At 71.5% G+C, this 230,686-nt stretch carries 194 protein-coding genes, 3 tRNA genes and 3 pseudogenes (2 of these 200 only partly in view); 115 read left to right on the top strand and 85 right to left on the bottom strand.

The genetic code is table 11. The features are described from left to right. On the bottom strand, positions 1–517 hold the beginning of the coding sequence (locus tag ACWCHM_RS22060) for a threonine synthase (protein WP_421489230.1). The gene continues 671 nt to the left of window position 1, outside the view; only the first 517 of its 1,188 coding nucleotides appear in the window; it begins with the start codon at positions 515–517; its stop codon lies beyond the left edge, outside the window. 115 nt (positions 518–632) lie between these two features. On the opposite strand from ACWCHM_RS22060, the gene ACWCHM_RS22055 reads away from it, so the two are divergent. Then, entirely contained in the window at positions 633–1,415 is a 783-nt protein-coding gene (locus ACWCHM_RS22055) for an aldo/keto reductase (RefSeq protein ID WP_454219650.1), read from the top strand. A 68-nt stretch (positions 1,416–1,483) separates the two neighbouring features. Here ACWCHM_RS22055 and ACWCHM_RS22050 read toward each other — a convergent pair whose 3' ends face one another. Continuing rightward, positions 1,484–2,611 carry a GH12 family glycosyl hydrolase domain-containing protein gene (locus tag ACWCHM_RS22050; protein WP_281900171.1) on the bottom strand — a complete coding sequence of 376 codons (1,128 nt, stop codon included), beginning with the start codon at positions 2,609–2,611 and terminating at the stop codon, positions 1,484–1,486. A gap of 154 nt (positions 2,612–2,765) precedes the next feature. After that, positions 2,766–3,545 carry an IclR family transcriptional regulator gene (locus tag ACWCHM_RS22045; RefSeq protein ID WP_204956636.1) on the bottom strand — a complete coding sequence of 260 codons (780 nt, stop codon included), beginning with the start codon at positions 3,543–3,545 and terminating at the stop codon, positions 2,766–2,768. Between the two features lie 196 nt (positions 3,546–3,741). Between ACWCHM_RS22045 and ACWCHM_RS22040 the strand changes: the two genes are divergently transcribed. Both ACWCHM_RS22040 and ctaD read left to right on the top strand, forming a co-directional pair. Continuing rightward, on the top strand, positions 3,742–4,848 hold the full coding sequence (locus tag ACWCHM_RS22040; RefSeq protein ID WP_454219649.1) for an FAD-dependent monooxygenase: 1,107 nt from the start codon (positions 3,742–3,744) through the stop codon (positions 4,846–4,848). A 137-nt stretch (positions 4,849–4,985) separates the two neighbouring features. Next, entirely contained in the window at positions 4,986–6,743 is a 1,758-nt protein-coding gene (ctaD, locus tag ACWCHM_RS22035) for an aa3-type cytochrome oxidase subunit I (protein WP_204956638.1), read from the top strand. A 353-nt stretch (positions 6,744–7,096) separates the two neighbouring features. Here ctaD and ACWCHM_RS22030 read toward each other — a convergent pair whose 3' ends face one another. From ACWCHM_RS22030 to ACWCHM_RS22015, 4 genes are all read right to left on the bottom strand, one after another. Next, positions 7,097–8,323 carry an MFS transporter gene (locus ACWCHM_RS22030; RefSeq protein ID WP_204956639.1) on the bottom strand — a complete coding sequence of 409 codons (1,227 nt, stop codon included), beginning with the start codon at positions 8,321–8,323 and terminating at the stop codon, positions 7,097–7,099. 64 nt (positions 8,324–8,387) lie between these two features. Then, on the bottom strand, positions 8,388–8,969 hold the full coding sequence (locus ACWCHM_RS22025) for an isochorismatase family protein (RefSeq protein ID WP_454219648.1): 582 nt from the start codon (positions 8,967–8,969) through the stop codon (positions 8,388–8,390). Positions 8,970–9,037: 68 nt separating this feature from the next. Continuing rightward, on the bottom strand, positions 9,038–10,324 hold the full coding sequence (locus tag ACWCHM_RS22020; protein WP_204956641.1) for a nicotinate phosphoribosyltransferase: 1,287 nt from the start codon (positions 10,322–10,324) through the stop codon (positions 9,038–9,040). Positions 10,325–10,340: 16 nt separating this feature from the next. Continuing rightward, complete coding sequence (locus ACWCHM_RS22015; protein WP_454219647.1) at positions 10,341–13,019, bottom strand: LuxR C-terminal-related transcriptional regulator; 2,679 nt, start codon at positions 13,017–13,019, stop codon at positions 10,341–10,343. A 197-nt stretch (positions 13,020–13,216) separates the two neighbouring features. Between ACWCHM_RS22015 and ACWCHM_RS22010 the strand changes: the two genes are divergently transcribed. The 9 genes from ACWCHM_RS22010 to rdgB all read left to right on the top strand — a co-directional run bounded on the left by ACWCHM_RS22010 (position 13,217) and on the right by rdgB (position 20,155). After that, positions 13,217–14,782 carry a hypothetical protein gene (locus ACWCHM_RS22010; protein ID WP_454219645.1) on the top strand — a complete coding sequence of 522 codons (1,566 nt, stop codon included), beginning with the start codon at positions 13,217–13,219 and terminating at the stop codon, positions 14,780–14,782. Positions 14,783–14,912: 130 nt separating this feature from the next. Next, positions 14,913–15,203 carry an ATP-dependent Clp protease adapter ClpS gene (gene clpS, locus ACWCHM_RS22005; RefSeq protein ID WP_088641781.1) on the top strand — a complete coding sequence of 97 codons (291 nt, stop codon included), beginning with the start codon at positions 14,913–14,915 and terminating at the stop codon, positions 15,201–15,203. Between the two features lie 175 nt (positions 15,204–15,378). Continuing rightward, positions 15,379–15,873, top strand: coding sequence for a DUF2017 domain-containing protein (locus ACWCHM_RS22000; RefSeq protein ID WP_204927332.1), 495 nt, complete (start codon positions 15,379–15,381; stop codon positions 15,871–15,873). 55 nt (positions 15,874–15,928) lie between these two features. Continuing rightward, a complete protein-coding gene (locus ACWCHM_RS21995) occupies positions 15,929–16,417 on the top strand; it encodes a Mov34/MPN/PAD-1 family protein (RefSeq protein ID WP_204927214.1) in 489 nt (162 codons plus the stop codon). A 62-nt stretch (positions 16,418–16,479) separates the two neighbouring features. Continuing rightward, a complete protein-coding gene (locus ACWCHM_RS21990; RefSeq protein WP_204956644.1) occupies positions 16,480–16,845 on the top strand; it encodes a MoaD/ThiS family protein in 366 nt (121 codons plus the stop codon). A gap of 11 nt (positions 16,846–16,856) precedes the next feature. Next, complete coding sequence (locus ACWCHM_RS21985) at positions 16,857–17,822, top strand: PLP-dependent cysteine synthase family protein (protein WP_204956645.1); 966 nt, start codon at positions 16,857–16,859, stop codon at positions 17,820–17,822. Positions 17,823–18,014: 192 nt separating this feature from the next. Next, complete coding sequence (locus ACWCHM_RS21980) at positions 18,015–18,761, top strand: MBL fold metallo-hydrolase (RefSeq protein ID WP_204956646.1); 747 nt, start codon at positions 18,015–18,017, stop codon at positions 18,759–18,761. 54 nt (positions 18,762–18,815) lie between these two features. After that, positions 18,816–19,544 (top strand): ribonuclease PH, encoded by a 729-nt coding sequence (rph, locus tag ACWCHM_RS21975; protein ID WP_204956647.1) that lies wholly within the window; start codon positions 18,816–18,818, stop codon positions 19,542–19,544. Further along, complete coding sequence (rdgB, locus tag ACWCHM_RS21970; RefSeq protein WP_204927209.1) at positions 19,541–20,155, top strand: RdgB/HAM1 family non-canonical purine NTP pyrophosphatase; 615 nt, start codon at positions 19,541–19,543, stop codon at positions 20,153–20,155. Before rph ends, rdgB begins: the two co-directional genes overlap by 4 nt. Before the next feature lie 137 nt (positions 20,156–20,292). Here rdgB and hutH read toward each other — a convergent pair whose 3' ends face one another. From hutH to ACWCHM_RS21935, 7 genes are all read right to left on the bottom strand, one after another. After that, positions 20,293–21,831 carry a histidine ammonia-lyase gene (gene hutH / locus ACWCHM_RS21965; RefSeq protein WP_454219643.1) on the bottom strand — a complete coding sequence of 513 codons (1,539 nt, stop codon included), beginning with the start codon at positions 21,829–21,831 and terminating at the stop codon, positions 20,293–20,295. Then, the gene (hutI, locus tag ACWCHM_RS21960; protein ID WP_454219641.1) at positions 21,819–23,009 is read right to left on the bottom strand and encodes an imidazolonepropionase; all 1,191 of its coding nucleotides are present in this window, start codon (positions 23,007–23,009) and stop codon (positions 21,819–21,821) included. Before hutI ends, hutH begins: the two co-directional genes overlap by 13 nt. A gap of 54 nt (positions 23,010–23,063) precedes the next feature. Next, entirely contained in the window at positions 23,064–24,419 is a 1,356-nt protein-coding gene (locus ACWCHM_RS21955; RefSeq protein ID WP_454223137.1) for a formimidoylglutamate deiminase, read from the bottom strand. Further along, positions 24,416–25,630 carry an allantoate amidohydrolase gene (locus ACWCHM_RS21950; RefSeq protein ID WP_454219639.1) on the bottom strand — a complete coding sequence of 405 codons (1,215 nt, stop codon included), beginning with the start codon at positions 25,628–25,630 and terminating at the stop codon, positions 24,416–24,418. The genes ACWCHM_RS21955 and ACWCHM_RS21950 overlap by 4 nt, the downstream gene beginning before the upstream one ends. Before the next feature lie 114 nt (positions 25,631–25,744). Continuing rightward, on the bottom strand, positions 25,745–27,400 hold the full coding sequence (gene hutU / locus ACWCHM_RS21945; RefSeq protein WP_454219638.1) for a urocanate hydratase: 1,656 nt from the start codon (positions 27,398–27,400) through the stop codon (positions 25,745–25,747). Between the two features lie 12 nt (positions 27,401–27,412). Then, the gene (locus ACWCHM_RS21940; RefSeq protein WP_454219637.1) at positions 27,413–28,261 is read right to left on the bottom strand and encodes a MurR/RpiR family transcriptional regulator; all 849 of its coding nucleotides are present in this window, start codon (positions 28,259–28,261) and stop codon (positions 27,413–27,415) included. Between the two features lie 80 nt (positions 28,262–28,341). Beyond that, entirely contained in the window at positions 28,342–29,382 is a 1,041-nt protein-coding gene (locus ACWCHM_RS21935) for an LCP family protein (RefSeq protein ID WP_454219636.1), read from the bottom strand. A 125-nt stretch (positions 29,383–29,507) separates the two neighbouring features. Here ACWCHM_RS21935 and ACWCHM_RS21930 point away from each other — a divergent pair, with 125 nt between their 5' ends. The 3 genes from ACWCHM_RS21930 to ACWCHM_RS21920 all read left to right on the top strand — a co-directional run bounded on the left by ACWCHM_RS21930 (position 29,508) and on the right by ACWCHM_RS21920 (position 31,927). Next, on the top strand, positions 29,508–30,341 hold the full coding sequence (locus ACWCHM_RS21930; RefSeq protein ID WP_454219635.1) for an O-methyltransferase: 834 nt from the start codon (positions 29,508–29,510) through the stop codon (positions 30,339–30,341). Positions 30,342–30,484: 143 nt separating this feature from the next. Then, positions 30,485–30,802, top strand: a complete 318-nt coding sequence (locus ACWCHM_RS21925) for a hypothetical protein (RefSeq protein ID WP_088641769.1) — start codon at positions 30,485–30,487, stop codon at positions 30,800–30,802. Between the two features lie 63 nt (positions 30,803–30,865). Then, positions 30,866–31,927 (top strand): expansin EXLX1 family cellulose-binding protein, encoded by a 1,062-nt coding sequence (locus ACWCHM_RS21920; RefSeq protein ID WP_454219634.1) that lies wholly within the window; start codon positions 30,866–30,868, stop codon positions 31,925–31,927. 157 nt (positions 31,928–32,084) lie between these two features. Here ACWCHM_RS21920 and ACWCHM_RS21915 read toward each other — a convergent pair whose 3' ends face one another. The 4 genes from ACWCHM_RS21915 to bcp form a co-directional block, all read right to left on the bottom strand. Beyond that, on the bottom strand, positions 32,085–32,612 hold the full coding sequence (locus ACWCHM_RS21915) for an N-acetyltransferase family protein (RefSeq protein WP_454219633.1): 528 nt from the start codon (positions 32,610–32,612) through the stop codon (positions 32,085–32,087). 85 nt (positions 32,613–32,697) lie between these two features. Then, positions 32,698–32,772, bottom strand: a tRNA-Leu gene (locus ACWCHM_RS21910). Then, positions 32,735–33,328, bottom strand: a complete 594-nt coding sequence (locus ACWCHM_RS21905) for an HNH endonuclease (RefSeq protein WP_454223136.1) — start codon at positions 33,326–33,328, stop codon at positions 32,735–32,737. Before ACWCHM_RS21905 ends, ACWCHM_RS21910 begins: the two co-directional genes overlap by 38 nt. Positions 33,329–33,407: 79 nt before the next feature. Continuing rightward, complete coding sequence (bcp, locus tag ACWCHM_RS21900) at positions 33,408–33,884, bottom strand: thioredoxin-dependent thiol peroxidase (protein ID WP_454219632.1); 477 nt, start codon at positions 33,882–33,884, stop codon at positions 33,408–33,410. Positions 33,885–34,134: 250 nt separating this feature from the next. Between bcp and ACWCHM_RS21895 the strand changes: the two genes are divergently transcribed. Genes ACWCHM_RS21895 through ACWCHM_RS21880 form a run of 4 tightly spaced genes read left to right on the top strand, consistent with a single transcriptional unit; the run spans position 34,135 to position 36,810 of the window. Further along, positions 34,135–34,854: an energy-coupling factor ABC transporter permease gene (locus ACWCHM_RS21895; RefSeq protein ID WP_145918134.1), complete on the top strand. Its 720-nt coding sequence runs from the start codon at positions 34,135–34,137 to the stop codon at positions 34,852–34,854. Further along, complete coding sequence (locus tag ACWCHM_RS21890; RefSeq protein ID WP_204956655.1) at positions 34,851–35,264, top strand: PDGLE domain-containing protein; 414 nt, start codon at positions 34,851–34,853, stop codon at positions 35,262–35,264. The genes ACWCHM_RS21895 and ACWCHM_RS21890 overlap by 4 nt, the downstream gene beginning before the upstream one ends. Before the next feature lie 14 nt (positions 35,265–35,278). Further along, the gene (gene cbiQ / locus ACWCHM_RS21885) at positions 35,279–36,049 is read left to right on the top strand and encodes a cobalt ECF transporter T component CbiQ (RefSeq protein ID WP_204956656.1); all 771 of its coding nucleotides are present in this window, start codon (positions 35,279–35,281) and stop codon (positions 36,047–36,049) included. Further along, a complete protein-coding gene (locus tag ACWCHM_RS21880; RefSeq protein WP_204956657.1) occupies positions 36,046–36,810 on the top strand; it encodes an energy-coupling factor ABC transporter ATP-binding protein in 765 nt (254 codons plus the stop codon). The genes cbiQ and ACWCHM_RS21880 overlap by 4 nt, the downstream gene beginning before the upstream one ends. Positions 36,811–36,828: 18 nt before the next feature. Here the strand turns inward: ACWCHM_RS21880 and ACWCHM_RS21875 are convergent, their stop codons facing one another. The 3 genes from ACWCHM_RS21875 to ACWCHM_RS21865 are packed head-to-tail and all read right to left on the bottom strand — an operon-like array spanning position 36,829 to position 39,153. Then, on the bottom strand, positions 36,829–37,923 hold the full coding sequence (locus ACWCHM_RS21875; protein ID WP_454219631.1) for a hypothetical protein: 1,095 nt from the start codon (positions 37,921–37,923) through the stop codon (positions 36,829–36,831). Beyond that, positions 37,920–38,636, bottom strand: a complete 717-nt coding sequence (locus ACWCHM_RS21870) for a DsbA family protein (protein ID WP_204956659.1) — start codon at positions 38,634–38,636, stop codon at positions 37,920–37,922. The genes ACWCHM_RS21875 and ACWCHM_RS21870 overlap by 4 nt, the downstream gene beginning before the upstream one ends. Further along, on the bottom strand, positions 38,623–39,153 hold the full coding sequence (locus tag ACWCHM_RS21865; protein ID WP_454219630.1) for a MauE/DoxX family redox-associated membrane protein: 531 nt from the start codon (positions 39,151–39,153) through the stop codon (positions 38,623–38,625). Before ACWCHM_RS21865 ends, ACWCHM_RS21870 begins: the two co-directional genes overlap by 14 nt. Positions 39,154–39,505: 352 nt before the next feature. Between ACWCHM_RS21865 and ACWCHM_RS21860 the strand changes: the two genes are divergently transcribed. After that, on the top strand, positions 39,506–41,161 hold the full coding sequence (locus tag ACWCHM_RS21860; protein ID WP_454219628.1) for a copper resistance CopC/CopD family protein: 1,656 nt from the start codon (positions 39,506–39,508) through the stop codon (positions 41,159–41,161). 17 nt (positions 41,162–41,178) lie between these two features. Beyond that, entirely contained in the window at positions 41,179–41,913 is a 735-nt protein-coding gene (locus ACWCHM_RS21855) for a YcnI family copper-binding membrane protein (protein WP_454219627.1), read from the top strand. Between the two features lie 218 nt (positions 41,914–42,131). On the opposite strand, the gene ACWCHM_RS21850 is transcribed toward ACWCHM_RS21855, so the two are convergent. Further along, the gene (locus ACWCHM_RS21850) at positions 42,132–43,412 is read right to left on the bottom strand and encodes a glycosyltransferase family 87 protein (protein ID WP_454219626.1); all 1,281 of its coding nucleotides are present in this window, start codon (positions 43,410–43,412) and stop codon (positions 42,132–42,134) included. A 73-nt stretch (positions 43,413–43,485) separates the two neighbouring features. Here ACWCHM_RS21850 and orn point away from each other — a divergent pair, with 73 nt between their 5' ends. Next, the gene (gene orn, locus ACWCHM_RS21845) at positions 43,486–44,076 is read left to right on the top strand and encodes an oligoribonuclease (RefSeq protein WP_088641757.1); all 591 of its coding nucleotides are present in this window, start codon (positions 43,486–43,488) and stop codon (positions 44,074–44,076) included. 99 nt (positions 44,077–44,175) lie between these two features. Continuing rightward, positions 44,176–44,248 (top strand) — tRNA-His (locus ACWCHM_RS21840). A 197-nt stretch (positions 44,249–44,445) separates the two neighbouring features. Here ACWCHM_RS21840 and ACWCHM_RS21835 read toward each other — a convergent pair. Next, positions 44,446–45,738, bottom strand: a complete 1,293-nt coding sequence (locus ACWCHM_RS21835; RefSeq protein WP_281900123.1) for a L,D-transpeptidase — start codon at positions 45,736–45,738, stop codon at positions 44,446–44,448. 172 nt (positions 45,739–45,910) lie between these two features. Beyond that, positions 45,911–47,185 (bottom strand): Ig-like domain-containing protein, encoded by a 1,275-nt coding sequence (locus tag ACWCHM_RS21830; RefSeq protein WP_454219624.1) that lies wholly within the window; start codon positions 47,183–47,185, stop codon positions 45,911–45,913. Positions 47,186–47,372: 187 nt separating this feature from the next. Between ACWCHM_RS21830 and ACWCHM_RS21825 the strand changes: the two genes are divergently transcribed. Further along, positions 47,373–47,448: transfer RNA gene (locus tag ACWCHM_RS21825), tRNA-Lys, on the top strand. 263 nt (positions 47,449–47,711) lie between these two features. Here ACWCHM_RS21825 and ACWCHM_RS21820 read toward each other — a convergent pair. Together ACWCHM_RS21820 and ACWCHM_RS21815 are read right to left on the bottom strand one after the other, a co-directional pair. Continuing rightward, complete coding sequence (locus ACWCHM_RS21820; protein WP_454219623.1) at positions 47,712–48,275, bottom strand: flavoprotein; 564 nt, start codon at positions 48,273–48,275, stop codon at positions 47,712–47,714. Further along, positions 48,272–49,609: a hypothetical protein gene (locus ACWCHM_RS21815; RefSeq protein ID WP_454219621.1), complete on the bottom strand. Its 1,338-nt coding sequence runs from the start codon at positions 49,607–49,609 to the stop codon at positions 48,272–48,274. The genes ACWCHM_RS21820 and ACWCHM_RS21815 overlap by 4 nt, the downstream gene beginning before the upstream one ends. Before the next feature lie 421 nt (positions 49,610–50,030). Here ACWCHM_RS21815 and amcA (ACWCHM_RS21810) point away from each other — a divergent pair, with 421 nt between their 5' ends. The 14 genes from amcA (ACWCHM_RS21810) to ACWCHM_RS21745 all read left to right on the top strand — a co-directional run bounded on the left by amcA (ACWCHM_RS21810) (position 50,031) and on the right by ACWCHM_RS21745 (position 63,696). Next, positions 50,031–50,192 carry a multiple cyclophane-containing RiPP AmcA gene (gene amcA, locus ACWCHM_RS21810; RefSeq protein ID WP_454219619.1) on the top strand — a complete coding sequence of 54 codons (162 nt, stop codon included), beginning with the start codon at positions 50,031–50,033 and terminating at the stop codon, positions 50,190–50,192. A 346-nt stretch (positions 50,193–50,538) separates the two neighbouring features. Continuing rightward, the gene (gene amcB / locus ACWCHM_RS21805; protein ID WP_454219617.1) at positions 50,539–51,675 is read left to right on the top strand and encodes a cyclophane-forming radical SAM peptide maturase AmcB; all 1,137 of its coding nucleotides are present in this window, start codon (positions 50,539–50,541) and stop codon (positions 51,673–51,675) included. After that, a complete protein-coding gene (gene amcA / locus ACWCHM_RS21800) occupies positions 51,672–51,857 on the top strand; it encodes a multiple cyclophane-containing RiPP AmcA (protein WP_363809604.1) in 186 nt (61 codons plus the stop codon). The genes amcB and amcA (ACWCHM_RS21800) overlap by 4 nt, the downstream gene beginning before the upstream one ends. A 76-nt stretch (positions 51,858–51,933) precedes the next feature. Next, the gene (locus tag ACWCHM_RS21795) at positions 51,934–52,596 is read left to right on the top strand and encodes a pentapeptide repeat-containing protein (RefSeq protein ID WP_454219616.1); all 663 of its coding nucleotides are present in this window, start codon (positions 51,934–51,936) and stop codon (positions 52,594–52,596) included. A gap of 150 nt (positions 52,597–52,746) precedes the next feature. After that, on the top strand, positions 52,747–53,301 hold the full coding sequence (locus ACWCHM_RS21790) for a hypothetical protein (protein ID WP_454219614.1): 555 nt from the start codon (positions 52,747–52,749) through the stop codon (positions 53,299–53,301). A gap of 56 nt (positions 53,302–53,357) precedes the next feature. Beyond that, positions 53,358–53,978 (top strand): helix-turn-helix domain-containing protein, encoded by a 621-nt coding sequence (locus tag ACWCHM_RS21785; protein ID WP_454219613.1) that lies wholly within the window; start codon positions 53,358–53,360, stop codon positions 53,976–53,978. Between the two features lie 205 nt (positions 53,979–54,183). Next, positions 54,184–55,539 carry a transcriptional regulator gene (locus ACWCHM_RS21780; protein ID WP_454219611.1) on the top strand — a complete coding sequence of 452 codons (1,356 nt, stop codon included), beginning with the start codon at positions 54,184–54,186 and terminating at the stop codon, positions 55,537–55,539. A gap of 2 nt (positions 55,540–55,541) precedes the next feature. Then, a complete protein-coding gene (locus ACWCHM_RS21775; protein ID WP_454219610.1) occupies positions 55,542–56,249 on the top strand; it encodes an SDR family oxidoreductase in 708 nt (235 codons plus the stop codon). Positions 56,250–56,748: 499 nt separating this feature from the next. Then, the gene (locus ACWCHM_RS21770; RefSeq protein WP_454219609.1) at positions 56,749–57,381 is read left to right on the top strand and encodes a helix-turn-helix domain-containing protein; all 633 of its coding nucleotides are present in this window, start codon (positions 56,749–56,751) and stop codon (positions 57,379–57,381) included. Between the two features lie 363 nt (positions 57,382–57,744). After that, the gene (locus tag ACWCHM_RS21765) at positions 57,745–58,608 is read left to right on the top strand and encodes an IS5 family transposase (RefSeq protein WP_454218921.1); all 864 of its coding nucleotides are present in this window, start codon (positions 57,745–57,747) and stop codon (positions 58,606–58,608) included. 1,055 nt (positions 58,609–59,663) lie between these two features. Beyond that, positions 59,664–60,551: a replication-relaxation family protein gene (locus ACWCHM_RS21760; RefSeq protein ID WP_454219608.1), complete on the top strand. Its 888-nt coding sequence runs from the start codon at positions 59,664–59,666 to the stop codon at positions 60,549–60,551. Positions 60,552–60,935: 384 nt separating this feature from the next. Next, positions 60,936–61,832: a DUF2637 domain-containing protein gene (locus tag ACWCHM_RS21755; protein WP_454219607.1), complete on the top strand. Its 897-nt coding sequence runs from the start codon at positions 60,936–60,938 to the stop codon at positions 61,830–61,832. Continuing rightward, positions 61,829–62,227 (top strand): hypothetical protein, encoded by a 399-nt coding sequence (locus tag ACWCHM_RS21750; RefSeq protein ID WP_454219606.1) that lies wholly within the window; start codon positions 61,829–61,831, stop codon positions 62,225–62,227. The genes ACWCHM_RS21755 and ACWCHM_RS21750 overlap by 4 nt, the downstream gene beginning before the upstream one ends. After that, a complete protein-coding gene (locus ACWCHM_RS21745) occupies positions 62,224–63,696 on the top strand; it encodes a tyrosine-type recombinase/integrase (RefSeq protein ID WP_454219604.1) in 1,473 nt (490 codons plus the stop codon). Before ACWCHM_RS21750 ends, ACWCHM_RS21745 begins: the two co-directional genes overlap by 4 nt. Positions 63,697–63,997: 301 nt before the next feature. Here the strand turns inward: ACWCHM_RS21745 and ACWCHM_RS21740 are convergent, their stop codons facing one another. Further along, complete coding sequence (locus ACWCHM_RS21740; protein WP_454219602.1) at positions 63,998–65,656, bottom strand: hypothetical protein; 1,659 nt, start codon at positions 65,654–65,656, stop codon at positions 63,998–64,000. Positions 65,657–65,793: 137 nt separating this feature from the next. Between ACWCHM_RS21740 and ACWCHM_RS21735 the strand changes: the two genes are divergently transcribed. The 6 genes from ACWCHM_RS21735 to ACWCHM_RS21710 all read left to right on the top strand — a co-directional run bounded on the left by ACWCHM_RS21735 (position 65,794) and on the right by ACWCHM_RS21710 (position 72,179). Next, positions 65,794–66,093, top strand: coding sequence for a hypothetical protein (locus tag ACWCHM_RS21735; RefSeq protein WP_454219600.1), 300 nt, complete (start codon positions 65,794–65,796; stop codon positions 66,091–66,093). A gap of 626 nt (positions 66,094–66,719) precedes the next feature. Further along, positions 66,720–67,073: a hypothetical protein gene (locus tag ACWCHM_RS21730; RefSeq protein WP_454219599.1), complete on the top strand. Its 354-nt coding sequence runs from the start codon at positions 66,720–66,722 to the stop codon at positions 67,071–67,073. A 575-nt stretch (positions 67,074–67,648) separates the two neighbouring features. Then, positions 67,649–69,112, top strand: a complete 1,464-nt coding sequence (ltrA, locus tag ACWCHM_RS21725) for a group II intron reverse transcriptase/maturase (protein WP_454219597.1) — start codon at positions 67,649–67,651, stop codon at positions 69,110–69,112. Between the two features lie 431 nt (positions 69,113–69,543). After that, a complete protein-coding gene (locus tag ACWCHM_RS21720; RefSeq protein ID WP_454219595.1) occupies positions 69,544–69,933 on the top strand; it encodes a hypothetical protein in 390 nt (129 codons plus the stop codon). Then, positions 69,930–71,435 carry a hypothetical protein gene (locus tag ACWCHM_RS21715; RefSeq protein WP_454219593.1) on the top strand — a complete coding sequence of 502 codons (1,506 nt, stop codon included), beginning with the start codon at positions 69,930–69,932 and terminating at the stop codon, positions 71,433–71,435. The genes ACWCHM_RS21720 and ACWCHM_RS21715 overlap by 4 nt, the downstream gene beginning before the upstream one ends. Positions 71,436–71,834: 399 nt before the next feature. Further along, positions 71,835–72,179 (top strand): helix-turn-helix domain-containing protein, encoded by a 345-nt coding sequence (locus ACWCHM_RS21710; RefSeq protein ID WP_454219591.1) that lies wholly within the window; start codon positions 71,835–71,837, stop codon positions 72,177–72,179. Positions 72,180–72,703: 524 nt separating this feature from the next. Here the strand turns inward: ACWCHM_RS21710 and ACWCHM_RS21705 are convergent. From ACWCHM_RS21705 to ACWCHM_RS21685, 5 genes are all read right to left on the bottom strand, one after another. After that, a complete protein-coding gene (locus ACWCHM_RS21705; RefSeq protein ID WP_454219589.1) occupies positions 72,704–74,641 on the bottom strand; it encodes an ATP-dependent nuclease in 1,938 nt (645 codons plus the stop codon). 349 nt (positions 74,642–74,990) lie between these two features. Continuing rightward, positions 74,991–75,860 carry an HNH endonuclease gene (locus ACWCHM_RS21700; protein ID WP_454219587.1) on the bottom strand — a complete coding sequence of 290 codons (870 nt, stop codon included), beginning with the start codon at positions 75,858–75,860 and terminating at the stop codon, positions 74,991–74,993. A gap of 69 nt (positions 75,861–75,929) precedes the next feature. Further along, complete coding sequence (locus ACWCHM_RS21695; RefSeq protein ID WP_454219585.1) at positions 75,930–76,478, bottom strand: hypothetical protein; 549 nt, start codon at positions 76,476–76,478, stop codon at positions 75,930–75,932. Positions 76,479–76,523: 45 nt separating this feature from the next. Further along, positions 76,524–80,015, bottom strand: coding sequence for a DEAD/DEAH box helicase (locus tag ACWCHM_RS21690; RefSeq protein WP_454219583.1), 3,492 nt, complete (start codon positions 80,013–80,015; stop codon positions 76,524–76,526). After that, complete coding sequence (locus tag ACWCHM_RS21685; RefSeq protein ID WP_454219581.1) at positions 80,005–80,730, bottom strand: Hachiman antiphage defense system protein HamA; 726 nt, start codon at positions 80,728–80,730, stop codon at positions 80,005–80,007. Before ACWCHM_RS21685 ends, ACWCHM_RS21690 begins: the two co-directional genes overlap by 11 nt. A gap of 347 nt (positions 80,731–81,077) precedes the next feature. Here ACWCHM_RS21685 and ACWCHM_RS21680 point away from each other — a divergent pair, with 347 nt between their 5' ends. The 5 genes from ACWCHM_RS21680 to ACWCHM_RS21660 all read left to right on the top strand — a co-directional run bounded on the left by ACWCHM_RS21680 (position 81,078) and on the right by ACWCHM_RS21660 (position 84,948). After that, positions 81,078–82,181 carry a helix-turn-helix domain-containing protein gene (locus ACWCHM_RS21680; protein WP_454219579.1) on the top strand — a complete coding sequence of 368 codons (1,104 nt, stop codon included), beginning with the start codon at positions 81,078–81,080 and terminating at the stop codon, positions 82,179–82,181. Then, on the top strand, positions 82,178–82,627 hold the full coding sequence (locus tag ACWCHM_RS21675; protein ID WP_454219577.1) for a hypothetical protein: 450 nt from the start codon (positions 82,178–82,180) through the stop codon (positions 82,625–82,627). Before ACWCHM_RS21680 ends, ACWCHM_RS21675 begins: the two co-directional genes overlap by 4 nt. A 102-nt stretch (positions 82,628–82,729) precedes the next feature. Next, positions 82,730–83,607, top strand: a protein-coding gene (locus tag ACWCHM_RS21670; RefSeq protein WP_454223135.1) for an IS5 family transposase whose coding sequence is annotated in 2 segments (ribosomal slippage) — positions 82,730–83,095 and positions 83,098–83,607 — 876 coding nt in all. Because the reading frame shifts where the segments join, the coding sequence is not laid out codon by codon here. Continuing rightward, on the top strand, positions 83,604–84,398 hold the full coding sequence (locus ACWCHM_RS21665) for a hypothetical protein (RefSeq protein WP_454219575.1): 795 nt from the start codon (positions 83,604–83,606) through the stop codon (positions 84,396–84,398). The genes ACWCHM_RS21670 and ACWCHM_RS21665 overlap by 4 nt, the downstream gene beginning before the upstream one ends. Before the next feature lie 391 nt (positions 84,399–84,789). After that, positions 84,790–84,948 carry a hypothetical protein gene (locus tag ACWCHM_RS21660; RefSeq protein ID WP_454219574.1) on the top strand — a complete coding sequence of 53 codons (159 nt, stop codon included), beginning with the start codon at positions 84,790–84,792 and terminating at the stop codon, positions 84,946–84,948. Positions 84,949–85,413: 465 nt separating this feature from the next. Here ACWCHM_RS21660 and ACWCHM_RS21655 read toward each other — a convergent pair whose 3' ends face one another. Together ACWCHM_RS21655 and ACWCHM_RS21650 are read right to left on the bottom strand one after the other, a co-directional pair. Further along, complete coding sequence (locus ACWCHM_RS21655; protein WP_454219572.1) at positions 85,414–85,884, bottom strand: hypothetical protein; 471 nt, start codon at positions 85,882–85,884, stop codon at positions 85,414–85,416. 2 nt (positions 85,885–85,886) lie between these two features. Beyond that, on the bottom strand, positions 85,887–87,698 hold the full coding sequence (locus tag ACWCHM_RS21650) for a tetratricopeptide repeat protein (protein WP_454219570.1): 1,812 nt from the start codon (positions 87,696–87,698) through the stop codon (positions 85,887–85,889). Positions 87,699–87,959: 261 nt separating this feature from the next. Between ACWCHM_RS21650 and ACWCHM_RS21645 the strand changes: the two genes are divergently transcribed. From ACWCHM_RS21645 to ACWCHM_RS21635, 3 genes are all read left to right on the top strand, one after another. Beyond that, positions 87,960–88,100 carry a hypothetical protein gene (locus tag ACWCHM_RS21645; RefSeq protein ID WP_454219569.1) on the top strand — a complete coding sequence of 47 codons (141 nt, stop codon included), beginning with the start codon at positions 87,960–87,962 and terminating at the stop codon, positions 88,098–88,100. 19 nt (positions 88,101–88,119) lie between these two features. After that, positions 88,120–88,512: an SRPBCC domain-containing protein gene (locus ACWCHM_RS21640; protein ID WP_454219567.1), complete on the top strand. Its 393-nt coding sequence runs from the start codon at positions 88,120–88,122 to the stop codon at positions 88,510–88,512. A 221-nt stretch (positions 88,513–88,733) separates the two neighbouring features. Next, on the top strand, positions 88,734–89,009 hold the full coding sequence (locus ACWCHM_RS21635; RefSeq protein ID WP_454219566.1) for a hypothetical protein: 276 nt from the start codon (positions 88,734–88,736) through the stop codon (positions 89,007–89,009). A 223-nt stretch (positions 89,010–89,232) separates the two neighbouring features. Here the strand turns inward: ACWCHM_RS21635 and ACWCHM_RS21630 are convergent, their stop codons facing one another. The 6 genes and pseudogenes from ACWCHM_RS21630 to ACWCHM_RS21605 all read right to left on the bottom strand — a co-directional run bounded on the left by ACWCHM_RS21630 (position 89,233) and on the right by ACWCHM_RS21605 (position 94,104). Continuing rightward, on the bottom strand, positions 89,233–89,412 hold the full coding sequence (locus tag ACWCHM_RS21630; protein WP_454219565.1) for a hypothetical protein: 180 nt from the start codon (positions 89,410–89,412) through the stop codon (positions 89,233–89,235). A 419-nt stretch (positions 89,413–89,831) separates the two neighbouring features. Beyond that, positions 89,832–90,185, bottom strand: a pseudogene (locus ACWCHM_RS21625) (tyrosine-type recombinase/integrase); the annotation flags it as partial. Positions 90,186–90,269: 84 nt separating this feature from the next. Beyond that, complete coding sequence (locus ACWCHM_RS21620; RefSeq protein WP_454219563.1) at positions 90,270–91,532, bottom strand: 5'-methylthioadenosine/S-adenosylhomocysteine nucleosidase family protein; 1,263 nt, start codon at positions 91,530–91,532, stop codon at positions 90,270–90,272. Between the two features lie 224 nt (positions 91,533–91,756). Beyond that, positions 91,757–92,290 carry a hypothetical protein gene (locus ACWCHM_RS21615; RefSeq protein ID WP_454219562.1) on the bottom strand — a complete coding sequence of 178 codons (534 nt, stop codon included), beginning with the start codon at positions 92,288–92,290 and terminating at the stop codon, positions 91,757–91,759. A 215-nt stretch (positions 92,291–92,505) separates the two neighbouring features. After that, positions 92,506–93,398 (bottom strand): IS5 family transposase gene (locus ACWCHM_RS21610; RefSeq protein WP_454218939.1). Its coding sequence is split into 2 segments (ribosomal slippage): positions 92,506–93,015 and positions 93,018–93,398, totalling 891 coding nucleotides; the frame shifts between segments, so codons are not numbered across the junction. A 130-nt stretch (positions 93,399–93,528) separates the two neighbouring features. Next, complete coding sequence (locus tag ACWCHM_RS21605) at positions 93,529–94,104, bottom strand: hypothetical protein (protein WP_454219561.1); 576 nt, start codon at positions 94,102–94,104, stop codon at positions 93,529–93,531. A 155-nt stretch (positions 94,105–94,259) separates the two neighbouring features. Between ACWCHM_RS21605 and ACWCHM_RS21600 the strand changes: the two genes are divergently transcribed. Beyond that, on the top strand, positions 94,260–94,469 hold the full coding sequence (locus tag ACWCHM_RS21600) for a hypothetical protein (protein ID WP_204956683.1): 210 nt from the start codon (positions 94,260–94,262) through the stop codon (positions 94,467–94,469). Here ACWCHM_RS21600 and ACWCHM_RS21595 read toward each other — a convergent pair. Continuing rightward, a complete protein-coding gene (locus tag ACWCHM_RS21595; protein ID WP_454219560.1) occupies positions 94,466–96,949 on the bottom strand; it encodes a CHAT domain-containing tetratricopeptide repeat protein in 2,484 nt (827 codons plus the stop codon). The genes ACWCHM_RS21600 and ACWCHM_RS21595 overlap by 4 nt on opposite strands. 285 nt (positions 96,950–97,234) lie before the next feature. Between ACWCHM_RS21595 and ACWCHM_RS21590 the strand changes: the two genes are divergently transcribed. Continuing rightward, positions 97,235–97,672: a hypothetical protein gene (locus ACWCHM_RS21590; protein ID WP_204957289.1), complete on the top strand. Its 438-nt coding sequence runs from the start codon at positions 97,235–97,237 to the stop codon at positions 97,670–97,672. A gap of 65 nt (positions 97,673–97,737) precedes the next feature. On the opposite strand, the gene ACWCHM_RS21585 is transcribed toward ACWCHM_RS21590, so the two are convergent. The 3 genes from ACWCHM_RS21585 to ACWCHM_RS21575 form a co-directional block, all read right to left on the bottom strand. Then, positions 97,738–100,659, bottom strand: coding sequence for an AfsR/SARP family transcriptional regulator (locus tag ACWCHM_RS21585; protein WP_454219557.1), 2,922 nt, complete (start codon positions 100,657–100,659; stop codon positions 97,738–97,740). A gap of 172 nt (positions 100,660–100,831) precedes the next feature. Beyond that, positions 100,832–101,413, bottom strand: a complete 582-nt coding sequence (locus tag ACWCHM_RS21580) for a hypothetical protein (RefSeq protein ID WP_204956686.1) — start codon at positions 101,411–101,413, stop codon at positions 100,832–100,834. Between the two features lie 328 nt (positions 101,414–101,741). Beyond that, entirely contained in the window at positions 101,742–102,413 is a 672-nt protein-coding gene (locus ACWCHM_RS21575; protein ID WP_204956687.1) for an NADPH-dependent F420 reductase, read from the bottom strand. A gap of 257 nt (positions 102,414–102,670) precedes the next feature. Between ACWCHM_RS21575 and ACWCHM_RS21570 the strand changes: the two genes are divergently transcribed. Then, positions 102,671–104,077: an MFS transporter gene (locus tag ACWCHM_RS21570; protein ID WP_204956688.1), complete on the top strand. Its 1,407-nt coding sequence runs from the start codon at positions 102,671–102,673 to the stop codon at positions 104,075–104,077. Between the two features lie 96 nt (positions 104,078–104,173). Here the strand turns inward: ACWCHM_RS21570 and ACWCHM_RS21565 are convergent, their stop codons facing one another. From ACWCHM_RS21565 to ACWCHM_RS21540, 6 genes are all read right to left on the bottom strand, one after another. Beyond that, positions 104,174–104,995, bottom strand: coding sequence for an SDR family NAD(P)-dependent oxidoreductase (locus tag ACWCHM_RS21565; protein WP_204956689.1), 822 nt, complete (start codon positions 104,993–104,995; stop codon positions 104,174–104,176). 144 nt (positions 104,996–105,139) lie between these two features. Beyond that, positions 105,140–106,927: an alpha-amylase family glycosyl hydrolase gene (locus tag ACWCHM_RS21560; protein ID WP_421489212.1), complete on the bottom strand. Its 1,788-nt coding sequence runs from the start codon at positions 106,925–106,927 to the stop codon at positions 105,140–105,142. Next, entirely contained in the window at positions 106,924–108,300 is a 1,377-nt protein-coding gene (locus tag ACWCHM_RS21555; RefSeq protein ID WP_454219554.1) for a maltokinase N-terminal cap-like domain-containing protein, read from the bottom strand. Before ACWCHM_RS21555 ends, ACWCHM_RS21560 begins: the two co-directional genes overlap by 4 nt. Next, the gene (gene treS, locus ACWCHM_RS21550) at positions 108,293–110,008 is read right to left on the bottom strand and encodes a maltose alpha-D-glucosyltransferase (protein WP_204956692.1); all 1,716 of its coding nucleotides are present in this window, start codon (positions 110,006–110,008) and stop codon (positions 108,293–108,295) included. The genes ACWCHM_RS21555 and treS overlap by 8 nt, the downstream gene beginning before the upstream one ends. Then, positions 110,005–111,969, bottom strand: a complete 1,965-nt coding sequence (locus tag ACWCHM_RS21545) for a maltotransferase domain-containing protein (RefSeq protein WP_454219552.1) — start codon at positions 111,967–111,969, stop codon at positions 110,005–110,007. The genes treS and ACWCHM_RS21545 overlap by 4 nt, the downstream gene beginning before the upstream one ends. Positions 111,970–112,079: 110 nt before the next feature. Then, entirely contained in the window at positions 112,080–112,928 is an 849-nt protein-coding gene (locus tag ACWCHM_RS21540; protein WP_454219550.1) for a helix-turn-helix transcriptional regulator, read from the bottom strand. A gap of 357 nt (positions 112,929–113,285) precedes the next feature. On the opposite strand from ACWCHM_RS21540, the gene ACWCHM_RS21535 reads away from it, so the two are divergent. From ACWCHM_RS21535 to ACWCHM_RS21520, 4 genes are read left to right on the top strand one after another with little or no spacing between them, the layout of a single operon-like run. Next, positions 113,286–114,113, top strand: a complete 828-nt coding sequence (locus ACWCHM_RS21535) for a type 1 glutamine amidotransferase domain-containing protein (protein ID WP_204956695.1) — start codon at positions 113,286–113,288, stop codon at positions 114,111–114,113. Continuing rightward, positions 114,110–115,753 (top strand): thiamine pyrophosphate-binding protein, encoded by a 1,644-nt coding sequence (locus ACWCHM_RS21530; protein ID WP_454219548.1) that lies wholly within the window; start codon positions 114,110–114,112, stop codon positions 115,751–115,753. Before ACWCHM_RS21535 ends, ACWCHM_RS21530 begins: the two co-directional genes overlap by 4 nt. Before the next feature lie 25 nt (positions 115,754–115,778). Then, a complete protein-coding gene (locus ACWCHM_RS21525; protein ID WP_204956697.1) occupies positions 115,779–116,213 on the top strand; it encodes a nuclear transport factor 2 family protein in 435 nt (144 codons plus the stop codon). Then, positions 116,210–116,617, top strand: a complete 408-nt coding sequence (locus ACWCHM_RS21520) for a hypothetical protein (RefSeq protein ID WP_454219546.1) — start codon at positions 116,210–116,212, stop codon at positions 116,615–116,617. Before ACWCHM_RS21525 ends, ACWCHM_RS21520 begins: the two co-directional genes overlap by 4 nt. Before the next feature lie 59 nt (positions 116,618–116,676). Here ACWCHM_RS21520 and ACWCHM_RS21515 read toward each other — a convergent pair whose 3' ends face one another. Together ACWCHM_RS21515 and ACWCHM_RS21510 are read right to left on the bottom strand one after the other, a co-directional pair. Beyond that, the gene (locus tag ACWCHM_RS21515; protein ID WP_454219544.1) at positions 116,677–117,510 is read right to left on the bottom strand and encodes an SDR family NAD(P)-dependent oxidoreductase; all 834 of its coding nucleotides are present in this window, start codon (positions 117,508–117,510) and stop codon (positions 116,677–116,679) included. A gap of 59 nt (positions 117,511–117,569) precedes the next feature. Continuing rightward, positions 117,570–117,956 carry a winged helix-turn-helix transcriptional regulator gene (locus ACWCHM_RS21510; protein WP_454219542.1) on the bottom strand — a complete coding sequence of 129 codons (387 nt, stop codon included), beginning with the start codon at positions 117,954–117,956 and terminating at the stop codon, positions 117,570–117,572. A gap of 356 nt (positions 117,957–118,312) precedes the next feature. Here ACWCHM_RS21510 and ACWCHM_RS21505 point away from each other — a divergent pair, with 356 nt between their 5' ends. The 3 genes from ACWCHM_RS21505 to ACWCHM_RS21495 all read left to right on the top strand — a co-directional run bounded on the left by ACWCHM_RS21505 (position 118,313) and on the right by ACWCHM_RS21495 (position 122,325). Beyond that, a complete protein-coding gene (locus tag ACWCHM_RS21505; RefSeq protein ID WP_454219540.1) occupies positions 118,313–119,143 on the top strand; it encodes a M23 family metallopeptidase in 831 nt (276 codons plus the stop codon). Positions 119,144–119,302: 159 nt separating this feature from the next. Further along, positions 119,303–120,568, top strand: coding sequence for an EI24 domain-containing protein (locus ACWCHM_RS21500; RefSeq protein WP_454219538.1), 1,266 nt, complete (start codon positions 119,303–119,305; stop codon positions 120,566–120,568). 494 nt (positions 120,569–121,062) lie between these two features. After that, positions 121,063–122,325 (top strand): DUF6357 family protein, encoded by a 1,263-nt coding sequence (locus ACWCHM_RS21495; protein ID WP_421489203.1) that lies wholly within the window; start codon positions 121,063–121,065, stop codon positions 122,323–122,325. 121 nt (positions 122,326–122,446) lie between these two features. Here the strand turns inward: ACWCHM_RS21495 and ACWCHM_RS21490 are convergent, their stop codons facing one another. Then, the gene (locus ACWCHM_RS21490) at positions 122,447–123,418 is read right to left on the bottom strand and encodes an AraC family transcriptional regulator (RefSeq protein ID WP_204956709.1); all 972 of its coding nucleotides are present in this window, start codon (positions 123,416–123,418) and stop codon (positions 122,447–122,449) included. A gap of 273 nt (positions 123,419–123,691) precedes the next feature. Here ACWCHM_RS21490 and ACWCHM_RS21485 point away from each other — a divergent pair, with 273 nt between their 5' ends. The 12 genes from ACWCHM_RS21485 to trpA all read left to right on the top strand — a co-directional run bounded on the left by ACWCHM_RS21485 (position 123,692) and on the right by trpA (position 138,770). After that, a complete protein-coding gene (locus ACWCHM_RS21485; RefSeq protein ID WP_454219535.1) occupies positions 123,692–124,996 on the top strand; it encodes an FAD-dependent monooxygenase in 1,305 nt (434 codons plus the stop codon). A 69-nt stretch (positions 124,997–125,065) separates the two neighbouring features. Then, positions 125,066–126,541, top strand: coding sequence for a 4-hydroxyphenylacetate 3-hydroxylase family protein (locus ACWCHM_RS21480; RefSeq protein ID WP_454219533.1), 1,476 nt, complete (start codon positions 125,066–125,068; stop codon positions 126,539–126,541). Then, positions 126,538–128,016 carry an MFS transporter gene (locus ACWCHM_RS21475; protein ID WP_421489202.1) on the top strand — a complete coding sequence of 493 codons (1,479 nt, stop codon included), beginning with the start codon at positions 126,538–126,540 and terminating at the stop codon, positions 128,014–128,016. The genes ACWCHM_RS21480 and ACWCHM_RS21475 overlap by 4 nt, the downstream gene beginning before the upstream one ends. 197 nt (positions 128,017–128,213) lie before the next feature. Then, positions 128,214–129,137, top strand: coding sequence for an SDR family oxidoreductase (locus ACWCHM_RS21470; protein WP_204956713.1), 924 nt, complete (start codon positions 128,214–128,216; stop codon positions 129,135–129,137). Positions 129,138–129,303: 166 nt separating this feature from the next. Next, the gene (locus tag ACWCHM_RS21465; protein ID WP_454219531.1) at positions 129,304–131,001 is read left to right on the top strand and encodes a beta-ketoacyl synthase N-terminal-like domain-containing protein; all 1,698 of its coding nucleotides are present in this window, start codon (positions 129,304–129,306) and stop codon (positions 130,999–131,001) included. Between the two features lie 130 nt (positions 131,002–131,131). Then, complete coding sequence (locus tag ACWCHM_RS21460) at positions 131,132–132,319, top strand: monodechloroaminopyrrolnitrin synthase PrnB family protein (protein ID WP_454219529.1); 1,188 nt, start codon at positions 131,132–131,134, stop codon at positions 132,317–132,319. Beyond that, positions 132,316–133,602: a flavin-dependent oxidoreductase gene (locus tag ACWCHM_RS21455; protein WP_421489201.1), complete on the top strand. Its 1,287-nt coding sequence runs from the start codon at positions 132,316–132,318 to the stop codon at positions 133,600–133,602. The genes ACWCHM_RS21460 and ACWCHM_RS21455 overlap by 4 nt, the downstream gene beginning before the upstream one ends. Next, on the top strand, positions 133,599–134,228 hold the full coding sequence (locus ACWCHM_RS21450) for a DsbA family oxidoreductase (RefSeq protein WP_454219528.1): 630 nt from the start codon (positions 133,599–133,601) through the stop codon (positions 134,226–134,228). Before ACWCHM_RS21455 ends, ACWCHM_RS21450 begins: the two co-directional genes overlap by 4 nt. Positions 134,229–134,233: 5 nt before the next feature. Continuing rightward, a complete protein-coding gene (locus tag ACWCHM_RS21445; protein WP_421489199.1) occupies positions 134,234–135,844 on the top strand; it encodes an FAD-binding oxidoreductase in 1,611 nt (536 codons plus the stop codon). A 19-nt stretch (positions 135,845–135,863) separates the two neighbouring features. Then, the gene (trpC, locus tag ACWCHM_RS21440) at positions 135,864–136,661 is read left to right on the top strand and encodes an indole-3-glycerol phosphate synthase TrpC (protein ID WP_454223134.1); all 798 of its coding nucleotides are present in this window, start codon (positions 135,864–135,866) and stop codon (positions 136,659–136,661) included. 38 nt (positions 136,662–136,699) lie between these two features. Next, a complete protein-coding gene (trpB, locus tag ACWCHM_RS21435; protein ID WP_307821023.1) occupies positions 136,700–137,941 on the top strand; it encodes a tryptophan synthase subunit beta in 1,242 nt (413 codons plus the stop codon). Next, complete coding sequence (gene trpA, locus ACWCHM_RS21430; RefSeq protein WP_372445877.1) at positions 137,934–138,770, top strand: tryptophan synthase subunit alpha; 837 nt, start codon at positions 137,934–137,936, stop codon at positions 138,768–138,770. Before trpB ends, trpA begins: the two co-directional genes overlap by 8 nt. Positions 138,771–138,978: 208 nt before the next feature. Here the strand turns inward: trpA and trpD are convergent. Then, positions 138,979–140,004: pseudogene (gene trpD / locus ACWCHM_RS21425) on the bottom strand (anthranilate phosphoribosyltransferase); the annotation flags it as partial. A 116-nt stretch (positions 140,005–140,120) separates the two neighbouring features. Between trpD and pdxR the strand changes: the two are divergent. Further along, complete coding sequence (pdxR, locus tag ACWCHM_RS21420) at positions 140,121–141,542, top strand: MocR-like pyridoxine biosynthesis transcription factor PdxR (protein ID WP_421489196.1); 1,422 nt, start codon at positions 140,121–140,123, stop codon at positions 141,540–141,542. 16 nt (positions 141,543–141,558) lie between these two features. Here the strand turns inward: pdxR and ACWCHM_RS21415 are convergent, their stop codons facing one another. After that, a complete protein-coding gene (locus tag ACWCHM_RS21415; RefSeq protein ID WP_421489195.1) occupies positions 141,559–142,134 on the bottom strand; it encodes an anthranilate synthase component II in 576 nt (191 codons plus the stop codon). Beyond that, entirely contained in the window at positions 142,131–143,654 is a 1,524-nt protein-coding gene (locus ACWCHM_RS21410) for an anthranilate synthase component I family protein (RefSeq protein ID WP_421489194.1), read from the bottom strand. Before ACWCHM_RS21410 ends, ACWCHM_RS21415 begins: the two co-directional genes overlap by 4 nt. Positions 143,655–143,920: 266 nt before the next feature. Here ACWCHM_RS21410 and ACWCHM_RS21405 point away from each other — a divergent pair, with 266 nt between their 5' ends. The 5 genes from ACWCHM_RS21405 to ACWCHM_RS21385 all read left to right on the top strand — a co-directional run bounded on the left by ACWCHM_RS21405 (position 143,921) and on the right by ACWCHM_RS21385 (position 154,418). Next, entirely contained in the window at positions 143,921–145,315 is a 1,395-nt protein-coding gene (locus tag ACWCHM_RS21405) for a class II 3-deoxy-7-phosphoheptulonate synthase (RefSeq protein ID WP_454219524.1), read from the top strand. 415 nt (positions 145,316–145,730) lie between these two features. Beyond that, on the top strand, positions 145,731–148,424 hold the full coding sequence (locus ACWCHM_RS21400; RefSeq protein WP_454219523.1) for an RICIN domain-containing protein: 2,694 nt from the start codon (positions 145,731–145,733) through the stop codon (positions 148,422–148,424). Positions 148,425–148,854: 430 nt separating this feature from the next. Further along, positions 148,855–150,225 carry a lectin gene (locus tag ACWCHM_RS21395; protein ID WP_281900020.1) on the top strand — a complete coding sequence of 457 codons (1,371 nt, stop codon included), beginning with the start codon at positions 148,855–148,857 and terminating at the stop codon, positions 150,223–150,225. A 178-nt stretch (positions 150,226–150,403) separates the two neighbouring features. Next, positions 150,404–151,639 (top strand): RCC1 domain-containing protein, encoded by a 1,236-nt coding sequence (locus ACWCHM_RS21390; protein ID WP_454219521.1) that lies wholly within the window; start codon positions 150,404–150,406, stop codon positions 151,637–151,639. 328 nt (positions 151,640–151,967) lie between these two features. Beyond that, positions 151,968–154,418 carry a ricin-type beta-trefoil lectin domain protein gene (locus tag ACWCHM_RS21385; RefSeq protein WP_454219519.1) on the top strand — a complete coding sequence of 817 codons (2,451 nt, stop codon included), beginning with the start codon at positions 151,968–151,970 and terminating at the stop codon, positions 154,416–154,418. A gap of 80 nt (positions 154,419–154,498) precedes the next feature. Here the strand turns inward: ACWCHM_RS21385 and ACWCHM_RS21380 are convergent, their stop codons facing one another. The 6 genes from ACWCHM_RS21380 to ACWCHM_RS21355 all read right to left on the bottom strand — a co-directional run bounded on the left by ACWCHM_RS21380 (position 154,499) and on the right by ACWCHM_RS21355 (position 163,834). Beyond that, on the bottom strand, positions 154,499–155,533 hold the full coding sequence (locus ACWCHM_RS21380; RefSeq protein WP_204956729.1) for a glycoside hydrolase family 11 protein: 1,035 nt from the start codon (positions 155,531–155,533) through the stop codon (positions 154,499–154,501). Between the two features lie 481 nt (positions 155,534–156,014). Then, positions 156,015–156,698 carry a DUF5825 family protein gene (locus tag ACWCHM_RS21375; RefSeq protein ID WP_454219517.1) on the bottom strand — a complete coding sequence of 228 codons (684 nt, stop codon included), beginning with the start codon at positions 156,696–156,698 and terminating at the stop codon, positions 156,015–156,017. 11 nt (positions 156,699–156,709) lie between these two features. Continuing rightward, the gene (locus ACWCHM_RS21370) at positions 156,710–158,686 is read right to left on the bottom strand and encodes a RiPP maturation radical SAM C-methyltransferase (protein ID WP_454219516.1); all 1,977 of its coding nucleotides are present in this window, start codon (positions 158,684–158,686) and stop codon (positions 156,710–156,712) included. A 235-nt stretch (positions 158,687–158,921) separates the two neighbouring features. Further along, complete coding sequence (locus ACWCHM_RS21365; protein WP_454219515.1) at positions 158,922–160,739, bottom strand: prolyl oligopeptidase family serine peptidase; 1,818 nt, start codon at positions 160,737–160,739, stop codon at positions 158,922–158,924. Next, positions 160,736–162,058, bottom strand: a complete 1,323-nt coding sequence (locus ACWCHM_RS21360; RefSeq protein ID WP_454219513.1) for an MFS transporter — start codon at positions 162,056–162,058, stop codon at positions 160,736–160,738. Before ACWCHM_RS21360 ends, ACWCHM_RS21365 begins: the two co-directional genes overlap by 4 nt. 498 nt (positions 162,059–162,556) lie before the next feature. Further along, on the bottom strand, positions 162,557–163,834 hold the full coding sequence (locus ACWCHM_RS21355) for a hypothetical protein (protein WP_454219511.1): 1,278 nt from the start codon (positions 163,832–163,834) through the stop codon (positions 162,557–162,559). A 277-nt stretch (positions 163,835–164,111) separates the two neighbouring features. On the opposite strand from ACWCHM_RS21355, the gene ACWCHM_RS21350 reads away from it, so the two are divergent. Then, positions 164,112–166,601 (top strand): ATP-binding protein, encoded by a 2,490-nt coding sequence (locus ACWCHM_RS21350; RefSeq protein WP_454219510.1) that lies wholly within the window; start codon positions 164,112–164,114, stop codon positions 166,599–166,601. A 57-nt stretch (positions 166,602–166,658) separates the two neighbouring features. Here ACWCHM_RS21350 and ACWCHM_RS21345 read toward each other — a convergent pair whose 3' ends face one another. The 4 genes from ACWCHM_RS21345 to ACWCHM_RS21330 all read right to left on the bottom strand — a co-directional run bounded on the left by ACWCHM_RS21345 (position 166,659) and on the right by ACWCHM_RS21330 (position 171,383). Then, positions 166,659–168,800: a CotH kinase family protein gene (locus tag ACWCHM_RS21345; protein WP_454219509.1), complete on the bottom strand. Its 2,142-nt coding sequence runs from the start codon at positions 168,798–168,800 to the stop codon at positions 166,659–166,661. Further along, positions 168,791–169,627 carry a polyphosphate polymerase domain-containing protein gene (locus tag ACWCHM_RS21340; protein WP_454219507.1) on the bottom strand — a complete coding sequence of 279 codons (837 nt, stop codon included), beginning with the start codon at positions 169,625–169,627 and terminating at the stop codon, positions 168,791–168,793. The genes ACWCHM_RS21345 and ACWCHM_RS21340 overlap by 10 nt, the downstream gene beginning before the upstream one ends. Next, positions 169,624–170,226 carry a DUF4956 domain-containing protein gene (locus ACWCHM_RS21335; RefSeq protein ID WP_204956738.1) on the bottom strand — a complete coding sequence of 201 codons (603 nt, stop codon included), beginning with the start codon at positions 170,224–170,226 and terminating at the stop codon, positions 169,624–169,626. The genes ACWCHM_RS21340 and ACWCHM_RS21335 overlap by 4 nt, the downstream gene beginning before the upstream one ends. Positions 170,227–170,555: 329 nt before the next feature. Then, on the bottom strand, positions 170,556–171,383 hold the full coding sequence (locus ACWCHM_RS21330; protein ID WP_454223132.1) for a DUF72 domain-containing protein: 828 nt from the start codon (positions 171,381–171,383) through the stop codon (positions 170,556–170,558). A 181-nt stretch (positions 171,384–171,564) separates the two neighbouring features. Between ACWCHM_RS21330 and ACWCHM_RS21325 the strand changes: the two genes are divergently transcribed. Beyond that, positions 171,565–172,293, top strand: a complete 729-nt coding sequence (locus tag ACWCHM_RS21325) for a Clp protease N-terminal domain-containing protein (protein WP_204956739.1) — start codon at positions 171,565–171,567, stop codon at positions 172,291–172,293. Positions 172,294–172,390: 97 nt separating this feature from the next. On the opposite strand, the gene ACWCHM_RS21320 is transcribed toward ACWCHM_RS21325, so the two are convergent. Both ACWCHM_RS21320 and ACWCHM_RS21315 read right to left on the bottom strand, forming a co-directional pair. Next, positions 172,391–172,909, bottom strand: coding sequence for a hypothetical protein (locus tag ACWCHM_RS21320; protein ID WP_204956740.1), 519 nt, complete (start codon positions 172,907–172,909; stop codon positions 172,391–172,393). Between the two features lie 232 nt (positions 172,910–173,141). Next, positions 173,142–173,342 carry a DNA repair protein gene (locus ACWCHM_RS21315; RefSeq protein ID WP_204956741.1) on the bottom strand — a complete coding sequence of 67 codons (201 nt, stop codon included), beginning with the start codon at positions 173,340–173,342 and terminating at the stop codon, positions 173,142–173,144. 197 nt (positions 173,343–173,539) lie between these two features. Here ACWCHM_RS21315 and ACWCHM_RS21310 point away from each other — a divergent pair, with 197 nt between their 5' ends. Beyond that, positions 173,540–174,202 carry a GNAT family N-acetyltransferase gene (locus ACWCHM_RS21310; RefSeq protein ID WP_204956742.1) on the top strand — a complete coding sequence of 221 codons (663 nt, stop codon included), beginning with the start codon at positions 173,540–173,542 and terminating at the stop codon, positions 174,200–174,202. Positions 174,203–174,616: 414 nt separating this feature from the next. Next, complete coding sequence (locus tag ACWCHM_RS21305; RefSeq protein WP_204956743.1) at positions 174,617–174,958, top strand: STAS domain-containing protein; 342 nt, start codon at positions 174,617–174,619, stop codon at positions 174,956–174,958. Between the two features lie 130 nt (positions 174,959–175,088). Here the strand turns inward: ACWCHM_RS21305 and ACWCHM_RS21300 are convergent, their stop codons facing one another. Next, positions 175,089–176,549, bottom strand: coding sequence for a glycoside hydrolase family 3 N-terminal domain-containing protein (locus ACWCHM_RS21300; RefSeq protein ID WP_454219505.1), 1,461 nt, complete (start codon positions 176,547–176,549; stop codon positions 175,089–175,091). Positions 176,550–176,748: 199 nt separating this feature from the next. On the opposite strand from ACWCHM_RS21300, the gene ACWCHM_RS21295 reads away from it, so the two are divergent. Then, complete coding sequence (locus ACWCHM_RS21295) at positions 176,749–177,924, top strand: ROK family transcriptional regulator (RefSeq protein WP_088641729.1); 1,176 nt, start codon at positions 176,749–176,751, stop codon at positions 177,922–177,924. A 96-nt stretch (positions 177,925–178,020) separates the two neighbouring features. On the opposite strand, the gene ACWCHM_RS21290 is transcribed toward ACWCHM_RS21295, so the two are convergent. Next, on the bottom strand, positions 178,021–179,034 hold the full coding sequence (locus tag ACWCHM_RS21290; RefSeq protein ID WP_204956745.1) for an ABC transporter permease: 1,014 nt from the start codon (positions 179,032–179,034) through the stop codon (positions 178,021–178,023). Next, positions 179,031–180,029 (bottom strand): ABC transporter ATP-binding protein, encoded by a 999-nt coding sequence (locus ACWCHM_RS21285; RefSeq protein ID WP_454219503.1) that lies wholly within the window; start codon positions 180,027–180,029, stop codon positions 179,031–179,033. Before ACWCHM_RS21285 ends, ACWCHM_RS21290 begins: the two co-directional genes overlap by 4 nt. 75 nt (positions 180,030–180,104) lie before the next feature. On the opposite strand from ACWCHM_RS21285, the gene ACWCHM_RS21280 reads away from it, so the two are divergent. Then, positions 180,105–180,992 (top strand): ABC transporter ATP-binding protein, encoded by an 888-nt coding sequence (locus ACWCHM_RS21280; protein ID WP_454223131.1) that lies wholly within the window; start codon positions 180,105–180,107, stop codon positions 180,990–180,992. A gap of 223 nt (positions 180,993–181,215) precedes the next feature. Further along, the gene (locus tag ACWCHM_RS21275; protein ID WP_204957294.1) at positions 181,216–182,115 is read left to right on the top strand and encodes a ribokinase; all 900 of its coding nucleotides are present in this window, start codon (positions 181,216–181,218) and stop codon (positions 182,113–182,115) included. Positions 182,116–182,123: 8 nt separating this feature from the next. Here the strand turns inward: ACWCHM_RS21275 and ACWCHM_RS21270 are convergent, their stop codons facing one another. Beyond that, positions 182,124–182,852 carry a hypothetical protein gene (locus ACWCHM_RS21270; protein WP_204956747.1) on the bottom strand — a complete coding sequence of 243 codons (729 nt, stop codon included), beginning with the start codon at positions 182,850–182,852 and terminating at the stop codon, positions 182,124–182,126. Between the two features lie 194 nt (positions 182,853–183,046). Here ACWCHM_RS21270 and ACWCHM_RS21265 point away from each other — a divergent pair, with 194 nt between their 5' ends. Then, on the top strand, positions 183,047–184,636 hold the full coding sequence (locus tag ACWCHM_RS21265) for an alpha/beta hydrolase (protein WP_454219502.1): 1,590 nt from the start codon (positions 183,047–183,049) through the stop codon (positions 184,634–184,636). 49 nt (positions 184,637–184,685) lie between these two features. On the opposite strand, the gene ACWCHM_RS21260 is transcribed toward ACWCHM_RS21265, so the two are convergent. Then, on the bottom strand, positions 184,686–185,168 hold the full coding sequence (locus ACWCHM_RS21260) for a DUF6232 family protein (protein WP_204956749.1): 483 nt from the start codon (positions 185,166–185,168) through the stop codon (positions 184,686–184,688). 145 nt (positions 185,169–185,313) lie between these two features. Then, the gene (locus tag ACWCHM_RS21255) at positions 185,314–185,841 is read right to left on the bottom strand and encodes a DUF6232 family protein (protein ID WP_454219501.1); all 528 of its coding nucleotides are present in this window, start codon (positions 185,839–185,841) and stop codon (positions 185,314–185,316) included. Between the two features lie 100 nt (positions 185,842–185,941). On the opposite strand from ACWCHM_RS21255, the gene ACWCHM_RS21250 reads away from it, so the two are divergent. The 4 genes from ACWCHM_RS21250 to ACWCHM_RS21235 all read left to right on the top strand — a co-directional run bounded on the left by ACWCHM_RS21250 (position 185,942) and on the right by ACWCHM_RS21235 (position 190,408). Next, the gene (locus tag ACWCHM_RS21250) at positions 185,942–186,715 is read left to right on the top strand and encodes an enoyl-CoA hydratase-related protein (protein ID WP_204956751.1); all 774 of its coding nucleotides are present in this window, start codon (positions 185,942–185,944) and stop codon (positions 186,713–186,715) included. Between the two features lie 142 nt (positions 186,716–186,857). Beyond that, positions 186,858–188,480, top strand: coding sequence for an acetolactate synthase (locus ACWCHM_RS21245; RefSeq protein ID WP_454219500.1), 1,623 nt, complete (start codon positions 186,858–186,860; stop codon positions 188,478–188,480). A gap of 144 nt (positions 188,481–188,624) precedes the next feature. Beyond that, positions 188,625–189,593, top strand: a complete 969-nt coding sequence (locus ACWCHM_RS21240; protein ID WP_454219499.1) for an ATP-binding cassette domain-containing protein — start codon at positions 188,625–188,627, stop codon at positions 189,591–189,593. Then, positions 189,590–190,408 carry an ABC transporter permease gene (locus ACWCHM_RS21235; protein WP_204956754.1) on the top strand — a complete coding sequence of 273 codons (819 nt, stop codon included), beginning with the start codon at positions 189,590–189,592 and terminating at the stop codon, positions 190,406–190,408. Before ACWCHM_RS21240 ends, ACWCHM_RS21235 begins: the two co-directional genes overlap by 4 nt. Positions 190,409–190,525: 117 nt before the next feature. On the opposite strand, the pseudogene ACWCHM_RS21230 reads toward ACWCHM_RS21235, so the two are convergent. The 3 genes and pseudogenes from ACWCHM_RS21230 to ACWCHM_RS21220 form a co-directional block, all read right to left on the bottom strand. Further along, positions 190,526–190,909 (bottom strand): annotated as a pseudogene (locus ACWCHM_RS21230) (PLD nuclease N-terminal domain-containing protein); the annotation flags it as partial. Between the two features lie 27 nt (positions 190,910–190,936). Next, complete coding sequence (locus tag ACWCHM_RS21225; protein WP_454219497.1) at positions 190,937–191,263, bottom strand: DUF202 domain-containing protein; 327 nt, start codon at positions 191,261–191,263, stop codon at positions 190,937–190,939. Further along, on the bottom strand, positions 191,260–191,682 hold the full coding sequence (locus ACWCHM_RS21220; protein WP_374760048.1) for a YidH family protein: 423 nt from the start codon (positions 191,680–191,682) through the stop codon (positions 191,260–191,262). The genes ACWCHM_RS21225 and ACWCHM_RS21220 overlap by 4 nt, the downstream gene beginning before the upstream one ends. Positions 191,683–191,693: 11 nt before the next feature. Between ACWCHM_RS21220 and ACWCHM_RS21215 the strand changes: the two genes are divergently transcribed. The 4 genes from ACWCHM_RS21215 (at position 191,694) to ACWCHM_RS21200 (ending at position 194,863) form a co-directional block, all read left to right on the top strand. After that, positions 191,694–192,491 carry a GNAT family N-acetyltransferase gene (locus ACWCHM_RS21215; RefSeq protein ID WP_454219496.1) on the top strand — a complete coding sequence of 266 codons (798 nt, stop codon included), beginning with the start codon at positions 191,694–191,696 and terminating at the stop codon, positions 192,489–192,491. Next, positions 192,488–192,910: a hypothetical protein gene (locus ACWCHM_RS21210; protein ID WP_281899981.1), complete on the top strand. Its 423-nt coding sequence runs from the start codon at positions 192,488–192,490 to the stop codon at positions 192,908–192,910. The genes ACWCHM_RS21215 and ACWCHM_RS21210 overlap by 4 nt, the downstream gene beginning before the upstream one ends. Positions 192,911–193,112: 202 nt before the next feature. Further along, positions 193,113–193,892 carry an electron transfer flavoprotein subunit beta/FixA family protein gene (locus tag ACWCHM_RS21205; protein ID WP_281899980.1) on the top strand — a complete coding sequence of 260 codons (780 nt, stop codon included), beginning with the start codon at positions 193,113–193,115 and terminating at the stop codon, positions 193,890–193,892. 11 nt (positions 193,893–193,903) lie between these two features. Continuing rightward, positions 193,904–194,863, top strand: a complete 960-nt coding sequence (locus tag ACWCHM_RS21200) for an electron transfer flavoprotein subunit alpha/FixB family protein (RefSeq protein ID WP_204956761.1) — start codon at positions 193,904–193,906, stop codon at positions 194,861–194,863. A gap of 138 nt (positions 194,864–195,001) precedes the next feature. Here ACWCHM_RS21200 and ACWCHM_RS21195 read toward each other — a convergent pair whose 3' ends face one another. Further along, a complete protein-coding gene (locus ACWCHM_RS21195) occupies positions 195,002–195,943 on the bottom strand; it encodes an anti-sigma factor (RefSeq protein ID WP_454219494.1) in 942 nt (313 codons plus the stop codon). Further along, a complete protein-coding gene (locus tag ACWCHM_RS21190) occupies positions 195,897–196,499 on the bottom strand; it encodes an RNA polymerase sigma factor (protein ID WP_281899975.1) in 603 nt (200 codons plus the stop codon). The genes ACWCHM_RS21195 and ACWCHM_RS21190 overlap by 47 nt, the downstream gene beginning before the upstream one ends. A 250-nt stretch (positions 196,500–196,749) precedes the next feature. Between ACWCHM_RS21190 and ACWCHM_RS21185 the strand changes: the two genes are divergently transcribed. The 7 genes from ACWCHM_RS21185 to ACWCHM_RS21155 all read left to right on the top strand — a co-directional run bounded on the left by ACWCHM_RS21185 (position 196,750) and on the right by ACWCHM_RS21155 (position 203,636). Further along, a complete protein-coding gene (locus tag ACWCHM_RS21185; RefSeq protein ID WP_204956764.1) occupies positions 196,750–197,580 on the top strand; it encodes a DUF4397 domain-containing protein in 831 nt (276 codons plus the stop codon). Continuing rightward, entirely contained in the window at positions 197,577–198,245 is a 669-nt protein-coding gene (locus ACWCHM_RS21180; RefSeq protein ID WP_454219493.1) for a class F sortase, read from the top strand. The genes ACWCHM_RS21185 and ACWCHM_RS21180 overlap by 4 nt, the downstream gene beginning before the upstream one ends. Positions 198,246–198,348: 103 nt before the next feature. Beyond that, positions 198,349–199,524: a cysteine desulfurase family protein gene (locus ACWCHM_RS21175; RefSeq protein ID WP_454219492.1), complete on the top strand. Its 1,176-nt coding sequence runs from the start codon at positions 198,349–198,351 to the stop codon at positions 199,522–199,524. Between the two features lie 452 nt (positions 199,525–199,976). Next, positions 199,977–201,050, top strand: coding sequence for a tRNA 2-thiouridine(34) synthase MnmA (gene mnmA / locus ACWCHM_RS21170; RefSeq protein WP_454219491.1), 1,074 nt, complete (start codon positions 199,977–199,979; stop codon positions 201,048–201,050). A 44-nt stretch (positions 201,051–201,094) separates the two neighbouring features. Continuing rightward, positions 201,095–202,102, top strand: coding sequence for a methionine synthase (locus ACWCHM_RS21165; protein ID WP_204956768.1), 1,008 nt, complete (start codon positions 201,095–201,097; stop codon positions 202,100–202,102). Positions 202,103–202,139: 37 nt separating this feature from the next. After that, positions 202,140–202,508, top strand: a complete 369-nt coding sequence (locus ACWCHM_RS21160; RefSeq protein WP_204956769.1) for a VOC family protein — start codon at positions 202,140–202,142, stop codon at positions 202,506–202,508. Between the two features lie 114 nt (positions 202,509–202,622). Then, entirely contained in the window at positions 202,623–203,636 is a 1,014-nt protein-coding gene (locus tag ACWCHM_RS21155) for an ADP-ribosylglycohydrolase family protein (protein ID WP_454219489.1), read from the top strand. Positions 203,637–203,710: 74 nt separating this feature from the next. Here ACWCHM_RS21155 and ACWCHM_RS21150 read toward each other — a convergent pair whose 3' ends face one another. After that, entirely contained in the window at positions 203,711–204,223 is a 513-nt protein-coding gene (locus tag ACWCHM_RS21150; RefSeq protein WP_204956771.1) for a type II toxin-antitoxin system PemK/MazF family toxin, read from the bottom strand. A gap of 183 nt (positions 204,224–204,406) precedes the next feature. On the opposite strand from ACWCHM_RS21150, the gene ligA reads away from it, so the two are divergent. From ligA to ACWCHM_RS21120, 6 genes are all read left to right on the top strand, one after another. Continuing rightward, the gene (ligA, locus tag ACWCHM_RS21145) at positions 204,407–206,545 is read left to right on the top strand and encodes an NAD-dependent DNA ligase LigA (RefSeq protein WP_204956772.1); all 2,139 of its coding nucleotides are present in this window, start codon (positions 204,407–204,409) and stop codon (positions 206,543–206,545) included. A gap of 173 nt (positions 206,546–206,718) precedes the next feature. After that, entirely contained in the window at positions 206,719–209,181 is a 2,463-nt protein-coding gene (locus ACWCHM_RS21140; protein ID WP_454219488.1) for a putative bifunctional diguanylate cyclase/phosphodiesterase, read from the top strand. 188 nt (positions 209,182–209,369) lie between these two features. Further along, the gene (gatC, locus tag ACWCHM_RS21135) at positions 209,370–209,675 is read left to right on the top strand and encodes an Asp-tRNA(Asn)/Glu-tRNA(Gln) amidotransferase subunit GatC (RefSeq protein ID WP_088641698.1); all 306 of its coding nucleotides are present in this window, start codon (positions 209,370–209,372) and stop codon (positions 209,673–209,675) included. Between the two features lie 94 nt (positions 209,676–209,769). Beyond that, positions 209,770–211,245, top strand: coding sequence for an Asp-tRNA(Asn)/Glu-tRNA(Gln) amidotransferase subunit GatA (gene gatA / locus ACWCHM_RS21130; RefSeq protein WP_204956774.1), 1,476 nt, complete (start codon positions 209,770–209,772; stop codon positions 211,243–211,245). Between the two features lie 13 nt (positions 211,246–211,258). Then, positions 211,259–212,758 (top strand): Asp-tRNA(Asn)/Glu-tRNA(Gln) amidotransferase subunit GatB, encoded by a 1,500-nt coding sequence (gene gatB / locus ACWCHM_RS21125; RefSeq protein WP_454219486.1) that lies wholly within the window; start codon positions 211,259–211,261, stop codon positions 212,756–212,758. A 155-nt stretch (positions 212,759–212,913) separates the two neighbouring features. Continuing rightward, a complete protein-coding gene (locus ACWCHM_RS21120; protein ID WP_454219484.1) occupies positions 212,914–215,271 on the top strand; it encodes a transketolase-like TK C-terminal-containing protein in 2,358 nt (785 codons plus the stop codon). Positions 215,272–215,788: 517 nt separating this feature from the next. On the opposite strand, the gene ACWCHM_RS21115 is transcribed toward ACWCHM_RS21120, so the two are convergent. From ACWCHM_RS21115 to ACWCHM_RS21105, 3 genes are all read right to left on the bottom strand, one after another. Continuing rightward, the gene (locus tag ACWCHM_RS21115; RefSeq protein WP_204956777.1) at positions 215,789–217,423 is read right to left on the bottom strand and encodes a metallophosphoesterase; all 1,635 of its coding nucleotides are present in this window, start codon (positions 217,421–217,423) and stop codon (positions 215,789–215,791) included. Positions 217,424–217,525: 102 nt separating this feature from the next. Next, entirely contained in the window at positions 217,526–218,689 is a 1,164-nt protein-coding gene (locus ACWCHM_RS21110) for a PQQ-dependent sugar dehydrogenase (RefSeq protein ID WP_454219483.1), read from the bottom strand. Between the two features lie 71 nt (positions 218,690–218,760). After that, positions 218,761–220,566 carry a GAF domain-containing SpoIIE family protein phosphatase gene (locus ACWCHM_RS21105; RefSeq protein ID WP_454219481.1) on the bottom strand — a complete coding sequence of 602 codons (1,806 nt, stop codon included), beginning with the start codon at positions 220,564–220,566 and terminating at the stop codon, positions 218,761–218,763. 168 nt (positions 220,567–220,734) lie between these two features. Between ACWCHM_RS21105 and ACWCHM_RS21100 the strand changes: the two genes are divergently transcribed. Further along, positions 220,735–221,661 (top strand): 2-hydroxyacid dehydrogenase, encoded by a 927-nt coding sequence (locus ACWCHM_RS21100; protein WP_281899955.1) that lies wholly within the window; start codon positions 220,735–220,737, stop codon positions 221,659–221,661. A gap of 27 nt (positions 221,662–221,688) precedes the next feature. Here the strand turns inward: ACWCHM_RS21100 and ACWCHM_RS21095 are convergent, their stop codons facing one another. Further along, positions 221,689–222,063, bottom strand: coding sequence for a PH domain-containing protein (locus tag ACWCHM_RS21095; protein ID WP_281899953.1), 375 nt, complete (start codon positions 222,061–222,063; stop codon positions 221,689–221,691). Positions 222,064–222,240: 177 nt separating this feature from the next. Between ACWCHM_RS21095 and ACWCHM_RS21090 the strand changes: the two genes are divergently transcribed. Next, positions 222,241–224,808: a putative bifunctional diguanylate cyclase/phosphodiesterase gene (locus ACWCHM_RS21090; protein WP_454219480.1), complete on the top strand. Its 2,568-nt coding sequence runs from the start codon at positions 222,241–222,243 to the stop codon at positions 224,806–224,808. 28 nt (positions 224,809–224,836) lie between these two features. Here the strand turns inward: ACWCHM_RS21090 and ACWCHM_RS21085 are convergent, their stop codons facing one another. Beyond that, the gene (locus ACWCHM_RS21085) at positions 224,837–225,856 is read right to left on the bottom strand and encodes a LacI family DNA-binding transcriptional regulator (RefSeq protein WP_204956781.1); all 1,020 of its coding nucleotides are present in this window, start codon (positions 225,854–225,856) and stop codon (positions 224,837–224,839) included. Positions 225,857–226,240: 384 nt separating this feature from the next. Between ACWCHM_RS21085 and ACWCHM_RS21080 the strand changes: the two genes are divergently transcribed. From ACWCHM_RS21080 to ACWCHM_RS21065, 4 genes are all read left to right on the top strand, one after another. Further along, the gene (locus tag ACWCHM_RS21080) at positions 226,241–227,518 is read left to right on the top strand and encodes an ABC transporter substrate-binding protein (RefSeq protein ID WP_421489167.1); all 1,278 of its coding nucleotides are present in this window, start codon (positions 226,241–226,243) and stop codon (positions 227,516–227,518) included. A 47-nt stretch (positions 227,519–227,565) separates the two neighbouring features. After that, entirely contained in the window at positions 227,566–228,579 is a 1,014-nt protein-coding gene (locus ACWCHM_RS21075; protein WP_281899948.1) for a carbohydrate ABC transporter permease, read from the top strand. Between the two features lie 112 nt (positions 228,580–228,691). Continuing rightward, positions 228,692–229,594, top strand: a complete 903-nt coding sequence (locus ACWCHM_RS21070; protein WP_239484635.1) for a carbohydrate ABC transporter permease — start codon at positions 228,692–228,694, stop codon at positions 229,592–229,594. Continuing rightward, a protein-coding gene (locus ACWCHM_RS21065; RefSeq protein WP_454219479.1) for a glycoside hydrolase family 2 protein crosses the window boundary here: on the top strand, positions 229,591–230,686 show its start. It continues 1,376 nt past the right edge of the window; the window shows 1,096 of its 2,472 coding nt (coding positions 1–1,096); the start codon lies at positions 229,591–229,593; its stop codon lies off the right edge, out of view. Before ACWCHM_RS21070 ends, ACWCHM_RS21065 begins: the two co-directional genes overlap by 4 nt.

The following is a 230,686-nucleotide window of genomic DNA, read 5'->3' as shown; positions in this document are numbered from 1 at the left end:
CGGCACCGGCGGCGACGCACTCGCGGCGGCAGATGGTCGGGGCGTCCAGCGGCATCACGATGGTCGCCGCCATCCCGGCCCGCGCCGCGTACGTCGCCCAGGCCGCTCCGGCGTTGCCGTTGGTGGGCATGGCGAACCGTCGTACGCCCAGCTCGCGGGCCCGGCTCACGCCGACGGCGGCACCCCGGGCCTTGAACGACCCGGTCGGGGTGAGCCCCTCGTCCTTGACGATCAGGTCGGCCACGCCGATCTCGTGGCCGTACGCCGGCGCGCGCCACAGCGGCGTCCAGCCCTCACCCAACGTGGTGACGTGCCGCTCGTCGGCCACCGGCAGCAGCTCCCGGTAGCGCCACAGGTCGGCCGGGCGCAGCCCGAACCGCTCGGGTGTCACGGCGGCGGCCACCGCGGCCAGGTCGTAGCGGGCCAGCAGCGGTGACCCGCAGTCGCACAGATTGGTGAGCCGGTGGGCGTCGTGCTCCCGGCCGCAGCGCGGACACTCCAGGTGGGTCAGGTACACGATGCTCCTCGCCGTCGGCCCGGTCGGTGCTCGGCACACCGGCATTCTCCGGCAATCGGCCCGGGTTCGCCGCTCGCCCGGCATGCCCGCGCCGATCACGGGTAGAACGGTCGGTATGGACCTCGACCAACCCACCGTCCTGCTTCCCGGCGACGTACGCATGCCGTTGCTCGGCTTCGGCACCTGGCAGGCGACCGGCCGGGCCGGCTACGACGCCGTGCTGGCCGCGCTGGACGCCGGCTACCGGCACCTCGACACCGCCACCATGTACGGCAACGAGGAGGAGGTGGGTCGGGCGGTGCGGGAGAGCGGGCTGCGCCGCGAGGACGTCTTCATCACCACCAAGCTGCCGCCGGACCGGGTCGGCCGGGAACGGGAGACGATCGAGGCGAGCCTGCGGGCGCTGGGCACCGACCACGTCGACCTCTGGCTGATCCACTGGCCGCCGTCGTCGCCGGCGGACAGCATCCCGGTCTGGCGGGAACTGCTGGCCGCCCGGGACGCGGACCTCACCCGGGCGGTGGGGGTGAGCAACTACGGCACCGCCCAGCTCGACGAGCTGATCCAGGCGACCGAGGAGAACCCGGCGGTCAACCAGATCCGGTGGAGCCCGTCGCTGTACGACCGGCAGCGGCACACCGAGCACCGGGACCGGGGGATCGTGCTGGAGGGCTACAGCCCGTTCAAGGCCAGCGACCTGAGCGACCCGGTGCTGACCCGGATCGCCGCCGCGCACGACGTCTCCCCGGCGCAGGTGGTGCTGCGCTGGCACGTCGACCACGAGATCGTGGTGATCCCCAAGTCGGTGACCCCGGAACGCATCCGCGCCAACGCCGACATCTGGAACTTCTCGCTGACCGCCGAGGAGATGCGCGACATCGACGCCCTGGGCGGCTGAGCCCGGACAGGGTGCGGGGGCGTGACCGGCAGGTCACGCCCCCGCGTGGTGGTGGGTGGTGTGGGGTCTCAGGCGCGGGCGCAGGTGACGCCGTTGAGCGAGAAGCTGGTCGGCGCGGAGTACGTCCCGCTCAGCGAGCCCTGGTAGCCGAAGCTGGCGGTGCCACCGGGGGAGATGCTGCCGTTGTGCGCGGCGTTGCGGGCGGTCACCGTGGACCCGCTCTGGGTGACGGTGGCGTTCCACGAGCTGGTGACCTGCTGCCCGCTGGGCAGGCTGTAGGTCAGCGTCCAGCCGTTGATGGCGCTTGCGCCCCGGTTGGTGATGGTCACGTCGGCGGTGAACCCGTTGTTCCACGAGTTGGACGTGTACTTCACCGCGCAGCCGCCGCCGGTGGGCGGGGGCGTGGTCGGCGGGGCGGTGGTGGGCGGCGGGTTGCCGCCGGTGTTGACGGTCTGGGAGAAGTTGGTGACGGCCAGCCCGGCGCCGCCCTGCCAGGGCTCGAAACCGGCCTGGATGCTGGTCAGGTACCAGTCGTTGGTGATCGCCCCCCGGTTGCGGGTGTCGGCGATGAAGTCGAGCACGTTGAAGCTCATGCTCTGGATCGCCGACGGCGCGACGTAGGAGATGACGTTGTTGCCGCCGTTGTTGCCGCGCCACACCTCCCAGCTGCGGCCCGCGATGTTCGTGTTGCCCACCGGCGAGCCGATCGGCTGGATGCTGCCCTGCCGGTTGAACCAGATCATGATCTCCATGGCGTTGACCCCGTCCCGCTTGGGCGACGGGTCGAGCCAGATGTCGTAGGCGGCGTCGTAGATCGCGCCACCGACGTAGTTGAAGGAGATGCTGCCCGGCGCGCTGCTGATCGACTTCACCTGGGCCGGCAGGTTGGTGCCCGGCGAGCAGTTGGTGTAGTGGCAGCCGACGAAGATCGACGGGTACGACACCGGCGCGCCGTTGGTCGGCGCGGAACCCTGCTGGCTGGTGATGCTGAAGCCGCTGCCGGTGACGTTGATGCACTGTTGGGCGGCGGTGCCCCAGCGGTTGTTCTGCACCACGTACCGGCCGCCGATGACGGTGGAGCCGAACTGCTCACAGATCTGGGTGTCGGCGGAGGCGGTGCCGCCGGTGGCGACGGCCACGATCGTGCCGACGGCCAGGAGGCCGGCGGCGGCGAGGGCCCGCAATGGACGCTTCATGATGCTCCTTGGCTGCGGCGCGGGGGCGCCGGAGTGTCTCGGACGTGACCGGGAGCGCTCCCACGGTCCCGAACACATTTACATACTTGAAACTGTGATGCAACTGAACCGGTTAAGTTAACCGCCGATCTCGTCCACGTACCTGAACCGCGTCCTACAGGTTGGGTGCGAGCAGGGTGCGTGCCATCCGGGCCTGCGCCACCGTCTCCCGCAACACCGCGGCCAGCCGGGCCCGCGCCTCCGGCCCCAGCCGGTCCACCGGCGCGGCCACCGAGATCGCGTCCACCGCCGGCTCCCGCAGTGGTATGGCCACCGCCACCGCGGCCAGCCCTGGGCTGCACTCCTCCCACTCCTCGGCCCAGCCCCGCCGCCGCACCGCGGCCAGCTCGGCACGCAGCGCCTCCGGCGTGGTCACCGTCCGCCCGGTGACCGCCGGCAACGGCCACTGCAGCAACCTGTCGACCTCCTCGTCGGAGCGGGCGGCGAGCAACGCCTTGCCGGCCGCGGTGGCGTGCGCGGGCAACCGGCGACCCACCGCGCAGACCGGCCGGACGATGTGCGCCGAGTCCCGCCGGGCCAGCAGCACCACCGCGCCCCGGTCGAGCCGGTAGAGCTGCACCGTCTCGCCGGAACACTCCGCCAGCCGGTCCAGGGTCACCTCGTGCAGGGCGGCGACGTCCGCGCCGGCCAGGAACGTCGCGCCGACCTCCAGCGCCCGCAACCCCACCGAGAACCGGGTGCCGGTCGGGTCGGCGGCCACCCACTCGCGGTCCAGCAGGGTCCGCAGGATGGCGTGCAGGCTGCTCTTGGGGATGCCCAGCGCCCGGCTCAGCTCCACCGGCGAGCGGGGGCCGTCCGGAGTGGCGAGCGCCTCCAGCACGTCCAGCGCCCGACCCGCCGACTTGACCGAGCGGTATGACTCGTCCGTCGTCACGTCGTCACTGTAGTGAGACGGACGACATCCGGCCGATGGGTATTCTTCGATCGAACCTCGTTCAGCTGGCTGAACAACTTTCTGTCCAGTCCGGAGGGTGCCGGAAGGGGGAACATCGACTCTGGTGTGCGCCGATCGCGCGGAGTAGTGTCTTGCCTTCACCGCGTACTGATCCCCTCCGGAGGCGTACACCACCATGCGTGGCTCCCCCCTGCGCATCCTCGTCGTCGGCGCGGGCATCGCCGGCCTGGCCGTCGCGCGGGCCCTGCGGTTGGCCGGCTTCCGGCCGGACGTCACCGAGAAGCTCCCCCCGAACGAACTGTCCGACACCGGCCTCTACCTGCCCGGCAACGCCGCCCGAGCGCTGCGCCGGCTCGACCTCGACGGCCCGGTCCGCCCGCTCGGGCAGGTGATCCACCGGCAACGCTTCCTCGACGCCGCCGGCGACCCGCTCTGCGAGGTGGACCTCGACACGCTCTGGGCCGAGGTGGGGGAGTGCCGGGCGCTGCCCCGCCGCGACCTCTACCAGGTGCTGCTCAGCGGTGCCGGGGGTGCCGTGCGGCACGGGGCCGAGGTGAGCACCGTGGAACTGCTGCCCGCCGGTGTGGCGGTCACCTTCACCGACGGCACCGGCGGCGAGTACGACCTGGTGATCGGTGCCGACGGCCCCCGCTCGGCGGTCCGCTCCCTGGCCGCGCTCGGCGGTCCGCCCCGCCCCGCCGGGCAGGTGGTCTACCGCGGCGTGGTGCGCGACGGCCCCGACGTGGCCGACTGGACGGCGCTGCTCGGCCAGCGGGCCGGCTTCCTCGTGGTGCCGCTCGGTGCCGGCCGGCTCTACTGCTACGCCGACGAGGCCGGCACCGTCGCCCCGGCCGACCCGGTCGGCCGGCTGCACGAACTCTTCGGCGGCTACGGCGGGCCGGTCCCGGCGGTGCTGGCGGCTTGGCGCGACGTGCAGGTCGGGCTCACCGACGAGGTCGAGCTGGGCCGCTGGCACCGGGGCCGGGTGCTGCTGGTCGGCGACGCCGCGCACGCCACCGCACCCACCCTGTCCCAGGGGATCGCGATGGCGCTGGAGGACGCCGTGGTCCTCGCCGAGTCGCTGCGCGCCGCCGGCAGCGTCGAGGCGGCCCTGGTCGCGTACGAGAGCCGCCGTCGTCCGCGTACCCGGTGGGTGCGGGACCGGACCCGCGACCGCAACCGCACCCGGGACGTGCCGCCGGCGCTGCGCGACCCGTTGCTGCGCGGGCGGGGCGGGCGGATCTTCGGCGAGCACTACCGGCTCCTGGTCGGCCCGCTGTAGGTGCGCCGGGTGACCGGACATGGTGCCAGAGCACCCCGAGCGGTGCTGCCACCTGCCGGGGACTAACATCCTTTCGGATGACGGCCCGCAGTTGACGAGGCGTGCCGAGCGGGACAACCGAGAACCGGAGGCCATTCGTGACCACCGTCGCACCCAAGCCGGTCGTGACCCGGCCATGGCCGGTCCGAGAGCCGGTCAAGGGGTCGGCCATCGCGCGGCTGCTGCGCACCACGGACGCGAAGCAGATCGGGATCATGTACATGGTCACCGCGTTCGTGTTCTTCATGATCGGTGGCCTGATGGCCCTGATCATGCGAGCCGAGCTGGCGCGGCCGGGCATGCAGTTCCTGTCGCCGGAGCAGTACAACCAGCTGTTCACCATGCACGGCACGATCATGCTGCTGTTCTTCGCGACCCCGATCGTGTTCGCGTTCGCCAACTACGTCGTGCCGTTGCAGATCGGTGCCCCCGACGTCTCGTTCCCCCGGCTGAACGCCTTCGCCTACTGGCTGTACCTGTTCGGCGGCACGATGGCCACCGCCGGCTTCCTTAGCCCGGGTGGTGCCGCCGACTTCGGTTGGACCGCCTACACCCCGCTGAGCAGCATCGAGCACTCGCCAGGCGTCGGCGCGAACATGTGGGTGGTCGGCCTGGCCATCTCGGGTCTGGGCACCATCCTCGGCGCGGTCAACCTGATCACCACGATCCTGACCCTGCGCGCCCCCGGCATGACCATGTTCCGGATGCCGATCTTCACGTGGAACATGCTGGTCACCAGCCTGCTGGCGATCCTGGTCTTCCCGCTGCTGGCCGCCGCGCTCTTCGCGCTGGCCGCGGACCGGCTGCTCGGCGCGCACGTCTACGACCCGGCCACCGGCGGCCCGATGCTGTGGCAGCACCTCTTCTGGTTCTTCGGCCACCCCGAGGTGTACATCATCGCGCTGCCGTTCTTCGGCATCATCACCGAGATCATCCCGGTCTTCTCCCGCAAGCCGATCTTCGGCTACAAGGGCCTCGTCGCCGCCACCATCGCCATCGCCGCCCTGTCGATGAGCGTCTGGGCGCACCACATGTTCGCCACCGGTCAGGTGCTGCTGCCGTTCTTCAGCTTCCTCAGCTACCTGATCGCCGTACCGACCGGCATGAAGTTCTTCAACTGGATCGGCACCATGTGGCGGGGCCAGATCACCTTCGAGACGCCGATGCTGTTCGCCATCGGCTTCCTGGTGACCTTCCTCTTCGGCGGTCTGACCGGGGTGCTGCTGGCCAGCCCGCCGCTCGACTTCCACCTGCACGACAACTACTTCGTCGTGGCGCACTTCCACTACGTGCTCTTCGGCACCATCGTGTTCGCCGTCTTCGGCGGCATCTACTTCTGGTTCCCGAAGATGTTCGGCCGGATGCTCGACGAGCGCCTGGGCAAGATTCACTTCTGGCTCACGATGATCGGCTTCCACACCACCTTCCTGGTGCAGCACTGGCTCGGTGCCGAGGGCATGCCCCGTCGGTACGCCGACTACCTGCCCAGCGACGGCTTCACCACGCTCAACATGATCTCCACGATCGGCGCGTTCATCACCGGTATCTCGACCCTGCCGTTCATCTGGAACTGCTGGAAGTCGTACAAGACCGGGCCGGTCGTCGAGGTGGACGACCCGTGGGGCCACGGCAACTCGCTGGAATGGGCGACCAGCTCCCCGCCGCCGCTGCGTAACTTCGACCGGATGCCCCGGATCCGTTCCGAGCGCCCGGCGTTCGACGCGAAGTTCCCCGAGCTGGCCGCCGGGCAGAGCCTCGCCGGCCCGCCGGAGGGTGGTGCCAAGCCACTGACCAGCGAGGTCAACGGTGGTGCCAGCTACCAGGAGGACACCGCCGGGAACCTCGACCAGCGCTGACGCTCGGCACGAACCGCCGAAGGGCACCGCACCCCACCGGGGCGCGGTGCCCTTCGCCGTTACTCGCGATGACGGGGGCCGGGGAGCCCGGTGGAGCTCACGTTCCGGTCCCGCCTCCCACTGGTGCGAACCCGCCGGGGTGACCCACTCCCGGTTGAGCGGTATGCCGCAGAGTCATATCTATGACTCTGCGGCATACCGCTCAACGGTGAAGGTATCCCGGGTTGCGACGGACCGCGCACCACCGGCCACCGCGCACCTACGGCAGCCGGGTGCCGCCAGCACCGCGCGCCGCCTGCCACCCGGGCGGTGCCGGCCGTGACGCGGCTACGGGCGGGTCGGCGGGCGGTGGCTCAGGCCGCCGGTGCCGGTTCTGGTGCCGGCGTGGACAGGGTGGATGCCGGGGCGGCGGGTGGGCGGCGGCGGGAAAGCACCACGGGTAGCACCGCCAGGGTCACCAGCAGCCCCACCGCCCCGGTGACCACGAAACCCCAGAGCGGTGCCGAGGCGTCGATCACCGCGCCGGCCAGCGGCGCGCCGAGCGCGATACCGACGGTGGTGGCGGAGCCGTGCAGGCCCATCGCCTCACCGCGTACCCCGGCCGGGGCGAGCCGGCTGACCGCGTCGGCGGTGGCGGCGATGGTGGGGGCGCAGAGCGCGCCGGCCGGCAGCAGGGTCAGACAGAGCAGCCACCAGTGGCCGCCACCCAACCCGACCGGGATGGTGCAGAGGCTGAGCAGGGCGGCCAGCGCCAGCGGGGAGAAGGAGCGGCGGACGGCTCCGTAGGCGAAGCCGCCGACCAGCGAGGCGATCGCCCAGGCGGTGAGCACCGCGCCGGTCCAGCCGACCTCACCGCCGGCCCGCAGCACCGCCACCACCGCCACGTCGGTGCCGCCGAGCACCAGGGTCGCAGCGGCGCTCACCGCGAACACCGCGAGCAGCCGGCTGGTCAGCCACTGCCGCCGGGGCACCCGGGGCTGCGGGCCGACCGGTTCGTCGGCGCCGCGCGTCGGCGGGTCGAGCAGCCAGAGTGCGATGCCCGCGCCGACGATGCCCGCGCCGACCGCCCAGAGCGTGACCCGGGGCGACACGGCGGTGGCCAGCGCCACGGCCAGCGCCGGCCCGATCATGAAGGACAGCTCCATCGACATCGAGTCCAGCGCGTACGCGGGACGGCGGCGCTGCGCCGGCACCAGCGCGGCGATCGACTGCCTGACCACCGAGAAGACCGGCAGCGCGAACAGGCCGGCCACGAACGCGGCGGGCAGCAGCAGCGGCAGGCTCAGCGTCGGGGCGCTCACCCAGAACGCCGCCTCGACGACGGTGGTCACCGCGACCACCGGGCGCAGGCCACGCCTGTCGACCAGCCGGCCGAGCAGGGGCGAGCCGATGGCCGCACCGGCGACCGAGGCGGCACCGACCAGGCCGGCGGCACCGTAACCCCGGCCCAGCTCCAGCACCACGTAGAAGGTGAGCGTCACCCCCGTCGCCGTGAGCGGGATGCGGGCCAGCACCGCCACCAGCAGCAGGGCCCGCAGACCGGGCTGGGCCAGGGCCTGCCGGTAAGGCGTCAACGTCATGATGCTCCGTACCTCCGGCGGTCATCCTCGACCGGGGGTACGACATCGGCAAGCGATTACCTGCTCATGCGGCGCTGATCACCGGCTCCCCGCGCAGGGTCACCCCGGCCCCGTCCATCGCCCGCAGCGCCACGTCCAGCGTCGCCGGCGCGACCGCCGCCGTCAGGTCGAGCAGCACGGTGGTGGCGAAGCCCTCCCGGGCGGCGTCCAGGGCGGTGGCCCGGACGCAGTGGTCGGTGGCGATGCCGACCACGTCGACCCGGTCCACGTCGTGCCGGCGCAGCCAGTCGGCCAGGCACTCGCCGTCGTCGGCGTGCCCCTCGAACCCGGAGTACGCGGCGGCGTGCTCACCCTTGTGGAAGACCGCCTCGACCCGGTCGGTCACCAGGTCGGGGTGGAACTCGCTGCCCGGGGTGCCGACCACGCAGTGCCGGGGCCACGACTCGACGTAGTCCGGCGGATCGCCGAAGTGCGCCCCCGGGTCGACGTGGTAGTCCTTGGTGGCGACCACGTGGTCCCACCGCTGCGGCTCCCCGGCCAGCAGACCCGAGATGCCGGCGGCGACACCCGCGCCCCCGGCGACGGCGAGGGAACCGCCCTCACAGAAGTCGTTCTGCACGTCCACGATGATCAGCGCGTTGGCCATCGGTGCCCTTTCTCTCCGCTCACCGCCGGTGACCCCACCTGCGGCACGACCCAGTCTGCCCCGGCGGCTCAACCGGCCGGCACGACCGTGACCGGGATCGCCGGATCACCGGCGGAGAGCTTCAACCCCTCCCACGGGATCGAGATCAGGCACTGGCGCAGGTGCTCGCGGGACTGCTCGATGCCCGGCAGGTCGACCGGTTCGCCGTCGACCACGTACGAGTGCTGGAGCAACCGGTCGTTGGCCTGCCGGTCCGGTACCCCCTGCGAGACCACGACCTCCTCGGTGGCGGTGCCGGTCGGCTTGTGCCGGCGTACCGCGACCTTCCGGCCCCCGATGGTGGCCTTGTTCTCGGAACGCTTGACCACCGGCCGCCCGTCCACCTCGACCAGCTTGTAGACGAGGCTGGCGGTGGGCGCGCCGGAGCCGGTGACCACGGCGGTGCCCGCGCCGTACATGTCGACAGGTTCGGCGGCGAGCGCGGCGATGGCGTACTCGTCGAGATCCCCCGAAACGATGATCTTCGTCTCGGTGGCGCCGAGCGAGTCGAGCAGTTCCCGGGACTGGTGGGCGATGACCGCCAGGTCCCCGGAGTCGATCCGGACCGCCCGCAGCTGCGGCCCGGCCACCTCGATGGCGTTGCGGATGCCCTGCCTGATGTCGTACGTGTCAACCAGCAGCGTGGTGTCCCGACCCAGCGTGGCGACCTGCGAGGCGAACGCCGTCCGCTCGTCGTCGTGCAGCAGGGTGAACGCGTGCGCGGCGGTCCCGGCGGTGGGGATGCCGTAGCGCTGGCCGGCGGCCAGGTTGGAGGTGAACCGGAACCCGGCCAGGTACGCCGCCCGCGCGGCGGCCACCGCCGCCTCCTCGTGGGCCCGCCGGGAACCCATCTCGATCAGGGCCCGGCCCCGGGCCGCGGTGACCATCCGGGCGGCTGCCGCGGCCACCGCGCAGTCGTGGTTGAGCACCGACAGCACCAGCGTCTCCAGCACCACGCACTCGGCGAAGCCGCCGGAGATGGTGAGGATCGGGGAGCCGGGGAAGAACAGCTCACCCTCGGCGTACCCGTCGATGTCGCCGGTGAACCGGTAGTCGGCCAGCCACCTGGCGGCCGGCTCGTCCACCACCCCGGTACGCAGCAGGAACTCGACCTCCTCCGGGGCGAACCGGAACTCCCTGACCATGTCGATCAGGCGGCCGGTCCCCGCGACCACCCCGTACCGGCGTCCGGCGGGCAGTCGCCGGCTGAACACCTCGAAGGTGCACCGGCGGTCGGCGGTGCCGTCGCGCAGGGCGGCACTGACCATGGTCAGCTCGTAGTGGTCGGTCAGCAGCGCGGGGCGTAGGTGGCTCACCAGCCCAGCCTAGAGTTCAGCTGGTCGGACCGTCGCCGTGGCCCGGGATCGCCCGCAGCGCCGCCCCCAACCCGGCCCGGCCGGTGATGCCGAGCTTGCTGTAGACCCGCTGGAGATGGTTCTCCACCGTCCGGGGCGACAGGAACAGCCGGCCCGCGATGGCCCGGCTGGTGACCCCGGCGGCGGCGAGCAGGGCGACCTCCAGTTCCCGGCCGCTGAGCGTGGGCCGCAACGCGTCAAGCGCCGGGGTGCGGATCTCGTCGCAGCGGGTGAGCAGGGCGGCGAGCCGTTCGTGCGCGGCGGCGGCCGACGTCGAGCGGTCCCGTCGCCACCCGTGCAGCGCCGTCGCCGTGGCGTCGACCGCCCAGACCGTCAGGTCGAGTTTCGCGAGGCTGTCCGCCACCTCCAGCAGGGCCTCCCCGTCACGTGCGGCGGCGGCCCGCGCGTGCCGGGCGAGCAGCGGGGTCAGCGCCCCGTCGACGGTCTCGGAGAGTTCGGTCAGCCGCTGCGCCACCGTACGTCGGCTGCCGTCGGTGCAGGTCGGCCCCACCGGGGCGGTGGCCCGGCCGAGCCGGACCAGGTCGTGCAGCACCAGCACCTCGTGGCCGGCGAACCCGTCGGCGCGCAACCGGTCGACCAGCACACCGAGGTGCCGCGCCGCCCCGGCCTGGTCACCCCCGGCGGCCAGCACGGCGGCCCGGGCCTGTTCCAGCCACGGCTGGAGCACCGCCATGCCGGGGGCCTGGGTCCGGTCGGCCTCGGCCATCGCCTCCACGGCGGTCGCCGGGTCGCCCCGCAACACCGCCGCCTGGGCCCGTTCGGCGTGCGCCAGTCCGGCGAAGACCCGGCTGGTGGCGAGCACCGCGCACGCGCCGAGGCTGGCCTTGAGCGCGTGGTCGCCCCGACCGCGCAGCCGCGCCGCGTACGCCTGGAGGATGGACAGGTAGCCGGTGCCGAGCCGGAAGTCCCCGGCGTCGGCCTGGTCGGCGAACTCGTCGGCCACGATGGCGTCGATCCCGGGGAGGTCCCCGGAGAGCGCCAGCCGGGTGCCCCGGGCCAGTTCCATGGCCAGTTGCAGGTACGGCATGTCGGCCCGCCAGTTCGCCGCCTCCGCCTGCACCCGGTCGATCGCCGTGGCGCTGGCCCGGAACCGGCCGTGCACCGCGTCGGCGTGGGCGATGGTGCACCGGGCCAGCTCCCGGGCGGCGACGCTGGCGGCCGGCCGGTCCAGCACCGACCGGCCAAGCCGCAGCGCGGTGTCGACCTCCAGGCCGTGCAGCCGCATGATCGCCTCGAAGGCGCGGACCCGGGCCTGGTGTCCGGGGTCGGTCAGGGCCCGCCCGGCCGCCGCGACGGTGTCCACCGTGGATCGTTCGCTGAGCCCCCAGTAGCTGACCATCCCGCGCACGGTGAGCCAGCGGCTGTGGCGCTCCTCGCAGGCGATGTCGTCGGCCACCGCGTCGAGCACGCTGATCGCCTCGGCCGGTCGGTCGCCGAACATCAGGATGGTGGCGAGCAGTTCGGCGGCGTCGTAGCCACCGTCGGCGTCGAGCGCGGCCCGGGCCAGCCGGGTGGCCAGCGGCACGTCGTACCTGGTGAACGCCTGGACGGCGGCGTGCAGCAGCAGGGCCGGGTCCTGGACGCTGCCGGAATCGAGCCGCCACACCGCCACCCGGAGCAGATCGCCCCGGCGGCGGGCGCCGGCCGCCTCCACCTCGTCGGCGAGCTGGGCCTTCAGGCGGCGGGTCCGGCTGACCGGGCAGCGACGGCGGATCACCTCGCCGTACAGCGGGTGGGCGAGCCGGACGTCCATCCGCCGGTCGTCGGGCACGACGGCGATCAGCCCGCGTTCCTCGGCGACCTCCACGGCGGCCGGGTCGGCGGCCCTATCGAGCAGGCGCAGGCCGAGCGGCTCACCGAAGGCGACCAGCTCCACCACCGCCCGGACCACGGGGTCCAACTGGCCGATCCGGGTGTCGATCAGGTCGGTGAGGCTGGGGGCCAGCTCCAGCCGGCCGGTCCACCGCCAGACCCCGTAGGTGCGGACCAGTTCGCCTCCGGTGGTGGCGGCCAGCACCAGCTCCCGCAGCAGCAGCGGGTTGCCGGCGGAGAGGCGGAACAGCCGCTCGGCGGAGCCGGCGTCGACCGGCCCGTCCAGCAGGGCGGCGAGCAGGCCGGTGGTCTCATCCGGGCCGAGCGGGGCAAGCTCGGCGTGCCCGACCAGGTCGTCGGTCCACAGTGCCCGGATCGGCAGCGGGATCTGCTCGCCGCTGCGCAGGGTGCCCAGCACGGTGGTGTTCTCGGCGCGGGCGAGCAGGTGGACCAGCGCCGCCGAGGGCGGGTCGAGCAGGTGGGCGTCGTCGATGGCGAGCACGATGCGCCGCCCGGCCGCCTGCTCCTGGAGCACGTCGACGCCCCAGCGCAGCACCCCGGCGGGGGAGAGCCCGGGTGGCTGCTCGGCCGGCAGCACCGGGGCGAGCCCGCCGAACGGCAGTGCCGCGGTGGCCGTGCTCGCCGCGACGAACGACAGCGCGTACCGCTCGGGAGACAGTGCCGCCACCGCCTCGCGGAGCAGCCGGCTCTTGCCGACCCCGGCGCTGCCGCTGAAGAAGAGCCCCTGCCCCCGACTCTCGTGCACCGCTGCCAACAGACGGTTGAGTTCATCCGTTCGGCCGACGAAACTCCACCGACTCATCCGAGCAGCATATCGATGTAAATCGGTCCGGAGACACCCGATCACGCTGTGAAGTTGAGTAATGTCGCAGTTACTGCTGAGTACCCGAGATGTTCCGGTGGAACCGGGTGCGGCCCGTAACCTTCCCGCAGCCCATCGTCACCGATCGGACGTCCTACCGCGGGTGCAGCCAGACGCCCGCGTCGAGCGGAGGCCGAATGAAGCCCGGTCCACTCTCCGGGGTCGACATGACCGACGAACCGTCCGACCATCCCGACGCCGCGGAGCTGCCGTCCCGCGGCCCGCTCCCGGCGCACCCGTGGGCCGTCGAGGTCGACCCCGACGAGCCGCTGGCCGTGGTGGCCGCCGGCCCGGCCGGGGCGGCCCGCCGCGAGGTGCTCGCTGCGCTGCTCGGGGTCCCCTCCGGAATGCTGGCCACCCCGGCGGGCAGCTGCCTGCTGGTCCGGCACGCCCGGGTGGCGACCCGGGCGGCGTACGTGCCCGGCTACCGGCAGCCGCACTCCTACGGTGCCGACCAGGCCGCCGCCGGCCCGGCGCTGGCCCGCACGCCCCGCCGGGTCGAGCTGAGCCTGCCGGAACCGCTGCTGCGGCACTTCGCGGTACTCGACACACCGGACACCGACACCCTCGGCGTCGCCGGTGGCCGGGTCCTGCTCGACGCGGTTGTCCGGGCCGGCGCGCTGCTGTTCGTGATCGGCGCCGACCAGACCTTCACCGCCGTCGAACTGCACCTGATCGCCGAGGTGGCGCGAAGTCGGGTACGGGTCTTCTTCGTGGTGACCCCCGGCGCGGGCGGCTGGGCGGCGACGGAGCCGGCCGCGACCGATGACACCGGGGTGGCGCTCGCGTCGCCGCCCGACGCGCCCCCGGCCGGCGGCCCGGTCGACCCGGTTGCGGTGACCGTCGCGGCCCACCGGGCCACGCTGCTGTCGGCGGTGCCGGAGCTGGCCGAGGCCGACTGGTACCCGGTGCACCGGGCCGAGCATCCGGCCCTGCGCCGGGCGCTGGTCGGCTGGTCGGCCATCGAGGGACTGCGTCGGGCGAGCTCCCGGCCGCCCGTGCCGCCCGGCGCGCACGGGCGGGTGCCGGTGGCCCCCGAACCACCAGGTGACGACTGGGCCGACGGGTTGGCGCGGCAGAGCCGGCTGCGTGCCCGCGGCATCCGTCAGCAGCTCGCGCTCGAACTGGCCAACATCCACCTGCGGGCCGTCCAGGAGATCGTCTTCGGGGTGGGCTGCGCGGGCCTGCCGCAACTGCTCGACCGGGAGCTGGAGGCGCTCTCCCTGCTCGCGACCCAACAGCAGGACCGGGTCGTCCGGGAGATCCTCGACGGCGCCACCGCCCGGATCTTCGGCGGACCGGTCGCCGAGGGGGTACGCCAGCGCATCGGCGCGGCCGTCCGGTGGGGGTTGGCCGACCATCCGTCCGGTCAGGAACTGGACCGGGTGCTCCTGGTCACCGGCACCGCCGGGGTGGCGGTGCTGCCCGGGGCCGGCGCGCTGGACGCCCTGCTCGGTCATCCCGGGGCGCCCCGGACCGAGGTGCTGCCCCGGATCGGGGTCGCCCTGTCCGGCGGGTGCTGGCAGCACTGGCGCAGCCCCGGCAACGACGATCCGAACGCCGCCCGCTCCTGGGTGCAACGGGCGCTGCGCGAGGTCGAGCTGGAGTTGTCCCGCGAGGTGTCGCGGCGGTTCGAGGCGTTCCGGCTCGCGCTCGACGCGGTCCTGACCGACGCTCTCGACCACGGCATCCTGCTCGCCTGAGCCGGGTGTCCCGGTGCGTATCCCCGCCGTGTCGGCACCCCGCCCGGTTTCCGCAGCTCGGGAGGGTGATCCGGGCCGCCCCGGCGTTCCGGTTCATCGGATCGCCGCTTCCGGTGGCACGATGGGGGACATGGCCGCTCCACAGGTTGCCCCGGTCGAGACGCCGGACACCGACGAGGTGCCGGTCGAGGACCGGCAGTGGGTGACGATCGTCTGGGACGACCCGGTCAACCTCATGACGTACGTGACCTGGGTCTTCCAGAAGTTGTTCGGGTACAGCCGGGAAAAGGCCGAGAAGCTGATGCTGGACGTGCACCACAAGGGTCGGGCGGTGGTCTCCAGCGGCGCCCGGGAGCGGATGGAGCACGATGCGTCGCAGTTGCACGCCTACGGCCTCTGGGCGACGGTGGACCGTTCGTGAGCGCGAGGAGTGAGCCGGGTTTGCGAGCCCCGCAGTCGCGAGCCAGGGTGGTCGTGAGCGCGAGGAGTGAGCCGGGTTTGCGAGCCCCGCAGTCGCGAGCCAGGGTGGTCATGAGTGTGCGGAGTGAGCCGGGTCCGCGGGTCCGGCGGTGGCGATGGGGGTTGACGCGGTGAGCATGTTCCGCCGCCAGGGCGGCTGTTACGTGGCGACCTTCGCCGTCGACGAGGTCCGGGTGTTGCGCAAGGTCGCAACCGAGGTGGTCGGCCTGCTCACCGACGGTTTCGACCACACCGACCCGGTCGTCGGGCGGCTCTTCCCCGACGCCTATCCGGACGATCCGGCCGGCACGGCGGAGTTCCGCCGGTACACCGAGGGTGACCTGAAGACTGCCAAGATCGACCAGGCGGGCGCGGTGCTGGCCGCGCTGCCCGAGTCGGCCGGTGGCGAGGTGCGGCTGGACGCCGAGGCGGCCGAGGCGTGGCTGCGGGCGCTCAACGACGCCCGGCTGGCGATGGGCGTCCGGCTGGAGATCAAGGACGGCACCGACCTGGGCGAGGAGCTCGACGACGCGGTCGCCGACGACCCCACCTCGTCACGGGTGTTCCAACTGTCGGTCTACGCCTATCTGGGTTATCTCCAGGAATCCCTGCTCAACGCCATGATCGACTGAACTGTGACGGTCACCGCCTCGCCGGGCCCGGCGGGTGGGCGCTAGGCTGGGCCACGTGCTGAGCATCGACCGGTCGATCGTCGACGCGATCGTCGCCCACGCGCGCCGGGACCACCCGGACGAGGCGTGTGGGGTGGTCGCCGGACCCGTGGGCGGCGACACCCCGACCCGGCACATCCCGATGGACAACGCGGCCCGCTCGATGACCTTCTACGAGTTCGACTCGATGGAGCACCTGCGGGTGTGGCGGGAGATGGACGACCGCGACGAGGAACCGGTCGTCATCTACCACTCGCACACCGCCACCGAGGCGTACCCGTCCCGCACGGACGTCGCCTTCGCCGGTGAGCCGGGCGCGCACTATCTGCTGGTCTCCACCCGCGAACCGGACACCGAGGAGATCCGCTCCTTCCGGATCGTCGACGGCGTGGTGACCGAGGAGCCGGTACGGATCGTGGACGCCGGGGTGGACCCGCACGCGGTCCAGTCCTACATGTTCGGGCAGAGCCCGGCGACGGTCGACTACGAGTGTTCCGGCAGCTGACCCCCAGCTCCGCACACCCTGTTCCGTCCGGCACCGAGGCACACCCGACCAAGGAGTACGTCATGGCCATCGAGGTTCGCATCCCCACCATCCTGCGCAGCTACACCGGCGGCGCGAAGGTCGTCGAGGGCACCGGGGACACCCTGGGCGACCTGCTCACCGACCTGGACACCCGGCACGCCGGCCTGAAGGCCCGGCTGGTCACCGACGCCGGGGCGCTGCACCGCTTCGTCAACGTCTACGTCAACGACGAGGACGTCCGTTTCCTGGGCGCGCTGGACGCCAAGCTCAACGACGGCGACAGCGTCACCGTCCTGCCGGCCGTCGCCGGTGGGGCGTTCGGCTTCGCCGCCGCGGCGGCGATCAGCCAGCACCGTGCGGCCACCGCGGCGGTGGCGGCACGGCGCGCGGCCGTCGCCCCCCGCTGAGGGCGGGCGTCATGGCGCGGTACGACAGCCTGCTCGACGCCTGCGGCGGCACCCCCCTGGTGGGGTTGCCCCGGCTCTCGCCGACGGTGCCCGACGGGGCGCCGCCGGTGCGGCTGTGGGCCAAGCTGGAGGACCGGAACCCGACAGGCAGCATCAAGGACCGCGCGGCCCTGTTCATGGTCCGCGCGGCCGAGCAGGCCGGCCGGCTCCGCCCCGGCGACACCATCCTGGAGCCGACCAGCGGCAACACCGGTATCTCACTGGCCATGGTGGCCAAGTTGCGCGGCTACCGGCTGGTCTGTGTGATGCCGGAGAACGTCTCCACCGAGCGGGTCCAGCTGCTCCGGATGTACGGCGCCGAGATCATCTTCTCGCCGGCGGCGGGCGGCTCGAACCAGGCGGTCGCCACGGCGAAGCAGATCGCGCTCGACCACCCGGACTGGGTGATGCTCTACCAGTACGGCAACGAGGCCAACGCCCGCGCCCACTACGAGACCACCGGCCCGGAACTGCTGCACGACCTGCCCACCATCACGCACTTCGTGGCGGGCCTGGGCACCACCGGCACCCTGATGGGCACCGGGCGGTTCCTGCGGGAGAAGGTCGAGGGTATCCAGGTGGTGGCCGCCGAGCCGCGCTACGGCGAACTCGTCTACGGCCTGCGCAACATCGACGAGGGTTACGTCCCCGAGTTGTACGACGCGTCGGTTCTCACCAGGCGCTTCTCCGTCGGCACCCGGGACGCGGTGCTGCGTACCCGGCAGTTGGTGGAGGTGGAGGGGATCTTCGCCGGTTTCTCCACCGGGGCGATCCTGCACGCCGCCCTGTCGGTGGCGCACGAGGCGGTGCGGGACGGCCGACGGGCCGACGTCGCCTTCGTGGTCTGTGACGGTGGCTGGAAGTACCTCTCCACCGGGGCGTACGGCGGCACCCTCGCCGACGCCGAGAACGCCCTGGAGGGGCAGCTCTGGGCATGACCCGTGTGGGGCCGGTCGGCGGAGGCGTCGGTCGGCCCTCCGGGTGTCACGTTGATGACAACTTCCAGAAGATGATTCTTGCCCTGCCGTCGCTGCGCGTAGGCTGCGCACCGTGGCGTACGCGTCGGTAGAGATCATAATCGGTGCTGACTCCGGCGTGTCGACTACATACCGTAATTGTGGGGCGACCGGATGCGGCTGACCGTCCTGGGCTGTGCGGGAAGCTTCCCCGGCCCCGAATCCCCCTGCTCCGCCTACCTCATCGAGGCGCAGGGTTTCCGGCTGCTCGTCGACTTCGGGCCGGGCTCACTGTCCACCCTCCAGCGGTACGCCGGCCTGCACGCCCCGGACGCCATCCTCCTCACCCACCTGCACTGCGACCACATCCTCGACGCCGCCTCGTACGTGGTGGTCAGGCGGTACGCCCCCGACGGGCCCTACCCGCCGCTGCCGGTCTACGCCCCGTCGGGCGCCCCGGACCGGCTCGCCACCGCCTACGGCCAGGACGACAGCAACGTGGAGGACGTCTACCAGTTCTACGGCCTCCAGCCGGGCACCTTCCCGATCGGCCCGTTCACCGTCACCGTCGACCGGGTCAACCATCCGATCGAGACGTACGGGGTGCGGCTGGAGCACGAGGGCCGGGTGCTCTGCTACTCCTCGGACACCGCACCCTGTGACGCCCTGCTGCGGCTCGCCCAGGACGCCGACGTCTTCCTCTGCGAGGCTAGCTACCTCGACGGGGTGGACAACCCGCCGGATCTGCACCTGACCGGCCGGGAGGCGGGCGAGACGGCCACCAAGGCGGGAGTGGGCCGGCTGCTGTTGACCCACCTGGTGGCGGCCTGGGGCAGCGAGTCGCACACCGTCGCCTCGGCAGCCGGGTCGTTCACCGGGCCGCTGGAAGTGGTGCGGGCCGGCGCCAGCTACGACATCTGAGCGCACCCGGGCACCCGGGCAAGCGCCGATCATGTGACCGCATAGGGTGCAGGGATGGCGCGACCTGACGGGCGGCGGCCCGACCAACTCCGACCTGTGACGTTGACCCGGGGCTGGAGCACCCACCCGGAGGGCTCGGTGCTCGTCGAGTTCGGCGGCACCCGGGTGCTCTGCACCGCCAGCGTCACCGAGGGCGTGCCCCGCTGGCGCAAGGGCTCCGGGCTCGGTTGGGTGACCGCCGAGTACGCGATGCTGCCCCGGGCCACCAACACCCGCTCCGACCGGGAGAGCGTCCGCGGCAAGATCGGTGGGCGGACCCACGAGATCTCCCGGCTGATCGGCCGCAGCCTGCGCGCCTGCGTCGACCTCAAGGCGCTCGGCGAGAACTCGATCGTGCTCGACTGTGACGTGCTCCAGGCCGACGGCGGCACCCGGACCGCCTCGATCACCGGCGCGTACGTCGCCCTTTACGACGCGGTGAGCTGGCTGGCCGGCCGCAAGTCGTTGGCCGGCAGGCCGGAGAAGGTGATGCACCGGTCGGTGGCCGCGGTCAGCGTCGGGATCGTCGCCGGGGAACCCCTGCTCGACCTCTGCTACGTCGAGGACGTCGCCGCCGAGGTGGACATGAACGTCGTCTGCACCGGCGACGGCGATTTCGTCGAGGTGCAGGGTACGGGCGAGGACGGTGTCTTCTCCCGGGCGCAGCTCGATGCGTTGTTGGACGTCGCGTCGTTGGGTTGTCTGGAACTGGCCGAGGCGCAGCGGAAGGCTCTCGCATCATGAACAAGGTCCTGCTCGCCACCCGCAACCGTAAGAAGCTGGTGGAGTTGCAGCGCATCCTGGACGGCGCGCTCGGCGCGCACCGGATCGCCCTGCTCGGCCTCGACGACGTCGAGGAGTACCCGGAGCTGCCCGAGACCGGCCTCACCTTCGGCGAGAACGCCCTGATCAAAGCCCGGGAGGGCTGCCGGCGCACCGGCCTGCCCACCATCGCCGACGACTCGGGCATCGCGGTCGACGCGCTCAACGGCATGCCCGGGGTGTTCAGCGCCCGGTGGGCCGGCCGGCACGGCGACGACCGGGCCAACCTCCAGCTGGTGCTGGACCAGATCGCCGACCTGCCCGACGAGCACCGGGGGGCGTCGTTCGTCTGCACCGTGGCGCTGGTGCTGCCCGGCGGCAAGGAGCACCTGGTCGACGGCCGCCAGCCCGGCCGGCTGCTGCGCGCCCCGCGCGGCGAGGGCGGCTTCGGGTACGACCCGATCTTCGTGGGCGACGGCCAGGAGCGGACCAACGCGGAGCTGACCCCGCAGGAGAAGGACGCGATCAGCCACCGGGGCAAGGCGTTGCGCGAGCTGGCGAAGCTGGCCGCCAAGGTGCTGCCCGCGAGCTGACCGGGCCGGGCGGCGGACCGCGCCCCCGGAGCGCGTCCCGGGACCGCGCGCCGCCCGCCAGCCCGGTCCCGTGCCCCGGTGGGGTCCGTGGGAACGGGCGGCGGCGGCCGATGTGGACGGCTGTGCGGCCGGGGCGGTCAGCGCAGCGGGCCGACCTCCCGTTCGATGGCGGCGCGCAGGTCCGGGCTGGCCAGCACCGACCGGGCCGCCGCCAGCACCGGGGCGAGGAAGACGTCCGGGCCGGGCGCGCCGGCCGCCGGGCCGAGCGCGTCCAGCGCGGCCCGCCCGGCCGGTGACGGCGTCAGCGGCGCGCGCAGCTGGAGTCCCCGGACGGCCGCCAGCAGCTCGACGGCGAGCAGGCTGGTGAGGTTGTCCAGCACGGTACGCAGCTTCTTGGCCCCCGCCCAGCCCATCGAGACGTGGTCCTCCTGCATGCCGCTGGTGGGCAGCGAGTCGACCGAGGCGGGCGCGGCCAGCCGGCGGTTCTCCGCGACGATCCCGGCGGCCGTGTACTGGGCGATCATCAGCCCGGAGTTCACCCCGGCGTCGGGGGACAGGAACGCCGGCAGGTCCCGGTTGCGGGTCACGTCGAGCAGCCGGTCGACCCGGCGTTCGGCGATCGCCCCCACCTCGGCGGCGGCGATGGCCAGGTAGTCGGCGGCGAAGCCGAGCGGGGCGCCGTGGAAGTTGCCTGTCGACTCGACCCGGCCGTCCGGCAGCACCACCGGGTTGTCCACCACCGAGACCAGCTCCCGGTCGGCCACTGTCGCGACGAAGTCGAGGGTGTCGCGGGCCGCGCCGGCCACCTGCGGGGCGCACCGCATCGAGTACGCGTCCTGCACGGCGTGCGCCAGGTCGTCGCGGTGCGAGTCCATCACCCGGGAGTCCTGGAGCAACCGGTGGATGTTCGCCGCCGACGCGGCCTGCCCGGGGTGCGGCCGGATCGTGTGCAGCTCGGGCAGGAATGGCCGTTCCGAACCGAGCATCGCCTCGATGGCCAGCGCGGCGGTCACGTCGGCCATGGCGAACAGGTGCCGGGCGTCCGCGATGGCCAGCAGCAGCATGCCGAGCATGCCGTCGGTGCCGTTGATCAGCGCCAGCCCCTCCTTGGCGGCCAACGCGACAGGGGTCAGCCCCGCATCGCGCAGCGCGTCGGCGGCGTCGACCCGCTCGCCGCCCGGGCCGAGCACCCATCCCTCGCCGAGCAGCGCCAGCGCGCAGTGCGCCAGCGGGGCCAGGTCACCTGACGCGCCGAGCGACCCGTGCTCCGGCACCCACGGGGTGACGTCGGCGTTGAGCAGGTCGACCAGCGCCTGCGCGACCAGCGGCCGGACCCCGGAGCGGCCCAACGCCAGCGAACGGACCCGCAGCAGCATCATCGCCCGGACCACCTCGCGGGGCATCGGCGCGCCGATCCCGGCGGCGTGCGAGCGGATCAGCGCGTGCTGCAACTCGGCCCGGCGCTGCGGGGCGACGAACGTGTTCGCCAACGCCCCGAATCCGGTGGAGACGCCGTACACCGGGCGGCCGGCGGCCTCGATGCCGTCCACGATGTGTCGGCTGGCGGCCATCGCGTCGACGGCGGCCGGGGCGAGGACGACCCGGGCGTCACCCCGTGCCACGGCGAGCACGTCGGCGGGGGTGATCCCGGTGGGCTGGACGGTCACAGTCGACATTGCGGCACTCCGTTGTGCAGAACCTGGCGGATCAGGGGAACACCGGGCCGGTAGGCCAGGTGCAGGTGGGACGGGGCGTCGAGGATCATCAGGTCGGCCCGCGCCCCGGGGCGCAGCAGCCCGACGTCGGTGCGGCGCAACGCCCGCGCGCCGCCCGCCGTCGCGGCCCAGACCGCCTCCGCCGGGGTCATCCGCATCTCGCGGACGGCCAGCGCGATGCAGAACGGCATCGACGAGGTGTACGACGACCCGGGGTTGCAGTCGGTGGCCAGCGCCACGGTCACCCCCGCGTCGAGCAGCCGCCGGGCGTCCGGGTACGGCGACCGGGTGGAGAACTCCGCCCCCGGCAGCAGGGTCGCCACGGTGGGCTCGTCGGCGCCGGCCGAACCGGCCAGCGCGTCGACGTCGGCGTCGGACAGGTGGGTGCAGTGGTCGACGCTGGCCGCGCCCAACTCGACCCCGAGCCGCACCCCCGGCCCCGGGCCGAGCTGGTTGGCGTGCAACCGCAACCCCAGCCCGGCGGCCTGCCCGACGGTGAGGATGGCCCGCGCGTGGTCGGCGTCGAACGCGCCCCGCTCGCAGAACACGTCCACCCAGCGGGCGTACGGCGTGGCGGCGGTGAGCATCGGTCCGCAGACCAGCCCCACGTAGTCGTCGGGGCGGCCCGCGTACTCGGCGGGGACGACGTGCGCGCCGAGGAAGGTGGTCTCGGCGGTCACCTCGGCGGCGATCCGCAGCGAGCGGGCCTCGTCGGCGACGGTCAGGCCGTACCCGCTCTTGATCTCCATGGTGGTGGTGCCCTGCCGCATCGCCTCGTCGCGCAGCCGGCGTACGGTGTCCCGCAGGTCGTCGTCGGAGGCAGCCCGGGTCGCGCCGACAGTGGTCCGGATGCCACCCCCGGTGTACGGCTCACCGGCCATCCGGGCCGCGAACTCGGCCGCCCGGTCCCCGGCGAACACCAGGTGCGCGTGGCTGTCCACGAACCCGGGCAGCACCGCACCGCCCTCGGCGTCGATCCGCCGGTCGGCGGCCGGGGCGTAGCGGGCCGGCCCGATCCAGACGACCCGACCCGCCTCCACCAGCAGGGCTACGTCGCGCCGCAGGCCCAGCGGGCCGCCGCCGGGGGTCGGCACGTTGGTGACCAGCTCGCCGATGTCGTCGACCAGCAGACTGCTCACGACACACCTCCCGCCGCCGACCGCCGCGTGGCGACCGCCGCCGGCCCGGTACGGCTAGGCACCGGTCACCGCCGCGACCGCCGCGCGCAGCTCCGCCGGCACGTCCACGGTCAGGTGCCGGCCGTCGCGTACCACCTGCCGCCCGTCCACCACCACCTGGTCGACGTCGGCGGCGGTGGCCGCGAAGAACACCCCCACCGGCGGCACCCCGGCGGTACGCGGGCTGTCCAGCCGTACGGTCACCAGGTCGGCGCGTTCCCCGACGGCGATCCGGCCGGCGTCGGCCCAGCCCAGCGCGGCGTGCCCGGAGACGGTGGCCGCGTCGCGCAGCGCGGCGGCGGTGAAGTGCCCACGTCGCCGGGTACGCAGCCGCTCGTCCAGCTCCACCGCGCGGGCCTCCTCGAACAGGTCGACCACGGCGTGACTGTCGCTGCCCAGGCTCAGCGGGATGCCGGCATCGGCCATCAGCCGGGCCGGCCCGATCCCGTCGGCCAGATCCCGTTCAGTGGTGGGGCACAGGCACACCCCGGTCCGGTGTTCGGCCAGCAGGGCCAGGTCGGCGCTGGTGGGATGGGTGGCGTGCACGGCGGTGACGTCCGGGCCGAGCACGCCACGGTCGGCGAGCAGCCCGGTCGGGGTTCGCCCGTGCGCCGCCCGGCAGGCGTCGTTCTCGGCCGGCTGCTCCGACAGGTGCACGTGCAGCGGGGCGCCCTGCCGGTACGCCCACCCGGCGACGGTGGCGAGCTGGTCGGCCGGCACCGCGCGTACCGAGTGGATCGCGGCCCCGCGCAGCGCGTGCGGCCCGGCCGGCCGGAACCCGTCGACCCGGTCCGCCCAACGCAGCGCGTCCCCGTCGCCGAAGCGCCGCTGCACCCCGGCCAGCGGCTCCCCGGCCACCGAGGCGGTCAGGTAGCAGGCGTCCAGCAGGGTGATCCGGATGCCGGCCTGGGCCGCCGCCTCGACCAGCGCCGCGCCCATCGCGTTCGGGTCGTCGTACGGCCGGCCGTCGGGGCCGTGGTGCAGGTAGTGGAACTCGCCGACGCAGGTCACCCCGGCCAGCGCCATCTCCGCGTACGCGGCCCGGGCCAGCGCCAGGTACGCGTCGGGGTCGAGCCGGCCGGCGACGGCGTACATCTGTTCCCGCCAGCTCCAGAAGTCACCCCGCCCGCCGTGGGTACGCCCGCGCAACGCCCGGTGGAAGGCGTGCGAGTGGGCGTTGGCCAGGCCGGGCAGGGTGAGGCCGGGTAGCCGTACCGCCTCGGCGAGCACCTCCACCCCGGTGAGCGGCGACGTGCCCCGGGCCAGCGGGGTGACGGCGGTGAACCGGCCGTCCTCGGCCTCGATCAGCACGTCCGGGGTCGGCGCGGCATGATCGGGCAGCCACGCCTGCTCGGCCAGCCAACGGGTCAGTGGCATGCCAGCTCCTCCAGCACCCGGGCCAGCGCGACCACCCCGGCCGCGCAGTCGTCGTCGGTGGCCGACTCGGCGGGGGAGTGCGACACCCCGGTCGGGTTGCGGACGAACAGCATCGCGGTGGGCAGGTGCGCGGCGAGCACTCCGGCGTCGTGACCGGCCCCGGTGGGCAGCACCGGCGCGGCCAGCAGCTCCGTCAGCCGGTCGGCCAGCCCGCCGTCGAAGGTGACCAGGGGCGTGGCCGACTCCCGGGTGACGGTCAGCTCGGTGCCGTCGCGGCGGGCCCGTTCGGCGGCCTTGGCCCGGACCGCCTCGACCAGGCCGTCCAGGGTCTCCGGTTGCGCCGCCCGGGCATCCAGCCAGCCGGTCACCGTCGACGGGATCGCGTTGGTGGCGTTGGGTTCCACCGCCACCCGGCCGACGGTGGCGTGCGCGTCACGTAGCCGGGCCTCCTTGTTCGCCGCGAGCACGGTGAACGCGAAGGTGAGCATCGGGTCGCGGCGGTCGCCCATCCGGGTCGTACCGGCGTGGTTGCCCTCGCCGCGCAGCTCGAAGCGCCACCGGCCGTGCGGCCAGATGGCGCTGCCCACCGCGACCGGCGCGTCGGCGTCGACCAGCGCCCGCCCCTGCTCGACGTGCAGCTCCACGAAGGCGGCGAACCGGCCGAGCAGCGCCGGGTCGGCACCCGCCGGCCGGTGGCCGAGCGCCTCGGCGAAGCTCACCCCGGCCGCGTCGCGCAGCCCGGCCGCGCGGTCGGCGTCGATCTCGCCGGTGAGCAGCCTCGACCCCAGGCACGGTACGCCGAACCGGGCCCCCTCCTCCTCGACGAACGCGGCCACCACCACCGGCCGGACCGGGGTGACGTCGGCGGCCCGCAGCTCGTCCACGGCGAGCAACGCGCTGACGATGCCGAGCGGCCCGTCGTACGCCCCGCCGTGCGGTACCGAGTCGAAGTGGCTGCCGGTGAGCACCGCCCTGCTGCCGGCCCGCCCGTCGGTGTCCGGGTCGCCCCACCAGGCGAACAGGTTGCCGTTGCCGTCCTCGCTGACCGGCATCCCCCGCAGGTCGGCCTGCGCCCGGAACCACTCCCGCAGCCGCAGCTCCGGCGGGGTCAGCGCGTACCGCAGATAGCCGCCGCTGCCGGCGTCCCGGCCGACCGGCGCGATCTCGTCCCACAACTCCCGGAACCTCACGGCAAGGCCGCTCACGGGGTTCCTCCGTTGTTCGTGACTGCGGTGCTCCGCTGCGCTGCGCTCCTCGCACTCACGGGGTTCCTCCGTTGTTCGTGACTGCGGTGCTCCGCTGCGCTGCGCTCCTCGCACTCACGGGGTCCCCTCCGCCATGGGGATGCGGACGTCGGTGCGGGCGGCGACGTCGCGGGCGGTGTCGTAGCCGGCGTCGACGTGCCGGATGACCCCCATCGCCGGGTCGTTGGTGAGCACCCGTTCGATCTTCTGCCCGGCCAGCGCGGTGCCGTCGGCCACGCAGACCTGACCGGCGTGCAGCGACCGGCCGATGCCCACCCCGCCGCCGTGGTGGATCGACACCCAGGACGCGCCGCTGGCCGTGTTGACCAGTGCGTTGAGCAGCGGCCAGTCGGCGATCGCGTCGGACCCGTCGGCCATCGCCTCGGTCTCCCGGTACGGGCTGGCGACGCTGCCGCAGTCCAGGTGGTCCCGGCCGATCACGACCGGCGCGGACAGCTCTCCGGCGGCGACCATGTCGTTGAACCGCACCCCGGCGACGTCCCGCTCGCCGTAGCCCAGCCAGCAGATCCGGGCCGGCAGCCCCTGGAAGGCGACCCGTTCGCCGGCCAGCCGCATCCACCGCGCGAGGGACTCGTTCTCGGGGAACAGGTCGAGGATGGCCCGGTCGGTGGCGGCGATGTCGGCCGGGTCGCCGGAGAGCGCCGCCCAGCGGAACGGCCCTTTGCCCTCGCAGAACAGCGGCCTGATGTACGCCGGCACGAAGCCGGGGAAGTCGAACGCCCGCGCGTACCCGCCGAGCTGCGCCTCGCCCCGGATCGAGTTGCCGTAGTCGAACACCTCCGCGCCCGCGTCGAGGAAGCCGACCATCGCCTCGACGTGCTTCGCCATCGACGCCCGCGCCCGCTCGGTGAACTCGGCCGGCTTGGCCGCCGCGTAGTCCCGGGCGTCGGCCAGTTCCACCCCCTCCGGCAGGTACGACAGCGGGTCGTGCGCGCTGGTCTGGTCGGTGACCACGTCGATCGCGACGCCCCGACGGAGCAGTTCGGGGAAGACGGTGGCGGCGTTGCCGACCACGCCGACGCTGAGCGCCCGCCGGTCCCGCTTCGCGGCCAGCACCCGGGCGACGGCGTCGTCGAGCGAGTCGGCGACCTCGTCGAGGTAGCGGTCGTGCATCCGCCGGTCGAGCCGGGTGCGGTCGACGTCCACGATCAGGCAGACGCCGTCGTTCATGGTGACCGCGAGGGGTTGCGCCCCGCCCATCCCGCCGCAGCCGGCGGTGAGGGTCAGCGTCCCGGCGAGGCTGCCGCCGAAGCACTTCGCGGCGACGGCGGCGAACGTCTCGTAGGTGCCCTGGAGGATGCCCTGGGTGCCGATGTAGATCCACGAGCCGGCGGTCATCTGCCCGTACATGGTCAGGCCGAGGGATTCCAGGCGGCGGAACTCGGGCCAGGTGGCCCAGTCGCCGACCAGGTTGGAGTTGGCCAGCAGCACCCGGGGGGCCCACTCGTGGGTGCGCATGACCCCGACCGGGCGGCCGGACTGCACCAGCATCGTCTCGTCGTCGCGCAGCCCGGTGAGGGTGCGCACCAGCGCGTGGTACGACGGCCAGTCCCGGGCCGCCTTCCCGGTGCCGCCGTAGACCACCAGGTCGTCGGGGCGTTCGGCCACCTCCGGGTCGAGGTTGTTCATCAGCATCCGCAGGGCGGCCTCCTGCGGCCACCCCTGCGCGGTACGGGTGGTGCCACGGGCGGCACGGACGGGCTGGTGCATGGCGTACTCCTCTCAGCCGAGGAACAACTGACGGCGGGCGGCGGACGACTCGAACGCCTCCAGGCGGCGCTGGGTCTGGATCGGGGCGGCGTCGCAGATCGCCTGGAGCACCACCATGGCCAGGGTCATCGGGGCGGTGTGCAGGTCGAAGACGAGGTCGGTGCCGACGGCGGCGGGGAGCACCAGTTCGGCGTACTCGGTGGCGGGGCTGACCGGGGAGTCGGTGATCGCGACGACGGTGAGGCCGGCGTCGCGGGCCGCGCGCAGCGCGTCGAGGGTCTCCCGGGGGTAGCGGGGCAGCACGAAGGCGAGCAGCGCGTCCGCCCCGGCCGAGGCGGCCTGTTCGAGCCGGTCGGTGAGCAGGCTGCCACCGTCGTCGAGGACCCGGACGTCGGGCAGCACCTTGGCGGCGAAGTAGGCGAAGTAGGCGGCCAGCGGCGCGGCGGCCCGCAGGCCGAGCACCGGCAGCGGGCGGCTCGCCGCGAGCAGCCGGCCGGCGGCGGTGATCTTGTCCCGGTCGGCCAGTTCGCCGGCCAGCCGGTCCAGGTTCGCCATCTCGGCGCGTACCGCGCGTTGCAGTTCGTTGCCGTCGTCGGCGCGGCCGTCGGGGCCGGCGGTCAGCTCGCGTAGCCGGCGGCGCAGCGCCGGGTAGCCGTCGTGGCCGAGCGCCACGGCGAACCGGGTCACCGACGGCTGGCTGACCCCGGCCAGCTCGGCCACCTCGGCCGCCGACAGGTAGGCCACGGTGGCGGCGTGCTGCACCAGGCAGTGTGCGATGCGCCGCTGGGTGGGGGTGAGCCGGACCCCGTGGAACAGGTCGAGCAGCCGGTCCGGTGGCGCGGCGACGGCTCCTTCATTCATGCCGCGACTCTATGCATGAAAAATTTCAGAGGCAAGCACTGCCTTCCCGCCCGGAGGCGATCACCGGGTTGACGCCGGGCTCAGCGGGCGGCGCGGACGATCTCGGCGGTGGCGTCCCGGCGGACCGCGTCGTAGAACGCCTCGGCCCTGCGCTCGTCGGCGAAGACCACGCTCTCGGTGCCCACCCGGCCGGTGCCCCGCGACGGGCTGGTGACGAAGGTGAGGTTGCCGCCGCGCAGGCCGCGCAGCTCGGTCGCCAGCTCCAGCAGCGACATCTCCCGGTCGACGGAGACCGACGCCGAGGCGGCCCGGACGAAGTCGTTGAGCTTGCCCGGACTGGTCAGGATGCCGCCGCCGGCCGCCTTGTCGAGGATCGCCCGGATCACCTGCTGCTGGTGCCGGATCCGGGCGAAGTCGCCGTCGGGGAACTGCTTGCGCTGGCGGGAGTAGTCCAGCGCCGTCGCCCCGTCCATCGTCTGCCGACCGGCGGGGAAGGTGCGCAGCGGCGGATGGATCGAGGTGAACCGGTGGTCGACGGTGATGTCCACCCCGCCCAGGGCGTCGATGATCTCCTGGAAGCCGGCGAAGTCGACCACCGCCACGTGGTCGACGTGGACCCGGGTGAACTCCTCGACGGTCTGCACCATCAGCGGGATGCCGCCCCAGGCGTACGCCGCGTTGATCTTCGCGGTCCGGCCGCCGTGCCGGCCGTCCGCCGACCGGGGTACGCGGACCCAGGTGTCCCGGGGGATCGACACGAGCTGAGCGCTCTTCCGGTCCTTCGGTAGGTGGGCCAGGATGATCGTGTCGGTACGGGACCCCTCGGTCCGCTCCGGGTCCCGCGAGTCGCTGCCCAGGATCATGATGTTCATGGCGTCCCGGGCGACCACCGGCGGCCGGTCCTGCGTCGGCACGCCGGTGAAGGCGTCCACCCGCTCGACGTCGTTGTCGACCGAGCGCAGATAGAGCGCGCCCGCGCCGACGCCGCCCGCCCCGAGCAGGGCCAGCGCCAGCAGCACGATCAGCGCGATCCGCCAGCCCCGCCGACGCCCCGGCGGCGACCCCGGGGCGTCGGCGGACGGGGTCGCAGTGGGTTCCGAAACGTTCTCACCTGCGGGCACGGCCGCATGTTACTGAGCCGTCACCCCGTACGGCAGCCCGCGTACGCCCGACGGCCCGAGGCCCGAAAAGCCGCCGTACGCTGGACGTTCAGCCGCCCGTCACCTGCGGCTGGTAGAACCGCGCCGTGGATGCGACGAGACTGCGCCGGGCCATCGCCCGCACCCCGCTGGCACCGGTGGCCGCCTTCCCCGGGCGGCTCGCCCGGGTCGCCCGCTACGACGCGAAGGTGCTGCGCACCTCGGCCCGCTGGCTGGCCACCTCCCGGGAGCACCACAACTACACCTACGACCTCACCCGGCTCAGCCGGGAGCACCTGACCTGGTTCGTCAGCGTGGTCTGCGACGTCCCGGTGGCCCGGGTCCGGAGCTACCTCACCGAGATCACCGGTGACGCGGCGCTGCGCCGGCACATCGAACAGACCACCGCCCGGTCCGCCCGACGCGGCCTGGCCGACCGCCGGGTCCACTACGCCCGCCGGGTCGGCTGGTACGCGATCGTCCGGGCCACCCGGCCCACCCACGTCGTCGAGACCGGCACCGACAAGGGGTTGGGCAGTTGCGTCCTGGCCGCCGCCCTGCTGCGCAACGCCGCCGAGGGGCACTCCGGCCGGCTCACCTCGCTGGACGTCAACCCCGAGGCCGGCTACCTGGCCCGCAGCGCGCCCTGGTCCGACATGGTCGACCTGGTGGTCGGCGACTCGGTCACCGCGATCGCCGCCCTGGAGCGGCCGGTCGACCTGTTCCTGCACGACAGCGACCACAGCCACGACCACGAACGCCGCGAGTTCGACGCCGTCGAGCCGAAGCTGGCCCCCGGCGCGATCCTGCTCACCGACAACGTCACCACCACCGGGGTGCTCGCCGAACACGCCGAACGCACCGGCCGCCGGTTCCTCGCCTACCGGGAGACCCCGCTCGACCACTGGTACCCCGGCGACGGCATCGGCGTCGCCTGGTGAGGCCCGACCGACGGTGACCCGGGCCGGACCAGGCCCCGCCGCTGCGGCACCCGGCCGAGCCGTACTCCGCCGGTCGGGTGTTGCCCCCGGGCCGGTCGTGGATCGATGATGGTCGAACCGTCACCCTCGACGCAGGAGCCGGCATGCAGGTACTCCACCACCCCCGCGTGGCCTGGGACATGGCCCGCCTGATCGTCTCGGCCGTCCCCGACGACCGACTCTTCGACTGGTTGTGCGCCGAAGTCGGCGCGCTGCTCGGCCCCGAACACGCCGGCTCCCTCCAGGACACCCGGCGACGGCTCCAGCCGTGGGCCCGGACCACGCCCGAGGCTGCCGCCGTCGAAGCCGGCCGCTGGCGGGTCCGCCTGGAGGACCTGCTGCGCACCCGGCCGGAGACCGCCGAGCCGCTACGGTCGCTTACCGTGATCGCGTCGGGCCTCCACCGCAACCGGATCGGCTGACCGGCTTAGCTTTCGCTTAGCCCGCTTGTCCCCGGGGCGTCCCCTGCGGCAGCATCGGTCGGCGTGACCGACGGCAGCGTGTCCCAGGAACCCGACCCCGGGCCGCGCGGCGACGCCCCCGCCGGGCGTCGCCGCGCCCGGGGCGGCGGACGTCGCCGCTGGCTGGCCGCCGGTGGCGTCGCCGCGCTCGCCACCGTGCTCGGGCTGAGCCTCGCGCTACGCTCCGGAGCCGCCCCCGCCTGTGCCGCCCCGCCGGCCGGGCTGGCCGGTGCCGGGCCGGTCGCCGCCGGGCCGCTGCCACTGGCGGCCCCACCCACCGGCAGTACGGTCCACAAGGGAAAAGCCACCTTCTACGACTCGAAAGGGGCCGGCGGGAACTGCTCCTACCCGTCCGCCCCGGCCGACCGGATGTACGTGGCCCTCGGCCCCACCGAGTACAGCGCCGGTGCGGCCTGCGGCGGGTACCTCGACGTCACCGGCCCCCGGGGCACCGTCCGCGTCCTGATCATGGACCAGTGCCCCGAGTGCGCCCCCGGCCACGTCGACCTCTCCCGCGAGGCGTTCGCCCGGATCGCCGACCCGGTGCAGGGCATCGTCGGGGTCAGCTACCGCGCGGCGGTCGACCCGCCACTGTCCGGCCCGCTCACCTTCCGGATCAAGGAGGGCGCGTCGCAGTACTGGTTCGCCGTGCTGGTCGCCGGGCACGGCAACCCGCTGCGCGCCGTCGAGGTACGCCAGGGCTCCGGTGTCTGGCGTACCGCCGCCCGGCAGGACTACAACTACTGGCAGATCGACTCCGGAGCCGGGCCCGGCCCGTACGCCGTCCGGGTCACCGACGTGTACGGCCACCGCGTCACCGCCAGCGGCGTCACCATGTCCCCCGGCCGGGTCCAGCGCAGCACCGTGAAGATGTACGGCGGCAGCGCCCCCGCCGCGCGGAAGAACCCGACCAGCCGGCCGTCCTCCCCGAGCCCCGGCGCCACCCCGAGCCGGGCCACCGTCAGCCCGTCGACGGTCGCCCCCACCAGCTCGCCCGGCACACCGCAGGTCAGCGCCCCACCCGCGCTCGCCGCGTCGGCGGAGCCTGGCACTGGCCGACCTGTCGACTGCGCGTCCCGGGGCTGACCCCCACCGGTCTTACCATCGTCGCTGCCAGCCTCGGCCCGGTCCGTGCGGAAGCGTCCTCCACCGGGCGTCGCCCGAGCGACCCGTCCGTCGGGAGCGGGATCCGCCGGACGTCGCCGGTCGACCTGGTGCCGGTCGAGCGCGGTCCGTCGGACGGTCAGGCCGGGGTGTCCAGGTCCCGCCACATGAGGATCTCGTCGCGGTCGTCGCCGGCTGCCACCCGCAGCGCGCCCGGCAGTCGGCCCACCTCCCGGTAGCCGAGCCGGTCGTAGAACCTCTCCAGGCCGAGCCCACCGCGTACCGTGACGTGCAGTGCCCGCCAACCCAGCTCGGGCGCGCGCCGGGCGGCCTCCCGCATCAGGGCCTGCCCGTGGCCGCACCCCTGGGTGGCCGGGTGCACCATCACCCGCTTGAGGACGCCCCAGTGCGCCTTCAACCCGAACCGGTTGTCGGCGAGGAACAACACCGCGACCGGTCGGTCGGCCGCGTAGCCGACCAGCATCCGGTCCGGACCGTCGGTGACGGCGGCGAAGGTCGCCTCGGCGACGGGACGTACGTCGGCAGTGGTGACCGGGGCGACGAAACCGACCGCACCGCCGGCGTTGGTGACGTCGACCCAGAGGGCGACGATCTGCTCGCGCAGGGCGGGGGTGAGGTCGGGGTCGAGGACGAAACGCAGGCTCACCCTGCCGATCCTGCTGCGCCGACGCGTCGTACGCCCGCGATCGTGACCCTCCCGACAGCCGGAGAACCGGCTGCCAGAGGTTGAGTAGGGCCGACGGGACTCGAACCCGCACTGATGCGGACCTAAACCGCATGCCTCCTGCCATTTGGGCTACGGCCCCTCACCGTGTACACCGTCACCTTCCAGGGCCATTGCGTACGGCGGCGCAGCCGTCTGCCGATCGGGAAACCGGTGGGTGTCACAGCCTTCGCATCGTAGACCACATCCGGCGGGGACACCGCCGCCCGGTTGGAACCGGCGTAGGTGGCCGTCTGGCTGTGGCAGTTCGGGCAGAGAAGCCGCAGATTGCTGGGTTGGTTGTCGAGGAAGTCGCCATTGATGTGATCAACGTGCAGTGTCAGCGGCCTACCTTGCCAGGTGGCCTCGACTCCGCACGCCTCGCATTCCTCCGGCAGCCCGATGGCGGCCAGGGCCCGTTTGAGGCGAAACCCCGGGACCCTCCGCCCCTCTGCACGTTTGATCAACAGTTGCGTCAGGGGAGTGCGGACTCCCCGCCCACCCTTGTTGTGCAGTTGGCCGGTGAAGTGTGACGTGTCAATGCCCAACCGCTTGAGCTGACGGCTGATGTGCGCATGTGAACCACCGCTGAACCTGATCCCGAGAATGCGCAGGACGTCGGCGATGCTGCGGGACTCCGCAGCCGCCTGGGTGAGCATCTCCGGTGTGTACTTGTAACGACTCATGCGCAAAAAGTAGCGGCGAGGTCCGACACCCTCGGCCGCCGGCCGGACGCGTTCAGTCGAGGCCGAGGTCGCGGCGCAGCTTGGCGACGTGGCCGGTGGCCTTGACGTTGTAGAACGCGTGCTCGATCTTCCCGTCCGGGTCGATGACGAAGGTGGACCGGATCACCCCGGTCACCGTACGGCCGTAGGACTGCTTCTCGCCGAAGGCGCCGTACGCGGTGAGCACCGCCCGGTCGACGTCGGCGACCAGCGGGAAGGTGATGGCGTCGCGCTCGCGGAACTTCGCCAGCTTGGCGGGCTGGTCGGGGGAGATGCCGACCACCTCGTAACCGGCGGCCTGGAGCGAGGCGAGCGAGTCGCGGAAGTCGCAGGCCTGCTTGGTGCAGCCGGGGGTCATCGCGGCCGGGTAGGCGTACAGGATGACCCGGCGACCGCGCAGCGCGGCGAGGGAGAGCGTCTCCCCGGTGTCGGTGGGGAGGGTGAAGTCGGGGGCGGGGTCGCCGGGGGTGAGCCGGTCGGGCGCGGTCATGGCGACGACCCTACCGCCGGGCTGCGCCGCCCCGGCCGATCCCCGCCGGGACACCCGGGGTGTTCCCCCGCCGCCCGGCACTGCCCGGTGCGGCGCGCGCCCGTCCCTGCGTTCCCGCAGCGTGCGGGACGGCGGCCGGTGAGGGGCCCGGCGGTGGCCCGCTGGTGAACAACGCCATGCCTTGTTGCCGCATCTTGGCAACAACCCGGGCCGGGAAATAGGCTGGGCCTGCCGGCCGACTGGAGGTCATGTGGAAACCCTGGCGATGCACATCTCGAACGGCATCATCAACGGTCCGGTCGCGGGGATCTTCGCCGCCGTCGCGTTGGCCGCCCTGACCTTCTGCGTGCTGCGCGGCCGGCGTGACCTGGACGACCGGCTGGCGCCGATGGCCGGCCTGGTCGCCGCGTTCATCTTCGCCGTGCAGATGCTCAACTTCCCGATCTTCACGGCCGGGGTCTCCGGTCACCTGCTCGGCGGCGCGCTCGCCGCCCTGCTGGTCGGCCCCTGGGTCGGCGCGCTCTGTGTCTCGGTGGTGCTGATCGTGCAGGCCCTGGTCTTCGGTGACGGCGGCGTCGCGATGCTCGGCCTGAACATCACCAACATGGCGCTGCTCGGCACCGCCGCGGCGTACCTGCTGATCGCCGGCCTGCTGCGGGTGCTGCCCCGCACGCCCACCGGCCTGGCCGTCACCGCCTTCGTCTCGGCGCTGGTCAGCGTGGTCGTCGCCTCCCAGGGGTTCGTCGTGCAGTACTGGCTCGGCGGCACCACCGACCTGGGCGGCAACCTGACCGGCCTGGCCGGCACGATGGCCGGCGTCCACCTGCTGATCGGCATCGGTGAGGGGCTGATCACGGCGACCACCGTCGCCACCGTCGCCAAGGTCCGACCCGACCTGGTGTACGCGTTGCGCGCGCTCAAGCCGGCGACCGCGCCGGCCCCCGTCCCGGCTGTCGGAGGTGCCCGGTGAGGAAGCGGTCCTGGGGTTTCGTGGCGGCCGGCCTGCTGGTCGCCCTGGTGCTGGCCGGCGTGGTCAGCAACTACGCCTCGTCGCACCCGGACGGCCTGGACTCGTCGCTGCTCAAGGGCTGCACGGTCAACGCCGACGACGAGATCACCGGCGGTTCCTGCCCGGCCCAGCAGGCCAGGGACCACGAGTTGGCGGACAGCCCGCTCGCCGACTACGGCATCCGGGGCGTGGACAACGGCTTCCTCTCCACCGGCCTGTCCGGGGTGGCCGGGGTGCTGCTCACCTTCGCCGTCGGCGGCGGCCTGTTCTGGCTGCTGCGTGGCCGCCGCCCGGCCGGCGGCGACGGCCAGCCGGCCGGCACCGACGGCGGCGCGCGTGACGACCGGCAGCCCGCCGGCACCGCCGGCTGACCGGGCGGTACGACGTGGGTGCCGGACACGCGCATGTGCTCTACCGGGACACCCCCTCCCGGGTGCACCGGCTGGCACCCGAGGTGAAGATCGCCGCGATGGTGCTGTTCACCATCGCCGTGGTGGCCACCCCGCGCGAGGCGTTCTGGGCCTTCGGCGGCTATGCCCTGCTGGTCGCGGTCGTCGCCGCACTGGCCCGGGTCGGCCCGCGCTGGCTGCTGCTGCGCGCCACGATCGAGGTGCCGTTCGTGCTGTTCGCGGTCGCCCTGCCGTTCCTCGGCGCGGGTCCGCGTACCGAGTTCGTCGGGTTGAGCCTGTCGGTGGACGGCCTGCACGGGGCGTGGAACATCGTCGCCAAGGGCACCCTGGGGGTGCTCGCGTCGCTGCTGCTGGCCGCCACGACCACCACCCGGGACCTGATCGTCGGCCTGGACCGGCTGCGCTGCCCGCAGATCATCACCCAGATCGCCACGTTCATGCTGCGCTACCTCGACGTGCTGGTCGGCGAGGCCCGCCGGATGCGGGTGGCCCGGATCTCCCGGGGTGACGACCCGCGTTTCCTGTGGCAGTTGCGCGGCTTCGCCGCCGGGGTGGGCGCGCTGTTCCTGCGGGCCTTCGAGCGGGGTGAGCGGGTCTACCTGGCGATGCTCTCCCGGGGCTACACCGGGCGGATGCCTGCGGTCTGGCAGGGTGCCGGGGCGGCGACCGCCGGGCAGTGGGTGGCGGCGGCGACCGTGCCGCTGGCGGCGGTGACGATCGCCGCCACCGCCGTCGTCCTGACATGATCGGGTACGTGCAGACCGCTGTCTCCCTGGACGTCCGTGGCGTCCGGTACGCGTACCCGGACGGTCACGTCGCCCTGGCCGGGGTGGACCTGGCCGTGCCGCGCGGCGGGCGGGTGGCCCTGCTCGGCCCGAACGGCGCGGGCAAGACCACGCTGGTGCTGCACCTCAACGGCATCCTCACCCCGTCCGAGGGGTCGGTGAGCGTGGGCGGGCTGACGGTGTCCCGGGACCGGGACACCCTGGCCGAGATCCGCCGCCGGGTGGGCATCGTCTTCCAGGACCCGGACGACCAGCTCTTCCTGCCCACGGTCGCCGAGGACGTGGCGTTCGGCCCGGCCAACCTGGGGCTGCGCGGTGCCGAGCTGGCCACCCGGGTCGACGAGGCGCTGACCGCGGTGGGGATGGCCGAGCACCGGGACCGCGCCCCGCACCACCTGTCGTTCGGGCAGCGGCGTCGGGTGGCGGTGGCCACCGTGTTGGCGATGCGCCCGGAGATCCTGGTCCTCGACGAGCCGTCGTCCAACCTGGACCCGGCGGCCCGCCGGGAGCTGGCCGGGATCCTGCGCGCCCTGCCGGTGACGCTGCTGATGGTCACCCACGACCTGCCCTACGCGGCGGAGCTGTGTGAGCGGGCGGTCATCCTGGACGCCGGGCGGATCGTCGCCGACGCCCCCACCGTCGACCTGCTCGCCGACGCGGACCTGCTCTCCCGCCACCGCCTCGAACTGCCCTACGGCTTCCACCCCCGACCGATCGGCTGACCACCGCCGGCAGGCGGGTCAGCTCCGGGCCGGTTCGACGGCGGGCCGGGGCACGGCGGCGCGGGCGGCGGTGTGCAGCCGGAGCAGGCCGGCGGCGACCGCCCCCACCCCGGCGACCAGCACCCCGGTCAGCAGCACCCGTGCGACGCCGCCCGACCACGGCACCGGGGCGACGGCGCGGGACAGCACGGTCAGGTTGGCGACGCCGACGAACAGGGCCAGGCACGCGCCGGCCAGCGCGAGCACGAAGTCGGCGGCGGGCCGGCGGGTCAGCGCCCACCCCCCGGCGGCCACCGCGCCCAGCCCGGTCAGCAGCGGCCACAGCTGCCCGGCGGCCAGCCCGAGCAGCACCCCGCCGACGCCCTGCGCCCCGGCGTCCAGCTCGCGGCCGAGCACCAGGGCGACGGCGGCGGCCCCGCCGACGGCGAGCACTCCGCCGACGCCGCGCAGCGCCCGGGTTCCGGCGGGTGTGCCGGCCGGCAGCAGCCCGGCCGCGCCGACCAGCAGCGCGCCGAGGGCGACGGCCACCCACCACGGGTACGGGTCCGGCGGCGGCACCCAGTCGAGGGTGCCGCGCAGCTCCACCGGCTCGCCGCCGTCGCGCAACGGCACGACCCACTCCCGGACCCGGTGTTCCCGGCCGGGGTCTGCCGCCACCGGGGCGGGCACCCCGGACTCCCGCCACAGGGCCCGCTGGTCGTGCCAGCGGACCCGCCTGTCGTCGCCGATCCTGCGCCACTGCGGGGCGGCGGCCGGGTCGGCGGTGGCGGGCAGCGCGGTGTCCCCGGCGAGGGTGCGGTTGAGGTACGTGGCGGGAGAGCGGACGTTCTCGTACACCCCGCCCGGCCCGACCCGCAGGTACGGCTCCCCGGAGTAGCCGATCACCTCGACGTCCCGGTCGGAGTGGTTGACCAGTTCCAGCCGGGCACCCGCCTCGACGGCCCGGACGGTCAGCCCCGGCCGGGCCGGGGTGATTCCGGTCACCGTGGTGCGGTAGTCGGTGCCGTCGGGGGCGTCCGCCCCGTGCGCGTACGCCGGTACGGCGCAGCCGAGCAGGCCGAGCAGGACGGCGGTGACCAGCAGGACGGCCCGCCGCAGGGGTGCCGGGTTCACTTGCCGGCCGCCTCCACGGCCGTGGTGATTCCGGCCGGGGTGCGGTCGGACACGACGGTGCCGTTCACCTTGAGGGTCGGGGTGCCGGTGACCCCGGCCTTGCTGGCGTCGTCGGTGACGTGTTCGGTCCACGCCGTGTAGGTCCCGTCCCGGACGCAGGAACCGAAGTCGTCCTTGTTCAGCCCGACGCCCGCGCCGATGTCGATCAGCTGGTCGTTGCTCAGCCCGGCACCGCCCTCCGGCGGCTGCTGGGCGAACAGCGCGTCGGTGAACTCCTTGAACTTGCCGCCCTTGGCCGCGCAGCCGGACGCGGCGGAGGAGCGGGTGGAGTATTCCGTGGTGGAGAACCGGTTGAGGTAGGCGACCGGGTGGAAGACCACCCTGGCCTTGCCGGCGGAGACCAGCTGGTTGATGGTCTCCCCGCTGGCCTCCTGGAACTCTTTGCAGACCGGGCAGAGGTAGTCCTCGTAGAGGTCGATGGTGACCGGTCCGGTGCCGATCACGACGCCGGTTCCGGCGTCGTTCGTGCCGGGCGGGGCGGTGAAGGTGTCCGACTTCTGGCTGGAGTAGACGCTCCAGCCGATCAGGCCGGCGACCACCAGCACCACCACCGCGCCGACGGACGTCCAGAGGGTCCGCTTGCGGCGTTTCTCCCGGGCGATCTGCTCGCGGACCACCCGCGCGGCCTGGTTGCGTCCCTTACGACTGCTCATCGTCGTCCTCCACGGATGGGTCGCCCGCGAGCCAGCCGTCCACCGAGAACGGGGTGCGGGGCCAGATCAGCAGGAATCCGGCCAGGGCCAGGAATCCCAGGTCCCGGAGGATCTCCGGGAGGTAGCTCGGGGACTGGCCGGCGGCGAGCTGCCCGCCGCTGCCGAAGCACCCGCAGTCGATGGCCAGGCCGCGGGCCCAGGCCGAGGCGATGCCGGCGACGAAGACCACCAGCAGCACGGCGGAGATCCCGGCGCCCAACCGGGTGGCCAGCCCGGCGAGCAGCAGCAGGCCCAGCGCCAACTCCACGAACGGCAGCGCGGCCCCGATCGCCGTCGCCACCTCGTAGGGCATCACCTGGTACGCGTTGACGGCCCGGCCGGAGGCGGCGAGGTCACCGACCTTGGTCGCGCCGGCGTACAGCCAGACGGCGGCCAGGCCGAGCCGGGCGACGACGCCGAGCCAGGGGCGGACGAGCGGCCAGCGGCCGGCCGGGGTACGCGTGGTGGTCACGTTCATTGGTCGTCCCACCCGGCTCGCGGGTTCCCCGGGGTGACCGGTCGCCGGGTGGCCGGCCGGGGCACCGGGGGCCGGTCGGGGCCGGGCGGTGGTCCGCTACGGCCGGTGGCGCAGGGGTCGCGGTGAGCGGGGATCACGTCAAGCCAGGCTACGCGGCGTGGCGGGAGCGGGCAGGGTCGTTCGGCCCTTTCCATGGTCCCGCTCACGCCGGGAACTTTTTCCCCCTACCGGACGACTACCTGGTCATGACGCCCCACCACCTGCGGCAGGCCCCCCGGCCGCCGTGGTCGCCCCGTGCCGTCGCGGGGTGGCCGGGTGGGCGTACCGGCCCGTGGTCAGCGAGCATGGCGGGATGAACGCAGTCGATCGTCGCCGGCTGGCCCGGCTGGGGGCCGCCGCCGGCCTGCTGGTCACCCTCGTCGCCCTGCTGCTCGCCCCGGCCGGTCCGGCGAGCGCCCACGCCGTGCTCTCCAGCAGCAGCCCGGTGGCCTCGTCCGTGGTGCCGAGCGCCCCGTCGGAGGTGGTGCTGACCTTCAGCGAGTCGGTCCGCAAGGTGCCCGACAAGGTGCGGGTCATCGCCCCGGACGGTTCCCGCGCCGACCGGGGTGAGCCCCGGTTCGAGGGCTCGGTGGTGACGATCGGGGTGGACCCGGCCGGGCCGCAGGGCACCTACCTGGTCAGCTACCGGGTGATCTCCGCCGACAGCCACCCGGTGTCAGGTGCGTTCACCTATTCGGTGGGTGCGCCGTCGACGCCGCCGACCGACGCCGGCTCGGACAGCCGGGCCGACCCGGTGGTCGGCGTGGGCGTGAAGGTGGCCAAGTACCTGGGGTACGCCGGCCTGCTGCTGGTGGTGGGCCCGGCGCTGGTGCTCGCCGCGCTCTGGCCGCTGCGGCTGTCCCGGCGGGGGCCGGCCCGGCTGCTCTGGTCCGGTGTGGGGCTGCTGGCCGTCGCGACGGTCGTCGAGGTGTGGATGCAGGTGCCGTACACCGCCGGTGGGGGGCTGTTCGACGTCACCGGCGAGGGTCTGTCCGAGGTGCTGGGCAGCGGGTACGGCACCACGCACCTGATCCGGCTGGGCCTGCTGGCGGCGGCGGTGTTCCTGCTCCGGCCGCTGACCCGGGGGCCGGTGGGGCGTACCGACGGGATCATCCTGACCGCGCTCGGGGTGGCCGGGTTGTTCACCTGGCCGCTGGCCGGGCACCCGGCGGCCTCCCCGGCCCCGGCGGTGTCGGTGCTCGTCGACGCGGTGCACCTGGGCAGCATGGCGGTCTGGCTGGGCGGCCTGGTGATGCTTGCCGGGTTCCTGCTGCGCCGGGCCGACGAGCGTGAGCTGGGGGCGATCCTGCCGATCTGGTCCCGCTGGGCGGCGCTGGCGGTGGCGGCGTTGCTGCTGGCCGGCGTCGTGCAGGGGTTGATCGAGGTGGCCAGCGTCGAGGCGCTCACCGGCACCACGTACGGTCGGCTGCTGCTCGCCAAGATCGGGCTGTTCGCGCTGGTGGTGGCCGTGGCCGCGTACTCCCGACAGTTGGTGCGCCGGCGGACCGCGGCGGCCCGGCCGCTGCCGGTGCGGCGCGCGGTCTGGGTGGAGTTGGCGGTCACCGCGGTGATCCTGGGCGTGACGGCGACCCTGGTGCAGACCCCGCCGGCCCGAACCACCGTCGACGGGGGGTCCGGTGCCGACGCCGGCTACTACTCGACCACGCTGACCAGCCCGCTCTACTCACTGCAGGTGGAGCTGGACCCGGCCGAGCGGGGCAACAACTCGATGCACCTGTACGCCTACACGCCTGACAACCGGCCGCAGCCGGTGGTGGAGTGGAAGGCCACCGCCGCGCTGCCCTCGGCCGGTGTCGAAGCGATCGACATCCCGCTGCTCAAGCTCACCGACAACCATGCGACCGGGGAGTTCAGCTTCCCGTCGGCGGGTGAGTGGCAACTGCGTTTCACGGTCCGTACGTCCGACATCGACCAGGCCACGGTGACCGCCACCGTGCCGATCAAGTAGAGAAGGGCCCGTCCCCGATGATCCGTCTCCGGCGCTCCGCATCCGCCGCCGCGCTCACCCTCGCCGCCGTCACCGCCACGGTGCTCGGCTTCGCCGGGCCGGCCGCGGCGCACGTCACGGTCAACCCGAAGGAGGCGACCCAGGGCAGCTACGGCCGGTTCGCCATCCGGGTGCCCAACGAGAGCGACACCGCGTCCACCGTCAAGATCGAGGTGAACCTGCCGGAGAACGCCCCGGTCGGCTCGGTTTCCACGATGCCGGTGCCGGGGTGGACGGTGGCGGTGGAGAAGCGCAAGGTGGACCCGCCGATCGAGGTGCACGGCAGCCAGCTCACCGAGGCGGTGTCGAAGCTCACCTGGACGGCCGCCGCCGGTGGCGGCGTCAAGCCTGGCGAGTTCCAGGAGTTCCCGATCTCGCTGGGTCCGCTGCCGCAGGTGGACAAGATGGTCCTCAAGACGCTCCAGACCTACTCCGACGGCAACGTGTCGCGCTGGATCGAGGAGCCCACGCCGGGTGCGGAGGAGCCGGAGAACCCGGCGCCGGTGCTGACCCTGACGGCGGCGGCCGGGTCCCCCTCGGCGGCCCCGGCGGCGGCGGGCGCGCCGGCCGCGAAGGACGACGACGATGACGACGACTCGGGTTCGACGGCGGTCGTGCTGGGTGTCGCCGGTCTGCTGGCCGGGCTCGGTGGGCTGGCCCTGGGCGGGTTGGCCTTCGCCAGGACCCGGCGGGAGTCGATGCCGAAGCCCTGAGGCGTACCACCCGCACCGGCCCGTCGGACCCGTCCGGCGGGCCGGTCGCGTCGTGCGGGGCCGTCGGACGGGCCCGGACGCGGTGACGGCCCTCCGCGCTGCCGACGCGGAGGGCCGTCTCACCGGGGGATCGGTGTGCCGTGGGGTCGTGACCGACTGAGACCAGATTAGCGCCAAAGGTCGGACAAGGGAATATCTGTCCTATTGGTGCTGCGGGCCTATTGGTGCTGCCGGCCGGCGGCCGGCACGGGCTCCTGCTCCCGGCTGCGCTCCCGGCGGACCGGCAGCAGCACGAGCAGCAGCAGCGCCAGCAGCACGTACGCGTTACGCAGCAGGAACTCCCAGGGGGTGTCCGTGCGGGCCGGCGCCACCCCCCAGTCGTAGAACGAGACCACCCCGTAGACGATCACCAGGCCGGTGCCGGTGGCGAGGGTGAGCAGCCGCCGCCGACGTCGCGCCCCCGCCGGGGTCTCCGGGTCGGCGTCGAGCGCGGCGTCCACCAGCACCACCACCGCCGGGATGAACCAGTAGATGTGGTGGGTCCAGGTGATCGGGCTGACCAGACCGCCGACCAGCCCGGTGAGGGTGAGGCCGGTCAGCCAGTCGCCGGCCCCGGCGGCGCGGGCCGCCCGCCACAACCCGTACCCGAGGATCGCCACGACCAGCACCAGCCAGAGCAGCCGGTTCGGCTCCTGCGGCGCGTCGATCCGGCTGAGCAGGCCGAACAGCGACTGGTTGCCGGTGTAGTCGGTGCGCCCCACCCGGTCGGTGGCCCACAGCTCGTGGGTCCAGAACCGCCACGAGTCGCGGGGGGCCACCGCGGCGGCCAGCAGCGTCGCCGCTGCCGCCGTGACACTCGCCACCACGGCCGCCCGCCACCGCCGGGTCACCAGCAGGTAGACGATGAAGATGCCCGGGAACAGCTTGAGCGCCGTGGCCAGCCCGACGCCCACCCCGGCCCAGCGTCGTGCCTGCGGTACGGCGAAGAGCAGGTCGGCCAGGATCAGCACCACCAACAGCATGTTGATCTGACCGAAGGTGATCGTCTCGCGGGTGCTCTCCACCGCGAAGACCAGCAGCACCGCCACGGTGAGCGCGTACCTGCGGTGCAGACCGTGCCGGGCGATCACCGGCAGCACCAGCCAGCGGGTGGTGACCACGACGGCGACGCAGGTCAGCGCCGTGAAGATGACGATGGTCAGGCCCAGCGGCAGCACCCCGAACGGCCGCAGCAGCAGGGCGCTGAACGGCGGGTACGTGAAGTACAACTCACCCTGAACCCGGTCGGGCTGCACGTAGTCGTAGAGCGGATGCCCGGACGCCCACCAGTCCATCGCCCGCATGTAGATCTTCAGATCGAAGAAGTCGTGCACCAGGCCCGGCAGGTAGAGCGCCGGCAGCACGGCCGCCAGCGCCAGCACCGTGACGACCCGGCGGACCGTACGACTTCGCTGGTCCTCCGGGGTGGTGACGGGGGACGCGACGGATTCGGCGGGCACGGGGAAACCCTAGCGGTCCCACCCCGCGACAGTGCCGAGGCGCGGGGACCTGGGCTGCGCGTAGTCTGTTCCGGTGGCTGACCTTCTCGTCTGGATCGACTGTGAGATGACCGGGCTCGACCTCGGCAGCGACAAGCTGATCGAGGTGGCCGCACTGGTCACCGACCCCGACCTCAACGTGCTGGGGGAGGGTGTGGACGTGGTCATCCACGCCGACGAGGCGGCCCTGGAGGCGATGCCGGAGATCGTCCGCACCATGCACGCCAAGTCGGGTCTCACCGAGGAGGTACGCCGTTCCACGGTCACCCTCGCCGAGGCCGAGGACCTGGTCCTGGAGTACGTCACCAGCCACGTGAAGGACCCGCGCACCGCGCCGCTGTGCGGCAACTCGATCGCCACCGACCGGGGCTTCATCGCCCGGGACATGACCCGGCTCGACGCCCACCTGCACTACCGCATGATCGACGTGTCGTCGATCAAGGAGCTGTGCCGGCGCTGGTACCCCCGGGTGTACTTCGGCCAGCCGCGCAAGGGGCTGGCGCACCGGGCCCTGGCCGACATCCGGGAGAGCATCCGCGAGCTGGAGTACTACCGGCGCACCCTGTTCGTGCCGCTGCCCGGCCCGGACGTCGAGACGGCCAAGGCGATCGCGGCGCAGCTCTAGGCAGGCGCCCACCGAGGGGCGGAACCCGCTGGACGGGCCCCGCCCGGGTGTGGCTATTATTAGTCCGCACCCGCCCGGGAGACCGGCGCGGACGGCATGGTGGCTGTAGCTCAGTTGGCAGAGCACCGGGTTGTGGTCCCGGTTGTCGTGGGTTCAATTCCCATCAGTCACCCAGTTGGTGGATCTGCTCCACCGCAGCTCAGGCCCCCTCAGTCGAGGGGGCCTGAGTCGTTCCGGGGGAGAACCGGGGGCTGGCCCGGCGGGCGTCACACCCCGCACGTGGACCGGCCCCCGCCTGGTGGCGGGGGCCGGTCGTGGAAGGTCGGTGCGTGCCTGTCGATCAGGACCCGGCTGGCCGGCTGCGGTCGGTCAGGGGGTCGGCTCGGCGCTCGGCTCCCCGGTGGCGTCGGGCGAGGCACCGGCGTCCGGCTGCCCGGCGTCCGGGTCGTACGGCAGGGCGCTGCCCTTGACGTACTGGTCCCAGCTCATGTTCCAGTCGGTCCAGCCGTTGCCGTTCTGGAGCTTGCGCTCGGTGCCCTTGACCGTGATCGGGTCACCGATCTTGGTGTTGGCGAACAGCCAGGCACCGTCCTTCATCGACACGTTCACACAGCCGTGCGAGACGTTCGTGGTGCCCTGCTGCCCCTCCGACCAGGGGGCGGCGTGGATGAACTCGCCACCCCAGGTGAGCCGCTGGGCATAGTCGATCTTGGTGCGGTAGCCCTCCTCCGGACCCAGCTCCTCCATCGTGTCGAAGACCGTCTTGCGCAGCTTCTCGATCACCACCATCGTCCCGCTGGACGACGGGGTGCTCTTCTTGCCCAGGCTGACCGGAATGGTCTTGACGACCTTGCCGTCCTTGGTGACGGTCATCCGCTTGGTCTTGTTGTCGACCTGCATCACCACCGACGGGCCGATCTTGACGTCCACGCTCAGGTCGGCCCGGCCGTACCAGCCGTCGCCCATCGGCAGCCCGCCGGCCTGCACCCGGTACGAGACCGTCGTGCCCGACTTCCAGAACTCCTTGGGCCGGTAGCGGACCTCGGTGGGGCTGACCCAGTGCCAGACACCCTCCTGGGCCGGGGTGCTGGTGACCGTCATCCGGCGCTGCACGTCGTCGCGGTAGTCCTCCGGGACGGCCCGACCGAACTTCACGACCAGCGGCATGCCCACGCCGACGACCTGGTTGTCGCCGAGGAAGCTGGTCACCCGCACCTGCTTGTCCGGCTTGGCCATCACCGTGAAGGTGCTGGTGGCCGTGGCCGGCTTGCCGTCCTCACCGGTCGCCGTGACGGTGGCGGTGTACTTCTCCCCGTACTCCAGCGCGCCGGCGGGCAGCCAGCTCGCGCCGTCCGCGGCGAGCTTGCCCTCGACGGCCTTGCCGGCGGCGTCGGTGAGCGCGACGGTGGCGTCCTTCGCGTCCTTGGCGGTGAAGACGATGCCGGTCGAGGCCGGGACGTCGGTGGCGTCGGCCTTCGGTTCGGTGATGGTCGCGCTGGCCTTCGGCGCGGTCTGCTCGCCGCCGCCCTGCCAGCTCGACGGCTTGTCGCCGCCCGAGCCCGTGCAGGCGGAGGTGAGGGCCAGCGCCGCGGCGAGGACCCCCGCCGCGAGCACCCGGCGTCGACCGGTACGCCCGGTCAGGTGGTCCTGGACAACTCGCATGATTCCCTCACAGTCGTGGTCCCCGATGTCCCATCGTCCCTCACAGACGCGGCGGCACGCCCGTCGGTTGCGAACGGTGAACTGAAACACGCCGCCGGGCGGGACGCGACCACGCCGGGTAATCAGCCCGTCCCGGTCCGGGTCGGCGCGGCGCGCCGACCCGGACCCGGGGTCAGACCAGTGGACCCGAGCCGCCCTGCGGCACCGGCACCGCGCTGCCCTTGACGAAATCCGCCCAGGTCATGCTCCACGCCGTCCACCCGTTGCCCGGTTCGAGCTTGCGCGGGGTGCCCTTGACCGTGATCGGGTCGCCGACCTTCGTCTGGGAGAAGAGCCACTTGCCCATCGCCATCGACACGTTCACGCAGCCGTGCGAGACGTTCCGCCGGCCCTGCACCCCCTCGGACCACGGGGCCGCGTGGATGTACTCGCCGCCCCAGGTCAACCGCTGAGCGAAGTCGATCTCGGTGCGGTACTGGTTGGCCGGGTCCGGCTCGTCCATGGTGTCGAAGACGGTCTTCTCCTTCTTCTCCATCACCACCATCGTGCCGCTGGAGGAGGGCGTGCTCTTCTTGCCCAGGCTGACCGGGATGGTCTTGACCAGCTGGCCGCCCTGGAAGACCTCCATCTGCTTGGTGGCGTTGTCCACCTTCATCTCGAAGGCCCGCCCGATCTTGGCGGTGGCCGACCGGTCCACGTTGCCGTACCGGCCGTTGCTCAGCGGAATCCCGGCCAGCGCGATCCGGACGCTCAACGTCGTCCCCGGCTGCCAGTACTCAGGCGCCCGGTAGTACGCCTGCGTGCCGCTGGAGACCCAGTGCCAGGCCCCCGGCTGCGGCGGATCGGTCTTGACGAACATCCGCTTCTGGACGGCCGCCCGGTCCTTCTTCGGGATACCCGGGCTGAACTCGGCCACCACCGGCATGGCCACGCCGTACGTCCGGTCGTCGAAGAGGTACAGGCCGGAGCCGATCATCGACTTCGGCTTGGCCATCGTGGTGAACGTGCTCACCCCCTGCCGGGGCTGACCGTCCGCGCCGGTGCCGGTCACCGTGGCGGTGTACCTGGTGTTGTACTTCAGGGCCGACGACGGCACCCAGGAACTGCCGTCCAGACGCATCTTTCCGCCGACCTGCTTGCCGTCACCCGTGGTGAGGGTGACCGAGGAGACCTTTCCGCCGCCCGGGAGGTCGGCGCTGATCTCGGTGCTGACCGGCCTGCTCTTCGCCCCGTCCGCCGGGCTGACCGTCAGGCCGTCCGCCACCGGTGCCGACGGTGACGCCCCACCGGACTGCGCCGGGGTCACCGCCTCGGTGCTCGGCGAAGCCCCGGTGCCGCCGACGAACTCGGCTTCCTTCTTCTGGTCGCCGCCGCAGCCGGCCAGAGCCAGCGACGCCGCCAGGACGAGAGCGCCCGCCATCGCCCCGCCCCGCGTGAACCTGCCCATCCCCACCTCTGTTCTCGCGTACCTGGCGGACATCGTGCCCCATGCCGGCCACCAGCTCGATGCCGGACGCTCTCCGGCAGGGGGATCTGAAGCCTTTTGCCCGTTAAGCTCGCCCGAAGGGTGGAGCCGGGTATCGGATTGGAACCCCGCTCATGGCCCGTGCTAGTGTTCTCTCCGTTGCCAACGAGCGCCGCTAGCTCAACTGGCAGAGCAGCGGACTCTTAATCCGCGGGTTCGGGGTTCGAGTCCCTGGCGGCGCACCACCAAAAAGGCTCTGACCTGGGGTTTCACCCTGGGTTGGAGCCTTTTGGCGTTTCTGTTGGTGGCTCGGTGTCTCGGTGGGTGCTCGGGAGCCGTTGGACCGTTCCGGCTTCCGGTGGACGAACGGCATGTGGGTGGACGTCCGGGCTGCCCAGCATCGCCTGTGCGTCTGCCCGCCGTCTGATGATCTTGCTGCTTGATCGGGTGGTATGGGCGTCGGGCCGTCGGTCGACGGATCTGACCGGGTTGATCCGGCCGGCGGTCGTTACTTCTGCGGCTGTGTTTTCTCAGCAAGTGCGGCGGCTGCGTGGAATGCCGTGGTCCAGGGGAAGGTGAGCCGTCGGTCGTTGCCGGTGCCGGGTGGGTGTGGTTCCCAGTCGTGGTCGGGTCCGAGGAGGAGGTGTACGCCTTCGTCGCGGAGGCTGGTCACGGCGTGGCGGTAGGGGTGTCGGGTGGCGAGGGCGGTGTTGACGAAGGGGACGATGACGGTGGGTACGTGTCGTCCGATGAGTTCGGCGATGGTGGTCATGGCGTAGTTGTCGGCGAGGCCGAGGGCGATCTTGTTGATCGAGTTGTAGGTCGCGGGTGCGATGACCAGTGCGTCGGCGGCGGGTAGCGAGCGGCGGACGCCCGGGGATGCCCGGTAGTCGGATCGCACGGATGTGCCGGTCAGCTTTTCGATAGCTGGGATGTCGAGGAAGCTGGTCGCGTGGGGTGTGGCGGTGACCGCCGTGGTCCAGGACTGTTGATGTGCGGTGTTGATGAGGGTGGTGACGTCGGGGGCGGGGCCGGCGGCGCAGACGACGATCTGGAGATGGCGTTCGGTCACCGGGGGATCCCGGTGGTCTGGGTGAAGTCGACGACGGCGGCGCGTACCGGGCCGGTGGCGAGGTGGGCGAGGTCGTTGGCGAGGCGGTGGACCGCTGGGCGGCAGCGGATCTCTTCGGGGGCGATCTCGTACGCGGTGCGCAAGGCGTTGAGGCCCTGTTCGTGGCGTCCCCACTGGGTGTAGGCGCGGGCCACGTCGACGTAGAGGGTGGCTTTGCGTTCGGCGAGGGTCACCTTGCCGAGGGGGATGGTGCGGGCGATGGTGATGGCGGTGCCGGCGTCGCCGAGGGTGAGGGCGATGTTGACCCGGTGCAGCAGGACGTTGGTAGCGCCGAAGCCGGTCCACCGGTCGTTGCCGTCGTAGCCGAGTCGGGTCGCGGCGCGGGTGGCCTCGTCGAGCATGGTGCGTGCGGTGTCCCGGTCGTCGCGGCGGGCTGCGGCGACGGCACCGCGTAGGACGAGGGCGCCGTACACCGCGACCGCGTCGGTCGACGCGAGGACCGTGTCCCGGTCGAGCACGCCGGCGGCATCTGCGGCGAGGGTCACTGCCTGCTCGTCGTGGTTGTTGCTCATCAGGGCGTGGGTCATGATCCGTGCGCTCGCGGCGACCGCCACTGGGTCCTGGCTCGTCGCGGCGGCGCGGGTGCTCCGCTCTGCGGCGACCAGGGCCATTCCACGGTCGCCCAGCTTGAGCAGGACGCTACCGACGACGTGGTACAGCTCGGCGGCCAGGACGTCGACCTGCCGTTGCTGCGTGCCCTCCGCGTCCGCCCTGGCGGGTTCGAGAGCGGGTAGCAGCGTGCCGAGCTGGTCGAGGACCCGTTCGTATCGGCAGGCCTGGTAGTCGCGTTTGACGGCGGCCACCTTGCTGGAGAGCTGCTGCACGGACAGCACCGTGGCGGGTTGTCGCCGGGGCGAGACGAGTGCGTCGAGCACCGGCGCGATGCCGGGGGCGGCGGCGACGCTGACCGCAGCGCTGCGCAGGAAGTCTCGCCGTTGCACGTCACCATCCGAGTCCGGGCTGTGGTGGCTGTCGTCACCAGTATCGGCATCCGGGCCGGTGTGCGGTGGCGTGGTGCTCGCGGCTGCACCGTTGGTGCCCGTCGCCCGCAGGGCTGCGAAGCGTTCGCGGACGTCGGGTGTGGCTCGGGTCAGCACGGTGTCCAGCGCGGCCTGCATATCGGCGCGAGGAATGACGTTGTCGCCCTGGCTGCTCCACTTGGCCACCGTCCGGCGGGCCGCGCCCAGGTGCTCGGCGAAGGCGGTGACGCTCATCCGCGCCGCCTGGCGCAGGGCGGTGGCGTCCCGGCCGGTCCAGGTCGTGATCGGAGTCATCGCACGTCCTCCCGACAGGGACCGTCTCCTGCTTGGTGATCGTAGCGGCACCTGGGGTTACCGCAGGTGCACCGGCGGTGCACCGACAGGACATTCCGTGCACGCCCTGCCCCGGGCGAGGGTGGGTGTGCCGGGCCGCCTTCCCAGGGCGCGCCGGTAGGTCAGCGTCAGTCTCAGAGCAGGGAGCTTCGGATGGATGTGCCGAGCGGTGACAGGCCGGAACGCGACCCGACGCCTCCGCAACTGCCGTCACCGGCCAGTCCGTCGGCAGCACTGGTGACTCCTCGTCCGCGTACCGCCAGAAGGGCTGCGTGGGCGGGTGGCGGTCAATCCCTTCCTGAGCCGCCGGCCGGCAGCGGTGGGTCCACCGGGCCCGGTGGACCCACCGCTGCGAAGGACGCGTCGTGACGGGGGAGCAGGCATGACGGTGTACGTCTCCCCGTACGCGAACGGCCAGCAGGAGCGGCCCGGCCCAACGGCGTCGACAGAACCCGTGCCGGCGGGGACCGCGGACCCGCCGCTGTTGACCCACGTGTGGCGTCGGTTCTTCGCGCAGCGGACCCGACGGGAGATCCGCCGGTGAGCGTTGACCAAAGCCCTCCGGCGACTGCGGCGGGCCGTCGCAGCCCGATGGGCCATGAGCATGTGCCGTCGCGTCCGCACTGGGGCTGCCGCGCCTGCGGCCATCCATGGCCCTGCGACGGGGCCAGGAGCGCGCTCCTGACGGAGTACGCGGGCAATCGGGTCGGCCTGTTCCTCTATCTGGCCGGATGTCTGCACGAGGCCATCGACGACCTGAGCCAGCCGGACGCCAGCGGGACGAGCAACTGCGAGGACCTGTTCGATCGTTTCGTCGACTGGGCCAGGCGACGCGCCGGCTCTCCCAGGGCGACGACCGACGCCCCAGTGTCTTCGAGGGAGGCGTGATCGTGAGCGGCATCGGTGTGATCACCGCTGTGGGGCGGCCGGCGATCGCGGAGGTGTTTCACACCCTGGTGGTGCAGCCGACGAGCTTCTGCAACCTCGACTGCGCCTACTGCTACCTGCCTGACCGCCGGTCCCGCCGTCTCATGACCGTGGAGGTGGCGCGGGCCTGTGCCACCTCCATCGAGCAGCAGGGCAGCGAGCATCCCGTCAGCGTCGTCTGGCACGGAGGCGAGCCCACCGCCACGCCGATCGGCCACTTCCGGAACCTGCTCACTGCCTTCGAGCCGCTACGGCGAACGGGTCGGGTGCGTCACGAGATCCAGACCAACGCCACCCTGATCGACCAGCGGTGGTGTGACCTGTTTACCGCTTACCGATTCGAGATCGGTGTCAGCGTGGACGGCCCCGGCACCCTGAACCGCAACCGGGTCGACCGCGCCGGTAGACAGACGGTCGATCGGACGATGCGCGGCGTTCAAGTGCTCGCTGACGCGGGTCTGGAGTACTCGGTGATCTGTGTTGTCACTCCGGAAACCATCGACCACGCCGACGACCTAGTCGACTTCTTCACCGACCTGCCTGGGTGCCAGTCTGTGGGCTTCAACATCGAGGAGCAGGAAGGCGCCGCCCGGCAACCGGTGACGGAGGAGGCCGCGTACCGCTTCTGGCGGCGGCTCGTGCAACGCCGAACCGCCGGTAGCGGGCTACGTATCCGTGACCTGGACCGACTGGCCGATTACCTCACCGCCGCCCGCGCCGGACACGTCGACCACACACCCCATGAACCGATTCCCACGGTGTCCTGGAACGGCCAGGTCGTGCTCCTGTCACCGGAACTGCTCGGCATCACCGATTCCGAGTACGGGGACTTCATTGCCGGCAACGTGGTCGCGGAACCGATCATCGCGATGATCGGCCGGGCCGGCGGTCTGCGTTACGTGACCGAGTTCGTCACCGCGCTCAACGACTGCGCCGACCGGTGCGGGTTCTACGACTTCTGCCGTGGCGGACAGGCCGGCAACCGCTACTTCGAACACGGCACCTTCACCGTCCGCGAGACCAACTTCTGCCGCACCACCCGACAGGCCCTCGTCCGCGCCACCGCGGACCATCTCACCCCGACCGGAGGACCAGCATGACCGACGCCCTCGCCGCACTCGTCAACGCTCCACCGCACCACCTCGACAGTCTCGGTGTCGCACCGTCCCAGGCGGTAGCGTCGATCGACGCCGCGAAGTTCGACAACCGACCCACCTGGGACAACCGTGGCAAATTCGACAGCCGTCCGGGCTGGGACAACTGGGACAAGAAGAAGCGCTGACAGCGAACTCCCGACACTCGGGTGGTGCGGCGGCCGGCCCGTCTCGCACCGCCCCTCGGAACAGGTAAAGGACCACATGCGGACCACCACAGTCGGCGAGCTGCGGATACTGCTCCCGGAACTGGACCCTGACGATCTCGACACCATCAGTGACCCGACCGACGACCTCAGCGACGCCACCATCGAGAACGTCTCCTGGCGTGGCGGCACCCTCGACGGCGTTACTATCCGTGGTAGCCGGCTCGTCGGCGTCGATGTGAGCGAGAGTGGCTGGGAGGACGGGTCCCTCTTCGGCTGCGAGATCACCCGTGCCGACTTTTCCGGCACGACTCTGTCCGGCGTCAGCATGGAGCGCTGTGCCGTCACGGGTTCCCGGTTCACCGGCACCCGGCTGACTGATGTTCGGTTGAAGGACGTGCTGTTCGAGGGATGCCGCTTCGACTACGCGTTCCTCACCCGGGTCACCGCCGCCGGAGCCGTGGCCTTCGTGGACTGCCTTCTCACCGACGCCACCTGGTCGTCCTGCCGCCTACCCAACACCGTCCTGCGGTCCTGCCAACTGGCCCGCCTGGAACTCGACTCCTGCCACCTCCATGGCGCTGACCTGCGAGGCAACGGCCTGCACGACCTGAAGACCGGTCTCGGCAATCTGCGCGGGGTCACCCTCGACGAGGATCAGCTACCCGACTTCACCCACCTGGCCGTTCAGGATCTCCACCTGACCGTGCGCAAGCGGTGACAGGTCCGGTTCTCATGCCCTGCCGGTCGCCCGCTGCACAGCACACGAACACATCGGGAGAACAACGTCGTGGCCTATCACCCAGGGCCGAACAACCTGCTTCGCGCGGCTCGGCTGGCGCTGCCGTCTCCGTCCGGCTCGGGGCGGCCGATGTCCCGACAGGAGTTGGCTGACGCGGTCAACGCCCACACCCACGCGCACGCGGGATGCCGCAGCGCCGTTGACGCCCGCTACATCGGCAAGCTCGAACGAGGGGAGCACCGGTGGCCGTTCGAGCCGTACCGCACGGCGTTGCGGGAAGTCCTCGGTATGACGACCAACGCTGATCTCGGCTTCTTCATCATCCAGGGACACGCCAAGGATCCTGAAGCGAGCCCGGAGAAACCAGGACCAGAAGCTAACTGGACCTCACCCCCCGGTGTCGACCCGGGCCGCCCGGTTTCGGTAGTGATCGCGGCTGGTCCGGTCATCATGGCCCGAGCGGCGGCGGTGCGGGTGACCGTGAACGTCCACGCCGAGACTGTCACGGCGCTGGTCCGTCACGACGACGCGACCGGCGCTGTCGCGGTCCTCGCGGGACCCGTCGAAGTGATGATCGAACCGTCGGATGTCGCGCGGGACCGCCTCGCGGCTCGACCGAGTGTGCCCTCGACTACGACAAGCCTCTGCCAGGTGTCCCGGCTTTCGGACCGGCGGCACCGATGACGAATGTGCGGGTCTCGCAGCCGGCCATGGATGGCCGGAGTTCGTCGGCTCTGCGCTTGCCGGGGCTGATCAGTCAGCAGCAGGTGGCCGAGGCGCGCAGGGACCTCGGCCGCCGGTTGGCCGCGTGGCGTGCCGAGCAGGGACTGACGCAGATGCAGCTCGCCAGCAGCATCTGCTACTCCCGCAGCTCGGTCGCCAACGCCGAGATCGGCCGGGACACCAGCGTGCGCCGGTTCTGGCAGGACGCCGACCGGGCCGTCGACGCACAAGGGGCGCTGCTCGCGGCGTTCGACCAGATGGCCGCACTGGTACGGGACTTCAACGCCCAGCGGGCGCAGGCGCGGGACGAGGAACGCCAGCGACGCGCCGGCCGGACCGCCACCCGGGCCACTCACGCGGCGACGGCTGACTGTGGGTGTGGGACGGTGGTCGTCGGCCGGTGGACCGGACACGAGACCCGCGCGCTCCGCGAGGCGCTCCGGATGACCGTCCCCGACTTCGCCCGCCACCTCGGGGTATCGCCCGAGACGGTTTCCGGCTGGGAACACCACCACACGCCCATACCGCCACCGACGATGGCCACACAAGCAGTCTTGGACGAGACGCTCACGCTCGCCGACAGCAACGTCAAAGCCCGGTTCCTGCTGATCCTCGACACCCTGAACCACCGCACGTAAGCCAGCCGGACAAGCGGTGAGGGCTGCACGGCACGACCGCGACGCCGCGTGAGCCGGCAAGGCTTCCCCACCGCCCCCGATCGGTGGCATGAGCAAAGCGAGATCCAGGCATCTGAATACAACTTTCGCTCACGTTCGATACGGCCGCGACCACGCCTTGACCAAAGAGCTGTAGGTCGCATCCTTGGGCATTGAGGAGGCAGCGATGGCGTCGCAGCTACCGGTATCCGATCGGGATCGCCTCATTCACCCGCTCAGCGTCGTGCGCGCTGCACGAGGGTGGACATACCAGGACGTGGTCAGTGCGATCGCGAAGCACAGCCGGAATATGGCCGCCCGGCGAGAGAAGGCGTGGCGGTGGGAGCACTGGGGAGTGGTCCCCGATCTCGAAAGCCAGCTCGCTCTCGCCGCGGTACTCGACATTCCGCAGGAGCGCGTGCGGGAGGCGCCATGGCCGCAGTGGCTTCCCGCCGGTGACCCGATCCCGACCTCCTTCGGATGGACCCAGTCGGGCGGACTGCAGGCACTCGTCAACGCATTGGAGTACGCACACGTGGACCGCCGTGCCTTCATGAAGATCACAGGCGTGCCCCTGGCCGGCATCGCCGAAGCGTGGCTGACCATCGAACCCCGAGAACTCGTTGCCGTCCTGCGAGGCGGCCAGGTGACCGCTGACCTGGTAGAACGGATGGAAGAGGGCCTTCCGCGACTACGCTTCCTGGAGGCGACCCGAGGCGGTGACCAAGCCCGGGCCCTCATCCACGCCGAACTCGGCATGGTGGTGGATGTCCTCGACCGATCCGCCTACACGGCTGTGGTAGGTCAGCGACTGTACGCCTTGGCGGCAGAACTCGGCAGGATGGCCGGCTGGGCGTCGTTCGGCGCTGGCCTGCACACAGCGGCGCAGCGCTACTGGCTCGCCGCACTACACGCCGCATACGCCGCCGCCGACCGACTGCTGGGAGCCAACATCCTCAAATCGATGAGCCTGCAGTGCTACGACTTCGGCCGCCCCCGAGAGGCACTGGAGCTGGCGCGTAGCGCCCACGAGGGTGCCAAAGGGGCGACCCCACGCGCCGCCGCGATGCTGGCGCTACGGGAGGCCAGGGCTCACGCAGCGATCGGCGACAGCACGGCATGCGAACGCCTCCTCAAACAGGCCGACATCGAGTTCGATCGCATAACATCGACCGACACAGAGCCCGCCTATCTTGGGTACTTCGACGAATCCGAGTTCAACGCCCAGGTCGGGACCTGCTACCTGGATCTGGGCCGATCGAAAGAAGCCGACGGGTACTTCAGCCGTACGCTCCGGTTGGTTCCAGCCACCAAGGTGCGCGACCGGGCTACATACGTGATTCGCCGCGCGTCGGCGCAGACGCAACTCGGAGACGCCGACCACGCGGCATCGCTCGTCGCGGAGGCGATACCACTGATCCGTGAGGCCCCATCGGAACGGAACATGCGCCGCGTCGTTCGAGCACGGCAGCGGCTCCCGTTCACCAAGGCCGACCCGCGCGCTCGCGCCCTCGATGACCAGCTCGCCACCCTGGGGGTCTGACCATGGTTGACGACATCAGGGTCGCCGTAGTGACCGGCGCCAACCGTGGACTCGGCGCAGCCATCGCCCGCAACCTGGCCGAGCAAGGCCTGCACGTGGTGCTCGCGGGCCGAAACGAGTACTCCGTCGACCACGTGGTGTCCGACCTGACGAGGGACGGACTATCCGCCAGCGCACACCAACTCGACGTCAACGACCCGGCCAGCGTGGCGCGTGCCTTCGCCGACACCGCAAAGCGCCACGGCCGGCTGGACGTCCTGGTGAACAACGCCGGTATCGCCATCGACCGCGGTCAGACAGCGGCGAGCCCCGACTTCGAGCGGGTCCGCAGCGCCCTGGACACCAACCTCCTGGGCGCGTGGCGCTGCTGCGCCGCCGCCGTGCCGGAGATGAAGAAGAACGGCTACGGCCGCATCGTCAACATCAGCAGCCACCTCGCCTCACTCGCCACCATGGGCGACACCAACGTCTCCTATCGCGTGTCCAAGGCGGCTCTGAACGCGCTGACCCGGGTCCTCGCGGCCGAACTCGCCGGCACCGGCATCCTGGTCAACGCATGCTCACCGGGACGCATGAACACCAGGATGGCGTACGGAGAGACCGACCGAACGCCGAAGGAAGGTGCCGAAACACCCGTGTGGCTCGCCACCCTGCCACCCGACGGGCCGACCGGCGGCCTGTTCGCCGACGGCAAGCCAATCGACTGGTAGAAGACACCCGAGACGCATCGGCTGCTGCCGCCTCCACGCCGCCTACTCGGCGGCGATGAACTCCACCTCGCGGTGCGGGCTCAATGATCTTCGGAGGGGGAGTGCCCGTCGGTCGGCTTGTGACCGCACTCGTCGGGTCTGTTGGTGTCGCAGTGGCACGGTCGAATGTCAGTCGTGGGCTACCGGCCGCAGCCGCGGGGGCGGCGGCGTTGCCGGTGAGGTTGTACGTCGACCCGGCCGCGTTCGCGGTGGGGCGCTCCGACGGTGCTGACGCCCAGGCCTTTGTCCTGGGTGGGCAGCTCGGTGCGCGCATCTGGCCGTTCACCGCCGTAGCGGACGACTCTGTACTTCTGCCGGCTGGTTCTCTTGCCGTGACTGGTTGGTCCCTCGGGTGTCGGTTCGTGGGCCGGTGGGGGCGTCGATGACCGTAGGTGTGCAGTCGACTCGACGGGGTGGGGGAGTGGGGTCTACGCCGGTCCTGCCGAGACGGTTCGGCTCGGTGGACGGGATCACCTCGGGGCTGGTGGCCGAGCAACGTAAGGATCTTGGTCGGCAGTTGGCCGGGTGGCGTGCCGCTGCCGGGATGACGCAGGCGCAACTGGCCAAGCGGATCTGCTACTCGCGTAGCACGCTGGCCAACGCTGAGACCGCTCGGGACATGAGCATCCGGGGTTTCTGGTGCGACGCCGACGACGTGGTCGGTGCCAACGGGGCGCTGTTGGCCGCCTTCGACCAGGTCGCCGCGTTGGTGCGGGACTTCCACGAGCAGCGGGCATCGGCACGTGACCGCGAGCGTCGGCAACGCGCTGCCCGCCTTATCGCTCCCACCGTTCAGGCGCAGCCGAGCGCACCGGCGGAGCCGAGAAGGTGCCAGTGTGAGGCGGTGGTCGTCGGTCGGTGGACCGAGCGGGAGGTCCGCGCGTTGCGGGAGGCGCTACGGATGACCGTCCACGACTTCGCTCAACGGCTGGGAGCGAGCGACGCGGCCGTCTCCGGCTGGGAACACCGACGCACGCCCACGCCACCGAAGATGGCCGCGCAGGCGGTGTTGGACCAGACGCTCGCACTCGCCGACACCGACACCAAAGCCCGGTTCCTGCTGATCCTCAACACCCCCGACCAGCACGGGTAGAACAGCGCGAGAGTGAGGTAGGCACACCGACAGGGCCGCTCGCCGTAGCCGGGCGCCGACGGCACCCGCCGACAACCGTGGGTTCTGCTGGTGAGCGAATCTCCTGTCTCGCCGGAGATGGGCAACTGAGGCACCCTCTCACTGGACGTTTGTTTCGCGTTCGGGGCAGTAGTGGCCGATTCATGTTTGGATATCGGTAGCGCGATATGTCCGAACCAGTCCAGTAAGAGCGCATAACGGCGGACGCAGACCTGCCCGACTTCAGTGCATTCCACCCCGGGATCGTGTCTGTTTCACATTCATCCCCGCATAGGCGGACATGGCGTCCGCCCAGCCGTCGCCCCGACACCGTACGCCTGACGCATGACCGCACGACGCCCCTACCCGTCCGACCTGTCCGACGCCCGGTGGGCCCTGATCGCACCCCGGCTGACCGCCTGGCGACAAGCCCGCACCGACGCCGGCGTCAGCGGCCGCACCCCCACCCACAACCTCCGCGACATCTTCAACGCGATCCTCTACGTCAACCGCACCGGCATCGCCTGGCGCTACCTACCCCACGACTTCCCACCCCACGCCACGGTCTACGGCTACTTCGCCGCCTGGAGCAAAGAAGGCATCTTCACCGCACTCAACTACCAACTCACCGGCCTCGTCCGCGACCACCACGGCCGCACCACCACACCCACCGCATCCATCATGGACAGCCAGAGCGTCAAGACCTCCACCAACGTGCCACTGTCCACACAGGGCACCGACGCCGGCAAGAAGATCGTCGGCCGCAAACGCGGCATCATCACCGACACCCTCGGCCTCCTCCTCGCCGTCACCGTCTGCGCCGCCAGCGCCAGCGACAACACCATCGGCATGGACCTACTCGACCAGGCCACCACCACCTACCCCACCCTCACCAAAACCTGGGTCGACGCCGGCTTCAAAAACCGCGTCATCGAACACGGCGCACACCTCGGCGTCGACGTCGAGATCGTCACCAAAGACCCACAAATCAAGGGCTTCAGCGTCGTCAAACGCCGATGGGTCGTCGAACGCACCATCGGCTGGCTCATGCACCACCGCCGACTCGTCCGCGACTACGAAACCCGACCCGACAACTCCGCCAGCATGATCACCCTCGCCATGATCGACAACCTCGCCAAACGCCTCACCACCGAAACCACCCCAACCTGGCGAGAACCCCCACAACCACAAAACACACAAAATACGTGAATCAGACGTCCTCTGAGAGGCGGAGGTCGTCTGGGCCTCGGTCATGCGAACGGGCCCTCTTCGGGCTCGATTTCTGGCCCGCAAGTGTGCTTCGGGTCAGAAGATCGTCTCATGAAGTGAGACGTTTGCGAGCGTTGTTCAAGATTTTTCTGCCTGTTGCGGGCGTGGATTTGTGCCGCTGGGGTCCAGTGCGGGTTGGTGGGTGTCGGTGCGTCCGGCTGGGTCCGGAGACGTGGTGATCGGCTGCTGGTGATGCTGGTTGACAGGGTGCTGCCGGGGGAGGCGTACTGGTACGCGAGTGATCGCGTGGCGGTCTGTCTGCCGGGTTCGATCGGCCAGGCTGGCGACGTTCCGTAGGGGAGCGTCGCCGGTCGGTCGTTCGAGGCTCGGGGTGGGCGGATCGTCGTTGGTTTTGAGTGGTAGGGGGTTCGCGATGAAGGATCTTTCTCCGGCGGGTTGATTCGAGGCACTACAGAGCCGTGATGTCGACGGCTTTCGGGGCGTTTGTCTCCCGCTGCGTTGCGCCGCCTGCCGGCGCGGGGGTGTGCCGCCCTGCTCTCCGTAGCTGCTGTCGCCGTTCTTGCTGCCGCGACCGCCTTTCTGGTGGTCGTGTCGGTCATTGCTGTCCTCATCCGCTCTCGGGTCGACCGGATGCCCGGTCGGCGTGTTGGTTGGCAACTCCACAGTGCGCTTCTCCGTAGTCCGTCGCACTGGCTGTGGCTGCGTATCCCTGCGGCGTCGTGACTGTCGTCGCGCGTTCTCATTGTTTTCGATCAAGGAGTTGTTGTGTTCGTGGTTCATCTCGTTTCTGTGCGCTCCGGATCGGTGCCGGTGGCGGTGACAGATCCCGTTTCGGTGCCCGTTGCGGGGTCCGGGTTGGCGTCGGTGTTGAGGTCAGTCTTCAACCAGACGCCGGAACGGACCCCCTGTCGTGTCTCACACCGCTGGTCAGGTCGACTGTCAGCGCCGTCGGCTTGTCCTGCGACAGACCCTGCATGCTTTCGGGTCTCTCCCCCTGGGGCTGGCATTCCCTACTGGAGGGGAGGTGGTGGCTGGTGGATGATCCGGTTCTTCGGGTCCAGTCCCAGCTGACCGTCCGTGATCGTGTGTTGCTGGGCTGGCTGTACGACCACGGTGTGTTGACGTCGTTCCAGCTCGCGCATGCCTTGTTTCCGTCTTTGGATTTCTGTCAGCGGCGGTTGCGGACGTTGTACCGGTTGCGGTTGGTGGCGCGGTTCCGCCCCCAGCGCGCCGACGGCGGCTCCTACCCGTACCACTACGTCATCGATCAGCTCGGCGCGGAGGTCGTCGCCGCCGGCCGCGACGAACGTCCGCCCCGTCGTGATCACGCCCGGGCGGAGCGGCGCCGTTGGACGTCGAGTCGCACCCTGGAGCACCGCCTGGGGGTGAACGGCTTCTTCACCGGCCTCGCCGGCTACGCCCGCACTCATCCGGATGTGCGGTTGGGGGAGTGGTTGTCGGAGGCGGCGTGCCGGCGGTCGGGGGTGTTCACTCGGCCGGGGGATCCGGCTCTGGTGCGGGCCTACCAGCCCCGGGTCCGTCCGGACGGCTACGGCCTGTGGGTTACCGGCGGCAGGGTGGTGCCGTTCTTCGTGGAGTACGACACCGGTGGTGAGCCGTTGTCGGTGTTGACGGGGAAGCTGGTCGGTTACCGGGAGTGGTTCGCCGCGATGGGGCGGGCGTGGCCGGTGTTGTTCTGGCTGCATTCCGCCGCCCGGGAACGCAACCTGCGCCGGATGTGGGCCGAGACGCCGCCGTTGGTGCCGGTCGCTACCGGTGCCCGCGACCACGCCAATACGGCGGGCCTGTGTCCCGCTGAGGAGGTGTGGGCGGTGGCCGGCGGTGACGGGCGACGTTCCACGCTGGCTGACCTGTCGGCCTGGGTCCTCGACGACCGTGACCCGACCAGGGAGGCGGCATGACCGACGACACCTCCCCGGACCCCTTCATCGAGTGGCCGGCGTGCGAGACGACAGCCCCCGGGTCGTTCTGTCACTGGTCTGTCGGCGTCTCGCCGGAGGCTGCTGACAGACCGGTGACAGCACCGGGCAGCCCTGATAGCGAGCGGACGGAGGTATCGTCCCGGCACCCGCGTGGCCGGTCCGCGGACCGGCCACGGACCGAGCCATCCACGCTCCTGGTCCGGCACACGGGGACCGTCCGTCCGCTGGTCCGGTCCGCACATACGGGTGGACCGGGCGCGCTGGTGGTCCGGTCCGGGGAGGTGGTCGGCCACGAGCTCATCCCGTGACTCGGACGCTGGTCCGGGACGGAGCCCGGTGGAGGGTTTCGTTCAGGTCGTGATCATGTTGGCGATTGGTGGGGCGGCGGGTGCGGCCAGCTTCACCCACGTCCACAATGTGGCCGCTGCTCATGGTCAGCCGGGGTGGTTGGCGTGGGCGGACGCGATCGTGCTGGAGCTGATGTCCATCGCCTCCGGCCTGGAACTGCGCCGCCGCAAGCGGGCCCAGGTGTCGGCGGTGTTCCCGGCGGCGGTGTTGGCCTGCGCGGTGGCGTTGTCGCTCGCGGCGCAGGTCGTGGAGGCCGAGCCGTCCCCGATCGGCTGGACCGCCGCGGCCGTGCCCGCGCTCGGCTTCCTGGTCATGGTCAAGATCGCCCTCGGCTACACCAACAACCCACCCCAACCCACACCAGCCGGCACGAACCCGTCCACCGCCCGACCAGCGGACCCGTCCGCCGCCACCGCAAGCCAGCTTCCGGCGGACCACACCGACGCCCAGCCCACCCTGCCGACCACGGACCGGCGTCTGCCCGCGCGGACCGTCCACGACACCAGCAACGACCACCCGCACACCGGACCGGACCACCCCCGGACCGGGAGACCGGTCCGCCAGCGTCGGCCGTCGCGGCGCGGACCGTCCACCCACCCCACCGACACCGAAGCCCTGCTCCTGGTCGCCAGACGCGCCCAGGAGGACCTGACCGCCGAAGGCCGGCCGCTGACCCGCGCCGCCCTGGCCACCGCGCTGCGCGCCACCGGCCACACCGTGTCCAACACCCGCGCATCCCAGCTACTGAAGATCCTCAAAGCCGACCAACCCCCACCAGCCCTCACCACCGGCCAGCAGACTCCCGAACCCGCCGACCACAGCACCCCCTCGACAGCACCAGAACCCGCCACGCCTACCACCGTGCGTACCTCTGCACCGCATCCACCGCAGTCAGGAGACCCCGCCCCATGAACGCCCACACCACCCCGAACCATGACACCCAACCGACCAGCCCACCCCCGTCTACCAACGTGCCGTGGACCGCCGAGCGGATCCGCGCGCTCGGCGCCGCCACCACCCTGCCCACCGCCGCGGCGGTCCTCGGTATCAGCCGGTCCCAGGCCTACCGCCTCGCCGCCACCGACACCTTCCCCACACCGCTCATCCGCGCCGGGACCCGCATCATCGTCCCCGTCACCGGCCTCCTCCGACTCCTCCTCATCGACCACCCCACCCCGAACCCCCACGACGGCCGGCGACTTGATCCGGTGACGGTGTCGAGCGTGGATGCAACGACCCCGCCACCAGCGGACTACACCCACCACCGCTGGCGGCACCACGTCGAGCACCCCGGAGACGACGGATGAAAGGCTCCACCTTCAAACGCTGCGGCTGCCGCGACACCACCACCGGCCGCCGCCTGGGACGCTCCTGCCCTGACCTGCGCCGCCCCGGAGGCGGATGGTCCCGCAACCACGGCCAATGGCACTGGCAGATCGAAATCCCCGCCCGCAACGACGGCACCCGCCGCACACTGCGCCACGGCCCCTACCCCACCCAAACCGACGCCGACACCATCCTCGACCGCATCCGCGCCGCCCTCGCCGTCCCCGACCCCACCGACCCCCACGCCACGACCAAAACCGGCGACCTCATCGAAACCGCCGTCAAAACCGGCGCACCCGTCCCCACCCCCGACCAGGTCCGCCGCACCCTGCACCTCGACATCACCCCCACCGAACTCCCCACCATGGCCGACTACCTCACCGACTGGCTCGCCGGCCGCAAGAACATCAAGAAAGGCACCCTGCGCTCCTACGAAGGACACATCCGCCTCTACCTCATCCCCCACCTCGGACACCTGCGCATCGACCGGCTCCGCCCCGGCCACATCGACGCCATGTACGAAGCCATCGCCGAACGCAACGCCACCATCGCGACCCTGCGTGCCAGCCGGGACCCGGCTAAACGTGACCAGGTCAAGAACCAGCGGGTCGTCGGCCCGAGGACGATGCACGTCATCCACGCCACTCTCCGCAAGGCCCTCAACGACGCGATGCGCCGCCACCGCTACCTCGACATCAACCCCGCCCTCCTGGTCGAGCTACCCCGAGCCCGACCACCCAGGCCCACCATCTGGACCGACCAACGGGTCAAGACCTGGCGTGACACCGGCAAGACCCCCAGCCCGGTCATGATCTGGACCCCCGAACACACCGGACGGTTCCTCGACCACACCCACGACGCAGGCGACCGCCTCTACGCCCTCTACCACCTCATCACCTTCACCGGCCTCCGCCGAGGCGAAGCCTGCGGCCTGCACTGGGACGACCTCGACCTCGACGCCAAAACCCTCACCGTCCGCTGGCAACTCGTCCAACAGGGCTGGGCCACCACCATCGACACACCCAAAACCACCGACAGCGAAGCCACCATCGCCCTCGACACCGAAACCATCACCGTCCTCCGCGCCCACCGCACCCGCCACAACCGCGAACGCCTCGCCGCCGGCACCGCTTGGACCAAGACCGGACTGGTGTTCACCACCCCGACCGGCGGTCGGCTGCACCCCGCCGATGTCACCGACCACTTCCACCATCTCGCCACCCAAGCCGGACTACCACCCATCCGACTCCACGACCTCCGCCACGGCGCCGCCACCATGGGCCTCGCCGCAGGCGTCCACATGAAAGTCATCTCCAACCGACTCCGCCACTCCAGCCCACACTTCACCGCCACCTTCTACGGCGCCGTCCTCCCCGAACTCTCACACGCCGCCGCCGAAGCAACCGCCGCCGTCGTCCCACGACGGCGTGGCTCGACGAGGCCGGCGTAATCGGCATGAGCCATTGCGCCTGTTGTGACAAGCACCGGTTCAGCCGGCGATTCCGCCGGCTGAACCGGTGATTCAATGAAATGACCTTCGGGAGGAGAAGCGTGAACGTTGCTCTTGTCGGAGCTCCTAGCTTTTTGAGTTTTGGAGTCGGCACCAGTAGATGACGGCGCAGGCGAGTGTGAGGAACGCTTCGTGGATGTCGTCGCGGATCTCCTAGCGGATGCGGCGGTTGCGGAACCAGTGCAGCGGGGCGTCGATCTGCTCGACGACCCAGCGGCCAATCCGACTTACGAAATACGTATTAGTCAGGGCCGATCTGTTCCGCAACCGAGAGCCATCGATTCCCAGATTCCTCCGCGCCAACGTCTCGAAGGAGCCGCCCCACTTCGGCCACCATCTTGGGATCCGCCGCCGTTACGGCCTTGAAGATAGGGGCGTCGCGGTTGTTGAAGTGATCGTCCTCCGCGAATTCATTGAGCATTTGAAGTGAATCGCGTTGACGGAGGCTCACTTCGCAACTTCGGCCACTAAAAAGCGGCTCGACGGCGTCTATCAACAACCGCACCAGCAATGGGAGATCTAGATTCAGATCTATCATCTGGCACACAATGCACACGTGTGATCGCATGCATACCTGCGCCAATCCGAAGAGATGACCTTCGTTATTGAATTCGGAGAGGTCTAGAACGCCATTTTCGATGCCCTTCTTGAACATCCACGCCAAGCCAGGGTGGGGCGATAGAGTTGACGCCGAGACGCAGCTAAGATATTGAGGATCACCCGGCATGAGTTCGTCGGAGATCGTGTGCCAGACGTCGTCAGGAACCGAGCTTAGGACGTGCCTTGATTCGCCATTCTCCCTGGCCTCGAGCTCCTCCCGCGATGCTTGCGACTGTGTGTGATCGACCAAGTAGTCGAAGGCGAGATATTTGCCGTCCTCCACCTCCTCAAGACAAGCGCTTGCGCCGCGAACAGGCTGCGTTGCCCAAGCCAACGCTGCGGAGAACTTTAAGTGGTTGAAGCGTCTAGCTTCACGCTTGCCTACGTACGAAGTGGCTGCCCGCTTCAACCACGATCGCGGTACGGGCGCGAGATAGCCGGCCCGGCGGAAGTCGATCACGGCTGAAATTAGAGCTGCACCCCATGGACTGACGCCGTGCCTCCCGCTAAGCCATCTTTCAACAGTGGCTGGCCCAGCGGAGAGGTGCTCGGCCAGTCCGACTCCATCTTCGTTGTCAAGAGCCGCGGCGATCCGCGGGTCTTCGCGCAGTTTCTCCGCCTTCGCCCACTCGCTCGATGTCAGCTCGCGCGATAGTCGGACCACTTGGGCTAACGCGAATACTCGACGAGTATCCGGCGCAAATGTCGGAAGATCGGGGTAGAGGGGATCCCCTTGAAACGCGCTCTTGGCTGCCGATCGAATGGTCGCAAGAAGTACCACATCAGTCTTACCCGGCGGCAGAATTGCGCGGACCAGAGAACCATCAAGCCCGCCGCTAGTCAGGTAGTTCTCCAGATCGTCCAGCCAAATCACGGTCCTATTGAAGGTGAATCGCGCTTCCACGGCTCGTCGGAGCGCCGCGCCATCCCTGGCGCGCAGAAATACCCAATCCGCATTCGCGGCGAACCAACGCGTGGCGGCCTCATAGGCGGAGCGCGTCTTTCCTGCAGACGAATCGCCTTCTAGAAGCACCAAGCCGCCCGCTTGAATGCAAGCGTCGATATTTGCGTCCACAGACCGGTCAACGTAAGGCGTCAGCCGTGGCCGGCCGTCAACCTGGATGGGCGGATGTACGCCAAGGTCAGCTACAGGATCGTACTGGTCGAGAGGGTGGAGGAGGATGGATCCGTCGAGGATCAAATCCTCGACGGATCGTGCACGATCGGACGCCCCACGGTGCTGCAGGCCAATAGAGACGGTTCCTATTTGACCAGCAGCTATCCCGCCGGATGTTGCCACCACGGTGGTGTGGGCAGAGGTACTAATGGCCGCGACTGCGCCGGGTGCGACTGGGCCTACAGCCGGCCCGGCGCCTGAGGGTTTGAGGTGGAAACCGTCCCGTTGATCACGCCCGCCGCGACGCCCCCACTTGACGCTTGGTTATTGATGTTCCCGCCGACAGCGAGGCCCCCCTCGCCAGTGGCAGTATTTCCCGACGTGTGGGTCGCGAGGACGTCTACAAGCCGCTGAAGGTCGGGTGCCACATCCGGATGTTCCTCCACGAGGTCCGTGAGACGTACTTGCCAGGTCTGCTCCTCGCGCGCGCGTATCTGCTCCGCCTGCTCAGGGGCTGCACGCTCAAGCGCTGTGCGTGTGGCCTCCAGGCGACCATTAATGACTGCTCGCTGCGGCCCATCTTCTCCACCGAAGATCCGCGCGAAGCCGTCCTTGATTGAGACCCAGGCGTCTGTAGTGGCGGCACTAACGAGCCCAGATCCTGCCGTTGTCGCGAGCGCTAGTAGCGCCTCTGACAGAGCCACGCATACCTCCGAGGCATGAAGGGTCGAGTACTTGCGATACGCCATACATGCTAACGGTGTCTTCAAAGGATCTTGGCGTCGGATAATGTAGGGCGCGCGACCCGGCGAGACCTGCCCGCCCGCTACGGCCCCTAGCAGTCGGTCTACACCCGTTTCCGAAGGTCGGCTCTGGACGGTACGTTCGCGCGGATGCTTGCCGGAGTCCAGCCGGCGCGGACTCCGCCGGGAACACCGACCGGCTGGTGTCGGTGAACTCCACCATCATGCGGACTCACCAGCGCGCCGCCTGAGCCAAGGGGGCGACGAGGAACGGACAAACCACAAGATCACGCCCTCGGTCGAAGTCATGATGGACTGACCACGAAGATCCACCTCGCCTACGACCGCGCCGGCTGCACACTGGCGTTCGTACTCTCTGGCGGCGTTGACGCGGGATCGGACACACGATTTCCGAACGCGCCGTCCAGCAGGCCCGCCACCGACGTTCGACAAGCAACTCGACAAACGCCTCAACGTCCCCGAACGCCGCTTCAACCGCTGGCGTGAGGACCTCCACCAACGTTTCGCTGTCAGCACAGGGCATCGACGCCGGAAAGAAGATCGTCGGCGGCAAACGCGGCATCATCACCGACACCCTCGGCCTACTCCTCGCCGCCATCGTCACCGCCGCAAGCGCCAGCGACAACACCATCGACATGGACCTGCTCGACCGGGCCACCGCCACCTACCCCACCTCACCAAGACCTGGGTCGACCTGGGCTTCAAGAACCGCCTCGTCGAACACGGTGCCGCCCTCGGCGTCAACGTCGGGATCGTCGCGAAAGACCCACAGGTCAAGGGCTTCAGTGTGGTCAAACGCCGATGGGTCGTCGAGCGGGTGCGCCGTGAGGCGCTGATTGATCGAGTGGAGGTGAGAGACCGCCACCGCCGCCCTGTCGCAGCAGGGTGGTGAAGCTGGGGGCAGCCTGATCCGGGAGGTGCCGGGGAGGGTGGCAAGCGGCCCCGACAAAGCCGGGACGTGATCAGCACTGCCAGATGGCGCGGGTCCGGCAAGCGAGACGGAGAGGTATACGCGAGGAACCGGTGTCTGAAGCCTCCTAACGATCCCTACCAGCTCCAACCTGGCGGATATGGGCTGGGTGCGGTGCGTCCTGGTCCTCTTCTTTCGGGACCGGAACTTCCTGGACGTCTTTGTTCAGCGGTCAGGAAGGCCACGGTGAAGTGCTGCGGGGTAGCCGTGGCGATGCCGCGGGGGTATAGCCGGGTGCCTCCTTCGTCGAGCGATCAGTCAGTGAACACGGGAACTCTCCCGGCTCTGCCCGGCGGCGTCTCATCCGGAGACGACATGTCGGGCTGGGTCCACCGTCGGCCGACCGGGTCGGGAGAGGGCGGAGCCGCCGTAGTACTCCGAGGCCGGGAGAGCCGGTCACATGGGGAAGGGCGGCAGCGAGATCGCATGGGAGGTGCTGCAATGCCCGAAGACACGGTGGTGGATACCGCCGTCACGTGGCCGTCTCCGCAGGAGGCCGGGATACGGGTACGGGAGATGCAGACCAAGCTGCACCGTTGGGCGGTGACCGACCACGGTCGCCGGTTTGACGATGTCTACAACTTCGTCAGCGACCCGGCCACGCTGGTCGTGGCGTTGCAACGGGTCGCCGGGAATGCCGGAGCCCGCACTGCTGGCGTGGACGGCGTCACCGCCGTGCACGTGAGCATGGCAGGGCCCGAGGTGTTCCTGGACCATGTCCGTTTCCTGCTGAAGGCCGGCACGTTCCGGCCGCTACCAGTACGGGAGAAGATGATCCCCAAGACCGGCGGAAAGCTACGCCGGCTCGGGATACCGACCATCACGGACCGTGTGGTCCAGGCGGCGCTGAAGCTGGTCCTGGAGCCCATCTTCGAGGCGGACTTCCGGCCTTGCTCGTATGGGTTCCGGCCAAACCGGCGCGCGCACGACGCGATCGCCGAGATCCATCATCTGGCCACCGCCGGTTACCGGTGGGTGCTGGACGCGGACATCGAGGCGTGCTTCGACCGTATCGACCACCCGGCTCTGATGGGCCGGGTGCGAGCGCGGGTGAAGGACAAGCGGGTGCTCACGTTGGTGAAGGCGTTCCTCAAGGCCGGGATCATGACTGAGCTCGGCGAGCGGAACGAGACCACGTCCGGCACACCCCAAGGAGGGATCCTCTCACCACTGCTGGCCAACATCGCGTTGTCGGTTCTCGACGAGTTCTTCGCCGAGCAATGGGCGGCAGCGGGCACCGGCCAGCAGCGCAGGCAACGACGCGCCAAAGGACTGGCGACGTGGCAGTTGGTCCGCTACGCCGACGACTTCCTCGTCCTGGTTCACGGCAACCAGGAACACGTCGAGGACCTGCGAGACCAGGTGAGCACCGTCCTGGCGACGATGGGCCTGCGCCTGTCGGAGTCCAAGACCAGGATCGCCCACCTTGCCGACGGGGTCGACTTCCTCGGCTTCCGCATCGTCTGGCAGCGGAAACGAGGGACGAGCAAGTGGCATGTCTACACGTTCATCGCCGACAAGCCGGTCCAGGCGCTGAAACGGAAGATCAAGTCACTGACCCGCCGGTTGTCGCACATGAGCTACCGGGAAACGCTGGTGAGGATCAACTACATCCAGCGTGGATGGGCTAACTACTTCAAGCACGCGGTCGCCAAGCACACCTTCTCCCACCTGCAGAACTTCATCTGGTGGCGAGTGATCAACTGGGTGATGCGCCGCAACCGCATGACCTGGAGAGCCATCCAGCGATGGCTGCGCACCCCGCAAGGGTGGCGGCCGATCGTTTTCGACGGGGTCGAGTTGTTCAAGATAGCGAAGGTCTCCGTGACCCGATACCGCTATCGCGGCACCAAGATCCCGAATCCCTGGCAGCCCACGCCGACAAGCCCACCCCCAACGGCATGACCTCGTGGAGAGCCCGGTGCGGTGAGAGTCGCACGCCGGGTTCGGCGGGCGGGTCCGGGAAACGGACCTGGAGCAATCCAGGCACCGCGCCCGGACCCGACCCAACACCCTGAGCTGGCTCATGCACCAACGCCGACTCGTCCGCGACTACGAAGCCCGCTCCGATAATTCCGCCAGCATGGTCACCCTGGCCATGATCGACAACCTCTCCAAACGCCTCACCGCCGAAAACACCCGAACCTGGCGAGAAGCCCTAAAATCACAAAAAGTGCTAATTACCTTAATGAGGCATCCTCTAACAATAGGGCGTTGGGCTGGGCGCCTTCTGGTGTGCCAACGGCGTCGTGGCGTGTCGGACAGGTCGCGCTGCGTCGCACGAGGAGGTTGCCTGGAAAGCTACACTCGGTGACGACTTCGGAAGGGATCAACTCGTGACCGACCACGACTCTCAAGCTTTTCGGCCGAACAACACGGTCACCGTCCATGGAACCAACAGCGGAAACATCGCGTCGGGCAACCGGGATGTCACGCAGCTCGCCTCGACCCAGCGCAACATGGCCGCCGCCGACATCGCTGAGATCATGCGGGCGGTGATCGAGGTAGCCCCTTCGCTCAACATGACGGATCGCGATCGCGAGGAGCTTGTACGCGCAGCAGAGTCGGCGCAGTACGAAGTCGAAGGACCGAACCCCGACGACGGTGAGATCAAGTCTTTGGGCGGACGGGTGATCCGCTTCCTGGGTCGGACCGGCGGTTCAGTGGTGCCGGTCGTGCTTACCAAGTACCTCGAACTCAAGCTTGGCCTGGGCGGCACCGAGTGAAGGACGCCATCAGCAGGGAGTACGCACTTCTCGACTGGCTTGTCAGTTGGCGCCCGCCCGAACCGTCGGCGGTCGCCAGCTTGGGCGATTTGTTCGACGGGGACCCGCCGGCCCAAGAGATGGACCTGTGGCTGGAGACGCTGCAAGACCTTGACCGGCGTGGCCTGATCAAGGCGCATCTCGTCTTTGGGATCTTCAACAGCGCGGTTATTCTCACGGGCCGGGGTCGTGCTGAGACCGAGGCGCGCCACAGGCGCCGTGACGATCCACTGCGGCGTGCGCAGGCCTGCCGGCAGGAGATCCTGCGTTGGGTGTCAGGGTCGCGCGAGGACCTCGAGCCGGATTCTCCGTCTTCGCCTCTAGCGACGTACGAGGAAGACACGTTCACCGATGAGGATATCTACGATGCCGTCGACTACCTAATCGATGCGGGTCTTCTGTCTGCCGGAGATGGCATCGCTGGTAATGAGCCACCCACTAACATTCTGCGGCTTACCTCACGAGGCAGGCGGCACCTCGAAGGCGGCGGCTCCAAAACGTCGAATAGCAGCACCACGGTTCACGTGTACGGCGATAACCACGGGACGGTATACGTTGGAAACCGAGACGTCACACATGCGTCACTCCCAGCCCAACGGACCACCACCCCGCTGACCGGCGTCACTGCTGGCGAAGATGAACAGATCGCCTTCGCCGCGGGCCAGTCGCCGCAGTTCGCTCGCTGGTCAGTTTTGCCACCTGCGGCCTCGGGCCTTGCATTGTATGCTCGCGATCAGAGCAGTGTTTACAACTCGCCGTTCGCTGACGGTGCTAAGCGGGCCGAGTTTCGGTTTCTCTGGCGAGTCGCTTGCGCCAAACTGCCCGCAGCGCGAAAAGCAAAGCAAATCTCTGACGCTTTGCTGGCCCTGCTCGGCAGCGTGGCGATGACAAATGCTCTTGCTCGCCACGTCGACATCGATGGCCTGACATGGACGCGGTACGGCGACCATGCCCGGGCCAGTTTCGGTGCCGTGCTCCGCGCGCCTGACAATGAAGGCGAGCCGGCGGCGTGGGCCCGTTTCAGCCCGCCACCGGCCGCGGAGCATCAGTTGTTCGGCAGGGAGTCTGATTCTGCGGACCTCTTGCTCGCCGTGCGACTCGGCGGCAGTGGTGGCCCGTCAGATCTGCCCGTGTCCCTGAACGCCTGGTCAGAGACGTTCGCCGCGTGGTTCGAGACGTTTGGTGACGTCGGTGATTTCCTGGCTGGTCTGGGTCTCGATCTCTCCGCACAGCCAGCCGCTCGGGCCGCAGTTGCGATCTCAACCCGCGATCACCTTGGCGAAGTCGTGGATCTCACCTCGATCCCACGGATTCCTGGCACCTTCGTTTCAGGGTGGTTCCACACGGTTGCCGCTGCCGACCGAGACGGTATGTCGGTCAGCGGTGTGAGCTTCGCATGGCTCGCGGCGATGTGTGAGGACGCTCTTCACCTGGACGATTACGACTCCGTCCTCGGCCGCTGAAGCCGGCAGGGGGCGCTGGGGCTACCGCTCCCATGCACAGTGGTCGACCAGATGCCACAGACACCACACTGCGCCCGCACCGTCTGCGTCGCCGCATCGATCCTGACTCCGACGCCCCGGACCACCACCGCCTCCAACCGCAGGCCCGCCAGGTGCGGCAGCAACGCCGGAATGATCTCCATCCCGGCACCCAACCCGAACCACCGACGAGCACGACTCACAAGATGGATGCTGTTGGTGATCTTGGTTGTGTGATCGGGGTGGGGCGCGCCGCTGCCAGAGTTGAGGGATCCTCAGTGCTGGGGTAGCGGGACGTCGATGAGGCGGGGTTCGGGTTCGTTGGTGCCGGTGGAGACGGCTCGGGTGGCGTGGGCTGCGAGCCCGAAGGGCACTCCGGCGATGGTGATGCGGGATCGGTTGGCGGACCTGTTCGTCGACGAGGGTTCGTGGATCGGCTGCTGGCCACGCTGGTCCATCTCCCGTCACGGGCTGACCCACGACGTGATCGCGGCCTGGTTCGGGGTGCATCGCTCGACGATCAGCCGCAGCATCACCGAGATCAGACCCCTACTGGCCAAACGTGGCTGCCGGGTACGCGACGGCGTCCGGCTCCGGACCCTCTCCGACGTGGTGGCACACCTCGGGCACCACCCGCAGGCGTTGATGGACGCTATCGAAGTGCGGGTGCGCCGTCCGGCCGCCCAGCGGGCCGGGACCGCTTCGTGTCCGGCAAGGCCCGACTGAACACGATGAAAGCCCTGGTGATCTGTGTTCCGCTCGGGGCGGTTGCTGTTCTGCGGCGAGACACGCCCCGACTCGATACATGACATCACCCAGGCCCGCACCGCTATGTCGACGACGACGCCCATTTGAGGCGGCCTCGTCGCGGACTCCTCAATCTTGTGCTGCCCCGCGTCGTAACCTGGACTCAGGAGACAAAACGTACCTAACGTAGTATTCAGTGTGATAAAACTACAAAGGGTCTAGGTTCGTTCGTCCGTCCGGCCTTGATGTGAGGCGGCGACCGATAGAAATCGTCGTACCCCCGTGGCACAGTGGGATCAGGCGCGCGGGTGAGGAGGAAGTCTCGTGCAAGTCCTCAACCAGCATGGACAGCCGACACCACCTAACGGCTGCCGATGGTGTGGCATAGCTGAACGCGATCACGTCCAGCTATGGACCGAAGGCCGCGGATGGCATGGCTGGGAGGCGCCGACGCCCGCGCAACGGCGGGTGCGGATGCTAGCCCGCCGCGCCGAACAGACGGGTCATTCGTCGAGTGCGGCGAGCACAGTGATCTTGGCGAAGATCTCCTGAATCTTCGGAGGGACCTCGGATGCGTCTTGAAGGCTGCGCACGAGGCCTGCCATGGTGGCTGGTTTCCCGCTGGGCCCGGTATCGCTGTTGACGCGGAAAGCATCCTCTAGCGCCGCGCTGAACTTTGGGCCGCTACGCAGTTCGGCGATGTCGGCTGCCCTCCAGGGGCGGCCGTCGGTACGCCTCCAGAGTGTGTTACCGGCGTGCGCCCATTGTTCGTCGGAGAACTCGTGCTCGAACTCGTTGCCAGGGTCGCCGAGCAGGTGCACGTGCTCGCGCTTTACCAGCCCGGCGTTCGCCAGTCTTGTTTCGCTGTAGAACCTCTTGCCGTACACGTCGCCGTCGACGACGAAGGCGACACGTCTGCCGTGCTTGACGAGGTGACCGGCGAAGATGATTGCGCCCTCATCCTTGTTGCACGGCACCAGAACGATGCCTGCGGACTGCAGGGTCCGTCCGGTGACCAGGCGGAAGAGCACCGGGAAAGCTACCATTTCGGTGTCTCCCTCGACGCCGAGGAAGAACCGTTCGTGAAGCAGGATCGTGTTACGTAGGCCGAGAGCTGCGGCGATCTGCATCAGGTGCCGGCTTTGCAAGTCGTGGGCATCTGAGGTGAGGATGCTGTCGATCTCGGTTCGGTTGTTCGTCTGCAGCCGCAGGTGGACGATGTCGCCGGGCTCGGCACCGTCGATGAGGTTCATCGAGTGAGTAGCGACGACCACCCCGATGTGTTCGTTAGCGCTCTGCTCGCGGATGACCTTCATGATGCGTCGTTGTTGCAGGTAGTCCAGATGGGTGTCCGGTTCGTCGTAGATGACGATGCAGTCGTGCGGCCCGCTTTCAGCGGCCGCTTCGGCGTCAGGTCCCGGCGTGTTCAGCGTGTCGCGCAGAGCGTCGCTGGCCCATTCCCAGACGGCGAGGCTGACCCGTCGGGCCCGTCCGGCGCCGGAGCGACCGACGCCGACGCCCTCACCGTCGGCGGTTGCCAGATTCAGATGTGTGGCCTTCAGGACCTTGGTGAAGCTGATCTCGGGCTCCACCTCGACCGAGGTCAGCTCGTCGCATCGTGCCTTGATGTGGTCGACCAGGCCCTGCGCGTCCTGACGAACTCGCGCGCTCAGTTCCTGCTGCAGGACGGTGACCTGCTCACTGAGCTTAGGATCTTCCAAGTGCTGCTGGAATCGGGCGTTGAGCGCTGACCGGACAGCGGACTCGGCTGACTCGTGATCGCCGAAACGCAGCACCCGGGGCAGGGCGTCGCGTACCTGTGCCGGCAGGGGAACCCAGTCTCTGACTGTCGGCTCTCCCTTGGCGAAGTCCTCCAGCACTTGCACGATGTCTTCCTTGCGGGTCTTGCCCTGTAAGTCGACCAAGTTCTCCTTGGCAAGACGCCGGAGCTCATCCAGCTTCTTGCCTGCCAACCCGCGCAAGGACTCGTTCTCGGCAACGTCAAGCTCAATCGATGCCTCGACCTTGCCGGAGGGGAACCGCCCGCGACGCACTCGCACACGGGAAGGCAGGGCAAGGGTGTTCTGCTCGTGGACGGAGAGTTGGAACTCACCCGTGACGATCGTTTCCTCGACCCGTCGCCGCGCCAGCGAGTCTGAGGAACCGGGCTGCGCGTCGAGGTACGTGCGGTCCTCGTCCGAAAGTGTGTACGCGCCCAGCAGGAACGACAGGGCGTCGAGGAATGCTGTCTTCCCGCTGTCGTTGTGACCAACCAAGATCATCGGCTGGCTGATCTCAAGAGGGCCGATGTCGGCGAGGCTCCGGAAGCCCTGCACTCGGATCGTTGCAAGACGCACGTATTGACTCCAGCTTTCTACAAGTTCCGCCAGGGAGCGAGCACTACGCCAACCGTTGTCGTAACGCTCGGCGACTATCGCCACTGGGCCCCACAACATACCCCGGCAGCGATGAGCTGCCCGTCAACGACTCGCGGGCCACCAGCATGACCTCCTACAGCGGCGGCGACTATCCCCAAACCTGTCCGTCAGTTGCTCATCGAGGTCGGCTCTGGGACGCCGCCACGAGCCGCGCTCGGCCGAAAACCAGGATTGACTTAGGCTGACTACGGTCCTTGCTGCAGACAACACTGTCACCGACCGCGACTACCGCAGTGGCCTGAGCTGCCGCGCACGCCCACGACCGCAGGCCCACCGCCGGCGACACAGCACCGAGGGAAAAGGCGATCGTCTCGAAACCGGTGGTAACTCCGACGCGGCCGACGACATCGAACTACCCCGCCTGGTTCCGGTGAGTCCGTCCCGGCGGCGGCTCGGGACGGACGGAGGCGACCGTGCCTTCCACCGGAGTTCCGACCCGGAGCTGGTGTGTGAGGCGCCCGGTCGGTACTGGCATGGCTTCGCCGCCTGTTGATGACAGGGAGACGAACACGCGGCCCGCGAGGAGGACGCCCAGGAGCGGTCTAGTTTCGAGCCGAATTTCAGCCAGCACCACGGATTCCTCGGTCATCGGATCCCCCCAGTGCCGCAGCACGGTCAACCCGTGGGCGATCGCGCTGACGGGTACGTCGGCCTTGCGCTTGGCGTTGCGTACGGCCATGAGTTCGGCCCGTATGCGGTCGGCTGGTTCGCCTTCGGGTATGCCGGCGTTGAGGCACACGGCGAGGTACATCGACTTGAGAAGTGCGAGACGCCATCGGTTCTCGTTCGGTGGTGAGACCTCTAGAGTGACGTCCCCGGCGGCCAGGATCTCGCGGATGGCGGGATCGACGCGTCTTTCGGGAAGGAGAACGAACTGCCTGTTCGGTGTCCATCGCACGAGTAGCCGGCCTGTCTGCCGCTTGCCTCGGACCGTGTCCGCCTCGAACGACGGCATCGTCAAAGCGCCGTCGTACCAGTCGATGAGGTCGGCTTCGACGAGGCTGCCGAATCCGTGGTTGCACCGGTCGCACGTGCGGGTCATCTTCGTGCCGCCGAGCCGTTGCGGCGGTACGTGCTCCTCGGTCGTGGCGGCGTCACCGCAGATCGGGCAGCGGTCGGAAGAGCGGGGGCGCAGCACCTTGATCAGCCTGAGCGGCGCCGTCTCCGTCGGTCCTGGCGGCTCATCCCCGAATTCGAGTGGGGCATCTCCGGCCCGGTCCACGGACATCGCCTCTGGTGGCCGCTTACGCACGAGGGCAGCCCTTCCTCGACTGGGCAGCGCGGGCGGGCATCATACGGCCGAGGTGATCGCCGCAGTGATCTGGTCGAGTCCCTGCTGCGCCAGTTGGCGCGCCTCCTCGCTCGCCGCGTCGGTCGCGATCGGGAACAGGAAGCCCTTGATAGTCGTTGCTAGCCGGCGCAGTTTCCCCGGCTCGGGCTGGTCCTGCTGAGCCTCGGCCAGCACCTCGTTCGCGGCGTCTTCGATATCCTGCTGTTCCTGCGGGTTGAGTCCGTAGGCGGGAAGTTGTCCGAGGATGGTAGCGACTGCTTCCGCGAGCGGCTGGAACTCCGGCGCCACCTGGTGGGCGATGTACTGGTGTTGGGACACGTCGCGGTTGCCCCACGCCCACTGCCCGCCCTGGGTGTTTCCATGGAACACAGGCCCGTGGTTGATCGTCGGACCGTATCCGCGTTGGTCACGCAGGTATGCCACCACGTTGCTCTCCCAGTCCGTCACACAGTCGATTCCGCCGGTGGTGATCCCGGCCTGCACCGGTCCGCGGATCTCGGCGGGTAATGGGCGGTAGGAGATAGTACGGCTCGCCACCGACAGAACCATTGGAGATCGTTCTCGAGTAGACGACTGTCGCGGGCCGCGCGTGTCTCACGCGGAGGCGCCCGACGGCAGGAACAGATCGCTGGGTCCGCGGTAGTGCAGCCGGATTCCGGTGCCGGCTTGTGGCCGCTGGCCGCGAAGCACGCCGTGCCGGTGCGGGGCGAGGTCTACGGCGGCTTCGCCCAGCAGATCGAATCCGGTGGACCAGATCGCGATTCTTGCTCGTCCGGCATCGGTGATGCGCAGCCACGTCCCGGGTGCGGGTACAGTCGCGTACCAGGTGACCTCCGGGATAGCGACGCTTAGTGGCAGCCATCGACGCGACCGGCGGGTCCGGGAGGGGTTCGCGAACCTTTCCCACGCCGCCCGGGATTCCGGGGTCGGCCAGTGCGGGTCAGAGGCCAGCCAGGGGTCCAGGTCATCGATCCACTGGTGCATGCCGGCCACCGAGTCGAAGGTGGCGTCGGAGTCGGTCACCGCCACGATGGCAGCGAGGCGGTAGTCAAAGCCGGAGCGGATGAGGATGGCGGCCGAGGGGTGGAAGGTTCCTGTTTCGATCGCGGTCACCGCGCTGCCCAGCAGGGCACCGGCGTCGGGGTTGTTCTGGGCGGCTTCGTAGACCCGGGCGGCTTCCAAGCCCCACACCAGGTTGTAGATCAGGTCTGTTTCGATGAACTGTGCGATCTGGACGCGGTCGCCGGCCACGTCGGCGAGGGCGTTGCCTTGCACCCAGTGGCGGATCACGTAGTCTCGGTTGGCGAGCGGGTTTTTCGGCGCGAACTTGTCCATCGCGAACACGATGTCGGCGATCTGGACGATCAGGTCTGCGGCCTGTTCGTGGTCGTCGCCGATGAGCGCGGTTTCGGCCTGACCGGCCAGGGCGACGATGCGCCCGGAGACCTGCGAGAGTTCGGTGCCGGCTTGCGCGCCCAGCCCGGCCAAGTACCAGCCACGACGTTGTGAGCTGGTGGCGGTCTGCCACAGGTGCCGGGTTCGGCGGACGACGAGCTCGCGCAGCGCGGCCTGCCATGGCTGGTTGTAGCGGCGCAGTTGCCGCTCGAACAGCGAGTCACGCAGACTGTCGGCCAGGATTTGCGTTGCCGCGTCGGCGACCGTGTCCTGGTCTGCTTCGCCGACGATGCTCAGGATGCTGAGGTCGAGCAGCGCGAGGTTGTCCCGCCAGGCTGCTGCGGCGGCACCTTCGTCTGTGCCGGGTGTGTGTACCGGCAGTGCCCAGTCCGGGCCGCCGGTCACATAGCCGAGCAGCGGTTCGATGGCGGAGATCCCGTGAGTTTCGGCCATCTGCCTCAGAAGGGCGATACCGATACCGATGAGTCCTGATTGCAGTGGTCGGCCGCTGTCACCCTGCGTGAGTTCGTGCCACTCCTGGCGGCGCCAAGCGGCGGGTTGGAACAGCGGATACAGGACGAGGCCCTCGGTATCGACGAAGGCCCGGCCGGCGCGGCCAATCACGTTCGCGAACTCGGCACCGTTCAGCAGGTCCTGGCCGCGGCGTATCCCGTGGAACAACACCGCCGAGGCGGACAGGTTCAGGCCCTGGGCCAGTGTCGGAGAGGCGATGGTCACTTTCAGGATCTTGCGCTGCAGGAGCCGCTCGATCTCGCGCCGGTAGGGGCCGGGCAGGGCGCCGTGGTGAATGGCCACGCCGAGCTGCAGGCACCGCAGGATGGGATGGTCGGCGCCGAACCACTCGGCACCGACGGCCAGCGCGTCGCTGAGGTCGACGTCGGGCGGCAGCACCGAGGCGACGAGATGCCGGTAGTGCAGCTCGATGATCGTTTCCGCGTACTTCTCGACGGTGTTGCGCTGCGGGCAGAAGACCAGGACGGTCTGGCCCTCCTCGACGAGCCGCCACCCGGTGGCGATGACGTGTTCGCGCTGGCTGGACGGGAACTTTCGGCGGAATGGCCGGCGCGGTGTCCTGGCTTCGAAGTAGCGCGGAATGAACGACTGCTCCGGACCGAGCGTGATCTCCAGCCGGGCATGGTCGCCGCGCCATTCGACCAGGCCGAAGCGTTGCTGGGTGGGCCGCCACTGCTCGCGGTGCAGGCCGTCCGGCTCGTCGTCGGTGATCCACGCGACGAAGTCGTCGAGGTCGCTGCCGGAGGGGAACACCGCTGACAGACACAGGATGCGACGCAGGTCGGCATCGAATCGGCGCAGCAACCGCTGGATCTGGGCCTCGTAGCGGACTTCGCGCTCGGTGGCTCCGATCATGTGGCCCTCGTCCAGCACGACTAGGCCGACATCGTCGAGGACGGATGGGTCGCAGCGCAGCGCGAAGTCCAGCTTCTCGGGGGTCGCGACGACGATCTCGCTGGAGCGCAGGGTGTCCTCGTCGACGTTGCTGGCGCCCATGCTGCCGTAGAGCGACGAGACGCGGATGCCCAGCGGGGTGAAGGTGCGGGTCAGCACCTGTTCGGTTTGCGCGGACAGGGCCCGCAGCGGAGTGATGTACACCGTCCGGCGTCCACGGGCCAGGCACGCCAGGATCGCCAGCTCGGCGATGCGGGTCTTGCCGGCGCTGGTCGGGAGCGCGACGACGAGATCGTGCAGGTTCTGGAAGATCCGGTTGACGACGTGCAGTTGGGACGGCCACAGGTCGATCTCGGCACGGTCGCGGGCCAGCAGCGAGGTGACGAATGTGTCCCGCAGCTCGCGCCACCGTTCGAGCCGATCGGCGGCCCCTGGCGGCGGGGCCTGCGGGATTGTGGCTTCCAGGCTGGTGTCGAATAGGCCGCCGAGCAGGTGCCGGGTGAGGCGGTAGATCCACCAGGGCCCGGGTGCACGCACGTCGGAGGACGCTTGCTCGCCCAGGAGCAGATCCCGCAGGGCGGCGTCGAACAGGTCCCGGTCGCCGATCTCGATCGCGAACAGCGCCGCCGAGAGCGCGGAGAGGTAGTTCTCGCTCAGCAGGAGGTTCACGGGGCCGACCTGGTCCGGCGTGGCGGCCTCGGCTGCGTCGTCGTCCCCGCCGGTGAACGCCGCGAGCAGGGCCTCGTCGGTGGCCTGGGGAGACTGCCGCAACTGCCGGGTACGGCGTTCGATGGCACCCAGGTCTCGCATGATTAGGTCCGCCAGGGCCTGCTCCATCGGCGTTGAGCGGGCGGACCCGCGACTGGCCTGGATGAGCGAGTACGCGCGGGCGGCGTAGCCGCCCAGGTGGCTGGCCGCACCGGCGACTAGGCCATGGAAGACCAGATCCGGGTCGGGTGCCGCGTTGCGGGTAGCGGCCTCGATCGCGTACGAGCTCTGGATGAATCCCCGCTGGGCGACGACGATCTGCTCGGGCAGTACATTGCTGGCCTCCATCAGCAGTAGGCTGGTGGACAGCAGAGCGTATCCGTAGTTGAGCAGGTCAGCGTCCAGGAAGGCACTGAACGGGGGTGCGCCCGGGGGCAGGACCCCGGCCCGGCGAATCACCGACTGGGCCTGTCCACGGGCCAGGAGCCGGCCGCGGAAGCCGGCGTCGGTGGCCACCGTCAGCCGGGCAGCCAACTCCTGTGGCTCACGCGCCATCGGCGATCACCATCTCGTAGGTATCCCAGATAAACTCCTGGTGCTGCTGGACCCGTACGGTGATCGTCAGCTGCCGCACCCGGCCGGAGTACGCCTGAAGATCCGCGGCCACCTGGCTGCTGGGATCGCTGCTGGTGAGCAGGAACATCAGGTGACGGACCCGGTCCGGACGGACCCCGTTGTTGACCAGCAGGTCGTAAATGGCGTGGCCTAGGTCGTCGTCGGCTGTCGACAGGAGCCGGTCGGCGAACTGGGTCAGCGAGTGCGGCGAGGGCAGCTCGTCGTTGCGGGCCAAGCCCTCGCGGGCCTCGGTGATGGTAGGTTTGCCGAGTTTGGTCCGGCTCTTGGCCTCGGCCTTGGCGATGACGGGTGCACCGTCGGTGTGCCGTTTCACCCCGAGGGCGTCGTCGCCTCGCATCGCCCACTGCTGATGATCACGATGGATGAGCCGGCTTGGCCCCACTACGTACCCGGCCTCCTCGCGCAGGTAGGCGGTCGCCAGAATCTCGCCCATGTCCCCAGAGCGGGCGGCCTTCTCAGTGGGCAGCTTGTTACGCAGGTACTTGGCCAGAGCGTCCTTCTCTAGCCGCTGCGCCATCGCCGTCAGGGCCGCAGACGGTGCGTACACGGCCGGCAGCGCTGCAGCAAGAGTGGCAACCCCGATGCTGTCGTCGAACGACTCGACCAGCCCGGCGTGGTGCTGGCCAGTGGGCACGGGTGTCCCCACCGTGCACCAGCTCCGAAAGTTAGCCGTGTCCACCAGCGTCCGCGTCCCTTCTCGTGTCGCACCTGAGTGGACGAACTGTATCGAGCAGGCATCTCTGGCAGCACCCTGTCCGGGGCACACCCCCCGGCCGGACGTGGCCGCGCGACGCCAGCTCGGCAGCCACACCGGTCCCTGCGCTGGGTCTCGGAGCATGTTCAACCCACCAGGGAGTTCGGCGGGCAGCCGGCGACCCCGAACAGCAGGGCGGATATTTTTTCGCGCTTTCCTGAGGGCGTAGGTTGTGGTTCAGGTTTCAGGGTGGTTACTGTGGTCGACGGCGAGAGGTGGTGAGACGGATGGCCGAGCTGTTGGTCGCAGACCCGGGGATGCTCATTCAGGCGCGCGAGTCTCGCGGACTGCGCCAGAACGAGGTAGCCCAGGCCATGTCGAAGCACCTCGGGATGACGGTCTCGCAGGCGTACGTCAGCAAGGCTGAAGCGGGACGCGTGAGCGTCTCCGGCGAGCGCCTGGAGGCGTTCTCGACCGCGCTGGGATACCCGGTCGCCGTGCTCTGCGATGCTCCCGACGAGGAAGGTGTCGGTGTCGGCCTGATCCACCACCGGAAGCGGGCATCCCTGGGTGCTCCGGCTCTGCGGCGCATTCACAACCAGCTGAAGTTCGGACGACGTCAGACTGCGCCACTGCTTGCTGCAGCGGGAGATCAGCCGCACCGCTTCCGTCGGCACGAACTCGCTGAGGACGAGTCTCCCGAGGAGATCGCGCAGCTGGTGCGTCGAGAGTGGAGTCTGGGCGACGGTCCGATACCTGACGTGGTCGCCGTCCTTGAGGGTGCCGGCGCCGTCGTCCTTATTCGGGACCTCGGCACCCTGGAACTCGATGCGGTCAGCGCATGGCCCAGCGAGGGCATCCCGCTGTTTATCGTGAACGTCGCGGCGTCCACTGATCGCGCTCGTTTCAGTCTCGCTCATGAGCTGGGCCATGTGATCATGCATCACGTTCCAGGTGGCACGACGGCGCAGGAGAAGCAGGCCGACATGTTCGCCAGTGAGTTTCTGATGCCGGCCAGGAGCATCCGCGAACAATTGCGTCAAGGCGTCGATGTCAACCGCCTCATGCAGCTGAAACCCAGGTGGGGGACTTCGATGGCGGCGCTAGCCAGACGCGCGCTCGATGTGAATGCTCTGAGTGACTGGCAGTACCGCAATCTCGTGGTCGAGTTGTCGATGTTGGGCTACAAGACGCGCGAGCCGGTTTCTCTGGAACCTGAGCATGCATCGAAGATTTTTGATGTTGTGCAGGTCCTGATCCGGGACCGAAGCGCCACTGTGGAGGAGTTGGCGGCTACAGTCGGACTGTTCCCCGATGAGTTCCAACAGCTATACCTGGCACCGCCGTCACACGGACGCCTTCGGGGCGCCGCCAAAAGAGGTGAGAGATGACGCATGACCCTGTGCCGCCGTCGTCACGACGGCCGGCTTGGGATGCCACAGCCGAACTGACCACGGCTGCGGAGCAAGCTACGAAGGGTCGCATCTTCCTGTTGACCAGGCCGAAGGGCACCTGGGCCGTACCCCAGTACCTCGACCCGACCATCACCGGGTTCGCCCTCTGCGGCCCTCAGGGCGAGCAGCGTATCGGCGAGCTCTCCGGGCGTCGCCGCTTGCCAGTGGTGGCCGACCTCGCCCACTACGAGAAGACACTGGCCACCCCTGAGGCGCCGATGCTGTTCCCGGAGACCCTCTTCGGTCGCGACGGCTTCTTCGATGACATGCGGGCACGAACGGATTCAGCGATCTTCACCCCCACCGCATACGTCGAGGCCGGTGAACCGGCCGCGCTTAGGCCCTGTGTCGAAGTCGGTGCCGGGGTTTGGGCTGTTGGGTGAGGATCTTCGCGTGTTGGTGTTCGAGATGTAGCGAGGTCTCCGGTATCTGGTTCAGCGACCAAGCAGAACCCGAACACCGGAGACCTCGTGGACACCCTAGTGGTGGCGAGGCGGCATGACCTTACCGACGCACAGTGGGTGGCGCTGGAGCCGTTGCTGCCTGCGGGGCGTCGGCCGGGTCGGCCGTCGAGATGGACGAAACGGCAGCTTATTGATGGGATTCGGTGGAGGACACGGGTCGGTGCCCCGTGGCGGGATGTTCCGGAGTGTTACGGGTCCTGGGCTGCGGTGTACGGGCTGTTCCGGCGTTGGCAGCGTGATGGGACCTGGGCGAAGATCCTGACCGTCTTGCAGGCTGTGTCTGATGCGGCCGGTCGGGTGGTCTGGGACGTGTCGGTGGACTCGACGGTCGCCCGAGCGCATCAGCATGCTGCCGGGGCGCGTAAAAGGGGGATCTGCAGGCAGAGCCGCCGGGTGGGGTCGGGGTCGAGCCGACCGATCACGCGCTCGGTCGGTCGCGGGGTGGGCTGACCACGAAGCTGCACCTGGCCTGCGAGCAGGGGCAGAAGCCGTTGTCGATCGTGTTGACAGCCGGGCAGCGTGGGGACAGCCCGCAGTTCACGGCCGTACTCGACGGGATCCGGGTGCCCCGTCTCGGCGCCGGCCGGCCACGGACCCGCCCGGACCGGGTCCTGGCCGATAAGGCCTACACGTCGAAGGCCAACCGCCGCTACCTGCGCCGACGCGGTATCGCCGCGACGATCCCCTCGAAGGCCGACCAAGACGCCAACCGACGCAAGAAAGGCTCCAAGGGCGGCCGACCCCCGGCCTTCGACCCTGAGCGATACAAGCAGCGCCACGCCGTGGAGTGCGGCATCAACCGACTCAAGCGCAACCGAGCCGTAGCGACCCGGTTCGACAAACTCGCCGTCCGCTACGAAGCCACCGTTCACATCGCCGCGATCAACGAGTGGCTATGACCGACTTCGACACAGGGCCTAAGGCCATCCGTTCCGCGGCTCAGGAGGTAACCCGCACCGACGTGGTCATCGTGGTGCCGCTGGACGTGACCTGGCTGCGCGACAACAAGATCGACCAGCTCATCGCGATCCTCAAGGCGATTCCTCACCCAATTGCGCTCATCCTTGGCGGCCAGTACAACCCGACCGACTCCTACGCCGACATCATGAGGAACCTCCGGCGGATCTACCAGGAGATCGGCCGCGTCGGACCATGGCGGACCGACCCGGTGACGGCGTTGGACGCGATGGCGCAGGGCGGGATGTTCGCCGGCATCGGGTCCTCGGGAAGCCTGCGGCACCTCGTACCCCCCGGTCAGCCCACGAAGATCACGAACCGGTTCAAGCCGTCAGTATTCATCCCGGAACTGCTGCACTTCTTCCGGGCCGACACCCTGGCGCAACGGTGGGCGAACGTGGACCCGCTACCCTGTTGGTGCACGGTATGCGCGGGCCGAGGGCTCGACCGATTCGACAGCCATGACCCAGGGGTTGACACTGAGGCGCGCGCTCACAACGCCGCCTCGTGGTCGGCGCTCTGGGCGCACATGCAAGCCCTGCCGACCGGCACGGAGCGGCAGCGGTGGCTGGCCGAGCGGATTCGGCTCGCGCACCTGGCCTACGAGGCGGAGAACGAGCGCATCCAGCAGGCCAACGCCTTCAAGCCCTCCAAGACGTTGCAGCGTCTCGCGAAGTTGATGGAAGGAACCCATCCGAGCGTCATCGCAGGTGCTGGTAAGCCTGCTCCGTGAAGAGCCATCCAGCGGCGCTAAACCGTCGCTGGATGAAGGGTGCCGGCGGCACTAGCACCTCGGGCCGCTCGGAGGGCCCGACCATCACTCCGACCCCGAACCGACGCGACTCTCGGACCATGGTGTCGACGTCCAACGGCATGCGCCGCAGCCACATCATCCGGGCGGTGAACGGGGCGAACCTGCCAGCACGTTCCAGGCCGGCTCGCCAGCGCGTCGCTGGCACCACTGCCAGATCGACCCGTGCCGGACGGACAGCCAACCGCTCAGCGGCTCCTGCAGCAATTCGAACGGAACCTCGGGGCATCCTGTGCAGCGTACGTTGATCACAATGAGACAGCGAGGAGACCGGCACCGGCCATCCGACTGGCAGTGACATCAGCAGCTCAAGGTGATCAGAGGACAGCAGCACCCCAAGGCCGTCGCGCTGTCGACGATCATGCTCCGCCTCATCGACGCGGTGAGCGATGAGAACGTCACTGCCAAGCATCTGCAGGAGGGACCAGTCCCGATCGGCTGGGACAAAATCGGTGACGCCGCGCGATGCTAGCTGGACCGTGCCCGTACATATGTCCTGCAGCGCGCCACTCACATGATCACCCGTCTGCATTTGCCTGATTGAAGCGTGCCACGCACCTTGTCCCGTACTGGGCAGATGTCATGATCGCCAGTATTTCTACCACCGATGTGGCGCTGGAGTCACCTGTCGGACGAGGTCGAAGCAATCGGCTCCGGCGGGTCAACCAGTCACCTGCCGCGCACGTCCGGTAGCACCATAGCTGGCCCATGGCCGCAGCAGACCAAGACCGAGACATAAAATCTATGGCAGCTCGTGAGGCGCCCGACGAAGGATAAAGATGCGGCGTGCGGGCGGTGGACAGTCGGTGACGGTCCGGGCGACCGTTCCGAGTTGCCGGCGGTGCGGAACGCCATCCACATGCCAGTGGTGAGTGTCGGGTGACATAGGCGAGCGGACCGTCCTGCACGCAAGACCAGAGGCCGCAACCTTCAACCACTACCCGCGCAGAGGCTCCGACCACCGCTTCCGTCGAGGGATGACAAATGCCGCAGCTCCTACCAACGCGCCCATAGCGATCAGCGCCACCCCGAGCGCCTGCTGATCATTCCCGGTCACTAGGTTGACCCCAAAGCCGATCAACACCGTACCCACCCACGCCACCACCACCGCGATGATCGACTGTCGACCCAGCTCGGCAAGGCTCTGCTTTGCGGCCTCAAGCTCACCGGTCAACCGCGCGATCTCAGTCTGCTGAGTACCGCTGCGCTGCACATGACTGAGCTTGGTCTCGCTGAGTTCGCGCTGGCTGCGCTCCAGGCTCCGCCGAATCGTGTCGTGCTGTGCGCGCAGCTGGACGATGGTCTCCTGGGCCTTCCCCTCGGACAGCGCCAGCACCCGGATCATCGGCTTGTTATCGACGTAGTCCTCAGGCTCGAACTCGCTGAACAGGTTGTCGGAGTTGACCATCGTCAGGACTCCTCGCCAACCATCGCCCCACGAACCAGGTCAAGGTTGTGACGCATCGCCTTTGTCTGCGGATGCTGCCCACCAAGTGCCTGCCTACTACGCCGGAATCCGGACTCGAACACCTCCAGAGCGCGTGGCAGTTCGTCCATGCGCACGAGCGTCGTCCCGAGCGTGGCGAGCACGGTGAGGGTGTCGGGATGCTGGGGGCCCAGCACGCGCTCGGCGCGCTCCAGGACGTCGTTCAACCGTCCTAGCGCCTCGGCTCGGCGGCCCGTCAGCACCAGGGCGACCGCGAGATTCTGCTCGATCACGAGCGTGCTGGGGTGATCACGGCCCAGGACCCGGGTGCTCTCCTCGAAGGTCTCGGTGTACAACTCGACCGCTCGGTTCAGATCCCCGGCGTCCTGATAGGAACCGGCTAGGTCACTTTGGGTGATCAGCGTGCTCGGATGGTCACGGCCGAGGATCCGCATCGATGCGGCGAGGGTCTCCTCATACATCGGGATGGCCTTGCTCAGGTCGCCCCGCCGCCGATAGACACCGGCGAGATCGTTGCGCGTGCGCAGGGTGTCGGGGTGGTCGGGACCGAGGACGCGAATGCTGCCAGCGAGTGTGCGCTCGAAAATCGCGGTGGCTTCGTCGAGCCGGCCGGTGGCCTCCAGGGCACTGGCAAGGTTGTTCCACGTGCGCAGGGTGTCTGGATGGTCCGGCCCGAGGACGCGAATCCGGTTGTCGAGGACGTCTTGGTACGAGGTGATCGCCTCCTCCAGCCGGCCGAGAGAGACGTACACGCGGGCGAGGTCGTTGGCGGTGCGCAAGGTGTCGGGATGGTCCGGGCCCAAAATCCGCGCCCGATCTTCGAGCACCTCGCGGTACATGGCCGTTGCCTGGTCGTAGTCGCCGAGGGATTCCAGCACGCCGGCCAGGTCATTGCGAGTCCGTAGCGTGTCGGGGTGATCAGACCCGAGGACGCGCACACGATTTTCCAGCAGCCGGATGTACTCCTCTCGCGCACGAGGCACGTCCCCGACGGCTCGGTAGGCGCCGGCGAGATTGCTGCGGGTGCGCAGGGTATCCGGATGCTCTGGGCCGAGGACGCGGGTGCTGTCGGCGAGCGTCCGTTGGTACAGGGTGATCGCCTGCCGAAGCTGTCCTGCCGCACGATAGGCGCCGGCCAGCTCGTTCCGGAGCACCTGCGTCTCTGGATGGTCGGCGCCAAGACGCCGCTCCCGGTCGGCCAACCGCTGGTCAAGGTCGTATACCCGGCGTTTCGGGTCATCGACCACCGGTGTCGCCTCGGACAGCTCCACCAGTGCCTGGTAGAGCCTGTTACGTAGCTGTCCGGGGCTGCTCACCTCGACGACATGCGACACCCGGCGCAGGTGAGCACGGAATCCGAGCTGCCGGTCCCCGGCCTCATCGTCGACGTAGAACCGGCGGGGGACTGGGACGGCCAGATCCTCGCCCAGCACCATAACGACCAGGGGTCGACCGGTAACGTCTGCGGCCTCGAAAGCCTCGGCAACACGGTCATCCCAGTGGAAACCGACGATGCAGACCGTCAAGTTCGCGCCAGCCGGAGGAACGATTTCGTGCCCGGCCTGTCGGATAGCCGATCGGGCGGCCTCGGCGAACGGGTCGTCGGCCGGGTACTCCGAGAGCTCTGGCGCGTGAACCAGGTGGACCCGCCGCCCAGCGCTGTAGTTTACGCCGAAAGTCGATCTATGGCCGAACACGTTGTGCTGGATGTCGCTGTTGCCGATCTGTACACCGTGTGCTCCGGTCACTGACACCCGGAATTCCTCGTCCGCCACGAGGGACTAGATTATGAGGACTGCGGACGAAACGAGATCCGCTATTCAGGTATTGCTTCTGGGACTGTTCTGTCTGATGCGCGACTCCGCCTCCTCAGGTGCCGCAGGTCTCCTCATGCTACAGATGGTCTGTCGAATGAAACCCTTGATCGGGCGCGGCCAGCCCTAGTGCTCCAGCCGTAGCTGGTGGATTCGCTGTCTTCGCTGGTAGTGAGCCTGTTTGGTGTGGTGCTGGTGTCGACGCCGCCATCGTGACCATCGATGGATGTGGTCGAAGGGTCGGGTGGTGGTGATCAGGTGTGCCAGAAGACGGCGGACCTCGCCGAGACTGAGGGGCACGAGGTGTTCATGATCAGGTTCGAGTTCCCGCTTTTCGCCTGGGCGGCGGTGACGGCGAGGTAGGCGTGGGCCCACAGAACGAGTGTTCCGGGCGCACATCGATCCCACGCTGTTCACGCGCTGGATCGACCCGAGCTCCCTGCAGACGCGCATCGAGGAGTGGGATGCGCGCTCCGGCGGCAGCTGGCGGTTCGTCTCCATCCGGGACGGGGAGGAATACGCGTTCCATGGCTGCTTCCACGAGGTGCGGCCGGACCGCATCGTGCAGACGTTCACCTACGAGGGAGAGCCCGACGGCGTGGCCCTGGAGACGCTGTGGTTCACCGACCTCGGCGGCGGCCGCACCCAGCTCCGCACCCAGTCTCTCGTGGAGAGTTTCGAGGGCCGGGACGCGAGGCTCAGGAGTGGCATGAACGTCGGGGTCAACGAGGGCCACGCGAAGCTTGAGGAGTTGCTCGCTGATGGCACGGTCTGACCGGCCCGCCGACCGGCACCGGGAGGTAGGCCGGGTGTTCACGGATCGGGTCCAGGGCACCCGGTCGTGGAAGGTGCCCACACCGGTCGCCAGGTGGACCGCCCGGGACGTGGTGCGCCACCTGACGGAGTGGTTTCCCGCGTTCCTCGCCGCCGGGAGCAGCGTACGACTGCCGGCCGGACCGAGCGTCGACGACGACTTGGCGGACCCAGCGCGACGCTGTGCAGGCGGTACTCGACAACCCGGCGACCGCCGACCTGGTGCTGAGCAATCGGCACATCGGCGAGGTGCCGCTGACCCAGGCGATCGACCGGTTCTACACCAGCGATGTGTTCATGCACACCTGGGACCTCGCTCGGGCCACCGGGCAGGACGGCCGGCTCGACGCCGGCTCCTGTGCCGAACTGCTGGCCGGCATGGAGCCGATCGAGCAGGTCATCCGGTCGTCTGGGCGGTACGGTGCCCGGGTACCGGTGACCGACGACGCCGACGCGTAGACCAGGATGCTCGGCTTCATCGGCCGGGACCCGGACTGGGCACCGCGCCGACCATCGTGAGGCGACACCCCGGGAGTACGCGCCGCGCCTGCCGTTTCACCCTCGGCTGAGCGGCGGACCCTGCCGTGCCCGAAGATCTGACCGGGGTAGGCACGCCGGTACCCTGCACGGGGGTAACCTCAGCCGACTCTCCCGCCCACCATGGCCACGATCGTCACCATGATCAACGATCGCTTACCCTGCGGAGCAGATCGGCAGCGGCCCGACGCAGGACCTCGTTCTCCTGCTCCAGCAGCTTGATCCGCTCGCGGGCCTCGCGCAGTCCGGCTGACTCGCTGCCGCTGACACCCGGTCTGCTTCCCGCGTCGACGTCAGCCCGGCGCAACCACTGGAACAACGTCATCGAGTGGACTCCGGAGTCCCTACCGTATGTCCGGGCGGCCCATACCCGGACGGTCGTCACGTGCGGCAAGCAGTGGGCGCATTGGTGGGTGCTCCGCAGGTGCTCGGCTGCCGTGGACCGACCCCCATCCATCTGGACGCATGGTCTCATGTTTCGGCGGGATGGGGTTTTTGGTGGGAACGGGTGGACTACTGCGACGCCATTGGACGCAAGGAGTCGACCAAGGTCAACCTCTTAATCCGCGGGTTCGGGGTTCGAGTCCCTGGCGGCGCACCACAAAAAGGCCCTGACCAGCGTTTAGCTGGGCAGGGCCTTGATGTTTGTCTATGTAGTTTTGAACCGCCCCCCGTAAACCCCTCAGTAACGCCGTGGGGCGATCACATTCGACGGGGCGGTTGGTGCTGCCGGCCGCTGCCCGGCTATGCGGTCGGCTGCGGGCCAGGGCCGGGTTTCTCCGGATCGCCTGACGTTGGCCTTCCGCCGAGCTGTTCGAGGATGGCGGAGCTGTCCGGGGCGAGGGCGGCCTTGACGATGTAGTGCTTCTTGGTGATCTCGTTGCTTCCATGCCCGAGCTGGGCGGCGGCGCTGTCGGTGTTGGCCTCCCGGTCGATCAGGGTGGCGACGGTCTTGCGGAAGGTGTGCGGGGTGACCCATTCGAGGCCGGTGTCGGCGCGGGCTGCACGCCACTGCCGGCGGACGTTCGGCGGGGAGAGCCAGGTGCCGCGTCGGGAGGCGAAGATCGCGTCGTAGGGGTTGTCGGCGGCGTCGAGCCTGACGCTGGACGTGGATCGCTTGCGGCGAGTTTCACCGTCCGGGGTAGGTCTGGGCCGTAGGGTCCTCAGCGCGGCGGATCACGGTCACACGTACGGGCGGAGCAGGTCGCTGAGGTCAGCGCGGCCAACCTCGGCTAGGGCCGCAGGCAGTTCGGCAAGCCGGCCGCGGACCTCCAGCCACTCCCACAGCTCGCGGGGCTCATCGCCTTGGGCGAAGCGGGCCCGGTCGAAGCCGGGCACACCGACCAGGTCGGCCAGATCCTGCCAGTCGAAGTGGAGCCCCCGGATGACGTCGACTTTCACGGTGCCCGGGATCGCTTCGTTGGGTGGCGCCGGAAGCGGCGTGCCCCCTCGGTCGCCTGTTCGTGCGGGAAGAAGTCGGCCGAGCAGCATAAACAGCACCTCGGCGCTGGCGCGGGCCGCGAACTTCTTGAGGCGGTCGCCCTTGTTGAAGTCAGCGTTATCCATCACGCCCTTGACGACGAGCCAATGCGGCACCTCGCGCTCGTGCGCCACGGTGGCGATCGTCGCGGCCTCCATCTCCAGGCCGAGGATCTTCCGCATTCCCATCTTCCTCAGGTCCGACCAGATCCTCGGATCCTGGATCACTGCGCTGCCACTGGCCAGCGGGCCGGGGTGGACGGCGAAGGGCAGTCGGTCAGGTCCGTCGACGTCCTCGGCGAGAATTCGCTCGATCTTCGCGGTACCGGCACCGGTCAGCGCCCATGCTCCCTCTTGCCAGACGATGAGATCATCGGCCGCCAGCCGAGCCAGCCGGTCCGACCAGGCGGCCTTGGGGAAGTACCGCGGCCGGGCCGGGTGTCTGCGGGGATTCTGTCCCTTGTAGAGGGACTCCAGCAACCAGATAGCGGACTCCTGCTCGGTGGCGATCCCGTGGCTGGGCAGGTCTGAGGGATCGAAGTCCTGTGCGGCGCGTAGCCATCGGTCGTTCAACGGGTACTGCTGGTGGGCGCCCTGGAATGTGTCACCGGCCTGCTTTCCCTCGTCGTACTCGTAGACCGTCGTGGCGACGAGCACGTCGCCGGGTGCCGTGTCGTCAGGATTGCCGGCGCAGACGCCGCACATCGCTAGGCAGGTAGGCTGAAGTAGGTCGGTCAGGGTAGTCGCGATCGGCCCTGTTCGACGCCCGCCCATACCTGTGGGCCGGGCGAGCGCCACGGTGATCCGGTTGCCCGTCGACGACTTGTACTCGCCGGTCAGATACGGGGTGAGCCCCTCGGGGTTCCGCTCGTGCCACTGCCCCGCCCCGACACCGTTCCTGGCCGACCGGGCTGCTTCGAGCTCCTCCGGTAGAGCGGCGATGATCAGGACGTCAACGGGGCTCAAGTGTCCTCCGATTCAGCCGAGGGTGATCGGCGTCAGCGGGCGGGTCTATGACCATGCTAGTCGTGCGCGGTCCCGACCATGTTCTGCGAGGGCTGACGGTCTCTGTTGGACCATCCCCTTCGAGCGACGAGCAGTCCGGATTTCTCGGTTGGTAGGCAGGCAGGGGACAACCGGGTCTGACGCCCCAGAGGCGCGGTCCGGAAGTGAGGTCGGCGCGACGAGCGCTAAGCCGACACGTCCAGGTCGGCATATCGGACTACCTCGCACGCAAGTGCCAGAGCAACGGCGAACTCGACGACCGACACGACCACGAACGGCCAGTGGTAAGGGCCGTTGGCCCAGTAGATGACCACAGCGGCTGTTGCCGGCATGCAGAACGTACCCAGGTCGACGATGAGCTGCAGGATCTTGCGAGAACGACGGCGCTCATCGGAGCGGTGTGTCCGCTCCCATCCGAATGCCTTCCCCGTCGGGTCGAGATCCGGAGTGAGGTGATCGCGGATGTAGCGGCCGATCGCCGAGACCTTTTCGTCGTTGACCAGATAGGTCCAACCCAGGACGGTGCTCACCGGTGGCAGCAGGAGCAGCAGGTTGGCGTGGCCTTTGGAGGCCAGACTGGCTGTGATGACCGCCGCCATCGCGGCGAGCGTGACGTAGATCAGGTTGTCACGGAGGCCGATCCGGGTCTTCTGTTCGTCCTTCAGGCGTTCGTACTCCACCAGCAGCAGGCGGACGGCGGACTCATCCGGATCAGCCATCCGTTCCTCCCGATCGACAGAGTGCTGTCGCATCATCTAGGTCGGGTGTTGTTGAAGGCAAGGGTGGACCGGCTGCCGGACTGTCCTGCGCGGTGCCCAGACACCGGACTGTCCCTCTGTAGCCAGCGGAGATGACTCCGTTAGATCCGCAGACCCTCGGCTGCGGATGAGCCGGGGCCCGGGCCCGGCGGATCTAGGCCCTGTGTCGAAGTCGGTCATAGCCACTCGTTGATCGCGGCGATGTGAACGGTGGCTTCGTAGCGGACGGCGAGTTTGTCGAACCGGGTCGCTACGGCTCGGTTGCGCTTGAGTCGGTTGATGCCGCACTCCACGGCGTGGCGCTGCTTGTATCGCTCAGGGTCGAAGGCCGGGGGTCGGCCGCCCTTGGAGCCTTTCTTGCGTCGGTTGGCGTCTTGGTCGGCCTTCGAGGGGATCGTCGCGGCGATACCGCGTCGGCGCAGGTAGCGGCGGTTGGCCTTCGACGTGTAGGCCTTATCGGCCAGGACCCGGTCCGGGCGGGTCCGTGGCCGGCCGGCGCCGAGACGGGGCACCCGGATCCCGTCGAGTACGGCCGTGAACTGCGGGCTGTCCCCACGCTGCCCGGCTGTCAACACGATCGACAACGGCTTCTGCCCCTGCTCGCAGGCCAGGTGCAGCTTCGTGGTCAGCCCACCCCGCGACCGACCGAGCGCGTGATCGGTCGGCTCGACCCCGACCCCACCCGGCGGCTCTGCCTGCAGATCCCCCTTTTACGCGCCCCGGCAGCATGCTGATGCGCTCGGGCGACCGTCGAGTCCACCGACACGTCCCAGACCACCCGACCGGCCGCATCAGACACAGCCTGCAAGACGGTCAGGATCTTCGCCCAGGTCCCATCACGCTGCCAACGCCGGAACAGCCCGTACACCGCAGCCCAGGACCCGTAACACTCCGGAACATCCCGCCACGGGGCACCGACCCGTGTCCTCCACCGAATCCCATCAATAAGCTGCCGTTTCGTCCATCTCGACGGCCGACCCGGCCGACGCCCCGCAGGCAGCAACGGCTCCAGCGCCACCCACTGTGCGTCGGTAAGGTCATGCCGCCTCGCCACCACTAGGGTGTCCACGAGGTCTCCGGTGTTCGGGTTCTGCTTGGTCGCTGAACCAGATACCGGAGACCTCGCTACATCTCGAACACCAACACGCGAAGATCCTCACCCAACAGCCCAAACCCCGGCACCGACTTCGACACAGGGCCTAACGGCTCGGCTCGGTGGTGAAGTTGCCGTCAACGGTCAGCAGGAAACGGCGCGGCGTCTGGCTGGCGGCGAGCTTCCTGGCCCAGGTGCCGCGAATCCGGGCCACCGTCAGCGTCGCGCCCAGGGCGCCGTGGAAATCGGTAGCGTCAGCCGGGGCGTCGAGGACCACCTGCATGACCCGGCTGCGGGGGCGTAGGCCGGCCTCCGCGTCGGCAGGGTGCAGATCCCAGGCGATGACGTTGCGGCCGATGCCACGGATGTCGGCCTCCTCATCCGGCTGCATCGGCATGATGTCCAGTGCGATTACGCCGTCGTCGTCGAAGGTGATGGTGATGGTCGCGGCCTCGTAGCGGCGGTTGGGTTTCGGGGGTTCCAGATCGAAGGGGAAGTGCAGAACCCAGAACTGGCGGCTGTGCAGATCAGGACGCCTCGCGAGCACCGGATCGAGCTCGGAGTGATCCGCCGGGTAGACCATCGGACGGCCGAAGGACACTGCCGCCTCGCGAAGCAGCCGGTGCTCCCCGAGGACCGGTTCCTCGGCGTAGAGGTCGAGGACCAGGACGGCGTCGGGCATCGGGCCACGATAGCGAACACTGACGCCGAGGCCGCGTGGGCGACAATGGGCGGGTGCAGCATGCCGACGAATCCCCATTCACGACTTCAGGCCGCGGGCTGCTACCGGGCAGACGCCCGCGTGGCGAGTCCGTCTCGTACCCCGGCCCGGTCCGGGTGCAGGTCTGCCGGGCGCTCCACCGCGACTGGGCCGACCTGGCGGAATACTTCGAGATCCCGCCGTCCCAGCGGGCCCGGTTCGACAAGGGCCGGGAGGCGTCCGCCGTCTGGGACTGGCTGGAGAGCCGTAAGCGTCTCGGCGAGTTGGACGGCGCGCTGCGTGCGTTGGGCCTGGCGCACTGTGCCGACCTGCTCCGCCAGGCCTAGCGGTGGACCGTGCCGATGGCGACCAACGGCGCCCAGTAGAAGAGCGGCTCGCCCTTCATGTCGCCGTCCGCCAGCAGGGACCGGGTGGCGCGGTGTACCGCCTCCGGGAGCGTGGTGTTGACCATGCCACTCAGGATCTCGTCTGCGTATCGGGCGGCCTGCTTCGAGTCGCTCAGCTCACCCAGCGTCGCGAGCACCTCGTCGGAGCGGGACGCGAGCGCGAGCGTCGCCAAGCTCACCGGGTCACTGGGCCGCATCGTAGTGATCGAGGCCGCCCCGCAGGCCAGTAGCGCCAGCCGACGGGGAGTGGACGCCCCGATAAGGTCAGCCGGCACGAGCCAGTCGTCGCGGTCGAGCTCAAGGTAATGGCCCAGGCCGGGCACGGGCCGCCCGTGGCTGATCACCACCATCATCTCGCCGCCATCACGGAGCCGTGCGCGGGCGTCACCCGAGGTTGCGAGCGGGCGTAGACCAAGCCTCCGGGTGTCCACTCCCGCCAGGTCGTGGTGCAGGACGTACGGGCTGCGCCACGTGTCGGCCGTCACGGAGGAAGCTGACAGGCCCTTCCGACGGGCCGCAAGCTGACGCTGGACGGTCAGCGACGGACAGACCGCGTACCGGACGTGCTCGCCGAGCACGACACCGTCGGCGAGGGGCAGGCCGCCCCACGGCACCATCCACAACGCACCGACGGGCACGATGAGCAGCGTCGGCTCGGGCTCATCGAGCAGCGACCGGAGCAGTTCCGGAGGTAGGGCCGCGGCCATCGGCCTCAAGTCCTCGATAAACAGGTTGATCCGCTCGTTGGCATCGCCGAGCCGACCCAGGACCTCGCGTGCGGCTTCGTCGAGGGTGGTCGTACCGATCCGGTATGGCCGGTCCGGCGCGCGCCACAGCCACCAGATCCGGTTCACCTCTGCCGGGTCGACCAGAACATAGAGGAGGTGAGCTGCGGGAGGTAAGGCGGCCAGCATCGGCTTGCCGTCGCGCGCCGGTGGCAGGTAGACCGCGGCCAGCTGGTCGTCGAGGGATGCCTCGGCCTGGCCAGCCAACCCGTGCCGAATCCCAAAGGCGCCGAGCAGGCGGATGCGATCCCGCCGGTCGCCCCTCAGCCGTTGGTCGGCGCGTACCAGAAGGTCCTGGAGCAGGTCGAGCTCGCCGAAAGCCTTGTCCGGCATCCCACCCGCGATCAGACCGGCCAGGCGCCGGCCCGCGAGGCAGTCTGCCACCACGGCGAACGCCGCCGCATCGTCGGCGTCCGCCACTGCCGCGAGTGCCCGGGAGTAGGCCAGCTCGAACCGGTCGCGGTACTCCCGCTGGGAGGACTCGTCGCGGTGCGCGGCCCGGAACTCTTCGATCGAGTAGATCGACTCCAGTCGCGTTCGCGCGGCGGCCTCCACCTGCCCGAGATGTGCCTGCGCCTCGGCCATCTTGTCGAGGGCGTGCCATATGCCGCCGATGTCATCGATCTCCCGATAGGCGGCGAGGCTCCGGCCGAACTCCTCGATCGCTTGCTGCCACTCGCCCCGCCCCCTGGCGAGGCGGGCCATGTCTTGCAGGGCATGGGCCCGGGCACGTGGGAGCCGGGCGGCCTCCGCCTGGCGAAGGCCTTCGGCGTACCACCGCTGCGCGACGTCGAACTCCCTGCGGTCGAGAAAGAGGTCACCCAGGCCGCTGAGCGTATTGGTCAGCCCGACCGGGTCGCCGATCTCGGTGTACAGGCCGTGCGCCTCCTCCAGCAGCGGCACCGCCTCGTCGAGCCGGCCCGCCCGGTGCAGGAGCGCACCCGCCCGGTGGGCGGCGTTGGCCCTGCCGATCGGCGAACCGACCCGGGTGAACGCGGCGAACGCGGTGCGGGCCAGTTCGATCGCGCCGTCCAGGTCCTTCGCGCGCTCGGCGCACTCGGCGAGGCCCAGCGCAGCGTTCGCACCGTACAGGAGGTCACCGAGCTCGGTGGCGAGCGTCTCGGCACGCCGGAACCACTCCTCGGCAGTCCTGCCCGTCGAGTACGCCAGCGACAGGTACCCCAGAGGCACGCTCGCACGCAGCTCCCCGAACCGGTAACCATCGCCGACAGCAACCGACACGGCCTCCTCGTACGCGTCAATGGCGTCGTCGATGCGGTCGCGCGCCCGCGCGACGTCGCCCGTCCCGATCCGAGCGTGCACCAGCACCACCCGGTGGCCGGCCGTGGGCTCGAAGCCCGCCAGTCGCTCGAAGATCGCGGCCGCGCGGTCCAGATCGCCGGATTGCAGGGCCAGGTCGCCCTCGGTCTCCAGATCAAGGATCGTGTGCCACGCTGTCTCTTCCAGTCCGGGAGACAGCGGCCCGAGAGGCGCGCAGGGGTCGTGCAAGTGACGGTAGCGGCTGCGCAGCGCGACGGGCCCGGGCGGCTCGACCCCGTCGAGCAGCATGAGCCGCGCAGCGCGGTCCTGCCCCGACCACGCGCGGAGCAGCGGCAGGGTAGCGGGATGGTCCACGATCGCTCCTTGCTCAGGGTCCACGTGAGCGCCGGCGCGCCTCAGCGGCACCAGACGCGCATCTCGCGGTCGTCCAGGAATACCACGGCTGCCGGCCGGTCGGGATCCGGACGACCGGCCGGGTCGCTCGTCGGGTCCGAAAGACCCCGGAAAGACACGGAATCCCGGACGGCGCAGGTGGGAACCGCCGTGTTGAATACGGGAGTCGCCGGCGACGTACGATCACGGTGACGGCGAAGCATCAGACCGGGATTGCGGCACCGGTGCGGGGGAGGGGGGCAGGGTGTGTTCGGTTCGAAGAAGAAGATCAACGATATGATGGCGCAGCTCAGGCCCGACCTGAGTCGGGAGTCGCTCGGTGTCGGGCCCGACTTCCCGGGCATCGCCCCGAACCCGCTCCTGAGCGGTGATGCACGCAAGCGCAACGCGGAACTGCGTACGGGGGTGCTTGCGCTCGGTGTTCTCGTCGACTGGCGGGAGGTGAACAGCAACCCTCGCGTGGTCCTGATGTTCGACGTGGAGACCGCCGACGGCATCGCGTTCCGCGGCATCGCGGACGAAGACCTCACGATCACCGAGCTCACCCGACTCGCCCCAGGGCAGACGTTGCCCGTGCGCTACCGGCCGGCCGTCATGGACCACTACGTCGCCCTTGCCCGGGACGCGGACCCGGCCCGTGTGCAGCAGCTCTCTGACGAGATCGCGCGCCGCAAGCGGACCTGACCCGAAGCCGTCGGGCAGTCGCGGCGACAACACGGGCGCATCCTGGTCGAGTTCTGCCGCCCTCCTTATGGAGTACGCGACGTGCGGGCGTGTACCGCCTTCCGTCGGGCCCGGGCGATGCCCTCATGCGCGTTCTCCTGCTCGTCGTGGTCACCGGTCGCGGTGGCGATCGACAGCGCAACGGCGTACCGGGCCACCGCCTCGGTGGTACGCCCCGCGGCCGTCAGGACGTCACCGAGGATGTTGAGCGCGCTCGCCTCCCCGTAACGGTGCCCGATCGAATGCAGAATGCGGATCGCCACGGTCAGGTCACCGATCGCCCGCGCGTGGTCGCCGCGAGTGCCGTGCACCCGTCCCAGGTTCGTCAGCGCGACTGCTTCGCCGTAGACGTGGCCGGCCGACCGGAAGATCTCACGTGCCGCCGACAGATGCCCGGCCGCCTCGTCGTGCCGCCGGAGGCTGGTGCACACGTCACCGAGGTTGGTCAGGGCCGCGGCTGCTCCGACTACGGCGCCGGTCTCGCGGAACAGGGCGGCGGCGCGGAGCAACTGGTCGTACGCCTCGTCGAAGTGGCCCGGTCGGGTGTTGGCGTTGCCGAGGTTCACCAGCGTGGATGCTTCGCCGTATCGGTCGCCGACGCGGCGATAGGCGGCGAGCGCGGCCCGTTGGTGCGCCTCAGCGTCGTCACGGCCGAGACGTTCGTAGACGATGCCGAGGTTGGACAGGGCACGGGCAGTGCCGAGTTGGTCGCCGCACCTGTCCAGGATCGCGGCCGCCTGGGACAGGTGCGTCTCGGCGAGTTCGTAGCGGCCGAGGAGCCGGTGGACGGCACCGACGTTGGTCAGCGCCACGCCGTACCGGGACGCGTCACCGCTGCGCTGTGCCGCTTCGAGTGCGTACCCGTGCAGCGCCTCGGCGTGCATGTATGCGCCGCCTTCGAGGTGGCGGTAGAGCGTGGCGGCGAGATCGGTCGTGAAATGGGGTCGGTCGTGTTCAAGACCGGCGGCGGCGGTGGCGACGAGTCCAGGTAGTTCCGCGTCCAGCCAGGCCTGTGCCGCGGTCGCGTCCGGGAAGCTCGGCGCGCGCGCCACCGCCGGGCGGTGTGCCCGGTCGGCGGGGTGCAGCCGGTCCATGGCCGCCGCGGCGGTGGCGAGCAGGTGGGCATGCAGCCGGTCGATGGCCCCGCCGGGATCGTCGCCGGCGGCCAGCTCGGCGGCGTACGCGCGCAGCAGGTCGTGCATCATGTACCGGCCGGGCGACTCGGTGCGGACGAGGTGCTTGCGGGCCAGCACGTCGAGCTGTATCGCGGTGTCGGTGCGTGCCATGGCGGCTAGCGCGGCGGCGGCGCCAACGTCGAACGACGGGCCGGGATGCAGCCCGAGGTTGCGGAACAGTCGGGCCGCCGCCGCCGGAAGCTGCCGGTAGGACCAGGAGAACACCACCCGCACGGCGGCACGCACGTCACCGCCCGGATCCAGCAGCCGCAGCCGCCGCTGCCGGTCGGCAAGCTCACCCACCAGAGCGGTGAGCGGCTCCCCGGCTCGGAAGGTCGCGAGTTCCGCCGCGACCCGCAGCGCCAGCGGGAGATGTGCACACTGGTGAGCCAGTGTGGCGGCGGCCTCCGGTTCATGATCGACGCGTGCGCCGACGAGTGAGCGTAGGAGCGTCAGGGCCTCCGGGGTGGAGAGCACATCCAGCAGGAGGCGGCGGGCACCGTGCAGGGCCACCAGTCCGGCGAGGCTGTCGCGGCTGGTGACGATGACCGTACCCGTCCCCGGGATCAGCGGCCGGATCTGGTCGACGGAGGCGGCGTTGTCGAGAAGGATGAGCAGCCTGCGGCCTGCGGTCTCGGCCCGGTACCTGGCGGCCCGGCGGTCGAGGTCGGTCGGGATGCTGGTGGCGGGAACGCCGAGGGACTCCAGGAGGTGACCGAGCGCGGCGCGGGCCGACACGGGGCGCTGCGGATCGTAGCCGCGTAGGTCCAGGTAGAGCTGGCCGTCGGTAAAGCGTCCACGCGTTCGGTGTGCCCATCGCACGGCCAGGGTCGTCTTGCCGACCCCGGCGGTGCCGCAGACGACGGCGATCCGCACGGCCGTGCCCCGGTCCTCGACCAACTCCTCCAAGGCGGACAGCTCGGCCGCACGGCCGGTGAATCCGGCGATCTCAGCCGGGAGCTGATTGACCGGTGACACGGCGGCGGCGGTGTCGACCAGCGGATCCACCGGCGGTGCGGGTGTCTCATCGTCGAGGACGCGTAGATAGGCCGCGACGAGGTCCGGTCCCGGACCGACGCCCAGCTCGTCGGCGAGGTGCCGGCGCACGGCGTCGTAGGCCGCCAACGCCTCGTCACGCCGGCCGACGCAGTGGTGGGCCAGGACCAACCGTGTGTGCACCGCCTCGTCCAGCGGATGTGCCGCCGCCTCCTCACGGAGCAACGGCAGCGCCCGGTCGCCGGCTCCCAGGGTCAGCAGTGCATCGGTGTAGCGGACGATCGCCGCTCGGCGGTCGTCGAGCAGCGAGCGGACCTTCGGATGCCCGGCGAGCGTGGGTACATCGGCAAACGGTGCCCCCTGCCACAGCCCGAGCGCGTTGGCGAGCTGCGCTGCGACGCTCTGCGGATCACCGCGACGGTCCGCCTCCGCCGCAGTGGTCAGCAGATCGCGAAACCGAGCGAGGTCGACCGCGCCGGCCGGCAGCCGGAGCGCGTACCCGCCACCGGTAAAGGGCAGGACCGTGCTGGGTGTGTGAGCTCGTCGGCCGGGTTCAAGGAGGCGGCGCAGATGCTTCACATGAGTCTGGATCACATTCGTCGCGGTGGGGGGCGCCTGCTCGCCCCACAACACGTCGATGATGTGCGAACCCAGCAGCGGGCGGCCGTCCGCGAGCACGAGCAGGCCGAGCACGGCGCGGCGGCCGACCGGACCGAGGCTGATCTCCGTGCCGTCGCGCCAGAGCCGGACGGGACCGAGGACCTGGACGACAAGCAATCCGCACTCCCTCGCAGCAATGCCCGAGGTCCCCATTCTGAGGTGTCACCCGGCTGGATTCCAGATAGGCCGGCATGACTGTCAGAACGGATGCGGCACGTCGGTCCCGCGTCCTGAACCGGGGCGGAACCCGGCCCCGGTGGGCCGAGTCCCGCCACCTGATGGCGGTCGTTCAGCCGCCGCAGGTGAACTGCACGTAGTTCGATTCGGTGCGGGCGGCGGCGGTGGAGCTGCCCAGCCGGGCCTGATGGATGCCGAGCACGGCGAAGTAGGCGGCCCGGCAGTTGGAACTGGCGACACTGGTGACTGCCTCGCCCGGCTCCCGGTAGGGCGTCGCTACGGCCAGGCTGCCGTACTGGCTGATCTCCCAGCGATTCAGATCGGGCACCCAGAAGTACAGCGTGGCCTTCGCGCTGAGGTAGTCGACCGGTGCCGGGCAGGACGAGGACGCCTCGCCGACGGCGAGGAAAAAGCCACCACCGTCGTTACGCAGCACCTGGCTGAATGCCGAGCAGGTCACGACCGCAGCGGTGGTCTTGGTCGTGCCGGCACTCGGACGCAGGGTGAATGTCTGCGGCCCAGCCTTGCGTGCCACCCACTCGGCGCTCTGCGGGGCGGGCAAGGTGGCAGCGGCCTCGGCGATCATCCTGTCCACCTGGGCATCGGTGAGCGGGGCAGGCGCGGCGTAGCCGGGGGCGGCGAGCGTAAGGATGCTCAGCATCCCGACGACAGCGGCGCAGGCGAGTCTTTTCACGCGGGGCTCCTTCGAACCGTACCGTCACAATCTGTGCGGTGGGTGTCCGGAACGTATCGGCGGTGGTTGGACCCCCGCTGGACGAACACTGGACGGATCAGAGCCCCACCGAATCTCCCTCTCGGACGCATACTGCTGATCGGCTGCTTCGCCTTCGTGGGCGGACGTTGTGCGGCGGAGGTTCAGGGCGAAGGCGGTAATCCAGGTCCAGCCGACTCCGATGGTGAGGCGCTGCTTTACGTAGAGCGGTTGCGTGGCTCTTCGGATGATGCCCGGCGGTCCTGGCGGATACCAGGACCGCTGGGCCTGGGTGGCATGGGACGCTTCTTCAGGGCTGCACAGGTGCCCCGGCCACCTTCCTGCGGGCTTCGTCAGCAGCCGTGACGAGGTTGAACACCGTGTACGGATCGTGGCCGCGGAACAGCAGGGAGATGACCAGCGCGGCCATCGCCTCCAGATGCCGGGCGTACGTGACGTCGCCGACCGCCAACGGCGCACAACCCAGATCCTCGATCAGCGCCCCCACCGTGGCCCGGGCCTGCTCGTCGTCGCCGCAGAAGGGGACCACCAGGGGTCGACCGTCGAAGGAGGGCGGGTCGAGCTGCCAGACCTTCGCCTCACACAGGTTGAACGCCTTCACCACCCGGGCACCGGTGCGCTGCTGAATCTGCTCGGCCAGCGAGGTGGCGCCGGAGGTGACCGAGAAGCCCGTCAACTCCACCGGGTTGGTGCAGTCGACGACGACCTTGCCGGTCAGCGCACCCCGGCCCCCGGCCGCGTCGAGGACCTCCGGGACGGCCGTGTACGCCACGGCCAACAGGGTGACGTCCGCCGCCTGCGCCGCGTCGGCGAGCGAACCGCTCCGCGCTCCCAGGGCGGTCGCCAGTTGCTGTGCCTTGGCGGCGCTACGTCCGCCGACCAGCACGTCGTGGCCCGCCGCCGCCCAGCGCCCGCCTAACGTGCGTGCCATCGTGCCGGTACCCAGGATGCCGATTTTCATCATGTCCTCCGCTGTCTCGGCCGGCCGAGCGGTCCGGCAAGTGGGGAAACGATAGAGGTACCCGCCGGGCACCATTGCTGAGTGGTACCACCGCTACCAGCAAATCTGCTGATCTGGTTGCTCAGGCCGCGCCGGCGGACAGTGAGACTCACCTGTCCACTGTCTGCAAGGAGTGTCCCGCGGTGTCCAATCTCGCCGAATCAGCGCCATCGGGTCGGGAAGCGACGGCGGACCTATCGCCCGCGCCTCAGTCGCGCGTGCGCGCCAACCTGCTGCTGCTCCTGCTGTGCATGGCCGAATTCATGATCGTGCTCGACTTCTCCATCACCAATGTGGCGCTGCCGACGATCCAGCGCGAGCTTTCCTTCAGTGACGGCTCGCTGCAGTGGGTGGTCAGCGCCTACGCCCTCGGCTTCGGGGGCTTCCTGCTGCTCGGCGGCCGGATCTCCGACCTGTTCGGGCGTCGCCGGCTGTTCATCATCGGCCTGGTCGCCTTCTCCCTGGTGTCGCTGCTGGCCGGCTTCGCCCAGGACGCCACCCAGCTGATCATCCTGCGCGGGCTGCAGGGCCTCGCCGCCTCCCTGGTCGCGCCGGCTGCCCTCTCCCTGCTGACCACGTCCTTCCCCGAGGGCAAGGAGCGCAACCGGGCGCTCGGCGCGTACGGCGCAGTGCTGTCCTTCGGTTTCGTCGCCGGCGTCATTCTCGGCGGCGTCCTGACCGACGGGCTGAGCTGGGAGTGGGTCTTCTTCGTCAACGTGCCCATCGGCCTCGCCACGGCCGTGTTCGCCCCGGTGCTCGTGCCCCGCCCGGCCGCCGCCGCGGGCCCCCGCCCCCGGCTCGACGTGCCCGGCGCGATCACCATCACCGGCGCCGCGGTGAGCATCGTCTACGGCTTCTCGATCGCCAACACCGAGGGCTGGTTGTCGGTGAGCACCCTGGGGTCGTTCGCGCTGGGCCTGGTCCTGCTGGCGCTGTTCGTCCTGGCCGAGCGCCGTTCGGCGGAACCACTGGTGCCGCTGGAGATCTTCAAGGTGCGCAGCATCGTCGGTGCCAACGTGGTCAACGTCCTCCTGATCGGCGCGTTCGTCGGCATCACCTACGTGCTCACCCTCTATCTGCAGCGGATCAAGGACTACAGCCCGCTGGAGACCGGGCTGAGCTTCGCGGTGCTGGGCCTGACCGCCATGGTCGCCGGCTTCAGCGGGGCCAAGCTGGCCGGCAAGCTGGGCCTGACCCGGGCCATGCTGCTCGGCGTCCTGCTGCAGGCGGTCGGCGCGTTCGTGGTCGCCACGCTCCCGGCCGAGAACTCCCTGGCCTACATCCTGGTCGGCACCGCGCTTGTCGGCTTCGGCAACGTCGCCGCAGTCGTCATGATCAGCATCACCGCCACCGCCGGCGTGGCGGACCACCAGCAGGGCCTGGCCGGCGGGCTGCTCAACACCTCGCAGCAGCTCGGCGCGGCGATCGGCGCGGCTGCTTTCGCCGCGATCGCCGCGTCGCGGACGGCGTCGCTGCTGCCGGAGGGCACCACCGGCAGCGTCAGCGATCCGGTGGCCCTGCTCTCCGGGTTCCGGTATTCGCTGGTGTGCACCGCGATCGCGGCCGTGATCGCGGCCGTGATCGGCGCCGTGATGCTCCGGACGCGCGCGGACAGCCCCTCCTGAGACCGACCACCGATCCGGCCCCCCGCCCGCCCCCCACGGGCGGGGGGCCGGCTGCGCGGCGCGGCTGCCGGCCGCGCCGCGCAGCCGTGCATCCGGTCAGACCGGCGATCGGTTGGTCAGTTCCGCCGAGAGCGCCCGCAGGCGTGCCCGGTCGGCCTCGTCGTAGGCGGCGGGATGCGCCTGCGCCTCGCGGAGCTGGTCGAAGTAGCGTCCGGTGACGCCATCCAGATCGGCGTCGAGAGCCAGCCGGGACACGGCCTCGACCCCGTCCGCAATGGTGCTGATCGGGGTCGACACGATCTTCGTCGGCATGTACGTCGCCGGGTGTAGGGCGTTGACGGTGACTCCGCTGCCCTGAAGCTCGGCGGCCAGGTCAAAGGTGAACATGATCTGCGCCAACTTGCTCTGGCAGTAGGCCCGGCGTCCGCCGTAGCCGCGGGTGAGCATGACGTCGGTGAAGTCGATGGGCGTCTGCCCGGCCGAGCTGACGTTGACGACCCGGGCCGGGGCCGAGCGACGCAGCAGATCCAGCAGCCGGTGCGAGAGCAGATAGGTGGACAGGTAGTTCACGGCGAAGCGCAGTTCGAAGCCGTCGGAGCTCTCCAGGCGCGCGGTGCCGCCGGGCACGTCGGCGCCGATGCCGGCATTGTTGATCAGCACGTCCAGCCGGGGCTCGGCTGCGGCGACCTGGTCGGCGAGGGCGTGCACCCCGGCCAGCGAGGAGAAGTCCGCCTGGTAGCCGCGCGCCTCACCGCCACCGGTCGCCCGCACCTGGCGCACGGTGGCGGCGATGCGCTCGGCCGAGCGGCCGTGCACCAACACGGTGGCACCGCGACGGGCGAGGGCGACGGCCAGGCCGCGGCCCAGCCCGTCGGTGGCGCCGGTGATCAGCACGGTCGGCGGCTGGCGCAGTGGCATGGTGCTCGCTCCTCAATGACTCGGCGAAGGCTCCGGCGTCGGCGGCGTGCCGGAAACTGGAAACGGGCGGGCCCCGTCATACCGACGAAGCCCGCCCGCGCGGTTCAGTGTTGCCCGGGGCGGTCAGGCCACCCAGGGCACCGTTCATCCTGGCATTGTAGGTGCCAGGTTGGTGCCTGCGGCGGTGAGCCAGACGACCGCACCCGGGGCGATCCCGGCCCCTGCGGGACGCCCCGGGCCCCCGTAGCGCTCGTCCGCCGTGTCCAGCAGGACCGACCACACCCGCGGGTCGGCGACCGCGTCCCAGCCGAGCGGCCGGTCGGTCAGGTTCGCCACGCAGAGCAGCACGCCGTCGCCGTGGTCGCGGGCGAACGCCAGCAGCGGCTCACCCGGGCCCGGACGCCGCCACCACCGCACCGGCTCCGGTCCGGCGGGCACCTGCTGGCAGATCCGGTTCAGCCTGGTGATCAGCCGGCCCATTCCCCGATACAGATCGCCGCCCGGGGCGTCGAGCAACGGCGACGGGTCCACGGGGGCCCACTCCCGCCAGGGTTCGGCACCGCCGTGCTCCGAGCCCATGAACAGCAGGGGCACCCCGGGTGTGGCGTACTGCAACGCCAGGAGGGCCCGCAGCGCCGCGGCGGCATCCGGGCCGTCGCCGTGCACGCGACGCCACAGCGGCTGGTGCGGCGCGGTGATCTCGTCATGGCTGACCGGCAGCACCACCGGGCGCGCGGCGGCGCGATCCACGGCGGCGGCGAGCGTTTCCCGCAGGTGTGGGCGCTGGTCCGGGCCGGCGGCGAAGTACGTGAAGGTGTCGTGCGCCCAGCCGAGGTCCCAGCACAGGTCGAAGCCGAGGCCACCGGCGTCCACCGGCTCCGTGACCCCGTCGGTCAGCCCTGCCTCCTCGGCGATCAGGAGCGCGCCGGGATGCCGGCGGCGTACCGTGCCGGTCAGCTCGCGCAGGAAGTCGATTCCGGGCCGGTCGAGCACGTCACCGCCGGCCCACCCGCCCGGTTCGCGCAGGAAGTCGCGGCGGGTGATCGAGCTGACCGCGTCGACGCGCAGCCCGTCGAAGTGGAACTCCTCCAGCCAGTAGAGCGCGCTGGCGACGAGGAAGTCACGCACCTGCGGGCGCTGGTAGTCGAACGTCTTGGTGCCCCAGAGCGGGTGCCATGCCCGGTCCGGGTCGGGCGGCTCGTACAGCGCACCGCCGTCGAAGTCGGCCAGCGACCAGTCGTCAGGTGCGAAGTGCGCCGGGACCCAGTCGAGCAGCACGCCGACACCTGCGGCGTGCAGCCGGTCGATCAGGTGGCGCAGCTCGTCCGCGCCGCCGAACCGTGCGCTGGGCGCGAAGTACGAACTGACCTGGTAGCCCCAGGAGCCGCCGTACGGGTGCTCGGTGACCGGCATCAGCTCCACGTGGGTGAAGCCGTACCGGCGCACGTACGGCACCAGGTCGTCGGCCAGCCGCCGGAACCCGCAGCCGGGACGCCAGGATCCGGCATGCACCTCGTACACCGAGACCGGGGTGTGCCGCTGTGGGCGTCCGGCGAGCCAGCCCGCGTCGGTCCACCGGTGCCGCGACGGGGCCGGGACCACCGACGTGTGCGGCTCCTCGGGTACGACCTCGCGGGCCCACGGGTCGGCCTTGTGCCGGACCGTGCCGTCGCGGCCGTGAACCTGGAACCGGTAGTGGACGCCGGGCCGGGCCTGCGGCACCACCGTGTCCCAACAACCGTCCTGCGAGCGGGCCATCGCCTCGTGGACCGCCCGGCCGCCCGGGTGCCACCAGACCAGATCGACGGCCTCGGCGGCCGGTGCCCACACCCGGAACCGGGTCGGCCCGCCGACGCCGTCCGGGTGCGCCCCCATCCGACGCCACAGGGCGTCCGGCCCCGCGTGCACGGCCGGTGCGGTACCGGCGCTCACTGCGGCATCCCGGCGCCGAGCCGGTCGAGCGTGGCGAGCGGGATGGGCAGCCAGGCGGGCCGGACGGTGGCCTCGTAGACCACCTCGTAGACGATCCGGTCCAGCACGTACCCCTCCAACAGTTGCTGGCTGCTCCCCGGATCGACGCCCGTGCTGTCCGCGTACCCGGCGCACAGCGCCTCGCGATTGAGCGCGGACCACTGGCTCAGGCGTCGGACCGCGTCCGCGTCCGGCGCTTCATCGCGTACCGGATAGTGGGTCGCGTAGTCGAGGGACCGCAGCAACCCGGCGACGTCGTACAGCGGCGAACGCGGCGCGCGACGCTGCGCGAGAGGCCGGGCCGGTTCACCCTCGAAGTCCAGCAGCCACCAGGTGTGCGAGGTGCGCAGCAGCTGACCCAGGTGCAGGTCGCCGTGCACCCGCTGGATGGGCACCGGCGTGGACAACCCGGCGAGGCGCCGGTACCGGGCGTGCAGGAACGGGGCGTGCGACCGCAGCGCGGGCACGACAGCGACGGCCTCGTCGAGGTGGGCGGCGAAGCCTGCGGCCACGTCTGCGGGGTCGGCGACGTCGACACCGAAGGCGGTACGTAGATCGGCGTGCACCTCACCGACCGCGGCTCCGATGCGGCGGGCCTCGAACTCGAAGTCGCCGCCCGAGCGCGCCACCGCCGCCGGAGCGTCGTCGGCCAGTACGTCGCGGACGCTGGCCAGGGCCATCGCCCAGCCGTCCACGGCGTGCGGGGCGTACCCGCTGAGCATGCCGAGGGTGGTCGGCTCACCCTGCAACTCGCCCTCCACGGCCCCGAGTAGCGGGGCGACGTGGTCGGAGCCCAGCCGGGTGAGTGCCCGGTGCAGCTCCAGGTCGAGATTCAGCCCCGGCTCGACCTGGCGGAAGATTTTCAGGATGACCTCGTCGTCGAACACGATCGAGGTGTTGCTCTGCTCGGCGGCCAGGACCCGCACGAGCGACGGTGCCGGCGGCCCGGGGTCCGACAGGGCGGCGGTCAGCCGCGGTCCGAGCCGGTCCGGCAGGCCGGTGCCGGGCTCGGGACGGAAGCGGTTGGTACCGCGCTCGACGCCGCCGGCTATCGCCCGCAACAGAGCCAGCGCGGCGGCCGGGACGTCAGCCGGGTACGACGGTACGGCGTCGAGCCCGGGTACCACCTGGTAGTACTGCGGGGCCCGGTCGTCGAATCGCACCTCGAGCAGATCGAGCCGGGCCGCCGGCCCGTCCCCGTCGCCGCCGAGCGGCACGGAACTGACCGGCCGCACCTCGCGGACGGCGTGGCCCTTGGCGCGGAACCACCGTTGCTCGGGTAACCAGGCGGCCAGGTGTGCCGCGTTGACCGGGGCGTGTGTCGGATCAGTCATCTCGACCCTCTTCGGTGGGACGCAGGGCGAACCAGTAGAAGCCGTGTCCGGGCATGGTGAGCACATAGCTGTCGGTGCCCGGGCTGGGGAACCGCACGCCGCCGATGAGTTCGGTCAGGCGGTGTCCGGCGTATGCGGACAGGTCCAGCTCGACCGGCTGGGCGAACCGCGAGAGGTTGTTGACGCACAGCACGACGTCCTCGGTGCCGTCCGCGTGGCGCAGCCGGCGCAGGTAGGCGAAGACGCTCGGGTTGGTGGCCTCCAGCTCGTGGAAGTCGCCGACGCCGAAGGTGCTGTGCCGCTTGCGGACGGCGAGCAACTGGCGGGTGAAGTGCAGCAGCGACGAGGTGTGGGCGAGCTGGTTCTCCACGTTGACCGACTGGTAGCTGTTGATGGGGCTGAGGACCAACGGCAGGTGCAGCTGCCCGGGGTCGCAGGAGGAGAAGCCGGCGTTGCGTTCCGGCGTCCACTGCATCGGGGTGCGCACGCCGTCGCGGTCGCCGAGCCAGATGTTGTCGCCCATGCCGATCTCGTCGCCGTAGTAGAGCACCGGCGAGCCGGGCAACGACAGCAGCAGAGCGGTGAACAGCTCGATCTGGTTGCGGTCGTTCTCCAGCAGCGGCGCGAGGCGGCGGCGGATGCCGATGTTGGCCCGCATCCTCGGGTCCTTGGCGTATTCGGCGTACATGTAGTCGCGTTCCTCGTCGCTGACCATTTCGAGCGTCAACTCGTCGTGGTTGCGCAGGAAGATGCCCCACTGCGCGCCGGAGGGGATTGCCGGCGTCTGCGCCAGGATCTCCGAGATGGGTAGCCGTGACTCGCGGCGGACCGCCATGAAGATGCGCGGCATCAGCGGGAAGTGGAACGCCATGTGGCACTCGTCGCCGCCGGTCGCCGGGTCGCCGAAGTACTCGACCACGTCGGCCGGCCACTGGTTCGCCTCGGCGAGCAGCACCCGGTCCGGGTACTCGTCGTCGATCACCTTGCGGATCAGGCGCAGGAAGGCATGGGTGGCCGGCAGGTTCTCACCGTTGGTGCCGTCGGCCTCGAACAGGTACGGCACCGCGTCCAGCCGGAAACCGTCGGTGCCCAGGTCGAGCCAGAAGCGCAGGACGTCGAGCATCGCCTCCTGCACGGCCGGGTTGTCGTAGTTGAGGTCCGGCTGGTGGCTGAAGAAGCGGTGCCAGTAGAACTGGTGCCGCACCGGGTCGTACGCCCAGTTGGAGGTCTCGGTGTCGACGAAGATGACCCGGGCGTCCGAGTACCGGTCGTCGCTGTCGTTCCAGACGTAGAAGTCGCCGTACGGCCCGTCGGGGTCGGTGCGCGACGCCTGGAACCAGGGGTGGCGGTCCGAGGTGTGGTTCATGACCATGTCGATGACCACCCGGATGCCCCGCTTGTGGGCCTCGTCCAGCAGGCGGACGTAGTCGTCGAGGGTGCCCAGTGCGGGATGCACCCGGCGGAAGTCGCTGATGTCGTAGCCGCCGTCGCGCAGCGGCGAGTGCAGGAACGGCGGCAGCCACAGACAGTCGATGCCGAGCCACTGGAGATAGTCCAGCCGCTCGGTCAGCCCGCGTAGGTCGCCCAGCCCGTCCCCGTTGCTGTCCTGGAAGGCACGCACCAGGACCTCGTAGAAGACGGCGGTGCGATACCACTCGGGTTCGGGGGCGACCATGGACACCTGAGCGGCCGGTGAGGTGGTGTTCATACCTGTTCCAGGGTGAAGAATCGGGCGACCGCCACGCCGGGATCGATGCGCACCACCGCGTTGTCGTGCCAGGTGCGGCTGCGGCCGGTGGCCAGATCCCGCAGGCGTAGCGGGCGGTCGGGTGACAGGCCCAGAGCCTGGGCGTCCAGCCGCAGCGGCGCCTGCCGGCGGCGGACGGGATCGAGGGTGACGACGCACAGGACGATCTCGCCGGTGCGGTCGTCCGTCTTGGAATAGGCGACGAGCTGGTCGTCCGCCACGTCGTGGAAGACCAGTCCGCGCTGCCGGCCGAGGGCGCGGTGCCGGTGCCGCAGCCGGTTCAGCCGGGTGATCCACGGCCGCAGCGAGGGCCGGGACTCGGCGTCGGCGGGCGGGCGGTAGTGCAGTTCGTACTTCTCGCTGTGCAGATAGTCCTCCCGGCCGGGACCGGCCGGGGTGTTCTCGTACAGTTCGAAGCCCGCATACATGCCCCAGGACGGACCGAGGGTGGCGGCCAGGGCCGCGCGGATGGCGAACATGGCCGGTGGCGCGCCGGCCAGGTGCCCCGGCAGGATGTCCGGGGTGTTGACCCACAGGTTGGGCCGCAGGTGGTCGGCGTCCGCGGTGAGCTCGCGCAGGTAGCCGGTCAGCTCCGCCTTGGTGGTCCGCCAGGTGAAGTAGGTGTAGGACTGGCTGAAGCCGACCTTGGCGAGCCCGTGCAGCACGGCGGGGCGGGTGAAGGCCTCGGAGAGGAAGACGACGTCCGGGTCGGCCTGCTTGACCCGCTCGATCAGCCACCGCCAGAAATCGAGCGGCTTCGTGTGCGGGTTGTCGACCCGGAAGATCCGGACGCCCTCGCCCACCCAGTGCAGCACCACCCGCAGGATCTCGGCACGCAGCCCGGCCGGGTCGTTGTCGAAGTTGAGCGGGTAGATGTCCTGGTACTTCTTCGGCGGGTTCTCCGCGTAGGCGATGCTGCCGTCGGCGCGGGTGGTGAACCACTCGGGATGCTCGGTGACCCAGGGATGGTCCGGGGCGCACTGCAGGGCGAGGTCCAACGCGACCTCCAGCCCGTGGTCGGCGGCGGCCCGGACGAAGGCCCGGAAGTCCGCGGCCGAGCCGAGGCGGGGGTGGATCGCGTCGTGGCCGCCCTCCCGGGCCCCGATCGCCCACGGGGAGCCGACGTCGCCGGGAAGGGCGGTCGCGGCGTTGTCCCGGCCCTTGCGCGCCGTCCGGCCGATCGGGTGGATCGGTGGCAGATAGAGGACGTCGAAGCCCATCGCCGCGATGCCGGGCAGGTGGGCGACGGCGGTACGCAGGTCGCCGTGCACCGGGCGGCCGTCGGGGTCGAGACCACCGGTGGAGCGCGGGAACAGCTCGTACCACGCGCCGGTCAACGCCCGCTCCCGCTCGACCAGCAGCCGCCGGGTGGGCCCGCGGGTGAGCAGCTCGCGCAGTGGGCGGGTGTCCATGATGTGCCGTACGGCGGCGTCCAGGGCGGGCCCGGTCCGCTGCGGCAGGGCGGCGTGCCGGTCCCGCAGGGCCCGCGCCGCCGCGCGCAGACGACGGCCGTCCGCGCCCGGCACCCGGCGTGCCGCCCGCAGCAGCAGCAGTTCCCCCTCGGCCAGCTCGTTGGCCAGTTCGTCGGCCGGGAAGCCGGCGGCCAGCTTCGTGGTCAGCGCGTCGAGCCAGGTGTGCCAGGGTGCGCTGTAGGCATCCACCCGGTAGGTCCAGTAGCCGCTGCGGTCCGGGACCAGGGCGCCCGTCCAGCGGTCCAGGCCCGCGTCGGTCAGCTCCATCGGCCGACGGTGTTCCCCGCGTTCGCCGGGGCGGTGCCACACCAGTTCGGCACGGACCGCGTCGTGGCCCTCCCGGTAGACGGTCGCTCCCACGTCGACCCGTTCGCCGACGACTGCCTTGGCCGGGAAGCGGCCGGCCCCCACGGCCGGGACGACGTCCTCAATGGCCAGTCTCAGACTCACGTCTGCTCCTTCGCTGTCGGTGTGTCACCGACAGTGCGGAGCGGCGCGGGGTCACGGCCAATAACGGGTGCTCGTTGTGTCGACTACCGACACGTGTAACCCGGGGCGGGTCAGGTCACGGCGGCCAGAAGGTCGCTCAGCGCCCGCGCGTCCGCATCGTGCACCGGGGTCTGCAGGACCATGGTGAGCTGTGGGTGCTCCACCAGCCGCAGGTGGGACAGGTCCAGCTCCAGCGCGCCGGCCCGGGGGTGCGCGAGCCGGTTCACCGCCATGCTGAACTCCGCCACCGGATAGGACTCCCACCAGCCCAGGAAATCGGTGCTGTCGCGGGACAACCGGTCGACGACCTGGGCGAAGCGGGGGTCGCCCGGGTATTGCCCGGCGGCGGCCCGGAACTGCGCCACGATCATGCGGGCGGTCTCGTCCCAGTCGAGCAGCAGCCGGCGTACGCCCGGATCGCGGAACAGCAGCAGCACCAGGTTGCGCTCGTCCTCCGGGATCTCGGCGAAGTCGAGCCACAGTGCGGACTGGGCGGCGTTCCAGGCCAGCACGTCGAACCGATGGTCGATGATGTAGGCCGGGTTGGGCTTGACCGCGTCCAGCATGCGCTGCACCGCCGCCAGCACCGGCTTGTCGTCGCCCGGTGCGGGCGGCAGCGACAGGCTGGCCAGCACGAACAGGTGCCGACGGTGTTCGTCGCCCAGCCGCAGCGCCGTCGCCAGCGCGTCGATGACCTGACGCGAGGCGGGGATGGCCCGGCCCTGCTCAAGCCACGTGTACCAGGTCAGGCCCACGCCGGACAGCTGCGCCACCTCCTCGCGGCGCAACCCCGGGGTCCGGCGTCGGTTGACGCCGTCGGGTAGGCCCACGTCACCCGGCTTCAGCTCCGCCCGCCGTGCCCGCAGAAAGGCCGCCAGCTCCTTGCGGCGTGCCGCGTCGTCCATTGTCCTGGCCCCCATCATCGACCCCACGCAGGCTTTTTCCTCGATACTAGCAAGGCTGATACCAGTATATCTGGCCCCTTGTTGCAGATGGGTACCGCAATGTATGGCGGGTTCGCCCGTAGCGAACGCCACGACCGACCATAATCGATGATTTGGCAGTTCCGGGCGTGAATGCGCAAATGCTTCACCGGCTCCGTGAGTCCTGTTCAACTGCGATTCCGTGTAGTCGCTGAACTTGTTCGCGGAAGGGGCCGCAGTCATGGCTTCCGACGCAGTCCGTCGCTTAACTCGGAAGGGCAAGGCGAACAACGGAGCCGCCGACGAACGCAGCGGCGAGGTTGTCCAGTTCGCACAAACCCAAAGGGAGCTCTAATGAGCAGACGGATTCTCGTCGTACTCTCCGAGTACGGCTACTGGGCAGAGGAACTGGTCGGGCCGGTCGAGGCATTCGACAGCGCCGGCTACCAGGTCACCTTCGCCACGGCGAACGGGCGCCGGGCGCACGCACTGCCGCCGAGCCTGGACCCCGACTACATCGACCCCCCGCTGGGCCGCTCGGTCACCACCGTGGACATGGCCAACCGTGGCCGCCGGCTGGACGAGTCATCCCGGCTGGACAACCCGCTGAGCATCGCGGATCTGATCCCCGAACGCCCGTATCTCAGCTCGCTCAACCCGCTGCGCCGGCTCGAGGAGTACTACCGCGAGCTCAGTGCCTCGGTCGGTGACCTGGTCGCCAGCTTCGACGCCCTGGTGCTGGTCGGCGGCAGCGGACCGATCGTCGACATGGCCAACAACGAACGCCTGCACGAGGTCGTACTCGGTTTCGTGGCCGCGGACAAGCCCATTCTCGCGGAATGCTACGGCGTTACGGTGCTCGCCTTCGCCCGGGACCTGGAGACGCGGGCCAGCATCATCGCGGGCAAGCATGTGACCGGGCACCCCAAGGAGTACGACTACAAGGACGGAACCGGCTTTCTGGGCGTCGAGTTCAACATGGGCCCGCCGCCGTACCCGCTGGAGTACATCCTGCGCGACGCCACCGGACCGGGCGGACAATTCCACGGCAACGTCGGCAAGGAACTGTCGGTCATCGTCGACTACCCCTTCATCACCGCGCGTTCGACGCCGGACTCGGCGCTGGCCGGCGCCAAGCTGGTCGAGACGCTGGAGCAGGGATTGCGGCGGGACGGCTGGTGAGCACGGCGGGCACGGGCCACGGTCCGGCCGGACGGGCACGGACCGGCAAGGCGGCCCTCGTGGAGCAGTTCGCCGCGGACGGCCTGACCTACATGTTCGGCAATCCGGGCACCGTGGAACAGGGGCTGATCGACGAGGTCACCGACTCGGAGATCGACTACCTGCTCACTCTGCACGAGTCGGTGGCGGTGGGCATGGCCGACGGGTACGCCCGGGCCACCCAGCGCCCCGCCCTGGTCCAGCTCCACAGCGGCGTCGGGCTCGGTAACGGCATCGGCATGCTCTACCAGGCCAAACGGGGGGGATCACCGCTGGTGGTGCTGGCCGGGGAGGCCGGAGTGCGGTACGACGCGATGGACTCGCAGATGGCCGCCGACCTGGTCGCGATGGCCCGTCCGGTCACCAAGTACGCGACCCGGGTGATCGACCCGGCCTCGCTGCTGCGGGTGATGCGGCGGGCCGTGAAGATCGCGATGACCCCACCCCGGGGCCCGGTGCTGGTCGTGGTGCCGGCCGACGTGCTGGACGCCAACGTCACCGATCCCGTGGTGCCGACGGTCATCCCGGACACCCGGGTGCTGCCCGAGCCCGCCGTGCTCGCTGCGGCCGCCGAGATCCTGGCCGCCGGCCGTCGGCCGCTCGTGCTCTTCGGCGACGGCGTCGCCACCAGCGGCGCCCAACGGGAGTTGGCCGCGGTCGCCGAGCTGCTCGGCGCGCCCATGTGGGGAGTGAACTCCTCGGAGGTCAACGTCGACAGTCGACATCCGCTGTACGGCGGGCAACTCGGGCACATGTTCGGCGCGGACAGTGCCCGGACGGTGGCGGACGCCGACACGGTGCTCATCGTCGGCACCTACGTCTTTCCCGAGGTGTTCCCCGAGCTGACGAGCCCGTTCGCGCCGGACGCCCGGATCGTGCACGTCGATCTGGACGCGTACGAGATCGCCAAGAACCACCCGGTCGAGCTGGGTGTCGTCGCTGACCCGAGGCTCACCCTCGCCGGCCTGGCCGCCCGGTTGGACCGGCCGGGCCGGCAGCGACCACCGCGCTGGGACGGCGCGGCACCGCCCGGCGACGAACCGGGCGACGACGCGGGACTGATGAACCGGTTCGTCAGGACGCTGGTCCGCCGGGCACCGGACGACCTGGTGATCTTCGACGAGGCGCTGACCGAGTCGGGTCCGCTGGCGGTGCACGCACCGCCGCGGGTGCCGGGCCGGTTCTTCCAGACCCGGGGCGGTTCGCTCGGGGTCGGCATCCCCGGCGCGCTCGGCGTCAAGCTGGCCCGCCCGAGTCAGCAGGTGGTGGGCTTCACCGGCGACGGCGGCAGCATGTACACGATCCAGGCGCTGTGGACGGCCGCTCGGCACGACATCGGTGCCAAGTTCGTGATCTGCAACAACCGCCGCTACCGCCTGCTCGACCTCAACATCGAGCAGTACTGGCGGGATGGGGGCATCCCCGCCCACCTGCACCCGGACGCGTTCGACCTGTCCCGGCCCGCCATCGACTTCGCCGCGCTCTCCCGCTCGCTCGGGGTGCCCGCGCAGCGGGTGAGCACCCCACAGGAGGTGCCGGCCGCAGTCGAGGAACTGCTCGCCACCCCCGGCCCGTTCCTCATCGATCTGGTCACCGACTGACCACCGTCACCCGAAGGAGCAGACCATGCCCGACGCCCTGAGCGTCGAAGCCGTCCAACGGTTCGTCCAGGACTGGTACGACGCCCTGGACCGGCACGACCCGATCGACGCCGTGGTGCCGTACCTGGCCGACAACGGCCTCACCATGCAGTTCCCGGAGGCGACCCTGCGCACCGAGGACGACTTCCGCGGCTGGTACGACACCGTCACCCACCGGTTCTTCGACGAGATCCACGAGGTCAAGCGAGCCGACGTCGAGCTGCTCTCGCCGCTGCATGCCGACGTCTCGGTCCTGGTCAACTGGCAGGCCCGGGTGTGGAACCCGCCTGCGGCGACCAGCGAGTGGCTCGGCTTCGACGCCAGCCAGACCTGGTCGGTCGTCCTGCAGGACGGCCAGCCCCGGATCCGTTCCTACGCGGTGGACGACCTGGCCCCGATGCCGGGTTCCGCCCAACTGTGACCGCCGCACGCCGGCAACCGGTCATGTGGCGGCAACTGCACGACGCCGCCCTGCACCGCTCGTATGTCACCACCGTACCGGTCCGGCTGCCGGGCACCGTGGCCGGCTCCGGCGGCGGAGCCGACTGCCTGCTCGTGGCCGTCTGGTCGGCGGCGGCCACCAGCGCGGCCAACTTCTGGCTGACCGGCCTGCCGGAGTCGCAGGTGGGTCACGTGCTCACCCTGGCCCAACTCGCCGCGCGCCGCGAGCGGGACGTCGACACGCTGAGCGAAGGGTACGGCCTGCTGGACTTCGAGGGCCGCTCGTCGCGTGGCTGGCACCACCACATGACGCTCGTTTCGGCCGCCTATGCCTTCGCCCAGCTGGGGACCTGCTCCCAGCAGCAGGAGCAGAGGGTCGGCTGAGCGCGGGCGCCCGGGCGCCGCGACCGGACCGGCAACCGGTCGCGGCGTCCGAGGCCAGCTCATCCGAAGGACAGGACCCTCCGGTGCTGCACCAGCTCACCGGCCGGGGGAGTGCTGCCGGCCGGCCGGGTGGCCAGCCAGAGGACGTCGCGGGCCGCCTCGTCCGGGCTCTGCGCCGACGACATGTCATCGAACCAGGGGCGCGAGGCATCGGTGTCGACCAGGCCGGGACACACCGCGCCGACGTAGACGTCGTGCCCGGGCCGGTCGCGCTCCATCATCCGGGCGGCCACCCGGGCCGACGCCACCTGGCCGACCTTCGACGGAATGTTGATCCAGCTCGGCCAGCCCCGGGCCTCGGCCTCGCCCTTCTGCACCAGGCGGACGTATTCGTCCATCACGTTCTCGACGTCCTCCAGGCTCATCCGGTCGGTGTCGAAGGCGCTCCACAGCGGTCTGGGCAGGTGCCGCCGCGAGCCGAACGAACTGGCCACCACCAGCACCCGGGCGTGCTCGTTGAGGATCGGCAGGAAGTGGTGCAGCATGCGATACGTGCCGTGGTTGTTGGTGTCCACGAACTCGGCCACCTGCTCGGCGGGGGGTAGTTCCCGCGAGATCCGGGCCGCGGCATTGGAGATCAGCACGTCCAGCCCGCCGTGCCGCTCGCGAATCATGTCGGCCGCCGCCGCGACGCTGGCCTCCACCGTCACGTCCAGCGGGTGCAGCCGCGGGGCGAGACCCTCGGCACGCAACAGCTCCACCGCCTGCTCACCACGCGCCGGGTCGCGGGCCGTCAGGTAGACCTGCGCCTCGGGCCCCAACTCCCGGCACAGCGCCCGCACCAGGGCCAGGCCCAGCCCTTGATTGCCGCCCGTCACCAACGCGACCGCCATCTGCCGCTCTCCCCCATCGCGCTGCCACATCCGTCTCCTCCACGGTAGACGGCGCGCGATTACCCCGAGGTAACCGCGACGGCGTCGGTCTGCTCCCCCTGGGCCTCCAGCACGTCCGACCCGTGTCGCTCGGCCCAGCGAGACAGCATCTCCACCGGCTCTACCAGGGTCTGCCCCAGCGGGGTCAACTCGTACTGCGTGATTGACGGCTGCTCGGGCAACGCCGAGCGCCCGACCAATCCGTGCCGCTGCAGTCGCCGCATCGTCTGGGCGAGCACCTTGGACGACACGCCACCGATCAGCGCCTTCAACTCGTTGTGCCGCCGGGGACCCTGACTGAGCCCGTAGATGACCACTACGGACCACTTGTCCGCCAGCAGCTCGATGGCCAGCCGTGCCGGGCAGTCCGCCAGGAAGACGTTCCCCGGCCGTATTAATACGCCCACGCAGGCATAGTACCCGCAGCGTGAGAAAACCGTGTTGTTAAGGTCACTCTCCGGAGCGGGAGGAGGCCCTCCTTCGCGGTGCGGGTAGGCCGCCGACCCTCGGTCATCCTGGCTTGACGAGTCCACCGCAACCGGAAGCCCTCACGCCTGCGCCGCCCGGCTCGCCCCCGTCATCCACGCCTTCTCTGCACTCTGCGCCGTGCGGTCCGGTCGGTCGGCAGCGGGTGGCCGAGGCGGGTGGGGAAGCTCGGTCGCGGGGGTGGCGCACGGCGGAAGTGGAAAGGGTGGGCGCACGGCGTGACGGATATCCGAAGGACGACCTTGCCCCGCGCCGGACGGGGCCGTAGGTTGCATTGATGATCCTGAGTGGGCGGCCGGGCTCCGGCTCTCCTTGCGATGCTGGTCACGGCGGCCCGCGGCCCGAGGACCTCGGTGGGATCGCCTACCTGCGGGGGCTCACCAGACGTGGGTTCATCACGGCCGCGGCGTTGGCGGCGTCGGGGGTGTCGGCCGCCTTCGCGGTGCTGCCCGATGCCGCTCGGGCCGCCGGCAACTATCAGCGGCCGTGCGGGAACGTCCGGATCTCCAGTTCGTGGCAGGACCACCGGAGCCGCACGCCGCCCTCGGGTGAGCCGGGCACCGACTACGCGGTCGGCGCGGGGACCCCCGTGGTGGCCGCGGCGAACGGCACGATCCGTCTGGTGAAGACGGACACCTCGACCGCGGCCGGACGCGTGGTGGGGATGGCCCACGACGACGGTAACTACACCCGGCACCTGCACCTGTCGCGGATCGCCGTCGCCACCGGCCAACGCGTCTCCCGGGGCCAGACGATCGCGTACTCCGGCTCCTCGGCGAACGGCAGCGAGTCCGGCGTGGGGCCGCACGTGCACACGAGCCTCTGGCTGAACACCGGCGCTCCGACGAACTTCGGCGCGACCGTCGACTTCGAGAACCATGTCGGGGACGCCACCGACCCGAACCCACCGGACCAGGAGGTTGATGAAGTGTTCATCGCGAACGTGCGGGGCAGCTGGTATCTCGTCGTCCCGCAGGGCACCGCCAAGCCGCGGGCGGTGGTCCTCGGTGGCGACAGCAACGCCGCCGCCGCCGGCCTGCCCGTGCTGAACTTCACCTGGGATCCGTCGATCAACGCGCTCCGGGCGGCGGTCGACGGCATCGGTTGATCTCCGCCGGCGTCCACCGGTCGCTCGGCCGTACCAACCCCCGGATCCTCCGGGGGCCGTTCGCGGTAGGCCGCGGACGGGGTGGCGGGCGGCACCCCGGGGTCGTTAGTGTCCTCAATGGACGGCAATCCGGTGGTGCGGGCATGATCGGCTACCGCCATGGGGCTGCTGAGAAGCCTTTCGGCTTCCAGGGCTCGCCGCCCGCCGTGTCGATCGAACCCCTGGAGGGCCTGGCGCATGGATCCGCAGCCGCGTCCGTTTCCGCCTGGTGATCCGCCGGCCGCCCAGGTCCTCCCGTCGGTCTATGGCTTCCCTCAGGCCCACGAGGTCCCGTCGAGTGCGCAGTTGGCACCGGTGGTACCGGGGAGACGGGCGGCGTCGGCTGCGGTCGGGCCGATCACCCGGGCCGGGGCCGGTCCGGCAGCAGCCCGGATGGCGGGGGTCGCCGGGCATGCCGTGGGGGTCGCGGGATACCAGACCCTGCGTGGGGCCAAGGCGGCCGGTACCGGTATCAGACGTTATTTCATCGGTGTCGGGTACTTCTTTCGCGGTGCCAAGCTGTTCGTCACCACGCCCGGCCTCTGGACGTTCGTGCTGCTCCCGCTCACCCTGACCGGCCTGGCGCTGCTGGGGTTGCAGGAAGCCACCGGGCTGCTGGTCGAGCGTCTCACCGGGTGGCTGCTCGGGTTCGCATCCGGCTGGCCCGAGGTCGTGCGATGGATCGTCGACAAGGTGCTGTGGGTCGCGGTCAGCCTCTTCCTGCACGGCGCGGTGACCGCGCTCACTGTTCCGCTGACCATGCTGTTCGGTGCGGCGTTCTTCCCGGCCCTGACCCGCGACGTGATCCGGCGCACCGGCGGGACGAACCAGGGCGCACCGTCGTGGTACCGCTCGGCGGCGGTCTGCCTGCGTCAGACGGTCGTCGTCACCCTGGTTCTGCACCTGGGCTGGCTGATCGTTCTGCCGCTGCTGTGGATTCCCGGCGTGAATCTCGTCGTGGCCTTCGGGGGCGGTCTGCTGTTCAACGGCTTTCTGATCGGTTCGCTGGTGCTCGCCGTGCCGCTGCACCATCATGGCGTGCGGGGCGTCGGCGAGCAGATGCGCTTCGCCTGGCGGAACCTCGGCTTCACGCTCGGCTTCGGCATGACCAGCATCTGCGTCCTGATTCTGCCCGTGTTGTCGCTGCGGATGCTCACGCTGCTGCCGATCAGCCCGGTGTTCGCGGTTCCGGGCATCGCCCTGTACCTGCTGACCGCACCCTCGACCCTGGTCGGGGCGGTCCTGCTGCACCAGCGGATCGAGTCGGCCGGCAAAGCCGGAGCGGCCGGCGGCATCGACCATGCCGGGAGCGTCCGGGCACCCGGGAACGCGTGGTCGACCCGGCCCAGCGCATTGCCGGCCGCGAATCCTGCGCCCCGGGCCTGACACGACGAGCTGATCAACCGGGTGGACCACCCTTCGCGCGGTCACCTCACCCCTGGTTCCCCGTCGGTGCTGGTGGGCGCTTGATCACCAGCACCGGACGAGCGGGCCGGGCATGCCTATGATCAGGACCGCAGGCATGTCCGCGCTGGTCCACCCCCTGGTGGAGCTGTCACCCACGATCGAAGGACGCCCATGGCCCGCCCGTACGCGCCCGGACTGAATCGGTTCGTCTTCACCGCCGAGGTGGCGGGGCAGAGTGTGGTGCTCATGCCCCGGGCGGGGGTGATCTCCCGGATCAGGCAGGGGGAGCAGCCCTGGTCGGAACACCTTCGGACCGGCCGGGCCAACCGCTGCCTTCCGGGTGCGCACCGGGCCACGCCGCGACGCCGAGTGCGCCAGGTGGTCGTGAGCAGCGGGTGCCGGGTGGGTCGCGCAACGCCCTGGGCCCGCAGCGGCCGGGTCCGGCCGCTGCCGGTGCGCGGGAGGTCGGAGCGGTGAGAGAGGTCGTCTTCGCGCGCCGTGGCAGCGGCTGGCTTCCGCAGGTGATCCGTACGGACGGTGAGCTGAGGCTGAGGCTCGCCGCCGGGGCCGACGTCAACCACGAGCCCCGGACGTTCACGGTCCCGATCGGCGCGGCCCATCTCGCGGTGATCCGGGAGGACCTGGCCCGACACCTGCTGCTGTCCAGTGCGCTCCTGCCGCTGTGCGACGCCGCCGGGACCGGGGGTGGGCTCGACGGGGACGCCGCCGTCGCCCTGCTGGACCCGGTGCTGCTCTCCGCGCCTGCGGACGTCGATGCGCTCTTCCGGCGTATCGAATGGGACCGGAGCCGGCTCGTCGCCCATGGGGCCGACCTCGACCTCCTGGAGCGCGGTCAGGTCTGCGCGGCGATGCGGGCCGCGACGGAGACACCGGACGAGAGCCGTGCCCAGGAGTACCACGCGGCCCGCCGTCGCGCCGAGCGCGGGGTGGTCCTCGGGCCCCTCGATGCGGGGGTCCTGCGGTTCACGGGCCAGTACCTGCACGGCGCGACGCTGCCCAGGCGGCTGCCCGATGCCGTCGACCCTGCCCTGCTGCCCCAGGTCATGCAGGTGATCGCCACCGCGGAGCAGGCGTGCGCCGGGATGCGGATCGGCCTCGATCCGCGCCGGGGGAAGCGGGCGACCGACAAGCGCGACTGGGAACGGATGACGGCGACCGTCGACGCGGCCGTACGCCGGGCGTACCCCGATCTCGTCGACGACGCGGTGCGGACGGTGAGTTTCCTGATGTGCTCGGAGGCTGCGGACCGCGCCCGGAACAGCCGGGCGGACGACGACGAGGCTGCCGACGAACACCCGGGGGTGGACGACGGCGCGCGGAAGACCGCCCTGTCGTTCACCGATGACAAGGGTGACGCGCAGACGTGGCTGCGGGGCGGTCCCCGTACCGCCTCCGCCGCCTTCTGGGACTTCGTCGCCGATCGCTCCGCCGGCGACAACGAGGTGTTCACCATCGAGGACGAGGAGCGGGGCGAGGGCATCCAGCTGCACTTCTATGCCGACTCCATCGCCCGGATCACGACGGTGCGGCCCGGGGCGGCGGGGTCGGCTCCGCAGTACCGGGTCGAGTACCGCCTGGTCGACGGGATCGGCGGGTACCGGACCCTGGTCGGGGTCTTCGTCCGTGGTGGTTGCGCCGCACTCGACCGGCACGGCCCGTGGACGCCGGATGTCGCCGAGATCGAGCGGGCGCGTCGTCGGCGCGACGACGGGTAGTCCCGGAGGGGAACCCACCCGCGCCGCTGCGTTCTCGACATCGGCGTCTCACGATGCGTGGAATTGATCGACATGGTTCCGTGCTGTCGGCGATACCACCGTTGCCCGTGATCGCGGCGCGTCATGATTCGTCGGTGCAGGGGACCCCGCAACCCGGCCCACCACCCAGTCCGTGATGTGCCCGATATCGGCCAGGCGTGTCATTGAGGATTTTTCGGAAAGCGAGATGAAATCCGACCGTGCTCTTGTATCCCACCATCTCGGGTATCGAACTCAGTGGGGTTTTGGTGTAGGTGAGCAGTTGAACGGCCTCCTGCACCCGGCGTCGGGTGAGATGCAGTGCGGGCCCTTCCCCGACGAGGTCCCGGAATGTCTTGGCGAAACTCGACCTGGACATGCCCGCGCGCTGGGCCAGCAGGTCCAACGTCCAGGGTCGTTGAAACTCCCCGTAAATGGCCGACAGGGCACGGCTGACGCCGGGGTGGCCGAGTGCCCGTAGCCCCGGTGCGTCAACCGTCAGCTTGCGCAACACCACTCGGAGCGCGAGCACGAAGACCATCTCGAAAGCGCGAAGGGTCACCAGCGGGCTGCCCGGTTCGCGGCGTTCGGTCTCCGCCACGAGTGACTCCAGTGTCCGGAGCAGGAGAGGCTCGTGGTCGAGCTCGGGTTTTCCCAGCATGAAGATCGGTGGGAGCGAGCGGTACAGCGGGGGCTCGCCGCCCGGGTCGTAGTTGAGGCTGGCGCACATCAGCTCGGTGACCGGGCCCGCCTCGCCGATCCGGACAATCGCCGACTCGCCGAGGCGGCGTTCGGGGAGCACGCTACGTAACGGCCGGGTCGGGGTCGGGGATCCGTCCCCTAATGTGTGCGCGGTGCCATAGGGAAAGATCGCCAGGTCGCCCCGTTGCAGTAGAATAGGCGGCCGACCGGGAAGTTTGACGTAACAACTATTTCGCAGGGCATAGTGCATCACCGCGCAGTGGTCGTCGTCGCCTTGGACGTTCCATGGGCCGCGTGCGATCCAGCGGCTGTGAAAAACGCTGACCAGACGTATCGGTCTGAGCAGCTCAGCCAAGACGTCAAGATCATTCATGGACGATCCTTAAGTGGAAGCGGAAAGTTCTTAATTGATCGTACCTAAGTCTTCCATGAATATTGCGGGTGACAGCGGGCCGTTTGGCCGCGACGATCGGTAAACCACTTGCGGATTTCAGGACAAGCTCCATGCACGGGGGGCCTTCCTGGCGTAACGCTGAGTTTTGCGGGCTCGACCCGGTCGCATGCCTCTCGCGACATCCGGTCACGCCTGCCCTGACGACGCGTCGCCAGCCGGCCGTCCGGCACGGACGAGATGGAGAGGACGCCGATGCGGATACTCATCGCCGGGGCGGGCATTGCCGGCCTGACCGCGGCCCTGAGCCTGCACGCGGCCGGTCTCGACGACATCCGGCTGGTCGACGCCGCCCCCGAGATCCGTCCCCTGGGCGCGGGGATCAACCTCCTGCCCAACGCCGTCCGGGAGCTCGCCGCCCTCGGCCTGGACGAAGCGGTCGGCGCGTCCGCCGTCTCGACCACCGAGCTGGTCTACTTCAGCCGGCACGGCGAGGTGATCTGGCGCGAACCACGGGGCCGGGCCGCCGGTCACCGATGGCCGCAGCTGTCGGTGCACCGTGGGAAGTTGCAGATGGTGCTCCTCGCCGCCGTCGAGGAACGCCTCGGCGGACAGCGCGTCCGGGCCGACGCCCGGGTCACCGACTTCCGGCTGCTGCCCACCGGCCGGGTGCAGGTCAACCTGGCCCACCGCACCGGGGGCACCACCACCACCGAGGCGGACGCGCTGATCGGCGCGGACGGCATCCGCTCGGGCGTTCGTCGCGTGCTCTACCCCGGTGAGGGGCCCCCGGTGTGGCAACGGCAGGTGGTGTGGCGGGGCATCGCCAAGATCCCGCCGTTCGCCGACAACCGGTCGATGTTCATCGGCGGCGACCGTACGTGGAAGGTGGTCGCCTATCCGATAGCGACCCGGCCGGACGCCGCCGGGCTGGTCGACACCAACTGGGCGGTGGCCCGCACCTTCGGGCCGGACGAGGTGGTCGACCGGGCGGAGTGGGACCGGGTGGTGGACCCGGCGAAACTGCTGGCCGCGCTGGACGGCTGGGTCTTCGGCCCACTGGACGTCGCTTCCCTCGTCACCGCCGCCAAGGCCCCCTTCGAACAGGCCATGGTCGACCGCGATCCGCTGCCCCGCTGGACGTTCGGGCCGGTGACCCTCATCGGCGACGCCGCCCACGCGATGTGTCCGATGGGGTCCAACGGCACCACCCAGGCGATCGTCGACGCCCGCGCCCTGGCCGCCGCGGTGGCCGGTCACCCGGAGGTCGACACCGCCTTCACCGCCTACGAACGGGAGCGGCTCGACCGGATGACCCTGCTCCAGAACTGCAACCGCGCGTTGGGTCCCGAGGTGGTCGTCGCGATGGCGGACCGGGCCAGCTCCGTCACCCGGCCCGGCCCGTCGGCGAGCGCCCTCGACCGGGAGTTGGCCGAGGTCTCCCGACGCTACGCGGAGCTGGGCGGCTTCGACGTGGCGATGGCCAACACCGACTCGTCCTACTCGGTCCGCCGCCGATCCGGCCCCGGCCGACCCACCCCGCAGGAGACCGGCTCCTGACCCTTCGCCGGACCACCGATCCACCCGCCGGCGACCGCCTGCCGTACCCCATAACCAAGGAGATCAGACATGACGCGAACCGGTGAGCAGTACCTTGACGCCCTCCGCGACGGCCGGGAGATCTGGCTGGACGGGGAGCCGGTCAAGGACATCACCAGGCACCGCGCCTTCCGTAACACGGCCCGGTCCATCGCCCACCTCTACGACCTGACCCACGAGGCGGGGTTCGCCCCGACCCTGACGGTCGACTCCGGATCGGGCGAGCGGATCCACCGGGCGTTCCACATCGCCCGCAGCTACGAGGACCTGGTCGCCAGGCGGAAGGCGCACAAGATCTGGTCCGAGGCGACCTTCGGGTTCCTCGGCCGGTCACCCGACTACATGGCCTCCGGGCTCGCCGGGTTCGCCGCGCTGCCCGAGGTCTTCGCGGGTGCCGGGTTCGACGGTCGGGAGAACGTCGCGGCGCACCACCGGCGGATGTCCACCGGTGACCTCTACCAGGCGTTCACCATCACCAACCCGCAGATCGACCGGACCCGGTCGGCGTCCGAGCAGGAGGAGAACGACCTCTACCTGCGGGTGGTCAAGGAGACCGACGGCGGGATCGTGGTACGCGGCGCGAAGATGATCGGCACGGCCGCGGCCTTCGGTGACGAGGTGGTGGTGGGCACGATCGAACCGCTGGCCCCGCAGGATGTGGAGTACGCGCTCAGCTTCTCCGTTCCCCTCGACACCCCCGGGTTGAAGTTCGTGTCGCGTACCTCGTACGAGGCCAGCGCCCGGAGCGTCTTCGACAACCCGCTCTCCTCCCGGTTCGACGAGAACGACTCGTTGCTCGTCTGTGACGACGTCTTCGTGCCCTGGGAGCGGGTGCTCGTCTACCGCGACGTGGATGCCAGCCTGCACCAGTGGTGGGCGACGCCGGCGTACAACAACTTCGTCCACCAGTCGGCCACCCGCTTCTGGACGAAGCTGGAGTTCCTCACCGGTCTGGCGATCCTCATCGCCAAGGCGAACAACACCTATCAGCTCCCTCCGGTGCAGATCCAGATCGGTCGCCTGATGAGCTGGGTCAACATCGCCCGCTCGATGTTGATCGCGGCCGAGACGGAGTTCGTGCCGGTCGGGTCCGACGGCGGTGTCATGATCAACCCTGAGATCGCCTCCGCGCACCGGGCCATGGCCGGTGACATCTATCCGAAGGCGGTCGCCGAGGTCAAGCTGCTCGCCGGCGGCGGACTGATCCAGTTGCCCGCCTCCGGCTACGACCTGCTCCACCCCGAGCTGGGGCCGGTGCTCGCCAAGTACGTCCGCTCGCCCGGCCACCCGGCCGAGGCGCGGATCAAGCTGCTCAAGCTCGCCTGGGACGCGTTGGGCTCGGAGTTCGCCTCCCGGCACGAGCAGTACGAGCGCTTCTACCACGGCGCACCGCACGTCTACCTGCCGGCGGTGGTCCGCGACGGCCGGCCGGACCTGTGCGAGCAGCTCGCCCAGTCCTGCCTGGACGGCTACGAGCTGGACAACTCGATGTACGGCGCCTCATGACCGATCGCAAGGTCTCCCCGGGCGGCGCCCCGGCGGCCGGTGCCGTCGGGGTGCCCCACCGCTGGCGGGCGCTGGCGGTGCTCGCCTGCACCCAGTTCCTGCTGATCCTCGACACGGCGATCATCAACGTGGCCGTTCCCTCGATCGGCGCGGATCTCGACATCTCACCCACCGGGCTGTCCTGGGTGGCCAACGCCTACCTGATCACCTTCGGTGGCCTGCTCCTGCTCGGCGGGCGTAGCGCCGACCACGTCGGTCGCCGCCGGGTCTTCGTCATCGGCCTGGTCGTCCTCGTGGTCGGCTCGGCGGTGGGCGCGGCCGCGGACTCGGCCGGCTGGCTGATCGCCGGCCGGGCGATCCAGGGCCTGGCCGCCGCGCTGGCCGCTGCCGCCGCCCTGGCGCTGGTGCTGGGCATCTTCCCGGAGGGTCCGGAACGCCATCGCGCCCTGGGCATCTTCGCCGCCATGGCCGGTGCCGGGGGTGCCGTCGGCACCGTGCTGGGCGGACTGCTGACCGACTCGCTCGGGTGGCGGTCGACGTTCCTCATGAACGTCCTCGTCGGGGCGGTGCTGGTCGTCCTGGCCCTCCGGCTGGTGCCTGACATGCACGAGCCCGGGGACCGCCGGGCCTTCGACGCGATCGGCGCCGGCACCGTCACCGCCGGACTGGGGCTGCTGGCGTACGCGTTGGTGTCCACCGGCAACCTCGGCTGGCTCGCCGGCCGTACGGTCGGCGCGGCAGTGCTGGCGGTGCTGTGCCTGTTGGCGTTCGTCGTCGTCGAACGGCGCAGCAGCCACCCGTTGGTGCCGTTGGGTGTCTTCCGGCGGCGTCGGCTGCGCACCGCCAACGTCCTGGGCGGGTTGGCCCAGCTCATCCTCTTCCCGACGTTCTTCTTCGTCAGCATCTATCTCCAGGACGTGCTCGGCTACTCGCCACTGGGCGGTGGGCTCGGTCTGTTGCCGATGTCGCTGGTGGTGATCGGGGTGGCCGGGATGTGCGAGCGGCTGATCGCCCGGCTCGGCCTGGAGGTCGCGATGACGGCCGGCTTCGTCCTGGTCGCCCTGGGCATGCTCTGGCTGTCCCGGCTCTCCCACGACGGCGACTTCGTCTCCGACGTGCTCGGCCCGACCGTCCTGCTCGGCATCGGGCTGCCGCTGGTCACCGTGACGACGAACGTCGCGGCGACGGCCGAGGCGACGGTCGCCGAGGTCGGGCTCGCCTCAGGGCTGATCAACACGAGCCAACAGATCGGCGCGGTCGTCGGTCTGGCGGTGATGGCCGGGGTGGCCGCCGCCCGGACCAGCCAGGTGACAGGCGACGATCCGGCCCGGCTGGACCCGGCGGCGACCACCGCCGGCTTTCAGGCGGCCTTCCTGGTGGGTGCGGTGGTCGCACTCGTCGCGGCGGTGGTGGCGGTCCGGCTCCGTCGGGCCCGGCCGGTGACCCCCGGTCCCGCGACAGTCTCCGGACGGTAGGCCGTCGCGGGACCGCGCGTCCGGCGGGCGGGGCGAGGGCCCGTCGGACACGCCGGTCCGCGACGGCAGGCGATCCGGTCCGCCGGCCGGTCCCGCTCGGACCCGGCCGGCACGAGGACCCGCACCGACGGGTCCTGCACGAAGCGCCACGTCCCCGGACACCGGCGCTGTCTACCACGATGCAAAGGAACTGAATGATGACCACAGAGCAGGGCAGGCAGTATCTGGTGTTCGGCGCGACCGGCGCCCAGGGCGGCGCGGTCGCCCGGACCCTCGCCGAGCGGGGCCACCCGGTGCGCGGTTTCGCCCGCCGGGACACCGGGTCGGTCCCGCCGGGGGTCAGCCTGGTCACCGGCGACCTGGCCGACCCGGCCGCCGTGCGCGAGGCGTTCACGGGCGTCACCCACGCCGCCGTCACCCTCCCGCTGGTGTACGACGCACAGACGGTCGCCGGCTACGCGCGCAACATCGCCGACGCCGCCCGGCAGGCCGGTGTGCAGCTGCTCGTGTTCAACACCAACACCTGCATCCCGGACGAGGCGACGCCGTACCCGGCGTACGAGACCCGGCGGGCCACGGAGACGATCCTGCGTGACAGCGGTGTTCCGCTGATCGTGCTGCGCCCGCCTGTCTACCTGGAGAACCTGTTCAACCCCGGGGTGGGCGGAGCGTTGGCCAACCAGAACGTGCTGGCCTATCCGCTGCCCGCCGACCGCCGGGTGGCCTGGCTGTCGCACGGCGACCTGGCCGCGGCGATGGTGGCCGCCCTGGACCGGCCGGATCTCGTCGGCAGGTCGGTGCAGTTCGGCGGCGGCGAGGTGGTGACCGGCCCCGAGCTGGCCGAGATCTTCTCCGGGGTGCTCGGCAGGCGGATCAGCTATCTGCCGTTGGAGGTCGACGCCTTCCAGGAGGGGTTGGCCTTCGCGTTGGGCGGGCCGGCCGCCACCGGTGTCGCCGGCATCTACCGCTGGGTCGGCCAGGAGGCCGGCCGGGACCTGTTCGACCTCGACCCGGCAACGCTGCCGAAGGCGTTGAACGTCGGTCCGCGGCCGATCGCCGAGTGGGTCGCGGCCCAGCCGTGGCAGCAGTTCGCCCAGGAGAACCAGACCGAACCCTCCTAGGGGGGTCGCCCGGGCAGTCCGGCCGGCACACCGGTGTGCCGGCCGGACTGCCCAGGCAGTGACGACCCACCGCTCGCAACGGCGCGGGGGATCCGCCGTACGACCTTTGCGGAAGGGACTCGAACACATGTGGTCAGCACGACGGCAGTCGGGGGAGCCGATCGCGGTGATCGGTGCAGGATGCCGCCTTCCTGGCGCGCACGGCACGACGCAACTCTGGCAACACCTGGTCGACGGTCGGGACCTGATCGATGAGGTTCCGGCGGACCGGTTTCGCATCGACGACTACTTCGCTCCGGCGCCGCCGCCACCGGGCCGTACGAACAGCCGCTGGGGTGGGTTCGTCACCGGGGCCGCCGAGTTCGACGCCGAGTTCTTCGGCATCGACGACGAGGAGGCGGCGAGCCTCGACCCGCAGCACCGGATGCTGCTGATGACCGCGTGGGAGGCGCTGGAGGACGCCGGTCAACTGCCCGAACACCTCGCCGGCAGCCGGACCTCGGTGTTCGTCGGGCAGAGCCAGGCCGACTACTGGGATCTCCAGAGCGCCCGACTCGACCGGCTCGGCCTGGCCGCCGTGCTCGGCGGACAGCAGCGCAGCATGGCCGCCGGTCGGCTCTCGTACGCCTTCGACCTGCGGGGGCCCAGTCTGACCGTGGACGCCGCCCAGGCGTCATCGGGGGTGGCGGTGCATCTCGCGGCGCAGAGCCTGCGCTCGGGTGAGAGCACGATGGCCGTCGTCGCCGGGATCAACCTGGTCCTCACGCCCACACCGGCGGTGATGTTCGGCCAGGCGGGGGTGTTGTCCGGCAGCGGGCGGTGCAGGTTCGGCGACGACACCGCCGACGGGTTCGTCCGTAGCGACGGCGTCGTGGTCGTGGTGCTCAAACCGCTCACCGCCGCGCTCGCCGACCACGACCGGATACGCGCCGTTCTGCTCGGCAGCGCGGTGAGCAACGACGGTCGGGCCAAGTCCGAGCTGGCCGCGCCGTCGGTGACCGGTCAGACGACCGCGATGCGCGCGGCGTACGCGGCGGCCGGGGTGCGCCCGGCGGAGGTCGACTACGTCGAGGCGCACGGGACCGGCACCCGGATCGACGCGGCCGAACTCGTCGCGATGACCGGGGTGCTCGCCGAGGGACGGCCCGCCGGCCAGCCCTGTCTGGTGGGGTCCATCAAGACGAACATCGGCCACACCGAGGCCGCCGCCGGTCTGGCCGGCCTGGTCAAGGCGATGCTCTGCCTGGAACACCGGCTCGTGCCACCGAGCCTGCACTTCCGCCACCCCCGGTCCGACGTCGACTGGGACCGGGTGCCCCTGGTCGTACCCGGTGCCCCGACCCCGCTGCCCGACCGTGGCCGGCCGGCAGTCGTGGCGGTCAACGGGCAGGGCATGTCCGGCTCCAACGTCCACCTGGTGCTCGCCGAGGCGCAGGCGACCGACCGGCCCGACGCCGGGACGACCCGGCCGACGGGGGCGTCCGACCCGGGCGTCGAGGGGTACCCGCTGGTGCTCAGCGCCCGCACCCCGGCCGGCCTGACCGAGCTGATCCACAGCTACCTGGACTATCTCGCGCCCGCAGGCGCGGGTGCCGCGTTCGACCTGCGGGACATCTGTTACAGCACCAACGTCAGGCGTCGGCGCTACGCCCACCTGACGGTCGTGCGGGGCCGTACCCGGGACGACCTGATCCGCGAGTTGCGCGCGGTGCTGGCCGACGGGCCGGGGGAGAGCGTGCCGGACCCGGCCGACCTCGGGCCGGCGGGCCGACTGGTGCCGCTGCCTCCGCGCCCGTGGCGGACCTCCCGGCACTGGCTGCACTGGGCGGTGCCGCCGGGCCCGCAGCACGCCTTCCGTGGCTGACCGGCGGTAACCGCCGCCACCGAACCGACCCACCTCACCGGGCGCGGCTGTGCCCTGGCGTCTCCTGCCGCCCCGGTGCGTGCCCCTCTGTCCAACCACCGTTCCGTCCCGTCCCCTCAGAAAGAGAGCAATGGCGAACGCAGCGATCACCGACCTGTCCAGCCTGGCCCGGATCGAAAACGTCAGGCTCCTCGACCCGCTCAACGCGGACTCGGCCTGTTTCCGGCTGCGCACCATGAACACGCAGACCGACGTGTCAGCGATAGTGGGCGCACTGCGCGCCCTGATACCCGGCCTCGACGAGGTCGCCACGTACTCGTTGGACGAGTGCCTCTCGGCGATGCGTGACCTCGGCATGTTCCTGGGCTCCCTCAAGCGGCACGGCGTGGAGCCGCTGCCGGTGGTGCCGGAGGTCACCGCGGTGCTGGAGGAACTCGGCCGGCGGACCGACATGGTGCCCCGGGACACCGTGCACCACTACACCACCTGGAACCCGGTGGGGCACCGCCAGCGGATGTACACCGGGGACCCGCAGGAGAGGTTCCTCCAGGAGTCGGTGCGGATGGTCTTTCCGGATCTGCGTACCGGCCTGAACACGTGTGACGTGCTGGCCGACACCGCACCTACCGATCCGGAGTTCGCCCCGCTGCTGGACGAGTTGAACGTCCGGCTGCACGCGATGGTGGACTCGATCGACCTGGTGCTGCAGCACGTCAGCCCGGTCTTCTTCGCCCGGGTGCTCCGCCCCTACTTCGAGGAGATCACCGTCTCGGGCCGGGAACTGCTCGGGCCGGCCGCCGCGCAGGTGCCGCTCTGGCTGGTCGACCAGGTCATCTGGGCGACCGACCGCAGCGAACCCGGGTACGACGAGTTCATCCGCCACTCGGTCCCTTACAGCCTGCCCCGGTGGCGGAGCTACTACACACGGTGGAGCGAGGGCAGGTCGGTGGTGAGCCGGCTGGTCGACGCCTACGGCGGGCTGGACGGCGCGACGACCGGCCGGGAGTCGCCGGTGTTGCGCCGCGGCGCGGAGGCGCTCGCCCGGGTGCTGCGGACGGTGGTGGTGTTCCGGGGGCGGCACCTCGGCATCGCCCGGCAGGCGTACCAGGCCGATCTCCGTCTCTACCCGGTGGGCAGCGGCGGCGCCAGCGTCGACCTGCTCCGGCAGATCATCGATCTGACCCGGCAGAACGCCGGTCTGGTCCAGGCCCGCCGGCCGAACCCGTCGACCGAGGTGCCGACGATCCGGCCGACCGCGCCGGCCGGGCCGGACCGCAGGATTCCGCAGCAGCGTTGGCGGGACGGGGTGGCCCTGTGAGGGTGCTGATCGCCGGTGGCGGCATCGGGGGCCTGACGCTGGCCCTGAGTCTGCACGCGGTGGGGATCACCGACATCAGGGTCGTCGAGGCGGCACCGGCGATCCGGCCGCTCGGCGTCGGCCTGAACATCCTGCCCAACGCGGTGCGTGAACTCGCCGAGCTGGGGCTGCTCGACGAGTTGTCGGCGGTCGGGGTCCAGACCGGGGAGCTGTCGTACTACAACCGCTTCGGATCGTTGATCTGGAACGAACCGCGCGGGCGGGCCGCCGGCTACCGCTGGCCGCAGTTGTCGATCCACCGGGGGCGGCTGCAGTTGGTGCTGCTCGACGAGGTGCGCCGACGGCTCGGCGACAAGACGGTGGTCGCCGACGCCCGGGTGCGCGACTTCGACATCCGGGCGGACGACTCGGTGCGGGTGATCGTGGATCATCCGGCCGCCGGTGGGGTCGGCGAGTTCGACGCCGACGTGATGGTCGGTGCGGACGGCATCAACTCGGCGGTCCGCGCCGCGCTCTATCCCGACGAGGGCGAGCCGCCGTGGAACGGGCTGCTGGTGTGGCGGGGGTCCGCCTGGCGGACGCCGTTCCTCAACGGCAGCACGATGATCATCGCCGGGGACGAGCGACGTCGGGCCGTGGTGTATCCGATGTCCCGACCGGCCGGGCCCGGGCAGCCGGTGCTGATGAACTGGGCACTGGCCCGGCCGGCAGCCGAACAGGACCGGCCGGCCCGGGCGGACTGGAACCGGAGGGTCGAACCGGATTCCTTCCTGTCCGACTTCGCCGATCTCCGCTTCGACTGGCTGGACGTGCCGGAACTGGTCCGGGCCGGTGGGGAGGCGTTCGTCTATCCGATGGTGGACCGCGACCCGCTGCCCCGGTGGACCTTCGGCCCGGTGACGTTGCTCGGTGACGCCGCGCACGCCATGTACCCGATGGGTTCCAACGGAGCGACCCAGTCGATCGTGGACGCCCGGGTGCTGGCGTTCTGCCTGGCGCGGCACGCCGACCCGGTCGCCGCCCTGGTCGAGTACGAGCAGCGGCGTCGGCCGGTCACCACGGATCTGCAGGAGCGTAACCGGCAGCTCGGGCCGGAACTCGTCATCAGCCTGGCGGCCCGGCTGGCCCCTGACGGTTTCACCGACGTGCACGAGGTCATTTCGGCAGGTGAGCTGGCCGAGATCTCCGACCGGTACGCCCGGTCGGGCGGCTTCGACGTGACGACTGTCAACGACCGCCCGTCCTACGACGTGCCGGACGCCGCACGGGTGGTGCTGCCGTGAGGGTGGACAGCTATCTCGACATCTCGTGTCCCTGGTGCTACGTCACCAAACGGCACCTCGACGCGGCCGTACGGGAGTTCGACGGTCCGGAGGTCCGGATCGTGCGGCATCCCTACCAGATCGACGGCGAACACCCCGCCACGCCGATGCCGATGCTCACCTGGCTGGCCGGCAAGTACGGCGAGGAGAAGGCGGCCCGGATGAGCGCCGAGGTCACCAGGTACGGCCTCGGCATGGGCATCGCCTTCGCCAACGAGGCCGGCTATGCGGTCAACACCCTGGCCGCCCACCGGCTGCTCTGGTCGGCCGGCCGGGAGTACGGCGAGGAGGTCCAGGGACGGCTGGAGGAACTGCTCTTCGCGGGCTACTTCGTCGACGCCGTCGACGTGTCCGACCCCGAGGTGCTGGTCGATCGCGCCACCCGGGCCGGAATGGCACCCGGGCGGGCGGCCCACCTGCTCGCCACCGACGCGGGCACGGACGAGGTACGGGAGTTGGTCCGGCGGGCCCGGCGGGAGACCGCCGTGGTGCCCCTGGTCGTGGTCGACGGCCGACGCCGGCTCGACGGCCCGCAGGAAAGCGACCGCCTGCTGGCGGCGCTCCGACAGACAGCGGAAGGAAGGTGAACCCGGTGGAACTGACCCGTCGTGGAGTGCTGGGTGGTTCGGCGGTGGTCGGTGGCGCGGCGGCTGCCGCGTTCGTGGGCGTGGCACCCGCGGTGTCGGCCCGGCCGGCAGCGGGGGACGGCGGCACCCTCCTGACCGTACGGCCCGGTGATCCGCAGTACGCCGACCTGGTGCGGGGCGTCAACCAGCGGTGGGTGGGCCGCCCCGGCCAGGTGGTGGTGGCCACCTCGACCCCGGACGTGGTGCGGGCGGTGGAGCAGGCGGCGCGTACCGGGCGGCGGTTGTCGGTCCGCAGCGGCGGCCACTGCTTCGAGGACTTCGTCAGCGATCCGGCCGTGGAGATCCTGCTGGACCTGGGGGGCCTGGACCAGATCGGCTTCGACCCGGCCCGGCGGGCCTTCGTGGTCGGGGCCGGCGCCCGGCTGGAGGAGGTCAACCGTCGGCTCTTCGCCGGCTGGGGGGTCGCGTTGCCGGCCGGTTCGTGCCCGAGCGTCGGGGTCGGCGGGCACATCTCAGGTGGCGGCTACGGCCCGCTCAGCCGCCTGTTCGGGCTGACCGTCGACCACCTCTACGCGGTGGAGGTGGTGGTGGCGGACAGATCGGGTGCGGCGCGGGCGGTGACCGCCACCCGGGAGGCCGACGATCCGCACCGGGAGTTGTGGTGGGCGCACACCGGCGGTGGCGGCGGCAACTTCGGGGTGGTCACCAGGTACTGGTTCCGGTCACCCGGCACCGACACCACCGACCCGCGCCGGCTGCTGCCCCGGCCACCGGCGGAGCTGCTGGTCAACACCGTGATCTGGCCGTGGGAGGCGATGGACCGGGCGGCGTTCACCCGGTTGCTGCTCAACTACAGCCGGTGGTACGTCGCCCGCAACCGTCCGGGGCTGGTCGAGAACCACCTCTACAGCCACCTGATCACGTTCCACCGTTCCGGGGGCGCCGTCGTGCTCAACACGCAGGTGTCGGGGCAGGCGCCCGACCCTGACGGTCTGCTCGACGACTTCCTGGCGGCGGTCGGCGACGGGGTCGGCGTGGCCGGGCAGAGCACCGTCCGGCGCAGGCTGCCCTGGCTGCTCGGCACCCAGTGGTCCGGGTTCGCCGACCGGCCGGTCGGTCGCCGGATCAAGGGCAAGTCGGCGCTGCACCGGACCGCGTTCACGCCGGCGCAGGCGGCAGCCATCCACCGGGCGTTGACCTCGACCGACTACTCCCACCCGGGCAGCGGGGTCCTGATCGCCCCGTACGGCGGTCAGGTCACCGCCGTCGCCGGGTCCGCCACCGCGAGTTCACACCGTGACGCCGCGCTGATGCTCATGTATCTGAGCGAGTGGGACGACGAGTCGGAGGACGCGACGCACATCGGCTTTCTCCGCGGGTTCTACCGGGACGTCTACGCCGGCACCGGCGGCGTCCCGGTGCGCGACCGCGGTACGGGGGGCGCGTACATCAACTATCCCGACGTCGACCTGCGGGACCCGGCGTGGAACCGGTCGGGCAGTTCCTGGCAGGAGCTGTACTACGGCGCCAACTACCCCCGGTTGCAGCGGGTCAAGAGCCAGTGGGACCCGCTGCGGCTGTTCCAGCACCGGCTCTCGGTCGAGCCGAATCGATGAGGAGGACGTACCGATGAGCGTGTTGCAGGAGATCGTGCGGGACGTACGCGCCGATCTGGCGGCCCGGGAGGCGCGCGTCGGACCGGCGGTGCTGGAGGAGATGGTCGCGGCGGCGGCCCCGCCGTTGGACGCGGTGGCCGCGCTGCGGGGCGACACGGTGCGGGTCATCGCGGAGATCAAGCGGCGCAGCCCCGCCAAGGGGCCGCTGGCCGACATCGACGACCCGGCGGGTCTCGCCCGGGCCTACGTGGCCGGCGGCGCCGCCGCGATCAGCGTGCTCACCGAGCCGCGCCGGTTCGGTGGCTCCCTGGCCGACCTGACCGCGGTCCGTGCCGCCGTGCCGGTGCCGGTGCTCCGTAAGGATTTCATCGTCTCCGCCTATCAGCTGTGGGAGGCGCGGGCGCACGGCGCGGACCTGGTGCTGCTGATCGTCGCCGCGCTCGGTCAGCCCGAGCTGGAGTCGTTGTTGCGCCAGGCCACCGACCTGGGGCTGACCACCCTGGTCGAGACGCACGACGCCGAGGAGGTACGCCGGGCGGTCGACGCCGGCGCGCGGGTGATCGGCATCAATGCCCGCAACCTCAACACCCTGGCGGTCGACCCGGGGGTGTTCGCGACGTTGGCGGCGCTGGTGCCCGACGACGTGGTCCGGGTCGCCGAGTCGGGGGTCCGGGTCCCCGCCGATGTCGGGGTCTACCGGGATGCCGGCGCAGCGGCGGTACTTGTCGGCGAGGCGCTGGTGACCAGCGCGGATCCGGGGGCATCGGTGGCCGCCCTGGTGGCGGCGGGCCGTCGGCCGGCGGGAGCGTCCCGGTGACGCCCGCGTGGGCGGCGTCGCCGCAGGCCTACGTGGCGGTGGTCGCCGAGGCCCTCGACGGCCCCGAACTGCCCGATGGCGCGGACGGCCACTTCGGGCAGTTCGGCGGGCAGTTCATGCCGGAGGCGCTGATGGCGGCGCTGGCGGAGGTGACGGAGGCGTACCACCGGGCCCGTAAGGACCGGGAGTTCCATGCCGAGTTCGCCGCCCTGCTGACCGGGTTCGCCGGGCGGCCGAGCCCGCTGACCGAGACGCCCCGGTTCGCCGAGGGCACCGGGGCGCGGATCCTGCTCAAGCGGGAGGATCTCAACCACACCGGCTCCCACAAGATCAACAATGTGCTGGGTCAGGCGCTGTTGACCCGCCGGATGGGCAAGAAGCGGGTGATCGCCGAGACCGGTGCCGGCCAACACGGCGTCGCCACCGCCACCGCAGCGGCATTGTTCGGTCTTGAGTGCGTCGTCTACATGGGCGAGGAGGACATCCGCCGGCAGGCGCTCAACGTCGCCCGGATGCGGGTGCTCGGCGCGCAGGTCGTCCCGGTGACAGTGGGCAGCCGCACCCTCAAGGACGCCCTGAACGAGGCCATCCGGGACTGGGTGACCAACGTGGAGACCACCCACTACATCCTCGGCACGGCGGCCGGACCGCATCCCTTCCCGGCCCTGGTCCGCGACTTCCACCGGGTGATCGGACTGGAGGCGAAAGCCCAGCTGGCCGCCGTCAGCCCGACACCGCCGACGGCCGTGGCGGCCTGCGTCGGCGGCGGCTCGAACGCCATCGGCGCCTTCCACGCGTTCGTGCCCGACGACCGGGTGCGGCTGTACGGCTTCGAGGCCGGCGGTGCCGGCGTGACGACCGACCGGCATGCCGCCTCGATCACCGGCGGCTCGGTGGGCGTGCTGCACGGTGCCCGTACCTACCTGCTCCAGGACCGGTACGGACAGACCCGGGACAGCCACTCGATCTCGGCGGGGCTGGACTACCCGGCGGTCGGGCCCGAACATGCCTGGCTGCACGACACCGGCCGGGTGCGGTACGAGCCGGTCGACGACGACGAGGCGATGCGTGCCTTCGCCCGGCTCAGCCGTACCGAGGGCATCATCCCGGCGATCGAGTCCGCGCACGCGCTGGCCGGCGCGCTGCGGATCGCGCCCTCGCTGCCCACCGGCCCGGACGGCGCTCCACCGGTGATCGTCGTCTGCCTGTCCGGACGCGGGGACAAGGACATGCACACCGCCATCGAGCACCTGGGCCTGGAGGGGGACGACCGTGGGTGACCCGACCGGGCCGCAGACCAGACTGAGCCGGACGCTGAGCGCCGCACGGGCGCAGGGGCGGGCGGCGCTGATCGGCTACCTGCCGGTCGGCTTCCCCACCGTGGCCGGCTCGATCGCGGCGATGGAGGCGATGGTCGAGGCGGGCGTCGAGGTGGTCGAGGTCGGCCTGCCGTACAGCGACCCCGCCATGGACGGGCCGGTCATCCAACATGCCGTGGACGTCGCGTTGGCCGGTGGCACCGTCACACCGCACGTCTTCGAGGCGGTCGAGGCGGTCACCGCCGCCGGGGCCGCCGCCGTCTGCATGACCTACTGGAACCCCGTCGAGCGGTACGGCGTCGACCGGTTCGCCGAGGAACTGGCCACCGCCGGGGGCTGCGGGCTGATCATTCCCGACCTCATCCCGGAGGAGGCGGACCGCAGCGGCTGGACGGCGGCCAGTGACGCGTACCAGCTGGACCGGATCTACCTGGTCGCCCAGACCTCGACGGCCGGGCGGCTGGCCCGCACGGCCACGGCCAGCCGGGGCTTCGTCTACGCCGCCGCGTTGATGGGCGTCACCGGCACCGGCGGTGCCTCGGCGGAGGCGGCGCAGGCGCTGGTCAGCCGGGTGCGGACGGTCACCGACACGCCGGTCTGCGTCGGGCTCGGGGTGTCCACCGGGGCACAGGCGGCCCGGATCGCCGGCTACGCCGACGGGGTGATCGTCGGTGCCGGTTTCGTCCGTCGACTGATCGACAACGAGGACCCGGGGGCCCGGCTGCACGCGGTCCGCGGCTTCGCCGGCGAGTTGGCCACCAGCATCCGGGATGCCCGTGTGCCGGCCTGACCTGTCGGGCGGACCGACAGCCGACGTACGGCTGTCGGTCCGCCCGCCGTCCTCACCCGGCCACGGCACCTCGTCCGGCCGACGATCCGGCGGTGTCCACGTGACCGTCGCCCGCCGGGCGGACCCGGTCGGGCCCACCGGTCGGGCGTGCCCCGACCGCCCCGGCGTCGCCCGGATCCCGGGTGCCGCCGCCGACGAGCGCACCGCCGACCTCCCGCCAACGATCGAGCAGCCGGCGGGCGGCACCGGAGTCGATGGACTCGGCGGCGAGGCGTACCCCGGCCGCCAACCGGGCGGTGACCGGTTCGTCGGTCGGGCGGGCCGCCGCGATCCCGGCCGCCGCCGCGAGCAGCACCGCGTCACGCACCGGTCCGGTCACGCCGGCCAGCACCTCGCCCGCGACCCGCGCACTGTCCTCGGGACCGCAGGTGCGCAACGCGGCCAACGGGGAGTAGCCGATACCGATCTCGCGGGGGTCGAAGACCTCCTCGCGCACCGCCAGGTCACGGACCACCCAGACCCGGGACGTGGTGGTCACCGTCAACTCGTCCAGCCCGTCGTCACCACGGAACACCAGGGCGCTCCCGCCGGCATGAGCCATCACCCCCGCCACCAGCGGGGCGGCCCGCAGATCGGCCACCCCGATCGCGTGGGCCGACGGCCGGGCCGGATTGGACAGCGGCCCGAGCAGGTTGAACACGGTGGGCACGCCGAGCTCCCGACGGACGGCGGCGGCGTGCCGCATGGCCGGGTGGAACACCGGCGCGAAACAGAACCCGATGCCCACCTGGTCGACCAGGGTCGCCACGTCGGCGGCGGAGAGCCGCAGCGGCACCCCGAGACGCTCCAGCACGTCGGCCGAGCCGCTCGACGACGAGACCGAGCGGTTGCCGTGCTTGACCACCCGGATCCCCGCGCCGGCCACCACGATCGCGGCCATCGTGGAGATGTTCACCGTCCGGGCACCGTCGCCGCCGGTGCCGACGATGTCGAGCGTCGGACCCGCCACCGGCACCGGCACCGCGTGCGCGTACATGGCCTGCAACAGCCCGTCCACCTCGGCGACGGTCTCGCCCTTGGCGCGCAACGCCACCAGGAAGGCGGCCAGCCGGGCCGGCGGGACCGCACCCCGCATCACCTCGTCCATCGCCCACTCGGTGTCCTTGGCGGTCAGGTCCTCCCGCCGCAGCAGGGCGCTCAACAGTGCGGCCCAGTTCCGATCGGTCTCGGTCATCAGTTGCCCCCTCACGTCCTCCTGCCCACTGTCGGATCGGGCGGCAGGTCGTGCCAGGCCACCCCGGCGGCGAACGGCCGGTCCACTTCCCCCGTCGCGGACCGGGGAGCAGCGTGATGGCCTGGCGGTTGTTCATCCACGTCGACCGGGACTGCGGCACCCCGTTGACCGTGCAGATCCACGACGCCATCCAGCGGGAGATCGTCGCCGGTTCGCTGCGACCGGCGACCCGACTGCCCTCCAGCCGGCAACTCGCCGCCGACCTCGCGGTCTCCCGCAGCGTCGTGGTGGAGGCGTACGACCGGTTGATCGCCGAGGGCTACCTGGACGCGGTACGCGGGTCGGGCACCCGGGTGGCCCGGCACATCAGCCCGGTCACGGCCCGACCCGAGCCGGTGCAACGGCCCGAGGCGCAGCTCGTCCGCTTCGATCTGCGGCCGGACGCCGGCGACGGGGTCCACTTCCCGCACAGCGACTGGCTGACCGCGTACGACCGCGCGGTGCGTTCGGTCCGGCTGCCCGATCTGGACCGGCCGCCGTCCTGCGGGGTGGCGGCGTTGCGTACGGAACTCGCCGGTTATCTCGGTCGGGTCGTCGGGGTCCGGGCCGAACCCGGGCAGACCCTGGTCACCGCGGGTTTCTCGGCGGCGCTGCGGCTGCTGAGCGGCGCGTTGCGCCGGATCGGCATCGACCAGTTGGGCGTGGAGGATCCCGGCCACCCCCGGCACCGACGCCTCGCCGCCCGGTTCGGCCTGCGCCCACACCCGGTGCCCGTCGACGACGGGGGGATCGACGTACGGGCCCTGGCCGCCAGCGGGGTGCGGGCGGTGCTGACCACCGCGGCCCACCAGTTCCCGACCGGGGTCACCATGAGTGGGGAACGCCGTGGCCAGTTGTTGCGGTGGGCCCACGACAACGACGCGTGGATCATCGAGTTGGATCACGACGGCGATCTGTGGATGGAGCCCCGGCCCCGGCCCCTCGCCCTGCAACGCGAGGCCCCCGACCGGGTCGTCTACGCCGGTACGGCCAGCACGATCCTCGGCCCGGGGCTGCGGGTGGGCTGGCTCTGCGTCCCGTCGCCGCTGCTGCCCGTCGTCGACCGGGTCGGCGTCGACCGGGAGTTCGCGGTGGACAGCCTGACCCAGCTGGCCTTCGCCGAGTTCATCCGCAGCGGGCTGCTCGACCGGCACGCCCGGCGGATGCGGGCCCGCTGCCGGGCCCGGCGTGAGGCGTTCAACCAGGCGGTCGGACGCCACCTGCCCCAGGCCCGCACGATCGGCTCGACGGCCGGCCTGTACGCGTACCTGAGGCTTGCCGGGCAGCTCGACGAGGCCGCGCTGCTGACCGGGGCGGCCTGCCGCTCGGTGCTGGTCGCCGGTGGCAGGTCCTTCGCCGTCGACCGTCCGCCGCCGTCCGCCGCCCTGGTCGTCGGGTACGCCGGACTTCCCCGCTCGGGACTGTTCGAGGCGTTCCGGCTGGTCGGGGAGACGGCGGCGGGACTGCCCGGCCAGCCCCGCCTGCGGCACACCGCCTGACGGCCCCGACCGGGCCTCAGACCGGAACCGACGTGGTCAGGAAGTTCTCCAGCAGCCGTCTGCCACCGACGGTGGTGATGCTCTCCGGGTGGAACTGGATGCCCTCCACGGGGAGGTGCCGGTGCCGCAGACCCATGACGAACCCGTCGTCGTCGGAGTGTGCGGTCGCCTCCAGCACGTCCGGCAGCGGCTCGCCGACCACCAGCGAGTGGTAGCGGGTGGCGACCATCTCCGGCGTCAGGCCGGTGAAGACGCCCCGCCCGTCGTGCCGTACGACGCTGGTGCGGCCGTGCATCGGCCGGCCGGAGACCAGCACCTCGGCGCCGAAGGCCAGCCCGATGGCCTGGTGACCGAGGCACACCCCGAGCACCGGCACCTGGCCGGCGAAGAGTCGTACCAGCTCCACGTGACCGGAGTCGGCCGGATGCCCCGGTCCGGGCCCGAGCACCACCGCGTCCGGTTCCCAGGCCAGCAGTTCGGCCTCCGGCAGCGTCTTCGACCGTACGGTCTCGGCCTGCACGCCGAGGTCGCGCAGGTACTGCTGGATGATGTGCACGAAGCTGTCGTAGGCGTCGATGAGCAGCACCTTCACGGCAGCAACTCCTCTCCGGTCAGCGCCCAGTAGGCGGCTGACATCTTGTGTAGGGTCTCGGCCCATTCCCCCTCGGGGTCGGACTGCGCCACGATCCCCGCCGAACTCTGGGTCGAGTAGCGGACCCCGTCGAAGGAGACGGTGCGGATGCAGAGCGCCAGCTCGCTCCAGCCACGCGGGTCGATCAGGCCGACGGTGCCCGCGTAGCTGCCCCGGTCGTCCCGCTCGATCTCGCTGATGATCTCCATGGCCCGCAGCTTCGGGGCGCCGGTCATCGTGCCCGCCGGGAAGGTGGACCGCAGCGTCGTCCACACGTCGGCACCGGGCTCCAGCCGGGCGGAGACCGTCGACACCAGGTGGAACACGTGGGAGAAGGTCTCCACCGCCATCAGCCGGTCGACCGCCAGGCTGTGCGGGCGGGCGACCCGGCTGACGTCGTTACGACACAGGTCGACCAGCATGATGTGCTCGGCGCGCTCCTTGGTGCTGGCGAGCAGCGCGGCGATGCGTTCGTCATTGCCCGTGCCGGTGGGGTCGCGGCGGGTGGTGCCGGCGATCGGCCGCATCACCAGCAGGTCCTCCTCGGTGCGGAACAACAGCTCCGGGCTGGCACCGATCAGGGTGGTGCCGTGGTGCGGCAGGAGATACATGTGTGGCGACGGGTTCTTGGCCCGCAGCCGGCGGTAGACCTCCAGCGGGGTCAGCGACGTGCGCACGTCGATGCGGTGGCCGATCTGGATCTGGTAGATGTCACCGACGCGGATGTGCTCCAGGCAGCGGCGCGTCCAGCCGAGGAACGTCTCCCGGTCGACGTTGTCGCTGACCTCGTCGGGGACCGGTGCCGGGGGCACCCCCGTCGGCTGCCCGGCCGGTCGGCCGGCGGGCGGCACGCCGGGGGAGGCGGGGAAGCACGGGTGGTCGCCGCGTAGGTGCCGGACCCGTCCCGAGCCCGCGTCGAACCAGACCGAGTTCCGGAACAGGGTCAGGGTCAGATCCGGCAGGTCACCCGCGGGCCGGGGCGGCAGCTCCTCCATGTGCCAAGCGGTGCCGTATCCGGCGGTGAGCAGGAAACCGAAGGCGTACGCCTGCCTCGGCTCGTCGGTCTGCACGTCGAAGAGGCCCTGGGTGTGGCGCAGCAGCTCCCAGACGCCCGCCGGCCGGTCGAATCCCCACCGGCCGGGCCCGTCCGGACGCAGGCCGAGCCCGGAGGCGAGCTGCCGGAGCGCGTCGACGATCGTCGGCACACCGTCGAACTCCAGGTGTTCCCGGTACAGCCGCACCTGCGCGAGACGCCCCCAGCCGACCACCGATCCCCGTCGCTGCGGCTCCGGCCCGGAGAGGCTCTCCAGCAGGAACACCTCCTGGCTGCCCAGGCCGTCGGCGAGGGCCGCGTAGAGCTCCAACGGATCGCGTTCGGCCAGCTCGGTCGACACCACCGTGACCGGTAACCTCAGCCGGTCGAGCAGGCCCGTGGTCGGCCCCGCGTCGTGATCCGTCCGGGCGACTCCACTCGTCAGCATCACATCCCCCTTCGCCGCTGCCAGCCAAGCAGGTGTCCCCGGGCGACCCCAGACCATTTGCCGGCTACCGGACCGGTCCACTTCGGCCTCGCGGCACCGACCGGCCGAGAGGATCGCCAGGTCATCGGGGGGTGCCAGCGGGTTCGCCGGGTGCCGGGGTGGACTGCGGCAGGTTTGACGGGGCCGGGTCCGCCGGGCCTACGCTCAGCCCTGCCGGCCCATGACCCGTCCCACAGATCCATGCTCTGCCGACGCGGAAGGCTGCCATGACCCGCGCTCTGCTCGCTGCTGCGCACCACGTCCCCACCACCGACGCCCCGACGGCCGACCACTGGCGCGGCCGACCGGTCGCCCAGGCGCCCGACTGGCCGGACAGCCGGCTGCTGGACCGGGTCGTCGGGGAGCTCAGTACCGCGTCCACCCTGGTGTCACCGCAGGAGTGCGACGACCTGACCGACCGCCTGGCGCAGGTCGCCCAGGGTGCGGGGTTCCTGTTGCAGGGGGGCGACTGCGCCGAGACGTTCGGTGGCACCTCGTCCCTGGCGGTCCGCCGGAAGCTGGAGACCCTGCTGCAGATCGCGGTGGTCCTCACGTACGCGGGCTCCCTGCCGGTCGTCAAGATCGGGCGGATGGCCGGGCAGTTCGCCAAACCACGGTCGGTGCCGACCGAGACCCGTGACGGGGTGACCCTGCCGGCCTACCGCGGCGACGCGGTCAACGGCATCGAGTTCACCGCGCAGGCCCGTCGGCCCGATCCCCGCCGCCTGCACGAGATGTACCAGGCGTCGGCGGCGACCCTGGCGATCATCCGGGCGTTCCTGACCGGTGGTTACGCCGATCTGCGGCAGGTGCACGCGTGGAACCAGGACTTCGTGGCCCGCTCACCCGTCGGGCGGCGCTACGAGCGGCTCGCCGACGACATCGACCGCGCGCTGCGCTTCGTCCAGGCCTGCAACATGGACCTCGCCGGGACCCGGAGCGTCGACCTGTACACCAGCCACGAGGGTCTGCTGCTCGACTACGAGGAGGCGTTGACCCGGACGGACCCGCGCACCGGTCGGCGGTACGCTGGCAGCGGCCACCTGCTGTGGCTGGGGGAGCGCACCAGGCAGTTGGACGGTGCCCACCTGGCGTACCTGACCAGCATCGCCAATCCGATCGCCGTGAAGCTCGGTCCGGCTACCACCGCCGACGAGGTGGGCGCCTACATCGACCTGCTCGACCCGCAGCGTCGGCCCGGCCGACTGACCTTCATCGCGCGGATGGGGGCCCAGGTGGTCCGCGACCGGCTGCCCGCACTGGTCGAGGCGGCGGGTTCGGTCGGCGGTGTGGTCACCTGGATCAGCGACCCGATGCACGGCAACACGATCACCGCCCCGAGCGGGCACAAGACCCGGCGTTTCGACGACATCGTCGACGAGGTGACGGGCTTCTTCGAGGTGCATGCCGCGCTGGGCACCCATCCGGGTGGCCTGCACATCGAGTTGACGGGCGACGACGTGGCCGAGTGCGTCGGTGGCGGCGAGCCGATCGCCTTCGACGACCTGCACGCCGGGTACGAGTCGGCGTGCGATCCCCGGCTGAACCGCAGCCAGTCGATCGAGTTGGCCTTCCGGACGGCGGAACTGTTGCACGCCCAGTTCCACGGCAACGGATCGTAACGGTCCCGGCGGCGGCCGTGGGTCGTCCGACGACCGGCAGGCGCGCGCGACGCGGGCCGGGCCGGGTCTGTCCGGTCACGATTACGCATAGGCGGTTGACAATTGGTGGTTGCGGCCCAAAAGCGTGACGCCTACGCTTCAGGGCAGAATTCCGTGACCACGGGCAAGAACGCTCGGGCGGTCGGCGGGAGTTCCCTGTGGCGGGGCACTGCCGCCGGCTGATGCCGGTCGTTCGAACGTGCACCTTGCTACTGCCGGTCGCGGTGTCTCCCAGTAACCCGCCAACGGCCGAACCCGCCGGAGCACCCTGTCTCCCGGCGCGGCGGCCCATGTTCGCCCGGCGGGTTCACTGTCGCACCCCCAGGACACCTGTCCAGCGGACATGTCTGTCGGTGGCCTGCGAAAGGAACGCTACGTGAAAACAGCCCTCTCCACCGCCCGAAGGTCGCTGCTGGCCGGCGCGTTGCTCGTCGCCGCCGCGTGTCCGGCCGTGATCGCGAATCAACTGCCGGCGTCGGCGGCAGTCCAGGCGACCTACTACGTCGCGCCGGACGGCAGCGACACCAATCCCGGCACGATGGAGTCGCCCTTGCGGACGCTGCAACGCGCCCGGGACGTGGTGCGTACTGTGAACGTGAACATGACCGGGGACATCCAGGTCTACCTGCGGGGCGGCCGGTATCCGGTGAGCAGCACCATCGAGTTCGGCGCGGCCGACTCCGGCAGCAACGGCTACCGGGTCAGCTACTCCGCCTACCCCGGTGAGACCCCGGTGCTCGACGGGGGCGTGCCGGTCACCGGCTGGACCCAGCACAGCGGGAACATCTGGAAGGCGCCGCTGGACCGGGCCAACAAGCTGCGCGCGCTCTACGTCAACGACAAGCGGGCCGTCATGGCGACGAAGACGGTCGGCTCGGCGGGCTGCTACGGGACGTACACCATCACCGCCGGGCAGGCCGCGTGGGCGTGGGAGTCGGGCTCGCAGTGCGACGGCGCGAAGTACAACCTCAACGACTTCCCGGCGATCGCCCGCAACGCCGAGGACATCGAGATCGAGACGGCGACCACCTGGACCACCGCCATCGTCGGGGTACGCCAGGTCACCTCCGACGGGGCGAACCGGGTGGCGTTGTTCCAGCAGCCGGGTGCCGCCATCGCCCAGGGCGCGTTCAACGGCAACGCCCAGAGCGGCGGCAGCCACAAGCTGATGAACGCCTACGAGTTCCTGGACGCGCCCGGTGAGTTCTTCTTCGACAAGGGCAGCAGGACGCTCTACTACTACAAGAGCAGCGCCGAGAACATGGCGACCGCGTCGGTGTTCGCGCCGAACAACGTGACCACCCTGCTGCGGGTCGCCGGCACCTCGACGGGCAGCCACGCGCGCAACCTCACCTTCGCCGGGCTGACCGTGCAGCACTCCGACTGGAACCTGTTCTCCGTGGCCGGTTCGTCGTACAAACAGGCGCAGCAGGGCAACCTCGGGGCGCAGGCGTACGCCAAGCGCAACTTCCACGACTACTACTACCGCAACGTCGACGTCACACCGGGCATGATCCAGGTGGAGAACGCCGACAACATCCTGCTGAGCCGCAACCGCATCCAGCACAGCGGCGCCGACGGCGTCAACATGGTCAACGACGTGCAGAACAGCCAGTTGACCGGGAACTTCACCAACGACATCGCGGGTTCCGCGATCACCGTCGGCCACCCGCAGCACGTCTACATCGGCGACGGCACGTCGACCAACCGGGAGAAGTGGCTGCCGCAGGTCGAGGGGCTGCCGAAGAACATCGACATCAGGAACAACTACCTGTACGACAGCGCGGTGCTGTTCAACGGGCACAGCCCGATCTCGGCGTACTTCGTGGACACCCTGACGATCCAGCGCAACCGGATCGAGAAGTCGCCGTGGTCGGGCATCACGCTCGGCTGGGGCTGGTGGAACTTCGACGGGTCGTCGGGTTCGATCGCGCCGAACCGGCCCACCACGACGGCCCGGAACAACACCATCAGCTACAACCACATCATCGACACGGTGCAGCGGCTCAGCGACACCGCACCCATCTACACGTTGGGCGCGCAGCCGGGGACGACGATCACCAACAACTACCTCCAGGGGGTGCCGTCCGGGCACAAGTACGGCCTGCACCCGGACGAGGGTTCGGCGTACATCACGTTCCGGGACAATGTGCTCAGCGTGGACAAGAACATCACCTGGATGATCAACTCAGACGACTTCGGGCGCAAGCACGACCTGAGCATCACCCAGATCTACGGCCCGATCAACAAGGTGTCCAACAAGAACCTGCCGAACAGCACGGTCAACGACATCCTGGTCTCGTCCGACTACGTCTGGCCGGCGGCGGCGTACGGCATCGCCGCCGCCTCCGGGCTGGAGGACGCCTACCGGGACATCGTCCCGGCGGCCAACCTGTCGTTGCCGAACTACGTGCTGCCGGCCAGCACCTTCGTCACCAGCGCCTCGGCGACCATCCCGATCCGCAGCACCGGCGACGCGTCCAAGACGGTCTGGCTGGCCCCCGCCGGCACGACCACCTTCACCGCCGGCCCGACGATGACCCGGGCGGCGGGCACCGCCACCTCCATCGCGGTGCCGACGAACCAGGGCGAGTACCGGCTGTTCGTGGTGGACGCCCAGGGCAACCGGTCGGCCGAGTCCGGCTCGCTGGTCCGCCAGCAGGGCACCGGCAGCGGTCAGCAGGGTGGCCGGCTGGTGGGCGGGCAGTCCGGCCGCTGCGTCGACGTGCCCAACGCCAGCACCACCAACGGCACCCAGGTGCAGCTGTGGGACTGCACGGGCGGCACCGGCCAGCAGTGGACGTACACCAGCGGCAGGCAGTTGACCGCGTACGGCAGCAAGTGCCTGGACGCGAGCGGCGCGGGTACCTCCAACGGCACCGCGGTCATCATCTGGGACTGCCACGGCGGTGCCAACCAGCAGTGGAACCTCAACGCCAACGGCACCCTGACCAACGCCCAGTCGGGGCTCTGCCTCGACGCGAACGGCGCGGCCACCGCCAACGGCACGAAGCTCATCCTCTGGTCCTGCAACGGCGGGTCCAACCAGCAGTGGAGCCTGCGCAACTGACCTGGCGTCCCCGGGGCCGGGCCGACCGGCCCCGGGGAACCGCTGCGTGAGCTGCGGTCCGTCGCCGTGGAGGGGTGACCCCGGGCCGCAACCCGCCCGACACAGCATTGACATATTTCACTATCCGACCTAGGGTCTTGCCGAATCGATTCGACGTCCGGCGCCACCACACCGGACCTCGACCGGGTGGCGTTCGGGCACGACGTGGACCACCGGCCGATTCCACGACCAGCCGGTCCCGCCTGGGCAGCGGGCCCCGCAAGGCTGGCAGCTGCGGCGACGGGCCGGTCGGCGTCGTACGCGTACCGCGCGTCTCCCGGTGGGCCGTCCTTGGCGGGTGCGGTCGGCGGGAGCAGGTCGGGCGCGACACGTCGGAACCGTCGTGGACCCCGTACCCGAAGCAGTCATGCCGAGTGGCAGGAGCCCCATCGTGACAAGGCGCAGATCCATCCTCGGTTCCCTCGCGGCGGCGGCGGCCCTCGTCGTGACCGTGGGCGCGACGACCCTCGCCGGCGGCCCCGGCACCACCGCCGCGGCGGCCGGTGTCTCGGCGGCCGCCGCGACCGCCGGGTGCGGCAAGGCACCCACGTTGACCAGCGGCCAGCGGACCATCCAGAGCAGCGGCCAGAACCGCAGCTTCATCCTCCGGATCCCCGACGGCTACGACCGCAACCACCAGTACCGGCTGATCTTCGGCTTCCACTGGAACGGCGGCACCGCCAACGACGTCGACGGAGGCGGCGCGGACGGGGCCGCCTGGTCCTACTACGGGCTGCGCCAGCAGGCGAACAACAGCACGATCTTCGTGGCCCCCCAGGGCAACGGCAACGGCTGGGCCAACCCCGGCGGGCAGGACGTCACCTTCGTCGACGACATGGTCCGGCTGATCGAGAACGACCTGTGCGTCGACACCACGCAGCTGTTCGCGCTGGGCTTCAGCTACGGCGGCGGGATGAGCTACTCGCTGGCCTGCTCCCGGGCGAACGTCTTCCGGGCCGTCGCGGTCTACTCCGGCGGGCAGCTCAGCGGGTGCAGCGGCGGCAGCCAGCCGATCGCCTACATGGGCATCCACGGCATCGGGGACCCGGTGCTCAACGTCTCGGCCGGCCGGTCCCTGCGGGACACCTTCGTGCGCAACAACGGGTGCACGGCGCAGAGCCCGCCCGAGCCCCGGGCCGGCAGCCTGACCCACATCACCACCACCTACTCCGGCTGCCGCGCCGGCTACCCGGTCGTGTGGGCCGCCTTCGACGGCGGGCACACCCCGGGTCCGGTCGACGGGGGCGGGGACAGCGGCGTGCGGACCTGGACCAAGGTCGAGGTGTGGCGGTTCTTCACCCAGTTCGGCAGCACCGAGCCGACGCCGAGCCCGACGGTGACGCCGACCGGTAACCCGACCACCCCGCCCCCGGGCGGCACGGGCGCCGTGCGCAACTCGTCCTCCGGGCGCTGCCTGGACGTCAACGGCGGCACGCAGACCAACGGCTCCGCGGCGATCATCTGGGACTGCCACGGGCAGGCCAACCAGAGCTGGACCTCGACGGCCGCCCAGGAGCTGCGGGTGTTCGGCGGCAAGTGCCTGGACGTCAACGGCGCGGCCACCGCCAACGGCAGCTCGGTGATCATCTGGGACTGCAACGGCCAGGCCAACCAGCGGTGGCGGTTCAACGCCGACGGCACGATCACCGCGGTCGGCTCGGGCCGCTGCCTGGACGTGGTCGGCAGCGGTACGGCCAACGGCACGCGTACCCAGATCTGGGACTGCAACGGCAGCGCCGGCCAGCGGTGGAGCCGGAGCTGAGCCGCTGGGACGTCAGCGGAGGACATCGGTAGGACCAAGGTTGCCCCGGCGGGAGCTATGCATTGATGCAATTCAATGCATAGGGTCACTGCTGTACGAGGTGGGTCGATGCGACCCGCCGGGGCGACGCTGCCTCCGCCGTGCAGAAATCGACGTTCGTCTGGGGAGAGAACAGAACATGAACGAACAACAGGACAGTCGGCTGTGGGCCCGATGGCGGCGGACGGCCCGCACCGCCGTCACCGCGGCGGCGGTCTCGCTCGGGATCGCCACGCTCGCGGTCGGCTTCTCGGCGGGTGCGGCCGTCGCGGGGGTCGGCGTCACCGGGCAGGGCACGTCCGGCGTCGCGCTCGCCGCCGCCCCGGTCTCCCAGATCACCACGGGTGACCTGCACACATGTGCGGTCCGTACCGACGGCACACTGTGGTGCTGGGGGGACAACTACGGCGGCAAGCTCGGTGACGGCACCACCACCAACCGCACCACACCGGTGCAGGTCGGCACCGCCACCACCTGGTCGAAGGTCGACGCGGGCACCAGCAACACCTGCGCGATCCGTACCGACGGCACGCTGTGGTGCTGGGGTGGCAACTACAACGGGCAGCTCGGTGACGGCACCACCACCAGCCGGAGCACCCCGGTGCAGGTCGGCACCGCCACCAACTGGGCCAGCGTCAGCGCGGGCGCCAACCACACCTGTGGCGTCCAGACCACGGGCACGCTGTGGTGCTGGGGCCTGAACCGCAACGCGCAGCTCGGCGTCGGCACGTCCCCCTCCCGGGCGACCAGCCCGGTGCAGGTGGGCACGGAGACCACCTGGACGAGCGTGACCACCGGGTACGCGCACAGCTGCGGCGTGCGTACCGGCGGCACCCTGTGGTGCTGGGGCGACAGCACCGACGGGCAGCTCGGCGTGGGCATCCTCGGCTACCGGGCCACCCCGGCGCAGGTGGGCACCGCGACCTCGTGGGCCGGCGTGACGGCCGGGCACGCGCACACCTGCGCGAACCGCACCGACGGGACGCTGTGGTGCTGGGGTGAGAACGGGTACGGCCAGGTCGGCGCCGGCACCGGCGTGCAGACCAGCCCGATCCAGGTCGGCACCGCGACCACCTGGACGAAGGTGGACGCCAGCGTGGACTCGTCGTGCGCACTGCGTACCGACGGGAGCCTGTGGTGCTGGGGCAACAACGGGTTCGGGCAGTTGGGCGACGGCACCACCACCCACCGGTCCGCTCCGCTGCGCGTCGGCACCCTGACCACCTGGACGCAGAACCTGGCCGTCAGCTATCACAGCTGCGACGTGCGTACCGACGGGAGCCTGTGGTGCTGGGGCAACAACATGTCCGGGCAGTTGGGTGACGGCACCACGACCCACCGTTCGACCCCGGCGCAGCTGGTCCTGCCGGGCTGATCCGGACGCGCCACGCCGTCGACCCGCGCCGCCGCCGATCCGGCGACGGTCGGGTCGGCGGTGTGCCCGCCTCCCGCCGGCGTGGGGCCTCCGCCGGAACATTCGTCTGATCATTACAAAAGTCTGCCGCCGGATCCGTTCACCAAAAGGCGCGCTGATCGGCGGTTTCGCTCCACTGGTGACGTTGACCGCAGCGCGTTGTGGTGCCTAACATGTGACGTCTGATCATCGATGATCAACGATGTCAGGGTCGCGTGGGTCGACGGGCAGCGTCCCGTCCCGCGCCGGAGAGCTTCGGGGCCGGAGACCGGCTGGGGAGGCGAGTCAGATGTTCAGTTCAACAAGTCGTCGACGGGGTGTGGGTGGCGGCGGGGCACCGCGCGGACCGTGGCACAGCGGATGGCGTCCCCGGCGGTGGGCCGTATCGTTGCTCGGGGCGACGGTCGCGGCGGCGGCCGTGCTCACCGGGTTCGCCTCACCCGCCCAGGCGGCCACCGCCATCACGATCAACGGCGGGTCCGGCGGCCGGGCGCTGGACGGCATCGGCGCGGTCAGCGGCGGTGGCGGCAACAGCCGGCTGCTCGTCGACTACCCGGAGCCGCAACGCAGCGACATCCTGGACTACCTGTTCAAGCCGGGCTACGGCGCGGCGATGCAACTGATGAAGGTGGAGATCGGCGGCGACACCAACTCCACCTCCGGCGCCGAGCCCAGCCACGAGCACACCCGGGGCAGCATCAACTGCAACCGGGGCTACGAGTGGTGGATGATGGAGCAGGCCCGCGCCCGTAACCCCAACATCGCCCTGGTCGGCCTGGCCTGGGGTGCGCCCGGTTGGATCGGCAACGGCAACTTCTGGTCCACCGACTCGATCGACTACCTGGTGGCCTGGCTGGACTGCGCGGGCACCCACGGGTTGACCATCAACTACCTGGGCGGGTGGAACGAAAAGGGATACAACGCCACCTGGTACAAGAACCTGCGCTCCACCCTCAACGCCCGCGGCTACAGCAACGTCAAGATCGTCGCCTCGGACGACTTCGGCTGGGGCGCGGCCGACGAGTCGCTGCGCGACCCGGCCTTCGGCAACGCCGTGCAGGTCTTCGGCAGCCACTACGTCTGCGGCTACCGCAGCGCCCAGACCAGCTGCCCCAGCTCCAACAACGCGGTGTCCACCGGCAAGTCGCTGTGGGCCAGCGAGAACGGCTCCGACGACTACAACGCGGGCGCGCAGGCGCTCGCCCGGGGCATCAACCGGGGCTACCTCGACGGCAAGATGACCGCGTACATCAACTGGCCGGTCATCGCCGCCATCACCCCGAACATCCCCTGGGCGACCACGGGCGTGGCGGTGGCCCAGCAGCCGTGGTCCGGGGCGTACTCGATCGGCAAGAACGCCTGGGTGATGGCGCAGACCACCCAGTTCACCGCCCCGGGCTGGCGCTACCTCGACGCGTCGAGCGGGTATATCGGCGGCAACCGCAACAACGGCAGCTACGTCTCGCTGAAGTCCACCAACAACAGCGACTACAGCACCATCATCGAGACGATGGACGCCAGCGCGGCGCAGACCCTCGACTTCACCGTCACCGGCGGCCTGTCCACCGGCACGGTACGGGTCTGGTCGACCAACGTGCGCTCCAACAACACCGCCGACCACTTCGTGCGGGGCAGCGACATCACCCCGAGCGGCGGGCGCTTCTCGCTCACCGTCCAGCCCGGCTACGTCTACAGCATCACCACCACCAGCGGGCAGGGCAAGGGCACGGCGGTCAGCCCGGCGCAGGGCAACCTGAAGCTGCCGTACACCGACACCTTCGACTCGTACGCCACCGGCCGTGAGGCGCGGTACCTGATGGACCAGCAGGGCTCCTTCGAGATCGTCGGGTGCGCCGCCGGCCGCAGCGGGCAGTGCGTCCGCCAGATGTCCGAGCAGGCCCCGATCTACTGGACCTCCGGGCAGGCCGAGCCGTACACCCTGCTGGGCGACCTGACCTGGCGCAACTACACGGTCTCCTCCGACGTGCTGCTGGAGAAGTCCGGCTACGCGCAGCTCATCGGGCGCGGCAACACCTACAACCACCAGGGCCCGCAGAACATGAACGGGTACTACTTCCGGGTCACCGACGGCGGGGCCTGGTCGATCCGCAGCAACAACACCAGCGGCAACTGGCGCACCCTGGCCAGCGGCAACACCTCGGCGCTGGGCACCGGGCGGTGGCACAACCTGGCGTTCACGCTCAACGGCAGCACGCTGACCGCCGCCATCGACGGCACCACCGTCGGCACGGCCACCGACTCCACCTGGGTCGCCGGCCAGATCGGCTACGGCACCGGCCAGGGCGTCACCGCCCAGTTCGACAACCTCTCGGTGACCGCCGTCGGCTCCCCGGGCACCCCGACGGGGGAGATCCGGGGCGCGGGCTCGAACCGGTGCCTGGACGTCAACGGGGCCAGCCAGACCGACGGCGCGGTGGTGCAGATCTGGGACTGCAACGGCGGTGCCAACCAGCGTTGGTCGCTCACCTCGACCAACCAGCTCACCGTCTACGGCAACAAGTGCCTGGACGTGGCGAGCGCCGCGTCGGGGACCCGGGCCCGGATCTGGAGCTGCACCGGCGGCACCAACCAGCAGTGGCGGCTCAACGCCGACGGCACCATCGTCGGGGTCGCCTCCGGGTTGTGCCTGGACATCAACGGCGGGGCCACCGCCAACGGCTCCGCCGTCCAGCTCTGGACCTGTAACGGCGGCAGCAACCAGCAGTGGATACGCGGCTGACCGCAGGCAACGGCACGGCGGGCGGTCCCGGTGACACCGGGGCCGCCCGCCGCTGTGTCGTGCTCAGGAACCGGTCGGGATCAGGCCGTTCGACAGCTGACCGTCGGCCAGCTCCAGTTGCCGTTCGCCATGATGGTGATGCCGAAGTTGTTGCCGTTGCCGTTCGGCCTGGCGGTGACGGTGCCGCTGGTGCCGCTGACCGAGGCGTTCCAGCTGTTCTGGATGCTCTGGCCGCCGCCCAGGCCGAGGCTGACCACCCAGTTGCTGGTGCCGCTGACCGCGACGTTCAGGTTGAACCGGTCACCCCACTGCTCGGCGGCCGAGAGCACCGCGGTGCAGTTGCCGCCGGCAGGCGGGGTGGTGGTCGGGTTGCCGGTCGGCCCGCTGGTCGGGTTGCTGCCGCCACCCTCGCGGACGGTGATGTCGGAGCTGCCCTGGCTCTGGTAACCCTCGGTCGCCATGATCTGGTAGCTGTGGTTGGTGCCGAGGTTCAGGCCGGCGCGGGCCCAGGCGTCGAAGTGGTTGGCGGTGGTGATGGTGCCGCTGCTGCGCTTCTGCTGCCTGACGCTCCAGTACTGGTAGAACGTCTGGATGCCGTCGATCGACGGGGCGTTGGTGCGCAGACTGCGCAGGATGTCGTAGGTGCCGCCGTCGGTGGTCACCGTGCCCAGCCGGGTCGCGCCGCTGCTCGGGTTGTAGCTGCCGAAGTTCTCCACCACGTAGTACTCGATGAGCGGGTTGCGGGTCCAGCCGTACAGGGCGAGGTAGGTGTTGTTGTTGCCCGGGTTGTAGCTGCCCGAGTAGCTGACCGTCCGCCGGGTGCCGGTGGCCCAGCCCTTGCCGCCGACCCAGTTGTTGGTGCTCCGGTCCCAGCTGCTGCTGTAGCGGCCGTCGGCACGCAGCGTCATGCTGGCGTTGCCGCTGTCCTTCCAGAACGAGAAGAAGTAGCCGTTGTGCGTGCCGGTGAGGTTCGAGGTGAGGGTCCGGTCGTTCTCCGCGTACGCGTTGGGCGAGGCGATGAACGTGCCGGTGACGGCGAGCGCCGCGGCGCACGCGGCGCTGAGCAGCAGCCGCAGGCGACCGCTCCTTCGCGGTCGGGTCGAGGTGTCGCTCATGTACGTGTTCCTCCTCGTGACAGCTGGCGGACGCCAGCGACGCGGTACGACCCGGTGGACTGTCCGTGGCCAGGTGCGGCAGCCGGTCATTCGGTGTGTGCCACCACGCGGTGGTGGGCCGGTCGTCCAGCAGAAACCGGGGGGACGGGTCGCGGTGGGTGGTGTCGACAGCATCGAGTGCCGTCGATGGCGACGGTAGGGTGTCGATGCTCCACCTGTCAACAAGTTTCGGAAATCTTCCCGAAACATCGTCCTGAGCGGCGGTCCGACGCGGAACCGATTTCGACGGGCTGACGTCGGCTGTCACCGAGATGGGGCCGCAGGGGGCGTGTGTTAATTCGGCCGCGAGGGGGCCGCCTCCCCTGTATACCCGAAACTTTCGAGAACCGCCAGCCGAGGGTGGACGCGAGACCGCCCGCCCACCGGCCCGGGGTCGCGGGCGGGTGGGCGGGCGGTCGGTGACGCGGCCGGTGCCGGGCGGTCAGATCACCATCGACGGCAGGGGCCAGCGGCGCAGCCGGTGCGGCAGCCACACCAGCAGCTCGCCGATCTTCGTGACCAGCCCCTCCGCGCCGAAGTCACGGGCGATGGCGAGGTCGACCTCCGTGACGGCGGCACCGTCCAGCAACTGGTCGAGCACCGCCAGGTACGCCGGATCGTCGATGGTCAGCAGGTTCAACCGGCCGGAGCGGCGGTCCCGCACCTGGACGAACCCCGGACCCCGACGGTAGGTGCACTTGTCGAAGTAGAAGCCCCGGACCCAGGCGTCGAGCTGCCCGGCCGGGTCACCCTCGCCCCCCGGTGCCGCAAGCAGCTCGACCGGTGCCCGCAGGTGGCTGTACGGGAGCCACTCGTCGGCCTCGACGCCCGGCAGCCGCAGCCGCCAGTCGACGGCGATGCCGTGGCTGGTCAGCTCCCGGACCAGCACCAGCCGGCGGACCGTGTCGACGGCCGTCGCGTCGTCCCCGGTGACCGTCAGGTCCACCAGGTCGGGAACGTCGACCCGGCGTACCCCGTCGGCACGCCAGCGGGCGACCGCGTCGGCGGCCGGTTCGCGCAGTTCGGCCGGACCGATGGTCATGCCGGGGATGGACAGGACGGCCGGGTCGTGGTCCCGGGCGAGACCGACCAGGATGGGCCGTAGACCGGTGTCGGTGGTGGACACGTTCCCTCCCCTCAGACCGCGCTGAGCACGGCCGGCTCGCCCGCCCCGGCGGCTGCCCCGGTCTCCGCGGCCTCGCGTTCCAGGTGCAGGTGGTCGATGCGCAGCAGATCCTGGTTCATCGCCTGCGGGGCGATCTGGATGAACTGCCCCGCGTCCTCGTAGACCAGGCCGAGATCGCGCCAGCGCCCCAACAACGCCGTAAGGACCGGCTCGTCGACCGACAGCCGTCGGCTCAACGTGGCTATGCTGTGCGGCTGGTCGAGCTGCCGGAAGACGGCCACCTCGACGGGGTCGGTCAGCCGTAGCAGGTGCCAGTCGAAGTGCTTGCGCCGGCTGACCAGCACGATCTCGTCACCGAGGTCGTGGTGGGTGAGCCGGCTGCGGGCGTACTCGTGTTGCCACTCGGTGACCGCCCGGCCCAGCCGGTCGGCCGTCGCGCCGTCGATGCCCTGCGGCGCGACGTCGAACAGGTAGGCCAGGTCCATCAGCTCCGACTCGGGCAGGTCGTAGATCAGCCGGTACTGCGCCGCCGGCCGCAGGTCGGTGAAACCCAGCTCGGGACGGACGAAGAACGGGCTGAACCGTTCGATGGCGATCCGGGTGCTGCCGTCGGCCGGGCACAGGTGGTGCAGGGCCGGCATCTGCTCGATGACCGGCAGGTAGTCGGCCTCGGTCTCGCCCGGGAACCCGTACAGGTAGTTCCAGGCGATGGTGATGCCGCTGGTCTCGGCGTCGCGCAGCATCCGGATGTTGAGGCAGCCGCTGACCCCCTTGTCCATCAGCTTGAGCACCCGGCTGTTGAGGCTCTCGATGCCGGGCTGCACGCTGACCAGGCCGGCGTCGGCCAGCGCCTGCACCTGCGGGCCCTTCATGTTCGACTTGATCTCGTACTGCAACCGCAGGTCGTAGCCGGACTCGGTGAGCCGGGGCAGCAGCGAGGTCACGTAGCTCATGTCGAGGATGTTGTCCACGACGAACATGTCCAGCACCTGGTGCCGCTCGACCAGTTCGATGATCTCGTCGTAGAACCTGCCCGGGTGCTTGCTGCGGAACTGCATGAACGACCCGTTGAGGCCGCAGAACGTGCAGTGGTGCTTCTCGCCCCACCAACAGCCCCGCGCCCCCTCGACGACCAGCCGGGGCTCGACCCAGTTGCGGGCCCGGGAGGCGGCCAGCCGCTCGAAGTAGCCACCGTAGTCCGGGGCGACGATCTCGGCCGGCGGCAGCGGTTTGCTGCTCATCGGGTTGGCCACCGAACGACCGTCGGCGTCGGCCCAGCACAGCCCCTCGATGCCGGTCAGCGCGTCCGCCGGCACCGCGCCGGCCGGGTCGGCTGGCTCGGCCGGGTCGGCCGGGTCGGCTGCGGGCAGTGTCGCGCCGATCGCGGCGAGCAGTCTGGGGAACACCGCCTCGCCCTCGCCACGGACCACGTAGTCGACGAACGAGAAGTTGCGGTGGATCGCGGCACCCTGCTCGCCGTCGCAGTTCGCGCCGCCCATCACCGTACGGATGCCGGGCGCCCGCTGCTTGACCGCCCGGGCGGTGGCGAGCGCGGCGGCGTTCTGCTGGAACGTGGAGGTGAAGCCGACCACGTCGGGCTTCCGGGCGACGATCCGGTCGGCCAGTTCGGCGACGAACTCCGGTGCCAACCGGTGCAACTCCAGGTTGAGCGCGAGTTCCCGTTCCGTCATCTGGGTCCGGACGCGGTCGGTGAACTCTTTCACGCGCCATTGTGGATCGTCGTACAGGGCGGAGGAGAAGACCCAGTCGCCGCAGCCGGCAAAATAGGTGAACAACGAGTAGTAGTAATAGTCGCTCAGCCCGAACTCCGTCCGGTCGACCACCCAGTCGACGAAATCGAGATTCGCGTGGACGGCCTCGACCTCGGCATCCGGCAATTTCTGGCGGACACTGTTGGTGAGGATTCCGATTGCCAACGAGGGGACGTCGATGGAAGTCCAGGGCGTATTGACCAGCAGAACCCGCACGTGAACTCTCCTTTCTCGTGATGTCCGGGCCGGATGACGGGGGATACGGGGCGCGGGCCACCTGGACCCGCACCCCGTACGGCCGCTAGAAGCTGACCTTGACCGTGACCGTGACCGTGACGTTCGAGGCCCGAAGCTGGTCGCGGTTGCCGTTGATCGGGTCGTTCTCGACAACGTTCTTGCGCATGTCGTTCACCTCCTCTCCGGTATCGGGGGGACAGGTCACGTGCCGGGGTCAGCCCACCGGGCGCGCCATCGCGAGCGCCACCGGGGTGCCTTCGTCCTGCACGCCGTCGAAGTGCCGCTGCATGAACAGCAGCACGGTCTGCATCAGAGCCAGGTGGCTCTGCGCGTCGAAGTCCTCGTGTCCGGCCCGCCGCCGGACCACCTGGTGCGGGATGCGCCGCTCGGCCAGCAGCCGCGCGTAGTGCTCCACCGGGGCCGGCGGGCAGCGCACGTCACCCGTGGAGACGGCCAGCAGCACCGGTGCCCGGACCCGGTCGACGTAGGTGACCGGCGAGGAACGGGCGTAGCGCTGCGGCACCTCGTCCGGGGTGCCACCGAACAGCAGCACGTCCAGCTCCCGGAGCGCCGGGGTGGCCGCCTCGAACGCGGCGACGTAGTCGGCCACCGGGCTGATCGCGATGCCGAGCCGCCACAGCTCCGGTTGCCGGCCGAGCGCGAGCAGGGTCAGGTAGCCGCCCCACGAGGTGCCCCACAGCGCGGTGCGCCGCTCCTCGACGACACCCTCGGCGACCAGGTGGGCCCGGACCGCGGCGAGATCCTCCAACTGGGTGAGGCCGACCCCGGCGGAGAAGTCGTTGCGCCAGGCCGCGCCGTACCCGCTGGAGCCCCGGTAGTTGACCCGGACCACCGCGCAGCCGGTGCTGACCAGGATCTCGACCAGCGGGTCGTAGGCGTCGCGGGCGTGCTGGAACGGCCCGCCGTGGACCAGGAAGACGGCCGGCCGGGGCCCTTCCCGGTCGGCCGGGAGGGCCACCAGCGCGGGGATCGGGCCGCCCGGTCCGGGCACCAGGATCTCCTCGCGGCGGTAGTCCGTAGGTGCCGCGACGGCCTCCGGCCCGCCCACGTCGGGCCGACCGCCGGGGTGCTGCGGCAGCTCCACACCCCGCACGGAGCGCAGTTGCGGCGGGGTCACCGAGTCGGTCCACACGTACGCGATGTCACCGTCCGGCCAGACCGCGGCGTCCAGGACGCTGCCCGCCGGGGTGTCGACCACCGCCCGGGTACGGGCGGCGAGGTCCACCTCGTGCAGCAGGGTGCGGGCGTGCCGGTCCTGTCGGACGAGCAGGCGCTGCCCGTCGGGGAACCAGCCGGCGGTGATCTCGGTGTCGAAGCGGCACCAGTCGTGCCTGACCACCCCCTCGGCGGCGGTCCAGGTGGCCGGCAGGTAGCCCCCCTCGTCCTCGACGACCAGCAGCAGCCGGGCCAGGTCGACGCCCGGCGCGAAGCCGAGCGCCCACACCCGGCGGTCCGGCCCGCCGGGGATGTCGGCCAGCCGGGTGCCGTCGGCGGTGAACACCGTGACCGCCCGGTCGGTGGCGGCGTCGCCGCCGACCACCAGCAGCCGGCCGGCCGGGTCGAGATCGACCAGGTAGGCGTAGCCGCCGACGTGGACGCGTTCACCGACCCGCCCGTCGCCGGTACGCAGGAAGACGGTCATCCCGCCGTCGTCGGAGAGGCCGACGGCGGTGCTGCCGTCGGCGGCCATCGCGATGCCGGCATGCCGGGCGGGCAGCACCGACGGCAGCGCCCGCGTCGACCGGTCGGGCCGGTCGAAGTCGCACGTCCGCCAGGTGCCCACACCGCCGAGATCGTCGTCGAACCACCAGATGGTGGCCCCCGTCGGGTCGAGCGCCGCCCGGACCGTGCCGGCCGGGCGGTCGGTCACCTGCCGGGCGGTGCCGGCGGCCCGGTCCCAGGCCAGGATCTCGCAGCGGCCGTCGGCGTCGCCGACGTAGACGGCCCGGTGCGGGGCGTGTTCGGCGACGACCGGCAGCGCCGGGTAGAAGAGCCGGTGGCCGCGACTCATCGGTGGGCCTCCTCGGGATCGGCGCTGGCCCCGGCGTCGCCGTCGGCGGTCCCGTCGGGGTCGGCGGCGACGCCGTCGTCGGTGCCGGCCGTCGCGCCGGCGCCGGCCCGGAGCTGGCGCACGACGAGCGTGGTGTACGTGGCCAGCACCGCCAGCGCGGCGGCGAACACCAGGGCGACCGTGGCCGGGCTGTACCAGGCGACCAGCACCCCGGCCAGCAGCGGTGCGGGCGTCTGGAGCACCTCGCCGACGGTGCCCATCACGGTGGCCACCCGACCCTGGAGCCCGTCGGGCGTCACCGCGATCACCCGGGACTGGAAGATCACCCCGAGCAGCGGGCTGAGCAGGAAGACCAGCCCGAACAGCAGACCGTAGCTCCAGGTCTGCCGGGCCTGGGACATCGCGACGACCAGGGCGACCATGGCCCACGAGGCGAACACGATGACGGTGACCGGTCGGACCCGGCTGAAGATCATCGGTGCGGCCAGCGCCCCGCCGAGGCCGCCGACGCTGGCGATGGTGAGGATAAGGCCGATCGACGCGGCCGGGGCGCCCTGCCGGCCGGCGGTCAGGATGGCGTAGTAGACGAGCGCGCCGAAGGTGACGTTGATGCCGGCGGCCCAGATCGTCACGAAGCGCAGGAACGGCTGCCGCCAGACGAACCGCAGCCCCTCCCGCAGGTCGGTGCGGAACGAGGTGCGCTCCCGGCGTTCGGGGGTGAGGTCGGTGCGGATGGTGGCCACCAGCCCGGCCGCGACCAGGTAGGACACCACGTCCGCCAGGAACGGCAGCCAACGCGCGAGCTGGTAGAGCGCGCCGCCGAGCAGTGGGCCGACGATCCGGGCGGCGTTGTTGCGGGCCTCCAGCCGGGCCAGCGCCTTCTGGTCGTCGGTGGGCAACAGCCGCCGGATCGCGCCGGAGCCGGCCGCCTCGTAGCCGCTCTGCGCGACCCCCTCGACGAACGCGGCGGCGGCCAGCAACCCGAGGGTCGGCACGCCGGCTGCGACGCAGACGAGGATCGCGGTCATCGCGCCGGCCGCGACCAGCAGCGAGACGATCATCATGCGTTTGCGCGGCAGCCGGTCGGCCAGCACCCCCGCCACCGGCGCGGCGACGAGCCGGCCGGTGAGGGCCAGCGCGCCCACCAGCCCGGCCGCCGCCGGTGACCGGGTCACGGCCAGGGTGACCAGCGGGAGCACGATGCCGGTGGCCTGCGATCCGAGCTGGTCGATCGCCCCGGCTATCCAGTAACGGTGGAAATCGCCGCCGCGGTGGGGGTTCTCGCCCGGTTTAACCGCTGCGGTGGGGGTGGCTGTCATAGCCTCGTCCGCACAGTTTCCATGATTTTCCCAAATCTGTGTGCGAGGTCTGTCGGTAAGAGTTCGCGTGATCCGGGTGACATTTGTCGGCCCCAATGGTCGCGGGGGGTGTCCACGAGGCTAACAATGCAGTGTGCGGAAAGCAAGGATTCGAATACGGCCGGTTATGGCACTTATTCGGTTGTGGGGATGATGGGCGGCTTGTGCACCTCTGTCAATGAATCTGCACTACGCGCCAAACCTCCGGGCGGCGGTCTGTGTCGATTGTTTTCGGCCCGCCGTCATTTGTCGTGAATTAGTGACGTGCGACGATGTCACAAGATGATGCCGTCATTCCGGTCGACGATTTCGTGAATCCCGCGCCGACCGGTCGATCACGAGCGGCCGGGTCGGTACGCGAGCCACGCGTACCGACCCGGCCGTCGGGTGGACCGGCGCACGGGGCCGCGCCGGTCCACCCTCCTCCGCCGGCCCCCCGTCGACCGGAGACCTGGTCCGTCAGCCGAGGATCACGCCCGAGGCGCCGACGCCCGCCATCCCGGAGATGATGTCCTCGTAGTACATCCGCCAGGCGCAGACCCGACCGGTGGGCCGGTAACCGGTGCAGGCGGTCACCGCGCCGCCGTCGTCGATGGCGGTGTTGGTGCCGGTGGCCCAGACCTGGAGGGTGTTCGCCGCGTTGACGATCTCCACCGGGCCGCCGCTGTCGCCCTGGCCGACCGCGTTGGTACGGGTGGTGCTCTCCGCCTGCACCTGGCCGCAGACCGTGCCGAAGTCACGCACGTTGATGCACAGGTTCCGGGCCTTGACCTGGATCGAGCACCGGGTTCCCGAGTACGCCCCCGAGGTGCAGACGAAGTTGCCGACCTGGCTGGCCTGCGCGCCGATCACCTGGTTGCTGAACTCGCTGACCACCGCGCCGTTGGCGTCGGTGCTGTTGTTGAAGACCCGTCCGCCCGAGGCACCCGACAGCAGCAGGGTGTCGGTGCCGGCGTTGCGGGTGCCGACGATGCCCATCGACTGCCCGGTCGGGTCGGTCGCGGCGTTGTTGATGTTGCCGCAGTGCGCGGCGGAGAGCATCCGCGCCGACCCGCCCTGGAAGACCCCGAAGCCGGTCGAGCAACCGCCACCGGTGGTGGCGTTGCGCCACGCGCCGCCGCCCCACCACGGGGCGGTGTCGTCCCACCGGGTGGCGGGCGCGGCGGCGACACCGGTCTGCACGGTCACCGGGACGCCGGCCATGCCGGCCGCGCCGAGCAGGCCGCTCTGCGTACCGACGAGGAGGCCGGCACCGTCGGCGCGCGGCCCGACCGTGGTGAGCTTGTCACCGGCCGCCCGGCGTAGCCTGGCCGCCGCGACGTCCAGCTCCCGCCGGGTGTACGTGGCGGGCAGCACCTCGGTCGGTACGGTGGCCCGGCTGGTCGCCACCAGGCTGGCCGGTGCCTCGCCCTTCCAGAAGACCTGCAGCTTGCGGGTGGTGGGATCGGCGATCACCCCGGCGAAACCGGACTTCGCGTCGCGCTGCGCGAGCTTCGTGATCCGGGCGGCGGCGGTGTTCATCCGCTGCTGGAGTTCGAGCAGCTCCTTCCAGGAGGCGAAGCCGCCCGGCACCGGCGTACTGTCGACGAACGACCCGGCGGCGGTCACCTTGCCCCCGGCGGCGGGAGCGGGCGCGGCGGTGGCCGGTGCGGTGGCCACCGCGGTGACGAGCACGGTGACGCCGAACGCCGCGGCGGCGGCCCGGCGCAGCAGCCCGGTCGGGTGTGGACGAGACATACGTACCCCTTCCCCAGGGTTTCGTGGTGCGGGCCTCAACCCGCCCTGGGGACATTGGCAGGTGCCCCGGGTGTCCGGCGGCGCATCCTGGACACGGCCGGACACCCCCGGACAACGCCGGACGGACGGCGGACGAACGCTGGAGGACTGCGGTCGACGAAACCGGACCGACATGAAACTGTCATACATCGGCGGTCGCCTACCCGACGCTGTGCCGCCGGTCCTACCCTCCCCCTGTCGGCATCCGGGGCGACGGATGGCCGGGGGTGGAGGCCGCATGTCCGACCAACGGGTCCCTTCGGGCATCCGGCAGCCGACGGCCGGGACGGTTCGTGCGGCGGCCCCGATGTCCCCACTGGACACCGGGATACACACCGTCGAGGAACTGGCCGCCCTGCTGCGGCAGCTCCGCCGCCGGGAGGCCCGGCAACAGGGCGAGACCCCGCTGACCTACCGCCAGCTCGCGGCGAAGACCGGCTGGTCACGTGGGGTGATCGGGGAGTACTTCGCCGGGAACATCCTGCCCCCGCCGGAGCGGTTCGACACCCTGATCCGGTTGCTCGGGGCCAGCCCCGCCGAGCAGGGGGCGCTGGCCACCGCGCGGGACCGGGTCGAGGAGCGCCGCCGGCTCGCCAGCCCGGAACACCCCTCCACCGGCCGGGCCGGTCGCGCGGTCGTCCGCCCCCGGGCCGGCGGCGGGCGGGCCGGCCTCCCGCCGACCCGGCTGCCGGTGCCCCGCCAGCTGCCGCCGGCGCTGCCCGGCTTCGTCGGCCGGGCCGCGCAACTCGCCCAGCTCGACGCCGGCTGCGCCGGACACGACACACCCGACGGTGACGGGCCGACCACCACGATGACCCTGTCGGGTACGGCCGGCGTCGGCAAGACGACCCTCGCCGTGCACTGGGCCCACCGGGTCGCCGACCGCTTCCCCGACGGACAGCTCTACGTCGACCTGCGGGGATTCGACGCCACCGGCGCGGTGGTGACGCCCGCCGAGGCGGTCCGGGGTTTCCTGGAAGCCCTGGAGGTGCCGCCCGACCGGGTCCCCACCCACCTGCCCGCGCAGGTCGGGCTCTACCGCAGCCTGCTCGCCGGCCGACGGATGCTGGTGCTGCTGGACAACGCCCGCGACGTCGAGCAGGTACGGCCGCTGCTGGCCGGCAGCCCGGGCTGCCTGTTCCTGGTCACCAGCCGCAACCGGCTGGCCGGCCTGATCACCGCCGAGGGGGCCCGGCAGATCGCCGTCGACCTGCTCAGCACCGCCGAGGCGTGGCAACTGCTCGCCCGACGGCTCGGCCCGGACCGGCTGACCGTCGAGCCGCAGGCGGTCGACGAGATGATCGAACGCTGCGTACGGCTGCCGCTGGCGCTGGCCGTGCTCGCCGCGCGGGGGGCGGCGCACCCCACGTTCCCGCTGGCCACCATCGTCGCCGAGCTACGCGGGTCGCCGCGTCTGCTGGACTCCTTCGACGGCGGGGACACCGGGACGGACGTGCAGTCGGTCTTCTCCTGGTCGTACCGGAACCTGACGCCGGCGGCGGCGCGACTGTTCCGGCTGCTGGGCTGCCATCCGGGGCCCGACGTCGGGCTGGCCGCGGCGGCGAGCCTGGCCGGCCTGCCCCGCAGCCAGGTGTCCCGGCTGCTGGCCGAGCTGGCCCATGCCCACCTGGTCACCGAGCACGCACCCGGCCGGTTCGTCGCGCACGACCTGCTGCGCGCGTACGCGGGGGAGCTGGCCGAGAACCTCGACCCGGGCGAGGACCGGCGGGCGGCGGTCCGGCGGGGGCTGGACCACTACGTGCACAGCGCCCACGCGGCGGCACTGCTGCTGCAACCGGGCCGCGACCCGGTGGCCCTGGCCGACCCGCTGCCCGGGGTGCACCCCGAGGAGCCGACCGACCACGGGCGGGCGCTGGCCTGGTTCACCGCCGAGTACCCGGTGCTGCTGTCGGCGGTCACCCACGCCGGGCGGCACGGCTTCGACGGTCACGCCTGGCAACTGGCCTGGAGCCTGGTGGATTTCCTCCAGCGCCGGGGCAACTGGTCGGACCTGGCCGCCGCCCAGCATGCCGCCCTGGCCGGGGCGCGGCGGGCGGGCGACCGACCCGGGCAGGCGAACGCCCACCGTGATCTCGCCCGGGTGCTCAGCCGGCTGGGCCTGGTCGACGAGGCGGTGGAGCACTACCGGGAAGCGCTGAGCCTGTTCGGGGCGCTCGGCGACCGCACCGGTCAGGCGCGTACCCATCGGGCGTTCGGGGCGATGCTCGACGGGCTCGGCCGGTACGCCGAGGCGCTGGGGCACGGGCAGCGGGCGTTGGCGCTGTACCGGGCCGCCGGCCACCCGGCGGGGGAGGCCAGCGCCCGCAACGCGGTCGGGTGGGCGCACGCCCAGCTCGGCCAGTACGGGCCGGCGCTGGAGCACTGCACCCGGGCGTTGACGTTGCTGCGCCCGACCGGCGACCGGCACGGCGAGGCGAACACCTGGGACAGCCTGGGCTTCATCCACGACCGGCTCGGCCACCACCGGCAGGCGATCCGCTGCTACGGCCGGGCGCTGGCGCTGTACCGGCGGATCGGCGACCGGTACGACGAGGCGGACACCCTGACCCGGCTCGCCGAGGCCCGGCACACGGCGGGCGACCCCGACGGGGCGGTGCGGACCTGGCGACGGGCGCTGGACATCCTCGACGAACTCGGCCACCCGGACGCCGCCCGGGTCCGGGAGCGGCTGAACCGGGCCACGACCGGGACCGCGGCCGGGGACTGACGGTTCGACGCTACCTGGCACCGGCGGAAAGACCGGCCGGTGCCAGGTAGCCCGGGGTCAACCCGTGGTGCAGCTCGGCACCGGGAGGCCGGGGCTGCCGGTGGACGAGCCGAGGAACCCGAACGAGGTGCTGGCACCGGCCGCGAGCGCGCCGTTGTAGGCGACGTTGCGGGCGGTGACCGTCGTGCCCTGGCTGGTCACCGTCGCGTTCCAGGCCTGGGTGACCCGCTCGCCGTTGGCGTACGCCCAGGTCACGGTCCAGTTGCTGATCGCCGAGGTACCGGCGGTGACCCGTACCTCGCCCTGGAACCCGCCGGTCCACTGGCTGGTCACGGTGTACGTCGCGGTGCAGCGCGCGGTGCCCGGGGGCGGGGTGGTGGTGGGCGGCGGCGGGGTCGTCGTCGGCGGTGCGGTGGTGGTGGGCGGCGGGGTGGTCGGGGCGGGTGACGTGGGCGACGGGGGCGGGGTGGTGACCGGGCCACCCCAGCCGGCGGTGGAGTCCAACCAGGCCGCCCGGCGCAGCATCCAGTCCCGCATGGCCTGGACCTGGCCCTGCCAGGTGGACGCGGTCGGGGTGTAGAACGGGCCGACCATCGGCGCGGTCAGGTTGGGCCAGCGCTGGAAGTTGCGCTGCGCGGCGTTGGTCAACGGTGCGGCCAGCGCGTTGATCCGGGTCTGCAGGGCGGCGTCGGCGAGCGGGCCCCGGCGTAGCGTCTGCCAGCGGGACCGGAGCTGGTTGACGAAGGCCGGGTCCCGCACCAGCTGCGGGAACCAGTCGTTGGCCAGCGGCTGCCGGGTCTGCTGGTACTGCCAGCCGGCGATCTGGTCGTTGCCGAAGTAGCCGCCGACGCCGAAGGTGAGGTCGTAGTCCCACAGCGGGCCGGCGAAGATCTTGGTGTCGCGGTCCTTGTAGAAGTACGCGCTGCGGATGTAGGAGTCCATCTCCCGGCTGAGTTCGTTGAGGACCATCTGGTCCACGAACGAGTCGACGTCGATGTACTTCCGGTAGCCGGTGACCGGGTCGGCGGAGTTCGGTGCCCGCAGCACGTCGTGGAACTCCTGGACGTAGCCCCGCAGCCAGTCCCGCTGGGGTGCCTGCAACGGTGAGGGGTCGCGCACCTCCAGGTAGTTCCAGCAGGTCGCCGCCGTACCGGCGCAGGTCAGCGTCGGCTCCTCGGCGGCCAGCCACTCGAAGCTCCAGATGTACCCGCCCTGGATCTTGGGCAGGGTCAGGTCGTCCTCGTCGAGCTGCTTGAGGTCGAGCCGGTTCTTCGAGTTCTTGATCGTCTCCACCAGCATGTAGACGCCCATGTAGTCACCGGCGGCCACCGGGGCGGCGTCGGTGTTCAGGTAGAACTCCACGAACCGGTACCGCGGCGCCGGCATGCCCATCTCGCGCCCGAGGTCGTAGACGAGCGCCTCCCGGATCAACGCCTTGTCGCTGAACGGCCCGCGCAGCACCCAGTCGGAGTCGGCCGGCATGCCGAGCATCGGGTAGTCGGCATCGTCGTTGTCGTTGCCCCGCAGCTCGACGCGGTACGGCGTCTTCTCGAACGACGCCGACGACTGGCCGCGCAGGTGGAACCCGGCGCGGGTGGCGACCGTCGGGGTCGCGGCCAGCGAGGTGGTGCCACCGCCGCCCGGCTCGAAGACCATGGCGGTGGCGTCGAGGTACTCACGGCCGGGCTTGCCGGCACCGTACGAGTCGAGCAGGACCACCGGCAGGTCGTGGGCGGTGGCGACGTTCTGGGCGACGTACATGGCGGTCCCGGGCGCACCGGCGGCGGTCTGGCCGACGAAGGCCTGCCCGCGGAGCTGGGTGGTCCGGGTGAACCGCAGCGGTGTGCCGGCGTACAGCGGCGACTGCGCGGTGGGCAGCCGGCCGTCGGTGGTGTACCGCACCTGCGCGCCGCCGATCGCGGTGCTCAGCGACACCGTCACCTCCCCCTGGAAGGTGCCGCTCGGCCGGGAGAAGACGATGTCGCCGACCAGCTCGTCCGCCGCCCCGGCGGCGGCGATGGCGTCGGCGGCGGAGGTGTCCAGGCCGGTGGTGATCCCGGCGCGGGCGGCGGGCGGGCCGGCGGTCGCGGTGGACGGGCCGGCCTGTGCCGTGTGCGGCACGAGGAGCCCGGTGAGGAGCACGGCCACGGCCGCGATCCCGACGGTACGTCGGGTGGGCGGGCGGACGGTCAGACGCACGATGTCTCCTGGGTGACTCGGGGGGTGGTGGGTGCCGGTGCCGGTGTCGCCGACCCGGTGGCGTCGCGGAAGTGGCGGCGCAGCGTCCGTCGCCACGGCACGTCCGGCAGGTCCGGTCGCAGGGCGGCCAGACCGGTCGCGTACTTCGAGATGCGGGCGGGTCGGGTGCCGCGCTGCCACAGCAGCCGGTCGACCGGGCCGGCCGCCGACCGGGTCTTGGTCTCGACCACGGCGACCCCGGGCAGGCCGAGGGCGCGGCGGTCGTCCTGCCAGTGCAGGTCGGTGTCGATGGTGACCCGGCTCGCGGTCGCCGGCAGCAGCAGCGTGGTACGCCGGTAGCCGGTCACCAGCACCGGTTCGAGGTGACCACCGGCGGGGGCGGACCGGATCGACTCACGGTCGAGCGCCTCGTCCACGAAGTCCCGCCCCGACCGGACGGTACGACGGTCCTCCGGCCGGTAGGGCAGCCGGTGCTTGGTGACCAGCCCCCGGGCTCCGCTGACCTTGACTTCCAGCCAGCACTGCGCCGAGTCGAGATAGGTGCGGGTGCGCACCTTGAAGCGTCGCCGCCGCCGGTACGCCGCGCCGTGGTAGCTGGCCAGGCAGGGGGTGTCGAAGTACACCGACTCGTAGCGGAAGGTGCGGGTGCCGTCGATGTCCAGCACCCGGGCGGACGGGGCGATCCGGTCGAGCAGGCCGGGCAGTTCGTCCAGGGCGACGACGTACTTGCGGTCCACCCGGCTCTGCAGCGCGGCCCGGTCGATCAGCTCGGCGAGCCCGACCGGGGGCAGGTCGGCCAGCGCCGACGCGAACGGCGGCGGGGTCATCGACGTGCTCCCGCCGGCACCGGCGAACCGGGGGTGGACGCCGGGGTGCGGTGGGCCACCGAGTAGCGCACGTCGACCACGGTGGTCTCGTTGACCAGGTCGACCCGCTGGGCGGTGGCGACGTGCACCCGGGCGTTGAGCAGCTGTTCCAGGTGGGCGACGAGGGCGACGTGGTCGGTGACGGCCGAGTCGAGCACCAGGATCTGGTGCCGGTAGTGCCGGAACACCCGGCGGTGGTCGCCGAGGAACATCACCGCGAGGATGAGCGCCATCAGGCCGCCGTTGAGCCAGACCGAGCGGGTGCCCAGCGCGCCGAGCAGGCCGAGGGCGAGGGCCGAGAAGTAGTACGCCACCTCGTGCTGGTCCAGTTCGGTCGAGCGGAGCCGGATGATGGACAGCACCCCGAACAGGGCCATCCCCAGCCCGACTCCGGCACCGACGTTGCTGGCGCTCAGGGCGCTGGCCACCGCGAGGACCCCGACGTTGACCCCCAGGTAGGCGACGACGAGGTCGCGGCGTCGGTGTCGGGGGAAGTAGAGCCCGAACACGAGCAGCGCCACCGCGCAGATGTCGATCGCGAACAGGACGACCTGCGTCATGTCTCTGGTTCCTCCCGGCTCGTCGGCGTGCCGGTCCGGCACCGCCTGCGTCAGCCCGGGGAGAAGCCACGGCGGTCAGCCGGAGCCGATCATCTTTTCGGTAAACTTTCGGTTACTCTTTCGGAACTGTAGGCATAACATTGAGAAACGTCAATCCGTTGTCCTGTGTGGGTGACGTGGTGAGACGCCGACGAGACGGCTGCTCCGGGCGGGGGAGGGGCGGCTGGCGGAGGGCCGCGCCCGGCGGAGTGTCCGGGCCCGGGTGTCGAAACTTTCGAGAGCGTCCGGCGCGGGATGGCCGGAACCTTCGACGGGGCGTCCGGCGGGTGTCAGAACAGGGTGAGCGGCCCGGTCGGGATCGGTTCGGGCAGCGCCGCCAGGGCGGGCACCCGGGCCCGTACCTCGTCGTGGAACCGGCGGGCGAGCAGCGGTGCGTCGGCGTTGTCCGGGGTGTGCACGAACACGGTCGGCGAGCGGCCCTCCCGCAGCCAGCCGGCGGTGATCTCCACCCAGCGCTGCCAGCCCGCCACGGTCTCCGCCTCGGCGTCGCGGCCGAGGTACCTGACGATCGGCCGGTCGGTCAGCGCCGCCGTCCGCAACGGCAGCCGGGGCTTCTTCGTCCACGCCTCCCGTTCCGCGTCACTGGTCGGCGGGGTGCGGAAGAACGCGGTGGTGTCGAAGGGCACCCACTCGGCGGACGCCTCGGCGAGCACCGCCTCCAGCAGTCGCGTCGCGCGGGGCTCCCGGAAGAAGGCGGGGTGCCGGACCTCGACGGCGTACCGGTGTCCTGGTGGCAGCCGGCGCAGGAAGTCGGCGAGCACGGGGACGTCCGTCGGGGTGAACGACCCCGGCAGCTGGATCCACAGGGCGTGCGTCCGGCTGCCCAGGGGGGCGATCGCGTCGAAGTAGGCCCGCAGCGGCGCGTCGGCGTCGACGAGCCGCCGTTCGTGGGTGACCACCTTCGGCAGCTTGAGGACGAACCGGAAGTCGGGCCCGGTCTGCCGGGCCCAGGACTCCACGGTCTCCCGGGCGGGGGTGGCGTAGAACGTGGTGTTGCCCTCGACCGCGTCGCACCAGCCGGCGTAGTGCCGCAGTCGCTCGTGCACCGGCAGCGGGTGGGCGATCAGCCGCCCCTGCCAGGACCGGTGGGTCCACATCGCGCAGCCGACGTGCAACCGCATGCTCCCGACCCTCCCGCGACGCCACCCGACCCGTCCGATCGCTGCACGCTATCGGAGCGCCGGCGACGCGCCACGGGCGGTCCGGTGGACCCGCCCCGGAGGTCGCAATCGTCAACTTCCGGTTGACGATGCGAGGGCGTCAACCTATGGTTGACGCATGACGGAATCCACTCAGCTCCCGCACCCTGTCCGCCTCGACGAGCTGATCCAGGCCATCAAGAAGGCCCGGCCGGACGCGCTCGACCAACTCAGCGACGCGGTGCTCGTCGCCGACCACCTCGGCGACCTCGCCGACCACCTGATCGGCCACTTCGTCGACCAGGCCCGCCGCTCCGGAGCCTCCTGGACCGAGATCGGCAACAGCATGGGGGTGAGCAAGCAGGCCGCCCAGAAGCGCTCCGCCGCGAAGGCCGACGCGGCCGCGACGCTGGACCCCAACGCCGGCTTCAGCCGCTTCACCCCGCGTGCCCGCAACGTGGTGATCGCCTCGCAGGAGGAGGCCCGCAGCGCCGGCAACCCGGAGATCCGCCCGGAACACCTGGCGCTCGGCCTGCTCGCCGAACCCGACGGCCTCGCCGCCCGGGCCCTGGTCGCCGAAGGGCTGGGCCCGGACACCGTCCGGGAGGCGGTCGTCGCCGCGCTGCCCGCCGCGTCCGACCAGGTCCCCGACCTGATCCCGTACGACGCGCAGGGCAAGAAGGCCCTCGAACTCACCTTCCGGGAGGCGCTGCGGCTCGGGCACAACTACGTCGGCACCGAGCACATCCTGCTGGCCCTGCTGGAACTGGAGGACGGCACGGGCGTGCTGTCCGGCCTCGGCCTGACCAAGGAACGGGCCGAGGCCCACCTGGCCGCCGCCCTCGCCGGATTCGCCGACGGCAAGTAACAACCCGACCTGGCCGGGGGCCGTCCCGCATGGCAGGCCGGGGGAGGGAAGGGCAGGCCGGGGCCGGGCGCGGCAGGGGGCGCGCCCGGCGGGCCGGTCAGTCGTCGGTGCGGAAGCCGTACCGCAGCGCGTGCTCCGGGTCGGCCGGGTCGATCTGCCGGATGCCGGCGTCGGCGAGCCGCTTGTTGACCTCGTCGAGCTGCTCGCGCACCAGCCGGGCCTCCTCCTCGGTGACCCGCCCCCGGTGGGGCTTCCCGGCGTGGTCGAGGGTGCCGTAGTCGATTTTCTCGGCGCTCTTGCGGGCCTTCGGCGGGCGGACCCGCTCGGCGGTACGCAGCAACTGGGCCATCGGGGTGTCGGTCGCCATCGCGTCGAACTCGCTGGCGGTCAGCACCACCCGACGCGGCTCCCCACCGGCGTGCCGGTCGTGGATCTCGACCACCGCCACGTCGAGCGCGGCGTCGTCGATGCCCTCCACCTCGGTCGCGGTGGCGTCCAACTGCACGGGCCCGGCCACCAGGTCGGGGTGCTCCAGCACGACGACCCGGACCACCTCGTCGTCGGGACGCAGCACCGTGCCGCTGAAGTCGGAGACGTGGATCGTCTTCTTGCCCATGCGCTGCGGTTCTCCTGTCGCTGGCCGGAATCGACCACAAGACGCTACCCGACAGGTGTGCGAACGCCCCGGCCGGACACCCCGGCGGGACGGTCGGCGCGTGGTGGAGCCGCCGGCGGCAGCGCGGTGGCACCCGGCGGGTCGGCGCGGTCGTCGGTCGTCGGTCCGGGCGCGTCCGCCGGTGGCCACGGGGGACGGACCGGGGCCGTCGTCGCGGGCGCGCCGTGCCGGGTCAGTGGGCGGTGAGGCCGCGTCGGGAGGAGATGCCGGCGGGGAGGATGTTCAACTCGCTCCAGGACAGTCGGGCGTTGACACCGCGACCGCGCCGGGCCTCCCGGTAGCGCGGCTGGGCCGGGAACCGGCCGACACCCCCCGCCGTGTTCCACACGCGTGCGCTGTCCTGCTGGTACCGCTCGTTCGGCTGCATGGGCATGGCCATTACCGTCCCAAAGAAAGGTGTCCATGTATGGAAATAGATATGACGCACGGTCGATGGACCGGGTTCCGGTGAGGCAGCTCACGGTCCGATTCCCCTCTACCCGTGACGTACTCCCGGTAACCGTGAGTCGGCCGGGCCGGCCCGGCGTACCGTGGATCATGGAGCGATCCACGGGGTGAGAGGGGCGGGCGGTGCTGGACCGGCGGTTGTACCTGCACCTGGCGACCTGGCTCGGGCAGTGGCCGGCCCCGCCCGGCCTGCACGTGGTCGGCTCGTGGCGGCGGACCCGGCCGGCGTGGGACGGCCGGGTCCGTCCGGCCGTCGCGGTCCGGGTCGCCGGCAGCACCGTGCTCTCCGTGCCACCCGCGCTGGTCGCGGCCGTCCGGGAGTTGGCGGCCGGACCACGCTGCGCGCTGTACGGGGCGTTGCCGGCACTGGTCGGGCGACCCTCCTGGGTGGCGCACGACGACGTGTTCCGGTGGTGCCTCGCGCCGGCCGCGCTGCCCGACGTCGGCGTCTGGACCGCCCCCACCGACCCCGCCCTGCCACCCTGGCTGCACCTGTTCGACCGCGAGGTGCTCGTGGTGCGCGACGCCGACGGCGGCTATCTGGCCGGGGTCGGCGTCAAACGGCACGACGCGTACGGGCACGAGCTGGCCGTCGGCACGGTGCCCGCGGCGCGCGGCCGGGGGCTGGCCCGACGGCTCGTCGCGCAGGCCGCCCGCCGGGTGCTCGACGAGGGCGCCGTCCCCACCTACCGGCACGATCCGGCGAACACCGGTTCCGCCCGGGTCGCCGAGGCCGCCGGGTTCGCCGACCGGGGCTGGTCGACCTACGGCGTCTATCCGCCGTGAGGGCGGGCCGGGTGTACGGCGTCCATCCGCCGTGCGGGCGGGTCGGGTGTTCGGCGTCTGTCCGCCGCGCCGGCCGGCGGCGCGGACCGTGGATCCCGGGCCGGATCCACGGTCCGCTGCCTGCCCCAGGCCCCGCCGTGACCGGCGTCCACCGGTCGACCCTTGGTGCTGGTCACGCTACGTACTCGAATGCCCGTCCGGCAAGTGGTGATCGGTGGGTCGACTCTGTCCAGTAGTGGACTTGAGCTGGGGTTAAGGAAAAATTTCCTGGCTGGGCTCGGTAACGCAACGTGCTTGTCTCCTGCCGCGGTGGCTGCCCGGCAGAGCGGTGTCAGGGGCCACCGGTAGGGTCGGGCGTCGCGGCGAGAGCCGGCGCGCGGTCGGGGACGGCCGGTTGGCCAGGAGTGGACGGGTATGCAGCTGCCGACGCCGGGCGAGGGACCCGGGCGGGTGGTCCTGGCACCGGTGGGTGACCTGGACATCGCCACCGTCCCCGGGCTGCAACGCGACCTCGACGAGGCGCTGCGCCACCCGGGCCTGTTGGAGATCGTCGTCGACCTGACGGCTGTCACCTTCCTCGATTCGACGGGGGTGGCCGCGTTGCTGCGCGGGGCGGCCGAGGCGGTCGGCCGGGGGGCCACCCTGCGACTGGTCGACCCGCAACCTGTGGTGTCCCGGGTCCTGCGGATCACCGCGGTCGCCCGGCTGCTCGGCCTCCCCGACGACCGCGGCGACCCGGCCCCCTGGCGGCGCTGACCGCCTCACCTCGCCGACCGCTCCGGTCCCGTCCCGGGCGTGGCCGGCGTCGAGGCGGACCGGTCAGCGGCACGTCGCCGGCCCGGCCGGCTCTTCCGCGCGGGTGCGCCCACCCGTCGGGGACGGCGGGTCAGCCGGTCAGGCCGAGCACCTCCGCCGCCGCACGGCCGTTGGCGTGGCTCGCGCCGTAGGTGGTGACGAAGGCCCGTACCCCGGCCGGCCGCCACCGCCCCGGCCAGCCCATCTCCACCACCGTCACCTGATGCGTCGCGGCCAGTGCCCCGACCAGCGCGGGGCCGCCGGGCAGCCGGTGCAGGTGCCGTCCGACCAGCACCACCGGCCGGTCCCCGGCGAGCCGTCGTACCGTGGCCGGGTCGACCTCGGTGGCGACCACCCGGAGCTGCTCGACATCGGTCAGGTGCGGGCCCAGTCCCCAGGGCACCCGGCCCTCGGCGACGGTGGCGGCGGCGTACACCTGCACCACGAGCGGCCGGGCCGGGCCGGTCGGGTCGCCCTCCACCCGCACCGCCAGGCGGGCGGCCCGGTAGCCCAGACCGGCATCGGCCGGGCCGGCGGGACCGGCCGGGCGGGCGGTACCGGTCCAGGCGGCGAGCGCGGCGGCGCGACCGGCGGCCTGCTCCACCCGGGCCCGGTCCAGCCGGCCGTCCCCGAGCGCCCCGACGATCTCGGCCACCACCCGCTCGACCAGCGCCGCGTCGACCTTCGCGCCCAGGCAGAGCAGGTCCGCCCCGGCGGCCAGGGCCCGTACGGCGGCCGGCCCGACCCCACCGGCGGCGACCGCCGCGCCCTTCATCTCCAAGGCGTCGGTGACCACCGCGCCGGTGAAGCCGTACTCGCCGCGCAGCAGGTCGACCAGGACGGCCCGGCTGAAGGTGGCCGGCCCGTCGCCGGTCAGCGTCGGCACCCGGATGTGCGCCGTCATGACCGCCTGCACGCCCGCGTCGACCGCCGCCGCGAAGGGCGGCAGGTCACGGGCCCGCAGCAGCGCCGCGTCGGCGTCCACGGTGGGCAGCTCGTGGTGCGAGTCGGCGACGGTCGCGCCGTGGCCGGGGAAGTGCTTGGCGCAGGCCGCCACCCCGACCGACTGGAGACCCGCCACGGCGGCGGCCGTGTGGGCGGCCACCCGCGCCGGGTCGGCCCCGAACGCGCGGGTGCCGATCACCGGGTTGTCGTCGGCGGTGTTCACGTCCACCGTGGGGGCCAGGTCGACGGTGACGCCGACGGCGGCCAACTCGACGCCGATCGCCGCGTAGACCTCCCGGGTGAGCGCGGTGTCGTCGACCGCGCCGAGCGCCGCGTTGCCCGGGTACGGGCTGCCGGTGGCGTGTGCCAGCCGGGTCACGTCGCCGCCCTCCTCGTCGATGGCGAGCAGCACGTCGGGCCGGGCGGCGCGCAGCGCGGCGGTGCTCGCCGCGAGCTGGCCCGGGTCGTGCACGTTGCCGCCGAACAGGGTGTGCCCGGCCAGCCCCTCGGCGACCAGCGCGACCGCCCAGTCCGGCGGCACCGGCCCCGGGTACGCGGCCAGCAGCGTGCCCAGCGCCAGCCGGCGCAGTCCTGGATCGATCCCCACCTGAACCCCCTCTCCCGCCGCCCGAACCCGCGCCACGGGCGGACCGGCCGGATGTCGGCGTGTGCCGGTGGACGGCACGTGTGTCGTCCCGGGCGGCCGGGTCGTCCGAGTTACCCGCCGCGGGCCGGCCGATACGCTACGGACATCCCTGATCAACGCGATTCGGTTAGCAGAGTTTACGGAAACCAGAGGACGTGGCATGAGTGCGACCCGGCTGCCCGGAACCCCCCGACTGTTGCGGGCGCTCAACGACCGTGCGGCGCTGGAGCTCCTGCTCGAACGCGGCCCGCTCACCCGCGCCCGGCTCGGCGAGCTGACCGGCCTGTCCAAGGTCACCGCCTCGCAGCTGGTCGAGCGGCTGGAGGAGCGGGGACTGGTCGCCCGGGTCGGTGAGCAGGCCGGTGGGCGGGGGCCGAACGCGCAGCTGTACGCCGTGCGGCCGGGCAGCGCGTACGTGGTCGGGGTGGACGTCGGGGCGGAGCGGGTGGTGGCCGCCTGTGCGGACATCACGGGCGCGGTGGTCAGCCAGGTCGAGCAGTCCACCCGGGACACCGACGACCCGGTCGGCGTGGTGCACACGGCGGTGGTGCAGGCGGCCAGCCGGGCCGGCGCGGAGCTGGACAGCGTACGGCGGGTGGTGCTCGGCACCCCGGGTCTGGTCGACCCGGCCACCGGGGACATCACGTTCGCGTTCAACCTGCCCCGCTGGCACCGGGGTCTGCTCGCCGCGCTGCGCGAGGACCTGCACACCCCGGTCGTCTTCGAGAACGACGTCAACCTGGCCGCCGTCGCCGAGGCGCAGTCCGGGGCGGCACAGGGGCTGGCGGATTTCGTCCTGGTCTGGGTCGGTGCCGGGGTGGGCCTGGCGATCATGCTGGGGGGCCGGCTGCACCACGGCAGCAGCGGCGCGGCCGGCGAGATCGGCTACCTGCCGGTGCCGGGGGTGCCGATCCCCCGGGACGTCTCGCGTCGGGCCAAGCCGGCGTTCCAGCAGCTCGCCGGGGCGGACGCGGTCCAGGCGGTGGCCCGGGAGCACGGCATCGACGCGCCCGACGCGGCAGGTGCCGTGCGGGCCGCCATCGCCGCCGGCACCGCCGGTGGCCCGCTGCTCGACGAGCTGGCCCGACGGCTCGCCCTCGGGGTGGCCAGCACCTGCGTGGTGCTGGACCCGCCGCTGGTGGTGCTCGCCGGTGAGGTGGGGCAGGCCGGCGGGGCGGCGCTGGCCGAACGGGTGCAACACGAGGTGGCCGCGATCACCCTGGTCCGGCCCCGGGTGGTGCCCACCGGGCTGACCGAGGAGCCGATCCTGCGGGGGGCGCTGCGGACCGCACTGGACGCCGTGCGGGACGAGGTGTTCGGGTCGACCGTCGGCTGACCGACCACCCTGCCCGCCCGTCACCATGAAGGAATACTTCACCACTGCGCCGATCACGGCAAGATGTTGCCGTGATCGGCGCGGGTCGGGCCGCCCCTAGACCAGGTCGCGGCGGCGGAACGCGACGAACGCGGACCCGGTGACCGCACCGGTCAGCGCCAGCAGCACCAGCAGTGCCGGCCCCCAGGTGATCGTGTAGAAACCGCCGTCGCAGAGGCCGCTGCCCGGCGCGCAACCCCGGTCGTCCCAGAACTCCAACCGGCCGGACAGCCAGGCGCCCAGGTAGTTGGAGAGCATCAGCAGGTCGGCCCGGGCCACGTCGAGGATCTGCAGCACCAGCCGGACGCCCATCTCCCAGACCACCGCGTACGCGGCGACCGCGCCGAGCGCCGCCGAGGTGTGCCGGCCCAGCGTGGCGATCCCGAAGCCGAGCACGGTCGACAGCAGCACCAGCACCAGACCCCGCCCGTAGATCGCCCCGAGCCCGCCCCAGAACTGCCCGTCCAGCGGGCCCGGCGCGCCGGCCGTCTGCCCGATCGTCCAGAAGGTGCCCAGATAGAGCACCGATGCCAGCACCGCGAGCACGGCCACCACCCCGACCAGGGTGCCCAGCTTCGTGCCGAGCACGCTCAGCCGGCCCGGACGCCACAGCAGCAGGTTGACCACCCCGCCCGAGTTCAGGTCGGCCCCGATGTACGACGCGCCCACCAGGAAGCCGAACAGCACCAGGAACGCGATCAGGAAGTAGAGCAACCCCCGCGCCTCCTGGGAGAAGACGAAGACCGAGGTGAGGTAGTCGGTGGCCACCGGCAGCCGCTCCATCCGCGCCGGGTCCAGCTCACCGCAGTCGGCCGGCACGTAGCCCGAGTCCTCGGTGATCGGGATCTCGCCGGCCCGGACCCGCAGGCAGCGGGTGTGCTCCGCCTCCATCGCGGCCACCGCCTGCGCGGCCTGCTGCTGCGCGGCGGACAACTCCTGCGCCGTCGGCCGGTGCGACCCGATCAGGGTGGTCGCGGTGGTCACCGCGAAAGCCACCGCGAGCAGCAGCACCATCAACTGGACGAAGCGGCGCGCGGTCAACCGCTCCACCTCGGCACGGACCAGGTTCACGCGTCCACCCTCCGACCGTCGGTCCGGTCCAGTTCGATCAGCGGCTCGTCGCCGGCGGTGTCGTCCGCCTGCCGGGGCGGGGCCGCGCCGGCGGTGAGGTCGAGGAAGACACTCTCCAGGTCCGGCCGGATCGGGGTCAGCTCGCGTACCCACAACCCCTGCCCGCCGAGGGTGCTGCTGATCAGCTCCGGCTCCGACGCGCCCCCGACCACCAGCACGTCGTCGGGGTGGACGGCTACCGTCAGCCCGACCTCCCGCAGCATCTCCGCGCCCCGCTCCGACTCGGCCACCCGGACCCGCCACTCGTGCGGGTCGTGCCCGGCCAGCACGTCGTCCACCCGGCCGGCCGCCACCCGACGACCCCGCGCGATGATCGTGACGTGGTCGCAGATCAGCTGGATCTCGGCCAGGATGTGGCTCGACACCAGCACGGTCACCCCGGACCCGGCGAGGGTCCGCATCAGGTCCCGCATCTCCCGGATACCGGCCGGGTCCAGCCCGTTCGCCGGCTCGTCCAGGATCAGCAGCTCCGGGTTCTTCAACAACGCCGACGCGACGGCGAGCCGCTGCTTCATGCCCAGCGAGTAGCTGCGCACCCGGTCCTCGCCCCGTTCCCGCAGGCCCACCTGGTCGAGCACCTCGTCCACCCGGGACGTCGGCACGCCACCGGCCACCGCCAGCAACCGCAACGTCCGGTGCCCGGTGAAGTTGCCGAAGAACTGCGGACTCTCCACGATCGCGCCCACCCGCCCGGTGACCCGACCCAACTGCTCCGGGGCCGGCGCACCCAGCACCCGCAGCTCCCCGGCGTCGGCGTTGACCAGCCCCAACAGGGCACGCAGCGTGGTGGTCTTGCCGGAGCCGTTGGGGCCGAGGAAGCCGTGCACCTGACCGGCCTCGACGACCATGTCGAAGCCGTCGACCGCCACCCGCCTGCCCCGCCGGATGGTGCGGAACGTCTTGCGCAGACCGGCGATCTCGATGACCGCGCTCATCCGCACCGCCCCTCGTCTCGTACGGGCATGGGTCGTCCTCCCGGGATGGTGACCAACGACACGGTGCCCCACCCTATGGCCGGGCCACCCGCCCGTGGGGGGCGGCCTCGGGCTGCGTGGTTGGATGGAGCGGTGACTGGTGACCCGTTCCCCGCCGCAGCCACCCCCCCGACCGTGGACGCGGATCTGGTGGTCAGCCTGGACGGCGTCGCCGTCCGGCGATCCGGCACCGCCCTGCTGCACGACGTCGACTGGCGGGTCGAGCTGGACGAACGCTGGGTGGTGCTCGGCCCCAACGGCGCCGGCAAGACCACCCTGCTCAACCTCGCCTGCGGCCAACTGCACCCGAGCGCCGGTGTCGCGCACGTGCTCGGCGAGCGGATCGGCCGCACCGACCTCACCGAGTTGCGGACCCGGATCGGCCTGACCACCGCCGCCGTGGCCGAGCGCATCCCCGCCGAGGAGCGGGTCGGTGACGTCGTGCTCACCGCCGCCTGGTCGGTGGTCGGCCGCTGGCGGGAGAGCTACGACCAGGCCGACGAGTCCCGCGCCCGTGCCCTGCTCGGGCAGCTCGGCGTCGGCCACCTGGCGGAACGGGCGTACGGCACCCTCTCCGAGGGTGAACGCAAGCGGGTGCAGGTCGCCCGCGCTCTGATGACCGATCCGGAACTGCTGCTGCTCGACGAGCCGGCCGCCGGGCTCGACCTGGGTGGCCGCGAGGACCTCGTCGGCCGGCTCGCCGAGCTGGCAAACGACCCGGACGCCCCGGCCCTGGTGCTGGTCACCCACCACGTCGAGGAGATCCCGCCCGGGTTCACCCACGCCCTGCTGCTGCGCGACGGCGCGGTGGTCGCCCAGGGCCTGCTCGCCGACACCCTGACCGCCGACAACCTCACCAAGACCTTCGGCCTCCCCCTCCTGGTCGAACGCCACGGCCCCCGCTGGACCGCCCGCGCCACCTAACCCCCCACCCCCCACCCCCACCCCCCACCCCGGCGTCGATCATGGAGTTGTGGTGGGGGAAAGGCCCTCTCATGCCCCTTTTGCGGCCACCGTAAGTCCATGATCGACGGGATGGGCGGGGTGGGGCGGGATGGGCGGAGCGGGTGGGTGGGTGGGGATTTAGACTTGTCGTGGTTGTGGTTGGTGGGGTGGTGGGGAGGGTGGGGGTTTGGTGGGGGGTGGAGTGCGGCAGAGTCGGATCGTTGTGGTGGGCAGCGCGAACATGGACGTGGTCGGGGCCGGTCCGAGGCTGCCCCGACCCGGCGAGACCGTGCTCGGCGACGACTTCGTGATGGTGCCCGGCGGTAAGGGCGCCAACCAGGCCATCGCCGCCGTCCGCGCCGGTGCCGCCTGCACCTTCCTCGGCGCGCTCGGCTCCGACTCGTTCGGGGTCACCCTGCGGGCCAGGATCACCGCCGCCCAGGTGGACGCCAGCCACCTGCGGGTGGTCTACGGGGCATCCGGGGTCGCCCTGGTGATGGTCAACGCGGCCGGGGAGAACGCCATCCTGGTAACCCCCGGCGCGAACGCCGCCTTCACCGCCCTCACCACCGCCGAGCTTTCCGCCGTACGCGGGGCAGACGTGCTGGTCGCCCAGCTGGAGATCCCGGTCGAGACGGTGACCGAGGCGGCGCTGGCAGCACAGGCCGCCGGCACCCGGGTGATCCTCAACGCCGCACCGGCCCGGCAGGTGCCCGCCGAACTGCTGGCCGCGGTGGACCTGCTGGTGGTCAACGAGACCGAGGCGCACCTGCTCACCGGCCGGGGACGGGACGATCCGGGGGCGCTGCTGGCCCTGGTGCCCCGGGCGGTGCTCACCCTCGGCGGCGGGGGTGCCTGGTACGTCGAGCGGGACGCCCCCGCCGTGCACGTGCCCGCTGTCGCGGTGGACGTGGTCGACACGACCGCCGCCGGGGACGCGTTCACCGGGGCCCTGGCTGTGGCCTGGGGTGAGGGCCGGCCGGTGGTCGACGCGGTGCGCTGGGCGGCGGCGGCCGGTGCGGCCTGCGTGCGGCGGCTCGGCGCGTCGGTGGCGCTGCCCGAGCGTGCCGAGATCGACGCCCTCTACACCCCCGCCACCTGACCGACGGCTCAGCCGGCCGGGTCGTCGCTGAGCCGTTCACCCCGGCGACGCAGCATGCCCAGGCCGGGGATGCCGGCGACGGCGAGCTTGAGGTCACGGGTCACGTCGAGCAGGTCGTGCAGGTCTGGGCCGACCCGGTCGAGGGTGGCCAGGATCGGCAGCACGTCCGAGGTCAGGTGCTCCTTGAGTTTCGGTAGCTCGTCGACGAGGCGGATCGCCGCAGCCAGTTCCTCGTGGCTCAGCTCGGCCACGAACCGGTTCGCCATCGGCGCACCCCGCCGCAACGCCGGCTCGTACGCGGCGAGCAGCTCGGCCGCGACGGTGGCGGCGCTACCGGCGGTGGCCACGGTGCCGGCGGCCCGGTCGGCCACCGCCTCGGCCTCGGCGACCACCACGCCGGCCGCCCTCGACACCTGCCCGGCCCCGGCCACCACCCCGGCTGCCGCGTCGGCGACGTCGGTGGCCCGGGTGATGGCCGTGGTCGCCGCCGCGCTGATCACCGCCACCTCCCGCACCGCCTCCTCGGCGTCGGTGAGCACCCGGTCCGTGCGGTCCAGGGTGCCCTCGATCCGGTCCACCACCCCGTTGATCCGGGCCAGCAGCGCCTCCACCCCGTCGAGCACGGCGAAGGCGCGGGCCGGTACGGCGGCGAACGAGGCGGCCGAACCGAACGCCTGGTCGAGGGCGGAGCGGGTGAGGCCGACGACGGCGGCCGGTCGGGGCAGGGGGATGGCCATGTGACCCAGTGTGCGCCGGGTCGGCCAGTGCCGCCCGCCGGCACGGTCGGCGGGCAGTGGCCGACCCGGTCGGTCCGCGGGTCGTGGGCCCGGGGAGCACGATCGGCGGCCCTGGCCCGGAGCACGGCCCCGGCCCCGGGGCGAGCGGGGAAGCGGGTGCCGGTTCGTGCCCGGATGGGCGGTAGGGTGCCGGCATGTCGCTCCGTCCCCCCGGCGAGCCGCCGGCCGGTCGGGGCCACGCGGCGCTGACGGTCCTCGCCGTGCTCGCCCTGCTCCTCGGTGGCTATGGACTGTTCCGGGCGGACGCGGGCCTGGCCACCCGGCAGGTCACCGTCGACGGGGTGCCGCTGACCGAGGTGCGGACCGACGACGGGGCGGGCGCGGCGCGTCGGCCGGGGGTGGTGATCGCGCACGGCTTCGCCGGTTCGGCCCGGTTGATGCGTCCGCTCGCCGACACGGCCGCCCGACGGGGCGCGGTCGCGTTGCTGCTCGACTTCGCCGGGCACGGCGGCAACCCGGCCGGGCTGCCCGGGGCGGGCGGCGACGACGCCGCGTCCCGCGTCGCCCTGGAACACGCCCTGGCGGTCGCCGTCGCCCACCTGCGGGGCCGGCCCGACGTCGACCCGACACGGATCGTCCTGGTCGGACACTCGATGGGTGCGGGCGCGGTGACCAGGTACGCCGCCGGCCACCCCGACATCGCCGGCACCGTCGCCATCTCGCTGCCCGACGGCGGTGACCTGCCCGACGCCCGGCCGCAGCGGCTGCTGCTGATCGTCGGCGGCCTGGAGTTCCCCGCCTTCCGGGCCACCGCCGAGGCGACCGCCCGGCGGGGCGTCGGGCGACGGGTGGTGGTCGTTCCCGGCGTCGAGCACATCTCGGTGCTCTTCGCCGAGCGCACCCACCGTGAGGTCGCCGGATGGGTCGGTGGTGGCGGCGGTGCGGCACCGCGTCCGGCCGCCCGACTGGTCCCGGCGGGGCTGCTGCTGCTCGGTTTCGGGCTCGGCTTCGTGCCACTGGCGGCCGTGCTGACCGGCCATCGTCCGCGCCCCCGGCGCGGGCGACAGGTCGCCCCGGCACCCGTCGTGCTGGCGGTGGCGACGGCCGCCATCGGCCCGGGGGTGCTGCTCGCCCGGGTGCTGCCGACCACCCGTCTGCCGCTCGCCGTCGGCGACTACCTGACCGGTTTCCTGCTGGTCACCGGCGTCCTGCTGGCAGCCGTCCGGCACGTGCCGGGCCGCCTCTTCCCCGCCGGCCCCGCCCTCGTCGGGCCGGCTGCGGCCGACGACCCTGTCCCGGTCGGTGGCCCCGCCCTCGTCGGGCCGGCTGCGGCCGACGACCCTGTCCCGGCCGACGGGCACACACCGCTGCGGCCGGTGGTCGCGGCCCTGCTGCTGACCGGGTACGCCGTGGCCGCCGTCGCCGTGCCGATCCACCTCGGTCTCACCTGGGCGCGGCCGGTGGGCGCCCGGTGGTGGCTGCTGCCGGTGGTGGCGGTCGGCTGCCTGGCGTTCCTGGCCGGCGCGGAGCTGGTCACGCAGGGGCGGAGCTGGCGGTACGCGGCGGTCGGCGCGCTCGCCGTACCGGCGTTGGGCGGGGCGGCCGTGGTGGGGGTGGCCCCCGGTTTCGTGCTGCTGGTGGTGCCGCTGTTCGCGGTGCTGTTCGGTTGGCAGGCCGCCTGGGCGGCGGTGCTGCGGCGGGCCGGTGCGCCCTGGTGGGCACCGGCCCTGGTGGGTGCGGTCCTGGTGGCCTGGCCGCTCGCCACCGCGCTGCCGTTGAGTTGACCCGCGGCCACGGGGCGGGGCCGACCGCGGCCGGGGCGGACCGCCGGTGTCACCGGGGTTCCCCCTGCTGCTCGACGGCACGCTGGACGGCGCGGTAGATCTGCCCGAACCGCAGCGCGTCCGGGGTACGCAGCAGCATCACCTCCTGCCCCAGGTGCTGCACCCACAGCTCGTTGACCTTGTTGCCGCGTTCGTAGGACCGGTCCAGCCAGCCGAGCGGCAGCTCCAGGAAGGGCAGCAGGGCGAGCACCCCGACGCCGCAGGCGGCCAGCACGAGCAGGGCCGGTTTCCACTCGCCCCGGTCCTGCGCCGACCAGACCAGCGAGACCACACAGATCAGCGCGATCAACGGGGGCAGCGAGAGCAGCAGCACCAGCATCCCGCGCCCGAGGATGCGGGACCGGACGGCCATCGTGGTGGCCCCGCGTGCGTGCCAGACGTACGCGACGTCGGCGATCCGTACGACCTGCCCGCCGGCCCGGATCGACTCGGAGGTCACCTGCACCGTGTCGTCCCGGTAATAGAGGGTCATCACTAACCCTAACCGTTCGCAGGCGACCGGTGCCGCTGTGTGGCCGACGGATCGTGGGCCGGGTCGTGCGCCAGGCGGTCCACACGACGGTCCCGCCCTGCGCCCCGACTCAGCCACGACTCGGCACCCTGCCGCGTCGGGGCGGTCAGCGCCTGCTGTCCGGGCCGGGCGTGCCCGGCCCCGTCGCCCGCGCCGGTGACCCGCCGGGCCGGCGGGGCGGGGCGGGGTGTTCCATCGCCCGCTGCACCGCCCGGTAGATCCGGCCGAAGCGCAGCGCGTCGCCGGTGCTCAGCAGCAGCACCGGCCGCCCCTGCCAGCGGACCCACAGCTCACGCTGCCGGCTGCCCCGGTCCCAGGAGCGGTCCAGGCGGTCGAAGAGGAAGTCGGCGACCGGCCCGACGGCCAGTCCGACCAGCACCGACGCCCCGACGATGGCGATCGTGACGGTGGGGGAGCGGTGCAGCCGGACCGCCACCGCGATGCCGACCACCGCGGCCACCAGCGGGCCGGCCAGGGCCGCCCCGATCGCACCCCGTCCGGCCAGCACCCGCCAGGAGCGGTCGCCCCGGCGGTGCCAGACCAGGCCGATCTCGGCCAACGGGAAGGTCCGGCCGTCGACCCGGATGGCGGTGGAGGTGACCTGCACCGACCGGTCGTCGTAGTACGTGATCATCGCTGGACTCCCGAGCGCGGGTGGCGAACACCAGACTACGTACCCCAACGACCCGGGTCGTAAGGTTGGCACGCGACTTCGACGAGGAAGTGAGGGCAGCGTGAGCGAGTTCGTGCGGCTGGAGACCAGGGACGGCATCGGCACCATCCGGCTGGAGCGGCCACCGATGAACGCGCTCAACAAGCAGGTCCAGGAGGAGCTGCGGGCCGCCGCCACGGCCGCCGCCGCCGACCCGGCCGTCCGCGCCGTCATCGTGTACGGCGGGGAGAAGGTCTTCGCTGCCGGCGCGGACATCAAGGAGATGGCCGACATGTCCTACGTGGACATGGCGGAGCGGGCCGCCGACCTGTCCAGCGCCGTCGGCGCGCTCGCCCGGATCCCCAAGCCGGTGGTCGCCGCGATCACCGGGTACGCCCTCGGCGGCGGCTGCGAGCTGGCGCTGGCCTGCGACTGGCGGGTCGTGGCCGAGGACGCCAAGCTCGGCCAGCCGGAGATCAAGCTCGGCGTCATCCCCGGTGCGGGCGGCACCCAGCGGCTGGCCCGGCTGGTCGGCCCGGCCCGCGCGAAGGATCTGATCATGTCGGGCCGGATGGTGGACGCGGCGGAGGCGCTGCGGATCGGGCTGGCCGACCGGGTCGCCCCGGCGGCCGAGGTCTACGACACCGCCGTCGCGCTGGTGCGCCCGTACCTGACCGGGCCGGTGCAGGCGTTGCGGGCGGCGAAGCTGGCGGTCGACGCCGGGCTGGACATGGACCTCGGCTCCGGGCTGGCCTGGGAGAGCCAGCTCTTCGCCGGACTCTTCGCCACCGACGACCGGCGTGAGGGGATGGCCGCGTTCGTCGAGAAGCGCAAGCCCGACTTCACCGGCCGCTGACCCGCGCCCCCGCCCCGGGACCGCGATCCGTGGGCCCCGGGGCGGGCCACCGTCCCGTCGCCGGCACCGTGCCGAGAACTGTTCACATCCCGCCTACCGGCCAGTAGCGTGTGACTCCGGTCAGCGGACGAGGGGAGCGGCGATGACGGAACGGGTCGAGGGTCACGGCGGGGCGCTGGCGCTGGCGGCACTGCGGGCGTACGGCGTACGGGAGATGTTCACCCTCTCCGGCGGGCACGTCTTCCCGCTCTACGACGCCGCCCACACCGCCAGCTTCCCGCTCTACGACGTCCGGCACGAGCAGTCGGCCGTCTTCGCCGCCGAGGCGGTGGCCAAGCTCCAGCGCCGTCCCGGCCTCGCCGTGCTCACCGCCGGCCCCGGCGTCACCAACGGCATCTCCGGCCTGACCAGCGCCTTCTTCAACGCCTCGCCGGTGCTGGTGCTGGGCGGGCGAGCCCCGCAGTTCCGCTGGGGTTCCGGCAGCCTCCAGGAGATGGACCACCTGCCGCTGGTCGCCCCGGTCACCAAGCACGCCGAGACGGTGTTCACCGCCGACGACATCCCCCGCGCGGTCTGCGCCGCGCTGACCACCGCGCTCACCCCGCACCGGGGCCCGGTCTTCCTCGACTTCCCGCTGGAGGCGATCTTCTCCGTCGGCGACGCCGACCTGCCCGCCCCGTCGCCCGTCGCGCCGGTCGAACCCGACCCGGACGAGGTGACGAAGGCGGCCCGGTTGATCGCCGCCGCCGCCCGCCCGGTGATCATCGCCGGTTCCGACGTGTACGCCGGGGACGCCGTCGCCGCGCTCCGCGAGGCCGCCGAGGCGTTGCAGGTGCCGGTCTTCACCAACGGCATGGGACGCGGCGCGCTCCCGCCGGAACACCCGCTCGCCTTCGCCAAGGCCCGCCGGGTCGCGCTCGGCGACGCGGACGTGGTGGTCGTCGTCGGCACCCCGCTGGACTTCCGGCTCAGCTTCGGCGACTTCGGCGACGCGGCGGTGGTGCACGTCGTCGACGCCCCCACCCAGCGGGCCGGGCACGTCCAGCCGGCCGCCAGCCCCGCCGGTGACCTGCGGCTGATCCTGTCCGCGTTCGCCGACCACACCGGCGACCGGGCCGACCACGCCGACTGGATCGAGCGGCTGCGCACCGCCGAGGACGCGGCACGGGCCCGCGACGCCGCCGAGATGGCCGCCGACACCGACCCGATCCGCCCCGCCCGGGTCTACGGCGAGCTGCGCCGGGCCCTGGCCCCGGACGCGATCACCATCGGCGACGGCGGCGACTTCGTCTCGTATGCGGGGCGCTACCTGGAGCCGTCGCAGCCCGGCACCTGGCTCGACCCCGGCCCGTACGGCTGTCTGGGCACCGGGATGGGCTACGCGATGGGGGCCCGGGTCAGCCACCCCGACCGGCAGATCTGCGTGCTGATGGGCGACGGCGCGGCCGGCTTCTCGCTGATGGACGTCGAGTCGCTGGTCCGGCAGCGGCTGCCGGTGGTGATCGTGGTCGGCAACAACGGCATCTGGGGCCTGGAGAAGCACCCGATGCGGGCCATGTACGGCTACGACGTCGCCGCCGACCTCCAGCCCGAGCTGCGCTACGACCGGGTGGTCGAGGCGCTCGGCGGCGCCGGGGAGACGGTGGCGAAGGCCGCCGACCTCGGCCCGGCCCTGGGGCGGGCGTTCGACGCCGGGGTGCCGTACCTGGTCAACGTGCTCACCGACCCGGCCGACGCGTACCCGCGCTCGTCCAACCTGGCCTGACCAGGCGGCCCGCGACCGCCGCCGGACCCGGCGGCGGTCGGGTTCTGCCGGGCGGATAAATCGGCGGAATGTCAGCGGCGACGCACGTAACGTCAGACCCCTCGCTCATCGTTGGACGATCCAGCGATAACGACGGGAGTTCTGATGACACACGCCATCCGCGCCGAGGGGCTGGTGCGCCGGTTCGGCGACACCACCGCCCTGGCCGGGGTCGACCTGGCGGTCCCGGCCGGCACGGTCTTCGGTCTGCTCGGCCCCAACGGCGCCGGCAAGACCACCGCGGTACGGGTGCTCGCCACCCTGCTCGCCGCCGACGAGGGGCACGCCACCGTCGGCGGGTACGACGTCCGCCGCGACGCCCACCGGGTCCGCCAGCTGATCGGCCTCACCGGCCAGTACGCCTCGGTCGACGAGAACCTGACCGGCACCGAGAACCTGCTGCTCATCGGCCGGCTGCTGGGCCTGTCCCGGCGGGGCGCCCGGGACCGGGCGGCCGAGCTGCTGGCCGGGTTCCAGCTCACCGACGCCGCCGGCCGGGCCGCCAAGACCTACTCGGGGGGCATGCGCCGCCGGCTCGACCTGGCGGCCAGCCTGGTCGGTCGGCCGCAGGTGCTCTTCCTCGACGAGCCGACCACCGGCCTCGACCCGCGCAGCCGTAACGACCTGTGGGACATCGTCCGGGGTCTGGTCGCCGAGGGGGTGACCGTGCTGCTGACCACGCAGTACCTGGAGGAGGCCGACCAGTTGGCCGACGAGATCGCCGTGGTCGACCACGGGCGGGTGATCGCCCAGGGCACCCCGGAGGAGCTGAAGGCCAAGACCGGCGGCCAGGTGCTGACCGTCCGGCCGGTCGAGGCCGCCGACCTGCCCACCGTGCTCGCCGTCGTCGGCGCGGTGACCGGCGTCGACCCGGAGGTCACCCAGACCACGGTCAGCGCGCCGGTCAACGGTCCGGACGCGCTGCCCGCCGTGGTCCGCCGGCTCGACGACGCCGGGGTGCAGGTCGGCGAGCTGGCCCTGCGCGGGTCCAGCCTCGACGAGGTGTTCCTCTCCCTCACCGGCCACCGGGCCGAGGACGAGACCAGTCCGGCCCTGGAAGGGAGCCCGGCATGACCGCCGCGACCGTCTCCGCCCCGGCGGCCCCCGCCACGCCGGCCCGCCGGCTCGGCCCGACCGCCGGGCTGCGGCACACCGGCACGCTGGCCTGGCGCAGCCTGGTGCAGATCAAGCACAACCCGATGGAGCTGCTCGACCTGAGCATCCAACCGGTGATGTTCGTGCTGCTGTTCACGTACGTCTTCGGCGGGGCGATCTCCGGCAGCCCGGGGGAGTACCTGACCTTCGCGTTGCCGGGCATCATCGTGCAGAACGCCTTCTTCGCCACGATGACCACCGGCTTCGGCCTCAACCAGGATCTGACCAAGGGGGTGTTCGACAGGCTCCGGTCGCTGCCGGTGGCCCGCTGGTCCCCGCTCGCCGGCCGGATCGTCGCCGACACGGTCAAGCAGGCGTGGTCGTTGACCCTGCTGCTCGGCGTCGGGATGATCCTCGGCTTCCGGCTCGGCAACGGGGTGTTCGGCCTGCTCGGCGCGTTCGTTCTGCTGCTGGTCTTCTCGCTCGCCGCCGCCTGGATGTCGGTGCTGGTCGGGGTGCTGGTCAGCGAGCCGGACAAGGTGCAGATCTTCGGCTTCACGGTGATCTTCCCGCTGAGCTTCACCAGTAACGCCTTCGTGCCGACCGAGACCATGCCGTCCTGGCTGCAACACTGGGTCGAGGTGAACCCGGTGACGATCCTGGCGAACGCGCTGCGGGGCCTGCTGGTCGGCGGGCCGGTGGCCACGCCGGTGCTCCAGTCGCTGCTGTGGGCGGCGGTCATCGCCGCCGTCTTCGCCCCGCTCGCGGTGCGGGGACTGCGCCGGCGGGTGTGACCCCGGCCGCCGTCAGAGTTCGGGCCGCTCGCCGTCGCGGGGCCGCTCACCCTCCCGGGGAGCGGCGTCCTTCCGCGGCGGCGTGCGGTCGGCGGACGCCGGGCCGGCCGGGGGCGCGGTGTCGTCGGGGGACGGGCCGCCGTCGCGGCGGCGCGGGTCGTCCTCCCGGCCACGCAGGTCCTCCTCCCACCGCTGGAAGAGGGCGTTGTCGTCGCGGCGGACGCGCTCGTCGATCGACTTGAGGAACTCGGGATCGTCGTCGGGCGCGACGGGCCGTCGACCGGCCGACGGCCAGCCCCGGCGGCGGTCACCCTCGGCGACCGGGCGGCCGGCGAGGAACCAGGCGATCGAGCCGACCAACGGGAGGAACAGGATGACCACCACCCAGGCGAACCGGGGCAGCCCGCGGACCGTCCCGTCCTCGGCGGAGAGGCAACTGATCAGCGCGCAGGCGGCGAGCACCACCTGGAGCAGGAACAACAGCACATAGAGCCGGGCCATGCACCCATCATGGCGCAGCCGCGCGCGTCACCACACCCCGCGCAGCACGAGCGACACGCACAGCAGCGCCAGGCCGGCCGTGCCGAGGGCCACCAGTGGTACGGCCCGCGCGTCGAGGCGGGACCGCCGGCGACCGGTGGCCCGGCCCCAGCCCACCACCAGCGTCGCCCACCAGGCCAGCACGACGGCCCCGGCGAGCAGCGCCCCGCCGACGTCACCGGTGAGCGCCAGCCGGACCGCCAGCACCGCCACCACCGTGTACGCCAGCCCGGTGCGTCGCCAGGCCAGCCGGGTGCGCTCGGGTTGCAGGCCGGGGTCGCGTCCGCCGACGTCGTCCGCCGGGAGTCCGGTCACCTGCCGCTCACCCCACGGGCCAGGACGGCCACCACCAGCAGCAGCGCGCCCACCGCCACGATCAGGGCGAGCACGGCCGGGAACCGGGAGGCCGGCAGGCGTCGCCCGAGCCGGATGGCCCGTTCGGTGCGCGACCAGTGGTCCACCGCGCGGACGGCGACGGTGCCGCCGAGCAGCAGCAGCGTCACCGCGATCGCCTCCCGCAGGTGCCGCAGCGGCAGCGGCGGCAGGAACTGGGCGGCGGCCAGCCCGCCGGCGATCAGCGCCAGCCCGGTGCGCAGCCAGGCCAGGAAGGTCCGTTCGTTGGCCAGGGAGAAGCGGTAGTCGGGGGTGGTGCCCACGGAGTCGAGGTCCGACGGGTCGAACCACCGTCTGATCGCCTGCCACACGACGCCGATTATCCGCTTTGCCACCGGCATAGCCTGGACCGATGACCGATCTTGATGCCTCCACCCTGCGCGACAGCTACGACCGGCAGCTCCGGCCGGAGATCCCCGACCCGGTCCCGGCCGGCGTGACCGTCGAACGCGACGGGCCGCTGGTGCGCATCCTGGGCCTGGACCACGGCGGTTTCCTCACCTACCGCACGCTGGACGGGCTGGCCGGGCCGGAGTTGGACGCGCTGATCGCCCGCCAGGTCGACCTGTTCCGGCAGCGCGGCGAGTCGGTGGAGTGGAAGCACAACAGCCACGACGAGCCCGCCGACCTGCCGGACCGGCTGCGCGCCGCCGGCTTCGTCCCGCAGGAGCGGGAGACCGTCGTGATCGGCCCGGTCGCGCCGCTGGCCGCCGCCGTGCCGGTGCTCCCCGAGGGGGTACGGCTACGCGAGGTCACCGGCCTCGACGACCTGGAGCGGATCGCCGCGATGGAGCAGGAGGTCTGGGGCGAGGACCGTTCGCACCTGGTCACCGGCCTGCTGCGGGAGATCGAGGCGGACCCGCGGTCGATCACCGTGGTGGTGGCCGAGGCGGGGGAGACGGTGGTCAGCGCCGGCTGGGTGCGCTATCTCAACGGCACCGGCTTCGCCAGCCTGTGGGGCGGTTCGACGCTGGCGCAGTGGCGACGCCGGGGCGTCTACCGGGCGCTGGTGGTCTACCGGGCCCGGCTGGCCGATCAGCGCGGCAAGGTGTTGTTGCAGGTGGACGCGTCGGAGGACAGCCGGCCCATCCTGGAGCGACTCGGCTTCGTCCCGGTCACCACGACCACCCCGTACGTCTACACTCCGTGATCATGGAGCAGCGGCTGACGGACGACGAGCAGCAGGTCCTCAAGACGGGCGCGTTCGGCGCGGTCTTCCTGGTGTCGAACGCCGACCCGGGGGTGTTCGCGATGATCCGGGAGAGTTTCGCCGCGTCCGGGGCGTTCGCCGGGGCCAGCGGGCTGGTGAAGGAGGCGCTCAGCGCCGGTGGGCTGCCCCGGCTGCCCCGGGACTCGGCCCTGGACGTCGAGTCGGTGGTGCTGCCGGCGCTGGCGCGGGCGGTGGACATCCTGCGGGAGAAGTCCCCGGCCGACGTGTCGGCGTACCGCGAGCTGGTGCTGGCCGCCGCGGAGCAGGTGGCCCGCGCGCACCGGGGGGTGACCCCGGCCGAGCAGGACGCGATCGCCCGGATCGGGGCCGCCCTGGCCGACCCCGCCGGTCCGGCCTGACGCCGCTGCGGGGCCCGGCCGGTACGCGGTGAGCTGTGTCACCGTGGGTGGTGGAGAGGGTTAACCTACTGGCAGGTAACATTGCGTTCGTGGGCAACTGCACAGCGGCCCGCGGTTGACCGGGTGTCAACGACGCGCAAAGCTCCGCCCTTAACCGGGCGAGCAGATCGCACACCACCAACAGGAGGGTTGTCGAATCGCGATGAACATCGTCGTACTCGTCAAGCAGGTGCCTGATTCGGGCGCGGACCGCAACCTGCGTGCTGACGACAACACCGTCGACCGCGGTTCGGCGAACAACGTGATCAACGAGATGGACGAGTACGCCATCGAGGAGGCGCTGAAGATCAAGGAAGCGCACGGCGGCGAGGTCACCGTCCTGACCATGGGGCCGGACCGGGCCACCGAGTCGATCCGCAAGGCGCTCTCCATGGGCCCGGACGCCGCCGTGCACGTCCTCGACGACGCCCTGCACGGGTCCTGCGCCGTGGCCACCTCGAAGGTGCTCGCCGCCGCCCTCGGGCAGCTGGGTGCCGACCTGGTGATCTGCGGCGCCGAGTCGACCGACGGCCGGGTGCAGGTCATGCCGCACATGCTCGCCGAACGGCTGGGGGTCGCCGCGCTGACCGGTGCCCGCAAGCTCACCGTGGACGGCGCGACGCTGACCGTGGAGCGGCAGACCGAGGAGGGCTACGAGGTGGTCACCGCCTCGACCCCGGCCGTCGTCTCGGTCTGGGACACCATCAACGAGCCGCGCTACCCCTCCTTCAAGGGCATCATGGCCGCCAAGAAGAAGCCGGTGAAGACGCTCTCCCTGGCCGACCTGGGCGTCGCGCCCACCGAGGTGGGTTTCGAGGGCGCGACCAGCGCCGTCGTCGAGCACACCAAGCGTCCACCGCGCTCCGGCGGCGCGAAGATCACCGACGAGGGCTCCGGCGGCGTCCAGCTGGTCGAGTTCCTCGCCACCGAGAAGTTCGTCTGAGGGGTCTGAACATGGCTGAGGTACTCGTCGTCGTCGAAGCCACCAGGGAGTTCGGCGTCAAGAAGGTCACCCTGGAAATGCTCACCCTGGCCCGTGGGCTGGGCACCCCGAGCGCCGTGGTGCTCGGCGGCCCCGGTGCCGCCGAGGCGCTGGCCGCCAAGCTCGGCGAGTACGGCGCGGAGAAGATCTACGCCGCCGAGAGCGAGGAGATCGACGGTCACCTGGTGGCCCCCAAGGCCACCGTGCTGGCCGAACTGGTCAACCGGGTGCAGCCGGCCGCCGTCCTGCTGGCCTCGGCCCAGGAGGGCAAGGAGATCGCCGCCCGGCTGGCCGTCAAGCTGGACAACGGCATCCTGACCGACGTGGTCGGCCTCGACGCCGACGGCACCGCCACCCAGGTCGCCTTTGCCGGCTCCACCATCGTCAAGTCCAAGGTCACCAAGGGCCTGCCGCTGGTCACCGTACGGCCGAACTCGGTCACCCCGGCCCCGGCGGCGGCCACCCCGACCGTCGAGCAGCTCACCGTGTCGGTCACCGACACCGACAAACTGGCGAAGGTCGTCGAGCGGGTCGCCGAGCAGAAGGGCTCCCGCCCGGAGCTGACCGAGGCCGGCATCGTCGTCTCCGGTGGGCGCGGGGTCGGCAACGCCGACAACTTCAAGCTGGTTGAGGAGCTGGCCGACCTGCTCGGCGGCGCGGTCGGGGCGTCCCGCGCGGCGGTCGACTCCGGCTACTACCCGCACCAGTTCCAGGTCGGGCAGACCGGCAAGACCGTCTCCCCGCAGCTCTACGTCGCGCTGGGCATCTCCGGCGCGATCCAGCACCGGGCCGGCATGCAGACCTCGAAGACGATCGTCGCCGTGAACAAGGACGGCGAGGCACCGATCTTCGAGCTGGCCGACTACGGCGTGGTGGGTGACCTGTTCAAGGTCGTCCCGCAGGCCGCCGAGGAGATCCGCAAGCGCAAGTGACCCGTCGCGGGTCCCGCACCGAGCCGCCGTCCGGTCCGCCGGGCGGCGGCTCCGTCGTATCCGCCCGGCCGGGCGGGTCCGCGCGGATGCGTCGATGGGAGCTGATCGGCGGGCCGGGGAGCTGAGCCGGCCCGCCGATCAGCCCGTCAGGGTGCCCCTCAGCAGGCTGTCGCCGGAGTGGGCGGGCTGGTTGTCGTACTGCTCGGCGGAGACGTCGACCACCGAGTATGCCTGAAGATCAACATTCGGGGGCAGGGGCAGCAGGGCGTCGCCGGAGCTGCCCCGCAGCACACCCACCGAGAACATCTCCATGGTCGTCGGATTGATCAGCCAGACCTCGTAGTACCCCGTAACGTCCGGGAGATTCGCGACGTGCAGGTGCAGTCGTCCGTCGGCGAAGACCCGGGCGTCGCCCCGGGCGTCGGCCGGCGTGCTGCCGTACGCGGCCAGCGGCGCGCTGGCCAGCACGTCCTGCCGGGGCGTCGTCCCCCGGTCGCCGAGGACGAGGACGGTGCCGAGCACCGCGATCGCGGCGGCGGCGGTAGCCGAGACGACGGTGGTCGCCCAACGCGGCCAATGCCGGGCCCGGCCCGCCGGTCGGGTGGCACACCCCCCGCCGGGGGACGACGACCGCCGCCGGGACTCCGGCCGGCCACCGGTCACGGCCGCCGGCTGCCGGTCGCCGGTCGCCCCTGACGGCTGCCGGTCACCGCTCGCCGCAGGCGGCTGCCGGTCGCCCGTCGCTCCGGCCGGATGCCGGGTGGTCGGGCCGATGCCGTCGTCGGTCGCCTGACGTGCCGGCGTCGGGCCCTGCACGAGATCCTGCCGGTGCGCCTCGGCCAGCGCCGGCACCTGCGCGACGGCGTCGAGTTCGGCAAGGATGCCCGCCCAGAGATGGGCCGGCGGGTCGGGCAGGGTGTGCAGGCCCTGGGTGCCCGCGCCCAGCCCGGCGACGTGCCGCAGCGACTCCAGCTCGTGCCGGCAGGTCACGCAGCCGCCGAGGTGGTCGGTCTCGCCGTGGTCCGCCTCGCTCTCACCGAGCGCCAGAAATATCAGCCGGTCGTGGTCCAGGTGCTGCACCGTCCACCTCCCATCTGCGTTTCAAGCTCGCCATGCCCCGCCTGATGTGGCTCTTGACCGTGCCCAGCGGCACCCCGGTCACCGTCGCGATCTGTTGGTGTGTCAGGTCGTCGTAGAAGGCCAGCTCCAGCATCCGTCGCTGATCGTCGGGGAGCCGGGCCAGTTCGTCGGCGACCACCAACCGGTCGACCACCGTGTCCGGGTCCCCGCCGGTGCCGACCGGTTCGGGTAGCTGCCGCACCGTCTCCACCACCCGAGCCTCCCGGGCCGAGGCGCGCAGCCGGTCGATCACCTTGCGCCGGCCGATGCCGAGCAGCCACCCGATCAACGAGCCCTTGGCCGGGTCGAAGGTCTCCCGCCCCAGCCAGGCGGCGACGAACGTCGCCTGGGTCACGTCCTCCGCGTCGCTGCGGTTGGCCAACGTGCTGGTCGCCAGGTGGAGCACGGCGCGGCCGAACCGGTCGTACGCCTCCCGCAGCGCGGTCTCGTCGCCCGCCCGGAAGCGCGCGGCCAACTCGTCGGGGGGTGGTTCGGGTTCGTGTCCTGCTGTTCCCACCGCTGTCACCGGGCGGGTCGCCTTCCCTGGGGCATGCCCGACTGTAACGCCCACAGCCTCCGCCCCACTCTCCTGGTCCGGTCCGCCTCCACTCGTCTCACCAGCTATTCGTCGCCGGAACCGGCCCCGGATGCACCCCCGGCGAAGAAAAAGAAAGTGGTGCCGGGCTGCATCCGACGGTGCGACGGGCGGCGTAACCCGTTCTGCAAGCCAGACCTGACGAACCAGCACCAATCACCAGGAGGCAGACATGCAGCTCGCTATCTTCCGTCGGGTCGCCGCAGGCGGCGCGGTGGCCGCTCTGGCCTTCGCCGGCGTCGGCGTCGCGACCACGGGCCCGGCGTACGCCGCCTCGTCCAAGGTCTCCGTCGTGCACGGCATCCCGGACACCCCGGTCGACGTCTACGTCAACGGCAAGAAGACCCTCGACAACTTCAAGCCCGGTGACGTCGCCGGCCCGCTGACCCTGCCCGAGGGCGAGTACGACATCGCCCTGACCAAGCCGGGCGAGCCGGTCGGCAGCGCGATCCTGAAGGTCGACGACGCCGAAGTGCCGGGCGGCGCCAACATCAGCCTCGCCGCGCACCTCGGCGCGGACGGCAAGCCGCAGATCACCCCGTTCGTCAACGACACCGCCAAGCTGGCCGCCGGCAAGGCCCGGCTGATCGTCAGGCACACCGCCGCCGCCCCGGCGGTCGACGTCCGGGCCGGTGGCAAGCCGGTCTTCGAGGACCTCACCAACCCGAAGGAGGCCAAGGCCGACGTCGACGCGGGCACGGTCAAGGCCGACGTGGTGCTGGCCGGCACCGACACCGTGGCGATCGGCCCGGCGGACCTCAACCTCAAGGAGGGCACCGCCACCATCGTCTACGCGATCGGCTCGGCCGAGGCCAAGAACCTCGACCTGGTCGCCCAGACCATCACCGGTCTGCACTCCGCCCCCGGCGGCGTGCCCAGCGGCACCGGCGGGCAGGCCGGCACCGGCGTTGACACCTGGTGGTACGTGCTGGCCGGTGCCGGCGTACTGCTGCTGGTCGGCGGCGGGGCGCGGGTGGCCGCCACCCGGACCGGTCGCCGGTGACGGTGCGACACCGCGGGGCGCTGGCGGCGATGGCCGCCGGCGTCGCCGCGCTCACCGTCGCCACCGTGGTCGCCTGCGGCTCGCAGCCGGCCGGGGACGTCGGCGCGGACGAGGCGGCGGCCCTGGCCAGCAGCAGCCCGCCGAGCCCGACGACCGGCACCGGCGGCGCACCGTCGGTGCCGGTGACCGCCGGTGACCTGCCGAGCGGCGAACGGACCGTGCCGCCGGTGAAGCTGCGCATCCCGGCGATCGACGTCACGGCCACGGTCAACCCGGTGGGCGTCGACACCCGCACCGACGAGTTCGACGTCCCGCCGAGCGTGGACCAGATCGGCTGGTACCGGTACGGCCCCGGGCTGGAGACCGACGCCGGCTCGGTGGTGATCGCCGGTCACGTCGACAGCTCGGAGCAGGGCAAGGGGGCGTTCTTCCGGCTCCGCGAACTCGACCGGGGGGACACCGTCACCGCCACCGGCGCGGACGGCAAGCAGCGCGCCTACCGGGTCGTCGCCCGCGAGGAGTACGCCAAGACGAAGATCCCGCTGGACCGGTACTTCGCCCGGGACGGCAAGCCGCGGCTGACCCTGATCACCTGCGGCGGGCCGTTCGACCCGAAGACCCGGCACTACCGGGACAACATCGTCGTCACCGCCGTACCGGCCTGAGACCGGGCCGGGGCCGATCCGGTCCCGGCCCGGCCCCTCCACGCTTCGGCAAAGGTGGTCCGGCATCCGATGGGCCGTGCGCTGGCCGTTACGCTGAACCGTGATGGCATACCTGGATCACGCGGCGACCACCCCGATGCTCGACGAGGCGTTGGAGGCGTACGTCGCCACCGCCCGCGAGGTCGGCAACGCGTCGTCGTTGCACGCGACGGGCCGGCGCGCCCGGCGTCGGGTGGAGGAGTCCCGCGAGCGGGTGGCCGCCGTGCTGGGCGCCCGCCCGTCCGAGGTCGTCTTCACCGGAGGCGGCACCGAGAGCGACAACCTCGCCGTCAAAGGCATCTTCTGGGCCCGGCGGGCCGCCCGGCCCGCCCGGTTCCGGGTGGTCTCCAGCGCGGTCGAGCACCACGCCGTCCTCGACGCGGTCGACTGGCTCGCCGACCACGAGGGCGCCGAGGTCGCCTGGCTGCCGGCCGACGCCGCCGGCAAGCTCGACCCGGCGCTGCTGCGCGCCGAACTGGCCGTGCATGCCGACCGGGTCGCCGTGGTGACCGCGATGTGGGCCAACAACGAGGTCGGCACGGTGCAGCCGGTGGCGGAACTGGCCGCCGTCGCCGCCGAGCACGGGGTGCCGTTCCACACCGACGCGGTGCAGGCGGTCGGCCAGGTGCCCGTCGACTTCGCGGCCAGCGGTGTCTCCGCGCTCACCGTGACCGGACACAAGCTCGGCGGCCCGATCGGGGTGGGCGCGCTGCTGCTCGCCCGGGACGTTGCCGCCACCCCGCTGCTGCACGGCGGCGGGCAGGAGCGTGACGTCCGCTCCGGCACCCTGGACACCGCAGGCATCGTCGCCTTCGCGGTCGCCGTCGAGACAGCGGTCAAGGGCCAGCAGGAGTACGCGGCCCGGGTGGCGGCGCTCCGCGACGACCTGGTGCGGCGGGTCCGGGAGGCGGTGCCCGAGGTGGTGTTCAACGGCGACCCCGACGACCGGCTGCCCGGCAACGCGCACTTCTCCTTCCCCGGCTGCGAGGGGGACGCCCTGCTGCTCCTGCTCGACGCCCAGGGCATCGCCTGCTCCACCGGCTCGGCCTGTTCGGCCGGAGTGGCCCAGCCCAGTCACGTGCTGCTGGCGATGGGTGCCGACCACGACCGGGCCCGGTCCTCGTTGCGTCTGACCCTCGGCCACACCAGCACCCCCGCCGACGTCGACGCCCTCATCGCGGCTCTCCCCGCCGCCGTCGACCGCGCCCGCCGGGCCGCCGCCCTCCGCACCCCCCGCTGACCCTCCCCTCCCTCACCGCGCCCGGCCCCGCCGCGCCTCGCCTCGCCTCCGGCCCGGCCCGGCCCCGCCTCGCCCGGCCCGGTGATCAAGAGGTTTACGTCACCCCTGGGCCGGATGCTGACGTAAACCTCTTGATCACCCGCTCCTACCGGTCCGTTTCTGCCGGCGTCCACCCCCACCCCAGCGCGCGCGCCTGCCAGGCTCCCCCTGGCTGCGGGGCGGTGGTGGTGTTCGGTGATCAAGAGGTTCAGGTCAGGAATTGGCTGGGATGACGTAAACCTCTTGATCACCGGGGCGGGGCGGGGCGGGGCGGAGCGGGGCAGGGCGGGGCCGGACGGAGCAGGGGCGGGTCGGGCGGGGCGGAGCGGGGGCGGGCGCGGTGCGGGCGGGAGCGGGGGACGGGACGGGGTGGGGTGGGTGGGTAGGCTCGGTGGGGAAGGGAGCGTGGGCTGGTGAAGGTTCTGGCGGCGATGTCGGGCGGGGTGGACTCCGCCGTCGCGGCGGCGCGGGCGGTGGACGCAGGGCACGACGTGACCGGGGTGCACCTGGCGCTGGCCCGTAATCCGCAGACCTTCCGCACCGGGGCCCGGGGGTGCTGCACGCTGGAGGATTCCCGGGACGCGCGCCGGGCCGCCGACGTCATCGGCATCCCCTTCTACGTGTGGGACATGGCCGACCGTTTCCACGCCGACGTGGTGGACGACTTCGTCGCCGAGTACGCGGCCGGTCGTACCCCGAACCCGTGCCTGCGCTGCAACGAGAAGATCAAGTTCGCGGCGGTGCTGGACCGGGCCGTGGCCCTCGGCTTCGACGCCGTGGTCACCGGCCACCACGCCCGGCTCGGCCCCGACGGGCTGCTGCGTCGCAGCGTCGACCTCGCCAAGGATCAGTCGTACGTGCTGGCGGTGCTCACCCGTGCGCAGCTCGACCGGGCGATGTTCCCGCTCGGTGACGCCACCAAGGCCGAGGTGCGGGCCGAGGCGGCCCGGCGTGACCTGGCGGTGGCCGAGAAGCCCGACTCGCACGACATCTGCTTCATCGCCGACGGCGACACCCGGGGGTTCCTCGCCGGGCGGCTCGGCGAGACCCCCGGCACGGTGGTCGACGCGCTGACCGGCGCGGTCGTCGGCAGCCACACCGGCGCGTACGCCTACACGGTGGGCCAGCGGCGCGGCCTGCACCTGGACCGACCGGCCCCGGACGGCCGACCCCGCTACGTGCTCTCCATCACCCCGAAGACCAACACGGTCACCGTCGGCCCCGCCGAGGCGCTGGAGGTCTCCCTGGTCCGGGCCACCCGTCCGGTCTGGACCGGGGGTGACCTGCCGACCGTGCCGACCGGGTGCGAGGTGCAGTTGCGGGCGCACGGCGACGTCGTACCGGCCACCGTACGGGTGGACGGCGACAACCTCACCGCCGAGCTGGGCCGTCCCGTGCGCGGGGTGGCCGCCGGGCAGGCCGTGGTGGCGTACCGGTCGGACCCGGCCGGTGACGTGGTGCTCGGCTCCGCCACCATCACCGGCTGACCCACCGGGCGGGTGCGCCGACCGAAGCCGGTTACCCTTCGGCCGTGACCCAACAGCAGCTCTGGCCCTGGCCGGCGGGCGCGGCGACCGGCATCGGTTCGCTGCCCGGCACCGACATCGCCGAGGCGCAACGGATCGTCCTGGGTGAACTGCCCGCCCTGCCCCACCTGCCGGAGCTGCCCGCCCGGGGGCCGGGTGCCGACCTGGTCGGGCGGACCGGTGGGCTGCTCGTGGAGCTGCCTGTCGAGCTGTACGCCGCGCGCTGGCGGATCGCCCCCCGCCCCGGCCGGGACCTGCGCCGTGCCCGGGACCTGATGGAACGCGACCTCGACCAGCTCGCCGAGCAGGCCGAGGCGTACGCCGGGCCGGTGAAGGTGCAGGCGGCCGGGCCGTTCACCCTGGCCACGGCGGTCGAACTGCCGGTCGGTGGTCGGCTGCTGCGCGACCCGGGCGCGGTGCGGGAGCTGACCGCGTCCCTGGCCGAGGGGCTGCGGCTGCACGTCGCGGCGGTGGCCCGCCGGTTGCCCCGGGCGTCGGTGCTGCTCCAGCTCGACGAGCCGTCGCTGCCGGCGGCGTTGGCCGGCCGGGTCCGCACCGAGAGTGGCCTGGGCACCTACCGGCCGGTCGACCCCGCCGTCGCCCGTACCCTGCTCGGCGAGGTGATCACGGCGGCCGGGGTGCCGACGGTGGTGCACTGCTGCGCCCCGGACGTGCCGCTGGAGCTGATCCGTACCGCCGGGGCGGTCGGGGCGGCGCTGGATCTCGCCCTGGTCACCGACCTGGACCCGCTGGGCGAGGCGATCGACGCCGGCCTCGGCCTGCTGGCCGGGGTGGCACCGACCCTGCCGCCGTCGGCCGGCGTCGCGCCGACCTCGGCACAGCTCGCCGACCGGGTACGCGGACTCTGGGACCGGCTCGGCTTTCCGCGCCGCCAACTCGCCGAGCAGGTGGTGGTCACCCCCGCCTGTGGCCTGGCCGGAGCCACCCCCGGGTACGCCCGCGCGGTGCTCACCGCCTGCCGGGACGCCGGCCGCCGGCTGCACGAGGAGTGAAGGTTTTCCGTCGTACCCGGTGGGCAGGATGACGGTCATGATTGGACAACTGCGGTCCGTCGCCATCGACTGTCCCGACCCGCGAGCCCTGGCCAATTTCTACGCCGAGCTGCTCGGCCTGCCCCTGGCCGAGGAGGACTCCGACGGCAACGAGTGGGTGGTGCTCGGCGGCCCGGTCGGGCACCAGCCCCGGCTCGCCTTCCAGCAGGCACCCGACCTGATTCCCCCGGCCTGGCCTGATCCGGCGCGCCCACAGCAGTTCCACCTCGACGTCACTGTCGACGACATCGAGGTGGCCGAGAAGGCGGCGCTCGCCCTGGGCGCCCGCCGGCTGCCCGGCGAGGGGGAGGGCTTCCGGGTGTACGCCGACCCGGTGGGCCACCCGTTCTGCCTCTGCTGGGACTGACCCTCCCGGGAGCACGACCCCGCGACGGGCGGCCCGGACCGGGGTCGGCCGTCGTCGGGCGGCCCGACCTGCCGCGTCGGGCGGCTCGGAGTGCCGCGGTGGTGCGGGCGGGGCATGATCGGGTGCGTGATCGACTCCTCGCTGCGCCGTGCCTCCGGTTCGCTGTTCGGGCTCGCCTACGGCGATGCGCTCGGCAAGCCGACCGAGTTCCTCACCGTCACCGAGATCCACCGTCGCTACGGCCCGGCCGGGCCACGGGAACTGGTCGGCGATCCGGTGCTGGTCACCGACGACACCCAGATGGCGCTCGCGGTCGGCTGGGCGCTGCACGACGCGCCGGAGCACACCGCCGAGGCGGTCGAGCCGCTGCTGCGGCGGCGCTTCCTGGACTGGGCGGCCAGCCCGGACAACAACCGGGCACCGGGGATGACCTGCCTGCGGGCCTGCGGTGAGCTGGGCCGGGGGCTGCCCTGGCAGCAGGCCACGGTGGTCGACTCGAAGGGGTGCGGGGCGAACATGCGGGTCACCCCGGTCGGGCTGCTCGACGTCGACCCGGACACCCTCGCCGGGTTGTCCCAGCTCCAGGCCGGTCTCACCCACGGTCACCCGACCGGGCTGGCCGCCAGCGAGCTGACCGCGTACGCGGTGCGGTTGCTGCGCGACGGCGCGGCACCGGCGCGACTGCCCGGCCTGCTCGTCGACCGGGCCCGCAGCCAGCGGGGCCGTTACCGGGACGACTGGCTGGGCGACCTGTGGCAGCGTGCCGGTGCGGGCGCCCCGGAGCAGTTCAGCGCCGCCGGCTGGGACGAGTGCCTGTCGGCGCTGGACCGGCTGGCCGCCGCGCTGCGCCGGCCGGACGACGGTGACGACCCCTGCCGGCTCACCGGTGAGGGCTGGATCGCCGAGGAGGCGCTGGCGACCGCGCTGCTGTGCGTGCTGCGGCACCCCGACGACCCGGTGGCCGCGATCGGCCGGGGCGCGAGCACCGCCGGCGACTCCGACTCGATCGCCGCGCTGGCCGGCGCGTTCCTCGGCGCGGCCCACGGGATGTCCGGCTGGCCGGCCGACTGGTCCACCCGCATCGAGTACGCCGACCAGCTCGCCACCCTCGGCACGACCTGGGACTGACCCGCCCGATCGGCCGGATGCCGCGCGTCGCGGTGCCGGCCGCCACAAACGGGGGTGCCGGGCCGGTGCGCTGCTCAGGCCGGGCTGCGCCGCCCGTGCAGGCGTTTCACCTGACGCCACAGCGCCGGGTCGCAGCTACCGGCCCGGCGGGAGAACGCGTCGGCGGGGATACGCAGCGGCTCGGCGAGATCCAGCCAGCTGTCGTGGTCGGCGTCCGGGTCCCAGTCCCGGGTCGGGATCGGCACGTGGTCGTCCCGGTCGCTCTTGTCCTGGCTGGTGATCTTCAGGACCTCCGCGCCCCGGTCGTCGGCGCGTACCACCAGGCAGGGCCGGACCTTCGAGCCGGTGCCGTCGTGGAACGGCACGTCCGCCCACCAGATGTCACCCGGCCGGGGCGTCCCGGTGGGGGTGCGGGGGCGGGGCGGCGCGGTCGGGCGGGCCCGGTCCCGGGGCGGGGTGCCCCGCTCCGGCCGGGTGCGCCCGCCACCGCTCGACGGGCGACCACCCCGGCGTCGCCACTCGTTCCACACCCAGCCGGCGGCGACCGCCAGGACGATCAGCAGCCCCCACAGCAACCACTGCGGCATCGGTACCCCCGACTCCCTCTCCGGCGGCCACCGCGCCGCCGACGTGCGGCGATCGTCGCATGCTGCGGGGCCGGCCGCCCGTCGGGCGGGGTGGGGGAGGCGGCCGAATGTCCTACCGGCCGGTTACCGTGCACCAGTAGCGTGATCACGGGGGAGGTTCGCACGGTGTCCGGAGGCGACAGGGTGTCGGAAGAAGAGATTCCCCAGCAGGTCAGCGCGGAGCAGGAGGCGGCGGCCGGCGGTGAGCCCACCCCCGAGGCCCGGGAGCGGCACGCCACGTTGAGCCAGGAGCTGACCGAACACCAGTACCGCTACTACGTCCTCGACGCGCCGACCATCACCGACGCCGAGTTCGACAGGCAGCTGCGCGAGCTGGAGGCGTTGGAGGCGGATTACCCGGCGCTGCGTACCCCCGACTCGCCGACACAGCGGGTCGGCGGCACCTTCTCCACCGACTTCACCCCGGTCACCCACGCCGAGCGGATGCTCTCGCTGGACAACGCCTTCGCCGACGAGGAACTGGCCGCCTGGGCCGAGCGGGTCGAGCGGGACGCCGGTGGCCCGGTGCCCTACCTGTGCGAGCTGAAGGTCGACGGCCTGGCCATCAACCTGACCTACGAGAAGGGCCGGCTGGTCCGGGCGGCCACCCGGGGCGACGGGCGTACCGGCGAGGACGTCACCGCCAACGTCCGCAGCATCCGCGACGTGCCGGCCCGGCTCACCCCCTCCGACGAGTTCCCCGACGTGCCGGAGCTGCTGGAGGTGCGGGGCGAGATCTACTTCCCGGTCGCCGGGTTCGCCGACCTCAACGCCAGCCTGGTCGAGCAGGGCAAGGCGCCGTTCGCCAACCCGCGCAACGCCGCCGCCGGCAGCCTGCGCCAGAAGGACCCCCGGATCACCGCGTCCCGGCCGCTGCGGCTGGTGGTGCACGGCACCGGCGCCCGCGCCGGCTTCCGGCCGGCCACCCAGTCCGAGTCGTACGCGGCGCTCAAGGCGTGGGGGCTGCCGACCAGCGACCGCTGGCGGGTGGTGCCCGACCTGGCCGGCGTGGCGGAGTACATCGCCCACTACGCCGAACACCGGCACGACGTCGAGCACGAGATCGACGGGGTGGTGGTCAAGGTCGACCCGGTGCCCATCCAGGGTCGGCTCGGCTCGACCAGCCGGGCGCCCCGCTGGGCGATCGCCTTCAAGTACCCGCCGGAGGAGGTCAACACCCGGCTGCTCGACATCGAGGTCGGCGTCGGGCGGACGGGCCGGATCACCCCGTACGCGGTGCTGGAGCCGGTGCACGTGGCCGGTTCGACGGTCGCCCAGGCCACCCTGCACAACGCCCGCGAGGTCGAGCGCAAGGGGGTTCTGATCGGCGACACGGTGGTGCTGCGCAAGGCCGGCGACGTGATCCCCGAGGTGCTCGGCCCGGTGGTCGAGCTGCGACCCGCCGACGCCCGCCCGTTCGTCATGCCCACCCACTGCCCGTCCTGCGGCACGGCGCTCGCCCCGGCCAAGGAGAGCGACGTCGACATCCGCTGCCCGAACTCCCGCAGCTGCCCGGCGCAGCTGCGGGAACGGGTCTTCCACCTGGCCGGGCGGGGCGCGTTCGACATCGAGGTGCTCGGCTACAAGGGTGCCGCCGCGCTGCTCGACGCCGCGATCATCAGCGACGAGGGGGACCTGTTCGCCCTCGACGCCGCGCAGCTCGCCCGGTCGCCGTTCTTCGTCAACAAGGACGGCAGTCTCGGCACCAACGCCACCAAGCTGCTCGACAACCTCGCCGTGGCCCGGGAACGCGACCTGTGGCGGGTGCTGGTGGCGCTCTCCATCCGGCACGTCGGGCCGACCGCCGCGCAGGCCCTGGCCCGGCACTTCCGCTCCGTCGAGGCGATCGAGGCGGCTGCCGAGGAGGAACTGTCCTCGGTCGACGGGGTCGGCCCGACCATCGCCGCCAGCATCACGGAGTGGTTCGCCGTCGACTGGCACCGCGACGTGGTCCGCAAGTGGGCCGAGGCGGGCGTCCGGATGGCCGAGGAGGCGGTCGACGAGGGGCCCCGCCCGTTGGAGGGCGTCACCGTGGTGGTGACCGGCACCCTCGCCGGGTTCAGCCGGGACCAGGCGGCCGAGGCGATCCAGACCCGGGGCGGCAAGGTCACCGGCTCGGTCTCCAAGAAGACCGGCTTCGTGGTGGTGGGCGACAACCCCGGTTCCAAGGCCGACAAGGCGGCCGGCCTCAAGGTGCCGGTGCTCGACGAGGACGGTTTCCGGGTGCTCCTCGATGCCGGCCCGGACGCGGCCCGCGAGGTGGCCCGGGTCGACGAGGGCTGACCGCCAGACCACCCGGCCCGCTGCACCCATAGGTGAATCTCGGCCCGTATACCAACTTAGTCACGACTACGACCGATTCGCGGCTGTCGTGCGGGTCCACCGACGCCCAGGGCGTTTCATGGTGGCAGGTGTACGGCCGGCGTACACCCTGATGGGCGTGCCCGGGAGGTGCGATGGAGACCGCCGACCCCCGTAACTCGTTCCCGGGTGGGCGGGAGGGGCCGTTCCTGGGCCTCGTCACCGGGGTGCTCGGCCTGGCCGCCCTGGTCTCCGTCGCGTCGCTGGTCGACCTCGTCGACCGGCCCGACGGGCTGCCGGCGGCGTTCTGGACGATGGCGGTGCTCGCGGTCGGCTGCGACGCGCGCCCCTTTGTGCCCTCCGGCCGCCGGCAGACCTCGGCGGTCTTCCCGTCCACCTGCTTCACCTTCGCCATCCTGCTCGGCTGGGGCCTCGGCCCGGCGGTGCTCGTGCAGGCCCTCGCGGTCACCGTGTCGGGTGTCCGGCTGGGGCACGCCCCCTGGCGGACCACCTTCAACGCCGCCCAGTACGCCTGCGCGCTCGCCGCCGCCCACCTGGTGCTGCGGTCCGGGCCCGGCGGCCTGTTCGACGGCGACCGGTTGGGCTGGACCGACGTGCTCGCCGTGGGCGGCGCGACCGTCACCTGGTTCGTCGTCAACTATGGCCTGGTCAGCACCGCGCTGCGGCTGCGCTTCGGCGGCCGGTGGTGGCCGGCGGTCCGGCAGGGGCTGCCGTTCGAGCTGCTCTCCACCGGCTCGCTGCTGCTGCTCGCCCCCGTTCTGGTCACCGCCGCGCGGGCCAGCGCCGCGCTGATCCCGCTGGTGCTGGTGCCGCTGTTCGCGGTCTACCGGATGGCCCACCTCTCCGACGAACAGGTCCAGCTCGCCGCCCTCGACCCGTTGACCGGTCTGCCCAACCGCAAGGCGCTGCTCGCCGAGGTGGCCGAGCAGGTGCACCGGCACGCCGAGCGGGTCGCCCGGGGGGAACCGGGGGCGCGGGTGGCGCTCCTGCTGATCGACCTGGACCGGTTCAAGAACGTCAACGACGCGCTCGGCCACGCCGTCGGCGACCGGCTGCTGGTCGAGGTGGGTGCCCGGCTCGCCGGCGTGGTCGGCGAGCGGGACCTGCTGGCCCGGCTCGGCGGGGACGAGTTCGCCATCGTCGCCGGTGGGCTCGACGGTGTCGACGAGGCGCGTGAGCTGGCCGGGCGGGTGGTCGCCGCGCTGACCGAGCCGGTATCGCTGGACGGCCTGCCGCTCGACGTCGGTGGCTCGATCGGCATCGCGCTCTTCCCCGACCACGGCGAGGACTACGCCACCCTGATGCGTCACGCCGACGTCGCCATGTACGACGCGAAGCACCGCAACGACACCGTCGCCGTGTACGCCGCCGAGTCCGACCACAACTCCGCCGAGCGGTTGGCGCTCCTGGCCGACCTGCGGCGCGTACTGGAGAACGGGCCGGTGGCCGGGCCGACCGTGCGCGGCGGTGACGGCGCGGCGCTGCCACCCCGGCTGGCCCCCGACGACGGACCCGGCGATGCCCCGCGCCCCGCCGTCGACGGCGGACCGGGCAGCGGACCGGGCCCCGGCCTCGGGAGGGGCCCCGGCAGCGGCGTGCGCACCGACCCCGGCGGCGGCCCGGGCGTCGGCGGCACCGGCCGGTGGTGGCTGCCCCGGCGGCGCTCCCGGCCCGCCCCGGCGCACCCCGACGAACTGCTGAACCGCATCCTCACCGGAGCCGACCCGGTCCGCCGGCACGGCCCACCGGAGCACCCGCCGGCCGGACCGGCCCCGGACACCGGGCCGGCGGCGACGCCCCCCGCCCCGGCGGCCGAGGTCGGCGAGATCACCATGTACTACCAACCGCAGGTCGCCATCGCCACCGGCGAGGTGGTCGGGGTGGAGGCGCTGCTGCGCTGGCGGCACCCGCGCCGGGGGATGGTCGACCCGGAGGAGCTGATCCGGGTCGCCGAGCAGAGCGCCGTGATGCGCCTGCTCACCTACCGGGTGATCGACGACGTGGTGGCGCAGCTGGCGAAGTGGTCGGCCGCCGGCACCACGCTGCGGGCGGCGCTCAACGTCAGCGTCCGCGACCTGCACACCGGGGAGATCGTCGACCGGATCGCCGACCGGCTCGCCGGCCACGGGGTACGCCCGGACCGGCTGCAACTGGAGATCACCGAGGGGGCGCTGATGGCCGACCCCCGCCGGGTGCTCGCCACCATCACCCGGCTGCACCAGCTCGGGGTGGCCATCTCGCTCGACGACTTCGGCACCGGCTACTCGTCGTTGCAGCACCTGCGCCGGCTGCCGCTGTCCGAGGTGAAGGTGGACCGGTCGTTCGTGCTGGGGATGGCCGGCGACGCCGACGACGCGGCGATCGTCAGGTCGACCATCGAGCTGGCCGGCGCGCTCGGCCTGCGGGTGGTGGCCGAGGGGGTGGAGGACGAACGGACCTGGCGGCTGCTGCACGCGGCCGGCTGTGACGCCGCGCAGGGCTGGTTCTACGCCCGCCCGATGCCCGCCGACGAGTTGACCGCCTGGCTGGCCCGGTACCGGCCGCTGAGCCCCGTCCCCAGCCCGGACGCCCAGATCCCCCGCCGGCACGCCCGCTGACGGTCGCCGGCACACCCCCTGGGGCCGGGTGGGCGGCCCCGGACCGGCCGGCGGCCCGGACGCGGGGGGAGTCGGAGGCGTCGGGTCCGGCGCAGGACAATAGACTCGCTCCGGTCACCGCGCGTCATCCCGTCGACGTCGCGGCCGGCCCACCCGCACGCAGCAGCACAGCCACGAAGGGGGCACCGATGGCCGCCATCTCCCGCGAGGAGGTCGCGCACCTCGCGCGACTGTCGCGGCTCGCCGTCACCGAGGAGGAGCTGGACACCTTCGCCGGTCAACTCGACGTGATCCTCCAGTCGGTCGCGCAGGTCGGCGAGGTCACGGCGGCGGACATTCCGCCGACCTCCCACTCGGTGCCGCTGACCAACGTGCTCCGCGACGACGTGGTGGTGCCCGGACTGACCCCGCAGGAGGCGCTGTCGGGTGCCCCCGACGTCGCCGAGCAGCGGTTCCGCGTCCCGCGCATCCTGGACGAGGACGTGGCGTCGTGAGCGGCTGTGTGGTTGACACCGGGCGTGACAGGCGAACCATCGAGCCCAGTGCGCCGGCTGCCCGGGGCACCGGTGAGCGGAGCGAGGCGACGGCATGACCGACCTGACCAGAATGACCGCGACCGACCTGGCCGGGCTGGTGGCCTCGGGGGAGACCTCCGCCGTCGAGGTGACCCGGGCCCACCTGGACCGGATCGCCGCCGTCGACGACCGGGTGCACGCGTTCCTGCACGTCGACACCGAGGGGGCGCTGGCCGCCGCCCGCGCCGTCGACGAGCGCCGGGCCGCCGGCGAGCAGCTGGGACCGCTGGCCGGGGTGCCGGTGGCGGTGAAGGACGTGCTCACCACGAAGGGTGTGCCGACCACCGTCGGCTCGAAGATCCTTGAAGGCTGGCGTCCGCCGTACGACGCGACGATCGTGCAGCGGCTGCGCGCGGCCGGCACGGTGATGCTCGGCAAGACCAACATGGACGAGTTCGCGATGGGTTCCTCCACGGAATACTCGGCGTACGGCCCGACCCACAACCCGTGGGACACCGACCGGATCCCGGGCGGCTCGGGTGGGGGCAGTGCCGCCGCGCTGGCCGCGTACGAGGCCCCGCTGGCCATCGGCTCCGACACCGGCGGCTCGATCCGCCAGCCCGGGGCGGTCACCGGCACCGTCGGCGCGAAGCCCACCTACGGCGGCACCTCCCGGTACGGCCTGGTCGCGTTCTCCTCCTCGCTGGACACCCCCGGCCCGTGCGCCCGGACCGTGCTCGACGCGGCGCTGCTGCACCAGGTCATCGGCGGGCACGACCCGCGCGACTCCACCTCCATCCCGCAGCCGGTGCCGGACGTGGTGGCCGCCGCGAAGCTCGGCGCGACGGGCGACCTGACCGGGGTGAAGCTCGGCATCGTCAAGGAGTTCACCGGTGAGGGTGCGGAGCCGGGCGTGATGGCCGCGTTCCGCGAGTCGGTGGACACCCTGGCCAAGCTGGGCGCCGAGATCGTCGAGGTGTCCTGCCCGCACTTCCGGTACGCGCTGCCGGCGTACTACCTCATCGCGCCCAGCGAGTGCTCCTCCAACCTGGCCCGGTTCGACGGGGTCCGGTTCGGGCTGCGGGTCGGCGACGACGGCAACCGGTCGCTGGAGGAGGTCATGTCGCTGACCCGGGAGGCCGGGTTCGGGGCCGAGGTCAAGCGGCGGATCATGGTCGGCACGTACGCGCTGTCGTCGGGCTACTACGACGCCTACTACGGGCAGGCGCAGAAGGTCCGTACCCTGATCACCAGGGACTTCACCGCGGCGTTCGAGCAGGTCGACGCGCTGATCTCGCCCACCACGCCGTTCGTGGCGTTCCCGATCGGGGCGCGCACCGCCGACCCGTACCAGATGTACCTGGCGGACCTGTTCACCATCCCGACGAACCTGTACGGCGGGCCGGGCATCTCGGTGCCGTGCGGCCTGTCCGAGGGGCTGCCCGTCGGTCTGCAGGTGATGGCCCCGACGATGGCCGACGACCGGATGTACCGGGTCGCCGCCGCGCTGGAGTCCGTGGTCGGCACGTTCACCCCACCGGCACTGTGAGGCTGGAGTTCAGATGACGACGACACTGCCCGCGTACGACGAGGTCGTTGCGCGTTACGAGCCGGTGATCGGCCTGGAGACCCACGTCGAGCTGGGCACGAAAACCAAGATGTTCTGCGGTTGCCCGACCGACTTCGGCGGCGAGCCGAACACCCGGGTCTGCCCGGTCTGCCTCGGCCTGCCCGGGTCGCTGCCGGTGGCCAACAAGGCGGCCATCGAGGCGACCATCCGGATCGGCCTGGCGCTGAACTGTTCCATCGCACAGTGGTGCCGGTTCGCCCGGAAGAACTACTTCTACCCGGACATGCCGAAGGACTTCCAGATCAGCCAGTACGACGAGCCGCTGTGCTCCGACGGCTACCTGGACGTCGAGGTCGACGGCGAGCTGGTGCGGATCGGCATCGAGCGGGTGCACCTGGAGGAGGACACCGGCAAGACGCTGCACGTCGGCGGGGCCACCGGCCGCATCCACGGCGCGACCGAGTCGCTCGTCGACTACAACCGGGCCGGCATCCCGCTGGTGGAGATCGTCACCAAGCCGGTTCCGGGCACCGGCGCGCTCGCCCCCGAGGTGGCCAAGGCGTACGTGACCGAGCTGCGGGACGTGCTGCGCTCGCTGGGCGTCTCCGACGTGCGGATGGAGGAGGGGTCGCTGCGCTGCGACGTCAACACCTCCCTCAACCTGCCGGGGCAGGAGTGGGGCACCCGCACCGAGACCAAGAACGTCAACTCGTTGCGGTCGGTGGAGCGGGCGGTCCGCTCGGAGATCCTGCGCCAGGCGTCGGTGCTGGACGCGGGCGGCCGGATCACCCAGGAGACCCGGCACTTCCACGAGGACACCGGGGACACCACGCCGGGCCGGTCCAAGGAGACCGCCACCGACTACCGGTACTTCCCGGAGCCGGATCTGGTGCCGCTCGCCCCGGACACCGCCTGGGTGGCCGAGCTGAAGGCGGCCCTGCCGGAGCTGCCCCGGCTGCACCGCCGCCGGCTCCAGGAGCAGTGGGGCCTGTCCGACCTCGACATGCAGTCGGTGCTCAACGCCGGTGCGGTCGAGCTGATCGAGGCGACCGTGGCGGCCGGCACCACCCCGGCGGCGGCCCGCAAGTGGTGGCTGGGTGAGTTGTCCCGCCGGGCCAACGAGACCGGCACCGAGCTGGCCGACATCGGGGCCACCCCGGCACAGGTCGCCGAGCTCCAGGGCCTGGTCGACGCCGGCAAGCTCAACGACAAGCTGGCCCGGACGGTGCTGGAGGGCGTGGTGGCCGGCGAGGGCTCGCCGACCGAGATCATGACCAACCGGGGCCTGGAGGTGGTCTCCGACACCGGCGCGCTCACCGCCGCCGTCGACGAGGCGATCGCCGCCAACCCGGGCATCGCCGACAAGATCCGCAGCGGCAAGGTCGCCGCGGCCGGTGCGCTGGTCGGCGCGGTGATGAAGGCCACCCGTGGCCAGGCCGACGCCAAGACCGTCCGTGACCTGGTCCTGGAGCGCCTCGGCGTGCAGGGCTGACCCGACCGGGCCGGGGCCGACGGTTCCCGCCCGCACCCGGCGAGGGCCGCCGTCGTGACCCGACGGTGGCCCTCACCCTCTTCCCCCGGGGTACGCGCGCGACCCGCGCGACCCCCCACCGAGGGCGTCAACGGCGACGCCCGGATGGAGTCCCCGTGAACGAGCACGACCTCGACGTCCTCGACGAGATCCAGCGGCGGGTGCTGTGGCTCGCCACCCGGATCGTGGACGCGGCCAACCACGACCGGGACACCGGCGACGGGGTGAAGGTCGGCGGACACCAGGCGTCCAGCGCCTCCCTGGTCACCGCGATGACCGCGCTGTGGTTCGCCCACCTGGACGCCGAGGACCGGGTGGCGGTCAAGCCGCACGCCTCCCCGGTGTTCCACGCGATCCAGTACCTGCTCGGCAACCTGGACCGGTCATACCTGACGAGGCTGCGGGCGCGGGGCGGGTTGCAGTCGTACCCGTCGCGGACCAAGGACCCGGACGAGGTGGACTTCTCCACCGGCTCCGTCGGGTTGGGCGCGGCGGCACCGCTGTTCGCCGCGGTGACCCGCCGCTACGTCGACGCCCACTTCGGGAGCCGCCCGCACTCCCGGTTCGTTGCGTTGATCGGCGACGCCGAGCTGGACGAGGGGAACATCTGGGAGGCGGTCGCCGACCCGGCCACCACCGGCCTGGGCAACGTGATGTGGTTGGTCGACTTCAACCGGCAGTCGCTGGACCGGGTGGTGCCCGGCATCCGGATCGACCAGTGGCGGGGGCAGTTCGAGGCCGCCGGCTGGCACGTCGTCGAGGTCAAGTACGGCCGCCGGCTCGCCCAGGCGTACGCCCGGCCGGGTGGGGCGGCGCTGCGCGACTGGATCGACCGGATGCCCAACGAGCAGTACCAGTCGCTGTTCGGGCTGACCGGGCCGGCGCTGCGGCAGCAGTTCCTGGACGGCGCGCCCGACGGCATCGCCGGGTTCATCGCCGACCTGACCGACGAGGAGTTGGCCCCACTCGTCACCGACCTCGGCGGGCACGACCTGGAGGCGATGCTCGACGCGTACGCCCAGTGCGACGCGGTGACCGACCGGCCCAGCGTCGTCTTCGCGTACACGGTCAAGGGGTGGGGGTTGCCGATCGCCGGCAACCCGCGCAACCATTCCGCGCTGCTGTCCACCGCGCAGGTCGACGCGCTGCGCGCGGCGCACGGCCTGACCGCCGCGACCGAGTGGGACCGGCTCGACCCGGCGAGCCCGGCCGGCATCCGGGCCGGCGCGCGCCGCGAGGCGCTGGCCCGAGCGCCCCGCCAACGGTCGCTGGGGGTCACCGTCCCCGACGCCACCGGGGTACGCACGCAGAAGCCGGTCTCCACCCAGGAGGCCTTCGGCCGGGTGCTGGTGGAGCTGGCCCGGGATCCGCAGGTCGCGCCCTACCTGGTCACCACCGCGCCGGACGTGGCGACCTCCACCAACCTGGCCGGGTTCATCAACCGGACCGGGGTGTTCGCCCCGACCGAGCGGCGGTCCTGGTCGCAGGACCGGATGCTGCGCTGGACGGAGAGCCCCGCCGGGCAGCACATCGAACTGGGCATCTCCGAGATGAACCTGTTCCTGCTGCTGGGGCAGCTCGGCCTGTCGTGGGACCTGTCCGGGCAGCCGCTGCTGCCGGTCGGCACGGTCTACGACCCGTTCGTGCTGCGCGGGCTGGATGCCTTCCTCTACGGCACCTACTCGGGTTCCCGGTTCGTGGTGGCCGGCACCCCGTCGGGTGTCACCCTGGCCCCGGAGGGCGGCGCGCACCAGTCCACCATCACCGCGTCCGTCGGCCTGGAACTGCCAGGCGTGACCCTCTGCGAGCCGGCCTACGCCACCAGTCTCGACTGGCTGCTCTGCGACGCGCTCGGGCAGATCGCGCAGGGGGCCGCGCCGGCCGCCACCGCCGCGCCGGCCGAGGACGGGGCCTACTACTTCCGGTTGAGCACCCGTCCGCTGGACCAGTCGCCGTTCGAGGCGGCCCGGGTCCGCCTCGGCGACGCGGTGCTGCGCCGGCAGGTGGTCGCCGGGGCGTACCGGCTGGTGGACGCGCACCAGGCGCATCCGCAGCTGGCCGACGCGCCGGTGGTGACCCTGGCCGCCTCCGGGGCGGTGCTGCCGGAGACGCTGGCCGCCGCCGCCGAGTTGGCCGAGGAGGGCATCGCCGCGCACGTGGTCGATGTGACCAGCCTGGACCGGCTCTACCGGGCCTGGCAGCGCACCCTGCGCCAGGGCGTGCGTACGGCGACCGTGCCGAGCGTGCCGGGGGCGTTGCGGGCGGCCTTCGGGGACCGTACCCCGCTGGTGACCGTGCACGACGCCGCCTCGCACGCGATGGCCTGGCTCGGCTCGGCGCTCGGGGTGCCGGCGGTGCCGCTGGGGGTGGACGAGTTCGGCCAGTCCGGCAGCGTCCGTGAGCTGTACGAGCTGCACGACCTGCTTCCCGGCAGCATCGTCAACGCCGCCCTGGCCGCCCTGTCGCTGCGCTGACCGCTGCCCTGCCTCTCCCTCCCTGCCCCGCCTGCTCTGCCTGCCGCTGGCGGGTGTCGTGCCCCGCCATCCACCGGTGGAACGCGTCGCCGACCTGATTACTCTCCGCGTTTCCATGACCGGTGCTGGCTGTGGTCACCCTCAGTGTTCAATGTGGCGGCTCCCATGACTCAGGTGCGCCTCCTTTGCTCTGCTGCCATGGCGGCGACAAGCTGCTGATTGGGGGAAATGTCGACGACTGTTGGCGGCGTCGAACATCGGTGTCATAACGCAGGGTGACTGTCGCTGTGAGGGCAGCAGAGCAAAGTCTCCGAGAGTGGGTAGGTGGGTGCGGCGCGGCGGTCACCTTCGGTGACGTCGGGCGGAGGGTGGGGCCCGGGTGAGGCGGGCGCATCCGCGAGTCGCGGCCCGACGGTCGAGGCGCAGCCACGGCCGCCGGCTCTGCGCTGCCGGCCCGCATGGGCCGGCAGCCCGCCGTCGCCCGGGCCGCCCTGTCGCTGCGCTGACCGCTGGTGCGTCAGCCGGTCGGGCTGAGGGTCGGTGAGGTGGGGGCCGTGCCGGTCCCGGACGGGGACGGGGACTCCGAGCCGCCCCGGGTCGGGGTGGGGGTGACCGGGACGTCAGCGCCCTTCGCCGGGTCGCGGATCACGTGCCGTTCCAGGTTCACCTGGGCCTGCCCGGTACCGCCGACGGTGATGTCGTCGTAGGCCTGGAGCAGCTTCTGCTGGTCGAAGTAGAGCACCGTCATCGACAGCGGGGTCGGCTTCTCGCCCTCCAGGCCGCGCAGCCCGGCACCACCGGTCGAGCCCTCCACCATCAGCTGCGTCGGCTGCTGGCCGTCCACCTGCGGCAGCTTGGAGATCTGCCGGGCGTGGGTGTGCCCGGCCAGCACCAGTGGGCAGGTGCCCGAGAGCGGGCCGGCCGAGGCCGGGTCGTGCACCAGCGCGATGTTCACCGGTCGCGGCGAGTCGCGGACCGTGGTGGCGAGCGTCTCGCCGGCCCCGATCACCTGGTTGGCTACCTGCGCGGTGAGCCCGCTGCCGGCCGGAGAGGTCTCCTTGTCCGGGGTGAACCGGGGGTCGCCGATGCCGGCGATGGTGAGGCCGGCGACGGTGGTGGTCGAGTTGTTCAGCACGACCGCGTTCGGCTGCCGGGCCACCGCCGCCGCCGTCCGGGGTGAGTCGTGGTTGCCGCGGATGTAGACGTACGGCTTCTTGAGCAGCCCGATCGAGCCGACGTACGACGCCTCGGGTTCGCTGCCCCAGTCGGTCAGGTCACCGGTGTCGATCACCACGTCGATGCCGAACTGTTCGACCACGGTGCGGATCAGCTGCCAGCCCGTCGGGTTGAGGTGCATGTCGGAGACGTGCAGCACCCGGGTGGTGCCCGGCGCCGGTTCGTACACCGGCAGCGCCGACACCGTGGTGTAGAGCTGGCTGACGTTGCCGACCAGCCGCTGCAACTGCTCGGCGTAGCGGCTGTAGTCGTTGGCGATCCGCCGCGCGTCACCGACGATCGCCGGGGCGTTGACCAGCAGACCCTCGTAGCGGGGTTCCTCGATGGCCTGCGGGCGGATGGTGCCGGCGGCCAGGCCGAGACTACCGGCGGTGACCGCCAGCGCCACCCCACCGGCCCAGGCGGTCCGCCGGGTGTCCCGGAAGACCAGCGCGGCCAGCAGCAGGGTGACCAGCACGGCCGCCCCGAGGGTACGCAGCCCGAGCCGCAGCACCCCGTTGCGGACGTCGGTCACCGCCGACTGGCTGGCCCGGCTGATGCTGGCCGGGTCGTCGATCAACGCCTCGGTCTTGCGCTGGTCCAGCGCGCCGAGGCCGACCGTCAGGTGGGTGGGGCCCTGGTGGCTGTCGAGTTGGAGCGCCCCCAGCGGGGGGATGTCGACGGTGGTGCCGCCCCGCACCGCCGGGGCGAGGGTCAGGTCGGCGCGGAACGGGCCGATATCGGTGCTGACCCGGCCGCCGGCGAACACCCCGATGACCGTCCCGGTCAGGGCGACCAGCAGCACCGCCAGCACCACGCCGGCCCGTCGGGCCCGGGTCGACCGCAGGGCCGACCACCAGGTCCGCCAGCGTCGCTCACGCCGGGCGGGAAGGTCCGTCTCCCCAGGCCCGCGTTGCTCGTTCTCCTGACCGCCCATGATGAGATTCTGACCTGCCCCGTGAAAGATCTTGGCAAACCCGGCGGACGGGCAGCCGATCCGCCCGTTACCTGCCCGGCTGTCCGGCCCGTCGGCGTGTCGTCAGCTCCGGCCGGCCCCACCCTCGGCGAAGACCAGCCGCAGCAGCCGGTCGTCCTCCGGGGCCGGCTGGCCCCGCCCGTCGTGGTTGGAGGTGGACACCCAGAGCGAACCGTCCGGGGCGGCGGCGACCGCCCGCAACCGGCCGTACTTCCCGGTGAGCAGTTCCCGGGGTGCGCCGAGCGCGGTGCCGGCGTCGGTCAACTCCACCAGCCAGAGCCGCTCCCCGCGCAGACAGGCGGCGGCCAGCAGCCGGCCCGTGGCCGCCAGCCCCGAACAGGACGCCTCGTCGGTGCCCCACTGCACGACCGGGTCGACGAACCTGCCGTCGCCGGCCTGCCCCTCCACCGTCGGCCAGCCGTAGTTCGCCCCCTTGTCGATCTTGTTGATCTCGTCCCAGGTGTTCTGCCCGAACTCGGTGGCGTACATCCGCTTCCCGGCGTCCCAGGCCAGGCCCTGCACGTTGCGGTGCCCCAGGGACCAGACCGGCGAGCCGGGGAACGGGTTGCCCGCCGCCGGCTTGCCGTCCGGGGTGATCCGCAGGATCTTGCCGGCCAGGCTGGCGCGGTCCTGGGCGGCGTCCCGGTCACCGGCGTCACCGGTGCTGACGTACAGCTGCCCGTCCGGGCCGAACGCCAACCCGCCGCCGTTGTGGTTGCCGGACTTCGGGATGCCGGTCAGGACCGGGGTGGGGGTGCCGCCCAACGTCAACCGGGCCACCCGGTTGTCCTGCTCGGTGGTGTAGTAGACGAAGACCGTCCGGTCCTGCGCGTACGCCGGGGAGACGGCGATGCCGAGCAGGCCCGCCTCGCCGGACGCGGCCACCCCCGGCACGGTCTGCGCCGGGGTGACGGTCAACCCCTGCGGCCCCGACTCCGGCCCGACCTTGAGGATCCTGCCGCTGTCCCGCTCGGTGACCAGCGCCGCCCCGTCGGGCAGGAAGGCGATGCCCCACGGCACCCGCAGCCCCTTGGCCAGGACCGTGGCCACCACCTGCTGCTCGGGGGTGTTCGCCGACGCCGACGGGGTCGGCAGGTTGGGCGGCTCACCGGCCGGATCGGGCTCCGGCGGGCCGAAACTGCACCCGGTCAGCAGCAGCGCGGCACCGGAGGCCGCCAGGGCCGCGCGGACCCGGACGGTGCGGGGGTACGGGAGACGGGCGCTCACCCGCCCCAGCCTAGCCCGCGAATCCGGACCGGCCGGGCCACCCGGGCCGGGACCGGCGGCCGGCCGACCTCTCAACGGGCCCGCAGGGCCAGCAGCGCCACGTCGTCCTCGCGCCGGTGCCCGGCGCCGAGCAGCAGGTCACACAGTTCGGCGGCGGGACGGGCACCGGCGGCGGCGACCCGGGCGCACAACTGGGCCATGCCCTCGTCGATCGGCTGGTCCCGCCGCTCCACCAGCCCGTCGGTGTAGAGCAGCAGGGTGTCCCCGGGGGCGAGCAGCACCTCCGCCCCGGTGCGCGGGGTCGGCCGGGTCAGCCCCAGCAGCGGCTCCCGCCGGCCGTCGAGCAGCCGTACCGTTCCGTCGGCGGTGACCAGCAGCGGCGCGGGATGACCGGCGTTGCACCAGGTGACCGCCACCCCGTCCGGGACCGGTCGGAGCCGGGCCAGCACCGCCGTGGCGGCGGTCGGGATGCGCAACCCCGAGATGGTGGCGTCCAACCGCCGCATCAGCTCCTCGACCGGGTCGTCCCGGCCGAACGCGTTGCCCCGCACCAGGTTGCGCAGCTGCCCCATGGTCGCGGCGGCCTCGATGTCGTGGCCGGCGACGTCGCCGATCGCCGCCACCAGGTCGCCGTCGGGCTGGACGAAGGCGTCGTACCAGTCGCCGCCCACCTCCACCCGGTCGGCGGCCGGCTGGTAGCGGGCGGCCAGTTCCACCCACGGGCTCTGCGGCAACTGCGGCAACATGCTGTGTTGCAGCACCTCGGCGACGTGCCGCTGCTCGCCGTAGATCCAGCCGTTGCCGACCGCCTGCCCGGCGCGCCGGCCGATCTCCAGCGCGGTGCCCAGGTCGTCGTCGTCGAAGGCCCGCCGGTCCGGCCCGTTGACCAGGGTGACCGCGCCCATCACCGTGCCCCGTCCGGGGGCCGGCACCGGCACGGTCAGGTGCGAGGCGAAACCCAGCCGGTCGGCGAGGGCCACCAGTTCCGGGGCGTCGCTGGCCCGCCGGACGTCGTCCAGGTCGGCCACCCCGCGCAGCACCGGCTGGCCCGTCCGCAGCACCGTCCGGGTGACCGAGGCGGGGCCGAGCCGGCGCAGCGCCACCTCGCCGAACCGGGCGATGTCGGCGGCGCGGGCCGGGTCGCGGTGCACGGCGGTCACCCAACGGGGCGTGCCGCCCTGGTCGATCAGGGTCACCATGGCCCAGTCGGCCAGCCGGGGCACCACCGCGTCGGCCAGCCGCCCCACCGCCGTCTCCACGTCGAGCGTCCCGGTCAGCTCCTCGCTGAGCGAGGCGAGCAGGTTGAGCCGTTCGTGTGCCTGCTCGACCAGCCGGCGGGCCGCCTCGGCCGCGTCCAGGGCGATCCGCAGCCGCAGCTCCGACGAGCAGGCCGCCGCCAGGTCGGCAAGTGTCCGTAGCTGCGCCTTCGTCCAGGCCCGGGGCTTGCTGTCGATCGCGCACAGCGAGCCGAGCACCCGCCCGTCCAGGTCGGTCAGCGGCATCCCGGCGTACGCGACGACACCCAGCTCCGGCACGGCCAGGTTGTCCCGCACCCGGGGGTAGAGCCGGGCGTCCGGCAGCACCAGCGGAATCTCCGTGTCGATCACGTGCTGGCAGAACGAGTGGCTCAGCGGGGTCTGCCGGCGGGCGGCCCACGGCTCGGGCAGCCCGACCGCGCCGGGGAAGAACTGCCGGGTCTCGGTGACCAGCGACACCAGCGCCACCGGCACGTCGAGCAGGTCGCTGACCAGCCTGGCGAACCGGTCGAACGCCTCGTCCGGGGTGGCGTCCAGGCCGGTCTCGGTCAACGACCGCAGCCGGGCCGGATCGGCCAGCGCGGCGACGTCCAGGTCCGGCCGTGCGGTGCGTTCGGTCATCGACCACCTGTCTGCCGTGATGGGGAGGACACCGTTCGGCGCTCCGACCCCCGCTTATACCCGTCCCGCCCGACCGTCACCCGTGGCCGTTTGGCGACGTCGCCCGGTCTGGCGTGGGTTGCCGGCCCGGCGGCGTGGCCCGTCGCCGCAGGGCTATCGTCGGCACGTGTGAAGGTATGGATTCCGCACCCCGAAGGGGTCGAGCTGCTCGGTTCCGTTCCGGCCGGTGTCACGGTACAGCCGTGGACCGACCCGGCGAATCCGCCAGGTGACCCGACCCACGTCCGGTTCTGGGTGCCGCCGTTCCTGGCCGGGGTGGACACCACGGCGATGCTGGACCGGCTGCCCGACCTGGCGGTGGTGCAGCTGCTCTCCGCCGGGGCGGACGCCTGGACGGGCCGGGTGCCCGCCGGGGTCACCCTCTGCGACGCCCGGGGGGTGCACGACGCCGGCACCGCCGAGTGGGTGGTCACCGCGATCCTCGCCCAGCTACGCGGTTTTCCCGAGCTGGCCCGCGCGCAGGCCCGCCGGGAGTGGGCGTACGACCGGGTCGCGCCGACCGACGAGCTGACCGGCAAGCGGGTGCTGATCGTCGGGGCCGGCTCGATCGGCGCGGCGGTCCGGGCCCGGCTGGCCCCGTTCGACGTCACGTTCACCCTGGTCGCCCGGACCGCCCGGCCGGACGAGGGGGTGCACGCGGTGACCGAGCTGCCGCGCCTGCTGCCGGAGGCCGACGTGGTGGTGCTGCTGGTGCCGCTGACCGATGCCACCCGGGGGCTGGTCGACGCCGGGTTCCTGGCCGCCATGCCGGACGGGGCGCTGCTGGTCAACGCCGCCCGGGGCCCGGTGGCGGACACGGCGGCGCTGGTCGCGGAGCTGACCTCGGGCCGGCTACGGGCGGCGTTGGACGTGACCGACCCGGAGCCGCTGCCGGCGGACCATCCGCTCTGGGAACTGCCGAACGTACTGCTCACCCCGCACGTCGCCGGTTCGGTACGCGGGCTGCTGCCCCGGGCGTACCGGCTGGTGGGGGAGCAGGTGCGCCGGTTCGTCGCCGGGTCCCCGCTGGTCAACACGGTGGTCGACGGCTACTGACCGGTGTCGGGCCGGGGGTGTACCGGCTCAGCGCGCGTCCGGCAGGGCCTGTCCGGTGACCGCGACCAGCCGGGGGAGGTCGACACCCCGGACGGCGGGCAGCGGCAACTGGTGCCCGTCGGTGAGCCGGACGACGGCCCGGCCGCGCGGGTCGGTGGCCAGCTCGACGACCTGCTCCCAGGCGATGCGCCGTCCCCCGGCCAGGGCCCGCAGCCGTAGCCCGCGCGGGTCGGCGTCGGTGCCGGAGCGCCAGGCCCAGACCGCGACGGTCAGCGGGACCAGCAGCACCGGCAGCAGGTACCACCGGGCGGCGGCCAGGGGCAGCGCACCGATGGTGGCGATGACGGCCGCGACCAGGATGGCCTGGTTGTGCCGGAAACGGATGGTGTCGGCGCGACTCACCCCCCGATGATTCCACCCGGGGCCGGGGCGGCACCGGGCGGGCGGCGGCCCGACCCCGGCCGACGCTGGCCGGTGACGTAGGTCACGACCGGGAGGCGTAACCGGGATGGTGACGCCTCGTTGAACCGATAACCCCCTGTCGCACCGCGCCGTGTCCCCCTCACGAAGGTGACCGCCGTGACCGTCGCCCACCCCCTCCGCCGCCCACCGTCCGCATCCGTGGTGCTCGTCCTGCTGGTCGCGCTGCTTTTCGCTGCGGCCCTGGTCGACGCCGTCCCGCCGCTGGCCGTCACCACGATGGCCGGCGTGGGCGGCTGCGCCGTGGCCGCCACCCGGCTGTTCCGCCTCGCCGCCGCCGGGCGGGACGGTCGCGCCCTGCGCCGCCGCCGGGCCGCCGTCCTGTTCACCGTCGCGGTGGCCGTCGTCGGAACGGCCCTGGTGGTGCTACCGCTGACGCCGGGGGCACGACGCGCCGAGGTCGCGGCGGCCGGGCTCGGCGCGGCCACGCTTGCCTACGCGGTCGGGCTGCTCCTGCTGCCCGGTCCCGCCCGGCTGGCCCCCCGGGCCCGGTGGCGGCGCGGCGTCGACGTGGCCGGCCTCGGCACCGCCCTGCTCTTCGCCGGCTGGGTGCTGGTCCCGCCCGGCCCGGTGCCACAGGTGGTCCGGGTGGTCACCGTCGCGGGCGCGGGGGTCCTGGCCTGGCTGCTGGTGGGTGCGCTGGCCCGCCTCCGTCGGCACCCCGGCCCGGCCCGGTGCCTGCTCGGGGTGGCGGCCGTCCTGCTCGGCCTCGCCGACCTGGTGGTGCTGCTGGCCTACCGGGCCCCCACGGTGGGCCTGCTGACCGCGGTGCCGCTGCTGGTCGGCGGGGCGTTGCTGACGGCCGCCGGGATGGCCCGGGTCGCGGCGGGCGACCCGGTGGGCCCGGCCGGTCCGGCACCGGCCTGGCCCCGGGTGACCGCACCGGCGGCGGTGGCGACCGTGGCGGCGGCCGGCCATCTGGCGTTCGTCGGCGGCTTCACCCCGACCGCCGTCCTGCTCGGGCTGGCGGTGATCCCGCCGCTGGTGGCCCGGGAGCTCATCTCCGTCACCGACCAGCGGCGCTGGGCCGGGCAGTTGGCCGCCCGCGAGGCGTACTTCCGCACGCTGGTCGCCGGGGGTCGTGACCTGGTCCTCGTCCTCGACGACGGGTTGCGGGTGCACTGGCTCTCGGCGGCCGGTGAACGCTGGTTCGGGCTGCGTCAGGAGGCGGTGTGTGGGCGGGCGCTGGCCGACCTGCTACATCCGGACGACGCGCCGGGCGTCCTGGCCCGGCTGGCCGGGCGGCCCGGTGACGCCGTCGCGCCGCTGCTGGCGGCCCGGATGCGTACCGGTGACGGCGGTTGGCGGGAGACCGAGGCGACGGTGAGCGACCAGCGGGCCGTGCCGGAGGTGGCCGCGGTGGTGCTGCACGTCCGCGACGTCGGCGACCGCCGCCGGCTGGAGCGGGAGCGGCGTCGGGTCGCCGCCACCGACCCGCTCACCGGCCTGTCCACCCGGCAGGAGCTGCTGCGGGTGCTCGACGAGCGGGGCGGCATCCCGGGCGCGCTGCTCCTGGTCGACGTGCACGGCCTCGGCCCGGCGCAGGACGCCGCCGGCCCGGACCCGCTGCTGGCCGCCACCGTCCGCCGGCTGCGTGACGTGGTCGGCCCCCGGGACCTGGTCGCCAGGCTGTCCGGGGAGGAGTTCGCGGTGGTCACCGACGCCGGCCCGGTCCCGGCGTACGCACTGGGCGAGCGGTTGCTCGCGGCGTTGACCGAGCCGTGCCCGGTGGCCACCGGGATGGGGCGGCTCCGGGTCGGCGTGGGCCTGACCGAGCTGGCCGCGACGTCGCCGCAGGACGCGGTGCGCCAGGCCGACCTGGCCCGCCGCCGGGCCGTCCAGCTCGGCCGCAACCGGGTCGAGTGGTACGACGCCTGCCTGGAGGAGGAACTGGTCCGCCGGCTGGACCTGGAACGGGAGCTGCCCGGGGCGGCGGACCGGGGCGAACTGGATCTGGTCTACCAGCCGGTGCTGGCGCTGGCCGACCGGCGGCCGGCCGGCATCGAGGCGTTGCTGCGCTGGCGCAGCCCGGTCCTGGGCACCGTGCTGCCGGCCGAGTTCCTGCCCGTCGCCGAGGATCTCGGCCTGCTGGGGGAGTTGGGCCGGTGGGTGCTCGACCGGGCCTGCCGGCAGCTCGCCGACTGGTCGGTCGGCGGCCGGGAGCTGTGGCTGGCGGTCAACGTCACGCTCGCCGAGCTGTTGGCGCCGGATCTGGTGCCCCGGGTGGCGGCGGTGCTGGCCGGGCACGGCGTCCCGGCGGAGCGGCTGGTGCTGGAGATCGCCGAGTCGCGGCTCGGGGCCGACCTGCCCACGGTGGTGGCCCGGCTGGCCGGCCTGCGGTCGCTCGGGGTACGCACCGCGTTGGACAGCTTCCGGGCGGAGCACGCCTCCCTGGCCCAGCTGCGCCGGCTGCCGATCGACCTGTTGAAGGTGCAGCCCCGGCCGGTCGATCCGGACGAGGAGTCCCGCCCGTTGATCGACGTGGTGGTGGGTCTGGGGGAGCGGCTGGGGGTGACCGTGGTGATGGCCGAGCTGGAGTCGGAGCCGGACGTGGTCCGGGCGACCAGGGCCGGCTGCCGGTACGGCCAGGGGTTCGCGTTGGCGCGTCCGGCCACCGCCGAGCGGGTCGAGGCGTACTTCTCGGAGTTCCCGACGACGTCCCGCTGACCTGGAGGGCGCAGCGGGATGAACCGGTTCACCTCGTCCGGGGTGGTGCGGTGCTGCCCCGGGGGGTGAGGTGCGCCGTCTCGTCCTGGAGCCCGCGCACCGGCTCACCGGCGATGACGCCGAGCAACTGGCGGGCGGCGTGCGCGCCGTAGGCGGGGATGTCCCGGCCGAGCGCGGTCAGCGGCGGGTGCACGAGCTGGCAGAGCGGGGAGTCGTCCCAGGCCACGATGGACAGGTCGGTGGGAACGCCGAGGCCCATCTCCTGCGCCACGGCGAGCCCGGCGATCGCCATCACGTCGTTGTCGTAGATCACCGCGGTCGGGCGGTGGGCGGAACTGAGCAGCCGCCGGGTGGCGCGCGCGCCCTCCTCGCCGGTGTAGTCCGACCAGACGGTCGCCGCGTCGGTGAGCCCGAGCCGGCCGCACACCTCGGCGAACGCGTCGGTACGGATCTCGGTGTGCAGCAGCGACGGCAGCCCACCGATCCGGGCGATCTTGCGGTGGCCGAGGGCGACCAGGTACTCCACCGCCTCGGCGAGCGCCGCCGCGTCGTCCGACCAGACGTGGGCGAGCGTGCCGGTGTGCCTCGGTCCGCCGATCACCACGGCGGGCAGTTGCAGCTCCTCCAGGGCGGGCACCCGGATGTCGTCGGTGCGCAGGTCGCAGACGAGGACCCCGTCGACCCGTCGCTCGGCCCACCACCGGCGGTAGACCGCGATCTCCGCCTCCTGGTCGGCCACCACCTGCAGGGTCAGCGCGTACGACCTCGCGGAGAGTTCGGCCTCGACACCGCTGATCAGCTCCATGAAGAACGGCTCGATGCCGAGTATCCGGGCCGGTCGGCACAGGGCCAGGCCGACGGCGTTGGCGGTGGCGCCGGAGAGCGCGCGGGCCGCGCTGCTCGGGCTGAAACCGATCTCGGTGGCGATCGCCAGGATGCGCTGCCGGGTGGCTTCCGAGACGCCCGGCTGCCCGTTGAGCGCGTACGACACCGCGCCCTTGGACACTCCGGCGCGTCGGGCGACGTCGGCGATGGTCGGCCGCTTCACCGGCGGTTTCCTCCACTTCTCGCGGCCTGGGCAGGCCGTCCTCGGGCCGGGGTCACCGGCGGTGCTCACGCTACCGGTGCCCCCGCCGGCCGTCGTCCCCGGCCGTGGCCGGTCCCGTTCGGCAGGGGCGCCTGATTCGCTTGCTCGGTTAAGTGTGCCGGTCGGCCTCTGCGCCGCCACCGGTGACCGATGCCTTTCCACCTGCCGGAAGGCGTGGACAGGCATGCCGGAAAGGCTTTCGGGGCGGTCCGGGTTACCGCTCGGGGTCGTCGTTAACCGGCCGTTGACAGTGCACGGGGCGGCCCGTACGGTGGCCTCACTTATCCGGTTCAGTCGACGTTCCTCGATGTGTGGAGCGTTCCACAAGCGTGCGCGGAGGATGAGATGACACGGTCCTGGACCCGCTGGGCCCGCGCGGCGGCGGTCGGCGTCGTCAGCCTGACGCTCGTCGCTGCGTGCAGCGGCAGGAGCGGCACCGGCTCGGACGGCGGCGGCCAGGTCACCCTGAAGATCAATTTCTGGGGCGACTTCGGTCTCCAGGACCTCAAGGCCCGTTACGAGGCCGACCACCCCAATATCAAGATCCAACTCAACTCGGGCGAGTACAACGCCCAGCACGAGGATCTCCAGAAGAAACTCGTCGCCGGCTCCGGAGCGGCCGACATCGCCGCCATCGACGAGGGCTTCATGGTCCAGTTCCGCAGCCAGTCCGACAAGTTCGTCAACCTCCTCGACAAGGGCGCCGGCTCGTACGAGAGCAAGTACCTGCCGTGGAAGTGGAAGCAGTCGCTGTCGGCCGACGGCAAGACCCAGATCGGCCTCGGCACCGACGTCGGCGGGCTGGCCATGTGCTACCGCACCGACCTGTTCGCCGCCGCCGGGCTGCCCACCGACCGCGACCAGGTCTCCGCCCTCTGGCCCACCTGGGACAGCTTCATCCAGGTCGGCCAGGACTACACCGGCCGGACGAAGAAGAAGTTCCTGGACTCCGGCACCAACCTGTTCAACCCGATCCTGGGCCAGCAGCCCGTCGGCTTCTACGACGAGCAGGAACAACTCCAGATGGAGCAGGGCCCCAAGGTCGCCTTCGACTACACGATCAGGGCGGTGCAGGCCGGGCTCTCGGCCAACCTGGCCAGCTTCCAGGCCGACTGGGACAAGGGCTTCACCGCCGGCTCGTTCGCCGTCCTCGCCTGCCCGGCGTGGATGCTCGGCCACATCAAGGACACCGCGCCCGGCACCCAGGGTAAGTGGGACATCGCCACGGTGCCCGGCGGCGGCGGCAACTGGGGCGGCTCGTTCCTCACCATCCCCAAGCAGAGCAGGCACGTCGACGAGGCGTACCAGCTGCTGGAGTGGCTGATCCAGCCGGAACAGCAGATCGAGATCTTCAAGAAGGTCGGCAACCTGCCCTCGCAACCGGCGCTCTACGCCGACCCGGCGATCGCCGAGTTCAAGAACCCGTTCTTCCACGACGCGCCCGTCGGGCAGATCTTCCCGAAGATGGCGCAGGGGCTGACCCCGCAGTACCTGGGCAGGAAGAACGGCCCGACCCGGGTGGCCGTGGAGAACGTCATCAACCGGGTGCAGAACGGAACCCTGAAGCCGGACGCCGCCTGGGCCGAGGCGGTCAAGGAGGCGGAGAAGGCCCGCACCTCCTGACCGTACGCCGTCCGCCCCCGTACCGTCCCGGCCCTGGAGGGTGCCCCGTGTCCACCACCCGTGCCGTGCCGCCGTCGAGTCGACGCACCGGGCCGGAGCGCGACGCCTCCGGGGCCGGCGAGCGGTCGCTCGGCTGGCGCGACCGGCTGTACCGGTTCGACCTGCGCTACCTGCCCTACCTGATGGTCGCGCCGTTCTTCCTGCTGTTCGGCGTCTTCGGGCTCTTCCCGCTGCTGTTCAACGGGGTCGTCGCGCTGCGCAACTACCGGCTCGACGATCCCACCCTGCCCTACTGGGCCGGCCTCGCGAACTTCACCCGGCTCGGCGGTGACGAGGACTTCTGGAACGCGCTCTACAACACGTTCGGCATCTTCCTGCTCTCCTCGGTGCCACAACTGCTGCTGGCGCTGGTGGTCGCCTCGCTGCTCAACCGCAAGCTGCGGGCGCAGACCTGGTGGCGGGTCGGGGTGCTGCTGCCGTACGTCACCCCGATCGTGGCCTCGACGATGGTGTTCAGCGTCTTCTTCTCCCGCAGTTTCGGGATGGCGAACTGGCTGCTCGCCGAGGTGGGTATCGGCGGGACGGGGGACGCGGCGATCGACTGGCGGGCCGACAAGCCGCACGCCTGGATCGCCATCGCCACTATGGTCAACTGGAAGTGGATCGGCTACAACGCCCTGCTCTACCTGGCCGCCATGCAGTCCATCCCGCGTGACGTCTACGAGGCGTCGGCGATCGACGGGGCCGGCCCGTGGCGGCAACTGTGGCGGATCACGGTGCCGATGATCCAGCCGGTGATCGTGTTCACGGTGGTGCTGTCCACCATCGGCGGGTTGCAACTGTTCACCGAGCCGATGCTGTTCGACCTCAACGCGCAGGCCGCCACCGGCGGGCCGAACGGGGAGTGGCAGACCATCGCCCAGCTCATCTACAAGGTCGGCTGGAAGGACCTCAACCTCGGCTACGCCGCCGCGATGTCCTGGGCGCTGTTCCTGATCATCCTGCTGGTCACCGGCCTGAACACCCTGCTCACCAACCGCCTGTCAGGGGGTCGCCGGTGAGCGCGAGGAACGTAGCGCAGCGGAGTCCCGCAGTCGCGAACGAAGGGGGATCGGTGAGCGCGAGGAACGTAGCGCAGCGGAGTCCCGCAGTCGCGAACGGAAGGGGGCACCGATGACCGCCGCCGCCCCGCCGCGACCCACCCGGCCGGCCCGCCGGCACCGGCCTGCCCTGTCGGGGCGCGCGCCGCAGGACACCCCGGCCGGCCTCGGCACGTACCTGCTGCTGTCGTTGACTTTCCTGTTCGCCGCGTTCCCGCTGTACTGGATGTTCGTCATCGCCACCAGCGACGACGAGGCGCTGGCGAAGCTGCCCCCGGCGGTCGTGCCCGGCGACCGGTTCCTGGCCAACCTGGCGGAGGTCTTCTCCCTCCAGGACGTCTACTTCGCCGCCTCCCTGGTCAACAGCGTCATCGTGTCGACGGTGGTGACCGCCTCGGTGCTGTTCTTCTGTTCGCTGGCCGGGTTCGCCTTCGCCAAGCTGCGGTTCCGGGGCAGTAACGCGCTGATGCTGCTCGTCGTGCTCACCCTCACCGTGCCCAACCAGCTCGGCATCGTCGCGCTCTACATCGTGATGGGCCGGCTCGGCTGGAACGGCACCCTGCTGGCGGTCATCGCGCCGGGTCTGGTCACCGCGTTCGGGGTGTTCTACATGCGGCAGTTCATCGTCAACAGCGTCCCGGACGAGCTGGTCGAGTCGGCCCGGGTCGACGGGGCGACCACCATGCGGATCTACCGCAGCATCGCGCTGCCGGCGATCCGCCCGGCCCTGGCGGTGCTGGGCCTGCTCACCTTCGTGGCCACCTGGAACGACTTCCAGTGGCCGCTGATCACGCTCAGCGGCACCGACTATCCGACCTCGATGGTCGCCGTCTCCGATCTGGCGAGCGGCAACTACGTCATCTACCGTCGGGTGCTCGCGGGGGCGTTCATCGCCACGGTCCCGCTGCTGGTGATGCTCTTCATCGGCGGCCGGCAGATCGTCCGGGGAATCATGGAAGGCGCGGTGAAGTCGTGAACCGTCAGGCGTTGCACGAGGGTTGGCAGTTGCGCGCGGTGTCCGGGCCGCAGGTGCCCGACGCCGTCGCCGGCCGGGCGGTGCCCGCCACCGTGCCGGGTTGCGTGCACACCGACCTGCTCGCCGCCGGTCTGATCGACGACCCCTACCTCGACGCCAACGAGACGACGCTGGCCTGGATCGGCCGTACCGACTGGGAGTACGCGACGACGTTCGTGCACCGGCCCGGCGACGACGACCGGGTCGAGCTGGTCTGCGCCGGGCTGGACACGGTCGCCACGGTCACCCTCAACGGTGTCGAGGTCGGCCGCACCGCCAACATGCACCGGTCGTACCGGTTCGACGTGGCCCCGGCGCTGCGGCCGGGGGAGAACACCCTCACCGTCCGGTTCGACTCGGCGTACCGGTACGCCGAGGAGCAGCGGGACCGGCTCGGCGACCGGCCCAACGCCTACCCGGAGCCGTTCGGGTTCATCCGCAAGATGGCCTGCAACTTCGGCTGGGACTGGGGGCCGACGCTGGTCACCGCCGGGATCTGGCAGGAGATCGGGCTGCACGCCTGGTCCACCGCCCGGCTCGACGTCGTCCGTCCCCTGGTGACGGTCGTCGACGGCCGGGGCCGGGTGGAGCTGCACGTCGAGGTCGCGCGGGTGGCCGACGTGCCGCTGACCGTCCGGGCCGAGGTCGCCGGGGTCGCCGCCGTCACGACTGTCCCGGCCGGGCAGCGCACGGCCGCGCTGACCCTCACCGTCGCCGACCCCGAGCTGTGGTGGCCCCGGGGGTACGGCGCACAGCCGCTGCACCCGCTGACGGTGACCCTGGCGACGGCCGACGGCAGCCCGCTGGACACCTGGTCGCAGCGGGTCGGCTTCCGCTCGGTACGCCTGGACACCACGCCCGACGCCCACGGCACCCCGTTCACCCTGCACGTCAATGACGTGCCGGTGCTGGTGCGGGGGGTCAACTGGATCCCCGACGACGCGTTCCCCACCCGGGTCACCCGGGACCGGCTGGCCCACCGGTTCACCCAGGCCGTCGACGCCAACGTCAACCTGCTGCGGGTCTGGGGCGGCGGCCGGTACGAGTCGGCCG

It is taken from the genome of Micromonospora sp. SCSIO 07396 (assembly GCF_053667945.1).
Note: the sequence above shows the minus strand (reverse complement) of the source record. Positions and strands in the feature narration are given on the sequence as shown.

Coding starts and splice junctions, on each gene's coding strand:
- ACWCHM_RS21865 (WP_454219630.1), bottom strand. CDS start 39,153: ATGAACGTGACCACCACGCGTACCCCGGCCGGCCGCTGGCCGCTCGTC.
- ACWCHM_RS21615 (WP_454219562.1), bottom strand. CDS start 92,290: ATGGCTGATCCGGATGAGTCCGCCGTCCGCCTGCTGCTGGTGGAGTAC.
- ACWCHM_RS21260 (WP_204956749.1), bottom strand. CDS start 185,168: ATGACCCTCTATTACCGGGACGACACGGTGCAGGTGACCTCCGAGTCG.
- ACWCHM_RS21655 (WP_454219572.1), bottom strand. CDS start 85,884: ATGGTCAACTCCGACAACCTGTTCAGCGAGTTCGAGCCTGAGGACTAC.
- hutU (WP_454219638.1), bottom strand. CDS start 27,400: ATGCACCAGCCCGTCCGTGCCGCCCGTGGCACCACCCGTACCGCGCAG.
- ACWCHM_RS21490 (WP_204956709.1), bottom strand. CDS start 123,418: ATGAATGATCTTGACGTCTTGGCTGAGCTGCTCAGACCGATACGTCTG.
- ACWCHM_RS21255 (WP_454219501.1), bottom strand. CDS start 185,841: ATGATCACGTACTACGACGACCGGTCGGTGCAGGTCACCTCCACCGCC.
- ACWCHM_RS21780 (WP_454219611.1), top strand. CDS start 54,184: ATGGCGTCGCAGCTACCGGTATCCGATCGGGATCGCCTCATTCACCCG.
- gatB (WP_454219486.1), top strand. CDS start 211,259: ATGACGACGACACTGCCCGCGTACGACGAGGTCGTTGCGCGTTACGAG.
- ACWCHM_RS21150 (WP_204956771.1), bottom strand. CDS start 204,223: ATGCCGCAGTGGTTGCTGTGGGGGCTGCTGATCGTCCTGGCGGTCGCC.
- ACWCHM_RS22015 (WP_454219647.1), bottom strand. CDS start 13,019: ATGAGTCGGTGGAGTTTCGTCGGCCGAACGGATGAACTCAACCGTCTG.
- ACWCHM_RS21605 (WP_454219561.1), bottom strand. CDS start 94,104: ATGCCCGACGCCGTCCTGGTCCTCGACCTCTACGCCGAGGAACCGGTC.
- ACWCHM_RS22055 (WP_454219650.1), top strand. CDS start 633: ATGGACCTCGACCAACCCACCGTCCTGCTTCCCGGCGACGTACGCATG.
- ACWCHM_RS21405 (WP_454219524.1), top strand. CDS start 143,921: ATGACCCGCGCTCTGCTCGCTGCTGCGCACCACGTCCCCACCACCGAC.
- ACWCHM_RS22010 (WP_454219645.1), top strand. CDS start 13,217: ATGAAGCCCGGTCCACTCTCCGGGGTCGACATGACCGACGAACCGTCC.
- ACWCHM_RS22040 (WP_454219649.1), top strand. CDS start 3,742: ATGCGTGGCTCCCCCCTGCGCATCCTCGTCGTCGGCGCGGGCATCGCC.
- ACWCHM_RS21285 (WP_454219503.1), bottom strand. CDS start 180,029: ATGAGCGCGGTCATCGAGATCGCCGGTCTGCGCAAGACGTTCCGCACC.
- ACWCHM_RS21365 (WP_454219515.1), bottom strand. CDS start 160,739: ATGAGTCGCGGCCACCGGCTCTTCTACCCGGCGCTGCCGGTCGTCGCC.
- rdgB (WP_204927209.1), top strand. CDS start 19,541: ATGAACAAGGTCCTGCTCGCCACCCGCAACCGTAAGAAGCTGGTGGAG.
- ACWCHM_RS21140 (WP_454219488.1), top strand. CDS start 206,719: ATGGAGACCGCCGACCCCCGTAACTCGTTCCCGGGTGGGCGGGAGGGG.
- ACWCHM_RS21880 (WP_204956657.1), top strand. CDS start 36,046: ATGATCGGGTACGTGCAGACCGCTGTCTCCCTGGACGTCCGTGGCGTC.
- ACWCHM_RS22030 (WP_204956639.1), bottom strand. CDS start 8,323: ATGACGTTGACGCCTTACCGGCAGGCCCTGGCCCAGCCCGGTCTGCGG.
- ACWCHM_RS21320 (WP_204956740.1), bottom strand. CDS start 172,909: ATGGGCAAGAAGACGATCCACGTCTCCGACTTCAGCGGCACGGTGCTG.
- ACWCHM_RS21360 (WP_454219513.1), bottom strand. CDS start 162,058: ATGACAGCCACCCCCACCGCAGCGGTTAAACCGGGCGAGAACCCCCAC.
- ACWCHM_RS21155 (WP_454219489.1), top strand. CDS start 202,623: ATGATCGGGTGCGTGATCGACTCCTCGCTGCGCCGTGCCTCCGGTTCG.
- ACWCHM_RS21515 (WP_454219544.1), bottom strand. CDS start 117,510: ATGGCGGTCGCGTTGGTGACGGGCGGCAATCAAGGGCTGGGCCTGGCC.
- ACWCHM_RS21505 (WP_454219540.1), top strand. CDS start 118,313: ATGATCCTGAGTGGGCGGCCGGGCTCCGGCTCTCCTTGCGATGCTGGT.
- ACWCHM_RS21675 (WP_454219577.1), top strand. CDS start 82,178: ATGACGCATGACCCTGTGCCGCCGTCGTCACGACGGCCGGCTTGGGAT.
- gatA (WP_204956774.1), top strand. CDS start 209,770: ATGACCGACCTGACCAGAATGACCGCGACCGACCTGGCCGGGCTGGTG.
- clpS (WP_088641781.1), top strand. CDS start 14,913: ATGGCCGCTCCACAGGTTGCCCCGGTCGAGACGCCGGACACCGACGAG.
- ACWCHM_RS21795 (WP_454219616.1), top strand. CDS start 51,934: ATGCGGACCACCACAGTCGGCGAGCTGCGGATACTGCTCCCGGAACTG.
- ACWCHM_RS21280 (WP_454223131.1), top strand. CDS start 180,105: ATGGCCGGGCCACCCGCCCGTGGGGGGCGGCCTCGGGCTGCGTGGTTG.
- bcp (WP_454219632.1), bottom strand. CDS start 33,884: ATGACCGCGCCCGACCGGCTCACCCCCGGCGACCCCGCCCCCGACTTC.
- ACWCHM_RS21325 (WP_204956739.1), top strand. CDS start 171,565: ATGACGGAATCCACTCAGCTCCCGCACCCTGTCCGCCTCGACGAGCTG.
- ACWCHM_RS21185 (WP_204956764.1), top strand. CDS start 196,750: ATGCAGCTCGCTATCTTCCGTCGGGTCGCCGCAGGCGGCGCGGTGGCC.
- ACWCHM_RS21985 (WP_204956645.1), top strand. CDS start 16,857: ATGGCGCGGTACGACAGCCTGCTCGACGCCTGCGGCGGCACCCCCCTG.
- gatC (WP_088641698.1), top strand. CDS start 209,370: ATGGCCGCCATCTCCCGCGAGGAGGTCGCGCACCTCGCGCGACTGTCG.
- ACWCHM_RS21870 (WP_204956659.1), bottom strand. CDS start 38,636: ATGAGCAGTCGTAAGGGACGCAACCAGGCCGCGCGGGTGGTCCGCGAG.
- amcA (WP_454219619.1), top strand. CDS start 50,031: ATGACGGTGTACGTCTCCCCGTACGCGAACGGCCAGCAGGAGCGGCCC.
- ACWCHM_RS21830 (WP_454219624.1), bottom strand. CDS start 47,185: ATGGGCAGGTTCACGCGGGGCGGGGCGATGGCGGGCGCTCTCGTCCTG.
- ACWCHM_RS21765 (WP_454218921.1), top strand. CDS start 57,745: ATGACCGCACGACGCCCCTACCCGTCCGACCTGTCCGACGCCCGGTGG.
- ACWCHM_RS21235 (WP_204956754.1), top strand. CDS start 189,590: ATGACCGCCGCGACCGTCTCCGCCCCGGCGGCCCCCGCCACGCCGGCC.
- ACWCHM_RS21480 (WP_454219533.1), top strand. CDS start 125,066: ATGACGCGAACCGGTGAGCAGTACCTTGACGCCCTCCGCGACGGCCGG.
- ACWCHM_RS21775 (WP_454219610.1), top strand. CDS start 55,542: ATGGTTGACGACATCAGGGTCGCCGTAGTGACCGGCGCCAACCGTGGA.
- ACWCHM_RS21105 (WP_454219481.1), bottom strand. CDS start 220,566: ATGACCGAACGCACCGCACGGCCGGACCTGGACGTCGCCGCGCTGGCC.
- ACWCHM_RS21980 (WP_204956646.1), top strand. CDS start 18,015: ATGCGGCTGACCGTCCTGGGCTGTGCGGGAAGCTTCCCCGGCCCCGAA.
- ACWCHM_RS21855 (WP_454219627.1), top strand. CDS start 41,179: ATGATCCGTCTCCGGCGCTCCGCATCCGCCGCCGCGCTCACCCTCGCC.
- ACWCHM_RS21115 (WP_204956777.1), bottom strand. CDS start 217,423: ATGGGCGGTCAGGAGAACGAGCAACGCGGGCCTGGGGAGACGGACCTT.
- ACWCHM_RS21555 (WP_454219554.1), bottom strand. CDS start 108,300: ATGACTGATCCGACACACGCCCCGGTCAACGCGGCACACCTGGCCGCC.
- ACWCHM_RS21630 (WP_454219565.1), bottom strand. CDS start 89,412: ATGACGTTGTTCCAGTGGTTGCGCCGGGCTGACGTCGACGCGGGAAGC.
- ACWCHM_RS21295 (WP_088641729.1), top strand. CDS start 176,749: ATGAGTGCGACCCGGCTGCCCGGAACCCCCCGACTGTTGCGGGCGCTC.
- ACWCHM_RS21270 (WP_204956747.1), bottom strand. CDS start 182,852: ATGGCCATCCCCCTGCCCCGACCGGCCGCCGTCGTCGGCCTCACCCGC.
- ACWCHM_RS21380 (WP_204956729.1), bottom strand. CDS start 155,533: ATGAGCGACACCTCGACCCGACCGCGAAGGAGCGGTCGCCTGCGGCTG.
- ACWCHM_RS21385 (WP_454219519.1), top strand. CDS start 151,968: ATGTTCAGTTCAACAAGTCGTCGACGGGGTGTGGGTGGCGGCGGGGCA.
- ACWCHM_RS21990 (WP_204956644.1), top strand. CDS start 16,480: ATGGCCATCGAGGTTCGCATCCCCACCATCCTGCGCAGCTACACCGGC.
- ACWCHM_RS21645 (WP_454219569.1), top strand. CDS start 87,960: ATGGATGTGGTCGAAGGGTCGGGTGGTGGTGATCAGGTGTGCCAGAAG.
- ACWCHM_RS21835 (WP_281900123.1), bottom strand. CDS start 45,738: ATGCGAGTTGTCCAGGACCACCTGACCGGGCGTACCGGTCGACGCCGG.
- ACWCHM_RS21410 (WP_421489194.1), bottom strand. CDS start 143,654: ATGCTGACGAGTGGAGTCGCCCGGACGGATCACGACGCGGGGCCGACC.
- treS (WP_204956692.1), bottom strand. CDS start 110,008: ATGAACACCACCTCACCGGCCGCTCAGGTGTCCATGGTCGCCCCCGAA.
- ACWCHM_RS21390 (WP_454219521.1), top strand. CDS start 150,404: ATGAACGAACAACAGGACAGTCGGCTGTGGGCCCGATGGCGGCGGACG.
- ACWCHM_RS21535 (WP_204956695.1), top strand. CDS start 113,286: ATGAGCAGACGGATTCTCGTCGTACTCTCCGAGTACGGCTACTGGGCA.
- ACWCHM_RS21525 (WP_204956697.1), top strand. CDS start 115,779: ATGCCCGACGCCCTGAGCGTCGAAGCCGTCCAACGGTTCGTCCAGGAC.
- ACWCHM_RS21500 (WP_454219538.1), top strand. CDS start 119,303: ATGGGGCTGCTGAGAAGCCTTTCGGCTTCCAGGGCTCGCCGCCCGCCG.
- ltrA (WP_454219597.1), top strand. CDS start 67,649: ATGCCCGAAGACACGGTGGTGGATACCGCCGTCACGTGGCCGTCTCCG.
- ACWCHM_RS21680 (WP_454219579.1), top strand. CDS start 81,078: ATGGCCGAGCTGTTGGTCGCAGACCCGGGGATGCTCATTCAGGCGCGC.
- ACWCHM_RS22025 (WP_454219648.1), bottom strand. CDS start 8,969: ATGGCCAACGCGCTGATCATCGTGGACGTGCAGAACGACTTCTGTGAG.
- ACWCHM_RS21790 (WP_454219614.1), top strand. CDS start 52,747: ATGTCCCGACAGGAGTTGGCTGACGCGGTCAACGCCCACACCCACGCG.
- ACWCHM_RS21665 (WP_454219575.1), top strand. CDS start 83,604: ATGACCGACTTCGACACAGGGCCTAAGGCCATCCGTTCCGCGGCTCAG.
- ACWCHM_RS21080 (WP_421489167.1), top strand. CDS start 226,241: ATGACACGGTCCTGGACCCGCTGGGCCCGCGCGGCGGCGGTCGGCGTC.
- ACWCHM_RS21315 (WP_204956741.1), bottom strand. CDS start 173,342: ATGCCCATGCAGCCGAACGAGCGGTACCAGCAGGACAGCGCACGCGTG.
- ACWCHM_RS21245 (WP_454219500.1), top strand. CDS start 186,858: ATGACGGAACGGGTCGAGGGTCACGGCGGGGCGCTGGCGCTGGCGGCA.
- ACWCHM_RS21160 (WP_204956769.1), top strand. CDS start 202,140: ATGATTGGACAACTGCGGTCCGTCGCCATCGACTGTCCCGACCCGCGA.
- ACWCHM_RS21755 (WP_454219607.1), top strand. CDS start 60,936: ATGTTGGCGATTGGTGGGGCGGCGGGTGCGGCCAGCTTCACCCACGTC.
- ACWCHM_RS21340 (WP_454219507.1), bottom strand. CDS start 169,627: ATGACCCCGCCGCCGTTCGCGTCGGCGCTGGCCGACCTGCCCCCGGTC.
- pdxR (WP_421489196.1), top strand. CDS start 140,121: ATGGCCTGGCGGTTGTTCATCCACGTCGACCGGGACTGCGGCACCCCG.
- amcA (WP_363809604.1), top strand. CDS start 51,672: ATGACCGACGCCCTCGCCGCACTCGTCAACGCTCCACCGCACCACCTC.
- ACWCHM_RS21860 (WP_454219628.1), top strand. CDS start 39,506: ATGAACGCAGTCGATCGTCGCCGGCTGGCCCGGCTGGGGGCCGCCGCC.
- ACWCHM_RS21710 (WP_454219591.1), top strand. CDS start 71,835: ATGGTGATGCGGGATCGGTTGGCGGACCTGTTCGTCGACGAGGGTTCG.
- ACWCHM_RS21475 (WP_421489202.1), top strand. CDS start 126,538: ATGACCGATCGCAAGGTCTCCCCGGGCGGCGCCCCGGCGGCCGGTGCC.
- ACWCHM_RS21750 (WP_454219606.1), top strand. CDS start 61,829: ATGAACGCCCACACCACCCCGAACCATGACACCCAACCGACCAGCCCA.
- ACWCHM_RS21335 (WP_204956738.1), bottom strand. CDS start 170,226: ATGACGCAGGTCGTCCTGTTCGCGATCGACATCTGCGCGGTGGCGCTG.
- ACWCHM_RS21355 (WP_454219511.1), bottom strand. CDS start 163,834: ATGTCTCGTCCACACCCGACCGGGCTGCTGCGCCGGGCCGCCGCCGCG.
- ACWCHM_RS21205 (WP_281899980.1), top strand. CDS start 193,113: ATGAACATCGTCGTACTCGTCAAGCAGGTGCCTGATTCGGGCGCGGAC.
- hutH (WP_454219643.1), bottom strand. CDS start 21,831: ATGTCGACTGTGACCGTCCAGCCCACCGGGATCACCCCCGCCGACGTG.
- ACWCHM_RS21815 (WP_454219621.1), bottom strand. CDS start 49,609: ATGACTCCGATCACGACCTGGACCGGCCGGGACGCCACCGCCCTGCGC.
- ACWCHM_RS21925 (WP_088641769.1), top strand. CDS start 30,485: ATGCAGGTACTCCACCACCCCCGCGTGGCCTGGGACATGGCCCGCCTG.
- ACWCHM_RS21905 (WP_454223136.1), bottom strand. CDS start 33,328: ATGCTCACCCAGGCGGCTGCGGAGTCCCGCAGCATCGCCGACGTCCTG.
- ACWCHM_RS22000 (WP_204927332.1), top strand. CDS start 15,379: ATGTTCCGCCGCCAGGGCGGCTGTTACGTGGCGACCTTCGCCGTCGAC.
- ACWCHM_RS21460 (WP_454219529.1), top strand. CDS start 131,132: ATGGCGAACGCAGCGATCACCGACCTGTCCAGCCTGGCCCGGATCGAA.
- ACWCHM_RS21690 (WP_454219583.1), bottom strand. CDS start 80,015: ATGGCGCGTGAGCCACAGGAGTTGGCTGCCCGGCTGACGGTGGCCACC.
- ACWCHM_RS21265 (WP_454219502.1), top strand. CDS start 183,047: ATGTCGCTCCGTCCCCCCGGCGAGCCGCCGGCCGGTCGGGGCCACGCG.
- ACWCHM_RS22050 (WP_281900171.1), bottom strand. CDS start 2,611: ATGAAGCGTCCATTGCGGGCCCTCGCCGCCGCCGGCCTCCTGGCCGTC.
- ACWCHM_RS21470 (WP_204956713.1), top strand. CDS start 128,214: ATGACCACAGAGCAGGGCAGGCAGTATCTGGTGTTCGGCGCGACCGGC.
- ACWCHM_RS21695 (WP_454219585.1), bottom strand. CDS start 76,478: ATGGTTCTGTCGGTGGCGAGCCGTACTATCTCCTACCGCCCATTACCC.
- ACWCHM_RS21565 (WP_204956689.1), bottom strand. CDS start 104,995: ATGCCACTGCGCCAGCCGCCGACCGTGCTGATCACCGGCGCCACCGAC.
- ACWCHM_RS21350 (WP_454219510.1), top strand. CDS start 164,112: ATGTCCGACCAACGGGTCCCTTCGGGCATCCGGCAGCCGACGGCCGGG.
- ACWCHM_RS21220 (WP_374760048.1), bottom strand. CDS start 191,682: ATGCCGGTGGCAAAGCGGATAATCGGCGTCGTGTGGCAGGCGATCAGA.
- ACWCHM_RS21485 (WP_454219535.1), top strand. CDS start 123,692: ATGCGGATACTCATCGCCGGGGCGGGCATTGCCGGCCTGACCGCGGCC.
- ACWCHM_RS21200 (WP_204956761.1), top strand. CDS start 193,904: ATGGCTGAGGTACTCGTCGTCGTCGAAGCCACCAGGGAGTTCGGCGTC.
- ACWCHM_RS21745 (WP_454219604.1), top strand. CDS start 62,224: ATGAAAGGCTCCACCTTCAAACGCTGCGGCTGCCGCGACACCACCACC.
- ACWCHM_RS21305 (WP_204956743.1), top strand. CDS start 174,617: ATGCAGCTGCCGACGCCGGGCGAGGGACCCGGGCGGGTGGTCCTGGCA.
- ACWCHM_RS21330 (WP_454223132.1), bottom strand. CDS start 171,383: ATGTGGACCCACCGGTCCTGGCAGGGGCGGCTGATCGCCCACCCGCTG.
- ACWCHM_RS21575 (WP_204956687.1), bottom strand. CDS start 102,413: ATGAAAATCGGCATCCTGGGTACCGGCACGATGGCACGCACGTTAGGC.
- ACWCHM_RS21540 (WP_454219550.1), bottom strand. CDS start 112,928: ATGGGGGCCAGGACAATGGACGACGCGGCACGCCGCAAGGAGCTGGCG.
- ACWCHM_RS21070 (WP_239484635.1), top strand. CDS start 228,692: ATGACCGCCGCCGCCCCGCCGCGACCCACCCGGCCGGCCCGCCGGCAC.
- ACWCHM_RS21940 (WP_454219637.1), bottom strand. CDS start 28,261: ATGAATGAAGGAGCCGTCGCCGCGCCACCGGACCGGCTGCTCGACCTG.
- rph (WP_204956647.1), top strand. CDS start 18,816: ATGGCGCGACCTGACGGGCGGCGGCCCGACCAACTCCGACCTGTGACG.
- ACWCHM_RS21215 (WP_454219496.1), top strand. CDS start 191,694: ATGACCGATCTTGATGCCTCCACCCTGCGCGACAGCTACGACCGGCAG.
- ACWCHM_RS21175 (WP_454219492.1), top strand. CDS start 198,349: ATGGCATACCTGGATCACGCGGCGACCACCCCGATGCTCGACGAGGCG.
- ACWCHM_RS21240 (WP_454219499.1), top strand. CDS start 188,625: ATGACACACGCCATCCGCGCCGAGGGGCTGGTGCGCCGGTTCGGCGAC.